We start from the raw sequence: 226,388 nt of genomic DNA, 5'->3' as shown, positions 1-226,388 counted from the left end.
GGCCGGTCAGCACCGGATCCTCCGAGAGGCATTCGAAGTGCCGTCCGCCCAGCGGAGTGCGGTGCAGATTGATCGTCGGCGCCAGCAGCATGTGCACCCCCTTGCGGCGGGCCTCGGCGGCGAGAAGCTGTCCGGCACGGTGAGCCAGCCCCGGATCCCATGTCGCGGCCAGCGCGGTGGGGCTGGGCAGCGCCACTGAGGGGTCCTCCGGAGACCAGCGGGTGCCGCGGACCCCGACGGGACCGTCGGACATCACCAGCGACCGCAGGCCGATGGCGGGGACGGCGGGGAGCGACCACATGTCCTGGCCGGCCAGCAGCCCGGCCTTGGTGTCCAGGTCGAGCCGGGCGAGCGCGGCCTCGACGACATCGGGCGCCGGTGAAGAGGGCATGTGAGGAATTCCTTTCGGACAGGACGGGGGAGCCCGCGGGGCTGCCGCACAGGCCCGGGAACAGTGGGGAGAGGGCCCGGACACAGGTCACGACAGGGTCGGGACAGCGCAGGCGAACAGGGGGGAATGAAGCGGCGGGCCGCGGGTCAGGACGCGGCCCGCCGCTGGTTCAGCGCACGCCGCGGATCGGCAGCATGGCCAGGGACCCGAGCACGGCGACCGCCCCGGCCACCAGGAAAAGCCCGGTGAAGCCACCCAGCACCGAGACCGCGAGCGAGCCGATGAGAGGTGACACGATCTGCGGACCGGCCTGCGCCATGTTCAGTACGCCGAGGTCACGCGCCGCGTCGGAGGCGGAGGGCAGTACCAGGGTCACGATGGCGAGGTCGACCGCCATGAAGCAGCCGAAGCCGAGCCCGTTCAGCGCGGCGAAGACGAGCATCGCGCTCCAGCTGTCGCTGAAGACCGGAAGCAGTGCGGCCACCGCCGAGACGATCGCCGCTCCCGCCACGAAAGGCCTGCGTCGTCCCGTACGGTCGGACAGAACCCCACCGAGCCCTGTGGAGACGGCCATGGCCACGGCACCCACCGGGCTGAGCACGGCCACCGCCTCCACGGGGGAGAGGCCCTCAGGCAGCACGGTGTGATCCTGCACTATGTACAGCTGGAACCCCGCGACGGAGAAGTAGCCCAGAGTGATCAGCGCCCGGCCCGTGAAGGCCCAGCGGAAGTCCCGGCCGCGCAGGGCCGACACCAGCGAGGTCAGCTGCCCGCGCAGCCCGGCGGACCGCGCGCCCGGGATCCGCCGTTCCCTGGCGAGGGAGGTCAGCAGGAGCGCGGCGAACGCGACCAGTCCGCCGAGCAGGAGGTATCCGGTGCGCAGGGACACCGGCGCAGCCCGGGCCGCGAGCCACGGCCCCAGGAAGGCACCCAGGGGGATGCCGAGGCTCACGAATCCCGAGGCGGTGCCGCGTAGCGACTCGGGTATCCGGTCGGGAACGACCGAACCGATCGCGACTTGGTACGCGTTCAGCGCCGCGCTCACCGCGCACCAGCCGACGGTCAGCAGCAGGACCGTACGCAGGTCGGCCAGTACCGCGAGCAGCCCGAACCCGGCCAGGGCACCGCCCAGGATCCAGGGGGTGCGGCGCTCGCCGCGATCGGACAGCGCACCGACGATCGGCTGGACCAGGGTGGCGACCAGCGCCGCGACGCCGGTGACGGTACCGAGGGCGGCCACCTTGCCGCTCGGCGAGATCTGCGCCGCCTGCACGGCCAGCAGGACCCCTGCCCCCATGTAGACGGCGATGACCGCGGTGTTGCCGATCAGGAGCAGTGCGATGAGGGCGCGGTGGCTCGTGGGGGCGTCGGGAGTCCGCGCCGTCGAGACCCTTGTCTCCGAGGCCTTGTCGACATCCTGTGCGGTCATGCCAAGTCCCTGAGGTTGGTGCGAGAAAAGAATAGTCGGATCGCTCAACTTACGCGCGTCAGTGACTCGCGTAAGCGGACCATAGTCATAAGATGTCGACCGGCACAACCATTCAGGACCCAACAGTTTCCGGGGGAGGACGTCGTGGCGAACTCTGCCCGCCGCCGCGTGACCAGCAGCGACGTCGCTCGTGAGGCCGGCGTCTCGCGTGCCACGGTGAGCTACGTCCTCAACGCCGACCCCCGCCAGTCCATCCCGGAACACACGCGCCGCCGGGTCCTGGAGGCGGCGGCCCGTCTGAACTATCTGCCCTCGCCCGCGGCGCGCGAGCTGGCGCGGGGCAGCAGCGACCTCGTCCTGTGCCTGCTGCCCGACTGGCCCATCGGTTTCTCCGTCGGCCGGCTTCTGGAGCACCTGTCCCGAGCTGTGGCGGAGCACGGTCTGACCCTCGTGACCCACCTGGCGTCGGTGAAGGACGGGCTGGTGCAGGACATCTGGCGCAAGGTGGCGCCGATCGGCGTGGTCGTCATGGGTGGCCTCAGCGACGCCGACCGGACCGCGATCCAGGCGGCCGGGATCCAGGCCGTGCACATCCTCGACGAGCCGGGTACCGCCGAGCACAACGAGATGCGGTTGTCCCAGATGGAGATCAGCCGAGTGCAGGTCGCCCATCTCGCGGGCGCCGGGCACCGCAGGCTCGGGTTCGCCGGCACGGACGACGAGCGCCTGGCCGGATTCGCGCAGCTGCGCCTCGACGGGGTCCGGGGAGCCTGCGAGGATCTCGGCCTGCCCGAACCCGTGGTCCACCCGGTGCCTCTGGACCCCGAGCGGGCGGCGGCCGCGGTCGAGGCGTGGCGGAGTCGGGGTGACGGTGAGCCCGTGACAGCCGTGTGCGCCTACAACGACGAGACGGCCCTGGCGATCCTTGCGGGCCTGCGCCGCCTGGGCCTGACGGCGCCCGGTGATCTCGCTGTCATCGGCGTCGACGACATTCCCTCAGCCGGTCTGGCCGATCCGCCGCTGAGCACGGTCGAGCTTGATCTCGAGGCGCAGGCGCGTTTCCTGGCCGACGAGGTGGTCCGCGCGGCGGGCGGCATGCCGCGTTTCCCTGACGTGTCACCGATTTCCGTCCGGCTCATCGTGCGCGATTCCGCCTGACGTCTGCGGCGGCCGTCCCGCTGCCGACCGCTCGCTGCCCTGTAGCGGAACGGTCTGCCGGGCCGGGTCGCTCGTGGGTGCCGCTGCCGGAACCCCCGTGTTCCTGCCGTGTGCGCGTCCGGGTATGCCCGCAGGGCCGCGCTGACCGGCGGGGAAGTCGCAAGCGGTCCACGCCGTCTGCCGGGCAGAGTCCCGGTGAGTGCCGGTGCGCGTGGTCTCGCCGGTGCCGCATCGCGGCTGTGCGGACGACTTTGTGTCCGGACACAGTCAGGGTCCTCCTCGGCGGTACGAAGTCTTCCCGCCCAGGTCGTCCCGGTCCGGCGGCAGACCTCCCGGCCTCCTCGTGAAATTTGTCGGCAATGACCTGTTGCCTTTTCGGACACGTTCGCTCTACCTTCACTTACGCGCGCAACTGACGCGCGTAAGTTTCCTCTTCCGTGCTCCCGACATCTGAGAAACCGGAGCAGATCATGAGAAGAACCCTCATTGCCGCAGGCGCCGTCGCATTGGTGGCCGGTGTGTCCGCCTGTTCCGGTGGCTCGCCCAGCAGTGGCACGGCGGGCTCCAAGACGCTGACGCTCGCACCGATCGTCCCGCCCCAGCCCTGGGACCTGAAGGACGCCGGCCTGGGCAACAACGCCCAGTACTACCAGCCCGTGTACGACTCGTTGCTGCGTCTGGACACCAAGGCCGAGCCTGTCGCCAATGTGGCCACCTCGTGGAAGTACGCCGCGGGCAACACCGAGCTGACTCTGAAGATCCGGTCCGGCCTGAAGTTCACCGACGGCTCGGCCCTGGACGCGGCGGCCGTCAAGGCGAACCTGGAGCACACCCGCACCGGCACCAACGAGGCGGCGGGCCAGCTCAAGGCCGTCGAAAGCGTCACGGCAAGTGGTTCCGACAGCGTGACGCTGAAGTTGTCCGCGCCCGACCCGTCGCTCCTGCCCAACCTCGGCTCGGTGGCCGGCATGCTGGCCAGCCCCAAGGCCATCGACAGCGGCGCCCTCAAGGACGCCCCGGTCGGATCGGGGCCCTACAAGCTGGACAAGGCCGCCACCACCAACGGCAGCGTCTACACGTTCGTCCGGAACAAGGACTACTGGAACAGCAAGGCGTTCCCCTTCGACAAGGTGGTCCTCAAGCCCCTGAACGACCCCACGGCCGTCCTCAACGCCCTGCGCTCCGGCCAGATCAACGGCGCGCTGCTGACCACCCCCAAGAACATCCCGGTCGCCCGCGGCGGTGGACTGGACGTCACCACGTACGCCTCCGGTGACATCGCCGGCGTCTATATATGGGATCGCGGTGGCAAGCTCACCCCTGCCCTCGGGAAGGTCAAGGTCCGTCAGGCCATCAACTACGCCCTCGACAGGTCCTCCCTGGTCAAGAGCGTGTATCAGGGGGCGGGCAAGGCGACGACGCAGTTCTTCAATTCCTCGGGTGCCGCCTATGACGCGTCCCTCGACGCGAAGTACCCGCACGACCCCGCGAAGGCCAAGGCCCTGTTGAAGGAGGCCGGCTATCCCGAGGGCTTCACGGTCAAGGTCCTCGATTTGAGCGGGCCGTTTCCCGAGGCGCAGGCTGCCATGGTCGAGCAGCTCGCCGAGGTGGGCATCAAGGTCAAGCTGGTCACCGTCCCCTCCGACCAGACCATCAAGCAACTGCTCGCCGGCAAGTTCTCCATGTCGTACTTCCCGCTGGCCTCCTTCCGTCCCTGGGACACCACCCAGATCGAGGTCGCGAAGGACGCCACGTGGAACATCTTCAAGTACGAGGACCCGAAGGTGACCAAGCTGATGGACACCGCGCAGCACGCCACCGGCGCGAAGCAGGAACGGGCCTTCAAGGAACTCAACACCTACCTGGTCGACCAGGCATGGAACGCGCCGTGGGCAGCCGTGCAGGCGGCCTACGCCACCACCAAGACGGTCGAGGTCGTCCCGCAGCCCTTCACTCCCGTGCCGCCGCTGTACAACTTCAGCCCGGCCGCCTGAGGACACGAGGCCGGCAACGTGAAAGATCACAAGAGGCGGTCATGATCTCGTTTCTGACGCGGCGCCTGCTGTCCGGAGTGGTCCTGGTGGCGGTGATCTCCGCTCTCACCTTCGTGCTCATGAGCATGACCGGGACGGACACCGCCAGGAACCTGGCGGGTGCCACCGCGACCGCTCAGCAGGTCGCCCAGAAGAAGACCGAGCTGGGCCTGGACCGGCCGGTGGCGGCGCAGTACACGGACTGGCTCGGATCCGCCCTGCGCGGCGATCTGGGCCGGTCCTGGGCCGGCGGCGACAGTGTCGCCGCCTCCCTGAGCGACAAGCTGCCGGTGACCCTGTCCATCGTCATCGGTGGACTGCTGCTGTCGGCGATCCTCAGCGTGCTGCTGGGAGTCGGCGCTGCGGTCCGCGGGGGCCTCCTGGACCGTGCCGTCCAGCTGCTCGCCGTCATCGGTTTCGCAGTACCCAGCTTCCTGATGGCGCTCGTACTGGCCCTTTTCGTCGGTGTCCGATGGAGAATGCTGCCGGCCACCGGCTACACCGCCTTCTCGGAGTCCCCGTCCCTGTGGCTGCAGTCGATCATCCTGCCCTCCGTCTCGCTGGCCGTGGGCGCCATCGCGGCCACGGCGCAGCAGATCCGCAGCGCCATGGCCGACGTACTGCGCCTGGACTACGTACGGACCCTGCGCAGCCGGGGGCTGAGTTCGCGCAGCCTGCTGCTGCGGCACGCACTGCGCAACGCCGCGCCGTCAGCGCTGACCGTGCTCACCCTGCAGTTCATCGGCCTCGTCGGGGGCGCGGTGGTGGTCGAGAAGGTCTTCGGCCTCGCGGGCATCGGCTCCCTGGCCAACACCGCGGCCTCCAACGGGGACACCCCGCTGCTCATGGGCGTCGTGGTGGTGATGGTGGCTCTGGTCGTCGTCGTCAACCTGCTGCTCGACGTGGCCCAGGGCTGGCTCAACCCGAAGGTGCGTGTCGCATGACCCTGCTCCCGGAACCCGGAACCCTCGGCGGGGAGCCGGTGATCGCTGCTCCCGCCTCGCGGCAACGGCTGCTGCGCCGGCTCCTGAAGGACCCGGTCGCGGCCGTCAGCCTGGCGATCCTCGGCCTGGTGGTCCTGGCCTCCGCCGCCGCGCCCCTGCTCACCGCCCACGATCCGGCCGGCTCCAACGTGGCGCACGCGCTGGCCCCTGCCGGCGGCGCCCATCCGCTCGGCACGGACGGTGTCGGCCGCGACGTACTGGCCCGCCTGCTGTACGGCGGCCGCACGAGCCTGCTGGGAACAGCCCTGGCGACCGCGGTCGCGGTGCTCCTGGGCGTTCCCCTGGGGCTGGTGGCCGGCTACTTCCGCGGCTGGTTCGACGGAGTCGCGAGCTGGTCCGCCAACCTGGTCATGTCGGTCCCGGCCATCATCCTGCTGCTGGTGGTCCTCGGCTCGGTCGGCCAGAACACCTACGTAGCGATGGCCGTCTTCGGTCTGCTGATGGCACCGGGTGTCTTCCGTTTGGTACGCGGACTGGTCAACGCCGTGCGCGAGGAGCTGTACGTCGACGCCGCCCGCGTGTCGGGCCTGTCCGACGGTCGCATCATCCGCCGCCACATCCTGCGCGTCGTCCAGGCACCGGTGATCATCCAGGCCGTCCAGATTCTCGGCATCGGCATCCTCATCCAGTCGGGGCTGGAGTTCCTGGGGCTTGGTTCGTCGGGGAAGGCCAGCTGGGGGGCGATGCTCAACGACGCCTTCGGCAACATCTACACCAAGCCGGTGCTGCTGCTGTGGCCCGGCCTCGCCATCGGGCTGACGGTCGCCGCCTCCGGGCTGCTCGGCAACGCGCTGACCGACGCGCTGTTCGGCGGTGCCGCCGGACGGTCCCGAAAGCGCCGGTCCGCCAAGCCGGTGAAACGATCCGTCGGCGAGGACCGTCCCACCTCGCTGCCTCTCCCTCGATTGTCCGGCGACGAACTCCTCGTCGTCGAGGACCTCAAGGTGACCTACCCCAAGGACGACGGCGAGACGATCGTCGTCGACAGGGTCGGTCTGACCGTCCGGCGGGGCGAGGTCCTCGGCCTGGTGGGCGAGTCCGGCTCGGGCAAGAGCCAGACGGCGTTCGCCGTCCTTGGACTGCTGCCCGCCGAGGCCCGCACGACGGCCCGGCGGCTCGTCTTCGACGGCACCGAGCTCGGGACCTCCGACCGGGGCCGGACACGCCAGGCACTGCGCGGCCGCAGGATCGGATATGTACCACAGGAACCGATGTCGAACCTCGACCCCTCCTTCCGGATCGGCTCCCAGCTGGCCGAGCCGATGCGCCGGCATCTCGGACTGTCCCGGAGCGAGGCGAAAGAGAAGGCGCTGGCACTGCTGGAACGGGTGGGGATCGCCGATCCGGCGCGCGTCTACACCTCCTACCCCCACCAGATCTCCGGCGGAATGGCACAGCGGGTCCTCATCGCCGCCGCCGTGTCCTGCGACCCGGACCTGCTTGTCGCGGACGAGCCGACGACGGCGCTGGACGTGACCGTGCAGGCCGAGGTTCTGGACCTCATGAGGTCCCTCCAGCAGGAACGGCGGATGGGCATGATCCTCGTCACCCACGACTTCGGCGTGGTCGCCGACATCTGCGACCGGGTCGCGGTCATGCAGAACGGCCGGATCGTCGAAGCCGCCCCGGCGCGGGACCTGTTCGCCGCGCCCACGCATCCGTACACGCGGATGCTGCTGGACTCGACCCTGGAGGACAGCGAGCCGCGTCGTCCTCTGGGCACCACCGGAACCGAACAGGGAGCGGACGCATGAGCGCTGTACCTGCCGACCTCACGCGGCACCACGGACCGGACAAGGACCCTGCGGACGACGGACCGCTGCTGAGCGTGGACGGCCTCGTGGTCGAATATCCAGGGAAACGGCGCAAGGTGCCGTTCCGCGCCCTCAAAGGCGTCAGCCTCACCATCGGAGCCGGTGAGACCCTGGGGCTGGTGGGCGAGTCCGGCTCGGGCAAGACCACGCTCGGCCGGGCCATTCTCGGCCTCGCCCCGGTCACGCACGGCACGATCACCTTCCGGGGCAGGGGCATCTCCCACCTGGGGAAGAGAGAGCGGCGGGCGCTCGGCGAGGACATCCAGGTCGTCTTCCAGGACCCGTACACCTCGTTGAACCCGGCCCTGACCATCGACGACATCCTGACCGAGCCACTGCTCGTCACCGGTGTGTCCGGCCGTGACGCCCGTGCCCGGGTGCGTGAACTGCTGCATCAGGTACGCCTTCCGGCCGACGCCGGGGCAAGACTGCCAAGAGAGTTCTCCGGCGGCCAGCGGCAACGCATCGCCATCGCCCGCGCGTTGTCGCGCTCACCGCGGCTCATCGTCTGCGATGAGCCGGTCAGCGCGCTCGACCTGTCCAATCAGGCGCGCGTCCTGGACCTCCTCGTCGAGATCCAGGAACGCACCTCTGTCGCGTACCTCTTCGTCACCCACGATCTGTCCGTCGTACGCCACATCAGCCACCGGGTAGCCGTCATGTACCACGGAGAGATAGTCGAGACAGGCACGGCGGCCTCGGTGACGGGCCAACCACAACACCCCTATACCCAGAAGCTGTTGCTGGCCGCCCCGGTGCCGCACCCGGCCAGGCAGGCCGAGCGGCGCGCCGCGCGCCGGGAACTCACCGCACGGGAATCGGCAAGCATGAAAGCAGGCAGCGCATGACCCCCCTCCCCAACCCCCTCATTCCCGGCTTCAACCCGGACCCGAGCATCTGCCGGGTCGGTGACGACTACTACATCGCTTGCTCCAGTTTCGAATACCTGCCGGGCATCCCGATCTACCACAGCAGGAACCTTGCCGACTGGACACCGATCGGTCATGTCGCCACGCGAGCGTCCCAGCTGGGGCTTCACGACGTCCCGACCCTCGGCGGCGCCTGGGCCCCCACGCTGCGTCACCACGATGGGCGCTTCTGGTGCGTCGTCACCGACGCCAACGGACGCGGCAGCCTGATCTTCACGGCCGAGCGGCCCGAGGGCCCCTGGTCGGACGGCACCCCGATGCAGGGCGTGAGCGGCATCGACCCGGACATCGCCTGGGACAAGGACGGCACCTGCTACCTCACGTACTCGGGGCTGGTTTTCAACGGCGACGGAACCGACATGACGCACCTCGGCATCCAGCAGGTCCGCCTCGACCCCGAGAGCGGCAAGGCCTTGGAGGAACCGCGCTCGCTGTGGTCCGGTACCGGCCTGATGTTCCCCGAGGCCCCGCATCTCTACGACATCGACGGCACCTGGTACCTGGTGATCGCTGAGGGCGGCACGGAACGGGGCCACGCTGTCAGCGTGGCACGCTCCACCCGCCCGGACGGTCCTTTCGAGGGCTGTCCCGCGAACCCCGTGCTCAGCGCCCGCAGCACCGACCGGCCCGTCCAGAACACCGGCCACGGCGACCTCGTCGAGGGGCCGGACGGATCGTGGACGATGGTGCTGCTCGGCATGCGGCCCCGAGGCATGACCCGAGCCTTCTCTCCCATGGGCCGCGAGACCTTTGCGTCGCCCCTGCGCTGGGTCGACGGATGGCCCGTCATCGAGCCGGTCGAACTGAGCCCTGCCGGCCCCACCGTGCGCATCCGAGACGACTTCGCTGCGGACCGCCTGGGGCCGGAGTGGCTGGCGGTCCGTCAGGAGCCCCGCGCCCTGGCCAACCTGACCGAACGGCCCGGCTGGCTCCGGCTCACGGCCGACGGCACAGCGGACATGGACGCCCTCCGTCCCTGCTTCCTCGGCCGCAGACAGCAACATGAACGGGCCAGTGTGACGGCCCTGCTCGACGTCCGGGAAGGGCGCGGCGGACTCAGTGTCCGCATGGACGAGTGGCACCACTACGACATCGAAGCGAATGCCAGGACCGTGTGTGCCCGCGGGAGGACCGGGACGCTCACTCAGACCTGGGAACTCCCGTTGCAGGGAGACGCCGCACGCGTCGAACTCCGCATCAGCGCCGAGCCGGCTCCGGAGCGCGGTCCGGGACGCCTCGGTCCGGACGTCGTACGGCTGTCGGTACGGGCGGGAGACGAATGGACTGATCTGGCTGTGCTGGACGGTCGCTATGTCGCGGCCGAGACCGCTGCCTCCTTCACGGGCCGCGTTATGGGCATGTACGCCGCGGAGGGGACGGTGGACGTCGACTGGCTGATCTACGAAGGACGGGACAACGGCTGAATCAGGCATGAGCCGACCGAGTTGATCCGCCACCAGGGATGGGGTGCAAGAGCAGATGCCGGCCGGGGCCCGCCGGGACTGTGGTTCGCTCGCCCTGCAGGCGCAGGCGCGACCGGCTGTCAGTGAAGCCGGCCCTCCGCGCCGCCTTCCGGCCTCGACCCGTCAGAGAGAAAGGAGCACCAGCCGGTCTGCGGCCTCACGATGAGCTGATGGCCGTCAGCCCGAGGCACCGGTGATCAGGGCGTCCGAATTCAGTAGCGTGCGTCCTGCTTCCTGGCCGTCCGAGGAACGAAAGTTCCGCTTCGCGGATACGAAGCCCAGAGCGTCGTCCTTCAGATTGCCGCGATGACATTGTCGTTCCGGAGATCCGCACGATGACTTCCTTGCGCCTGACTGCTCTCGTACCGCCGAGTCCGTAATCACGTCGTGTTGGACCTGAAAGGGCTTCTGTGAACATCTCTGTTCCGTTTCTTCCGTTCGTCCTCGCAAGCTCGAGTGGAACCGAATGGCAGGTCGACGGAGACCGTATCGAGGTCACATCCTCTCCGCAGACCGACTACTTCATCGACCCGGGCTACACCGAGGTCCCGGACGAGTACACGCGCCTGAACGCCGATACTCTGCTCGGCGAGCTCCCCGCATCGGACTTCTCCTTCGCAGCGAGGGTGAGTGTCGACTTCCAGAGCACGTTCGACGCAGGTGTCCTGCTGCTCTGGCAGGACGACCGAACGTGGGCGAAGCTGTGTTTCGAGTACTCGCCGTCCGAGGAGGGGATGGTGGTCTCGGTCGTCGCGCGGGATTTCGCCGACGACGCCAACGCCTTTGACACCCAGGCACGTTCCATCTGGCTTCGCATTGCTCGGATGGGACGTGTGATAGCCCTGCACGCCTCTCTCGACGGCAAGCGTTGGCGGATGGTGCGCGTCTTCACCTTCGGCGCCGTCGCGACGCCCATGAAGATCGGGTTCCTGGCCCAGTCGCCCAACGGCGCGGGATGCCATGTGGTCTTCGACCACATCAGTTATGCACCGGAGGCACCGAAGGAAATACGGGACGGCGCCTGATCATCTTTGTCTCCGTGTGGGTTACACCTGGTGGCCGCCCGGCTGGTGGTGAAGGCGACGCAGCCGGACGACGCCGCACGCGGCCGGTTGCGTCCCGAGTACGCCGAGAACGCGGATTCGCTCATCGCCGTCGCGCAGGTCGTGGCGGTCGCGTTCGCCACCATCGCGGCGGCGAACGACTACTGGCGCGAGGCCTGAGCGGCGGCCCGTGCCTGGCCGGGGCTCATCCCGTGGGCGGCCTTGAAGGCGTGGCTGAAGCGGGCCGGGTCGGGAAAGCCCCAGCGCCCTCCGACGGCGCCCACCGGCAGCGTGTCGAGCGCGGGACCGGTGAGGTCCCGGTGACACTGCTCCAGCCGCCGTTCACGGATCCAGCCCGAGACGGTGTGGCCTCGGTCTGCGAGCAGCTTGTACAGGTAGGGGTGACCTTGGGTGAGGCGCTGGTCCGGGGAGGGGCTGGCAAAGGGCGAGGAGTGTGTCGGCGACACCCTAGTTCGTTTTACTGAACGCTATGTTCATCGTCGGGCGTCCGTTCGTTATAGTGAACCCATGGTTCATTCAAGCCAGACAGTTCAGGGAGCTGTCCAGGTCGCCACGTACCTGGATGACACGTATCTGGATCAGGTCGAGACACAGGTGATCGCCGTGGGTGAGCGGGGCGGTGCACCGTGGGCTGCCGTCGAGCACTGCCTGTTCCATCCGCAGGGCGGCGGTCAGCCCGCCGACCGGGGCTGGCTGGACGACGTGGAGGTCGTCCCGGTCCGGGACCGGGAGTCGGGGCTGGTCGTGGCGGTGGAGCCCGACGGCGGCAAGCTGCCGCCCCTCACGGTGGGGCAGGAGGTGCGGGCGCGGATCGATGTGCAGGCCCGGGTGACGCACGCCGCGCTGCACACGGCCGGGCACCTGGTCGAGGCGGTCGGACGCCGTCAGGGCTGGGAGCTGCTCAGCAACAACCACTTCCCAGGTCAGGCCCGCATCGAGTTCCAGGCGCCACAGGAAGACGCCCGGTTGGCCGATGGGGAAGGGCGGGAGGAGGTCACCGCCGCGCTGCGGGACGCGGTGGCCGCCGCGATCGCCGACGATCTGCCGGTCTTCGCGCGGTACGAGGGTGAGGGGCGGCGCTTGGTGCACCTGGACACACTGCACTGCGTGCCGTGCGGGGGCACCCACGTGCGCAGCCTCGGCGATCTGGCCGAGGTGGTCCTGCCAACGCTGAAGGTGAAGAAGGGGTGCATCCGCGTGTCCTACAGTGCCAGCCACCGGAGCCACTGATGGCTGCGCCTGGGTCAGGTCGGCAGCCGGTGAGCAGTACCGCGGCCGCGGTCGGCGCGAAGATCCGTCTGCGCCGCCAGCAGCGCGGCATGAGCGCCGCGGAGATGGCCCGGCGAGCCGGGCTGAGCAAGGCCACTCTGTCGCAGCTGGAGGCGGGCAAGGGCAACCCGACGATCGACACCCTGGACGCGATCGCGGTCGTCCTGCGCATCCCGATCGCGGACCTGCTGGCGCGCGACGCCGACACCGGCCCCGTCTACCGGCCGGGCACGCCCGCTGAACCGGGCGAGGTCGCCCGGGAACTGCTGCGCCGCATCAGTAGCGGCAACAGCCTGGAGATCTGGCGGCTGCGCATCCCGCCCGAGACAGAGCTGACCGGCGTCCCCCACGCCACCGGCACCATCGAGCACCTGCTCATCGCAGCCGGGCACGTGACCGCCGGGCCGGTCGATGCCCCGCAGGACCTGGGCCCCGGTGACATGCTCGCCTTCGCCGGCGACGCCCCGCACTTCTACCGCACAGCCGCCGAGGCGGTGGACATCACCGTCGTCTTTGCCTCCCCCATCAGCCCCTGAGCCCAGGAACCCGCCCATGAGCACCACCACCGACATCGTCCCCTCCAATCGGGCCTTCAGCAGCGACAACATGGCGGGCGCCTCGCCCGAAATAGCGCAGGCTGTCGCTGCGGCGGCGGCCGGGCACGCCCTGCCCTACGGCAACGATCCCTTCACCGGCAGCGTCCGCCACAGGCTGAGCGAGATCTTCGAACGTGAAGTCGAGGTCTTCCCGGTCTCCACCGGAACCGCCGCGAACGGCCTGGGCCTGGCCACTCTGACCCCGCCCTGGGGCAGCGTGCTGTGCCACCCGGACAGCCACATCAACAACGACGAGTGCGGTGCGCCGGAGTTCTTCACGAACGGCGCCAAACTCGTCACGGTTCCCGGTGACGACAGCAAGATCGACCCCGACGCACTCCGCGAGGCGGTGCGCCGCAAGATCGGGGACGTGCACAGCGTGCAGCCTACGGTGGTGAGTATCAGCCAGGCCACGGAGAGCGGCAGCGTCTACACCCTCGGCGAGATCCGCCGCCTGGCCACCATCGCCAAGGACGCAGGACTGCGCGTCCACATGGACGGCGCACGCTTCGCCAACGCCCTGGACCACCTCGGCGCCACCCCGGCCGAGATGACCTGGAAGGCCGGTATCGACGTGCTGTCCTTCGGCGCCACCAAGAACGGCGCGATGACCGCCGACGCCATCGTCTCCTTCGACCCCGCACTGGCCACCGAACTCGCCTTCCGTGCCAAGCGCGCCGGACAGCTCGCCTCCAAGATGCGATTCCACGCAGCCCAGCTCGACGCCTACCTCACCGACGGCCTGTGGCTGCGCAACGCCCGCCACGCCAACGCGATGGCCACCCGGCTCGGCGACGGCCTCAAAGCCATCCCCGGCACCGAGCTCCTGGGCAGCCCGCAAGCCAACATCCTCTTCTGCCGCCTGCCCCAACAAGCAACCGAGGGACTCCTCGCCGAGGGCTACACCTTCTACCATGACCGCTGGGCGCCGGGCATCGTCCGCCTCGTCACCTCTTTCTCCCACACCCCCGAAGACGTCGACCAGTTCCTGGACGCCGCCCGCCGCCACACCGGCTGACCATCGGGCCGAACCGACAACTGTGATTGCTCTCGCGAACTTTCGTGACTGGCCGTCAACTCTTTCCAACGGCCGATCGGTGTTCGGCGGTGTTTTTCGGGTGTGACGGCGGTCCGATTGTCGCGTCGGGTGGGCGCCGGGTTCCACGGCTCCGGTGGGGCGGTGCTACTCGTAGGGATGGGAACGTGCTGGTCAGCCCGGGTCCAGAAGGGCTGCGAGTCGCTGGATCGCCTCTGTGATCACATCGGTCCAGGGCCAGTGGCGGGCGAACCCGAGGTGTCGGCGGCGGGCGGCGGCGAAGAGCAAGCGGAGCCGCAGGCGGCGGGGCTCCCGGAGCCGGGCGGCGCCGGTCAGGGCGAGCACCGGCATCCAGGCCGGCAGATCCAGGGCGATCTGGACGAGCTCCAGCCAGATCTGATTCTGCGCGTTGTCGTGCAGGGGCAGGTTGCCCAGGCCGGTTGAGCGGGCGGAGCGGATGCGGTCCTCGGCGCGGGCCCGCTGGCGGTGCCGCAGCTCCAGCTGGACGATCTTCTGACCGGTGGTGTTGGTGGCGAAGCAGGTCGAACGCAGCCCGTCGGCGTCGGTGAAGCGTAACTGGGCGCCGGGGTGCGGGCGTTCCCACGTGCAGCGGCACACCTACGCTTCGATCGTGCTGGAGGCGGGAGAATCCGTAGTGACCGTGGCGCGGTGGCTCGGTCACTCCACGCCGACGATCACCCTCGGTTACTATGCTCACTTCATGCCGGAGGCCGGAAGCAAGGGGCGAGTAACCGTTGACGGACTGCTGGGGAGGCAGGGCGATCTGCATGCCGGTCGGAACTCCCCAGATTCCCCCAGGGCTGATGGCGGGCACCTTGCACCTTTCCGTGGCTGCAAGGCGACCATGGATCGTAAGGGGAACGGCGTGGGTGGCCTGAGGAAATGCTGAGAAACGTCACTGTGACCCGCTACATCACCCCTCTGCGTGAGGGCGGTTCGCTCCCCGGGCTCGTCGAGGGCGACGACCTCGGCACCTACGTCCTGAAGTTCACCGGCGCCGGACAGGGCCGCAAGACCCTCGTCGCGGAAGTCGTCTGCGGGGAACTGGCCCGGCGGCTCGGTCTGCGCGTTCCCCGCCTCGTGACCGTCGACCTCGACCCCGTCCTCGGGCTCGGCGAGCCGGACGAGCAGGTGCAGGACCTGCTGAAGTCCAGCGGCGGAACCAACCTCGGCATGGACTTCCTGACCCGGGCGATCGGCTTCGACCCGCTCGCCTTCGAGGTGGGCCCCGAGGAGGCCGGACGGATCGTCTGGTTCGACGCGCTGATCAACAACGTCGACCGGTCCTGGCGCAACCCCAACCTGCTGATGTGGCACGGCGAGCCCTGGCTCATCGACCACGGCGCCACCATGATCTGGCACCACCACTGGCCCGGCGCCCGCGCGTCCGCAGCCAAGCCGTACGACGCCTCCGACCACGCACTCGCCCGCTTCGGCCCCGACGTCGCGACGGCCGCCGCCGCGCTCGCACCCCTGATCACCGAGGAACTCCTCGCCGAGGTGACCGCCGAGATCCCGGACGTGTGGCTGGCGGACGAGCCCGGCTTCGACACCCCGGACGCGCTGCGGCGGGCCTACGCGGAACCGCTCCTCGCCCGTGCCGCCGGCATCCACGAACGCATCGAGGGGATCAAGTGAGCGACCGCTTCCTCGCCACCGGCGCGACCGGGCAGGACGTCTACGAGTACGCGCTGCTGCGCGTCGTGCCGCGGATCGAGCGCGGCGAGTGCTTCAACGCCGGTGTCCTCGTCTACAGCCGCTCCCGGGCCGTCGTCGCCGCCCGCACCCACCTCGACGAGACCAAGCTGCTCACCCTGGACCCGGGGGCGGACGTGGCGGGCGTACGAGCCGCCCTGCGGGCCGTGGAGGGCGTCTGCGCCGGCGGCGAGGCGGCGGGCCAGGCCGCCGGTGACGACGCCGGACGGCGGTTCCGGTGGCTGGTCGCGCCGCGTTCCACGGTCGTACAGGCCGGGCTCGTGCACACGGGGCTCACCTCGGACCCGGTCGCCGAGGCCGCCCGGCTGCTCGACCTCCTGGTCCGCTGACACCCCCGGCCGGACGGCGACACGCCGCCGATCGGCCGGGCGTAAGGGATCACACCTGGTGGGGCGTTGACACGGGGTGCCAGGACTTCTAGCGTCACGTGTGCTGAAGGTACTAAGCGGTCGCTCACCGGGTGGGCGAGCCGCAGGAGCCGCATCCCAAGGGCGAGGAGAACCAGCAATGTCCACCACTGAGCAGCGTGTCGCCGTGGTCACGGGTGGCGCGCGCGGCATCGGCGCCGCGACCGCCGTACGACTGGCCGCCGAGGGCCGGGCCGTCGCGGTGATCGACCTCGACGAGGCCGCGTGCAAGGACACCGTGGAGAAGATCACGGCCGCGGGCGGCAAGGCGCTCGCGGTCGGCTGCGACGTCTCCGACGAGGCCCAGGTCGAGGCCGCCGTCACCCGTATCGCCGAGGAGCTGGGCGCCCCGACGATCCTGGTGAACAACGCGGGCGTGCTCCGCGACAACCTGCTGTTCAAGATGAGCGCCTCCGACTGGGACACGGTCATGAACGTGCACCTGCGCGGCGCCTTCCTGATGGCGAAGGCCGTCCAGAAGTACATGGTCGAGGCCAAGTTCGGGCGGATCGTCAACCTGTCCTCGTCGTCCGCGCTCGGCAACCGCGGCCAGGTCAACTACTCCGCCGCCAAAGCCGGCCTCCAGGGCTTCACCAAGACCCTCGCCATCGAGCTCGGCAAGTTCGGTGTCACCGCCAACGCCGTCGCGCCCGGCTTCATCGTCACCGACATGACCGCCGCCACCGCCGCCCGCGTCGGCATGGGCTTCGAGGACTTCCAGGCCGCGGCCGCCACCCAGATCCCGGTCCAGCGCGTCGGCCGCCCGGAGGACATCGCCGGCGCCATCGCCTACTTCACGGGCGAGGACGCCGGATTCGTCTCCGGCCAGGTGCTGTACGTCGCCGGCGGACCGCTCAACTAGAGGACCCAGAACATGACTTCGGTGGAACTCCCCGAGCTTTCGGGCAAGGTCGCCCTCATCACCGGCGCCAGCCGCGGCATCGGCTACGGCATCGCCGAGGCGCTCGTGGCACGCGGCGACCGGGTGTGCATCACGGGCCGGGGCGAGGACGCCCTCAAGGAGGCCGTCGACAAGCTCGGCGCCGACCGCGTCATCGGCGTCGCGGGCAAGGCCCACGACGAGGCCCACCAGGCCCAGGCCGTCGAGCGCACGATGGAGGCGTTCGGACGCGTCGACTTCCTGGTCAACAACGCCGGTACGAACCCGGTGTTCGGACCGATCGCCGACCTCGACCTGAACGTGGCGCGCAAGGTGTTCGAGACCAACGTCGTCTCGGCGCTCGGCTTCGCCCAGCGGACCTGGCACGCCTGGCAGAAGGACAACGGCGGCGCGATCGTCAACATCGCCTCCGTCGCCGGTGTCTCCGCCTCGCCGTTCATCGGCGCTTACGGCATCAGCAAGGCCGCCATGATCAACCTGACCCTCCAACTGGCGCACGAGTTCTCGCCGAAGGTCCGGGCCAACGCGATCGCGCCCGCCGTGGTGAAGACCAGGTTCGCCCAGGCCCTGTACGAGGGCCGGGAGGCCGAGGCTGCCTCCGCCTACCCGCTCGGCCGACTCGGCGTGCCCTCGGACATCGGCGGCGCCGCCGCGTTCCTCACCTCCGAGCAGTCCGACTGGATCACCGGCCAGACGCTCGTGGTCGACGGGGGGATCTTCCTCAACGCCGGGGTCGGCTGACCGGCGAGCGGGCCCCGTACCGCGGCGGGGCGCCGAGGGCGTTCGCGAGGGCTTCCGCCGAGTCTTCGCCATATCTCCCCGGTGCCCGCCGCGAGTCCTCACCGAGGGCTCGACCACGCCGTCACCGGGAGCCGGTCGAGGGTTCTGCCAGCCGGACGGTGGCGCCCGGCGGGGCCTGCGGTATCGTTCGGCCACTCTTGGTACGGCATTTCGAGGAGCATGCACGTGTTCAACCGGAACCGATACTTGCCGCCCCTCGCGGCGGTCGCGTCCATATCCATGGTGGCCGGATGTGGTGTGTTCTCCTCGGACGCCTCGGAGGAGAAGGCCCCCATCATCGTGGGCACCACCAGCGCGCCGAGCACGCTGGACCCCGCGGCCGCCTGGGACAGCTCCTGGGAGCTGATGCGCAACGTCTTCCAGCCGCTGCTGAACTACACCCCCGGCGGGTCCGACCCCGAGCCGGACGCCGCCGAGAGCTGCGAGTTCACCGACAACGCCAGCACGACCTACGCCTGCACGCTGCGCGAGGGCCTGCGGTTCTCCAACGGCAACAAGCTGGACGCCAAGGCCGTCAAGTACTCGTTCGACCGGATCAAGAAGATCAACGTCAACGGCGGCCCCGCCGGTCTGCTGACCACCCTGTCGCGGGTGCAGGCCAAGGGCGACCGCGAGGTGGTCTTCCACCTCAGCCAGCCGGACGCGACCTTCCCGCTCGTGCTCACGACACCCGCGATGTCCATCGTGGACCCCGCGGAGTACCCCGCGGACAAGCTCCGCGAGGACGGCGGGATCACCGGCTCCGGGCCGTACAACCTGAAGTCCTACGAAGAGGGCAAGACCGCGGAGCTGGTCGGCAACGACAACTACGAGGGCATCGCCGACCGCAAGAACTCCGCCATCACCATCCGCTACTTCCAGCAGTCGGACGAGCTGGTGAAGGCCCTCAAGGACAAGGAGATCAGCGTCGTCTACCGCGGTCTCGGGGCCAAGGACGTGGTGGACATCAAGGCCCACCGCGACGAGGAGGGCCTCCAGATCGTCGAGAACGCCACCACCGAGATCAGCTACCTGGTGTTCAACCCGAAGTACGAGTGGTCCAAGAACCCCGCCGTCCGCAAGGCGGTCGCCCAGGTCCTCGACCGGCCGGCGCTCGCCCACAACGTCTACAAGGACACCGTCGAGCCGCTGTACTCCATGATCCCGAGGGGGCTGGTCGGCCACACCACGGGCTTCTTCGACGACTACGGCAGCCCCAGCGCGTCCAAGGCCAGGAAGATCCTGGAGAACGCGGGCATCACCGAGCCCGTCCCGCTGACCCTGTGGTACACCAGCGACCGCTACGGCTCCCAGACCAAGCCCGCCTTCGAGGAGCTGAAGCGCCAGCTGGAGGAGTCGGGCCTGTTCACGGTCACGCTGAAGAGCCGCCCCTGGAAGACCTACTCCGAGGGCTACCAGAAGGGCGAGTACCCGGTCTTCGGCCGTGGCTGGAACCCCGACTTCAACGACGCCGACAACTTCATCGCCCCCTTCGTCGGCAAGCAGAACGCCCTCGGCACCCCGTACGAGTCGCCGGAGATCACCGACGAGCTGCTGCCGGAGTCCCGCGCGGAGAGCGACCGCGGAGCCGTCGGCGAGGAGTTCGAGGAGGCCCAGCAGATCCTCCTGGACGACGCCCGGCTGATCCCGCTGTGGCAGGGCAAGCTGTACGTGGCCGCGGACGAGGAGATCGCCGGCCTGGACAAGCTCATCGACCCGGCGACGATGATGACGATGTGGGAACTCTCCCGGAAGACCAGCTGGTAGGACCCGGCCACGGGCCCGACCGTCCGCCGGTCCGGCCGGTGTCCCCGGCGGGCGGACCCGATTGTCAGTGGACGCCTGTAGGTTCTGTGCTCTGACGGCGGCCGCGCCTCGCGCGGCCGTCCATGGCCGCGCGCATCGCGGTCGTGAAGTGAGCGCACACCGGAGGAAGTTGACGTGACCGACATCGCCATGCTGCCCGAGTCCTGGCGCGGGGTCCTGGGGGACGAGCTGCAGCAGCCCTACTTCAAGGAACTCACCGAGTTCGTCGAGGAGGAGCGAGCCAAGGGTCCCGTCTACCCCCCGCGCGAGGAGGTCTTCGCCGCCCTTGACGCCACGCCGTACGAGCAGGTGAAGGTGCTCGTCCTCGGCCAGGACCCCTACCACGGCGAGGGCCAGGGCCACGGCCTGTGCTTCTCGGTGCGGCCCGGTGTGAAGACCCCGCCCTCCCTGCGGAACATCTACAAGGAGATGCAGGCCGAACTGGGCACCCCGATCCCGGACAACGGCTATCTGATGCCGTGGGCCGAGCAGGGCGTGCTCCTGCTGAACGCGGTGCTCACGGTCCGCGCCGGTGAGGCGAACTCCCACAAGGGCAAGGGCTGGGAGAAGTTCACCGACGCCGTGATCCGCGCCGTCGCCGACCGGCCCGACCCGGCCGTCTTCGTGCTCTGGGGCAACTACGCGCAGAAGAAGCTCCCGCTCATCGACGAGGAGCGCCACATCGTGGTCAAGGGCGCGCACCCCTCGCCGCTGTCGGCCAAGAAGTTCTTCGGCTCCCGCCCGTTCACCCAGATCAACGACGCCGTCGCCCGGCAGGGCCACGAGCCGATCGACTGGACCATCCCGAACCTCGGCTGACACCGACGGCGCCCCGGCGGCCACCCGGCCGTTCCCGTGCGGCCGCCGGGGCGCCCCCGGCGGCCGCACGGGGCCGCCTGACCGGGATTGTCGGTGCCTGCGGCTAGGGTCCTTGGCGTCGGTGGGGACAGGCCGGGACCGGGGGCGACGAGCGTGGAGGACACGGTGGAGCGACAGGAGCAGGCGGCGCCGGACGCCACGATGACCCGCATCGGGCAGACGGTCATGCTGCACCACGGCGGGGACCGCGAGGAGGCCCGGGACCGCTTCCTGAAGCTGTGGGACGAGATCGGCGAGGACGGCGACCCGTTCCACCGCTGCACCCTGGCGCACTACATGGCGGACACCCAGGACGACCCGGTCGACGAACTGGCGTGGGACCTCAGGGCCCTGTCGGCGGCGGACGAGCTGACCGACGAGCGGGTGGCGCGGCACCACGAGGGCCTCGCGGTGCGCGGTTTCTACCCCTCGCTGCACCTGAACCTCGCCGCCGACTACGCCAAGCTCGGCCGCCCCGAGGCCGCCCGCAGCCATCTTGCCCTCGCCAGGGGCACCCTGGGCGCCCTCGCGGACGACGGCTACGGCGACGGCATCCGGGCCGCCCTCGCCCGGCTGGAGGCCCGCCTCGACGAGGAGAGCCCGTCCACCGGGGGTCAGTGGCCGGGCCCGCCCAGACAGCGGCCCTAGGGTCCTGCGGCCCGGCGCCGCGCGCCCTTCCGCCCGGCGGCTCAATGGCCGTAGACGTCCCTGCAGATGACCGCCTGAGGTGTGTCCTTGCCCCAACCGCCGTACTTGTGGCCGAGGGCGCACACGTCCCCCTTCCGCCGGGGCCCGGTCGGGACCGCCTCCGGGATCGGGGGGATCTCGACGCGCGGCCGGGACGCGGGCGGCGGGCCGGGCCGCCGTGGTGGGGCGGGCCGTTCCCGGCGGGCAGCCGGTGCCGTGGGCGTCGACGCGTCGGGCGCCGACGTGGCGGCGGGCCCGGGAGGCGGCGAGGACGCGCCCGGCGTGGGGCGCCGCGACGGGCCGATGAGTTCCAGCGCCTCCCGCGCCGGGGCCTGTACGACCTGGGTCTCGGTGGTGCCGTCGGGCCGGGGCTGCGACGACTGGGACGGAGCGGGCGGTGTCCCGGGCGGCGGCGGGCGGTGCGTGGTCACACAGCCGGTCAGAGCCGAGACGGCCACGGTGACCAGGAGCGTTGCGGTGGTGGTCGGTCGATGCACGCGCGCAACTCTGCTGGGTCCGGGCCGCTTTGGGGAGAGGGCAGGCAGAGGATGCCCCCACACGGGTGACCCCCGGGCCCACGGGCGACGCCGGTGACCCGTACGCCGGGCACGACGAGCCCCGCGCCCCCGTCGCCTCAGTGACCCGTCGTCCCGTCGATCCGTTCGCGCAGGAGGTCGGCGTGACCGTTGTGGCGGGCGTACTCCTCGATCATGTGGGTGTAGATCCACCGGAGGCTCGGCGCCTCCCCCGCTCCGTGCGCCGCCACGGCGATGTCGTCCAGGGCGGCGCGCCCCGCGGCGCGGCGAGCGACCGCGATCTCGTCCTGCCAGACGCGATACGCCTCCTCCCAGGTGTCCCGTTCGGTGAGGTGGAACTCGCCGTCCGGGTCCTCGTCGCTGAAGTAGATCGGCCCCCGGTCGTCACCGGCGAGCACCTTGCGGAACCAGATGCGCTCCACCTCCGCCATGTGCCGCACGAGCCCCATGAGGGACAGTTCCGAGGGCGGCACCGAGGCGAGTCGCAACCGGGCGTCGTCCAGCCCCCGGCACTTCAGCGCGAGAGTCTCCCGGTGGTGGTCGAGCCATCCCTCCAGCATGTCCCGCTCACCGGCGGTCACGGAGGGTTCGGTGCGCTGCGATGTCATGCACGAATCCTCACCCACTCGGCCCCCGCACGGCCACGCCTATGCTGGGTCCTCGGCACACCGTGGACGGGAGACCCCTGTGAAGGTCGGCTGCATCGGGCTCGGCGACATCGCGCGGAAGGCGTACCTGCCGGTCCTCGGCACCCAGCCGGGCGTCGAACTGCACCTGCAGACGCGGACACCCGCCACGCTCACCCGCGTCGCCGACAGCCTGCACCTTCCGCCGGGACGACGCCACGCCGACCTCGACGCGCTGCTCGCCCAGGACCTCGACGCCGCCTTCGTGCACGCGCCGACCGGCGCCCACCCCGAGATCGTGACCCGGCTGCTGGAGGCGGGCGTCCCCACCTACGTCGACAAGCCCCTCGCCTACGAACTCGCCGACTCCGAGCGCCTGGTACGGCTCGCCGAGGAGCGGAACGTGGGTCTCGCCGTCGGCTTCAACCGGAGGTACGCGCCCGGATACACCCAGTGCGCCGACCATCCGCGCGAGCTGATCCTGATGCAGAAGAACCGCATCGGCCTGCCCGAGGAGCCCCGCACGATGATCCTCGACGACTTCATCCACGTCGTCGACACCCTGCGCTTCCTGGTCCCGGGCACCGTCCAGGACATCACCGTGCGCGCCCGGACCGAGAACGGGCTGCTGCACCACGTCGTCCTCCAGCTCTCCGGGGACGGCTTCACCGCGCTCGGCGTCATGAACCGCCTCAGCGGCTCCGCGGAGGAGATCCTGGAGGTCTCCGGGCAGGACACCAAGCGTCAGGTCGTGAACCTCGCCGAGGTCATCGACCACAAGGGGCAGCCGTCCCTGCGGCGGCGCGGGGACTGGGTGCCCGTGGCCCGGCAGCGCGGCATCGAACAAGCGGTGCTCGCCTTCCTCGACGCCGTGCGCGGGGGCCAGGTGCTCAGCGCCCGGGACGCGCTGTCGACCCATGAGATGTGCGAGCGCGTCGTACGTGAGGTGGAGGACCGCTCCCGTCCCGGCCGCCGCTAGGGCGTGTATCGAATGTGCTGGTCACAGCCATTCATTGATGGCCGCTACGAGGACGGTCGCCTCGTAGCGGACCGCGAGCTTGTCGTACCTCGTGGCCACGGCCCGGTGCCTTTTGAGGCGGTTGATGCCGCACTCGACCGCGTGCCGAGCCTTGTAGTCCTGCGGGTCGAACTTCGGCGGTCGGCCGCCGCGCGAGCCGCGTTTCTTGCGGTTGCGGGCCTGGTCGGCCTTGTCCGGGATGGTGCAGCGGATCCTGCGCTGCCGCAGGTAAGCGCGGTTCTTCCGGGAGGCGTACGCCTTGTCGGCGCGCACACGATCGGGCCGGGTGCGCGGCCTGCCTGGGCCAAGACGCGGGACGCGGATCTTGTTCAGGACAGGCTCGAACTGCGGGGAGTCGCCCCGCTGGCCGGCCGTGATCACGATGGACATGGGCTTCTGGCCTTGTTCGACGGCCAGGTGCAGCTTGGTGGTCAGGCCACCGCGCGAGCGGCCGAGGCCGTGGTCGTCGGGCTCGACGCCGACGCCGCCGGGCGGCTCCTTCTGCAGCTCCCCTTTTTCCTTGCCCCGGCGGCGTGCTGGTGGGCCCGACACACCGTGGAGTCGACGTTGATGTCCCAGGTGATCAGCTCTTTCGCGTCGGCCCGGGCCTGGAGCGCGGTGAAGATCCGATGCCAGGTGCCGTCCCGCTGCCACCGCCGGAACAAGTCGTACGCCCGGCCCCACGGCCCGTACTCGGCGGGCAGGTCCCGCCACGGAACGCCAGTACGGACCCGGAACCGTATGCCGTCGATCAGCTGCCGCCTGGCCCACGTCGGCGGCCGTCCGGGCTTCTTGCCCTTCGGCAACAGCGGTTCCAGCACCGCCCATTGCGCGTCCGTCAGATCTCCACGTGCCACGAAGCAAGATCATCTCACGTTCAAGATCCACTTTCGACACACACCCTAGCCCGCCAGGCCCGCAGGCCCTCGAAGGCGCCCCACGCCGCCAGGACCAGCAGCGCCGCGTGGACCGGCCAGTCGCCGAAGCGGACGTAGAGAGTCGTACCGCTCGCCGTCGGCACGTCGTACACCGCCGCGGTGCTCTCGTCGGTGCCGAGCCAGGAGCCGACGCGTTCGCCGCTCGGGCCGTAGACGGCGGAGACACCGGTGAGGGTCGCGTGCACCATCGGGCGGCCCGTCTCCGCGGCCCGCAGCGCGGCCAGGGAGGCGTGCTGCTCCGGAGCCCAGCTGTGCTGGAACGTGGAGGTGGCCGACTGCGCGAGCAGCACCTCCGCGCCCTGGCCGACGAGGTGGCGGCTCATGTCGGGGAACGCGCTCTCGAAGCAGACCATCGGTCCGACGCGCAGCCCGTCGCCGACGTCCATCACCACCTGCTTCGTGCCGCGCCTGCGGTCCTCCCCGGCCGCGTCCCCGACGGAGGTCGCCCAGCCGAGCAGGGAGCGCGCCGGTACGTACTCCCCGAAGGGCACCAGACGCATCTTGTCGTAGCGGTCGCCGGTCGGGCCGTCGGGGCCGATCAGCACCGAGCTCTTGTAGATGCCGGGACGGTCCGAACGGCGGGCGTCCACGTTGACCAGGATGTCCGCGCCCGTCGCGCGGGACAGCGCGGCGATGCGGTCGGCCAGGTCGGGACGCTCCCCCAGGTCGTAGCCGACACTGCTCTCGCCCCACACGACGAGATCGAGGTCCTGACCCGCGAGACCCCGGGTCAGCGCCTCCTCCCTCGCGAACCGGTTGCCGGGGCCGTCGGTGACACCGGGCTGGACGACGGCGATCCGCACCCTGCCGTCCACGTCGGGGCGCGGAGACCACATCCACACGGCGGTCGTCGCGGTGGCCGTCGCGACCAGCGCCGCGACGGCGGGCACCCGGGCCCGCCGCACCGCGACGAGGACCGCGACCGCGACGTTCACGGCGACCACCAGGAAGCTGACCAGCCAGACCCCGCCGACCGAGGCCAGCCGCAGCGCGGCCTCGACCTGCCACTGGCTGGACCCCAGCAGCCCCCAGGGCCCGCCGAGCCCCTGCCAGGACCGCACGAGTTCGATCGCCAGCCAGCCCGACGGCACGAGCAGCAGGGCGGCGGCGACCCGCCGGGGCGGGGGAGCGCCGGCCAGCAGACGGCGCACCAGCCAGCCCCAGGGCGCCCAGAGCGCCCCGAGCAGGGCGGCTATGACGAACGTGAAGACATGCAGGTTCGGCAGCAGCCAGTGGTGCAGCGCCAGCATGTACCCGAAGCCGCCCAGCCAGCCGTCGTACGCCGCGCGCCGCGGGGTTGGGGCCGTGCGGACCAGCAGGACCCAGGGCACCAGGGCCACGTACGCGAACCACCACAGGGCCGGTTCGGGGAAGGCCAGCACGGGCAGCGCGCCGGCCGCGGCGGCACCGAGACCACGCCGCCATGGGGAGGTCTTCCCTTCGGGCGTCGTCATCCAGCGCCTCCCTCCCCGGGATGGTGGGTGTCTTCCAGTGTGCGCCCCCGAGACGATCTCCGACAGAGGGCGTGGGGAGGGGCGGGCGTGACGGGAGGGGACGCCGGGGCGCGCGGCGCGGCGAAATCCAGCAGGGCGGGTGGAATCAGGCCCGGCCGGGCGGGTGGGGTCAGGCCGAGTGGGGTTGGCGGCCGGTGGGGAGACCGTCGGGAGCGCGGCGCCATTTCTCCCGGACCACGACCTCGCTGAGCCGCCAGCCGTCGTCCGTGCGGACCAGGCCGAACGCGTAGCGGCCGCCGCAGACGAAGTCGGGCGCCGTGGATCCGCCGTCGGGGCCGGCGAGACGCATGGGGTTGACGTAGTCCGCCTGGACCTCGGCGGTGTCGCCGGTGTCGTGCTCCAGGTACCCGAACCGCACCCGCCGGTTGACGATCAGGTGCTGGCGCACGGGGAACAGCTCCATGCTGCGGGCCAGCCAGTCGGCGACCTGCGCGGCGTCGCCCTCGATGCCGCCCGCCGAGCGGTAGTCGGCGCGGCCACCCGGGGCGAACAGTCCCCGGTACGCCGTCCAGTCGCCGTCGTCCACCGCCACCGCGTACTCGGTGATCAGGCCGTCGACGGCGAGCCGGTCCATCACGGTCGCGAGCTCCACACGCTGCGTCATCGGTTCAGTCTTGGGGCAGGGGGCACGACACGCCAAGGGCTGTGCGGTGCCGACGTACGACGGGCCGATATTCGGTGGCCGTCCGGGCCGGGGTGATCGAGTCTTGCCCCCGTGAAGGAAAGCGAGCAAGAACGAACACAGGACATGACCGAGCCCCGATTCCGGGTCCGGGCCCGCCACACGGCGGACACGATCACCGTGTACCAGGCGTACCGGCCCGGGATCGGCGGCCCGGCCGCCCGCGACGGCCGTTTCCCGGCCGCGTGGAAGCGGGACCGGATGACCTGGATCAAGCCCTCGTTCCTCTGGATGATGTACCGCTGCGGCTGGGGCCTGAAGGAGGGCCAGGAGACGGTGCTCGCCGTCGAGATCCGCCGCGACGGCTTCGAGTGGGCGCTGCGCCGCTCCTGCCTGTCGCACCACGTCCCGGAGCTGCACGCGGACCGGGCCGCCTGGCAGCGGGAGCTGCGCCGGTCGCCCGCCCGGGTGCAGTGGGACCCCGAGCGTGATCTGCGGCTGAACCCGTTGCCGTACCGCTCGTTGCAGCTGGGGCTGTCGGGGGAGGCGGCGGTCCGGTACGCCGACGAGTGGATCGTCGGCATCGAGGACGTGACCCCGCTCGCCCGCGAGGTGCACGGCCTCGTCCGGGCGGGCGAGCCGGCACGGGCGGCGGAGCTGCTGCCCGAGGAGCGGCCGTACCCGCTCGACGACACCATGCCGGCCCATCTGCGCGGATGAGCCGGCGTGGCCGGGGGACCGGACCGGTCGAGCGGTCCGGGTGGGCCGTACCTGCCGTCCGGCCCGGGTGGCTCGTCCGGCCCTGGTGGGCCGTAGGGTTCAGCGGTGGTGGCGGCCGAGGAGGACGCAGACCGCGTTCTCCTGGATCGCGCGCAGCCGGGCCAGCAGGGCGGGGTCCGAGGTCCGGTTCACCTGTGTCGTGATCGAGAAGGTGATCGACTTCCGTCCGTCGGGCGTCGCGGCCATCAGCTGCGTGTAGCCGGGGAAGTTCCCGGTGTGCCCCAGCACGACCCCGCAGCGGGTGCCGTAGCGGAAGACGGCCAGGCCCGCCGAGTTGCGGCCGGGGCCGGCCGGTTCGGAGGCGCCCTCGATCCAGCGGCGCTGCTCCGCGCGTACGGCCGGGGACGTCAGTTCACCGGCGGCGTAGGCGCGGATGAACCGCGTGAGGTCGCGCGGGGTGGAGACGATGCCGCCCGACGCCCACACCCCGGAGGCGCTGAGCAGTTCGCTGACGTCCTCCGGCGGCCCGGGCGGGCGCACGTCGTACCCGTGCATGTAAGGCTCCGGCAGCTCGTAGCCCAGCGGGAGGCTGGTGTCGCGCAGGCCGAGCGGCCGGTTGACGAGGCGGTGCAGCAGATCCTCGTACGTCCGCCCGGTGGCCGACTCCGCCATGAGGGCCACGGCGATGTTGTCCGAGTTGGAGTACCGGTACCGGGAGCCCGGCCGGAAGAGCAGCGGTTCGTCGGCGACGAAGTCCAGCAGCCGCCGCGGGTCGAAGGTGCGGTGCGGGTCCGCGAGGAGCAACTCCAGGAACTCCGGGTCCTCGGTGTAGTCGGGCAGCCCGCTGGTGTGGTTCAGCAGCTGCCGGAGGGTCACCTCGCGCCAGGCGCGCGGGAGTCGGGGGAGCCGGCGGCCGATCGTGTCGTCGAGGCCGAGGGCGCCCTGCTGCACCAGACGGAGGGCGACGGCACCGCTGAACGCCTTGGCGGTGCTGGCGATCCGCATGTGGTCGGGGGGCTGGATCGGGCGGTCGGTCGCCAGCTCGGCGACACCGGCCCGCAGTACCCGCGTCCTGTGCTCGTGCTGGAGGACGACGATGACACCGGGTGGTCCCCCCGGCGCGTGGACCAGTTGTTCGAGCTGGCCGCGTAGGGCGCGCTCGTCCCCACCGCCGGGCGCGGCACCCACCGCCGGAGCGGCGAGGAGGCCGCCGAGACAGGAGGAGCCGAGCAGGGCGACGAGGGCCAGACGGACACGGACACGGAAGCGGGGGCGGGGGGTGAGCGGCATGGTGGTCCCGGGGAGCGTAGGGGGGCGGGCCCCCTCAGCATGGGCAGGAGCGGCTGCCGTGCGCGCGTGAGCTTGCTCTGTCCGGCGGATCGGCGGGGCCCCGGTCCCCCGGTCCTGGGCCCCGCCGGGGTGCGTCAGTGCCGGGCGAACTGGACCCCGGTCGGCTGCACCGCGTTGGGCCGCAGCGCGATCCCGTCGAGGGTCAGCTGTTCCCCGTAGATGTCGGTGATCCTGATCGCGCCGCCGCAGCCGGCGCCCTGCTCGGAGAGGAAGTAGTTGTACTCGGTGCGGGTCAGCGCGGTCCAGCCGCTGCCGGTGCGCACCTCCAGCCGGGCCAGCGGGTTGCGGTGGCCGAGGGCCTGGATGCCGCACCAGTAGCGGCTGGAGCCGGTCTTGTACCGGAGGGCGAGCGTGTCGGACGAGCCGGGGCTCACCAGGCTCCAGGTGATCGGTATCTGCCCGCGTGACGGATCGGCGAGCTTGGCGAAGGCCTGGGTGGAGAGGTCGAGCTGGCCGGGCTTGCAGGGGGCGGGGCACTCGTTGGTGATCCGGACCGTGACGGAGGCGCTGCCCGACCGGACCAGTACGTACGCCCCGCACGCCTTGGACGTCTCGTAGTCGGTGGTGTTCATCGCGGCGATCATCATGTCGTCGCTCGGGCCGAACGAGCAGGCGCCGTCGCCGTTCCCGGCGTCGTAGAGGGTGGCGATCCCCTGGTACGTGGTTCCGGGGCGGACGCGTCCCGCGAGGGTCGCCGTGCCGGACCCCGGTCGGCGGGCGGTCGTGGCCTTCGGCTTCGTGGCCTTCGGCTTCGGGGACTTCGCGGTCGGGGTCGGCGACGGGCTGGGGGAGACGCTCGTGGAGGCCGACGGGGACGGCGAGGGTGAGGACGTGCGCCCGGACGGTGTCGGGCGCTCGCGCACCGGGGCGTCGGCGGCGGCCGTGCCGGTGACCTTGCCGGCCTCCTCACCCCCGCTCCCGCGGCCGGAGCCGAACGCCATGACGAGGGACGCGACGAGCGCGACGGCCGCCACGGCGACGGCGGAGACGAGGGCGGTGCGCCGGCCGGGCCGGGAGGAACGGCGCGGTGAGCGGTGTGAACGGGATGCCACGGATGAGTCCTTGCCTGGCTCGGGCCAACGGATGGTGCGGGTGGGGCTCCTGTGGGGGGAGCGCACACCTCATCAGTGGCCGCCGGGTGCGGAAAGGTTGCCGTCGCTTTCGCTTCACGCCGGGGGAGCGAGGGCGGGCACGAGGGAAATCGGCGTATGCCTGGTGGCCCGCCCAGGTTCGTAGGATGATCGATCATCGGGCGGGGACAGTGGAGATGCGGAGCCGCCGCCTACAGGGAGGTCGCCATGTCACGTCCGGTCACGGTGGTCACGGGGGGAAGCCGGGGCATCGGCGCCGCGACCTGTCTGCGTCTCGCGGTGGACGGCCACGACGTGGTCGTCGGATACGTCAGCGACGGAGCCGCCGCCGAATGGATCGCCACGGGGGTCCGGGCGAACGGCGCCCGGTGCGTCACGGTGAAGGCCGACACGTCCGTCGAGGCCGATGTCGACCGGCTCTTCGAGACGGCGGCGGATCGGCTCGGCCCGGTCACCGGGCTGGTCAACAACGCCGGGGTGACCGGCCCGTTCGGCAGGCTGGCCGACACCGATCCGGCCGTGCTGCGCGAGGTCGTGGAGGTCAACCTCCTGGGTGTGCTGCTCTGCTCCCGCCGCGCGGCGCGCGTCATGGCCGCCGGGGGCGGCGGAGCCATCGTGAACGTGTCCTCGGCTGCGGCCACGCTCGGCAGCCCCGGCGAGTACGTCCACTACGCGGCGACCAAGGCCGCGGTCGACACCCTCACGACGGGGCTGGCCAAGGAACTCGGCCCCGACAACATCCGGGTCAACGCCGTCGCGCCGGGCGTCATCGACACCGAGATCCACGCCAGGAACGGTGATCCGGAGCGTCCCGAGCGGATCGCCGCGTCCATTCCGCTGCGGCGGCCGGGGCGTGCGGACGAGATCGCGTCGGCCATCGCCTGGCTCATGTCACCGGAGGCGTCGTACACGACGGGCGCGGTACTGCGGGTGGCCGGCGGGCGGTGAGGGTCCGGCGGACGCGGGGGGTCTGCGTGGCGTGCGTGGGGTGTGCGGGCCGGCATCGGATGCGGTGCCGGGCGCGGGCGGGTGGGGCCGGTCGCGTAGTTCCCCGCGCCCCTGGACAGCGCCCGGCTGCTGCGCCCCGTGCTACCGACCGCCCCGCTTCTCGCGCAGGCGCTGGAAGGCGGTCGGGGCGGGGCGGCGCGGCAGGAACTCCTTCACCCGCCGGGCGCACAGCAGCGGGTCCGCGACAGACGTGTCGCACTCGATGTCGTAGATCCCGTGGGCGTGCACCTGCGCCAGCTGTCCTGCCGCGAGCCCCGGCGGCCGGTCGCCCCGCTCGCGCTCCCGGCGTTCCAGCTCGGCGCGGGGGCAGTGGACGCCGACGAACACGACGTCCTGCGGTACGAACAGGTCGAGGCAGTCCCGCAGTCGCCACTCCTCGCTGAGGACGTGGTCCACCACGACGTTGTTGCCCGCGGCGGCCATGCCCGCGATCGCGCGGTGGTAGCCCCGCCAGGTGCGGTGGAGCACGGTGGCCAGCCGCTCGGGCTCCATCTCCCGCCGGGTCCGCATGGCGTGGAACGCGTCGACCGGCAGATGGAAGAACGGCTCGTCCAGAATCCGCAGCAACTCCGCGGCGATGCTCGACTTGCCCGAGCTGGACGTGCCGTTCAGGAAGACGATCAGCCCTCCGGGGGTGCCGTCCGTCGCGGCCGCGCCCTGCTCCGGGGCGCTCACGCTGCCTCGATGACCTCTTCGCGGATCGCCGCGGCCCACTCCACCACCAACAGCTCGTACTCCGCGCGCTCCTGGGCCGACAGCGAACCGCCCGCGCGCCGCCACAGGGCGCGGATCTGGTCGTTCACATCGGCAGCGGACCGCACGGAACCACAGGCAAGGGAATCGGGGGACATGCGGACAAGCGTAGGCGCAAGGGCTGACGGTGCGCTACAACCCGGCTACGGATCACGTATGTGCTTGGTCACTGAAGGGAGTTGGGGCGTCCGCTCGACCGTGGACGCCCCGACTCACCTGTTCGGCGCGGACCCGGTGACCGGCCGCCCGCGGGGACGCCCCCGGTCAGCCCGCCGACTCCCCGGCGTGCGGGCTCAGTACGCCCATCGAGACGAGGACGACGATGAGGATGCCGAGGACGATGCGGTACCAGACGAAAGGCATGAAGCTCTTGGTGGAGATGAACTTCATGAACCACGCGATCACGGCGTACCCGACCACGAACGCGATGACCGTGGCGAAGATGGTGGGACCCCAGGAGACATGACCGCCCTCCATGGCGTCCTTCAGCTCGTACCCGCCGGAGGCCAGCACGGCGGGGATGGCGAGGAGGAAGGAGTAGCGGGCCGCGGCCTCGCGCTTGTAGCCCATGAGGAGGCCGCCGCTGATCGTCGCGCCGGAGCGGGAGACGCCCGGGATGAGGGCCATGGCCTGGCAGAGGCCGAAGATCAGGCCGTCCTTGACGCTCAGCTGCTCCAGGGTCTTGCGTTCCTTGATGGCACGGTGCTTGCCGCCCGTCTCGTCCCGCGCGGCCAGGCGATCCGCTACGCCCAGGACGATGCCCATGACGATCAGCATGGTCGCGGTGATGCGCAGATCACGGAACGGTCCCTCGATCTGGTCCTTGAGGGTCACGCCGAGGACACCGATCGGGATCGAACCGACGATCACCAGCCAGCCCATCTGGGCGTCGTGGTCGCCACGCATCTCCTTGTCGAACAGGGACCGCGACCACGCCGAGATGATGTTGACGATGTCCTTGCGGAAGTAGATCAGCACCGCGGCCTCCGTGCCGATCTGGGTGATCGCCGTGAAGGCCGCTCCGGGGTCCTCCCAGCCGGAGAAGGCCGCCGTCAGGCGCAGGTGCGCGCTGGAGGAGATGGGGAGGAACTCGGTCAGCCCCTGGACGAGTCCGAGGATGAGGGATTCAAACCAAGACATGAAGTTACGTGGTCCAAGCGCTGATCGTGAGGGGCCGGCGGGAGAGGTGACACACCGCCGACCCGGCCGCCGGGCGGCCGTGCGGGGCGGGTGATCACAGGTACGGGGGGCAGCCTAGCGCCCCGAGATGACGGGCCCGCCACAGGGGTTTGGCAGGGCCGTCCGGGGCAGCGGAGCGGGCCGGCGTCCCGAGGCGTGGAACGGCCGGATCCATGGTGTTGACCAGTGACTATGTCCGCACATACGTTGCTGGCTGGAGAAAGCGCTTGCCGTTGCGAGGGCCGCCGTACCGCCGGAGCCCTGGCCACCAGGCGTTGGCCACTGTCCGACGTCCCGTTCGATGGAGTGCTGATCACGTCCATGCCCACACCCAGCAACGATCCGAACCCGACTGCGGACCGGCCGCCGGCCCCGCTGCGTGGCCGCCGGGTCCGCGCCGCCATCATCGGTATCGGCGCCATCGGCGGCGGCTCCCATCTGCCCGCGCTCGCGCGCCTCGCCGAGGAGGGCGAGACCGAGGTCGTCGCGGCGGTCGACATCGATGCCGAGGCGGTGCGCGCGTTCTGCGCCGAGCACGGCATCCCGCACGGCTACACCGACCTGGACCGCATGCTGGCCGAGCAGCGCCCCGACCTGGTCTGCGTGTGCACCCCGCCCACCCTGCACCGCGACCAGACCGTGGCCGCGCTGCGGGCGGGTGCCTGGGTGTGGTGCGAGAAGCCGCCGGTGCCGACGCTCGCCGACTTCGACGCCGTGCAGGCGGAGGAAGGCGCGGACACCGGCGGGCCCTTCGCCTCGATCGTCTTCCAGCACCGCTTCGGCTCGGGCGCCACACACGTGCGGAAGCTCATCGCCGAGCAGGCGGTCGGCCGTCCCCTCGTCGCGCACTGCCAGACCACCTGGTACCGGAACACCGCCTACTACGCCGTGCCCTGGCGCGGCCGCTGGGCCACCGAGGGCGGCGGCCCGGCCATGGGCCACGGCATCCACCAGATGGACCTCCTGCTCGACCTGCTCGGCCCGTGGAGCGAGGTCCGCGCCATGGCCGGGCGCCTGGTCCACGACGTGGAGACCGAGGACGTCTCCACCGCCCTGGTGCGCTTCGAGAGCGGCGCCCTGGCCACCGTCGTCAACAGCGTCCTCAGCCCCGACGAGGTCAGCCGCATCCGCATCGACTGCGAGCGCGCCACGATCGAACTCACCCACCTGTACGGCCACTCCAACGCCGACTGGTCCATCACCCCCGCCCCGGGCACCCCGGAGGCGGACGCGGCGGCCTGGCGCGACTTCGGCCCGGACGTGCCCAGCTCCCACCTGGCCCAGCTGCGCGAACTCGTCGCGAGCATGCGCGCCGGTGAACGGCCCCGCAGCAGCGGCGCCGACGGCCGGACGAGCCTGGAACTGATCGCCGCGCTCTACAAGTCGGCGTTCACGGACACGACCGTACGGCGCGGCGAGATCGGTCCGGGGGACCCGTACTACACGGCCATGCACGGCGGAGCCCCCGGCTGGGCGCCCGCACCCGCCCAGGAGCCCGCCACGAGTGAGGAGATCCCCGCATGACCTTCCACGACGGGCTGCGCGTCGTCCACGCCCACGGCGACCGGATCACGGTCACCGAGCCGGCCACGGGCGTCGAGCTGTTCAGCTATGTGTACCGGCCGGAGGCGGCCTGGGAGGCCCCCAAGCCGTATCTGCACCCGGTCCGGACCCTCGCGGGCGACATCGTCACCGACTACCGCCCCAACGACCACCGCTGGCACAAGGGCCTGCAGCTGACGGCCTCGCACCTGTCGGGCCAGAACCTGTGGGGCGGCAACTCCTACGTCCACGGCGAGGGATACCTGCCGATCCCCGAGCGGGTCGGCTCGATGACCCACACCGGCTTCGACGAGGTCGTCTCCGACGGCGACCGGGTGGTGATCGCCGAACGGCTGACCTGGCACCCGTACGGCGGCGAGCTGTGGGCCGACGAGGAGCGCCGGATCGAGGTGCACGACGTCGACCCCGAGGCGGGGTCGTGGGCGCTCACCTGGACCAGCGCGATCACCAACCGCCGGGACGAGCCGCTGCTGTTCGGCAGCCCGACCACCGCCGGGCGCGAGATGGCCGGCTACACCGGCCTGTTCTGGCGCGGACCGCGCGCCTTCCGGGACGGACGGATCATCGGCCCCGACGCCGAGGGGCCGGAGCTGATGGGCGGGCAGGCGCCGTGGCTGGCGTACTCCGGCGAGCACGACGGCACCGACGGGCACGCCACGCTCGTCTTCGCCCACGCCCCCGAGAACGACCACACGGGCGCCGAGGGCGCCCACCCGGCCCACTGGTTCGTCCGCAACGAGCCGTTCGCGGCCGTCGCCCCCTCCTGGGCGTTCTTCGACGAACTGGCGCTCGCCCCCGGCGACACGCTCACCCGGCGCTACCGGGTCGTCGTGGCGGACGGGGCCTGGGAACGGGAGGAGATCGCCAAGTACCTGGAGGCGCACCCGTGGTGAACGCCTACGCGGGACTGCCCGGCGGGGTCGCCCTGTCGCACCTGTCCGTCTACGACTGGCCCGCGACCGACGGGGTGTGCGGCGGAACGCCCCATATGCACCTGACCTGTTCGGAGGGGTACGTCGTCACCGGCGGACGCGGCGCCGTGCAGACCCTGACGGCCTCCGGGTACGAGGTCACGCCCCTGACGCCGGGGACGGTCGCATGGTTCACGCCCGGCACCATCCACCGGCTGGTCAACGAGGACGGCCTGCGCATCACCGTCCTGATGCAGAACAGCGGGCTGCCGGAGGCGGGCGACGCCGTGCTCACGCTGCCGCCGGAGTACCTGACCGATCCGGAGACGTACGCCGCGGCGACCCGTATCCCGGTCGGCGCTCCGCAGGAGGAGCAGGAGCGGGCCGCACGGGCCCGCCGCGACCTGGCCCTGGAGGGCTACCGGGCGCTGCGTGAGGCGGACGGCCCGGAGCCGCTCGCCGCCTTCCACCGGGCCGCCGCCGCGCTGGTCCGGCCCCGGCTCGCCGAGTGGCGGGCGCGCTGGGCGCGGGGCGCGCGGGCCGCCGCCGAGGCGACGGGTGAGCAGTTGGACCGGCTGGAGCGCGGGGACGTGTCCCACCTGGCCGACGCCGTGGTCCGGGCCCAGGAGCCCTCGTCGTACGGGAAGTTCGGGATGTGCGGGCGGCTGGACGTCTACCAGGGCGACTGAGCCGGGGGCGACGGGCGCCTTCAGGCCGGGGTGGTGGGGCCCCTGTGGACCGAGGGCGACCCTGACCCGGGCCGGACGACTGCCGACGGAGTACGCCGAGCAGAGGCTGCACCTGCTGGTGGACCGGCCCGCCGTGATCTGACGCGGCCCGCGTGGCGGCCCACGCCCGCGCGCCCCCCACGGTGGCGCGCCGCGATGTCACGGGGCTGCCGCCCCGTCCCGTCCGGTGGTGTCAGCGGGCCCGCAGGCGGTGGCGCTTGCGCCAGGCCACCGCCGCGCCCAGCAGGGCGGGCAGCGCGATGCACGCCATCGCCATCAGGAAGGCCGGGGACGTCGGGGCCGAGGCGCGGGCGCCGGCGACGGCGTAGGCGGCGGTGTTGGGGATGGAGCCGAGGGCGGTGGCCAGCAGGAACGGCAGACAGCCCATGCGGGAGACGGAGGCGCAGTAGTTCGCCGCCCAGAACGGCACCCCGGGGAAGAGGCGGGCCGCCAGCATCGAGCGGAACCCGTGACGGCTGAGCTGCCCGTCCGCCGACTTCAGCCAGCGGTGCCGCAGCAGCGTCCGCAGCGCGTCCTGCCCGAGTACCCGGCCCAGCCCGAACGCGATCCCCGCCCCGAGGACCGTTCCCGCGAGCGCGGAGGCCAGCCCCAGCTGCCAGCCGAAGAGGGCGCCCGCCGCGATGTTGAGGATCGGCCGGGGCACGAACGCCACCGTGCACAGCCCGTACGCCACCGCGAACACCCCGGCCGCGGCGCCGCCGCTCAGCTGGGGCGGCCAGCCGTCGGCCAGCAGCCGCTGTGGTTCGAACAGCAGCACGGTCACCACGGCGCCGGCGAGCAGCGCCACCAGCAGGGAGAACCGCGCCCACGGAGAGAGCAGCGCTCTGCCCCAGCGGGTGGCGCCGTTCGGGGAAACGGCGGGGACGGCTGCGGGTGCGGCGACGGCGAGCTCCGTGGCGGCGGTCCGGGGAAGGACCGAGGCGGTGCCCCCAGAGCGGGTGGTGGCATCGAGCATTCGTCGACGGTAACCGACCGATGTGCGTGTATGCCCTACGGAACGTCTCACCGCCGTCACGGGAACCGGAACGACAGACCCCTCGGGCGTCCGCCACCGGCCGCCCGGCCGGGGACCGTACACCGTGCGGCCTGCGCCTTCGGGTGCACGCGCACCGCCCGGCCCGCGTTCAGCCGCCCACCGACCTGTGAAGCATCTCTCTTCGGTCCGGCATCCGGACGCACCCGCGCGGAAAACCGTTCGACGCGGGCCCGCGGGTCGGCGAGGATCGACCCCATGTTCCGGTACGCCTTCGTTCTCGCAGCGTCCGCGGTCGACGCGGATGCGCCGAAGGCTGCCCTTCTGATCGTCGTGGCCGCCGCAGACGGCGCCCGAAGCTGACCCTTCCCGGAGATTCCGGCGGACCCCGCAGGGGGAGGGTCGGCGTCCGCTCGGGGTCCCCGTCCCGGCCGCGTCCGCACGGCGCCGGGGCCATCACTCAGTACCACTGAAGAGGCTTCGAGGTACCGCCATGTCCAAGACCGCTTACGTCCGCACGAAACCCCACCTCAACATCGGCACGATGGGCCACGTCGACCACGGCAAGACCACCCTGACCGCCGCCATCACCAAGGTCCTCGCCGAGCGGGGGGCCGGCACGTTCGTGCCGTTCGACCGCATCGACCGCGCCCCCGAGGAGGCGGCGCGCGGCATCACCATCAACATCGCGCACGTCGAGTACGAGACCGACACCCGGCACTACGCGCACGTCGACATGCCCGGTCACGCCGACTACGTCAAGAACATGGTCACCGGCGCCGCGCAGCTCGACGGGGCGATCCTCGTCGTCTCCGCGCTCGACGGGATCATGCCCCAGACCGCCGAGCACGTCCTGCTGGCCCGGCAGGTGGGCGTCGACCACATCGTGGTCGCGCCCAACAAGGCCGACGCCGCCGACGACGGCGAGGACACCGTGCTGACGGACCTCGTCGAGCTGGAGGTGCGCGAGTTGCTCACCGCGCACGGCTACGGCGGCGACTCCGTCCCCGTCGTACGGGTCTCCGGACTCCGGGCCCTCGTAGGGGACCCGCGCTGGACGGCGTCGATCGAGGCGCTGCTGGACGCGGTGGACACCTACGTGCCGATGCCCGAGCGGTATCTGGACGCGCCGTTCCTGCTCTCCGTGGAGAACGTCCTGACGATCACCGGACGGGGGACCGTCGTCACCGGTGCCGTCGAGCGGGGCGTCATCCGGGTCGGTGACCGGGTCGAGGTGCTCGGCGCGGACGTCGACACGGTCGTCACCGGTCTGGAGACCTTCGGCAAGCCCATGGCGGAGGCGCAGGCCGGGGACAACGTGGCGCTGCTGCTGCGCGGGGTGGCGCGGGACACCGTCCGGCGCGGACACGTGGTGGCCGCCCCGGGGAGCGTCGTGCCCAGCCGGCGCTTCACCGCTCAGGTGTACGTGCTGTCGGCGAAGGAAGGGGGCCGTACGACGCCGGTGTCCAGCGGGTACCGGCCGCAGTTCTACATCCGTACCGCGGACGTGGTCGGTGACGTCGACCTCGGGGAGGCGGCCGTCGCCCGGCCGGGCGACCGGGTCACGATGACCGTGGAGCTCGGACGTGAGGTTCCGTTGGAGCCGGGTCTCGGGTTCGCGATCCGTGAGGGCGGCCGCACCGTGGGGGCGGGGACCGTCACGGCCGTCCGCTAGGGCGGGGAGCACGGCGTGGGGGACCGGGGACCGGGAACCGTCGTGGCCGGTCGAGCGGCCTCCCACGCCGCATCACACGTTTCACCGCGCCATTTCACCGTGCCGTACCACCACGCCGCCTCGGCGGTCTCCCGGCCCGGTCCGCCCCGGCAGAATGGCCCCGTGAACGAAGCGATACCCGTCTCCCGTGCCGTCGACCGCGGCACCGCCAAGCTCATGCCCGACGTCGACCGGGAGCGGGCCTGGCTGCTGACGGTGGACGGTGCCCCGCAGTCGTACGTCGACCTGGACGAGCCCACGCACCTGGAGTTCGAGTACGCACGGCGCCTCGGGCACGCGCTGGACACGGTCGCCGAGCCGGGGCGACCGCTCGACGTGCTGCACCTCGGCGGCGGCGCGCTCACCCTGCCCCGCTACGTGGCCGCCACCCGCCCGGGGTCCCGGCAGGACGTCGTCGAGTACGACCGGGGTCTGCTGGACCTCGTCGTGGAGCACCTGCCGCTGCCGGCGGACGCCCGGATCGCGCTGCACGGCGCCGACGCGAGGACATGGCTCGAAGGCGCTCCCGCCGGCTCCGCCGACGTAGTCGTCGCGGACGTGTTCGGCGGCTCGCGGGTGCCGGCGCATCTGACGACCGAGGGGTACGCGTGGGCCGCGGCACGGGTCCTGCGGGCCGACGGCGTCTACCTCGCGAACCTCGCCGACGCCGCGCCCTTCGCCTTCCTGCGGTCCCAACTGGCGACGCTGGGCACCGTGTTCGAGCAGCTGGTGCTGATCGCGGAACCCGGCGTGCTGCGCGGCCGGAGGTTCGGCAACGCGGTCGTGCTCGCCTCGCACCGGCCGCTCGACGTCGCCGCACTCACCCGGCGCGCCGCCGGCGACACCTTCCCCGCGCGGGTCGAGCACGGGGCGGCGCTGCGCGACTTCGTCGGTGCTGCCGCGCCCGTCCGCGAGGAGGACGCGGTGCCGTCACCCGAGCCGCCCGACGGTGCCTTCGGCATCGGCTGAGCCGGGCGCGGAGCCCGGTCGGCAGGCGCCGGCGGGCACCAGTCGCCCGCCGCCGCCCCGGGCGCTGCCTGGCGACCGTTTCTGCACGGCGTACGGGCGGATCGGGTCACCGGGACGGGGCGGGACGGCCCGGCCGCCTCGGGGGCCGGCGCCCGCCGACCCCCGTGCCGCTGGCGCGCTCAGCCGCCCGTGGGCTCGCCGTACAGCCGTACCGTGCTGAGGATCTTCTGCACCGTCGTGTCCGGCACCTCGTCGTCGACGCCCTTGGCGCCGTGGAACGTCCAGGAGACGAAGTCGCCCTTGGAGTTCTTGAAGGCGAACGTGGTCGCCTTCCCGTCGGTGTCGCACTTGCCCTTCTTGGGGACGCCGGTCGAGGAGGTGGTCACCACACTGCCCTCGACGCCCGACGCCGTCGTGTACGCCGCCGGCTTGCCGACCTTCATCAGCTTCTTGGAGGAGTCCTTCTGGTCGGTGTACCCGCCGAAGACCCACCACGCCGAGTCGTTGCGGGCGATCTCGTCGGTGCTCTTCGCGCCCTGCTGCCCCTTGGTGCCGGCGGCGGCGAGGGACGTCTCCTCCTTGTAACCGTCCTTGTCGGCGTCGGCTACGCACCACTTCTCCTTGAGGATGGCGGGCGCCGACATGCCGATGATGACGGAGGTGTCGTCCTTGGAGTTGTCGTCGAAGCCGATGAAGGTGCCCGGCGACTTGACGTCCCAGTCGGCCGGGACGTCGAAGGCCGTACCCCACTTGGGGTTGACGACGACCTTCCAGCCCTCGACGGTCGGCTGCGCTCCCGCGTCCTCGCCGCGCGGGTTGTCCTGGCTCTCCGAGGCGGTCGGTGTCGGCGAGGCCGACGCCTTGGGGTCGCCCTTCGCCGCGGTCCCGCCGTCCTCGTCGCCGCCGAGGACCAGGAAGCCGGTCACCCCCGCGGCGACGACGACGGCCGTGGCCGCCACGATCGCGATGAGCTTGGTCCGGTTGCCGCCGCCTCCGCCCGGCGGTTCCGGCGCACCCATCGGGGCAGGGGCACCCCACGGGGGCTGCCCGTAGTGCGGTTGCTGTCCCGTCGACTGGTAACCGGGCTGCTGGTAGGGGTTCGGCTGCTGGTACCCGGGCTGCTGGTACCCCGACTGTTGGTGCCCCGTCTGCCCCGGCTGCCCGTACCCGGGTTGCTGGTACGGGTTCGGCTGCTGCGGGTTCTGCTCGCCCCCGGGCGGCTGCTGCTGTCCTGGCCACATGGCTCGTAACCATAGATGTGCCGGAGGCCGGGGTGCCACGGAGGCCCTGCCGTACGGTGGTCAGCCGCCCGTCGGTTCGCCGTACAGCCGAACCGTGCTCAGGATCTTCTCGACGGTCGTGTCGGGGAGTTCGTCGTCGACACCGGTGGCGCCGAACAGGCTCCACGCCACGAAGTCGCCCGCGGAGTTCTTGAACCCGAAGGTGACGGCCTTGCCGTCGCTGGCGCACTTGCCCTTCTGCGGCGTGTTCTTGGAGCGGGCCCAGGCGACACTGCCCTCCACACCGGAGGCCGTCGTGTACGGCTGCGCCTTCTTGTCGACGGTGAGGCTCTTGCGGTCGGGCTGCGTGTAGCCGCCGTACACGTACCAGGGCACCTGGTTGAGGGCGACCTCGTCGGTGTCCTTGGCGCCGTTCGCGCCCTTGGTGCCCGCGGCGGCGAGTTCGGTGTGGTCCTCGCGGCCGTCCTTGTCGTCGTCCGACGTGCACCACTCGGACTTGAGGAACGCCGGCGCCGACATGGTGATCAGGGGCGGGTCGCCGGCCTCGCCCTTGGCGTCCTCGAAGCCGGTGATGGTGGTCGGCGACGCGACCTCCCAGTCGGCCGGGACGTCGAAGGCCGTGCCCCACTTGGGGTTGACGACGACCTTCCAGCCCTCGACGGTCGGCTCCGGGCCGTCCGCACCGCGGCCGTCGTCGGCCGAGGCGGAGGCGCTCGGGTCCTGGGAGGCGCTCGCCGAGGACTTCCCGCCCTTGCCGCCGCCCTTCGCCTCCTCGTCCTTGTCGCCGCCGAGGACGAGGAAGCCGGTCACCCCTGCGGCCACGACCACGGCCGCCGCCGTCACGACGGCGACGAGCCTGGTCCGGTCGCCGCCGCCCCTGCCGGGCGGCGCCGGCGCGCCCGAGGACCCCGGCGTGCCCCACTGCTGCCCGTACGGTCCCTGCGCGGTCGGCTGCCGGTAGCCGGGTTGCCGGTAGGGATTCGGCTGCTGGTACCCCGGCTGCTGGTACGGGTTCGGCTGCTGCGGGTTCTGCTCGCCCCCGGGCGGCTGCTGCTGTCCTGGCCACATGCCCGGCAACAGTAATGAGCCCGTGCCACGGTTCCGTCACCGTGCGCCCTCAGGCATGTACTGGTCAGATGGAGAGTGCGTGAGGGAGGGGGCGCCCCCGGTCGGCGGGGAGGCGTGTGACCTCCGGCGTCTTCCGGCGTTCTCCTGACCGCGGCGCCCGGGGCCGTCGTTCCGCCGCACGGCCCGGCGGCCTCGCCCCGGGGCTCTGCGTGTAGCGCCGACCACACGGCGACACCCCTGGTCAGGCTGCCCTACTCGTGGGTAACATCGCGGCATGAGCGCAGACCAGATGTCGATCGGCGAGATGCTCGCCGCCACGGTGCCGATGGCCAGGACGCTGAACCTCACGTTCCTGGAGACCACGCCGGAGAAGGCCGTGGTGGCGCTGCCGGACCGGAGCGACTTCCACAACCATGTCGGCGGGCCGCACGCCGGCGCGATGTTCACGCTGGGCGAGTCGGCGAGCGGGGCGATCGTCCTCGCCGCCTTCGGCGACCAGCTCTCGCGTGCCGTGCCCCTCGCGGTCAGCGCCGAGATCGCGTACCGGAAGCTCGCCATGGGCGAGGTCACGGCCACTGCCGTCCTCGGCCGTCCCGCCGCCGAGGTCGTCGCCGAACTCGACGCCGGTGAGCGCCCCGAGTTCCCCGTCTCCGTCGCCATCCGGCGCGCGGACGGCGCCGTCACCGGCGAGATGACCGTCGTCTGGACCCTGCGCCCCAACGGCTGACCGGGCCCGCTCCCTCCGGCTCCCGGCCTCCGCCCTCGCCGTCCGCCGTCCCGGCCGACCGGCGAGGGCTCCTTCGGGCAGATCATTGACACGAGTCACTGACGGCCCTAGGTTCCCCGCCGACACGCACGTGTGGTCCACGACGACGCCTGCACGAAGGAGTGAGGCTCATGAAAGACACCGTGTCCCGGGGTTCCGTCCGCTTACGGTGGCCGTCGGCGGCAGCGACCGCCGTCGCCGCCTTCGCCGCCGCCCTCCTGTCACCCGCCCCGGCCCAGGCCGCCGCCGGCACCGGACAGGCGGCAGTCGTGCGCACCGACGCCGGCTGGGTACGCGGCCAGACCACGGCGGAGGGACGGCAGTTCCTCGGCATCCCCTACGCCCGGCAGCCCGTCGGGGACCTCCGCTGGACCGAGCCCCGGCCGGTGACCCCCTGGCAGGGGGTGCGCGCGGCCGACGCGTTCGGCAGCAGATGCGCCCAGACGGCCAGTTGGGACCCCGGCTACGAGCGGCCCAGCCACACCGAGGACTGCCTGGCCCTCAACGTGTACACGCCGCAGGGCACCGCCCGCCGTCCGGTCATGGTCTGGCTGCACGGCGGCGGCCTCACCGCGGGCGCCGGCGAGGACGTCGTACCGGACGCCTTCGCACGGCGTACCGGCACGGTCGTCGTGACCGTCAACTACCGCCTCGGCGCCCTCGGCTTCCTCGCCACCGACGACCTCGACAAGGAGGCGCGCGACGGCGTCTCGGGCAACTTCGGCATGCTCGACCAGCAGGCCGCGCTGCGCTGGGTACGGGCCAACATCGGCCGCTTCGGCGGCGATCCGGGCCGCGTCACCGTCGCGGGCGAGTCCGCGGGGGGCCGCTCCGTCTGTACCCAGCTGGCCTCACCCACCTCCCGGGGCCTGTTCCGCGCCGGGATCGTACAGAGCGGCGCGTACGGCGACTGCGCGGCCCGCACGCACGCGTCGGCGGTCGCCCAGGGCCGGACCTTCATGACGCGGCTCGGCTGCGCGGACACGGCGTGCTTGCGGGGCAAGAGCGCCGCCGAGATCCTCGCCGCCCAGGCGGGCCTGGACTGGGGGCCCGTCGCCGGCGGCGCCTTCCTGCCCGTCCAGCCCTTCGAGGCGTTCGAGAAGGGGGCGGCCGCCCGGGTGCCCGTCCTCAACGGCGCCAACCAGGACGAGGGCCGCCTCTTCGCGTTCGGCCGCTTCGACGCGGCCGGCACCCCGCTCACCGCGGAGCAGTACCCGACCGTCATGCGGACCGCCTACGGCGACCGGGTCCTCGCCCGCTACCCGCTCACGGACCACCCCTCGCCGACCATCGCGTACGGCACCGCCCAGGGCGACCAGAGCTTCGCCTGCCCCGCGCTGCGGCTGAACGAGGTCCTCGCCGGGCGCGGACCGGTGTACGCGTACGAGTTCGCCGACCGGACCTCCCCGCCCTTCGCCTCGCTGCGTAACCTGGGCACCGACTTCGACTTCGGGGCGACCCACGTCAACGAGGTGCAGTACCTCTTCCGGCACTTCGGCCTCGACAGCCCGCTGGACGCCGGGCAGCGGGCACTGGCGCGCCGGATGACCGACTACTGGGGCTCCTTCATCCGCGACGGGGTGCCGAGGTCCGCCGGTCAGCCCGCCGTCCCCGCCGGGGGCGACCAGGTGCTCACTCTCAGGGTCGCCGCGCAGGGCGGGAACGGGCTCAGCCGGACCGTGCACCAGGAGCACGCGTGCGACCTGTGGGACAACCTGGCGGGCTCTCCCGCCGTCTCAGTGAGCGGGTAGGCTGCCCCGGCGCGCGGTCCAGCGTGAGCGGGCGCCGGGAGCCCGAGAACCGGACGCATGGGAGGAAGCGGCTTTGCACGTCCAGGAGTGGCTCGAAACGGTGCCACCGCTCAGCATCTATCTGCTGGTGGGGCTGGTCATCGGTCTGGAGAGCCTGGGCATCCCCCTGCCGGGCGAGATCATCCTGGTCTCCTCCGCGCTGCTCGCGTCCCAGCACGGCGAGATCAACCCGGTCGTCCTCGGCGCCTGCGCCACGGCCGGCGCGATCATCGGCGACTCGATCGGCTACGCCATCGGCCGCAGGGGCGGACGTCCCCTGCTGGCCAGGCTCGGCCGGAGATTCCCCAAGCACTTCAGCGAGAGCAACATCGCGGTCGCCGAGCGGTCCTTCGACCGCTGGGGCATGTGGGCGGTCTTCTTCGGACGCTTCATCGCCCTGCTGCGGATCTTCGCCGGTCCCCTCGCCGGCGTCCTGCAGATGCCGTACTGGCGCTTCCTCACCGCCAACGTCCTCGGCGGCATCCTCTGGGCCGGCGGCACCACCGCCGTCATCTTCTACGTCGGTGTGGTGGCCGAGGCGTGGCTCAAGCGCTTCTCGTGGCTGGGCCTGGTGCTGGCCGTGCTGATCGGCGTGACGTCGATGCTGGTGGTCAGGCGCAAGGCGAAGAAGGCGGCGGAGAAGGCCGAGGCCGGCGAGGCGGAACTGGTCCCCGCCACCGACTGAGACCCCCGCCACCGACTGGGACTCCCGCCGTCGACTGGGACATCCGGCCCGAGTATGCCGGGCCGACTGCGCGGGCTGTGCCGATGGACGGCAGGCTGTGACGACGGACAGGGGCCGTGCCGCCGACGGGTGGCGCGGCCCCTCGGTCGTCTCAGGCGCCGTACTCCTCCTGCGCCGCCCGGTGCGCCGTGGCCAGTTCGGTGTAGTGCGCGCCGTTCAGGGTGACGCCCTCGCGCTCCTCCTCGGTGAGGGGGCGCTTGACCTTCGCGGGCACCCCCGCGACCAGCGAACCCGGCGGCACCCGCATCCCCTGCGGCACCAGCGCCTGCGCCGCGACGAGGGAGCCCGCCCCGATCACCGCGCCGTTCAGCACGGTGGCGCCCATCCCGATCAGGCAGTCGTCCTCGATGGTCGCGCCGTGCACGACGGCGTTGTGCCCGATCGAGACGCGCTCGCCGATCGAGATCGGGAAGCCGGGGTCCACATGGAGCGTGCAGTTGTCCTGCACATTGCTCCCGGCTCCCACCACGATCGGCTCGAACTCGGCCCGCAGCACCGCGCCGTACCAGACGCTCGCCCCGGCGCGCAGCGTCACGTCGCCGATCACCGCCGACGTGGGGGAGACGAACGCGGCGTCCTCCACGTCCGGCTTCTTCCCGCCGAACACCGTGATCAGGGCCCGCTGCCGATTCATGTGCCGCCTCCTGGTGGTGGATCAGTCTCCCTCCGCACCGTAAGCCATGGGCACGGCGTCGCGTGGGGTGAAGATCACAGCCGAACGACCCGGTCCGGATGGCGACCGGTGAGTACGGTGAGCGGGTGTCCAGAAGCAGGAACACGTTCTCGTCATGGCGGCGTCGCGCGGTGCAGCGCGCCGTCCACGCGGGCTGGGAGTGGGTGCGGCGCACGGGCGCGGTGACGGCCGAGCGCCCCGGCCGCTTCCGGTTCGGCGCGATGGGAACCGGTACCAGACTGGCCTTCCCGCTCGGCACGGTCTTCGGTGAGCCGTGGATCCACCTGGGCTCCCACTGCATCATCGGCGAGCAGGTCACGCTGACCGCCGGACTGATGCCCGACCTCGACCTCGGCGCGGAGCCGATCCTGCGCATTGGCGACGGAGTCGTGCTCGGCCGGGGCAGCCATGTGATCGCCGACACCAGCGTGACCATCGGCAGCGACTGCTACTTCGGGCCGTACGTGTACGTGACGTCCACGAACCACTCGTACGACGACCCCCACGAGCCGATCGGCAAGCAGTGGCCGCGGATGGACCCGGTGTCGATCGGGCCCGGCTGCTGGATCGGCACCGGCGCGGTGATCCTGCCGGGCGCGCGGGTCGGGCGGAACGTGGTGGTGGCCGCGGGAGCGGTCGTCCGGGGCGAGGTCCCGGACCGCTCGGTGGTGGCGGGGGCGCCCGCGAAGGTCGTGCGGCGCTGGGACCCGGTGGAGGGCTGGCAGCCCCCGATCCGCACGCCCGCGCCCGTGCCGATCCCCGACGGGGTCACGCCGGAGCAGTTGCTGGCGTTGGCCGAGTGGGAGGCGGACGGTGCCGGGGAGTCCGCCTGAGGGCTCATGGGCTTGGCGGTGGGGTGCTCAGCCCGTTGCCAGGAGGAGGGTGCCTGCCAGGGCCAGGCCCGCGCCGGCCGCCTGGACGGCGCGCAGGCGTTCGGAGAGCACGAAGCGGGCGGCCAGCGCCGTGATCACGGGGTACAGCGAGGCCAGGACGGCGGCGACGGTCACCGGGCCGTGCTGGGCGGCCACGGAGTACGTGCCGTTGGCTGCCACGTCCGCGAGGCCGACGAAGGCGAAGGCCGGGAGCGAGGCGTAGGGGAAGCCCTCCGGCGGCAGGGCGGGGGAGCCGCGTCGCACCGAGACGCAGAGGGCCGCGCCGCCCGCCACGGCGTTCGTCACGCGCTGGACGAACAGGGCGAGGAACAGACCGGTGAGCGTCGTCGACGCCTCGGCGATCAGGGCCATCACCGCGCCGAAGCCGAAGGCCGCGACGAGGGTCAGCACGATGGCCTGCCGCTGGACCGGGGCGCCCTTGAGCTGCGGGCCGCCCGCCAGGACGACCCCGACGACGGCCACCACGATGCCGGCGACCTGGAGCAGCGCGGGACGTTCGCCGAGGAACAGCCCGACCCCCACCGGGACGGCCACGCTGAGCGAGCCGAGCGGGGAGACGACGCCCATGGGGCCGAGGGCGAGCGCCTTGTAGAAGGCGAGCATGGCGACCGGGCCCACCAGGCCGGCGGCCACGGCGAACCACAGCCGGGGGCCTGCCTCGCTCCAGCCGCCGGTCGCGACGACGATCGCGCCGAGCACGGTGGCCGCGATCGTCTGGGAGACGACGACCACGGTCAGCGCCGGGACGCGCCTGCTCAGCAGCCCGCCGCCGAAGTCTGCCAGGCCCCACAGCAGGCTGGTGGCCAGGGCGAAGAGTGCGGTCATCGGGCGGCCTCGCAGTACAGTTCGGTGAACGAAGGGTGCACTCCACCGTAGTTCATCGCACTGAACTCTGTCATTCAAAATATTGGACGGAATGTGTCGGACCTCGACCTGCTGACCCAGTCCCTGGCGCGGAACGTCAAACGCTGGCGCACGGAACGCGGCTTCACCCTGGACGCCCTCGCCGCCCGTGCCGGAGTCAGCCGCGGCATGCTCATCCAGATCGAGCAGGCCCGCACCAACCCCAGCATCGGCACCGTCGTCAAGATCGGCGACGCCCTCGGCGTCAGCATCACCACCCTGCTCGACTACGAGCAGGGCCCCCGGGTCCGGATCGTCCCGGCCGAGCAGGTGGTCCGCCTGTGGCACACCGACGCGGGCAGCTACAGCCGGCTCCTCGCCGGTACGGAGGCCCCCGGTCCGCTGGAGATGTGGGACTGGCGGCTGATGCCGGGCGAGGGCAGCGGTTCGGATCCGCATCCGGCCGGCACCGTCGAGATCGCCCATGTCACCGCGGGCGAGCTGACGCTCACCGTCGAGGGCGCCGAGTACCGCGTCCCGGCCGGCGCCAGCGTCACCTTCGAGGCCAACGCCGCGCACCGGTACGCCAACGACGGCGACGTCCCGACCGAGATGGTGCTGACGGTCTCGGTGCCGCCCGTCCACTGAGACGCGGGCCTGGCCCCACCGGCACTTTGTTAGCGTGCCGGTCATGCGCGCACCCATCGGAGACTTCGACCACGCCACCCCTGCCCCCGCATGCCTCGACCAGTTGGTCGGGCCGGTCGCCGACGCCGTACGCCACTGGGGAGGGGCCGTGCCCGCCGAGCAGATCCTGTACGTGGAGACGGACCCGGCGTGGGCCGACACCGCCGTGTTCGTCGAGCACTACGGGCGGGACCTGCTGGAGCGGTCCGCGAACTGCGTGGTCGTCGCGGGCAGGCGGGGCGGTGGCACGAGCCTCGCGGCCTGCGTGGTGCTGTCCACCACCCGCGTCGACGTCAACGGTGTGGTCCGGCGGCAACTGGGCGCCCGCAAGGCGTCGTTCGCGCCGATGGACACGGCCACCGGGGAGACGGGCATGGAGTACGGCGGCATCACGCCCGTCGGGCTGCCGGAGGGCTGGCCGGTCCTGGTGGACTCCGCCGTCGTCGACCTGCCGTACGTCCTGGTCGGCAGCGGCCGGCGGCGCGGCAAGCTGCTGGTGCCGGGCAAGGCGTTCGCCGAACTCCCCGGCGCGGTCGTCCTGGAGGGGCTGGGCATCGCCTGACCGGCGCGACGGCGGGAACAGGCGAAAGCGGCGGGGATGGCGGCAACGGGCGAGAGCGGCGGGGACGGCGGCGCCGGGCCCCGGACCTGACGGCCCGGAACCCGGCGGTGTGCCGCTGTGTGTGGCGGGGTGCGGTGGAGTGCGGCTCAGGCGGCCGCGGCGCCCGTGCCGGCGGTCAGCTGCTCGATGACGGCGGTGAGGCCGGTGACGACCTCGGCGTCGTCGGCCGGGTGGGTCTCGGCGAAGCGGACGACCGAGTCGGGGATGGAGAGCTTGGCGTCCTCCAGGACCGTGGCACCGGCGATGCCGACGGCCTTGCGGGCCTCGTCCTGCGCCCACACCCCGCCGTACTGGCCGAAGGCGGTGCCGACCACGGCGACCGGCTTGCCCGTGAAGGAGCCGGCGCCGTACGGGCGGGACAGCCAGTCGATGGCGTTCTTCAGGACGGCAGGGATGGTGCCGTTGTACTCGGGCGAGAAGAGCAGGAAGCCGTCCGCCCGGCCCGCCGCCCCGCGCAGCCGCGCGGCGGTGGCCGGGAGGGCCTCCTCGGTGTCGATGTCCTCGTTGTAGAACGGGATGTCGGCCAGGCCCTCGTACAGCTCGATCTCGACGCCCGAGGGGGCGTGCTTCACGGCCGCCTCGGCGAGCTGACGGTTGTGCGAACCGGCGCGAAGGCTGCCGACGAGCGCGAGGATGCGTACGGACATGGGGTGACTCCTAGCAAGGGGGGAGGCTGAAGGCGGGTGGATCCGCGGTTTAAACGGACCGGGGTCCGTTGAACTTTGTAGCACATCTGCGGACCGCGGTCCACTTCTCTGTGACCAGCGTTACGTTCCTTTCGTGAACGAGCCGCTGCCGCCCCTGGTCGGACCCCCGGGAGCCGACCCCCTCGACGATCCGATCGACTTCGTTCCGCGGGTGGGGGGACCTCGTGGGGCGGTTCGTCCCGGCAGCCTGACGGCGGGTGGCGGGTGGCGGGTGGCGGGTGGCGGGTGGCGGGGGCGCGTGTGCTCCGGCTGCCGGTCGCCGACGTGGCCTCGCACGTCCCTCCGTCGGCAGGGTTCCCCCACCCCTGTGCAGGCAAAGCGACCGCTTGGTAGCTTGAGGGCGGTGCCGGTCGGCGGCACCGCGTACGGGTGAGGGGGAGTGGCAGATGGCCGACGCGAACGGGTCCCGGTCCGAGGACACGGGGACGGGGTTCTTCTCCTCCGTGGACGACGTCCTCGCCCAGCTCGCCGAAGCGGGCTACCTGGCCTCCACGGCCGTCGCCACCACGGTCTTCCTGGCCGACCGGCTGGGCAAGCCGCTGCTCGTGGAGGGACCCGCGGGCGTCGGCAAGACCGAGCTGGCCAAGGCCGTCGCCCGCGTCGGCGCCGCCCGCCTGGTCCGGCTCCAGTGCTACGAGGGCATCGACGAGTCCCGCGCCCTGTACGAGTGGAACCACGCCAAGCAGTTGCTGCGCATCAGCGCCGGACGCGACGAGGCATGGGACGACACCCGCAACGACATCTTCAGCGACGAGTTCCTGCTCACCCGGCCCCTCCTGACGGCGATCCGGGGCGACGAGCCGACCGTGCTCCTCATCGACGAGACCGACAAGGCGGACGTCGAGGTCGAGGGGCTGCTCCTCGAAGTGCTCGGCGACTTCCAGGTCACCGTCCCCGAACTGGGCACCATCGCCGCCACCCGGCGCCCGTTCACGGTCCTCACCTCGAACGCCACCCGCGAGCTCTCCGAGGCCCTCCGCCGCCGCTGTCTCTTCCTCCACCTGGACTTCCCCGACGCCGAGTTGGAGCAGCGGATCGTACGGCTGAAGGTGCCCGGCCTCGACGCCGTGCTCGCCGACTCACTCGTCCGCGTCGTCGGCGCGCTGCGGGAGATGGACCTGCGCAAGGCGCCCTCCGTGGCCGAGACGATCGACTGGGCCCGCACCCTGCTGGCCCTCGGCGCCGACACCCTGGACGAGACCGTCGTCCGGGACAGCCTCGGCGTGATCCTCAAGCACCGGGACGACATCGAGAAGGCCACACGGAAGCTGACCCTGGTATGACCGCCGCGGACGGCGCCGCGGCATCCACGGGAGCGGCCTCACCGGGCACGGTGCCCTCCGCGGCCTCCGCCGGTACGGCCTCCTCGGGCGCCGTCTCCTCCGGGGCGCCGCTCACCGAGCGGCTCACGGGGTTCGTGCGGACGTTGCGCGGTCACGGTATCCGGATCGGGCCCGGCGAGACCGTGGACGCGGCGGCCGTGCTGGAGGTGCTCGGCCTCGCCGACCGGGAGCGGATCCGCGCGGGCCTGGCGGCGGCACTGCTGCGCGCCGACCGCCAGCGGGCCGTGTTCGACGCGGCCTTCGAGCTGTACTTCCCGCTCGGTGTGGGCGAGTTGACGGGAGCGTGGGAGGCACCGGCCGCGGACCGGGACGAGTTGCGCGCGCGGATCGCCGCCGCGCTCGCCGCCGGTGACGTCGCCGCCCTCAACCGGCTCGCCGGTGAGGCGGTCGAACTGCTCGGCCGGTACGGCACGTCGTCCGAGTCGGACGGCTGGTCGGCCCACCAGACGCTGGACCGGCTGCGGCCCCAGACGCTGCTCGCGGGCATCCTCGCGGCGCAGCGGGCCGGCGGAGGCGGCGGAGGCGGCGGTGGTTCCGGCTTCGGGCCGGGGAACGGCGCCGGTACGGGCGCGGCGGGAGCGGGCTCGGGCGGTTCCGGATCCGGCGGGTTCACCGACCGGCTGGACGCGGACGAGATCCGGCGCCGTATCGAGGACTTCCGCGAACGGGTGCGTACCGAGGCCCGGCGACGGGTCGCCGAACGGCGGGGCGCGGCGTTGATCGCCCAGCGGGGCATCGCCCGCAGCGCCGAACAGGTCGACTTCCTCGTCGCGAACCGCGAACAGCTCGTCGAACTCCGCCGCACGGTCCAGCCGTTGGCCCGCAGACTGGCGACCCGCCTCGCCGCCCGGCGGCGCCGGGCGGCGCGGGGTCGGATCGACATCCGGCGCACTCTGCGCCGCTCGCTGTCCACCGGGGGAGTACCGCTGCGCCCGGCCTACCGGCGCCACCGGCCCGCCCGCCCGGAGATCGTGCTGCTGTGCGACGTGTCCGGTTCCGTCGCGGGGTTCGCGAACTTCACGATGCTGTTGGTGCAGGCGATGCGGGACCAGTTCAGCAAGGTGCGGGTCTTCGCCTTCGTCAACAAGGTCGACGAGGTCACGCACCTCGTCACCACCGGTGAGGCCGACCCGGCGGAACTCGGCCGCCGGATCGCCGAGGAGGCGACCATCAGCGGCTGGCACGGCAGCAGCGACTACGGGACCGCGCTCGGGGAGTTCGCCGAGCACCACATCGACGCCGTGGGGCCGCGCACCTCGGTGATCGTCCTCGGTGACGCCCGCACCAACGGGTTCGACCCCAACGCGGCCGCCCTGCGCCGCGTCGCCGCCCGCGCCCGCCGCGTCCACTGGCTCAACCCCGAGTCACCCGAGCTGTGGTCCACGGGCGACTCCGCCGCGCTCGTCTACGCCGAGGTCGTCGAGATGCACTCCTGCCGCAACGCGCGGCGCCTCGCGGAACTGGTGACCCGGTTGCTGCCGGTGTGACGCGGCGCGGATGCCCCGGGGCCGCGCCTGCGCCGGCGTCTCGCCCTGCCCGAGCGACAGCCGGGGCCGGGTTCCTCAGGTGCCCCGGCACCACCCGGCATGCGCCGTTCCCCGCGCGCCCGGACCGCCCCGCCGCTGCGTGTGCGCCGCCCAGCCGCGATCCTTGAGACAGACTCTCGACGTCAGGAGGTGCGCCCATGCCCCGCACCGTCACCGTGGGCTTCGAAGGCTCCCCCGAGAGCCGTGCCGCCGTCGAGTGGGCGGCCCGTGAGGCCCGCCTCCGTGCCCTGCCCCTGCTCCTGGTCAACGTGTGGGAACCGGTGCCCGCGCCGATGGGACGGTCCCCCATGCTGGGCTCGTCGACCCAGCCGGGCTGGGCCCAGCATGGGGAGACGTCCGTGGGGCCCGGGGCGCGGCGGATCCTGCGTGACGCCGCCGACGACGTCCGGCGGCGCCATCAGGCCGTCGACGTGTCCCTGGAACAGCTGACGGGCCGGGCGACGGAGGAACTGCTGAAGGCGGCCGTGGACGCCGAACTGCTGGTCCTCGGCTGGCACGGGCGGAGCGGTGTCGCCGGCTTCCTCGTCGGCTCCGTCGGACTGCACGTCGCCGCGCACGCCGAGCGTCCCGTCGTCCTCGTCCGGGCCGGCGAGTCGGCCGCCGACGAGCACGTGCCGGATCCGTCCGGTGCCGTGTCCGCCGAGGCGCCGTTCCGGCCTGTCGTCGTCGGTCTGGACGCCGCGCACCCGGACGAGACGCTCCTCCGGTTCGCCTTCGAGGCCGCCGCCCTGCGGGACACCACGCTGCGGGTCGTCCACGACCCGGGCCCCCCGCCGCCGGGGCACGGCCCGCACGCGGGTGGTCCCCATACGGGCGGTCCGCCGGACACGGCGCCCGACCTCGGGGACGTCCTCGGTCCGCCCGGCACACCGCACCCCTTGCGGCGGGAGTTCCCGGCCGTCGAGGTCGTCGAGGAGTCATCTCCGGGCAAGGCGGCGGACCACCTCGTCGAGGCGTCGCGGGAGGCGTCGCTGGTCGTCGTCGGCCGCCGGGTGCGTCACTCCCCGTTCGGCGCCCATCTCGGGCCCGTCACCCACACGGTGCTGCACCACGCGGCAGCCCCGGTGGCGGTCGTCGCCCACCGCTGAGCGCCGACCGGCTCCAGAGCCGCCGACCGGCTCCGGAACCGCCGACCGGCACCCGCGCCGCCGCGTCGACGGTCAGCCCAGCCGGGGAATCTCGATCGCCGGGCACCGGTCCATGACCATGTCGAGCCCGGCGGCACGGGTGCGGTCGTAGGCGGCCTCGTCGACGACGCCCAGCTGGAACCAGACGGCGCGGGCGCCGATCCGTACGGCCTCGTCAGCCACCGGACCGGCGAGGTCGCTGTTGACGAAGACATCGACGACGTCCACCGGGAAAGGGATGTCCGCGAGCGAGGCGTACCCCTGCTCGCCGTGGACCGTCTCGGCCTTCGGGTGGACCGGGACGACCCGCTTGCCGTAGCGCCGGAGGACCTCGGCGACACCGTACGCGGCGCGGCCGCGGTTGGTGGACAGGCCCACGACGGCCCAGGTGTCGCCGAGTTCCGTCAGGATCTTGCGGATCGTGGCGGCGTCGCCGTCCATGTCCTGTCTCCTCTTCGTCCGTACGGGAGCGCCCGGTGCGGGCTGCCTGCGCCAACAGCGCGGTGGGCCCGCTGATTCCCGCGCCCTCCACAGCGGTTCCGCCGGGCCACCCGGTCGGGCCACCCGGTGGGGCCGGGCGGCGGGCCGCGTGGTCGCGCCGGTCCGCCGCACGGAATGTCGTGGTGCGTACTGCGTTCCGCCGCACACGCGCCTACGCTCACCTCGTGCTGCGTATCACCGACGCCCGGACCGGCGAGCCCGTCGACGTCCGCAGAGCGCTCACCAGGGTCCACGTCCACGTGCCGGGCGACGACGCGTCGGCGCTGCGTGTGCTGCTGGTCGCCGATGTCCTCGCGCGCGCCCTGGACCTGGACGGTGTCCCCGCGCTGCTGGTCGCCGACCCGCCCACCGCGCTGCGCGCTCGCGCCGACGATCTGGGCATCCGGCCGACGGAGGCCGCCGGGGCGGGCGGCGCGGCGGGCGCCGGACGGCAGGTGCTGCGGGTGGCCGGCACCGGAGAGCCGGCCGGCGACGGCGTCGGCGTCGAGGTCGCCCCGGTCACCGGGCCCGAGGCGCCGGCCGCGTCCGGCACCACCCTGCGGCTCGCCCTGCTCCGCCTGCCCCGCCGCACCCCCGTCGCCCTCGACGCTCCCGCCCTGGCCGAGGCGGACGAGACCCTCGGCGCGTGGCGCGCGGCGGTGGCCGGCTGGGCCACCCGCCCCTCCAGGCCGATCCCGGAGGACGCCCGGCAGGCCCTGCGCACCGCCTGGGAGGACGACCTGGACGTGCCCGCCGTGCTCGCGGTCCTGCGGGCCGTGGAAGGGGCCGACGACCTGCCGGACGGGGCACGGTTCGAGACGTTCGCCTACGCGGACCGGCTCCTCGGGCTGGAGCTGACCCGCCAGATCGGAGCACCGGCGTGAACGGGCGGCGGGGAGCGGGCCCTCTGCGCCGACTCGTCGTCCTGCGGCACGCCAAGTCGGCCTGGCCGGTGGGTGTGCCCGACCACGAGCGCCCCCTGGCCGCCCGCGGCCGCCGTGACGCCCCCGCCGCCGGGCGGGCCCTCGCCGAGGCGGACTGCCTGCCCGACCTCGCCCTGTGCTCCACGGCCGTCCGGGCCACCCAGACCTGGGAGGCGATCGCCGCCCAGTGGGGGACACCGCCGCCCGTACGACTCGATCCGCGTGTGTACGCCGCCGACGCGGCGGAGCTGCTGGACGTCGTGCACGAGGTCCCCGAGGGGGTCCGGACCCTGCTGCTGGTGGGGCACAACCCGGGCCTGGAGGAACTGGTGCTGGACCTGGCCGGCGACGCCCTGGACGACGCCCTCGACACCGTCCGCGCCAAGTTCCCGACCTCCGCCGTCGCCGTCCTCGCCTGGCACGGCGACACCTGGTCCGCCCTGACCCCGGGCACGGCGCTCCTGACGGACCTGATCGTGGCGCGCGGCGAGAAGAAGCACTGACGGCGGCCCCGGCCCGGCCGCGACCGCCGGCGCGCACGCCCGGCGCGGACCCGTACCGGGCTGCGCATAGGCTGGCCCGATGCAGGACGAGTACCGCACCGTCGCCCGCGCCGGCGTGCACGAGACCGAGGTCAACCGCTCACGCTTCCTGTGCGCGATCGCCCCGGCCGCCACCGAGCGGGAGGCCCAGGAGTTCGTCGCGGCCGTCCGCAAGGAGCACGCCGACGCCACGCACAACTGCTACGCGTACGTCATCGGCGCCGACGCCGCCGTGCAGAAGGCGAGTGACGACGGCGAACCGGGCGGCACCGCGGGCGTGCCCATGCTGCAGATGCTGATGCGGCGTGACATGCGCTACGTCGTCGCCGTCGTCACCCGGTACTACGGCGGCGTCAAACTGGGCGCGGGCGGCCTCATCAGGGCGTACGGCGGCGCCGTGGGGGAGGCACTGGACGCGCTCGGCACCCTCACCCGCCGTCGTTTCCGCCTCGCGACGGTCACCGTCGACCACCAGCGCGCGGGCAAGGTGCAGAACGACCTGCGGGCCACCGGCCGCGAGGTCCGCGACGTCCGCTACGGGGAGGCCGTCACCATCGAGATCGGGCTCCCCGACGCCGAGGTGCCCGCGTTCCGCGCGTGGCTCGCCGACACCACGGCGGGCACGGCCGGCTTCGCACTCGGCGGGGAGGCGTACGGCGACGCCTGACAGTGAGGATGTGACGTGGTGACGCCGCTGGTGGACCTGACCCCTCGCCTGACTGACGTCCGGGGCGGCGGCCGGCCGACCGGTGACCGGTCACCAGTCACCGGTGGCCGCAGAGAGAATTGCTGCGAATTGCTCCTTTTTCCGTCGGTTCGACAGTTTTCTTCGCGGACGCCGCGCGTCTCCGTGGACCGGTGACTGTGCCGGACCGTGCGAGACCAGGTGCCGGCAGGCATTAGCGTGGTCGGTGCGTCGGCGCGGCACGGCCGGCTGCCGAGGGGCCGGGCGGGTCCGGGGAGGGATGAGGGGAAACATGCGGGTCGGAGTGGCGTCTTGAGGATTCTGCACACCTCCGACTGGCATCTCGGTCGGGCGTTCCACCGGGTGAGCATGCTCGGGGCGCAGGCCGGGTTCATCGACCACCTCGTCACGACCGTGCGGGAGCGCGACGTGGACGTGGTGCTCGTGTCCGGGGACGTGTACGACCGGGCGGTGCCGCCCCTGGCCGCCGTCGAGCTGTACGACGACGCATTGCACCGCCTCGCCGAGCTGGGCGTGCCGACGGTGATGATCTCCGGTAACCACGACTCGGCACGCCGGCTCGGCGTCGGCGCCGGGCTCCTGGACCGCGCGGGCATCCACCTGCGCACCGACGCCTCCGCGGCCGGAGTCCCCGTGGTGCTGGCCGACGCCCACGGCGACGTCGCCTTCTACGGGCTGCCGTATCTCGAACCCGCCCTGGTCAAGGACGAGTTCGCGGTGGACAGGCCGGGCCACGAGGCGGTCCTGGCCGCCGCCATGGACCGCGTCCGCTCCGACCTGGCGACCCGCGCGCCGGGCACCCGGTCCGTCGTCCTCGCCCACGCCTTCGTCACCGGCGGCGCGCCCAGCGACAGCGAGCGGGACATCTCCGTCGGCGGCGTCTCGTCCGTGCCCGCCGGGGTGTTCGACGGCGTCGACTACGTCGCCCTGGGGCATCTGCACGGCAGCCAGACCCTCACCGAACGCGTTCGCTACTCGGGCTCCCCGCTGCCGTACTCCTTCTCGGAGGCCGACCACCGCAAGACCATGTGGCTGGTCGACCTCGGCGCCGACGGCTCGATCGCCGCCGAGCGCGTCGACTGCCCCGTGCCGCGCCGACTCGCCCGCGTCCGCGGCCGGTTGGACGAACTCCTCGACGACCCCGGCCTCGCCCGGCACGAGGACGCCTGGGTCGAGGCCACCCTCACCGACCCGGTGCGGCCGGCCGAGCCCATGGCCCGGCTCTGCGCGCGCTTCCCGCACACCCTCAGCCTCGTCTTCGACCCGGAACGCGCCCCCGACGACCCGGACGTCTCCTACGCCCGGCGCCTCGCGGGCCGCGACGACCAGCAGATCGCGGAGGACTTCGTGGCCCATGTGCGCGGCACCGGCCCCGACCCCCACGAACAGGCCGTGCTCCGCGACGCCTTCGACGCCGTACGGGCCGACGAGACCCTCCGGGAGACCGCCCGATGAGACTGCACCGGCTCGACATCACGGCCTTCGGCCCTTTCGGCGGCACCCAGTCCGTCGACTTCGACGACCTGTCGGCCGCCGGCCTCTTCCTGCTGCACGGCCCGACCGGCGCCGGCAAGACGTCCGTCCTCGACGCCGTCTGCTATGCCCTGTACGGTTCCGTGCCCGGCGCCCGCCAGAGCGGCCAGGGCATGACCCTGCGCAGCGACCACGCGGACCCCGCGACGCGCACCGAGGTCCGCCTCGAACTGACCGTCGCCGGCCGCCGCCTGGAACTCACCCGCCAGCCGCCCTGGGAGCGGCCCAAGAAGCGCGGCACCGGTACGACGCTCGACAAGGCACAGAGCCTGCTGCGGGAGTACGACGCCGTCGCGGGTGCCTGGAAGGACCTCAGCCGGTCGCACCAGGAGATCGGCGAGGAGATCACCCAGGTCCTCGGGATGAGCCGGGAGCAGTTCTGCCAGGTGGTGCTGTTGCCGCAGGGCGACTTCGCCCGGTTCCTGCGGGCCGACGCCGAGGCCCGCGGCCGACTGCTCGGCCGGCTGTTCGACACCCAGCGGTTCGCCGCCGTCGAGAAGCGCCTCGCCGACCGGCGCCGCGCCACCGAGGCACAGGTCCGCGACGGCGACGCCGACCTGCTCGCCGACGCGCACCGCATGCAGCAGGCCGCCGGCGGCGACCTCGCCCCGCCCCAGCTCGCGCCGGGCGATCCGGGACTCGCCGAAGCCGTCCTCGGCTGGGCCGCGATCGCCCGCAGCACCGCACGGGAACAGCTCACCGTCGCCCACTGCGCGCGGGCCGCCGCGGAGTCCGCGCACGCCGCCGCCGAGCGCGACCTCGACGACGTACGGGAAGTGGCGCGGCTGCAGCGGCGGTTCGCCGAGGCGCGGGAGCGGGCCCGGAAGCTGGAGGAACGGGCCGACGCCCACCGGGCGGACCGCGACCGCATGGAACGCGGCCGCAAGGCCGAGGCCGTGGAACCGGCGCTCGCCCTGCGGGACGAGGCCGAGGCCGCGCACCGGCGGGCCGCCGAGGACGAGGCCCGCACGCGTGCCGCCCTGCCCGCGGAGCACGCCGACGCCGGCGCGGCCGGGCTCGCGGCCGCCGCCCGGAATGCCTCGGAGGAACTGGGCGGCCTGGCGGCTGCCCGCCGCGCCGAACGGAAGCTGGCCGACCTCCTCGCCGAGCGCGCCGAACTCGACGGCGAGGAACGCGCCGACGACGACGTCCTCCAGGACGCCGAGGGCTGGCTGGCCGACTGGGACACCACGCGGGCCGGGCTGCAGGCCCGCGTCGAGGCCGCTCAGGAGGCCGCCACCCGGGCCGAGCAGCTCGCCGTCCAGCGCGAGCCCGCCGAGAGGCGGTTGCGCGCCGCCCGCGAGCGTGACCGGCTCGAACGGGACGCCGACGAGGCCCGGACCGACGCGCTCCGGCTCGCCGAGCGTGCCGGTGAGGCGCGCACCCACTGGCTGGACCTCAAGGAACAGCGCCTGGACGGCATCGCCGCCGAGCTGGCCGCCGAGCTGGTCGACGGCCGGCCGTGCGCCGTCTGCGGCGGCACCGAACACCCCGCGCCCGCCCGCAAGGACGCCGGGCACGTCGACCGCGAGACGGAGGAGGCGGCGCTCGCCGCGTTCCAGCGGGCCGACGAGGAACGCGCCGACGCCGAACGGCGCCTTCAGGACCTGCGGCGGGCGCTGGCCGCCGCGAGCGCGGAGGCCGGGGACACACCGACCGACCGACTCGCCGCGCTCGCCGAGGAGGTCGAGCGGGACTACGCCCGGGCCCGGCGCGGCGCCTCGGACCTGCATCCCGCGCAGGAGGCGCTGCTGCACGCCGAACGGGAGCGCGACCGGCGGGCCGCCGCACGGCAGGAGGCGGCGGTCCGGGCCGCCACCCGCAACACCCGACGGGACGCCCTGGAACGGGAACGGGCCGCCCTGGAGGAGGAGTTGACGCAGGCCAGGGGCGAGGCCCGGAGCGTGGCCGAGCGGGCCGGGCAACTGGAGCTGCGGGCCGCCCGGCTCGCCGAGGCCGCCGAGGCCGTGCGCGCCGCCGACGACACCGCGCAGCGGCTCAAGGACGCCGACGCACGCCTCGCCGACGCCGCCTTCCGCGCCGGGTTCGACACACCGCGACAGGCCGCCGCGGCGCTCCTCGACGCCGCGGCCCACCGGGACCTGCAACGGCGCCTCGACGCCTGGCAGACGGAGGAGGCGGCGGTGCGCGCCGTGCTCGCCGAGCCCGGGACGGCCGCAGCGGCCCAGCGGCCGTCCGCCGATGTCGCCGCCGCCGAGCGGGCCGCCGAGGCCGCCGCCCTGCGCCTCCAGCGGGCCGTGTCCGCGTGGGACGAGGCCGAGCGGCGCAGCGCCGCACTCGACCGGCTGTCCGCGCGGGCCGCCGCCTCCGTGCGGCGGCTGGCACCGCTGCGGGAGGAGTACGACCGCGTCGCCCGCATGGCGGGACTCGCCGCCGGAACCGCCGCGGACAACGAGCGCAAGATGCGCCTGGAGGCGTACGTCCTGGCCGCCCGTCTCGAACAGGTCGCCGCCGCCGCGACCGTACGGCTCCAGCGGATGTCCTCCGGCCGCTACACCCTCGTCCACTCCGACGACCGGTCCGGGCGCGGGCGCAGCGGACTCGGACTGCACGTCGTCGACGCGTGGACCGGCCGGGAACGGGACACGGCCACGCTCTCCGGCGGCGAGACGTTCTTCGCGTCCCTCGCGCTCGCGCTGGGCCTCGCCGACGTCGTCACCGACGAGGCCGGCGGCGTACGCCTCGACACCCTCTTCGTCGACGAGGGGTTCGGCAGCCTCGACGACCAGACCCTCGACGAGGTCCTCGACGTCCTCGACGCGCTCCGCGAGCGGGACCGCAGCGTCGGCATCGTCAGCCACGTCGGGGACCTGAGACGGCGGATCCACGCACAGCTGGAGGTCGTGAAGGAACGGTCGGGGTCGGTCGTACGGCAGCGCACGACGGCCTGACGGCACGGTCTGGCCGGGTGGCGGGCCGCCCGCCGGGGGCCCGGTGACGCGTCCCGGTGGCGTGGTGGCGTCAGCGGCCGAGCGGGCGCCGGGGGAGGGGGGAGGAGTACACGACGCTGGTCGTGACGGAGCCCAGCGAACCGAGTCTGCCCGACACCTCCTCCAGATGACGCATCGAGCGGGCGGCGACCTTGATCACGAAGCAGTCGTCGCCCGTGACGTGGTGCGCCTCCAGGATCTCGGGGGTGACGGCCACCAGGTCGTGGAACGGTTTGTAGTTGCCGTGGGGGTAGCGGAGGCGGACGAACGCCAGGATCGGCAGGCCCAGCCGCTCCGGTTCGACCACGGCCGCGTACCCCTGGATGACGCCCGCCTCCTCCAGCCGCCGCACCCGTTCGGTGACGGCGCTCGCCGACATCGACACGGCGCGCGCCAGATCGGCGAAGCTGGCCCGCCCGTCCCGCTGGAGGACTTCGAGGATGCGCCAGTCGGTGGCGTCCGGCACGTACGGGGAATTCACGGTCATGAGCGAGGAATAGCAGGGGAATCCCCGGCCGGGCAAGGTCTGGGCCGTGGAACGCCCCTTCAGGGTGGGGGGCATCGGCCGTAGATTTCCCGGCAGTGGGGCCGGACGCCGGCCCCGTCGAGGAGCCGGCCCCGGCGCCGGGCAGAGAGAGGCCCCGAGATGACCACCACGACCGCCGTGAACCCCGTCCTGCGGGTCGCCCCCGCCGCCCCGGCCGAGGCCTCCGCCTACTTCCGGGCGGCCCTCGCCTTCCACGCCGACGTCTCGGACGTGGCCGCCGCCCTCGCCGCCGACGGCGACCCCGGCTTCGTCGTCCTCGACTCCCGTTCCACCGCCTCCTGGGACCAGGGCCACATCCCCGGCGCGGTCCACCTGCCCACCGCCCTCATTCCCGAGCAGGCCGAGCAGCTCCTCGACACGTCCGTCCCGGTCGTCACGTACTGCTGGGGCCCCGGCTGCAACGGCGCCACCCGTGCCGCCCTCGCCCTCGCCGAACTCGGCTTCCAGGTGAAGGAGATGCTCGGTGGCTTCGAGTACTGGGCCCGCGAGGGCTTCGCGTACGAGACCTGGGAGGGCACCGGGCGGCGTGCGGCTGACCCGCTGACCGTGCCGGTGGACGCGGAGGACTGCGGCTGCTGACCACACCATTGCTGACATACTGTCAAGAACCTTGTGGAACCGGTGAGTTGACGGGAATCGTGGCCGTGTAGTTTCTGGGCATGGCTCGTTGTGCGGATCCGGTGGTTCCAGGTGTGGTGCGGTGGGTGGAGTCGGCCGGCGGACCGCTCATAGCCGTGCCGGAGGCGGTCCTGTCGTTCTGGGCGGGCGCCGACGGCGACGAGACCTCCTCCGACTACGACCGTGCCTGCGACGTCGCCGGCCACGCCGGGCTGCTGCCCGTCGGCGACACCCGCGCCCTGGTCCTGGGCGACGAACCCGCCGCCACCGCGTACCTCCCCGAGCACGGCCTCTTCGTCCGCCGGCACCCGGCCGGCCCCGAGGACCCGTCCGACCCCGACGGCCGGCTCCTCGCCGAGGTGCCCGCCGTCCTCGACGACGCCGTGTGGGCGCCCGCGCTGGAGTGGCGCGTACCGGGACCGCTGGTCCTGTTCGACGCGGCCCGCCCCGGGCACGCCGCCACCGCGACCGGCCATGTGCGGGTGGAGCTGACGCCCGGACGGTACGGGGTCAGCGCCGCGTACGTGCCGACGGGGCCGTGGGCGGGGCTCCGCCTGGTGCGGGTCGGAGCACCTGCGGCCTGATCCGGGCCGGTCGGCGGTCGGGCGTCGAGGGCCGAGGGGCGGGGGTCGAGCGCCGAGGGGCGGGCGTCGAGGGCGGCGAACGGGTTCGGCAGCCGGGGCAGCCATGGGTTCGGCGGCCGGGCCCGGTGGTGCGGTCGGGTGGGCCCGGCGCGCTCGTGTCACAGCTGGGAGAGCTCGTCCACCAGGTCGTCCAGGCCCAGGGAGCCCTGGGAGAGGGCGGCCATGTGCCAGGCCTTGGCGTCGAAGGCGTCGCCGTGGCGCTGCCGGGCCTTCTCACGGCCGAGCAGCCAGGCCCGCTCGCCGAGCTTGTAGCCGATGGCCTGCCCGGGGATGGTCAGATAGCGCGTCAGCTCGCTCTCCACGAAGTCCGCCGGGCGGCTGCTGTGGGCGCCGAAGAACTCCTGGGCCAGCTCGGGGGTCCAGCGCTCTCCCGGGCGGAAGGGGGAGTCCGCCGGGATCTCCAGCTCCAGATGCATGCCGATGTCGACGATGACACGGGTCGCGCGCATCATCTGCGCGTCCAGATAACCGAGCCGCTCCTCCGCGTCCTTGAGGAAGCCCAGCTCGTCCATGAGCCGCTCCGCGTACAGCGCCCAGCCCTCGGCGTTGGCGCTGACCCCGCCGATGGTGGCCTGGTAGCGGGAGAGGTCGTCCTTGACGTACACCCACTGCGCGAGCTGGAGGTGATGGCCGGGGACACCCTCGTGGTACCAGGTGGACACCAGGTCGTACACCGGGAAGCGGGTCGCCCCCATCGTCGGCAGCCAGGTACGGCCCGGACGGGAGAAGTCCTCGCTCGGCGCCGAGTAGTACGGGGCCGCCGCACCACCGGGCGGAGCGATGCACGACTCGACCTTCCGCACCGGTTCCGCCAGGTCGAAGTGGGTGCCGTCGAGCGCCTCGATCGCCCCGTCCATCAGGGACTGGAGCCACGCGCGGACCTCGTCGACGCCCTCGATGTGCCGGCCGTGCTCGTCCAGGTGCGCCAGCGCCACCCACGGCGTCGCGGCGCCCGGCAGGATCTTCTCCGCCTCCTGCTTCATCTCGCCGAGCAGCCGGTGGAACTCCGACCAGCCGTACGCGTACGCCTCGTCGAGGTCCAGGTCCGCCCCCGTGAAGTAGCGGGCCAGCCGGGCGTACCGCTCACGGCCCACCGTGTCCGGGGCGCCCTCGACGGCCGGGGCGTACACGTCGCGCATCCAGTCGCGCAGCTCCACCACGGCCCGCGTCGCCCCGCGGGCCGCCTCGTCCAGCTCGGCGCGCAGGGACTTTGGGCCCTCCGACACGAACTCCTCGAACCAGCCGCGCCCCGCGCCGTCCGTGTCCGCCCACTCGGTGAGCTGACCGATGAAGGTGGCGGTCGGCCGCGGAGCCCCGTACAGCTTGCGCTCCAGCCCGAGCGCGAGCGACTCGCGGTACCCGGCGTAGGCCGCCGGCACCGCGCGCAGCCGCTCCGCGATCGCCGCCCAGTCCTCCTCGGTTTCCGCCGGGGTGATGGTGAAGACCTCACGCACCTCGTGCGGCGGCGTCACCATGTTCCCGACCGCGCGCAGATGTTCGTCCGCCTCGTGCACGGCGAGTTCGGCGGTGAGGCGTTCGCGCAGCAGGCGCGCGCACCGGCGTTCGATGTCGCTGTCCGCGCCCGGTCGCCGCTCCGCCTCGTCGAGCCGGGCCAGCGTCGTCCGGATCAGCTCCGCACGGGCCTCCATACCGGCGGGCGAGGTGTCCGGCAGCCTGCTCGAGCTCTCCTTCACACCGAGGTAGGTACCTGTCACGGGGTCGAGGGCGATCAGGTCGTCGACATACGCGTCGGCGACCTCGCGGGGCAGGGGACTCTTGGTGTCAGACATGCGGACAATCTTGGTACGGCCCCCCGTCGCCGTCAGCTGCTTGACCGGCTGTTGAGTCTGACGGCGGCCGGATTCCGCTGAGGGCGCAGCGCCCCTGCCCGTCGGCGTGCGGTGCCGTCGACCCGCACTGCGCCGCGCCGTTGCTCCCGGGCCCGCGGCGGCCTGCGACTCTCAGCGCGCGGCGCCCGTACCGTTCAGGCGGGCCGTTCGGCGTCCGGCGGGAGCAGCGGCCCGCACTCCCACTGCTGGAAGATCAACCTGGTCTCCACGCGCGCCACTTCGCGCTGGGACGTGAACTCGTCGAGCACCAGCCGCTGCAGGTCCGCCATGTCCGCGACGGCGACATGCACGAGATAGTCGTCCGGGCCGGTGAGGTGGTACACGGTCCGCGACTCGGGCAGCGCCCGGATCCGCTCCACGAACGGCCCCACCAGCTCCCGTCGGTGCGGCCTGACCTGGACGGACAGCAGCGCCTCCAGCCCTCGCCCGAGCTTGGCCGGATCGAGTCGCAGCTGATGACCGAGGATCACTCCGGAGCGGCGCAGCCGGGTCACCCGGTCCAGACACGTCGACGGCGCGACCCCCACCTGGGCGGCGAGATCGCGGTAGGTCGCCCGTGCGTCGTTCTGCAACAGGCGCAGAAGGTGGAGGTCCACCGGATCCAGTACGACAGACTCGGCCATTGCCCGAACGTAGCACGGACACCGGCCCACGCGGCCCGGCCGATGTTCACCCTGACGCCCATGAACTCAGCGAGCACGCACGCGTACGACCCCGCACGCACCGCGCCGAGGGCGCTGGACACCGAGGCCGTGCACGCCGGCCGCGACGACCTCGCGCGCCAGGGCCTGCACGCCGCGCCCATCGACCTGTCCACGACCTACCCCTCGTACGACAGCCGCGGTGAGGCCGCCCGCATCGACGCCTTCGCCACCGAGGGCGCCGAACCCGAGGGCACTCCGATCTACGGACGGCTCGGCAACCCGACCGTCGCCCGTTTCGAGACCGCCCTCGCCCGCCTGGAGGGCACCGAGAGCGCCGTCGCCTTCGCCAGCGGCATGGCCGCCCTGAGCGCGGTGCTCCTCGCCCGCGCCTCCCTGGGCCTGCGCCACGTGGTCGCCGTACGCCCCCTGTACGGCTGCAGCGACCATCTCCTGACCGCCGGGCTGCTCGGCTCCGAGGTCACCTGGGTCGACCCGGCCGGCGTCGCGGACGCGCTGCGGCCCGACACCGGTCTGGTGCTCGTCGAGTCCCCGGCCAACCCGACCCTCGCCGAACTCGATCTGCGGGCCCTCGCCCACTCCTGTGGCTCGGTCCCGCTCCTCGCGGACAACACCTTCGCGACACCGGTCCTCCAGCGTCCCGTCGAGCAGGGGGCCCGGCTCGTCCTGCACAGCGCCACCAAGTACCTCGGCGGCCACGGGGACGTCATGGCCGGGGTCGTGGCCTGCGACGAGGAGTTCGCCGGACGGCTGCGGCAGATACGCTTCGCGACCGGCGGTGTCCTCCACCCGCTCGCCGGCTACCTCCTCCTGCGTGGCCTCGCGACCCTCCCCGTCCGGGTCCGGGCGGCTTCCGCGACCGCCGCGGAACTGGTCCGGCGCCTCGACGCCGACCCGCGGGTGGCGCGGGTCCACTACCCCCGTGTCGGCGGCGCGATGATCGCCTTCGAGGTTCATGGCGACCCGCACGACGTCATCGCGGGCGTCCGGCTGATCACCCCCGCCGTCAGCCTCGGCAGTGTGGACAGCCTGATCCAGCACCCGGCTTCCATCAGCCACCGCATCGTGGACGAGACCGACCGCCGGGGCGCCGGGGTGAGCGACCGGCTGCTGCGGATGTCGGTGGGCCTGGAGGACGTGGACGACCTGTGGGCGGACCTGGACGGGGCGCTGGGTGCAACGGCCGACACCGCCACCACGGGTAGGGGCGTCGCCGCCGAACGGCCTGTGGCGGACCTGGGGGCTGCCTCCGGCCGCTGAGGCGGTGATCGAGGGCCCGGTGGCCGGGGTGGCTCCCCCGGCCACCGGGCCCTGGGCTTGAGGCTCCGGCTGCGCGGAGGGCTCGCAGGAGGCTCCGGGTGCCCCGTGGGCCCCGAGGGCTCCGGGTCCGGCTACTCCCCGGCTACGGTGAGCGCCAGCTTGCCCGTGACGCCGCCGTCGAGCAGGCGGCGGACGGCTGCGGCGGCTTCCGTGAGGGGGTACACGCGGTCCACGACGGGGCGCAGGGTGCCCGCCCCGATGAGCACGGTCAGGTCCCGCAGACCGTCGGCGTGTTCGGAGGAGATGAACGTCCCCAGGTGCTGTCCGGTGAACGGCGACAGCGCCTGTGCGCGGAGCTGCCGGTCGGTGCCGCCGAGCCACCGGCCGGCCGTCTCGCCGCCGGTGATGACCAGTCGGCCGCGTGGGGTGAGGACGCGGCGCAGATCCCGCAGGGTGCGGTTGCCCGCGATGTCGACGACGGCGTCGTACCGCCGCGCGCCGGCGAGGAAGTCCTCGCGGGTGTGGTCGACGACCTCGTCGGCGCCCAGTGCCCGTACGGCGTCGAGCTTGGCCGTGCTCGCGACGGCCGTGATCCGCGCCCCGAGGGCGTGGGCGATCTGCACGGCGAAGGTGCCGACACCACCGGACGCCCCGGTGATCAGGACCTCCTGGCCCCGCTGGACCCGGGCCCGGTCACGAACCGCCTGGAGCGCGGTGAGCGCGCTGACGGGGACCGTCGCCGCCTCCTCGAAGGTCAGGCCGGCCGGCTTGGGGGCGATCCTGTCGTGCCGGGCGACGGCGTGCTCGGCGAACGCGGCCGCCGCCGTGCCGTAGACCTCGTCGCCGGGCGCGAACCCGGTCACGTCCGGGGCGACCGCCTCGACGACGCCGGCGAGGTTGCGGCCCGGGTTGGGCAGCTTGGGCGCGCGCAGCCCGCTCACGGGCCGGACGGCGTAGGGCAGGCCGGCCATCAGGTGCCAGGTGCCGCGGTCCACGCTGGAGGCGCGCACCCGCACCCGTACCTGCCCCGGCCCGAGCGCCGGCCGGGCGAGCCGCGCCATCCGCAGGACGGCTTCCGGCTCGGTGCCGTAGCGCTCCTGCACGACGGCCGCCATCGTCCCGGTCTCCTCGGCTCGCGCTGCCTGGCTGGTGCTCCGCATGGTCTTCTCCCGCGTCGGGTGTCCCGCTGGACTTACGCCGTAAGTGCAGCACTTACGGCGTAAGTAGAGCACTTACGCCGTAAGCTCGTCAACGCCCGGAGACCGCGAGAGGAAGTGACCGTCCCCCGTGACGCGACGTACCGCCCCGCAGCCGCCCCGCGAGACGCTGACCCGACAGCGGGTACTGAGCGCCGCCGTCGCGCTCGCCGACAGCGGCGGCCTGGAGACGCTCAGCATGCGCAAGCTCGGCGAGGCCGTCGGTGTCGAGGCGATGTCCCTGTACAACCACGTCGCCAACAAGGAGGACCTGCTCGACGGCATGGTCGACCTGGTCTTCGACGAGGTCGACCTGCCCTCCCCGGACGACGACTGGAGGGAGGCGATGCGGCTGCGGGCGGCGTCGATGCGCCGTGTGCTGTCCCGTCACCGCTGGTCGATCGGGCTGATGGCGTCACGGGCCACGCCGGGACCCGCAACCCTGCGGCACCACGACGCCGTTCTCGGCTGTCTGCGCCGGGCCGGTTTCTCCCTCACCCTCACCGCGCACGCCGTGTCGGTCCTCGACGGCTACATCTACGGCTTCGCCCTCCAGGAGAAGGCCCTGCCCTTCGACACCCCGGAGCGGACCGCCGAGGTGGCGGAGGCCATCATGAGCGGCTTCGGCGACGGCGAGTACCCGTACCTGGCCGAGATCGCGACCGAGCACGTCATGCGGCCCGGCTACGACTACGGCGACGAGTTCGACTTCGGGCTGGATCTGATCCTCGACGGCCTCCAGCGGGCGGCGGGCCTGAGCCCGTGAAGGCGCCGATGCGGCGGTGACGGCCACGACGACGGTGACAACAGCGATGACGGCGAGAGCGCGCTGCCGACAGCGATGACGGCGAGAGCGCGGCGGTGGCAGCGCCGACGGCGAGAGCGCGGTGGTGACAAGCAGGAGCGCGGTGGTGGCAGCGAACAGCGCGGGAGCCCGTCAACGGCTCCCGCGCTGCTTTCCGCCTCCCTCGGCGGCCTTCCGTGTCCCCTGGCGTTCGCGCGGAGTCACCGCCCCTTGCGGAGCCCCTCCGCACCCTCGGCCCGGTGTGCCGGCACGGCCTCCAGACGGGCCGTGATCACCAGCGTCCCCTCCTCGACCTGGTAGTCGAGCGGCAGGCCCAGGGCCCGCATCGCCGCGACCATCCCCGTGTTGGACGACTGCGTCACGACGTATACGTTCGCGCAGCCGGCGTCGCCCGCCATGGCCACCAGCCTGCGGAGCAACTCGCTGCCGATACCGCGCCGCTGCCAGGCGTCCTCGACGAGCAGCGCGATCTCCGTCTCGTCGCCGTCCCAGAGCAGATGACCCAGTCCGACCAGGCGCCCCGACGTGGTCTGCGCGGCGAGCGTCCGCCCGAAGCGAGGGCTCAGCAGATGCTTGAGGTACCGGTCCGCGTCGCCCACCGGCCCGTGGTACCGCATGCTCAACGTCCGCGCCGAGCACCGCTCGTGCATTGCCCTCGCCGCACGCAGATCGCCGGCGTCCGCCCGGCGCACCGTGATGTCGTTGCCCTCGGGCAGTGTCAGCACGTCCAGGCTGCGCGGGATCCGCGGCCCGAGCCGCGCGTCCAGTTCCACCAGCGCCCGCGCCCGCGCGAACTCCGTGGGCGTGAACGGCAGATACGGCCGCTCCACCGTGACCGTCCCGCCCTCGGGCGCCCGCAGCCGCATCACCGTGCCCTCCAGGGCCCCCTCGACCGGGGCGCCCTCCTGGTCCCGGCCCGAGCCGGGAGCGGTGGCGGGCAGCGAGCGGATGGTGCAGCGGCCGAGCAACTGCCGCAGTGCCAGGGGGAGTTCCGCGGCGTCCAACGCCGTACGCGTCGCCAGGCCGAGCACCCGTGTCGGCGCGTCCACCAGGTCATGGGCGTCGCCGCGCTCGATCCAGGTCGCGCTGCCGCCCGCGCCGGACACCGACCGGCTGATCTCCGCGGCGGACAACTCCTCGGGCGCCCGCAGCAGGAACTCGTCCACGGTGCCCTCGGCCAGCGGGTGCGTCTGCAGGCTCAGGATGTCGACCCGGTGCGCCGCCAGCGCCGTGCACAGCGCCGCGAGCGACCCCGGTTCGTCCCTCACGGTCGTCCGCATCCGCCACAGCACGGTCGCCCCCGCCACGGCCTCCGCCCCGCCCGTCTCCTCGCCCGCACCGGCCGGCCCGGCCTCCCGCTCCGCGGGGAGCGACGGCCGGGCGCCGGTATCGCTCGTGGGCGGCGCGTGACCGTGGCGCCGTGTCCACCGGGCGTGGAACCCGACAGCGGCGAGCACGACGGCCGCCGCGACCGCCGCCGACGCCGCACCGGCCCGGCCCCGCACGGCGGGGCCCGCCACCGCGTCGGCCACGGCCGCCGCCGCGAGGAGCGCGGCGAGACCGACCACGGCCCGCCGCCAGTGGCGCACCGGGCGACCGTTCCTCGCCCGCGTCACATCAGACATGTCTGCAGTCATGTGGTCACTGTGAAGGAGGGGTGTTGCGTGATCACGAACGCATTGTGACCGGCCGGTAAAAGCATCCTTCCGTCCCTTTTGTTGCAGTTTGGAAGACCGGTGGGGTGGTGGCAGGTCGGACAGCCGGTGGGCCGGATCAGACCGCAAGCGCCGCGCGCAGCCGCCGCGCCTCGGTGACCAGCCGGGACGAGCCCTTCCGGTCCGCCGCCAGATCGAGGTGGGGCAGCTCTCCGCGCGCCCCGGAACGCTCCACGCATTCGGCGGCGACGGCCAGCAGCTCCCCGAGTCCCCGAACCGGCGTGGTCGCCTGGGAACGGCCCTTGCCACCGCCCTCGACCTGGCTCTTGGTCTCGCCTTCCTTGCCGCTTTGCCCGTCGCAGAGTTCGGCGAGCAGGTGCGGCAGGGCCGCTCGCAGGACCGCCCACGCCGTGCCGTACGCGCCGGTGGACGCCGCCGTGCGTATCGCCTCGGCGATCCGCAGCGGCTTCACACAGCCGGTCACGGCCAGCTGCCCGAGGTCGGCGCCGGCCTGCTCGACGTCGAGCTGCCCCCGGGCCGCCAGCACCAGCAGGGCGTCCACGGCCGCGAGACGGTCCTCCGGACGCTTGGCGCCCAGTCCGTACACCACGCACAGCCGTACGGCCTCGCCCGTCTCGCCCTCCGCCTCGGCGAGCGTCGGCAGGAACGAGAACCCGGTCCCGGTGTCCTCGACGACTCCCTGCGAGATGTCCCGCAGCACCCGTCCCGCCACCAGTTCCGGGCGCCCCGGCACGACCGCCAGCCAGTGCCGCCACTCGGAGTCGTCCCAGTGGGAGCAGTACCAGCGGCCCTGGTGCTCGGACGCGGACAACGGGCGTCCCAGTCGGTGGACCTCAGGCGGGAAGGACGCGTTCTGCAGCTCCGGGAGCGCTCCGAACTCCACCAGGACCCTCGGCCCCTCGGTGCGGCCGCGCCGCACGGGCTGGGCGGGCACGTCGGTCGCCAGCCACTCCGCCAGCCGGTCGCCCTCCGGAGTGCCCAGCTCGCGCGCGGCCACGGCGGCGGACTCCGAGGCGGCCGCGTCGGTGCGACGCACCCGCAGCAGGGCCTGCGCGAAGTCCGCCCGACCGGGCCGGACCCCGAGCCGCCGACAGGCGTCGAGTCTTGCCACCAGGTCCCCGGGCTCCAGCGAGCCGGTGCTCCAGGTCGGCGTGGCCAGCAGGAACGGCGGCGGCTCGGTGCGGACACGGTGGGCGACCTCCCACAGCCGGGCGTCGCGGACCCCGGCGAGGCCGCTGTGCACACATCCTCCGGACGCGGACGTGTCCGAGCGCGCCTCGTGCAGGACCGACAGACGCACCCGCTCGAACAGCGACGCCAGGACGATCTCCAGGCCGTGCGGCGACTCCTGGAAGTACCGGTCGACGTACGTCGGCTGCGTCTGCACCCACCATCGCCGCGCCACCACCGGACGCAGCGCCTCCACGAGTGCCGCACGGTCCCGGTGCGCATGGCGTACGAGCCCGTCCAGCGTCCGCTCGAAGGCGCTGGTGTCGCCGTCCGAGGCCAGCAGCGCGTTGACCTCCTCGGCGAGTTCGGCGGCCGTCTCCGGCGCCGGCAGGAGCCGCGTCGGTCGGGGGACGGGAGGCAGCAGCTCCTCGTACACCTCCGGGGACGCCTCGGCGGGGGAGGCACCGAGGACGGCCAGGGCGCGGGTCCGCAGGCCGGGGCTCAGATCGGCGGCAGCGCCGGTGATCTCCTCACGCGCGGCGTCCCCGTCCGCGGCGTCGCCGTCCGCGATGTCGCCGATGTGCCGCTCGACGAGCTTCAGCGCCCGCTCCTGCACCTCCGTGTCCTCGTGTCCGAACGCCTGGGCGACCACGGGGAGCAGCGCGCCCGCGGTGGACGGGTCCTGCCTGAGCACCTTGCCGAGCAGGATCAGCTGGGAACGGACCAGCCGCCGCTCGGGGCGGAAGAACACGGCGCCGGACATCTCGATCAGCCGGCGCGACCCCAGTTCGCCGTCCAGGGCGAAGTCGGCGAGCACGGACTGGGCGTGTCCGGCCACCGCGGAGGGGGCGTCCGCGCACAGGGACATCCAGTCCGCGATCCGCTCGCACCGCTCGCCGCGGGTCAGGTCGAGGGAGGTCAGCAGGCCGAGGAACACCTTGTTGTCGGCCGTGGAGCCGCCGCCGCGCAGCAACCGGGACACACAGCCGTCGACGAGGATCTTGCGGTCGAGGATCCCCTCCCCGGCGAGCTGGGTGAGGGCGTAGGTCCAGTTGTCCAGCCCCTCGCCGTACCGCCAGTCGCTGCGCGCGCCGATCTCCGCGATGTCGAACAGCGCGGTGACCAGCTCCGTCAGGTGCGGGTCCTTGCGCAGGTTGCCGATGACGGTGCCCGCCTTCCAGCGCGCCCGGCCGATGTGCTCCATCCAGCCCCGCACATAGGTCTCGGACGTCGGCACGGCACAGCCCGCGAGCCTCACCAGGCCGGACATCAGCTCGTACGGCACCTGCGCGGTCAGCGGGCGCTCCGCCAGCCGGTGCACCAGGTCGCAGAGCCAGTGCGGCTCACGGTCACCGAGCACGTCGATCAGGACCGACGCCGACGCCTGCCGCCAGCGCATGTCGGACCCCGCGATCCAGTCGGCCACCGCCGCAGCGCCCGTCTGGCAGGCGGCACCCGCCGCGTGCAGTGCCGGGTACGCGCGCTGGAGGGGCGAGCCCCACGGCTCGGACCGCAGCTTCTTGCGCAGCTCCTTCAACTCGGGCATGCACGCCCGTCGTTCGGCGTCCGTCATGCCGTCCGCCAGGGTGACGACGTCACCCGTGTTACCCGCCCGTACCGCGTTGACCAGCGTCGTCGCCGTCATCGCGCACCCCCGTCGATGCTCGTCCCGCTCGGTTCCCTGTCGGTCGTCGTGCTGCCCTGCTCCCCGGGGGACGGTGTCCCGCCGGTCCCGGCGTCCGTGCCCCGGCGGACCATCCGCACCGCCAGCGCGTGTTTGCAAGGGCCTCTGCCGCCGCGGTACTTCGCCCACCACAGGCAGGAACAGCTCAGTGTGCCCCCGTCGTCGCGGACCCGGTGGACATGGCCGTCCTCGGCGGTCACCGTGCCGAGCGCGCCGTCCAGGGTGACGGCCCCGGCGGCCACCAGGCCGCGGGCCGAGCGGAGCCGCGGATTGTGCCGCTCGACGCGGTCGGCGTCGTAGGGCAGTTCCCGGTGGAAGTAGGCGGCCTCTGCGGTGTCGTAGCCGACGCGGCCCGAGGTCCCCAGCCGGGTCAGCGCCGCCCGTACCCGCTCGGCGGTGAGGCCGGAGGACGCGGCCAGGTCGCCGACGTCGATGCGGGGCTCCCAGGCGAGGAGCACCGAGATCAGCTCCGCGTCCTCGGCGGCCTCGTCGGTGGCGAGCGCGTCCAGCACGCCGCCCTCCCCCGAGAAACCGCGCGCGGCCTCCGGGGACAGCGTGAGGGTGAGCCGCATGCCGGGCAGCTCGACCTCCCACGCACTCGCCAGGCCCGCCGCCCCGGCGGCCGGCGGGCCGTAGACGCGCAACGCGGTCGCGTGGCGCAGGACCCGCTGGAGGGCCACCAGCCGCTCCGGGCCGGGCAGGCAGACCGCGCCGGGCACCGGCCGCGTCGTCGGGCGCAGGACCCGGCCCGAGGGCACGACCCACTGGGCGCCCCGAGACGCGCCACGGGCCCCGCCGCGCGGCAGCGACCGCAGGAACCGAACGGCCTCCGCGGCGGGCAGCTCGGCCCGCAGATCGAACCCGGCGGCGACCACCTGCGCCTCGGCGAAACCGCGCAGCCAGCGGTCGGGCAACGGCACCTTCTTCTCCACCACGGGGCCGTCCAGCGTGGTCACCGCCAGCTCGTCCGGGCCGACCCGCAGATGCAGCGGATCGTCGGAGCCGACGCGGGACAGCGCCTCGCGCAGCGGGTTGTTGACGTCCACGTTGGTCGTGCCGTGGCCGACCTCGCTCCCGTCGAGTCCCGGCTCCAGGACGTCGAGCCGGGCGTACACCCCGCCGCAGCCGGAGAACGACTCGAAGCGCAGCCGGTCCCCGTTGCCCGTCACCACCGGGTCCAGGGAGGCCCGCAGCTGCTGCTGGTAGTAGCGGGCCGCCGCCACGTCCGCGACCGCCAACAGGCCGGCCGCGGCCACCTGAGGAGAGGTCAGGAAGCCGGTGAAGAACCGCGGATGGTCCTGGTACCCCGTCGGGGTCGCACCCCGGGAGGTCTCCAGCCCCAGCCGCTGTCCGCCCGCCGCGGACTCCAGCACGGAGGGTCGGGTATAGGCCACGGCCTGCACAGATCGCGTCATGGGAGAACCGTAGGAGCGACCACTGACAACGGGCGGTGACCTGCGAAAACGCGGCGGACGGCCCGGTGTTGCCGAGCCGTCCGCCCCATGTCGGGGGCCGGGTTCGCCGACCTCCCGTTTCAGGCCGTGCGGGTCACTGCCCCACCAGCCCCGGCTGAAGCGTCTTGGTGTAGAGCACCGTGCCGTCCTGCTCGCGCAGCCGCACCGTCAACTCCCCGCTGTGGCCGTCGATGTCGACCTCGCCGAAGAACTGGTAACCGCCCGCGGGCGACACGTTCGCCGTGGTCGGCGCCTTGATGAAGACCCGCTCGGGGCCGAACGTGTTGTCGAGGGCGTTCGCCGGGAAGGCACCGGCGTTGAGCGGCCCGGAGACGAACTCCCAGAACGGCTCGAAGTCGGTGAACGCGGCCCGCGACGGCTGGTAGTGCTGCGCCGAGGTGTAGTGCACGTCGGCCGTCAGCCACACCGTCCCGGTGATTCTTTGGTGCTTGATGAACCGCAGCAGTTCGGCGATCTGCAGCTCACGCCCGAGCGGCGCGCCCGGGTCGCCCTGGGCCACCGCCTCGATGTTCGGCTTCCCGTCGCCGGTGTCCGGCACGACCAGGCCGAGCGGCATGTCGGAGGCGATCACCTTCCACACGGCGCGGGAGTGCGACAGTTCCCGCTTCAGCCACCGCAACTGCTCGGCGCCGAGGATGCCCACCGGGTCGGTGGTCTGCGTGCCGGGCGAGTTGGCGTCGCGGTACGTGCGCATGTCCAGGACGAACACGTCGAGGAGCGGGCCGTGGCGCATCACCCGGTGCACCCGGCCCTCGCGGGAGCCCGGCCGCAGCGTGGAGAGGGGGAAGTACTCGCTGAAGGCACGCCGAGCCCGGGACGCGAGCACGTCCACGCTCTTCTCCGTGTAGCGGGCGTCGGTGAGGATCTCTCCCGGGTACCAGTTGTTGGTGACCTCGTGGTCGTCCCACTGAACGAGCGACGGCACCTGCGCATTGAACCGCCTCAGGTTCTCGTCCAGCAGGTTGTAGCGGAAGTTGCCGCGGAACTCCGCCAGCGTCTCCGCCACCTTGGACTTCTCCTCGGTGGTGATGTTCCGCCAGGTCCCGCCGCCGGGCAGCGTCGCCGTCGCGGCGATGGGGCCGTCGGCGTAGATCGTGTCCCCGCTGAACAGGAAGAAGTCCGGGTCCAGCCGCCCCATGGCGTCGAAGATGCGGTACCCGCCGCGGTCCGGGTTGATGCCCCAGCCCTGCCCGGCCAGGTCGCCCGACCACAGGAACCGTACGCCGGAGCGCCGCTTCACCGGAGTCGTACGGAACGTGCCGGTCACCGGCTCGCCGGTGCGGCGCGGGTCGTCCGGGTCGGCGAGGAGCACCCGGTAGTGGATCTGCTCACCGGCCGGCAGGCCGCGCAGCCGGGTCGTCCCGGTGAAGTCGGTGTCGGCGCCGAGCAGCGGTCCGTGCCACCTGCGCGGGTTGCGGAACGACTCGGTCGCGGACGTCTCCACGATCATGCGCGCCGGCCGGTCCGAGCGCACCCACACGAGACCGGAGTGCGCGCTCACGTCCCCGGCCTGCACACCCCATCCGGCCCGCGGCCGCCCCGACAGGGCGAACGCCGGAGCCGCCGCGAGCGAGCCGGGCAGGGCCAGGGCCGCCGACGCGGCCAGGGAACCGCGCAGCACACTGCGGCGGCCGGGCGGGGAGATCGGCGGACGGTGTGACATGAATGAGCCTCCTGGGACGGATTCGGCCAGTGCGCAGTGCCACAAGTACTGGTGCGCCGAGGCGCACGCGGAAACGACAAGTGAACAACTGACCGGGGTTGCGGTGGAAGCATGCCGCGACGCCCGAGCGGGGTGTGTCGCGCGGGCCGGGAGGGAGTGCGTCGCGCGGGTCGGGCGGTGCGTCGTGCGCGCCAGGGACGGGCGTGTCGCGCCCTCCCGGAGGCGCCGCGCCGAGCCCGGTCAGGCAGCCCGGGTCACGGGCGGCCTTCCGGTCGGGCCGCCTCCGCCATCAGCGGCACCCCTTTCCGATCCGCGCCGGCGCGAGGTGCGCGTACCGAGGACCAGCCGTGGCAGGTCGTCCCACGCGCGCCCGTGCCGTCCCCGCTCCCGCACCGCGAACCCGGCCCCGCCGTGACCCGCTCCACGAGGCGGCCGCAAGGCCCGGCCTCGTCCCGTGGCCGCCGCCTGCACCGCGCCCCTCGTCGGTACCGGCTCCTACGGTGCCGCCCAGGCGGCGGGCAGCGTCCTGGTGGGCGCCGGGGTCGCCCTGGGCTCCAGGCCGGCCGCGCGCCGCGTGTCAGCGGCTGCCGTCGAGGATGACGCGGGCCACCAGCGCCGGGTCGTCGTTCATCGGGCAGTGGCCGCAGCCGGGCAGCCGCACCAGCCGGGCCCCGGGGATGACCCGCTTGGCGCGGACGCCCTGCCGGGGGACGAGCAGCCAGTCCCGCGTACCCCAGGCCACGGTGACCGGCAGCTCCGGGACGTCGTCGGTGAACAGGACGCTGCCACCGGCCCGCAGGGTCGCGTCGAACCCGGTGGCCCCGGCCAGCGCGAGCGTCTCGGCGACCACCGCCTCCGGTGAACGGCGGCTCGGACGGGCGTAGATGGTGCTCGTCAGGGCGGCCCGGCCGGCCGCCGAACGCGACAGACGCCGGACCAGCGGCACCGGCATCCGCCGGGAGAGGGCCCGCATGGTGAGCAGGACGCCGAAGGCGTAGCGCCGCTCGGCCTCGTTCCAGAACCCGGCGGGCGACAGTGCCGTGACCGACCGTACGAGCTTCTCCCGGCCCAGTTCCAGGGCGAGCAGACCGCCGAGCGAGTTGCCCGCGACATGCGGGCGGTCGAGGCCGAGCGTCTCGCAGAAGGCGCGGAACACGGCGGTGGTCGTGGGCAGGTCGTAGGCCAGGCCGTCCGGGAGGCCGGGGGACGCGCCGAATCCGGGCAGGTCCACGCTGATCACCTCGCGCTCGGCCGCCAGCAGGTGCACCACCGGGTCCCAGGCCTGCCGGTGGTGGCCGATGCCGTGCAGCAGGAGCAGCGGTTCGCCGGTGCCCTCGCGCGCGTAGGAGACCGTCACGGGCCGCGGACCGAGCGGGGAGGGGACCTGGAAGGAGACCGTGGCGGACATGGTGCAGCTCCTCGTCTGTGAGGGTGGGGCGCGCCGTCGTACGGCATTCCTGGACAGCTTGTCAGCAACCGCTACCGGCGGGTAGTCCCCGTGGGTAACAAGCGGCCTGGACAGCGGTCCGCGCGTCGGATGGGATGGGACGGTGACCGCTGACACCGCGACCGACGTCTTCGAAGAGCACCGTCCCGTCCTCATGGGAGTCGCCTACCGCATGCTCGGCAGGGTCGCCGACGCCGAGGACGTGGTCCAGGAGGCCTGGCTGCGCTGGACCGGCGCCGACCGGTCCGACGTACGCGAACCCCGCGGCTACCTGGTCCGCGTGACGACCCGCCTCGCCATCGACCGGCTCCGCCAGGTGCAGTCGCGCAACGAGGCCTACCCCGGCCCCTGGCTGCCCGAGCCGTACGCCACCGACTACGAGGCCACCGTCCCGGACACCGCGGAACGCGCCGTGCTCACCGACACCGTCTCCCTCGCCGTCCTCGTCGTCCTGGAGTCCCTCTCGCCCCTGGAACGCGCGGTGTTCGTGCTCCGGGAGGCCTTCGGCTACCCCTATGCCGAGATCGCCGGCGTGCTCGACCGCACCGAGCCCGCCGTACGCCAACTCGCCGGACGGGCCCGCCGGCACGTCGGCGAGCGGCGCCCGCGCTACGTGGTCGACCCGGCCGAACGCCGCGAGCTGACCGAGCGGTTCCTCGCCGCGGCGGCCGGCGGCGACCTCGACGGGCTCATGGCGCTGCTCGCCCCCGACGTCCGGCTCGTCGCCGACAGCGGTGGCCTCGCCAAGGCCCCGTTGCGGGTCATCGAGTCCGCCGACAAGGTGGGGCGCTTCCTGCACGGCGTGTCCGCCAAGGGCGGCGTCGCGGACGCCTCGTTCCGCTTCATGGAGATCAACGGCGGCTCCGCGCTGGTCGTCCTCGCCGCGGGCAAGCCCGACGCCGTGTTCCAGCTCGACGTCGCCGACGGCCGGGTCCAGCGCATCCACGTCGTCCGCAACCCGGAGAAGCTGTTCGGTCTCGCGCTCGACCGGTAGCCGGTGGGCCGCCTGGCACCTGCCCGCCGACCGCCGTACGACCCGTCAGGTGATCGGTCGTACGGCGGTTCGGCATGCCCTCGCCAAGGCTCCGTGAACGCTGCGCCACGCCCCGCGCGGAGGATGCCCGGGGCTTCGAGGATTGGTCTTGACCAAGGGTGGGGGCGGGCCTATGGTCGCAAGAAAGTGCAACAACCTTTCATAAACAAGGGCGCCGAAAACGCCGCCGGGACACGGCGAAGCAGCGGAGGACAGGGTGGGGACCCAGCAGCTCGAAACGGTGCCGGAACCGAAGTACTGGCACCTCAAGACCGTGCTCAGTGAGGCATTGGACTCCGAGTTCTCGGTGGGCGAGATCCTGCCCAACGAGCGTGACCTGGCGGCCCGCTTCGGCGTCGCCCGCGCCACGCTCCGCCAGGCACTGGAACAGCTCGAACTGGAAGGCCGGCTCCAGCGCCGGCGCGGCGTCGGCACCACGGTGGCCCCGCCGCGCGTGGGCGTCTCCGTCGGCGGCGAGCAGCACGCCTGGCCGGGCACGGCCGCGGACGCCTGGCAGGCCGTGGACTGCGCGGAGGCGGTGCCGCCCACCGCGGTGGCCGAGATCCTGGACACCCTCCACGGCGAGCAGGTCCATGTCGTACGCCGCTCCCGCGTGTCCCACGGCCAGCCCGTGGCCGCCGAGCTGCTCTACATCCCGGCCGCCTCGGTGCCCGCCCTCTCCGCCATAGACGCGCCCTCCGGCGCGGCCCGCGCGCGTGCGGTGCTGCGCGAGCTGCAGCGGCTCGACCTGGAGGGGCAGGACCGCTCGGTGGAGCTGGGCTCCGCGCGCGCGGAGGACGCGAAGGAACTGGACCGGCTGCCGGGCGCGCCCGTCCTCGTCGTCACGACCCGATTCTTCGCCCGGGGACGTGCCGCCGCCGTCTCCCTGGCCACCTACCGCGCCGACACCTGCCGCCTGACCTTCGACGCCTCGGGCGACGTCGAGATCCACCACGGCGCGGAACGCCGGGCGTCCTGAGCCGAGCGCTCTGGGCCGGGCGGTCCGAGCCACGCGTCCTTGAGCGGCGTGGTCCGAGCCGGGCGATCCGAGCCACGCCTCCTCAGGCCGCGTGGTCCGAGTCGCGCGGTCTGAGCCGTGCGTCCCCGCGGACGCCGGCCCGGACGAGCCGCGCCCGCCGTGCCCCGGACACCTCCGGGGCACGGCCCTGCGTACGGGGCCCCGGCCGGCCGCGGGTCAGCGCCGGGCCGTGACCGTGCCCTCGACCGCGAACAACTGCTCCTCGACGTGGTCGAGCGCGAGCCGCAGCGCGCCCATGGCGACGGCCGTCTCGCCCAGCCGTGACAGGGCCACCCGTGGCGGACGCAGGCAGTAGCGGGCGAGTTCGCGCCGCAGGGGATCGAGGACGTCGTCGAGGCCGGTCGCCCAGCCGCCCACGACGACCAGCTCGGGATCGAGCGCCAGCACCAGCGCGGCCACGTCGTGCACCAGCCGCTGCAGGAAGCGCTCCACTGCGGCGCGGGATCGCTCGTCGCCCTCGCGCGCGTGCCGGAACACCTCGGCGACGGCCTGCTCGTCGAGCGGGTGCAGCGGCTCGCCGGTGGTCGACAGCAGGGCCTCGGGAGTGGCCTCCCGGCCCAGCAGGTGCAGCGCGCCGATCTCCCCGGCCGCGCCCCCGTAGCCCCGGTGCAGCCGCCCGCCGATCAGTGCACCCGCGCCGGGGCTCAGCCCGGCCAGCACGAACACCAGGTCGTCGGACTCGGTGGCCGCGCCCTTCCAGTGCTCGGCGACCGCGGCGGCGTTGGCGTCGTTCTCCACCAGGACCGGGCACTTGAAGGAACGGCTCAGCCGTTCGCCCAGGTTCAGGCCCGTCCACTGCGGCAGGGCCGTACTGAGCCGTACGGTGCCGTCGGCCTCGACGATGCCGGGGGTGCCCACGCCGACCGCGCGCAGCGAGTCCCGCGCGACACCCGACCTGCGGAGCAGCTCTGCGACGGTCGACCGCAGCCGTTCCAGCCGCTCGCCCGCCGGCGCGGTCTCGGCGACGTCCTTGGCCAGCGAGCCGAGCACCCGCCCGTCGAGGTCCGCGAGCAGCGCGGTGACGCCGTGCGACCCCACCTCCAGTCCCAGCAGGTGCCCCGCCTCCGCGCGGAACCGGTAGCGGCGCGCCGGCCGGCCCTGGCGTCGGGCGGCCCCTTCGTCGGCGGCCCGCTCCACCACCAGCCCGGCCTCCACCAGCCCTTCGACGACGCCCTCGACCGTGGGCCGGGACAGCCCGGTGACCCGGGTGATCTCGGTCAGCGTGGCGTGATCCGTGGCGCGCAGCGCGTGCAGCACCACAGCCGAGTTGATTCTCCGGAGCAGAGAGGGATCCCCGCCGGTCAGCTGCCCCAACGTCCCGTCCTCCCAGCTAGCACGCGTGTCTGCCGGATCGTACTCGCCGACGGGGACCCCGGCGAGTGTCCACCGCCCCCGACCTCCCCGAGCGCCGCGTCGGCCGACCGCAGCGCCGTTTTCGGACGACCGCCTTCCCCGCGCCGCTTGCCGCCCCGTCGTCGTCGGAGGACCGTCGTCCCCCGCCCCCGGCCCTTCCGTTGTCGGGCCGGGACCGGCCGCTGACGGGACGCCAATTGTCAGTGGTGCCCGCTTTACTGGACCCATGAGCATCACACGGCACCTCGCCCTCATCGAGAGGCTGTGCTCCGCCGAGTTCCCCGCGGAGCCCGGCCGTTCGGACGCCGGCCCGGGCGGTCCCGGTTACCACGTCGCCGCCTTACAGACGAGCGCCGACTTCTGGGAGGACGACGGCACCCGCCGGGAGGAGACCGAGGAGCAGTACGAGGCGGACCGTGACGCCCTGTCGGAGCGGCTCGCCGAGCGCTGGGGCGCCCCGGACGTGATCAGCCTCTGGAGCGTCCTCGACCGTTCCATGGAGGGCGAGGACATACCGCAGCCGTGGGCGGTGCTCAGCTCGCACGTCCCCGACGTGCACCTGTGGCAGGTCGACGGCCGCTGGGTCGCCCTCGGTGTCTCCCAGTGGGACAAGGAGCTGCCGTTCCAACTGGTCGCCCTGATAACGGAGACGGACCCGCCCTGACCAAGGCGGGTCCCACGAGCGGCGGGCCCGAGCCCCACCGCGCACAGGCCGGGCAGCCCTCCGCTCAGTCCTCCGCCGCCACCCGGAGCCGGGCGTACTCCTCGGCCATCGTCGTCGCCGTCCAATGCGCGTTCAGGCCGCTCAAAGCTTTGGAAACTATGCCCAACATAGTATAATTAGGGCATAGTATATGAAAGCGGATACATCACCCATAATCGTTGCCCCGTACGCTCGTATCTCGGATACGGACGAGGAGCGTGCTCCCGGTCTTGACCGGCAGCTTCGCACTGTACTGCCACTCATCGAAACGAGCGGTGGTACAGCAACACGCGAGTACATCGACAACGACAAGTCGGCGTATAAGCCAGAGGTCATCCGTGATGAAGGATTTGAACCCTGGCTTCTAGACTTCACCGCCGGTAGAAGTTGTCCCGTAAATGATCTGAGGCATGCAGGCTGACCTGCTCGTTTGCCTGTCATCCGGTGAGGGTGAGGTTGTACAGGCGTGCGATGCCAAGCATGGCGTGGTGGACGCCTTCGCCTTTGAGTCGGCAGTCGCGCAGGATCTTCCAGCTCTTCATGCGGGCGAAGGTGTGCTCGACGCGGGCGCGGACCTTGCGGTGGGAGGCGTTGTGCTCCTCCTTCCAGGCCGGCAGTTCTTCGTTCTTGTGCCGACGGTAGTGCGGGATGGTCAGGCCGGTGCCTCGGTAGCCGCCGTCGGCGATCACGGTGGGGGTGGTACCGACAGCGGTCTTCGTGCCGGAGTCTTCCCAGGCCCGGCAGTCGTTGCGGTTGCCGGGCAGTGGCTTGCCGACGGCGACGACGAGGCGGGTGTCGGCGTCGATGACGACCTGGTGGTTGGTGGAGTAGCGGTAGTTCTTGCTGGAGGCGGCCATGCTCCGGTCGCGGGTGGGGACCAGGGTGCCGTCCACGATGAGCACGGTGTTCTTGCGGAACCGCCGCCGGGGCTGGAGCGCGAGAGCCGGTCCGAGGTGGTCGACGATCCGGTCGGCAGCCGACTTGGAGATGCCGAACAGCGGGGCGAGCTGGCGCAGGGTGAGGTTGGTGCGCCAGTACGCGGCCACCAGCAGCACCCGGTCCTCGAGCGGCAGCGACCACGGCCGGCCCTTGCGGACCGGATCGGCTCCCTCGCGCCGCAGCGCGGTGATCAGCTTGTTGAACTGCCGCGGGATCAGCCCGGTGAACGGACCTATCCACGAGGGCTCCGACGCCGTGATCACACCAGCCACGGCAAGATCATCTCACCTCTGACCAGCAGTTACGGGACAACCTCTAGCCTCGATCTTGCGTGACGGTCCGCCGACGGAGTCGGTGGACCGTTTTCGTGCTGTGGGCTGAGGCTGGGCAGGTTGAGGGCCCGAGTGTCGTCTCGGATGGACGCCGGGTTCCACTGCTCCGGCTGGAGGGTTCTCTCGTAGGGGCGGGTGAATCCGCTGCTCATCCCGGGTTCGGCAGGAGTGCGAGCCGTTCGAGGGCGGCGGTGATGTGGCTGGTCCAGGGCCAGTGCCCGGCCAGGCGGAGGATCCACCGACGACCGGTGGTCACGAACTGCCCCGCCGTGGTGAACAGGCGGAGCCGCAGGCGGCGGGGTTCCCAGAGACGGGCTGTGCCGGTCAGGGCGAGCATCGGCATCCAGGCCAGCAGGTCGAGAGCGATCTGCACGATCTCCAGCCAGATCCGGTTCTGGGCGGTGCGGTGCAGGGGCAGGTTGCGCAGGCCGGTCGAGCGGGCGGCCCGGATGCGGTCCTCGGCCCTCGCCCGCAGCCGGTGACGGAGCTCGAGCTCGGCGATCGGCCGGCCCGAGGTGTTGGTGGCGAAGCAGGTCAGCCGCATGCCGTCCGCGTCCGTGAGCCGCAACTGGGCCCCGGGGTGGGGCCGTTCCTTGCGGACGATCAGCCTCATGCCGTTGGGCCAGCCGTCGAGGACGTCGCCGGTGAGTTCGGTGACCCAGGCCCCGTCCCGGATCTCGCCGTCCGCCTCGACGGCCGGCGTCCAGGCCGAGGCCGGGACCTGCAGAACGTGCTGGTGGATCGCGTCGGTGATCACCATGCCGACCGAGTAGGACAGCCACCGCCCCCGCCGGGTCAGCCAGGCGACGAAGTCGTGGGTGCCGCCCGCGGAGTCGGTGCGGATCAGGGTCTGACGTCCGCGCCGGTATTTCGCCGGCAGCTGGGCCAGGGCCAGGCGGGTGGCGGTGATGTGGTCGGCCGCGGTGTTGGACCCCGCGTTCCCGGGCCTGAGCAGGGCCGCGACCGGCTCACCGGTGCCGCCCGGCCCGTGGTCGACGAACCCCATCAACGGGTGGTGACCGTAGGTCCGCTTCCAGGTCGGGGCCGCGTCCTCCTTGTCCGAGTGCGCAACCACCAGCACCCCGTCCAGATCGACGGTCACCGACCCGCCCGCATCGGGCGCTTTCCCGCCGGCCAACCGCCAGACATGCTGCCGGACTTCGACCCGCGCGGAGCGAATGGCCCGCAAGGCCCTCTCCCCCGAGGCGGCGAGGGAGTCGATCAGGCGGGAGACCGTCGGGTCGGAGGCGACCGCCCCGAACACCGCGGGCTCGGCCCGCAGCATGCCGACATCCGCGAGGCAGTCCCCGCCCAGCGCGACCGCCAGGGCCACGTCCAGCAGGATCTTGCCCGGATCGTGCACCGCCCGGGCCTTCCGCCACGGCGTCAGCGCCGCTGATATCGCGGTGTCCAAACCGGCCTTGCGGACGGTCTCGACCAGCAGCACGCTCCCGGCCTGCGAGACCACCGCCCGGCCGCCGCCCTCGATGCGGACACACGGGTACGACCCGATACGCTTCTTCACCTGGAGAGTGCTTCTTCCCATGCAACCAACAGGACCCTCGACAAGTCCCATCGTTGCAGGTCAGGAGCACTCTCCGCTTATTTGATCAAGCCTCGGACGCCCCACCTCGTGAAAGCGCGAGGCTAGAGGTTGTCCCGTAACTGCTGGTCAGAGGTGAGATGATCTTGCCGTGGCTGGTGTGATCACGGCGTCGGAGCCCTCGTGGATAGGTCCGTTCACCGGGCTGATCCCGCGGCAGTTCAACAAGCTGATCACCGCGCTGCGGCGCGAGGGAGCCGATCCGGTCCGCAAGGGCCGGCCGTGGTCGCTGCCGCTCGAGGACCGGGTGCTGCTGGTGGCCGCGTACTGGCGCACCAACCTCACCCTGCGCCAGCTCGCCCCGCTGTTCGGCATCTCCAAGTCGGCTGCCGACCGGATCGTCGACCACCTCGGACCGGCTCTCGCGCTCCAGCCCCGGCGGCGGTTCCGCAAGAACACCGTGCTCATCGTGGACGGCACCCTGGTCCCCACCCGCGACCGGAGCATGGCCGCCTCCAGCAAGAACTACCGCTACTCCACCAACCACCAGGTCGTCATCGACGCCGACACCCGCCTCGTCGTCGCCGTCGGCAAGCCACTGCCCGGCAACCGCAACGACTGCCGGGCCTGGGAAGACTCCGGCACGAAGACCGCTGTCGGTACCACCCCCACCGTGATCGCCGACGGCGGCTACCGAGGCACCGGCCTGACCATCCCGCACTACCGTCGGCACAAGAACGAAGAACTGCCGGCCTGGAAGGAGGAGCACAACGCCTCCCACCGCAAGGTCCGCGCCCGCGTCGAGCACACCTTCGCCCGCATGAAGAGCTGGAAGATCCTGCGCGACTGCCGACTCAAAGGCGAAGGCGTCCACCACGCCATGCTTGGCATCGCACGCCTGTACAACCTCACCCTCACCGGATGACAGGCAAACGAGCAGGTCAGCCTGCATGCCTCAGATCATTTACGGGACAACTTCTAGGAACCGTCGCCATATTCAGGATTACGCGTGTCTCCGAAAATCAGCCGGAACCCACAGACGGCTGACAGCAACCGTCTTGCGCGCGGGCTCAGTTCTACTCTCGACCCACGGCTATGAAGTATTCATGCTTCGAAAGCGCTACCTGGCGCCAGTATTTCCAGCGATCGACAACGTAGGCCCTTCGCTCCTCGCTAATGAGTGCAGTACGAGAAAGTACCGGAGAAGGGTCAGCAATGATTTCAGCAAGATCCATCATGGTTGAACCGGTCGTGAAGGTGGGTGGCAGTGAGTCGAGGCGCCACTTGTCGACCTCATACGTAATGGTTGCGTAGTCGCCAGCCTCCCGCTCCGCAGTCAGCTGGTCGTAGGTGAAGTAGTACTCACGGCTCCGGGGCATGTGGTCACGCTTCTGCCGCATATAGGCAGGGTTGTCGTGAATGGAGGTCGCTGCGCGGAATTCTGAGTCTCGGCCGTAGACGAGGACGAACTGAGGCTCGATGGGGCGGTAGGTGTAATCAGGGGCATACGTCTTCGCAAAAATGAGCTGGTTCTCCGGTGAAGAAAACCAAACCTTCCACTCTGTGAGTTGGTCGACCGCCTGAGTGAGCTCAGCTGTAGGAGTCCTCGCCCCCTTGTTAAACCAGGACTTTCGAGGACTCTCGATCTCAATACAGATCGGCCGGATTGCCCCTGTGTCCAGCCGGACCCACATGAAGTCCGGGACGCGTGTTGGGCCAAGACCTTTCAACGGAGGCTGACGGATCACCGCAGAGAACGACGGACCATGATGACCACCGGGGCCGATATTGTCTGTTGCTCCAGGGAGGAGGCAAGGATGAACTTCCAAGAACTCCTGCACCTCCCGCTCACTAGGGGAGGACTCCAAGAGGCTCCGCCACTGCGGTAGCACTGAAGCCCGGTAAGCCTCCCAAGAAGTGGCTTGAGGACGTTCTGGACTCGTGTCGGTCTCTGCATGACGGAAGGTGTCCACCGCAGCAGTATGGACGGAGACGCCAGGCCGAGCGGGTAAAACGGCAGCTTCGAGGGCAGGTTGGCGGGCCACCTGGCCGCCGCACGGTTCATCGACCCATCGACGCGGTGGAAGCTGTCGACCTACAGGAGTCGACCAGGCCGTCCGGGTCGGTCGCAACTGTCTGCGCACCTGGTGACACCTGAGCGGTTCGATCACCACAGCACCGCAGGCGCGTAGCACCGGAAGTTCAATCGTGAGCCGGCCACCGTCTCTTGAATCATGCGTTTTCTACCCACCTCATGTGTAGAAAGTTGACCGCTGGATCACGCATGTCATAATCGCCGTAAGGGAAACCGTTACCGGCGTTCAGCCACGTAACGTAGAGTGTGGGGTTTAAAGACCCACCAAGGAGTTACACCCTCCCCCGCAGATTGGGGGGTGACGCCTGTTTGTAGTTACTTTCTGTTGCTTAGGAAGTCGTAGAAACTCGCGGGAGTTGGGGATATACCAATTAACACCCACGAGGACCACAGCACTATGGGAGCGAGTTCACTACGTAGCAACATCAAGGACGAGAGCGACGGACTGCCAACCTCCGTCGTCGTCAGACCAGACAGGATGGAACGGGTCGACATCGGCGAGTACGAGAGTGGCGACCTCGTCCCCGAGCTGGTCATCGAGTGCAAGGCCGACGTACCAGGAAACGTCTCGTGGACGGTGAGCCGTCACAGCATGGACGACGGCGCTGTCCGCTTGCTTGTCTTCATCCAGAACTACGGCAGTCAGGCCGAGACGGTGCACATCCGCCAGGCCTCGTAGCGCGAGCCCGGCGCCGTTGATCCGAGACACCCTCGGGTCTGGCTCCCATGCAAGAACACCCCATCGCCCGTCGTGGCGGTGGGGGGCTGTCGTTGAGGCGTGAATTGTCTCGACCTACTGTCCCCGCCGGCGTGCGGTTGGGTCGGTCGGGTTCACGCAGTAACCGCGGCGCATGGAACTGCCCGACTCACCGCCCCGCCGACCACGGCCCGTAGGTTGACGTGCCTCATTGGAAGCCTCCGGTCATCAGGCCATCGCGAACGCCTGTAGAGCTGGCCGTACAAGGTCAAGGCCGGCGGCAACCCTTGTTTCGCCTTGTCTACGCGTAAGCCGTGCCACTCGATCGGCTCCGCTAATCGTCATACAAGTCACTGCGAACCATAAGTTCTGCGTTCGGAACTTGGCCCATCCGCTTCTTGAAGTCATCGGAAACAGGCTTCGTCGTTGCGAAGATGACCCTGGCGGGATTTTTCATCGGCATCTGCGTAAGCTGCTCGAATTTCACTACGTCCTTCAGCTTTAGCGTTTCCGTCTTGCACTCACCAAAGATGATTTGACCGTCGAGGATACAGGCAACATCCATCTCACGACTATCACCAGAACCAGAGAAACCGATTAGATCAATCTCGGGAGCAAAGTGAAAGGCTGTAGTTGACTGCGATTTGAGTTTGTAGAGCACCTGAGCTGTGAGGTGCGAGTTCTTCTCATAGAACTGGTAGACCGTCTCAGCGAGCTTGTAGCACCACCTAGGCTCCACCATGCCGTTCTTCCAGTGCTTCTGCGTGAACTGTTGTTGAAAATCGCAGCGGTTGCAACTAAAGACAGAAGATAGAGCGTCTAGGCTATACCAAGAGGAAAGGCTGCACCTCTCGCACTTGAGGATGTAGCCTCGGTAAATGATCTCCTTGGTAAGCATGTCGTCTATGAGGTCGGCTGCCGCCTGCGGACTGCCCATGCAGTCTGCGAATGCATCAAGGTCTAGATAGGAACGTTGGTCAGTCCGGACGTAGAAGACACCATCCTCGGCGTTCTTATTGGTCTGCATGAACTTATCTAGGATGGAGCGCGTCATCTTGGTCTTGATGAACTCACCCAAGGCATTGAGGCCGCCGAAACGGCTGATCGTGTCATTGAAGTACTTACCCTTGTCTGAGTATTTCGCTGTGATGCCAACACTCTCGAAATAGGAGTTGATGAGACTCAGCACATCTGGCATCTCGATCTTCGGGCGGACCAAAATAGCGTCGAGGTCACTGCCAAAGATCATGGAGTTCGGGCACAGATAAACAATTCCATCGTTAGCTACACGAGACTCAGTGGTCGAGTTGTGGAGATTGGCGAGCTTCGGCCCCAACGTTGGTAGCGACGGGGGCTGGTATCCCTCGATTTGCAGCGAAGTCAGCCAATAGTGGTCGGGAAGTCTAATCTCGTTGAAGCTTTTAGGCTTCGGCGTATCAAAGGGACTGACACTCTTCCCGTCGACAAACACCATACTGCGATGATTGACGTAGTTGTCGGTCTCGTAGACCCGAAGCACGCATGAGGTAGACACCGACTCAATGGGAACGCATTCAATCTTGGAAGCGAACCTGGCAGGCTCGAAATACGTGAGCCTTCCAATCTGGGTTCGATAGGCGACGAGCTGTCGCTGACTAAGGCTCATGCTGCACAACTGAACATGTTTGGTGCTGTGCCCGTAACGAATCAGGGAGGAAACGACGCTGACCAGCTCGCGAGCGCCTTGCTGCTCTAGCGTAAATGGATCTACTTCTTGTCCCTGCTGACTACGTTTCCTAGCTGCATTCCGTGCCTTAGTGGAAGAGCGCAACCAGGCTTGCGGGAGCCACTTAATGCCCTCATGCATGCGGGACAGCGAGTAGTAGAAGCAAAAGTCCTCTACAGAGTCGCCAAGCACAACCACCACTGGTTCTTTATCTGAACGGTGCTTGTCAGCCCTGTAATACTGGCCCAGGTGCAGCATGCTCAGGCCGAACGGAGTATTTGGCAGAAAACTCTCATCTAGATGAGGCTCTTCATGCTCGCCTAGAAATGGTCGTTGCGGTCCTTGCACGTGGGTCAAAACGTTCGTCAGTTTATACGTGTCCGGCACTCGCTTTGTAGTGAACCCAGCTTCGCTGATCTCGTCGATGTACTCTCTGCTCCCCACTCCCGTCTCAGAATGGATGAGTAGCTTGAACGTCGAGTCGTTAATTATAGGGGGAAGCCTCACGAGACCAATGTGTCTGGTTGTCGCCGAGATAATCTTTGCGATCTTCGTGAAGGGATACCCGAAGCCGGACGTACTGGTCAGATACTGGTCGACCGCATCACTGTGGTGAAACGGGCTCAGTCGATAGATGAGCTCACTGCTCAAGGCTTCACTGATAGTGAGCTCATCAATCCGAGACTGCGCAGCGCTACCCGCAAACCAATCTTCGAACTCTGTATCACTCCATTCTTTGGCCGGCTCGCCATTTTTGTGAAGGTGCTTGATCTCCGCATATCGATCCGGATTAGCTTCTTCGAAATCCGTGAACGTTAGATCGCAAACTGCGAGATAGTCAGGGCTGTAGGCCTCAAGCAACTCCCAAAACTTGTCTTCGATCTTTTCTCCATCCGTAGGCACAATCAGAAAGTTGCGACCACCCCATACTTGAGATGCCTGGGTGATAGCAACGTTGGCTGCCGTCTGCCAATATTCACTGTTCTTGTTGATAAATATGGCGCACCGGGGTGGACGCACGGTTGCGGTGATATTTTGGTAAGTCGGTTCGCCCACGATACGTCTCCTTGAAGTGCTACATACTTTTAATGTTGGATCAATCATCGAAGCATGATGACGGTCAGTGAAACTGCTAGAACGGCAGCCACGGCAAAGTCTTCGATCGTCTGGCTACGTATCATTGGTGATGCTGGAACGCGTACGACACCGACTCGGGCAGCCCTGCGAAGCGTCCGCTTTCGTGGTGCCCAAAGTAGTTTCGGAAGTAGTGGTTCTCGCGGTCGTCGTGCCATGGGCTGATTCCTCAGTTTATCTCTGCCTTTATTATCCTCCTTCAACCCCTGTTGATCAAGCCTCCCGACCTCTGTTACCGCCGTACTATCGACAACACCTAGAGGTTGTCCCGTAACTGCTGGTCAGAGGTGAGATGATCTTGCCGTGGCTGGTGTGATCACGGCGTCGGAGCCCTCGTGGATAGGTCCGTTCACCGGGCTGATCCCGCGGCAGTTCAACAAGCTGATCACCGCGCTGCGGCGCGAGGGAGCCGATCCGGTCCGCAAGGGCCGGCCGTGGTCGCTGCCGCTCGAGGACCGGGTGCTGCTGGTGGCCGCGTACTGGCGCACCAACCTCACCCTGCGCCAGCTCGCCCCGCTGTTCGGCATCTCCAAGTCGGCTGCCGACCGGATCGTCGACCACCTCGGACCGGCTCTCGCGCTCCAGCCCCGGCGGCGGTTCCGCAAGAACACCGTGCTCATCGTGGACGGCACCCTGGTCCCCACCCGCGACCGGAGCATGGCCGCCTCCAGCAAGAACTACCGCTACTCCACCAACCACCAGGTCGTCATCGACGCCGACACCCGCCTCGTCGTCGCCGTCGGCAAGCCACTGCCCGGCAACCGCAACGACTGCCGGGCCTGGGAAGACTCCGGCACGAAGACCGCTGTCGGTACCACCCCCACCGTGATCGCCGACGGCGGCTACCGAGGCACCGGCCTGACCATCCCGCACTACCGTCGGCACAAGAACGAAGAACTGCCGGCCTGGAAGGAGGAGCACAACGCCTCCCACCGCAAGGTCCGCGCCCGCGTCGAGCACACCTTCGCCCGCATGAAGAGCTGGAAGATCCTGCGCGACTGCCGACTCAAAGGCGAAGGCGTCCACCACGCCATGCTTGGCATCGCACGCCTGTACAACCTCACCCTCACCGGATGACAGGCAAACGAGCAGGTCAGCCTGCATGCCTCAGATCATTTACGGGACAACTTCTAGAGACGCATCAATTCAGGTATCAACTCCCCGATCAAAACCACTCGCATCATCTCCTGCTGCTCCTCTGGCAACCGCCGAAAGATCAGGGCCAGCTCGTTCTTACGTAGCTGGTGCCGCACCACGAACACCACATACGGGAAGTAGTCGGCGGTACTCACTTCGACGGCCCGCCAGTACCCGGCGACCTTCTCCCGGATGCGCGCAGGTTGTTCAGTGCTCAGGTCGATCTCAAGGAAGAACGCACTACTCCGCTCCTGCTGTGGGAAGTCCATGGACACATACAGATCTGCCCGGACACTGGGCGGCACGCGCCGCTCAACCTCCCAGTCCGTGACCGTGAGAACGCCCGCCTTCTCCGCTCGCCGCAGTTCCAAATAGGTGTCGGCCATCATGAGGGCGTGGTTGTTGACGTTCGGAGATAGCCGCCCCTCGACGTCTAGGAGGAGACGGCCAGCACGGCCGAGCTGGTACACGAACGCCCCCGCTCCACCCTTGGCACTGGTTGCTCTCCGACCAACCCGGGAAAGGTAGCTGAACCGGACCAACCGTCCGAGCACTCTGTCCGGCACGCTGTGCGATACGTCCGCGAACAGCAGCTCGGTTATATGCGTTGAGGCCACCTGAGAAAAGACCTGAGTGAGCTTGAGCCTCGAACTTTCGTGATGGGCCGTCGACGAAGTCGGCGGCCCATTTCGTTGTCGGTGGTGGAGGGCGGCCAGGCTGAGGGCCCGGGTGTCGTCTCGGGTGGACGCCGGGTTCCACTGCTCCGGGCTGGATCCACTTCTCGCAGGGACGGGTGAGTCCGTTGGTCATCCGGGGTTCGGCAGGAGTGCGAGCCGTTCGAGGGCGTCGGTGATGTCACGGGCCCAGGGCCAGTGGTGGGCGAGGCGGAGGATGCGGCGCCGGCCGGTGGTGACGAGCTGTCCGGCCGCGGAGAACAGGCGGAGCCGCAGGCGACGGGGTTCCCAGAGTCGGGCTTTGCCGGTCAGAGCGAGCATGGGCATCCAGGCCAGCAGGTCGAGTGCGATCTGGACGATCTCCAGCCAGACTTTGTTCTGCGCGGTGTGGTGGAGGGGCAGGTTGCGCAGGCCGGTGGACCGGGCGGCCCGGATCCGGTCCTCCGCCCGGGCCCGCAGACGGTGACGCAGCTCGAGCTCGGCGATCGGCCGACCGGTCGTATTGGTGGCGAAGCAGGTGATCCGCATGCCGTCCGCGTCCGTAATTCTCAACTGGGCGCCGGGGTGGGGTCGTTCCTTGCGGACGATCAGCCGCATGCCGCTGGGCCAGCCGTCCAGCAGCTTGCCCGTGAGCTCGGCGACCCAGGCTCCGTCGCGGACCTGGCCGCCGGCCTCCACGGCCGGTGTCCAGGCCGGGCCGGGGATCTTCAGCACGTGCTGGTGGATCGCCTCGGTGATCACCATGCCGACCGAGTAGGACAGCCATCGGCCTCGTTTCGCGAGCCAGGACACGAAGTCATGGGTGCCGCCGGCGGAGTCCGTGCGGATCAGCGTCCGCCGTCCTCGCCGGTACTTCTTCGGCAGTTGAGCCAGGGCCCGTTGGGCGGTGGTGATGTGGTCGGCGGCCGTGTTCGAGCCCGCGTTTCCCGGTCTGAGGAGAGCGGCGACCGGCTCTCCGGTTCCGCCCGGGCCGTGGTCGACGAAGGCCGTCAGGGGGTGATGGCCGTAGGTCTTCTTCCAGGTCGCGGCCGCATCCTCTTTGTCGGAGTGCGCGATCACGAGAACGCCGTCGAGATCGACCGTGACCTGTCCATCGGCGTCGGGGGCGTTCTTGCCCGCCAACGACCAGACCCGGCTGCGGACTTCGGCCCGTGCGGACCGGATGGCCTGCAGGGCTTTCTCGTCGGAGCCGGCGAGGGTGTCGATCAGGCGGGAGACCGTCGGGTCGGAAGCGACCGGCCCGAAGACAGCCGGCTCACACCTCAGCATCGCGACGTCCGCGAGGCAGTCCCCGCCCAGCGCGACCGCCAAAGCAAGGTCCAGGAGGATCTTCCCAGGATCGTGGACGGCCCGCGGCTTGCGCCAGGACGCCAGGGCTGTGGATATCGCCTGGTCAAGGCCGATCTTGCGGACCGTCTCCAGCAGCAGGACCGCACCGGCCTGCGAAGCCACCCGCCGACCGTCTGCCTGGACACGGACACGCGGGTACGACGAGATAGGCTCTCTCACCTGGAAAGTGCTCTTTTCCTTGCAGCCAACAGGACCCTCAGCAAGTCCCATCGTTGCAGGTCAAGGGCACTTTCCGCGTTTCTGATCAACTCCTGGACAGCTCACCTCGTGAAAGCGCGAGGTTGAGTACTTCGTAGTCGCGGGTGGTCAGCTCCAACGTCCGTCCTCCGTCCGGATGGGCCACAGCGTCTTCGCTGGTCAGAACAGCTACAGGTACAGGGGTAGACCTACGGTCGGCCTACCCCTGACCTAGAGGTTGTCCCGTAACTGCTGGTCAGAGGTGAGATGATCTTGCCGTGGCTGGTGTGATCACGGCGTCGGAGCCCTCGTGGATAGGTCCGTTCACCGGGCTGATCCCGCGGCAGTTCAACAAGCTGATCACCGCGCTGCGGCGCGAGGGAGCCGATCCGGTCCGCAAGGGCCGGCCGTGGTCGCTGCCGCTCGAGGACCGGGTGCTGCTGGTGGCCGCGTACTGGCGCACCAACCTCACCCTGCGCCAGCTCGCCCCGCTGTTCGGCATCTCCAAGTCGGCTGCCGACCGGATCGTCGACCACCTCGGACCGGCTCTCGCGCTCCAGCCCCGGCGGCGGTTCCGCAAGAACACCGTGCTCATCGTGGACGGCACCCTGGTCCCCACCCGCGACCGGAGCATGGCCGCCTCCAGCAAGAACTACCGCTACTCCACCAACCACCAGGTCGTCATCGACGCCGACACCCGCCTCGTCGTCGCCGTCGGCAAGCCACTGCCCGGCAACCGCAACGACTGCCGGGCCTGGGAAGACTCCGGCACGAAGACCGCTGTCGGTACCACCCCCACCGTGATCGCCGACGGCGGCTACCGAGGCACCGGCCTGACCATCCCGCACTACCGTCGGCACAAGAACGAAGAACTGCCGGCCTGGAAGGAGGAGCACAACGCCTCCCACCGCAAGGTCCGCGCCCGCGTCGAGCACACCTTCGCCCGCATGAAGAGCTGGAAGATCCTGCGCGACTGCCGACTCAAAGGCGAAGGCGTCCACCACGCCATGCTTGGCATCGCACGCCTGTACAACCTCACCCTCACCGGATGACAGGCAAACGAGCAGGTCAGCCTGCATGCCTCAGATCATTTACGGGACAACTTCTAGGGGGTTCGCCTATGCCGGGTACTTCCGCATGAAGGCTTCCACTCCATCAATGAGCCGACGTACCTGATCGCGGTCGTAGCTTGGGTAGTCGCCGTGCGCCGCCTTGTTCCGGAGGTCCATCCAGGCGGTGACCTCCTTCTGTTGCAACCCGTCATAGACGCTGGCCTTTTTGAGGTCGGCGTTCATGGTGTCTGCTTTCTTCGGCTTACCTGCCACGTGAGTCGCCACGCCGTTCTTCACGCAGAGGGCACGCACGTGGACTTCGAGGGACGTCCCCGTGATAACTGCCGCTGCGTCTTTGTAGCCCTTGGCCAGCAACCCTTCGGCCATCTCCAGATAGTCGCGGTAGGTATCGGCGTGCACCAGTTCCACAACCGATTCAACCCATCCGGCAATCAGGTCATCGCGCAGCCCCAGCGCGACAGTGCGCACCTCACGCAGTCGATAGGGCTGCGTCTTACGGCGGGCAGCGTCAAGCTGCTTCATGTACATAGAGTTTGGTCGAGTAGCTCGCTCAATCGCGGCCTCCAACCGGTTGCTAAGGACCACGGCGTCCTCTGCATCTTCCAGGAGATGTCGAGTTTGGTTCCGTGTGTAGTTTTCGGATGCCTTGATCAGGAAGTTGAGCTGTTCGACTACCTTCTCGACGTTGGCCATCCCCGTTCCCTTCGTTTCGTACTACGCCGGGTACTTGAGCATGAAGTCACGAACGCCGCTTGCCAGCGCCCGAACTTCATTGATGTCATACTTCTCGTAGTTCCCGTGGGCTGCTTGGTTCCGCAGATCCATCCACGCCGTCACCTGCTTCTCCTGAAGCGTCGCGTAGACATCAGCCTTCTTGAGGTCGGCGTTCATGACAGTGGCTTTTTTCGGAGTTCCGTCGCCTAGCTCTGTGTCAACACCGTTCTTCGTACACAGTGCACGTACGTGGACTTCAAGGGCCGTCCCTGCAATCACCGCTGCGGCATCCTTGAACCCGGATCGGAGCAAGGTCTCCGACATCCCCAGGTAATCACTGTGAGTGTCAGCGTGGACCATCTCGACAACAGACTCAGTCCAACCGGCATTGAGGTCCTCACGAAGTCCGAGCGTGATGCTATAGATCGCCCGAATCCTATTTGTCGTCCGCTTGTCGTCGCGATGGATGTCAAGCTGGCGCACGTAACTGCTGCCAGGCACAGCCAAGCGATCGATCGCCGACTCAAGCCGACTGGCAAGGAGCTTGGCCCGGTCTGACGACAGCACCCCCTCCGTCCCCGTGCGAAGCATGTCCTGATACTCGCCGATCAGGATGTCGAGCTGCTCCACCATCTTCGCCGTATCCAGCAACGTAGGTTCTCCAGGTTCAAGTTGATCTCAACAGAACGGATCAGGATATGACCCGACTCCGTCCTCGCGCCAGGGAGTTAGCGAGGTCCACCGAACCGAGGTCGCCTCGTAGGAGGGCTTGCGGCCGGCTGCTGCCCGCGGCGCTGCTTAATGTCCGCTTCCACCTCAGCGACCGGTCGGCCGTAGGTACGGCGTGACCGCCGCCGTACCTCGTCCGCGAAGCCCGTCGCATCAACAGGCGGGAGCGTGACGCCCGTTACCGGTGAACTCACCCCGTCGCTTGTGGCGAGACGCATCAAGACCTCGAACCGTCGTTGGTTCATGAAGTCCTCATCGGTGACGCTGCGGCCGAACTGCCGGGCAAATGAACGAGCTTCGTCAGCGGAGGTCTGGAACACCACTGTCGACCGCGCGTTGTTCTGGGTGGCGTCCTGGAGGTCACGGGTGAGCTGTCCGAGGTGCTGGTGTGCCACCGTCATAGCGAGGCCGAGTGAACGCGCCTGGGCGAACATGTCGGCGGGCGCGATCGGTAGGTTGATGAAGTCCTGGAACTCGTCGAGGTACAGCATCGTGGGACGGGCCGGATTAGCCGCCCCCGTTTGCACCACACTCCAGACGGCATTAAGGAGGAGCGAGCCCAGCAGCCCGGCCGTGTCCTTCCCCTCCGTTGCCCGACCGAGGTTCACGAGCAGGATCTTGTTTCCTTGGATCACATCGCGGAGGTCGATCGTGCTCTGGCTCTGCCCGATGATGTTCCGGATCGAGGGTCGGTTGTTGAGTTGCCAGATCCGATCCATGAGCGGCTGGAAGTGCGAAGAACGCATCCGGTCATCGATCCCGGCCCACCACGCGGCCAGGTCCTCGATGTGCGCGACCCCGCGAACCAGTTTTTTCGAGAACTCCACCTGATCCGCCCTCGGTACGGCGAGCGGCCCGATATCCGCGAACGTCATGGGCGAGGAAGTCCCGGCGCTCATCATGAGCGTCAAGATCAGATGGTAGAACCCCTGCCGGACGCGCACCCCTCGGGCGTCCTGCGGGTAGAGGTGGTCGAACAGTCTTTGGATGTCCGCCGCGACCACGAAAGGGCTGCCCTGCAAGATGTTGAAGCCCACCGGATAGTCCGTGTCGCTTACGTCGAGCAGGACGACATCTTGAAGCCGGCGTTCAGGGACGCGGTCGAGGACCGCTTGGAACAGGTCGCCCTTGCCCTCGATCAGGATGACCCCGCGACCCGCGTTCATGTCCTGCGAGATGAGGTTCGTAAGCAGCGCCGTTTTACCGGAGCCGGTCGGCCCAACCACCTGCATGTGCCACGTCGACTCTTCCGGGGTCAGGGCGAGCAACCGTTCCGCCCCCGGGAAGTTGGAGCGAGCGAGTACTCGTCCCGTGCGTGGGATCGCGCCGGTAGCGGCAAGCTGACGCGACCTGGCGGCGGGAAGCCCGGCAACATGCGGTGAGCCAACCGGCCAGCAGATCAGGCCAACCAACTCGGAGCCGGCCAGCTGCATTGGAAAGAGCGTCGGCACCGCCCGCTCGTGGACCCGTGAAATGACGCGACCACTTGTCATGAGCCGCTGCTTGAGCCGGTTGCTACTGCTGCCGACCGCTCGCAGACTGGCGCGCACGCGGGCTAGAGGTTGTCCCGTAACTGCTGGTCAGAGGTGAGATGATCTTGCCGTGGCTGGTGTGATCACGGCGTCGGAGCCCTCGTGGATAGGTCCGTTCACCGGGCTGATCCCGCGGCAGTTCAACAAGCTGATCACCGCGCTGCGGCGCGAGGGAGCCGATCCGGTCCGCAAGGGCCGGCCGTGGTCGCTGCCGCTCGAGGACCGGGTGCTGCTGGTGGCCGCGTACTGGCGCACCAACCTCACCCTGCGCCAGCTCGCCCCGCTGTTCGGCATCTCCAAGTCGGCTGCCGACCGGATCGTCGACCACCTCGGACCGGCTCTCGCGCTCCAGCCCCGGCGGCGGTTCCGCAAGAACACCGTGCTCATCGTGGACGGCACCCTGGTCCCCACCCGCGACCGGAGCATGGCCGCCTCCAGCAAGAACTACCGCTACTCCACCAACCACCAGGTCGTCATCGACGCCGACACCCGCCTCGTCGTCGCCGTCGGCAAGCCACTGCCCGGCAACCGCAACGACTGCCGGGCCTGGGAAGACTCCGGCACGAAGACCGCTGTCGGTACCACCCCCACCGTGATCGCCGACGGCGGCTACCGAGGCACCGGCCTGACCATCCCGCACTACCGTCGGCACAAGAACGAAGAACTGCCGGCCTGGAAGGAGGAGCACAACGCCTCCCACCGCAAGGTCCGCGCCCGCGTCGAGCACACCTTCGCCCGCATGAAGAGCTGGAAGATCCTGCGCGACTGCCGACTCAAAGGCGAAGGCGTCCACCACGCCATGCTTGGCATCGCACGCCTGTACAACCTCACCCTCACCGGATGACAGGCAAACGAGCAGGTCAGCCTGCATGCCTCAGATCATTTACGGGACAACTTCTAGGAGGTGTTCGCCGCGCTCCTTGCTGGGTGCCTTTACGGCGACACGGAGCACACCGAGAAAGTTAGGCTCCGACAGCTTGGTCCGGATGTCGTTGATCCGGTCACGGTCGTTCCGACCACCAAGGGCATGACCCATAGAACGGCGAGCCATGCCCTCCTCCCGCTCGACGGGTGGTCGCTGTCGCAGTGCTGGCGACACCACCCATTGAAGCAGCAGCGCTTCACCCCGACCGATCCCCTGGAGAGATGCGAGCAAGCTGGCCGAGATGGCCTTGGGGTTCATGGTGCCCAGACTGCGTCGAGGGTTCGTCTGTCCCAGCTCCACAGCTAGCGTCCATTGGTGGGCGGCACTATCCGCGCCCGCCGGCTGAACCGTAGAACCTGGCACCAATGCCCGCAGCTGACTGGTCAGGAAGTCGGCCGTACCTTCCGGCACCACCAGCCGGTACTGAATGCCTGTCTCACGCGCCTCGACCTCGAACGCTATGGACGAGACGTTCAGGAGGCGCCGCAGCCCAGTGGTGAGTGTGCCGCTTACCGCCGTCAGCCACGTACCCACTTGGTCGGCGTCGAGGTCAGACGGGAAGTTAAGTTGGTAGATCTGAGTCGTCACCGTCACCACCTCGTCATGCGGTGGTAGATGAAGCCCAGCACCAACACGATGGCGAGCGTGCTCACGACGTACGGCACGAGCGGCTCTACCGCGAGCCACAGCACGCGAATCGTGAACGCGGCGAGCAGGAGCAACAGAAGGAAGCTCCGAGCCTTCTTCACTGAGACCTCCCAGAGGTAGACGTCGCCGACCAAGCGCGGCGGCCGGCGGTGAGTTGGAACGGAAGAGCCAAACGCAAAGCCCCCTCCGTCGTGATCCCGAGCAGGAGTGACACTGGCCAAGCGGACTTGGCTGTCTTCCCCTGGGTGGTGAAATCCCGGCGATCAGTCAGAAGGGGGCCAGGCGGTAGATCAGTGGCGCTTGTCGTAGTCGACCTCGTCGAGGACTTCGCGAAAGATGTCGGTGTCTTCGGGGCGGCTGCGCACGATGGCATCTATCTCGCGCTTACGCCTCGCCCTCTGGGCGGCTGATGCGCGGCTGAGCCGGGACAGTGCCCAGATAGCGAGCACGATCAGGATGAAGGCCGTTGCACTGCCCGACCCTTGACCACCCTCGCTGGCTGCTTGGAGCATGAGGTTCACCTCCTTCAGGGACGGCGGTAGTCGCGGGCAACATCGCGCATCTGCCGCATGGTGGTGTGCTTGCGACTCCTTGCCGCGATGTCCAACTGGATCGCCTCGTTCACCAGGCGCACTCGTTGGCGGTGTTCTTTCTTGCGCTCTTCCGCCCGCTCGATGAGTAAGGCAGTCCCGAAGCAAACGGTAGGTAGAAGGACAGCGAGAGCGATCAGGAGCACCACGGCCATCAGAAGCTCAGCCCGTTACCGAAGGTGCGGATGTCCTGAGCGACCTGCCGGTTGTACTCGGTGACGAGCCTGCTCAACTCCTGGATAAGGAACGGGTCACCAGCTGCGAGCTGCTCGGCCAGCCCCACCACGTCCGTCACGTCGTGGATGGCGTTCTCCACCAGGCGCTTACGCAGCGCTGCGGTGAACTCCTGCTTCTTGGCCTCGTACAACAGCTCCGCGCTGTCACGCTCCTCCCGGCGCTGGATCTCACGCTGCACCTTGGACGGACGAGCCAACCATCCACCTCGGTCCTGGGCCTGGCCTCCACCAAGCATCAGTTCGCTGCCCACTTGAACCCCTCCTTCAAGTCGCCGTGCCAACGCGGTAGATGGCCCGCATCAACGTGAGCTGGCCAGATGGCCAGCTCGACCACAGCCAAAATAGTATGAGTGCCAAGTGAGCACAAGTACCCACTTGGCATGGAGCATCATCGGGCTAAGATGACGGCATGGACGAAGAAGAATCGGGACCTCGGCAACGGGCCGCCGAGACGAAGCGCAGGCGAACAAGGGAGAGCATCGTGAACGGCACGATCGACCTGTTCAAAGACCAGGAGCACGGCGACTACACGCTTGGGCAGATCGCCGAAGAGGCTGGTGTCGGCACTGCAACCATCGTCAACAACTTCGGCACCAAGTACGAGGTGCTGCGGACGGCGCATGACCGGCTGCTGGCTCCGATCATCGAACCCATCACGGCGGGCGCCGAGAACGGCACCTACAAGCCGAAGGACGGCGTCGATGAACTGATCCGCTACATCTACGCCATCGCCAAGATGTGCCAGCAGCACCAGGCACTCACAGTGGCGATGATCCGGGCGTACTTCGAGCAGACCAGTGACGGCACCCTCGACCTTGGAAGCTTCATCACCAAGGGGCTGCACCCGATCCTTATGGCGCCACCGTTCATCCCAGGCGAAGGTGTCGATGCGGCAATCCACATCTTCAGTCAAGCGGGGACACGCCGGGGAGCCTTCAACCACCGGTACCACACGTGGGCCTTGATGATGACGCTCTACCACGGCACTGCGAACGACGAGCCGTCCAGAGTTGCAGAGTTCGCGTGCAGTCAGATGCTCGCCGCCGCTCTGCCCGAAGTTGATCCGCGCGATCTCTCCGCGCGTCTCCCCCGAATCAAAGAGAAGGTCGACGGCTGGTTTGAGCGGCGAGAAGACCAAGAAATCTAATACTAGCGAGCTCGCAATAGAGGCTTTGGTGACCTCTTTAAACGTCAGAGCCTCTATTGCATTTCCTTGTGCAATATGTTATAAATATGCATAGATTGCCCATCGGTAATTGCCCTCTCTCCTCTCTGGATATGAGCGCCCCGCCAAGTAATTCTTAATTGGTGACGCGCCCATATCCACAGTTCTCAGGAGAGACGCGTGTCAACAGAAGAGTTTGGACCTCGTCAGCGAGCCGCTGCCACCAAGCGCAAGAGGACCATCGCCAGGACTGTCAGCGCTGCTGCGCTGCTGTTCGACGCACACGGCTGGTACGGCGTGACTCTGGATGACATCGCCAGGGAGGCCGGTGTCAGTGTGGCGGCGTTCAACCGGTACTTCGCCACCAAACAGGCTGTCGCCCTCGCGGCGTACGCACCGATGTTGCTGCCTGTCGTGGAGCAAGCGGAAGCGAACAGCCGAACGGCAAGTGCAACCATGCGGGCCTTCATCTACGAGTTGGCGGAAGTGGCAGTTCAGTGCCCTGTCCTGACCATCTCGCTACTTCCCGCAAGCCGCGATATCACCAGGATCGGGGACGAAGCCCGATCGACCTCCGCGGAAGTCGTCTTGGTGGACTTCGACCAGATCGCCGAGCTGCTCGGACGACTGCTGGCGAACCACCAGAACAACGACGACAACTTCAAGGAAGTCTCCGAGATCTATCTCTCCGGTCTACTGTCCTGGGTGCTCAAACACCCCGACCGCTCCGGCGAGGATGCCGCGAGGCTCCTCCTGTCCCAACTTCTCTGACACACCTCAACCACCCTGCACCCTGAAACGAGAGCACCCCGCTGCCCGTTCAGGCGGCGGGGTGTTTCTCATTTCTGGGCTTCGCTGAGTAGGCGTTAGGCAACCTTGGCCTTCGCGTACGCCTCCTTGATGTCCGCCGGGACACGACCCCGGTCGTTCACCTCGTAGCCGTTCTCCTTGGCCCACGCCCGGATCAGGGCGGTGTCGCCACTGGAAGCCGTCGCTTGAGTTGCACCGCCACGCTTGCCGCCACGAGACTGGCTGGTCTTCCGGCCCTTGTCGACGTACGACTCAAGAGCCTTGCGCAGCTTGGCTGCGTTCTTCTCATTCAGGTCGATCTCGTACGTCTTGCCGTCGAGACCAAACACGATCGTCTCGGACGCTTCGGACCCGTCGAGGTCATCCAGCAGTTGGATAATGGTTTGCTGTGCCATCGTCGGTTCGTCCTTCTTCAGGGTTCGAGATAAACAACGGTCTTACATTGCGATTCTTATCAGTGTGGTGCCTGCGGTCGCAACGCCGATGGTGAATCGTCGCGACGCGGCATGTGCGCTGTCGCCTTGAACCACACGACCAAGGGCACGTGGCCGGCGTGCGGGAGCTCGGAGCCTTCAAGACTGCCGCGGCGCGACCTCGCGACCGAGCTGCCATCGATACCGCTGTACTCGGATGAACTCCGATCCTTCTTCCAGCACAGCGCGGACGGCTTGAACGTCGGTGGCCGGCTCGTCGGGAAAGTGCTCATAGATCAGCTCGTGTACCTCGGCGGCCAGCAGTGGTTCATTCTGCCGCGCCAGGGTGATGGCAACCTGCTGTCGTAGCGTTGGCCGCAAAGGTGCCGCCAGGATGACTTCGCGCAGCTTCTCAACGCCCCGCCGCTCCTGCGCCGTTGCCAACTCCAGCTTGGTGCCGACGACTTCGAGTGCCTTGATGGCGAATGAAGCAGCCGCCTTCCTCCTGTCAGGCTTCTTGAGGAGTAGCGCGCTACCACCGAAAACGACGGCACCGATCGCCCACGGGGAGATGCCAGTCTGTCGCCCCAGGAGCTTGACCAACCCCACGGCGCCTCTGGCAGGAAGAGCGGCAGCGTTCACGGTGATGGCCTGGTCCCTCACGCCCTCGGCGATGTCGAGAACAGACTTCGCCGCTCGTTGCCAGTCTTTCGGGGCGAACCCGGGCTTCTTGAGGTGTCGGTCATCCGAGAACACGACGCACGGCGCAATGAGCTTGGCCAACCAGCCTGTTGGCACATCGTCGGTGTCGGTGATCGCCAGGACCTGTTCGTCCGGACCGTCGACGTCCGACATCGTGACGAACCGCAGCGCCGGGAGGTACTCGGCTTCAAAGTGGGCGCGAAGGGTGGAGTGCGACACCAACCCACGCGCCGCCATCCTCGGAAGGTGCTCGTACGTCTCATCGAGGACGTGGTCAGCAGCGTAAAGCGTGGCTGTGCCGTCATCGCTCATCCGCAGCAGCCGTGACCGGAACCCTTTGCGGCAGTCGTTCTCGATGCTGCTGAGCAGCGCGTTGGTGTCCACGATGCCAACCAGATGCGGCGTGCTTGAACTGTAGGGATCAAGCGGCGTGCGTCTGGCGATCGGTGCGCGCTGGTCTTCCGTCATGGATCAACGGTAGTGGCAGGGTATGACGCCTTCCAGCGGGTTTCAGATGTGAGCGGGACGCTTCCTCACGGCAGGACAAACGTGGCACTGTACTTCGCTCGTGTCACCGCGACGTAGAGCTTTGCTCTGTCCCCGGCCTGATTGAAGTCTCGGGTCTGGTAGAAGCTAATCATCGGTTTCGTCGGGAAGATCAGCACGCGGTCGAAGGTGCTGCCCTTCGAGGTGCCCATGTTCATGGCGTCGAGACCACAGGTGTCAGCCCGCTTGTCCCAGCGCAGCACGACTGGCGCGTACTTCTCGACGTAGTCCTGAACATCGGACTTCCTGATGTCGAAGACGCCATCGTGGCCGGTGATCTCAGTGTTCTTGGAAATCGTCCGTGCGAGATCGGGGTACAGGTCATCGGCGAAGCTACAGATGTGTTGGTTGCATCGGTAGCTCTCGACACGGTTCTCGATGTGACAGAGCTTCGTCCGCTTGCCGAGCCACTCAACGATGCCACTTCCCTTGAACTGCCTGTTCTTGGCCGCGTTGTTCGTCACGAACGTGGCCTGACGGGGGTCACCAACGACAGTGACGGCAATCGGCGACTTCATCAGCAGGTCTAGGAGTTCCAGGTCATACCCTGCCATGTCCTGGATCTCATCAATGTAGATGTGGTCGTACATCCGAGACAGTCGGTCGACGACCATACCCTTACTCAAACGGTTAGCCTCAAAGGAAAAGGCTGAAACGCCGTCCCTATAGGCCGACTTGCTGCGGTCTAGGTAGTACTGCCGAGGTCTGCTCTTGGGGATGTAGCGCGAGCGTTGTCCCACGAAGTTGAGCCCACCCATCATCCCGGTTTCACCGAGGACAAAACTTTGGTATGGGCGAGCACACTCGTTAAGAAGAAAGGTGAACCATCCCATGACCGTAACGTGTCCTGGAAGCACTCCGGTTCCCGCACTCAACCGGTTCACGATCTGGTGCAGATTCTCGTTGGTGTAGGTCGTTACCAAGACGCGCTTGCTCGGGTCAGCAACGACGCAGTCGATGATGTGCTGGGTCTTCCGCGAGCCGGCCGCTGCGATGACGGCCAGGTTGTTATGCGACTGCATCCCTGATGTACTCCGGCATAGTGATGGTCTGGTCACTGGAGAAAATCGTCAGAGCACAGGTGGTCTTTCGATCCTCCATATGCTCAAGCAGGTCTGCTTCGGAGGCGAAATTCTCCCCAAGGATGGCGTTCATTACGGCTAGACCGTTCGCCTTAAGGAGCTGTGGCTCAAGGGTCTTGTAGTCCTTATCCTGTCCCACGTGAACGGAGATGTTCGGGAAAGCGGTGTGGGCGGCGTACTTTCGCTGCACCTCTGCGGCCTCGGTGCCATCGTTGTCCCTCACAACAGCAACCACGTTGCCGGTGAGTGATGCGATATCGAGGAACCGTCGGAACGCCAAACCGCGAACGCTGATCACATCCACGCCGTCTTCGATAGGAAGGCAGCCGTGAACATCCTTGTACGCACGTTGAACGATGAGTTCATCGGATGGCCCTTCCACAAGGATGGACCGTCGAGCAAGCACAAGGCGCAGGGTGTCGTAACCCGACAGCTTGCGGAAGTAATCTTGCGTGTCAGCCGGAAGACTGTCGAGGCGGAAGCCCTCGGTTTCTGAGAGCAAGACGAGCTTTTCAAGCCCCAGCTTGTTCAGCACGTAGGAGCTGTGCGTGGTGATGAAGACTTGCTTGCCGTCGCACTTGTCGCTGATCTTCTTAACCAGCTTACCCAAGTTGGAGAACGACAGGTGGTTCTCCGGCTCCTCAACGAGAACGATGTGGGCGTCTTCCACCTTCTTGTTGAGAGCAAGGAGGATTTTGAGCGTGCTCTGCTCTCCCTTCCCCACGTATTGGAAGGGCAGCTCGTCGAGATGCGGAACGATGCTGCTTTCCCAGCTCGACTTCTGCGACACGTCGATACCGAGCGTCAACTCGCGGTCACTCACGTCGCTTGGAGCGCCACGCAGTTTCTCATTAATCTTCACGATCGAGTCATCCGCCGCAAAATTTTCACGGAGGCTGCGATAGGCCCGGGTCAGCTTTACGCGCTCGTCCGCCGCAAGGTGCGAGTTAATGATGCCGTTGAGGTAGTAGTCGACACCACTCTGAAGATGGATGTTCGAGGCATCAATGAGTGAGGCGGTGGCCGGGATGCTGCGGAAGGTGATGCCATTCCCCGAGAAGGCCAACCAGTCGACCTTGTAGTACTCGGTCGGAATCAATCGAACCTGAGTCGGGTCCTTGATGAACTCCTTGTATTCCGGCTCGTAATCCGGATTAAGCGCCACACGGATACGCACACCCGGCTCGTTGGCCTTGAGGAGGTTGTTAGTACCCATCAGCTCGGCGGGAGCTGTTTTGCTGTCGAGGAAGAGGTCGATGATGATCTCAGGCGGCCTGGCTTCTCGCCCTTCTTGCAGTGCGGCGATGTACTCTGCGGCAGCGTCCTTGTGAAACAAATAAGGCGAGAGATCCTGAGCGAGGAGTCGACCTCGCAGCCTGCCGGTAAGCGCCAGGCTGATCGCCTCCAAAATCGTCGACTTACCAGCGTCATTGTCGCCAACCAAGATGTTCATCTTGGGGTCGAAGTCGAGCTTGAACCTACGAAACGTCCGGTAGTTCTGAATGACGATTTTAGAAAGCATAAGCCCCCCTATTATAAAACTTTCTCTTTCCGAAGGTGAGCGTAAGTTTCATCAGTGGAACCACACTCCCCATGGGGTTCCACAGCACGCCTTCGAACAAGTGACGAGGAGCGTAGCAGGCGTCCCGCCAGTTACAGGGACACAGTCGACAAAGTCGAACAAGCTATCTATTTGCTTTGGCCAAAGCTCATGAGTCTCGTGGAATCTTTTCAGCCGTTCGGCTTGAAAACGACGATGCATCTACCCCCTGAGCGGAAATGACTTGCCAGTAACAAAGAACGCCCCGCGACGATGGTTGCGGGGCGTTCTTTCGCTTTGAAGTTGTCACTTGATTCCCCCCTTCTACCGCGCGCCGGCCACGAGCCCGTGGTCAGCCTGACCTAACGGCCCGGAGCTCACGCGCGAGAGCGATGCCTCCCCTTCCGCCACCTGCCATACCGCAGCCAACAGCCAAGTTGAGGGCGTGAAGCGCGTGGTTCTTTCGCTCCAGGAAGCTGCAACCGACGCAGCGGCCATGCCTTCCTGGTCGTCCTGAACCAGTGCGCCTGCTGCATGCGGAAGATGCACCGGTGGCACGCGTACAGCGGTAAGGTTGAATCCTGGACGACTATGTCTCCGACGTGAGCAACAGGGACGCCAGGCGCCTCGCAGCGGAAGCACGCCCCCTGGTACCAGTCGAACAAGTCCCAAATCTGCTGTGGCTTCATCGGATGCTGGGGTGTCGTTGGTCGAGGGCATCAACCGTGCGCCGGCCACGACTGTCAGGTCGCATCTGTCATCCGCATCATCGTGTTCGCCGAGAGCGTCGTGCTGAGGAGGCTGTCGAGAAGTGCCCGGCGCGCTTGGTGTTCAGCTGAGCTGTACTTCGCACGGAGTCCCTGCGGTAGAAGTAGAGGTGCGTGCTCGTAGACACAGTTGGATGGTTCCAGCGCAAAGCCGAGTGGCAGTTCAGCCCACACGATCTTGCCACCGACGCTCGGGTGGTAGATGTTCCACTGCTTCGCAACGGCGTCGACAAGCAGCAGCCCGCGTCCACCCTCGGCGCCCTGGTCGGGGTCTTTCCTTACGGGGGTTGTGCTCGTTCTGTCCCAGACCTCGACAAACAAGCTGGTTTCGATGGCACGGAGCTGACCCCCGATGACCACGTCGTCAGTGGGCTGCGGGTCGCTCTCGTTGCTTGCCCTGACGGCGTTTGTGGCCAACTCACTCATGATGAGCGTCGCAGTTTCGACGTGCTCTTCCAACTGCCAGAGCCTCAAGTTGTGCCGCACGAACAACCGTGCAGCAGCCACGGCTTGAGGGATGGCGTTCAAGCGGATGGAGGAGGCCAGAAGCGGGATCGGTGTCAGGTCGTCGGCGCTCATGACGCAACACTTCCCGGCTGCTGGATGGTGTTCTGGATGACCCAAAGCCGGGCGCCAAGTTCACCCTCGATGTGGTCACGCATGGCGGCCTGGAGGCCAGGAAGCCGGGCGAAGTGCCACAGCGATGGCACGATGACGTGCTTGATCTCCGTCGTCTTGAGCGCATCCACGAGCGCGAAGAACGCGGACTCGTCGCTGACACCGAGCCGTTCGATGAACAGCCGCTCCAACTCGAAGCCCTCGCCCTGGGTGTAGCGCCTCAACTCCCCTTCGATTGCCGCGTTTTCATCTGGATCATCGCTTACTGCGAGTCGCATATAGCCGAACATGAGCGGTCGCATCCGTTCCTCCTGGGGGACTGGAACGGCTGACAAGCAGTGGCACGGGGATGCCATCTGCTCGCCAACCTGCCCTCAGAGAAGCGGGTTGACCTGCAAAGACACCACAGCAAACGTGCGGCACTCTTGCCGCATCGATGAGGGATTCCTGGCGCTGGCCTGCACGGATGCCACCTGCACCGTTATGGTGAAGGCTCGCCCGCGCACGGAGGGATGGGCGATGGCAGCGAAGCGGATGGGTCTCGTCCGGCGTCGTAAAGCAGCAGGCCACACCCAAGAGAGCCTGGCTGAGTTTCTTGGTGTCGAGCGTTCGACGGTAGGACGCTGGGAGTCTGCCGAGACGGAGCCGCAAGCTTGGTTACGGCCAAAGCTTGCCCGCGCGCTCAAGGTGTCGAACGAGGAGTTTCAGGCACTACTCGACGACATCACCGTCACCGACTCACGCCCCAGCGAGCGGATGACGTATGCCCTGGAGAATCCAGCGGCGGCTGACCTCATGGTGGTCGCTTACATCCATGAGCAGTTGCGGAAGTTGGATGAGTCGTACGACCAGGAGGCATCGACGGCACTGCTTGGTCGAGCCGGTCAGCTTCACGGCCAGGTGCGCTTCCTCCGTGAGAACGTCGCAAACCCACGCGTACGTCGGGCGTTGTACGAAGTCGAGGCCGACTCAAGCACCTTGATGGGACAGCTGTGTTGGGACGTCTCTCAGCGCCGCGACCACCAAGCCCCACTCGGGTACTTCAGGGAAGCCGTCGCGGCTGCGCGCCATGCCCGTGACCCACTGACGGAGTCGTACGCCACGCTCCGCATGAGCTTCGTTGCGCTGTACGGAGAGAAGAACCCTGTCCGGGGTGTGACCCTTGCAGAACAAGCTGCCGACGCCGCTCAAGCTATCAGTCCGTCGCTCACTGGGTTGAGCCTGCTTCACGTCGCCGAGGGACACGCCATGACTGGCGCGCTCTCTGAGTGCGAGGGTGCTCTGAATAAGGCTGAGGCCCAGTTCGATCGTGCCCATCCCGATGATGTGGCCGCGCCGTACTACACAATGAACGAGTACAACCGACTCGCTGGCTCCTGCTACTTGTTCCTCGACCTCCCCGAGCGCGCCGAGCCCATCTTGCGCATGACTTCTCGGGCGCTGGCTGCCAAGAAGAAGAGCCAGGCGATCACACTGGGGAACCTAACCTTGGCGCTCATCCGGCAGGGGAAGCTCGACGAAGCTGCAGCGACCATGCACCGCACCATTGACGCCGTCGAGCTGACTCGCGGTGGGGGTGGTCTTAATCTGGCCTTCTCTGCCGGGCGCGAGTTGCGGCAGTGGAGGACGGAGCCGTGGGCGCAGGAGATCAACGATCGCTTGCTCGCCCTGATGTAGAACGGGTGGGGTGTTGACAGACATCGACCAGCAGAAGCAGGCCGTCCGCGAGCGGGTGTGGCGTCGCCTCATCGACGGCGGTGGTGCACCCGCCGACTCGTACGGCAAGATCCCTGGCTTCTACGGTGCCGAGGGGACTGCGGAACAGTTGGCTCGTCAGGGCTTCTGGCGGAAGGCCGCCACCGTGAAGGCGAACCCCGACTGGGCACAGCTTCCGGTGAGAGTCCGCGCGCTCAAGGACGGCAAGCTTCTTTACATGGCTGTGCCGCGCATGGCGTCGCTCGAACCCTTCTACTTGCTCGACCCCAAGAACCTCGAACTTCCGCCCGAGGAAGCAGCCGAGAAGAAGGGCGCGGCTCAGGTTGCCCGCCGGCTTGCGCCAGAGTCGATGGAACCTATCGACGTGGTGGTGTGCGGGAGTGTCGCCGTGAACCGGTCGGGGGCCCGCATCGGCAAGGGCGCCGGGTACTCTGACCTTGAGGTTGCGCTGTTGATCGAAGCGGGTCTCGTGACGGATCAGACGGTGATCGTCGCACCGGTCCACGCGCTCCAGGTGGTCGAGGACGACATCCCTGAGACCAAGCACGATTTCAGCGTGGACTACATCGTCACGCCCGACGAAGTGATCCCGTGCGCCAACCGGCGTCGACCGTCAGGGTTGGTGTGGAACGACCTCACCGCCGAGAAAATCGCGGCGATTCCGGCGCTGGCAGCACGGGCCGAGCAGGGGCAGCCGTAGCCGTCCCTGGGGGCGCTAGACGGCTAGACTAGTCCTCGGGGCCACCCGCACACGACGCGTCGGGTAGCCCCGTGACCAGCCGAAACGCACGAAACGCATCCGTCAGTTTGGGTATAGTCCACAACGCATTGAGCCCACTGGGGTTGGGCAGCACCCACACCCGGGAGGCGCCGATCGTCCGGTCCTGCGGTCCGATCGTGGCCTTGCGATCGCCGAACGCCGCGCGGTACGCGGTCACCCCGACCACCGCGAGCCACCGCGGCCGCAGCCGCTCCACCTTCGCGGTGAGCAGACGGCCGCCCTCGACGTACTCCTCGGTCGTCAACTCGTCGGCACGCGCCGTCGCCCGGGCGACCACGTTCGTGATGCCGAGCCCGAACGACGGCAACTCGCCCTGCTCCGAGGGCCTCAGCAGCCGGGGCGTGAAACCGGACAGGTGCAGGACCGGCCAGAAGCGGTTGCCGGGCCGGGCGAAGTGATGGCCGGTCGCGGCCGTCATCAGCCCCGGGTTGATGCCGCAGAACAGCACCTGGAGACCGTCCGCGACCACGTCCGGCACCAGCCGGTCGCGGGCGGCCTCCAGCTCCTGCGGGGTGAAGCGCGTCAGAGGATCGCTCCCGGCGTGTAACCGGCCGCCTCCGGGCGCTGCTTGACGATCTCCTCGACGCGGCCGACGACGACGGCGACCTGGTCGGCCGCGGCGCCCGTGAAGGACAGCTTGTCCGCCATCAGCGCGTCGAGCTGCGCCCGGTCCAGCGGGATGCGCTCGTCCGCCGCCAGCTTGTCGAGCAGCTCGTTGCGCTCGGCGCCCTGCTCGCGCATCGCGAGGGCCGAGGCGACGGCGTTCTCCTTGATCGCCTCATGGGCGACCTCGCGGCCGACGCCCGCGCGCACCGCGCCCATCAGCACCTTGGTCGTCGCGAGGAACGGCAGATAGCGGTCCAGCTCCCGCGCGACGACGGCCGGGAAGGCACCGAACTCGTCGAGCACCGTCAGGAACGTCTCCAGCAGACCGTCGAGCGCGAAGAACGCGTCCGGCAGCGCGACCCGGCGCACCACCGAGCAGGACACGTCGCCCTCGTTCCACTGATCGCCGGCCAGCTCGCCGGTCATCGACGCGTAGCCGCGCAGGATGACCATGAGGCCGTTGACGCGCTCGCAGGAACGGGTGTTCATCTTGTGCGGCATCGCCGAGGAGCCGACCTGGCCCGGCTTGAAGCCCTCGGTCACCAGCTCGTGCCCGGCCATCAGCCGGATCGTCTTCGCCAGCGACGACGGGGCCGCCGCCAGCTGCACCAGCGCCGTCACGACCTCGTAGTCCAGCGAGCGGGGGTACACCTGGCCGACGGAGGTGAACGCCTGGGAGAAGCCCAGGTGCCCGGCGATGCGGTCCTCCAGCTCGGCCAGCTTCGTGGCGTCCCCGCCCAGCAGGTCCAGCATGTCCTGTGCCGTGCCCACCGGGCCCTTGATGCCGCGCAGCGGGTAGCGGCCGAGCAGCTCCTCGACCCGGCCGTACGCCACGAGCAGCTCGTCGGCGGCGGTCGCGAACCGCTTGCCGAGGGTGGTTGCCTGCGCGGCCACGTTGTGCGAACGGCCCGCCATGACCAGCTCGCCGTACTCGCCGGCCAGCTTGCCCAGGCGGGCGAGGACCGCCACCGTGCGGTCGCGCATCAGCTCCAGGGAGAGCCGGATCTGGAGCTGCTCGACGTTCTCGGTGAGGTCGCGGGACGTCATGCCCTTGTGGACGTGCTCGTGCCCGGCGAGGTCGTTGAACTCCTCGATCCGCGCCTTCACGTCGTGCCGCGTGACCTTCTCGCGCTCGGCGATGGAGGCCAGGTCGACCGTGTCGAGGACCCGCTCGTAGTCGGCGAGCGCCGCGTCCGGCACCTCGATGCCGAGGTCCTTCTGGGCCCGCAGCACGGCCAGCCAGAGCTGCCGCTCCAGCCTCACCTTCTGCTCGGGCGACCAGAGCGTGGCGAGCTCGGTGGAGGCGTACCGTCCGGCGAGGACGTTCGGGATGCGGGGCTTGGCTGGCGCAGAAGTCACGTGTACGGATTCTACTGGCGATTCATGCAGGTGAGCGCAGCGGCCCCGCTCGTCGGAACCTACGAGAGCGCGGTCACAGCGCGAGAACCGTGGGGGCGTCCCGCCCGGCAGGGACGCGAAGCGGCACTTCAGCGCCCGTCGGCGAGCTCCGCCAGGACGTCCCCGTGGCACAGCTCCGGCGCGCACCAGCAGGCCAGCGTCCTGCCGCGCAGGTCCGGGACCAGCTCCAGCAGCTCGGGCCGGGCCGTCAGGTACTCCCGGTACTTCGCCATCACCTCGGCCCGCGTCCCGTCCCGCTTCTTCTTGGCGGTGTCGGGCTGGAACGGGTTGTACAGCGGGTGCTGCGGCAGGTCCCAGTGGCCCATGGTCCAGCGGCGGCCGATGTACACGACGTCGTCGGGGGCGTTCTCCAGCCGCGGTCCGAAGTCCCGGATGCGGCCCCTGAGGTTGATCACGGTCGTGGTCACTTGCGGCTCCCTCCGGTCCGGCCCCTCCGCGGAACCCGTCGACTCTAGGTTGCCGGTCCCTCGTACGGCAGCAACTCGGGGCGCTTGGCCGGCAGCCCGTCGCCCGAGGAGCGGCCCGTCAGCCGTCGTCCTATCCAGGGCAGCAGGTACTGCCGGGCGAACCGGGCGTGTGCCAGCTGGCGGGCGGCCCAGGCGGGCGGCGGTGTCGCGGCCATCGGCGTGCGCCAGTCGGCGTCCTCCGCCGGATGACCGAGGGCCTGCCACACGGCCTCGGCGACCCGGCGGTGCCCCTCGGCGGTCAGGTGCAGCCGGTCCACGTCCCACATCCGGGGGTCGGCCAGCGAGGGCGCGCCGTACAGGTCGACGACGAGCGCGCCGTGCCGGGCGGCCAGGTCGTCGACGCAGACGAACAGCTCCTCCATGCGCGGCCGGAACCGTTCCAGAACGGGGCCCTGGCGGCCGGGGCTGCGCATCAGGACGAGTTGCTTGCAGGCGGGCGCGAGACGCTCCACCGCCTCCTCCAGCAGCCCGCGCACCCTGCCCATGTCGCACTTCGGGCGCAGGGTGTCGTTCAGACCGCCGACCAGTGTGATCACATCCGCGCCCATGGCGGCCGCCACGCCGACCTGCTCCTCGACGATCTGGCCGATGAGCTTGCCCCGCACCGCGAGGTTGGCGTACCGGAAGCCGGGCGACCGCGCGGCCATCCGGCCCGCGAGGAGATCCGCCCAGCCGCGGTAGGAACCGTCGGGCAGCCGGTCCGACATGCCCTCGGTGAAGGAGTCGCCGACCGCGACGAGGCTGGAGTACGGGGGAGGGACGGGGTGGGTGTGCGTGGCGTTCGTCTGCATGGCGTACCCGATGCTATCGCCTTCACATACCCAGCGGTCGGTCGCCTCTCCCCGCGCCGGCGTCAGGCCGCGGGCTGCCCGAACAGCTCCCGCAGCACGTCCTCCATGGTCACGATCCCGCCGAGCCGTCCGTCCGCGCCGAGCACCGCCGCCAGGTGCGTCCGGCTGCGGCGCATCGCGGTGAGCACGTCGTCGAGGGGGGTCGTCTCCCGGACCCGGGCGATGGGCCGCATGTCCCGGATCGGGAACGGCACATCGCGCGGGGCCGCGTCGAGCGCGTCCTTCACATGGAGGTAGCCCACGATCCGGCGCCCCTCGTCCACCACGGGGAAGCGGGAGAACCCGGACGCCGCGGACAGCCGCTCCAGCTCCTCCGGGGTGACGCCCACGCGCGCGTAGACGACGCGTTCCAGCGGGAGCACGACGTCCCGGACGGGCCTGCGGCCCAGTTCCAGCGCGTCGTGCAGCCGCTCCCGGGCGCGGTCGTCGAGCAGGCCGGCCTCGGTGGAGTCCCGGACGAGCCGGGCCAGCTCCGCGTCCGAGAAGGTCGCCGCGACCTCGTCCTTCGTCTCGACGCGCAGCAGCTTCAGGAGCGCGTTCGCGAAGGCGTTCACCGTGAAGATCACCGGCCGCAGCGCCCGCGACAGCGCCACCAGCGGCGGACCCAGCAGCAGGGCGGAGCGCACCGGCTCCGCCAGCGCGATGTTCTTCGGCACCATCTCGCCGAGCAGCATGTGCAGATAGGTGGCGAGGGTCAGCGCGATCACGAAGGAGATGAGGCGTCCCGCGCCCGCCGGAACGCCCACCGCGTGGAACACCGGCTCCAGCAGGTGCTCGATCGCGGGCTCCGCGACCACACCGAGGACCAGGGTGCACAGGGTGATGCCGAGCTGCGCGGCCGCCATCAGCGCCGACACGTGCCGCAGCCCCCACAGCACACTGCGGGCCCGGCGGTCGCCCTCTTCGGCGTACGGCTCGATCTGGCTGCGGCGGACCGAGATCAGCGCGAACTCGGCGCCGACGAAGAAGGCGTTGACGACCAGGGTCGCGAAGCCGATCAGCAGCTGGACGGCGGTCATCGCGTCTCCTCCTCGTGCTCGTCGCCGGAGTCGACCGGGGCGTGCAGCAGCACCCGGGCGGCCCGCCGGCCGGAGGCGTCCACGACGTCGAGCCGCCAGTGGGCGACCTCGACGGTGTCGCCGACGGCCGGGATACGGCCCAGCTCCGTGGCGACGAGGCCCGCGAGCGTCTCGTACGGCCCCTCCGGCACCCGCAGTCCGACGCGGGCGAGCTGGTCGGTGCGGGCGGCGCCGTCGGCCGAGTACAGCTCGCGGCCGTCCTCGTCGGTGCCGACGGCGGCCAGGTCGGGGGTCTCGTGCGGGTCGTGCTCGTCGCGGACCTCGCCGACGACCTCCTCGACGATGTCCTCCAGCGTCACCACGCCCGCGGTGCCGCCGTACTCGTCGATCACGACGGCCATCGTGCGTCTGCCGGAGAGCCGGTCGAGGACCCGGTCGACGGTGAGCGACTCGGGGACGAGCAACGGCTCGCGCAGCAGCTCCGCCACGGAAGTGCGCAGCCGCCGCTCGGCGGGCACCGCCAGCACGTCCTTGATGTGCACGGTGCCGACCACCGAGTCGAGACCGCCCCGGTAGACCGGGAAGCGGGACAGGCCGGTCGCCCGGGTGGCGTTCGCCACGTCCTCGCAGGTCGCCTGCGTGTCGAGGGCGATGACCTGCACGCGCGGCGTCATCACGTTCTCCGCGGTCAGGTCCGCGAGGTTCAGCGTCCGCACGAACAGCTCGGCGGTGTCCGCCTCCAGCGCCCCCTCCTTCGCGGAGTGCCGGGCGAGGGCCGCCAGCTCCTGGGGGCCGCGCGCGGAGGCCAGCTCCTCGGCGGGCTCGATCCCGAACAGGCGGACGAGACGGTTCGCGGTGTTGTTGAGGTGGGTGATGAAGGGGCGGAACGCCGCGCTGAACCAGCGCTGCGGGTTCGCCACCTTCTTCGCCACCGACAGCGGCGAGGAGATCGCCCAGTTCTTGGGCACCAGCTCGCCCACGACCATCAGCACGATCGTGGACAGCCCCGTACCGATCACCAGGGCGACGGAACTCGACGCCGAGGCGGGCACCCCCAACGCCTCCAGCGGGCCCGCGATGAGCTTGGCGACGGACGGCTCGGCGAGCATGCCGACGACCAGATTGGTGACCGTGATGCCGAGTTGCGCGCCGGACAGCTGGAACGTCAGGTTCCGTACGGCCTTGAGGGCGCCGGCTGCACCCCGCTCGCCGCGCTCGACGGCCCGCTCCAGCCGCCCGCGCTCGACGGTGGTCAGCGAGAACTCGGCGGCCACGAACGCGCCGCAGACCAGCGACAGCAGCACCGCCACCAGCAGGAGGAGCACTTCGGTCATCGGGTCACCCCCGTCCCATGATCCGGCAGGGGCGGGATGATCGCGCGATGTCGTGCACCGGCGCCGGCGCGACGGGCACAGGGCCGGATACTGGGAGGCTCGCCCATGGGCGGACGCTCACGACCTTTCCGTAGAGGTTCAGTGGCCCACCCATGGTAAAGCGTCGGCAAAGTGCTGTTGGTCTTCCCGGTCGCGTCGGCCTCCTCGGTCCTGGCGGCGGTTCGCCCACCGCCCCCGTCGTCTCCTGAGCGCGTACCCGGGTGATCGCCGCGCATGAGCCGCCGACTGCCCTACAGGGGCTTGACCCAGCGTCGCCAGTGGTCCTCGCGGTGGTATCCGGTGGCGGCCCAGGCCCGATGGGCCTGTTCGTTGGCCTCCAGGACCATGGCGTCCACGCGCCGTCCGCCGAGGGCGGCGAACCGCTGCTCCGCCGCTTCCAGCAGCGCGGTGGCGATGCCCTGCCGCCGGTGCTCCGGACGCACCGCCAGCCGGTAGGCGGAGCAGCGCCATCCGTCGAAGCCGGCGATGACGGTACCCACCAGGACGCCGTCGCGCTCCGCGAGGATCAGCGCCTCGGGGTCCCGGGCGAGGAGCCGGGACACTCCGTCGTGGTCGTCGCTGATGCTCGTTCCCTCCGCGGCGTCGCGCCAGAAGCGCAGCACGGTGTCGATGTCCGCGGGGGCGGCGGCGCGCATTCGAAGATCACTCATGGGGCGAGCCAAGCAGAGCGCTCACCTGTCCGGCGAACGGATTTTCCGCCCCCGCGTTCCTCGCGGGGGCGGAAGCGGGCCCTGGGGCGTGTTGCGAAAGTCCCGTCTGCCCGGCGGCGTCCGGCACGCACGCTCGCCGCGTTGTCGGGACCGCCCCGATACCACCGGTATCGGGGCGACCCTCCGCCGTGCGATCGCACGCACCGGACGCCGCCGGGCCTGCCCTTCGGGCAGACGACGCCACTCTCGAAACACGCCCTACGCGGACCGGCCGCCGCCACGCCACGGCGGGGGCGGCGTCCGATGCGTGTCGTGCCCGGCGTGGGCTGCCCGGTCGGTCTGGCGGTCCAGCCGGTCCCGCAGCACGTCCACGACCTCCCGGCCGGTGGCCTCCTCGGCGACGACGACCACGTGCCGGCCGCCGACCCGCAGGTCGGCCGTCGCCAGCCAGGGGTGCTCCGCGTGCCCGGCGCCCGCCCGCACGATCCGCACCTCGCCGGTGACGGCGGGCAGCCCCGGCCGCCCGACCACGGCGTCGATCTTCGTGCGCGCGTAGTCGAGCGTCTCCCTGTCCACGGGGCCGTCGGAACGCAGCCGCACCGCCGACGTGGTCCGGGGCGTGTCGCTGGTCATGGTGATGTCCTTCCTGGAGTGGGTGAGGTGGTTCAGGACGCCGTCCGGCCGCGGCCGTGGTACGCCGCTCGCATCAGGTCCTGCATGTCGTCGAGCAGCGGCATCCGCGGGTTGGCGGGGGCGCACTGGTCCTCGAAGGCGTTGAGGGCCTGCTGGGGCAGCGCGTCGAGGAACGCGCGCTCGTCGACACCGAGAGATGCGAACGAAGGTTCGATGCCCACGGCGTCCCGCAGCCGTTCGACGGCCCGGGCGAGCGACTCGACGCCGTCCTGCGGGGTGCCGGCCGGCAGGCCGAGGGTCCGGGCGATGTCCTGGAAGCGTTCCGGGGCGCGGTAGTGCTCGTACTTGGGCCAGCCGGTGAGCTTGCCGGGGACGGCGCCGTTGTAACGGATGACGTGGGGGAGCAGGACGGCGTTGGTGCGGCCGTGGGCGATGCCGAAGGTGGCGCCGAGGGTGTGGGACATGGCGTGGACGATGCCGAGGAAGGCGTTGCCGAACGCCATCCCCGCGATGGTGCCGGCGTTGTGCATCCTCTCCCGCGCCTCCGCCGCGCCCGCACGGTCGTTCACGGCTGCTTCGAGGTGGTCGAAGACCAGCCGGATCGCGTGCAGCGCGAGGCCGTCGGTGAAGTCGTTCGCGTAGACGGAGACATACGCCTCGATGGCGTGGGTGAGCGCGTCGAAGCCGCTGTCGGCGGCCAGCGCCGGGGGCAGCGCGGTGGTCAGGAGGGGGTCGACGACGGCCACGCTCGGGGTGAGCGCGTAGTCGGCGAGCGGGTACTTCTTGCCCGTCGCGGGGTCGGAGATGACGGCGAACGGGGTGACCTCGGCGCCGGTGCCGGAGGTGGTGGGCACGCACACCAGCCGCGCCCGGCTGCCCGGTGTCGGGAAGCGGAAGGCCCGCTTGCGGATGTCGGAGAACTTGTGCCGCATGTCGGCGAAGTCGACGTCCGGGTGTTCGTACAGCAGCCACATCACCTTCGCTGCGTCCATGGGTGAGCCGCCACCGAGCGCGATGATCGTGTCCGGGCGGAAGTCCCGCATCAGGAGTGCCCCGCGTCGCACCGAGTCGATGCTGGGTTCGGGTTCGACGTCGTCGATGATCTGCAGCGTCACCGGTTCGGGGCGGCGCTTGAGGACGCGGTCCACACGGTCGACGAAGCCGAGGCGGGTCATCGTCGCGTCGGTGACGATCGTGACGCGGTGGACGTCCGGCATGGCGGCCAGGTAGCGGATGGCCTGCGGCTCGAAGTAGATCTTCGGCGGGACCTTGAACCACTGGAGGTTGTTGCGGCGGGTGCCGACCCGCTTGATGTTGAGGAGATGGGCGGCGGACACGTTGTCGGACACCGACGTGCTGCCCCACGAGCCGCAGCCCAGGGTGAGGGACGGCAGGAGGCTGTTGTAGATGCCGCCGATCGCGCCCTGGGAGGAGGGCGCGTTCACGATGATCCGCACCGTCTTCATCCGTCTGCCGTACGCCTCCGCCACCGCCCTGTCCTCGGTGTGGACGACCGCGCTGTGGCCCTGGCCGTGGAAGGCGACCATGTCGGCGGCCAGGGCGAAGCCCTGCTCCTCGGAGCCGGCCCGCAGGACGGCGAGCACGGGGCAGAGCTTCTCGCGGGTGAGCGGCTCGTCCGGGCCGACGCGGTCGGCCTCCACCAGGATGAGCGAGGTGTCGGCGGGCACGGTGAAGCCGGCCTGCTCGGCGATCCACACCGGGCTCCGCCCCACCGCGGCGGCGTTCACCTTGGGCTCGCACCCGGCGCCCGCCCGGCCGGCGGGGAACAGGAACGCCTCCAGCTTCGCCTTCTCCTCGGCGCTCGCCACATGCGCGCGCAGCCTGCGGAACTCCGCCAGGGCCTCGTCGTGGATCTCGTTGTCGAGGATGACGGCCTGCTCGGAGGCGCAGATCATGCCGTTGTCGAACGTCTTGGACAGCACCAGGTCGTTGACGGCGCGGCGCAGCCGGGCACTCCTGTGGACGTACGCCGGGACGTTCCCGGCGCCGACGCCCAGGGCGGGCTTCCCCGCCGAGTAGGCGGCCTTGACCATGGCGTTGCCGCCGGTGGCGAGGATCAGGGCGACACCCGGGTGCCGCATCAGCAGGCCGGTCGCCTGGACGGACGGCGTCTCGATCCACTGCACGCAGTGCTCCGGTGCCCCGGCGGCGACGGCCGCGTCGCGCACGATCCGCGCCGCGCGGGCGCTGCAGCGCTGGGCCGAGGGGTGGAAGGCGAAGACGACCGGGTTGCGGGTCTTCAACGCCATCAGCGCCTTGAAGACCGTGGTGGAGGTCGGGTTGGTGACCGGCGTGATCGCGCACACCACCCCCACGGGTTCCGCGATCTCGACCATGTCCTCGATGTCGTCGCGGGCGATGACCCCGACGGTCTTCATGCCGCCCATGCTGTGCGTGACGTGCTCGCACGCGAACATGTTCTTGGCCGCCTTGTCCTCGAAGACACCGCGGCCGGTCTCCTCCACCGCGAGCCGCGCGAGTTCCGTGTGCCGGTCCAGGGCGGCGACCGACGCCTTCCCGACGATGTGGTCGATCGTCTCCTGGGTCAGGTCCTCGTAGTCGGCGAGCGCCTTGAGCCCGTTCGTGACCAGACGATCGACGGCGATCGCGGTCTCGGACGGCTCGTCGCCCGGTGCGGCAGGGCGGGGCAGGGCGTCGTCCTGTCGGGTCATGAGGGTGCGCCTCCGTCGTCGAGGTCGGGGGCCGGAAGACCGGCGGGATGGCCGTGCGGGGAGCCGCACCGGGGTCCGGTACCGCTTCCACCCCCACCCTTCCGTGGCCGGGGGCCGCTCCCCAGGCGGCGAAGGTCCCGGCCGGGGGCCGAGGGTCCCGGCCGGTCGGGGCCGGTCGGACACCTGACGACCCGGCACGCCGTATCACGCACCGCTTCGGGCATTCGGCCGAGTTCGCGGGCGCTGTCGATGTCCCGGGGTGATGGTGGAGGTGTCGATGTCCGCTTCGTCCTGGCGCACGGGGGCACGGCGTCACACCGAGCCGTCCGTACCGCCGGAAAGGACCCGCATTCATGCGTCACGCAGTACTCGGCACCGGCGTCGTCGGCCGGACGATCGCCGGCAAACTGTCCTCACTCGGTCATGAGGTCGTCGTCGGCACCCGCGACCCGCAGGCGACCCTCGCCCGCACCCAGCCCGACGACTACGGCAATCCGCCGTACGCCCGGTGGCAGGCCGAGCATCCGCAGGTCCGACTGGCGGCCTTCGCCGACGCGGCCGCCCAGGGCGAGGTGGTGCTCAACGCCACCGAGGGCCTGAGCAGTCTGCGGGCCCTGGAGTCGGCCGGTGCCGCGAACCTGGTCGGCAAGATCGTCATCGACATCGCCAACCCCCTGGACTTCTCCCGGGGCATGCCGCCGTCGCTGGACCCGGTCGGCACCGACAGCCTCGGGGAGCAGATCCAGCGCGCCTTCACCGAAGCGAAGGTCGTCAAGACCCTCAACACGATGAACGCCCGGATCATGGTCGACCCGGCACGGGTGCCGGGTGCCCACACCGTGTTCGTCTCCGGTGACGACGCCGAGGCCAAAAGGGCTGTCACGGACCTGCTCAGGTCCTTCGGGTGGCCCGCCGACGACATCATCGACCTGGGCGACATCACCACCGCCCGTGGCGCCGAGATGCTGCTGCCCATCTGGCTGCGCCTGTACGGTGCGCTCGGCCACGCGGACTTCAACTTCCACATCCAGAAAGCCCACCGGAGCGCCTGATCGCAGGCCGAACAGGCCGAACAGGCCGGACGGGCCGGACGGGGCGGCTGGTGCGGGTGCTGGTCCGCTGTTCAGGCGGCTCGCCGCGAGCCCGGGGCCCACTGGGCCCGGCCGCCCGTCGCCCGGCCGCCCGTCGCCCGGCCGCCCGTCGCCCGGGTGGCCGCCGGCGCGGTGCGCCGCCGGTGGACCAGGTACGGGCGGACCAGAGTGCCGACCGGGGCGCTCCACGCGTGCACCAGCCGGGTGAACGGCCGGGCGGCGAACAGCAGGAACGCGGTCAGCGCGTGCAGCTGGAACAGCAGCGGCGCCCCGGCGATCGCCTCCGGCTCGGGCCGGAGCACGAACAGGCTGCGGAACCACACGGAGACGGTGGACCGGTAGTCGTAGCCGGCGCCGAAGACGTTGTGCGCGGCGGTCGCGGTGATCCCGAGCAGGACGGTGGCGGACAGCAAGGGGAAGAGGAGCCTGTCGCTGCGGTAGGTGCCGAGCCGGATCCGGCGTGACAGGAGCCGGCGGGCGCACAGCATGCCCAGCCCGGCGACCATGGCGACGCCCGCGACGGAACCCGCCCGGACGGCCGTGGTGTGGTAGGCGTGCTCGGAGATCCCGGCGGCCTCCGTCCAGGTGTCGGGCACGGCGAGCCCCACGACATGCCGGGCGATCACCATGAAGGCGCCCAGGCGGAACAGGGGGCTCCCCCACCGCAGCCACCGGTGTTCGAGGAGCTGGGAGGTGCGGGAGGTCCAGCCGAACCGGTCCGCCCCGCACACCGCCGGCGCCCCGCACACCGCCGGCGGCACGCCCACGGTGACCTGCCGTGGAACCCGAACGCGTGAACGGGTCGGGAGTGATCCGGCTGCCGAATGAGGCCGTACGGCCCACGGGCCGGGGCCGGCCAACCCTCCCCGGCCCGCGAGCCGCGGCGCAGGGTGGGAGAAGGGAGGACACCTCTGCGAAGGAGCCGCGATGCACACCCGCGAAGTCGACGCCACCGCCGTGCACACCCTGCTGGCCGCGGCGGTCGCGGCGCCGTCGATCCACAACACGCAGCCCTGGCGGTTCGGCCTCGTCCCCGAGAGCCGGTCGATCGAGGTCCGCGCCGACCGTCGGCGCGGTCTGCCGCTTGCCGACCCGGACCTGCGCGCCCAGCACCTGTCGGTGGGCGCCGCCGTCCTCAACCTGCGGGTGGCCGCCGCCCACCTGGGCTGGGAGCCCACCGTCCGGCTGCTCCCCGCGGCGGACGACCCGGACCTGCTGGCCGGGGTCCAGCTCGCCGAACCCGCCACGGACGGGCGGCTGCCCCTCGGTGAGCTGTACGAGGCGGTCGAGCGGCGGCACACGAGCCGGATGCCGTTCACCGGCCGCCCCGTCCCGGAGCGGATCGTGGCCGAGATGACCGGCTCGGCCCTCGCCGAGGGCGCCCACCTGCTCGTGCCCGACATCATCGGGACACGGAACCTGCTGCGCCTGACGCAGATCGCGGAGGCCCGCAACACCGCCCACCCGGCCCGCGCGGCCGAGGCGCGCACCTGGGTCACCGCTCCCGGTACGGCCGCCCCCTACGGCATTCCCCTGACGACGCTCGGCCCGCGGGACGCGTCCGGGCGCATCCCGGTACGGGACTTCACGGGCCGCACGCCCACTCCTCCGCGGCCCGCCCTGCGCTTCGAACGCCACGCCCAGGTGGCCCTGCTGTGGACGGCGCAGGACCGGCGGGAGGACTGGCTGCGGGCGGGGCAGGCGCTGCAGCGCGTCCTGCTCACGGCGACCCGGCACGGGGTGCGCACGTCGATGCTGCACCAGGCGATGGAGTGGCCGGACCTGCGGGCGGCCACGGCGGGATCGCGGCGGCGCTGCCACCCGCAGCTGCTGATCCGGTTCGGGTACGGCCCCGACGGCGGCCCCACGCCCCGCGCCTGTGCCGACCTCGGCCTCACCGCAGGGCGTGCGCTCCCGTGAGTTCGCGGCCGGTGACCATCTCCGCCGTGATCCGCACGAACACCGGGTCCCGCAGCGGCATCCAGGACGCGGGCCCGGCCTGCGACAGCCGCGCCTGATCGGCGGGATCGGTCACCGTGGTGGCCCGCCCGGTGACGACGACGCTCCAGCCGGACCGGGTCACGGCGTCGAACTCGTCGGCCTCGAAGGCGACCACCACCCCGTCGACCGCGCGGACGAGGTCGGAGCCCCGTGAGGTGCGCAGCAGAACGGAGCCGTCCGTGTCCAGGGCGAAGTTGACCGGGAGGACCGCGGGCAGTGCCTGCCGGGTGTAGACCACACGGCCGACCGGCACCCTGGCGAGCAGGCGCCGGCACTCCTCCCCGTCTAGCACGCGAAAGGCGTCGTTCTGGAACATCGGTTCATCGTGCACGCGGGCGCCTGCCGGGGGTAGGGCCGATCGGCCCTACCCCCGGCAGGCGCGCGAAGACCGCCTCCCCGGCATGGCGGACGGCTGGGCCGACCCGGGACCGTCCGGCCGGCGGCAGGGACCCATGGCCCGTGCCGCCGGCCGGACCCGGACCCGGACAGTGGCCACGGGTCGCCGTTCCGCGGACGAGGGGTCTGCGGCGCACGCGCGGTCCCCGGTGGCGCGCCACCACCAGGACGAAAGTTCACGCTCCCACTCGCGCCCGTCGGCACGTCGCCTTCCTGTCCATGGCGGCCGCGCTCGGCGCGGGCAGCAGGGCGACCTTCGCCCTGGTCGCCCTGATGACCCCGGCGGCCCGGGTCGGCCCGGTCACCGGCGTGGTCGGCGCGGCGGGCGGTCTGGGCGGCTTCCTCCCGCCGCTGGTCATGGGCTCCCCGTACGGCGCGTACGCGTCGTACGCCCTCGGCCTCGCCCTCGTCGCGGTCGTGGCCGCCGCCGCACTGGCCTACACCCTCACCGCCGTACGCGCCGCCGCCGAGGGCGACGAGCGCACCCCCCTGCACGGGCCGCCGGAGCGGGCACGGCACCACCGTCGACACGACCGCCTGACGGCACCCGCACCGACGCGGCGACGGCCCTCCCGTCCCCGGCACCCCCGCACCCCCGCGCGTCCGGTCCTCCGCCCGCCATGAGCGGGGGCACCGGGCGCCCTCATCTGCCGCGCAGCGCCTCGACGACCCGGGCGAACGCCTCCATGTTCGGCTCCAGGACCGTGAGATACGTGAAGCCGTACCGTTTCCGCTGCGCCAGCACCTGGTCGACGATCTCGTCCAGCGTGCCCACGAGGACCAGCGGCAGCCGCAGCACCTGTTCCTCGCTCAGATGCGGGACGTGCCCGAGCCACGGCTGTACGGCGGCGCCACGGTCCTCGGTGAACTCCACGATCTGGATCAGCAGGTTCAGCTCGGCCGGCTCCTCCCGGCCGGAGGCGAACTCGTGGTACCGGCCGACCCGTTCGTCCAGCTGCTCCGCCGTCAGCACCTCCAGCGTGCCGCCCGCCCCGGGCCGGGCGCCCGTGAACGCCGCGACGTCCGCGTGCTCGGCGGTGACCCGCAGCATCCGGTCGCCGTTGGCGCCGACGAGCAGCGGAACCGTCCGCTGCTCGGGGCGCGGTTGGTGCTCCTCCGAGGCGAGCAGCCGCCGTAACTCCGTGATCGTCCGCGTGAGACGGTCGACGCGCTCACCCGGCGACCCCCACGGCAGGCCCGCCCTCGCGTGCTCGGCCGGCACGTACCCGGTGCCGAGCCCCAGTTCCAGCCGTCCGCCGGTCAGCGCGTCCGTGGTGGCCACCTCGCGGGCCAGGAGCGCCGGGTTCCAGAAGCCGGCGTTGAGCACGAACGTGCCGACCCGGGGCCGTTCGGTGGCCGCCGCGGCGGCCACCAGCGCCGGGAACGGGGCCGGCATGCCCAGATGGTCGGGGACCAGGATCACGTCGTAGCCGAGCCGCTCGGCCCGGCGGCACTTCGCGCGCCACTCCTCGGCCGAGGTCGGATTGAGCAGACTGACTCCGAAACGGAACGGGCGCGGCATGAACTCTCCTCACCGGCAAGGGATGTGAGCCTGGTGTCCCGGCGAGTACACCACCCGGGCGCGCTCGCTGCCAGCACGCCCGGACCGCGACTCCGCCGCCGGTTCACTCGTGCGCGATCGCCGCCAGCACGTTCATCCGCGACGCCCGCAGCGCGGGCAGCAGAGCGGCCACCACACCGACCACCGCCGAGCCGATCACCACGGCGACGACCGTGCCCCACGGGATCGCGAGCGCCTTCATGCCCTGGAGCGCCAGCACCTGCTGCACGCACACGCCCCACACCAGACCCAGCGCCAGCCCGAGGACCGCGCCGAACACGGCGATCACCACCGACTCCAGGCGGATCATCCGCCGCAGCTGCCGCCGGCCGAGGCCGATCGCCCGCAGCAGCCCGATCTCCCGGGTGCGCTCGACCACCGACAGCGCGAGGGTGTTCACCACACCGAGCACGGCGATCACGATGGCGAGGCCGAGCAGCGCGTACACCAGGTACAGCAGCACGGCGATCTGGCCGCGGACCAGTTCCTTGTAGTCGGCCTGGTCCCGCACCTGCACCTGGGGGTACGCGTCCAGCGTCCTCTCCAGGTTCGCGCGCAGTGTGTCGGCGCCGACGCCGGGGGCGGCGTTCACGTACAGCGCCGAGTCCTGGCCGCCGGGCACGTACCGCTCGATGGTGCCCGTCCCGAAGAAGAAGCCGCCCTGCGTCCCGAAGCCGTCGGCGGTGTCCTGGTCGGTGAACGCGCCGACCTTCAACTCGGCGTCCTTCCCGCCCGGGAACCGCACCGGGATCTTGTCGCCGATCCTCACGCGGTGCTCGCGGGCGAAGCCCACGTCCATGCCGAGGGCGCCGTCGGCCAGCGCGGCGGCGCTGTCGCCCTGGGCGTAGGTGACGTTCGCGACCTCGTCGAGCCGGGAGTCGTAGGCGGAGGCGGTGGTCTCGACCCGCTTGCCGTCCGGCAGCCGCACGGCGACGGGCGCGAACCGCTGCCGTACGACGAGGCCGGCGCCCTCGGTGTTGCGGACCTTGTCCGTGACCTCCTGCGGGAACGGCTGGAAGTTCTGGTTCTGGACGACGAAGTCCGCGCCCAGCGTCTTGTCGATCTCGTTGTCGAACGACTTGGTCATCGACGCGCTCGCCACGGACATCCCGGCGACCAGCGCGAGCCCCACCATCAGCGCGGCGGCCGTCGCCCCCGTACGGCGCGGGTTGCGCAGGGCGTTGCGCTGGCTCATCCGGCCGATGGAGCCGAACAGCGCCGGGAACGCGCCGCCGAGGACCCGGATCACCGGCCGCACCAGGAGCGGGCCCGCGATGACGGTCGCGATCAGGGTGAGGACGACGCCGAGGCCGAGGAGCGAGGCCGCCGAGCCGGTGTCCGACGACACCGCGCACCCCACGAGCGCGGCGGCGCCTGCCGCGCCGACGACCGCGCCGACCACCGCCCGCGTCCGCAGCGGCCGGCCCGCCCCGGCGATCTCCGCGTCCGACAGCGCCGCCATCGGCGACACGGTCGCCGCGCGCCGCGCCGGCAGGTACGCCGCCACGAAGGTCACCCCGAGCCCGACGACGTACGCCGCGATCGGCGTCCCCACGCCGACCACCATCTCGGTGGACTTGAGGTTCATCCCGAACGCGCCCATGAGTTCGATCAGCCCGAAGGCCAGCCCGATGCCCGCGGCGAGTCCGAGCGTCGACCCGACGAGGCCGAGGAGCGCCGCCTCGGTGAGCACGGACCGGCGCACCTGCCGCCGGTCGGCGCCCAGGGCGCGCAGCAGGCCCAGCTCACGGGTGCGCTGGGCGATGAGCATCGAGAAGGTGTTGACGATGAGGAAGACCCCGACGAGCGTCGCGATGCCCGCGAAGCCCAGCATCACGTACTTGATGACGTCGAGGAACCCGCCCAGCGAGGCGGCCGCCGAATCGGCCTGCTCGTCGGCGGTCTGGTACGTGTACCTGTCCGGCCCGAGGGCGGCGGCGATCCGTTCCTTCAGCTCGTCGTCGCCGACGCCGGGGGCGGCGGTCACCGAGATGCCGGTGGCGGCGTCCGGGTTGCCCAGCAGCCGGGACTGCGCGGTCGGTGTGTCGAGGAAGACCAGCGCGGCGCCGGGGTTGGTGGTGGTGAAGGTGGCGATGCCGACGATCTCCACCTTGAAGGAGCCGGGTGCGGCGAGCACGGTGAGCGTGTCACCGATCTCGACGTCCTTCTTCTTCGCGGTGTCGGCGTCCAGCAGTGCCTGACCGGGGCCCTCGGGCGCGTGACCGCTGGTCAGCTCCACGGGACTGCGGTCGGTGGGGTACCAGTTGGTTGCGATGGTGGGGGCGCCGGTCGTCGGGCCCACCGACTCGTTGTCCTGGTCGACGACGGTGATGTTCTCCACGGCGGCGTCCACATGGGTGTCCGCGACGCCGTCGACCTTCGCGACCCGCTGGGCGAGGGAGGCGGGCACGGTGTCCACGGCCCCGGACGGCAGCTGCCCCTCCAGGTCGTCGTCCTTCGGGCCGACGGTGACGTCGGCCGCGGTGGAGGCGAAGAGACGGTCGAAGGTGCGGGTGACCGTGTCCGAGAAGATCAGGCTGCCCGAGACGAACGCCACGGACAGGACGATGGCCAGCGCGGAGAGCAGCAGCCGCCCCTTGTGCGCGAGAAAACTCCGCAGGGTCGCCTTCAGCACGGTCTCAGTCCTTGTCGAGGTCGGTGGTCCCGGTGGTGCGCGCGTCGGAGGGCGCGTCCTGCCCGTCGGCCGGGGCGCGCGGATCGAGTGCGGAGGGCTGGGCGGCGCTGCCGCTGAACAGGCGCATGCGTTCGAGGACCGCCTCGGCCGTGGGGTGCTCCATCCGGTCCACGATCCGACCGTCGGCGAGGTACAGCACCAGGTCGGAGTGGGCGGCGGCGCCGGGGTCGTGGGTGACCATGACGACGGTCTGGCCCAGCTGGTCGACGGCCCCGCGCAGGAAGCCCAGCACCTCCAGTCCGGCCCGCGAGTCGAGGTTGCCGGTCGGCTCGTCCGCGAAGATCAGCTCGGGCCGGGAGGCGAGGGCGCGGGCGCAGGCGACCCGCTGCTGCTGGCCGCCGGAGAGCTGGGCCGGCCGGTGCCCCAGCCGGTTCCGCAGCCCGAGCGTGTCGATGACCTGGTCCAGCCACTTCTCGTCGGGTTTGCGGCCCGCGATGTCCATGGGCAGCGTGATGTTCTCGGCCGCGTTCAGCGTCGGGATCAGGTTGAACGACTGGAACATGAAGCCGATGCGGTCCCGGCGCAGCCGGGTCAGCTCCCGGTCCTTCAGCCCGGTGATCTCGGTGTCCCCGAGCCACACCTGCCCGGCCGACACGGTGTCGAGCCCGGCCAGGCAGTGCATCAGCGTGGACTTCCCCGAGCCCGAGGGGCCCATCACCGCGGTGAAGCGGCCGCGCGCGATGTCCACGTCGACCGAGTCGAGGGCGAGCACCGCCGTCTCGCCCGAGCCGTACGCCTTCGTCAGGCCCCGGGCGCGGGCGGCGACACCATCGGCTTCCGCGCGGCCGAGAGAGTGCTCAGCGGCAGCAGTGGACAAAACGGCCTCCCTGCTCGAAAGGGTTCGCATTCCGGGCGTTCCCGGACGAGCCTAATGTGATCCAGTCCACACCGGGTATCCCCCCGAAGTCCGAGTCGCTCTCCGTCGCAGGTCGGGCGTCGTAGGTGGATGTAAGGGGCATGGGTGTAGTCCCCCTGCGGGTGTGAGGTCCCTGCGGGTGCCGGGTGCCGGGTGCCGGGTGCCGGGTGCCGGGTGCCGTGCCGTGCTCCTGTGCGCCCTTGCTGCGCTAGCACTCCGGCGCTAGCGTCGAGGCATGGCCAAGACCCAGCTGAACGTACGGGTGGACGAGGACACGGCGCGCGCCGCCCGGGAGCGAGCCCTGGAGCGTGGGATGAGTGTCAACCGGTACATCGAGGAGCTGGTCAGACAGGACACCGGAGAGGTGGGCCACACCTTCGTGGAGTCCGCGGCCGATTTCATGAAGCAGTACGCGGCGGTCTTCGCCGAGGAGTTCGACGGCGCCGCCCCCGCCCGGACGACGTCGAGAGCGGCGGGGGAGCCCGGGGGCGGACACGAGGGACGTCACTGATCCCTTGAGCCGGCTCCGCATCGACCTCGCCTGGCTGCTGATGGTCGCCGAACAGAAGACGCCCGGAGATCCCCAGGTCAGCGACTGGGGCGCCCTCGTCGCCGCCGTCGCCCGGCACGACGCGCAGATCTTCGACGTCCCCGTCTACGACACCCCGCACGCCCGCGCGGCCTCACTCCTGCAACTCCTGATGCACGTCCCGGCCCTGGAGCGCTCCAACGCGCTGTTCGCCTCCGCCGTCGCCTATGGCTACCTCGTCGCCAGCGGCGTCAAGGTCGTCACCTCCGCCGAGCGGGTGCGCGAACTGGCCCGACTCGTGAAGACCGGCGAGGCGACGGTGCACGACATCGCACAGGAACTGCGCCGATGGAGCCGGTGAACGACCGCGCCGACAGGCCCTCTATGCCTCCACGTCGCCGGCCGGGCCGGAGCGCCGGGCCCGGCCCAGTACGTGGTACGAACTGGGCAGGCGCGGGCCCCGCGGCGGTACGCACAGCTCCTTGACCGACTCGATCTCGAACGCCGCGGCCCCGATCGCGCCCAGCGGGTCGCGGGACACATGGCAGCCGCCGAACAACAGGGGCCACACCGTGCGGTCCAGCGCCCGCTGCGTCGTGCGCATCACCCGGCCGCCGCCCCCGCCGTGCTCGAGGAACCTCAGCTCACCGCCGGGACGCAGCACCCGCCGGACCTCCCCCAGCGCACGCCGCACATCCCGCACACTGCACAGCACCAGCGACACCACGGCCGCGTCGAACGCCTCGCTCTTGACCGGCAGGGCCTCCGCCACGCCCGGCACGACATCCACCGGCACGTCGGCGCGCAGGGCCGCCTCCAGCGCCAACTGCCGCAGGGAGTACTCCGGTTCGATCGCCACGACCTCCGCGACCGTACGCGGGTAGTGCGCGAGGTTCAGACCGTTGCCGGCGCCGATCTCGATGACCCGCCCCGACAGCCCGTCGAGCAGTTCATCGCGCAACGGGCCGATCACCGGCTCCGCCGACACGCTCAACCGGGCGTAGAACCGGGCGAACAGGGGGTGGCGCACGGCGTCCTTGCCGGCACGGACCATGACGGACCTCCCGAGGAGGACGACAGATACCGCGATTGTCCCCCCTCGGGGACCGGCTCACCCGTCCCGTACCGGGAGACGGGCGCGGCGGCGCCCGCCGCGCGGCCCTGGGGAGGAGACCGCGCGACGGGCGCGGGGCGTACGACGGGCGGTGTTCCCGGCGTGCCGGGAGGTCAGGCGATGAAGTTCCGCACCTGCTCGTAGACGCCGTGGTCGTTGTTCATCTCGTTGTGCGAGACACAGCCGACCTCGACGTTCGTGGCCCCGTTCAGGATCGCGGTGGTGTCCGGGGTGAGCGCCTCGTCGCAGTTCGACCAGTAGCTGGCGTACGACACGCTGCCCGGCGTCTCGTCACCGGAGTTGAGCGAGGTCAGGAACGAGCTGCCGGTGTACATCTCGCCGCACGAGGTGTAGAGCCAGCGGCACCAACCCGCCACGGTCGTGCCGTGGTTGACGCCGGCGGTGGAGACGAAGTCGTCCACGTACGCCGTCCCGCCGAGGTTCTTGAGGTAGTAGCGCGAGCTGAGCGCGCCCATCGAGTGGACGACCACGTCGACCTTGGAGGCGCCCGTCGAGGCGAGCACGCTCTGGATCTTCGTCTTCAGCTGCGCCGCCGTCGTGACGTTCGACTGGCCCCAGTCGTACGACCAGGAGTGCAGTTCCGAGGCGGCGTAACCGTCCGCCTTGAAGTAGGCGATCCAGTCGTCCCAGCTGCTGGACGAGCTGCTCAGACCGTGCACGAAGACGACCGGGTCGTGGGTCGCGGCCCGGGCGGGGGCCGCGGAGAAGGTCAGGGACAGCAGGAGCGTGCTGGTCACGGTCCCGAGGGCCGTGGCGATACGGCGCATGCGGCGATGCATGGAGCCTCCTGAGGCGGGTGGGGTTCGTCAGGAGTGTCAGCGGGGTCTACGCGCGCCGCATCGGTGAAATCGCCGGTGTTTACTGGTCGGTTAACCCGCAAGTAACGTGATGAGTGTGGTGACTCCGGTGAACCCCCCACGACTTCCGCATCGCTCGCCACCGCCCCCCAGTACCGCGCGGCCGAGCCCGCACACGGCATCGGCCGCCGCGCCGACACCGCCCGGCGGCGTGCCCGCGCCGCCCCGACGCGGCCCGACCACGCCCGTCCCGACCACGCCCGGCCAGGGCACCGCCGTCCCGCCCGCGTCCGGCTCGCCCGCGTCCGTCCCGCCCGCGTCCGGCTCGCCCGCGTCCGTCCCGCCCGCGTCCGGCTCGCCCGCGTCCGTCCCGCCCAAGCGGCCCTCGCCCGCCCCGTGCGCATCGGGCGAGGGCGCACCCGGCCCGTCCGTCACCGGCCCCTCCGCGCCCCACCCGCGTGCCTCCCGCCCCTCCGCGTCCCGCCAGGCCGCCTTCGGCCCGGCCGAGCGTGCCGGGACCGGGCCCGCGCTGTCCGAGGGCGTGCGCGTACGTCTGCTGCACGCCGCCCACGGCGATCCGCGGGCCGCCGCCGAACTCGCCGCCGCGCTCACCCCGCGCCAGGCCACCGGGCTCGATCCGCTGCCCGCCGAGCCGTTCGCGCTCGCCCCCGCGCTGCTGCGCGCCCACCGGCGCGACCTGCGGGCCCTGCCCGACGACACCCGCTTCCTGCTGCTCCTCGCCGCAGCCGACCAGTACCCGGTCCCGACACACGCCTACGAGCGGGCCGTCGCGGCCGCCGGACTCGACACCCGGCCCCTCGACGAGGCCGAGGCGGCGGGCCTCGCGGACGCCACCGCCCAGGGTGTCGTCTTCCGGGACGCCTGGACCCGTATCGCCGTCTACGAGTCCGCCTCCACGGCCGACCGCCGCGCGGTCCACCGCCTGCTCGCCGGAGTCCTCAGCGGCGAGGGCGAGAGACCGGCACGCTCCTGGCACCGGGCCGCCGCCGCCCTCGGTCCCAGTCGCCGGCTCGCCGCCGAACTCCGCCTCGCGGCGAAGGTGGCACGTGCCATCGGCGATCCCGTGCTGGCCTCCGCCCTCGCCGAACGCGCCGCCGCCCTCACCCCCGACCCCGCCGAACGCGTGCCCCTGCTCGCGCGGGCGGCGGCGGATGCCTGGCAGTCGGGCGACGGCGACCGGGCCCGCCGGCTCGTCGCCGCCACCGACGACGACACCCTCGCCGGGCTCCTCGCCCTCCGCTCGGGCAACGCCTCCGAGGCCTTCGACGCCCTGCTCACCGCCGCCGTCCGGCACGGCGCCGATCACGACCCGGACACGGCCGCCCATCTGCTGGCACGAGCCACCGAGGCCGCCGTCTACACCGGGGACCTGCGCCGCTGCCGGGAGGCCGCCGCCGTCGCCGACCGGCTCGGCATCCTGCCGCCGAGCACCCTCGGCGCACTGGCCGCCGCGTTCGAGGGACGCTACGACGACGCCCGCGACGTCCTCGAAGCCGCCGCCGGACGCAGCGGCCCCGGCGGCGACCCCACCGGGCTGATCCACGCCGGGATCGCCGCCCTCCTCCTCGGCGACCACACCCGCGCGTTCACCGCCACCGCTCGCGCCGCCGCCTCCGCCCGCGCCAGGGGCGAGACGGCCACGGTGCCGCAGGCCATGGAGTTCCGGGCGTACACCGAGTTCTGGACCGGGCGCCCCAGGGCCGCCGAGGCCGCCGCCGTGGACGCCCTGCGGCAGGCGTACGCCACCGGGCAGGACAACGGGGCCTGCCATCTCCAGGCCGCCCTCGCGATGTTCGCGGCCGTCACCGGGGACGAGCGGGTGTGCCGGGAACGCGCCGAGTCCGCCCGCGCCCACGCGCTGGAACGGGGCCTCGGGCTCCCGGCGGCGCTCGCCATGTCCGCCCTCGCCTTCCTGGACCTCGCCGCCGGCCGCTACGCCGCCTCGGCTGCCCGCCTCCGCGCGCTCGCCGGGTTCGGCCCCGGGCACGGGCACCGGGCCATCCGCCACCTCGCCACCCCGCACTACGTCGAGGCCGCCGTCCGCACCGGCGACACCCGCGTCGCCCGCGCCGCGCACGCCGACTACGACCGCTGGGCCCGCACCGTCCGCAGCGCCGACGACCTCGCCCTCAGCGCCCGCTGCCGGGCGCTGCTCGCGACGGGGGAGGAGGCCGTCGAGCACTACCGCGCCGCGCTCGACCTGCACGCCTCCGGCACCCGTGACTTCGAACGGGCCCGCACGGAACTGCTGTTCGGCAGCGCGCTGCGGCGGCTCCGCAACCGCACCGAGGCCCGCGACCGGCTGCACAGCGCGCGGGAGGCGTTCGACCACTTCGGCTCGCCCCACTGCGCCGAGCAGGCCCGCGCCGAACTCCGCGCCCTCGGCGAACGGGCCCCCGCCGCCCGGGGCACCGACGATCTCACCGGCCGGCTCACCGCCCAGCAACTGGCCATCGCCCGGATGGCCGCGGACGGCGCCACGAACCGCGAGATCGCCGCCCGCCTCCTCCTGAGCCCCCGCACGATCGACCACCACCTCCGCGGCGTCTTCGCCCGCCTGGGCATCAGATCCCGCATCGAACTGGTCCGCCTGCTGGGAGAGACGACGAGCTGACCCCCGCCCCGTGCCGGGCACCGGCCGCCGCACGGCCTCCCGCGACGCGCCCTGCCTTACACGCCCACCCGCGTCGCGAAGCCCGTCGCGTCCCAGGCGCCGCCCAGCGCCGGTGCCAGCCAACCGCCCGCCCGCGCCCGGAACTCCGCCGGGTCCAGCGCGCCCGCGCCCTCCGGCACCGCCCCCAGCAGCGGCGCTCCCGCCACCACCGGCAGGTCCGCCACATTGCAGCGGGACGCCAGATCCGGGGCTTCTGGCCAGCTGCCGATCACGACACCCGTCAGCCGGACCTCCCGCACGGCGAGTTCCCGCGCCGTCAGCTCGGTCGTGTTGAGGGTGCCCAGCCCGGCCGAGGCGACCAGCAGCACCGGCGCGCCCAGCAGCCGGGCCGTGTCCGCCAGCGTGCCGCCCGCCTCGTCGAAGCGGACGAGGAGACCGCCCGCGCCCTCGACCAGGACCAGGTCGTGGCTGGTCTCCAGCTTCGCCGCCGCCTCCGCGACCTCCTCGGGGTGAACCGGGGCCAGCCCGGACCGCCGGGCGGCCGTCGCCGGAGCCAGCGGCTCCGGGTAGCGGGCGAGTTCGTGAGCGGCGACGGCGTCCCCGGCGAGCCGCACCACCTCGTCCGCGTCGCCGCGCTCGTCCGGCCGCACCCCGGTCTGCGCCGGCTTGAGCACCGCCACGGACCGCCCGGCGGTCGCCGCCACCGCGGCGACGGCCGCCGTGGCGACCGTCTTGCCGACCTCCGTGCCCGTCCCCGTCACCACCAGGATCGCCATGTCATCCCTCCCGCGCCGCCGCGCACACCGCGCGCGCGATCCGTGCCACGTCCTCGTCACCGGTGACGTACGGCGGCATCGTGTAGACGAGGTCGCGGAACGGCCGCAGCCACACGCCCTCCCGCACCGCCGCCTGCGTAGCCGCCCTCATGTCCACCTCGTGGTCGAGCTGGACCACACCGATCGCGCCGAGGACCCGGACGTCCTTCACCCCCGGCACGTCGAGCGCCGGCGCCAGCCCTTCCCGCAGCCCCGCCTCGATCCGCCGGACCGCCGCGAGCCAGTCCTGCCCCAGCAGCAGCTCGATCGAGGCGAGCGCCACGGACGAGGCCAGCGGGTTGCCCATGAACGTCGGCCCGTGGGCGAGGACCGGTACCTCGCCCCGCGAGATCCCGTCGGCCACCCGCGCCGTGCACAACGTCGCGGCCATCGTCAGGTAACCGCCGGTCAGCGCCTTGCCCACGCACATCACGTCCGGCGTCACCGCCGCGTGCTCCGCCGCGAACAGAGCACCCGTCCGGCCGAACCCGGTCGCGATCTCGTCGAACACCAGCAGCACGTCGTGCGCGTCGCACGCCTCGCGCAGCACCCGCAGATACGCGGGGGAGTGGAACCGCATCCCGCCCGCGCCCTGTACCACCGGCTCGACGATCACGGCGGCCAGCTCCTCGGCGTGCCGCTCGACCGCCGAGCGCAACCGCTCCGCGTACGCCTCGTCGTACTCGGCGGGCGGCGCCTCCACGAACACCTGCCGCGGCAGCACCCCCTGCCACAGCTCGTGCATCCCGCCCTCGGGGTCGCACACCGACATGGGCTGCCAGGTGTCGCCGTGGTAGCCGCCGCGCCAGGTGAGCAGGCGCCGCTTGCCGGGGCGGCCGAGCGAGCGCCAGTACTGCAGGCACATCTTGACGGCGACCTCGACCGAGACCGACCCCGAGTCGGCGAGGAACACATGCTCCAGACCGTCGGGAGACAGGTCGACAAGTCGCTTCGCCAGCCGTACGGCGGGCTCGTGGGTGAGCCCGCCGAACATCACATGGCTCATCCGGTCGAGCTGCTCGCGCGCGGCCCGGTTGAGCACCGGGTGGTTGTAGCCGTGGATGGCCGACCACCAGGACGACATGCCGTCGACCAGTTCGCCCGAGCCGTCGGCGAGCCGCAGCCGGACGCCGCTCGCCGACTCCACGACGAGCGGCTCGACCCGGCCCGGCATCGGACCGTACGGATGCCACACATGCCGCCGGTCGAGGTCCAGCAGCTCGGCCGTGCTCGGGCCGGGCACCTCAGGCATTGGGCGCGAGGTCCGTTCCGGCACCACGACGCCGCACGGCGACGAGGTCCGTCCGGGCCTCGCCCGCCTGCGGGGCCGCCGTGGGGGCGGCGGTGGCCGTGGCGTCCGCGGAACCGCAGACGCCACCCCCCTCGTGCGCCCCGCACCCGCCGCCTTCGTGGGACCCGCAGCCGCCGTCCTCGTGGGCCCCGCACCCGCCACGGCTCTCGTGGGACCCGCAGCCCCCTCCGGCCGCCCGGTGCTCCGGCAGGGTGACCTGGTCGGCGCCCTCGACCTCGAACCCGGCGTCCGCGATCATCTCCAGGTCGGCCTTGCCGGCCTGGCCCTCGCTGGTGAGGTAGTCGCCGAGGAAGATCGAGTTGGCCAGGTGCAGCGCGAGCGGCTGCATCGTCCGCAGATGGACCTCGCGGCCGCCCGCGATGCGCACCTCGACGTCCGGGCAGACGAACCGCACCATGGCGAGGATCCGCAGGCACCGCTGGGGCGTGAGGTTCCACTCCTTGGCCAGCGGGGTGCCCTCGAACGGGATCAGGAAGTTGACCGGCACCGAGTCCGGGTCCAGTTCACGCAGCGAGAAGACGACGTCGACCAGGTCCTCGTCCGTCTCGCCCATGCCCGCGATCAGACCCGAGCACGCCGACAGCCCCGCCGCGTGCGCCTTCTGCACGGTGTCCACCCGGTCGGCGTACGTGTGGGTGGTCGTGATCTCCCCGTACGTCGACTCCGACGTGTTGAGGTTGTGGTTGTAGGCGTCCGCGCCCGCCTCGCGCAGCCGTTCGGCCTGGCCGTCGGAGAGCAGCCCCAGACAGGCGCACACCTCGACGCCCTCGTTCTCCTCCTTGATGGCCTTGATGGTGCCCGCGACCCGGTCGACGTCGCGGTCCGTCGGGCCGCGCCCGGACGCCACCAGGCACACCCGCTTGGCACCGCCGGCGAGACCGGCCGCGGCGGCCCTGGACGCCTCGTCGGGCTTCAGCCAGGTGTACTTGAGGATCCCGGCCGTCGATCCGAGCCGCTGGGAGCAGTAGGAGCAGTCCTCGGGACACAGCCCGGACTTGAGGTTGACGAGATAGTTCAGTTTCACCCGTCGCCCGAACCAGTGCCTGCGCACCTTACCGGCCGCGGCCACCACGTCGAGCAGGTCGTCGTCGGAGGTGCCGAGGACGGCGAGCGCCTCGGCACGGCTCAGCGGCTCGCGCCGGAGCCCTTTGTCCACCAGCGTGTTCAGCAGGTCCATGAGAGCCGATCCTGTCCTACGGGACCGCTCCCGGCCAAGGAGACTTCGGACAACGCGGAAGGATCGATGTGTGGGTATCGCCACATCCAGGGTGCTCAGCCGTCCCGTTAGGGTCTGTGCACTACCTACAAGCCCCTGCCGCGCTGCCTGACCACGGCACCGGCGCCGCGAGGGCCGCCCGCACGACCCCCGGAGGACTCATGGCGTTCGGCTGGATCGACGAGCAGGCGTCCGCGCGCCGCCGCGCCGGGCTCGTCCGCACCCTGCGCCCCCGCCCGGCCGACTCGCCCCTGCTCGACCTCGCGAGCAACGACTACCTGGGGCTGGCCCACCACCCCGAGATCATCGAGGGCGCGGCCGGGGCGGCACGCACCTGGGGCGGCGGGGCGACCGGCTCCCGGCTCGTCACCGGCACCACCGAACTCCACGGCGAACTGGAGCGCGAACTGGCCGCCTTCTGCGGCTTCGAGGCCGCGCTCGTCTTCTCCTCCGGCTACGCCGCCAACCTCGCCGCCGTCACCGCGCTCGCCCCGCACGGCTCGCTGGTCGTGTCGGACGCGGGCAACCACGCCTCCCTGATCGACGGCTGCCGGCTGGCCCGCGGGACCACGCAGGTCGTCGGGCACGCCGACCCGGACGCGGTCCGCAAGGCGCTCGGCGCGGCCGAGGGGCCCGCGATCGCGGTCTCCGACACGGTGTTCTCGGTGGACGGCGACGCCGCCCCGCTGACCGGTCTGGCCGCCGCGTGCCGCGCCCACGGCGCCGGGCTCGTGGTGGACGACGCCCACGGGCTCGGCGTCCTCGGCGACGGCGGCCGGGGCGCGCCGTGGGCGGCGGGGCTCGCCGGGGCACCCGACGTCGTCGTGACGGTCACCCTGTCGAAGTCGCTGGGCAGCCAGGGCGGTGCCGTCCTCGGACCGGCGAAGGTCATCGACCACCTGGTCAACGCGGCCCGGACGTTCATCTTCGACACGGGGCTCGCCCCGGCGGCGACGGGTGCCGCCCTCGCCGCGCTGAGGCTGCTGCGCCGTGAGCCGGAACGGGCCGCACGGGCCCGTGAGGTGGCGCGGGCGCTGCACGCACGGCTGACGGCTTCGGGCCATGAAGCGGTGCGGCCCGACGCCGCCGTGGTGTCCGTGCGGGCGCCGTCTCCGGATCAGGCGGTGCGGTGGGCGTCGGACTGCCGGGCGGCGGGTCTCGCCGTCGGCTGCTTCCGCCCACCGTCCGTGCCCGACGGCGTCTCCAGGCTCCGGCTGACCGCCCGGGCGGATCTCACCGAGGCGCAGATCGACCGGGCCGTGGGAATCATCGGCGACACGCGACCATGAGTCGGCGTCGCGGCCGTGCGTCGCCGGAAGCGGAACCGGTGGTGCGGTCCGTGGTGCTCACCGAAGCGTGGTGACGAATCCCTCCCATGCCTCCGGCGTGAACAGCAGGGCGGGCCCCGCCGTGTTCTTCGAGTCGCGCACGGCCACCAGTCCGGCCAGCCGGCCGGACCCGGGACGGGCCGTTTCCACACAGTTGTTCATCCCCGTGCTGCGGCTGCTGCGCAGCCACCGCACGCCGCGCAGTGCGGTACTGGTGGGTACGTTCCGAGGCAGAGCTGACATGGTGCCTCCTTACGCGCCGGAAGCTGGCCCTGAGCCAGTGCGGCGATGTAATCCAACGAGTCCTCGGGCGAAAGGGCGTGGATCTGAAGGGCGTTGAAGGCCTCGACATAAGCCCTGAGGTCTTCTTTCCGCTCCAGATAGAGGCTACTCGTCAAGTGGTCGAGAACAACCACGTCCAGATCGGATGTGCTCTGAAATGAGAAGATTACGAAAGGACCGGTGATGCCGATGTGCGCCCCGGCAGTGAACGGCAGCACCTGCAGCCTCACTTGAGGCAGGCGCGCCGCCTCCACCAGCCGCTCCAGCTGACGCGCCATGACCCCGGGTCCGCCGACCTCACGCCGCAGGACGCCCTCGTCGAGCACGGCGCTCAGTGTCATCGGGGGACGTCCGCGCAGGACGTCCTGCCGCGCGAGCCGTACTTCCACGAGCGCGTCGATCTTGTCGTCCTCCAGCCCCTCCACCGCGGCCCGGGTCACCGCCCGGGCGTACTCGGGGATCTGCAGCAGGCCCGGCACGACCGAGGTCTCCAGGGTGCGCATCCCGCTCGCCTGCGACTCCAGGCTGATGAAGTCCCGGTACGTCGGCGGCAGCACGCCGCGGTACGCGTGCCACCAGTTGTGCCGTCCGCCCCCGTCCTCGGATCCCGCCAGCGCCATCAGCAGGTCCCGTAACTCGGTGTCGTCGACCGCGTAGGCGTCCAGCAGCCGGTGGACGTCCGCGGGTTTCACCCCGCTGGCGCCCGTCTCGATGCGGCTCACCTTCGACTGGTGCCAGCCCACGAGACGGGCCGCCTCGACGCTGGTGATGCCGACGCGGGTGCGCAGGAGGCGCAACTCGGCGCCGAGCTTGCGGCGGCGCACCGCCGGACCGTACTGCACGGGTGTCTCCTTCCGCCCGGCGCGCGAAGTCGGGTGACGGTAGAGGATGGCCCGGGGGTCCCCACGAATACGGTCGGCCGTCGGAGAGTTCACCGCTTCGAGCGACAGATATATGCATATCTTGGTGGATCGCCGCCCGTGACCGCCCAGGTAGTGGCAGTCTGGCGCGAAGCACCAGTCCGGGACCGTACTCGAACCATCCGCTCCCAGTCGGACATCGGTCCCGTGGGAAAGGGACGCCTCGTCATGGCAGATCACCAGGAAGCATCCGTCACTCTGCCGAGCGATCCCGCCTCGGTGTCCGCGGCTCGTAGATACGTCGCCACCGTGCTGGCCGAATGGGGTCTGCCGAGCGACACGGACATCGCGGACACCGTGCGCCTGATCGTGTCCGAACTCGCCACCAACGCCGTGCAGCACACGTTCGGTCAGTCACCCACGTTCACCGTGGACCTCGTCCTCGACCGTGACGAGCATCTGCACATCGGTGTCACCGACAGCCATCCGCGTTTCCCGAAACGCCTGCCCGCCGCGGTCCAGCAGGACAACGGGCGGGGCATGGTCATCATCCGCTGGCTGACCGCCGAGTGCGGCGGGCGGCTGAGTGTCAGACCCACGCGGGAGGGCGGCAAGACGGTGGCGATCGAACTTCCCTGGGCCGTGCCCGTGACGCCGGTCAGGGCAGGCGGTCCGCAGGAGCCCTGACCGGGTCCTGCTCCTGGGGGCGGGTGCCGTCCCGCCGGGGCGCGGTGCGGGCACCGGGGCGCGGTTGCCGCCGACGGCGCGGCCCACCAGCTTCGGCAGCAGGCCCCACAGCAGCAGACAGCAGGCGAGTGTGCCACCGCCGGCGGTGAGGCCCGCGGCGCGGCCGAGTGTCACGTCCACGACGAGCAGGACCGATCCGGCGAAGGCCGGCATCAGCACCCCCAGGCCGACGCCGGCGAGCCGGGACGAGACCCGGACGATGGTGGGCTTGGCGTTCCGCTGGAACAACGAGCGGTGCAGCGCGGCCGGGGCCGTGAAGAGCGCCGCGGCGAGGACGGCCAGTAGCAGTGCGGTGACGTAGGTGGCGCGCTGGAACGAGTCCAGGTCCGGGAACCGCGGTGTGAAGGCCAGCGTCAGCAGGAACGCGAAGAGGATCTGCACCCCCGTCTGGGTGACCCGCAGCTCCTGCAGCAACTCGGCGAAGTTGCGGTCGGCCCGTTCGAGAGGGGTCTCGTTGCGGGCGGGGGTGATGCGTTCGTCGGCCATGACTGTACGAGTAACCGTCGGTGTCCGTGTCACCCCTGCCGGGGTGGGGGCGAACGATGGTTCCGGGGCACTCGGGAGCGACCGGGGAGCGGGCGGGGTGAGCGAGGGGGCGGCCGGTGCTCCGGCCGCCCCCGACGGATCAGCGGACCCGGCCGTACCAGACGCTCTTCGTCCAGATCTTCTGCAGTCGCACGACGTCACCCGTCTTCGGCGAGTGCCAGATCTTTCCCTTCCCCGCGTAGATACCGACGTGGTAGACGTTCGACCCCGAGTGGAAGAAGACGAGGTCTCCGAGCTTGCGGCTGCTCGCGGAGATGTGCTTCGTCTTGTTGTACTGCTGCTGGGCAGTACGGGGCAGCTTCTTGCCCGCCTTCTTGAACGAGTAGAGCGTCAGCCCTGAGCAGTCGAACCTGCCGGGGCCCGTCGCGCCGTACTTGTAAGGGGAGCCCTTCTTCGAAGCCGCGACCTGAAGTGCCTTCGACGCCACTGTGGCGGCCTCGGCGTCGGAGGCGACGCCCGGGACCACGATGCTGCCGCCGACGGCGGCGATGGTCAGAGCCGAGGCCGTGCCGGCCCGGGTCAACAGCGACGGGACACGATTGAGCGCAGACATGCGCAACCCTTCGTCAGCCGCCTGTGAAGGATGACCTGTCGGATTCGGGCTGGCGAAGTTGCCCGGCCGCTCACGCGGCTTCACCCCAAGGGCTGCTCGGCCCGGTCATGGCGTGACCGTCCCGGCGACCCGTCGTGCTTGGGTCCTCCACTCCTGCCGATCCACTCCTGTCGACCGGTCATCCGGACGGCGGCAGGACTCGGCGTCCGCCCGGATCGCCCCGCCGCTGTGGCGGGGGCTTGTCGTCAGGAAGGGATCTTGACGCACGGAAGTCCGAAAATCCCAACGGAATCAGGGATTTGTGGCGTTCCTCACCACTCGCCCGTTCGGGTGGACAGACCCTTTTCGGCTGTTCTGTCCTCGGAATCGAGGGCGTCCGTACCAGCATCGGAAGGGTGGATTCCGGCACTCTTGCAGGCATGACGCGCAACTCCGGCGGTTCTGCGGACGGATGGGCCGATGGGTGGTTCCCCGTAGGCCGTCCGGTGGGCCGAAGCCCGGACCGGAGGACCCGTCAGTAGTACGGCGGACGAGGTGCGATCGGTTCAGACGTGCCAGCCTTCGGGTGCAGACGTGTGCGAGCCTTCGGGAGCAGGCGCACAAGCCCTCGGGTTGGGGCGCGTCGGGCCGGGCGCGCATCCCCTCGGGGGCGGACGCATGAGCCCTCGGGGCCGGGGTGGGGGAGCCCTCGGTGTCAGGCGGGGGAGTCCTCGGGTTCCGGCGGAAGGGTGACCCGGGCCGCCCGCCGTTCCCCGTCCAGCACCCGCAGGGCCCGGGCCAGGGTGGGCGCGTGCAGCTCGTTCTCGCCGCGTGTGTGCATCAGTTCGAGCGCGGCGCGCAGCGCCGTCGCCCGGCCGACGAGCGCCTGCGCGGCCCGCAGTCCGCGATACGTGTCGCCGGGGCGGGCCGGGTTGATCCGGCCCAGCAGGTCGACGACGTCCAGATAACGGTCGATCAGCTCCGCCTCTGCGCGCGTCAGCGCGGGCAACGGCGGCAGCTCGGGGGGAAGCATCGGCGGCTCACCTCGCGCCGGGGAGCGCCCGTGAGCCCTTGCGGCCCGGCACCACCCGGTCGACCAGGCCGTAGTCCACGGCGCCCTGGGCGTCGAGGATCGTGTCCCGCTCGATGTCGCCGCTGATCCGTTCGTGGCTCTGCCTGGTGTGCCGTACGAGCATCTCCTCCAGCAGCCGGCGGTTGCGCGTCAGTTCCTCGGCCCGGATCGCCAGATCGCTCGCCCGTCCGGTGACCGGCTCGGCCAGAGCCGGCTGACGGATCACCACCTGCGCGCCCGGCAGCACGGATCGCTTGCCCGGTGTGCCCGCCGCCAGGAGTACCGCGGCGGATGCCTGGGCCCGGCCGAGGCAGACGGTCTCCACGTCGCAGGTGACGAAGCGGATCGTGTCGTAGATCGCCGTCATCGCGCTGAACGAGCCGCCGGGGGAGTTGATGTAGAGGGAGATGTCCCGGTCCGGGGACTGGTACTCCAGTTGCATGAACTGCGCCATCACGTCGTTCGCCGACGTGTCGTCGATCTGCGTCCCGAGGAACACGATCCGCTCCTCCAGCAACTTCGCGTAGGGATCCATCGTTCGGTGACCCGCACTCGTGTGCTCGGTGAATTCGGGGAGCACATGGCGGGCGGACGGCCGGTGCGCTGGCACGGAGGTCTCCTCTGGTCGACTTCTGTAAAAAATGTACAGGACGTACGCCTCCGGAGGGTGGTGATCGGCTGACAGCGAAAATCCCCGCGGAGCGTGGCTCCGCGGGGATCGGTCCCGGGTGGGTGGTGGGTGGTGGGGGTGCTGTGCGGCGTACCGCGTGGAGCGTCGGGTCAGTTGAGCGGGGCGGGGGCTGGGGTCCCGTAGAAGGTGATCGGGGGCCAGCCGCGGGCGGCGGCGAGTTCGTTGAGGGCGTTCGCGACCTCCAGCGCCGAGATCCGCTGGGCCGCCGGCGCCTCCGTCGTGCTCACGGTGAAGCTGACCGTGAGTTCCGTCATCTCGGTGCCGGGCATACGGACGTATCCGCTGAACTTGGTGCCCTCCGGGAAGTCGGGCCCCGTGTCCGCCTGGGCCTGTGTCCCGGTGGACAGGGCGGCGCCTGCCGCCACTGTCCCCGCTGCCGCGGTCCCCGTGTACCCGAGCAGTGTGCGCCTGGAAAGGCTGGACATGATCTCCCCGTTCGACAGTCGTGGACGCCTCCTGTTGGAGGCCGTGGTGATCGTACGAACGTACGGAGCGTCATGGGGCAGAATGGGATCTTCCGCTCCGGGGAGGCGGCGGGACCCGGTCTAAGCTGGACCCCATGGCCTACGAGATTCCGGTGACGCAAGCCAGGGCTGAACTCGCCGATCTGATCAACCGAGTGGTCTACGGCGGCGAGCGAGTCGTCGTGACGCGGCACGGCAAGCCCCTCGTCGCCCTGGTCTCCGCCGCCGATCTGGAGCAGCTCGAAGCGCTCCAGGATCCCGCGGAGGAGCCCGTGATCAGCGCGGTCTCCGGCGTCCGCGAGGTGGCATCGCCCTCCCGGGACCAGCAGCGGTTCGGTATCACGGCGGAGCACCGGGGGTCGGGCGCCTCCTAGGGAGCGCCTCCTGGGGGCGCATCCGCGTGGGGTTCCTCGGGAACGTGTGTGGGCACCTCGCCTGCGCCTACCCGCGCGTACATCGCGCACATCGCGTACATGTGAGTCGGTCGTGCGTCCCCGTCCGCTACAGCGGGGGCGCACGATCTGTCTGTGGGGCCGCTTCCCGCGGGGCGCGGGCGTCCGTGCCGCCGATTCCGGCTCCGGCTCCGGCTCGGAACCGGGGGCGGTGTCGAGGTCGGGCCGGGGTCGCTCGCGGTCAGTGCGTGGGCGCGGGCGCGGATGCCGGAGTACGGTCGCCGGCGGGTGTGGCGGACTCCGACGCGGCGTGCCTCTTCGACTGCCTGAGGGCGGGGCCCACGACGACCGCGCCCAGGCCGAGCACGGCCCACCAGGTGAGGACGAGCGCCGGGCTGAGGGCGGCGGCGCCGTCGAAGAACGACACGGAGCGCAGCAGCGTCGCGCCCGCGCCCGGCGGAAGCCACTGGCCCAGCGTCCCGGCGGGCTCGGGCAGCATCCGGGGTGCCGAGGCGGCGCCCGAGAAGGGGTTGCCGAGAAACACGATCAGCAGCGCGCCCAGGCCGAGACCCGCCCGGCCCAGCAGCGAGGCCAGGCCGGTCACCGTGGCGCCCACCGCGAGGGTGGTGAGGCTCAGTACGCCTGCCTCCGCCCACCAGTCGCCGGTGAGCGCACCCAGCCAGGTGTGCGCCAGTGCCGCGGCGGTGAGGCCGACCAGAACGGCGGCCCCGGCCAGTGCGCCGGCGGCACGCGCCCCGCGCAGCCCGAGCAGCGTGACCACCGCGCCGGAGGCGGTGCCGGCCAGCGCCAGCGGCAGCACACTCGAACCGAAGACCGACCCGCGCGGGTCCTCCGCCGGGGTCGCCACCACATCGGTGACCTCCACCCGGGCACCCTCCCGCGCTGCCTGCTCGCCCACCGCCTGCTGGAGCAACTGCGCGACCATCGGGCTCGCCGCCGACGCCGTCAGCAGCTTCGGCCCCGCCTCGGTGACGACGACCGCGCCGTACACGGTCCGTTCCTCGATCGCGTCCCGCGCGGCGGCCTCGTCGGCGTACCTGCGCACCTCGAACGCGCCGTCCCGCTGCTCCAGACGCTGCGCGATCTGCGCGGTGGCCGTCGCGGGCCCTGCCACGCCGAGCGGCAGATCGCGCGGTGCCACGCGGGCGTTGGGCCAGGCGAAGGCCCAGAGCGCGAGTGCCGCGACGACGGGGACCAGCACGATGACCGCGGCCATCCGGCGACCCGGCGGCAGCGCGTGCGCACCGGGGGCGCCCTGAGTGTCTGGCGTGGCGGTGGTGGCCGCAGTGGCCGTGGCGGTGCGCTCGGCCGCCGAGGGCGCGGTGGACGTGGCGGACATGGTTTCCCTCCATACCGATGGGGTGGGTGGGCGGGCGGGCGGTGGCGCGGCGGGGCGGGGACCGCGACTCGGTCGGCCTGACTCCCGCCCCGCTAAAAAGAAGGAGCGTTCGTTTTTCTTGCTTTCACCCTGCGCGCCAGGGGTCTGCCTTGTCAAGAAGGAACGTTCGTTTTACTTTTGCGGCATGCCTCGCGTATCGCAGGAGCGTCTAGACGCCCGCCGCCGCCAGATCGTCAACGCCGCGGCCCGCTGCTTCGCCCGCAACGGGTTCCAGGCCACGTCGATGCAGGACGTGCTGAAGGAGGCGGACCTCTCCGCCGGGGCGGTCTACCGCTACTTCACAGGGAAGGAAGAGCTGATCTCCGCGATCGTCGCGGAGGTGATCGACGAGATCCGTGACGCCTTCCAGCAGGCCGCCGCCCAGCGTCCGCTGCCGTCCCCGGAGATCCTGATCGGCAGGGTCATCCGGCTGGTCCTCGGCAAGGAACCGACGCTGGGGGTGAGCGACGGGTCCCTCTACCCCCGCCTGATGGTGCAGGTCTGGGCCGAGACCCTGCGCAACCCGGAGTTGCGGGACGTGCTCCATGACGGCTTCGCGCAGGTGCGGCGGCCCTGGATCGAGATCGTCGAGGCGTACCAGGACGCCGGCATGATGCGGGCCGACGTCCCGGCGCTCAGCGTGGCCCGGACGCTGATCGCGCTCGCCCAGGGCTTCGTGGTCCAGTACGCGCTCTTCGGGGACGTACCGGTCCAGGTGGTCGAGTTGGGCCTGAAGGCGCTGATGAGCATGGAGGACCCGGCCAGCCGTACGTGAGCCGGGGGCGGCCCGGGGGAGGTGGCCGCGTCGGACCGGCACCCCCGGTCGCCCGCGGGTCGGCCCGCGGGTCGGCGCGCGGGGAACCGGTGTCGGTTAACGTCACCGAAACGCCGCCCAACTAGCCTGCGGCCACGCCACCTGCGACGTTGCGCGGTGGCGAGGCAACCGGACCCCGCACGGTCCGGAGCGAGGATGTGAGGTGGGACGCCGTGCAACTGACCCCGCACGAGCAGGAGAGGCTGCTGATCCACGTGGCGGCGGACGTGGCCGAGAAGCGCAGGGCCCGGGGCCTGAAGCTGAACCACCCCGAAGCCGTCGCCCTGATCACCGCGCACATCCTGGAAGGCGCGCGGGACGGCCGTACGGTGGCCGAACTCATGGCGTCCGGGCGGAAGCTGCTCACCCGCGACGACGTGATGGAGGGCATCCCCGAGATGATCCACGACGTCCAGGTCGAGGCGACGTTCCCGGACGGCACCAAGCTCGTCACCGTCCACGACCCGATCGTCTGAGGGGGCCGCCGTGATTCCCGGAGAGATCCTCTTCGCCGAGGACCCGATCGTGTACAACGAGGGCCGCGAGGTCACCCGGCTGACCGTCCTCAACGCCGCCGACCGGCCCGTCCAGGTCGGCTCCCACTACCACTTCGCCGAGGCCAACCCCGGTCTGGAGTTCGACCGTGCCGCCGCGCGCGGCAAGCGGCTGAACGTCGCCGCCGGCACCGCCGTACGGTTCGAGCCCGGCATCCCCGTCGACGTGGAACTCGTCCCGCTCACCGGCGCCCGTGTCGTGCCCGGACTGCGTGGGGAGACCGGAGGTGCCCTCGATGCCTGAGATCTCGCGTGCCGCGTACGCCGACCTGTTCGGGCCGACCACCGGGGACCGTATCCGGCTCGCGGACACCGATCTGCTCGTCGAGATCGAGGAGGACCGTTCCGGGGGTCCCCAACTCGCAGGTGACGAGGCCGTGTTCGGCGGCGGCAAGGTCATCCGCGAGTCCATGGGCCAGGCCCGCGCCACGCGCGCGGACGGCACCCCGGACACCGTCGTCACCGGTGCGGTGATCATCGACCACTGGGGGATCGTCAAGGCCGACATCGGTATCCGCGACGGCCGGATCACCGGCATCGGCAAGGCCGGCAACCCCGACACCATGGACGGTGTCCACCCCGACCTCGTCATCGGGCCCGAGACGGAGATCATCGCGGGCAACGGCCGGATCGTCACCGCCGGCGCCATCGACGCGCACGTCCACTTCATCTGCCCGCAGATCGCCGACGAGGCGCTGGCGTCCGGTGTGACGACCCTGGTCGGCGGCGGCACCGGACCGGCGGAGGGCTCGAAGGCCACCACGGTCACCCCGGGCCCCTGGCACCTCGCCCGGATGCTGGAGGCGATGGAGCAGTACCCGCTGAACATCGGCTTCCTCGGCAAGGGCAACACCGTCTCCCACGAGGCGATGCTGTCCCAGATCCGGGGCGGCGCACTCGGGCTGAAGCTGCACGAGGACTGGGGCTCGACGCCCGCCGTCATCGACGCGGCCCTGACCGTCGCCGACCGGACCGGCATCCAGGTCGCCATCCACACGGACACCCTCAACGAGGCCGGGTTCGTCGGCGACACCCTGGCCGCCGTCGCCGGACGGGGCATCCACGCGTACCACACCGAGGGCGCGGGCGGCGGGCACGCGCCCGACATCATGACGGTGGTCTCGCAGCCGCACGTGCTGCCCAGCTCCACCAACCCGACCCGGCCCTACACCGTCAACACCGCCGAGGAACACCTCGACATGCTGATGGTCTGCCACCACCTCAACGCCGCCGTGCCCGAGGACCTGGCGTTCGCGGAGTCCCGCATCCGGCCCTCGACGATCGGGGCCGAGGACATCCTGCACGACCTGGGCGCCATCTCGATCATCTCCTCCGACTCCCAGGCCATGGGCCGGGTCGGCGAGGTCGTCCTGCGCACCTGGCAGACCGCGCACGTCATGAAGCGGCGACGGGGCGCCCTGCCGGGGGACGGCCGCGCCGACAACCACCGCGTCCGTCGCTATGTCGCCAAGTACACGATCAACCCCGCCCTCGCGCAGGGGCTGGCCCGTGAGATCGGGTCCGTGGAGAGCGGCAAGCTCGCGGACCTGGTGGTGTGGGAGCCCGCGTTCTTCGGGGTCAAACCGCAGCTCGTGATCAAGGGCGGACAGATCGCGTACGCGCAGATGGGCGACGCCAACGCGTCCATCCCGACGCCGCAGCCGATCCTCCCGCGCCCGATGTACGGGGCGATCGGGCGGTCGCCGGCCGCCAATTCGTTCAACTTCGTGGCGCCGCTCGCCGTCGAGGACGGCCTGCCGGAGCGGCTCTCGCTCGGGAAGCGGTTCGTCGCCATCGAGTCGACGCGTGGGGTCACCAAGGCCGACATGCGGGAGAACGACGCGCGGCCCGACGTACGGATCGACCCCGACAGTTTCGCCGTGTACATCGACGGCGAGCTGGTGGAGGCGACGCCGGCCGCCGAACTGCCCATGGCCCAGCGGTACTTCCTCTTCTGATGTCCAGGGCGACTCTTCTCCTGCTGGCCGACGGCCGCTTTCCCGCCGGGGGGCACGCGCACTCTGGCGGGGCCGAAGCGGCCGTCAAGGCCGGGCTGATCAGCGGGGCGAAGGACCTGGAGGTGTTCTGCCGGGGGCGGTTGCACACGGTGGGCCTGGTGTCGGCGGCGCTGGCCGCGGCGGCGGCACTCGGCGTCGACGCCGTCGCGCTGGACGCGGCGGCCGACGCCCGGACACCGTCCCCCGCCCTGCGGGGCGCCTCCCGCAAGCTGGGCCGGCAGTTGACGCGGGCGGCCAGGGCGACCTGGCCGTCCGGTGAACTGGACGCGCTGGCACGGCGGTTCCCCAAGGGGGCGCACCAGCCGGTGGTGTTGGGTGTCACGGCGCGGGCGGCCGGGCTCGGGCCCGAGGACGCCGCGTACTGCTCCGTCTACGAGAGCGTGAGCGGGCCGGCCGGTGCGACCGTGCGGCTGCTGAGCCTGGACCCGTTCGACGCGACGGGGGTGACGGCGCGGTTGGCTCCCGAGATGGACCGCGTGGTGCGCACGGCCGTCGAGGCGGGGCGGGAGGCGGTCGGGGGCGGGGCGGACGTGCTGCCGGCGGCCTCCGGGCCGCTGCTGGAGATCGGGGCGGAGGTGCATGCGGCGTGGGCGGTGCGGTTGTTCGCCTCGTAGGAGGGGGGCGCCCCCGCCGGCCCCACCGGTCCCGTCCCCAGGGGGTGCGCCGCTTCGCCCCCGCGTCCGGGATCGGGGACGGGTGATTCGTCGGCGGGTGCGGGCTGCCGTGGGTCACCCGCAAGCCGCAGTCGCCCGATCACCACACCTCCCGAACTCCTCGGCCACCCCCCTACATCGGCCACCCCTATACAAAGGAGTCGCTTCATGCATCTCGACCACGACCACGTCCACGACGGTCCCTCCGCGGTGAGCGCGGACGCGTATCGGCCCGACGGTCGTCGCCGCGCGCTGCGGATCGGTCTCGGCGGGCCGGTGGGGTCCGGGAAGACGGCCACCGTGGCGGCGCTGTGCCGTGCGCTGCGCGACGAGCTGGCCCTGGCCGTCGTCACCAACGACATCTACACGCGGGAGGACGCCGAGTTCCTGCTGCGCGAGGCCGTGCTGCCACCCGAGCGGATCGCGGCCGTGGAGACGGGCGCGTGCCCGCACACGGCGATCCGGGACGACATCTCGGCGAACCTGGAGGCCGTCGAGGACCTGGAGGACGAGGTCGGCCCGCTCGATCTCGTCCTCGTCGAGTCCGGCGGCGACAACCTCACCGCGACGTTCTCCAAGGGCCTCGTGGACGCGCAGATCTTCGTGATCGACGTGGCCGGCGGCGACGACATCCCCCGCAAGGGCGGTCCCGGCGTCACCACCGCCGATCTGCTCGTGGTCAACAAGACGGACCTCGCGCCGTACGTCGGGTCCGACCTCGGCCGGATGGCCGCCGACGCGAAGGCGCAGCGCGCCGAACTGCCGGTCGTGTTCCAGTCGCTCAGGAGCGAGGCCGGCGTCCGCGACGTCGCCGCCTGGGTACGGGAACGGCTCGCGGCGTGGACGGCATGACGGCGGTGGGAGGCGCCGGGCCCCGAGGTGCGGGCGCGACGAAGCCACGGGACACGGGTCCCCCCGGCGCGCCCGCCATGAGTACGACCGGTGTCCGCGCCACCGCCCGGCTCGCCGCCCGTGCCGACGGACGCGGTGGCACCGCTCTGCCCGTGCTGGAGAGCCGTGGGCCGCTCGCGCTGCGGCGCACCCGGGGCAGTGGTGACGAGGCCCGGGTCATGCTGGTCGGCGCCATGAGCGGCCCGCTCGGGGGTGACCGTCTCGCCGTGGAGGCGGAGGTCGGGGAGGGTGCCCGGCTGCGGCTGGGGTCCGCGGCGGCGACGATCGCGCTGCCGGGGCAGGGCAAGGACGAGGCCCGCTACGAGGTACGGGTCCGTGTCGCGGCCGGTGGCGAACTGTGCTGGCTGCCGGAGCAGTTGATCTCGGCCCGCGGCAGCGACCTGCGGGTGTCGACCTGCCTGGACCTCACCTCCGGTGCCCGTGTCGTGTTCCGGGAGGAGCAGGTGCTGGGGCGCGCCGGTGAGGAGCCGGGGCGGTTGCGGAGCCGGCTCACCGTGCGGCTGGACGGGCGGGCGCTGCTCGACCAGGAGGTGTCCTGCGGGCCGGGCGCACCGGGCGGCTGGGACGGTCCCGCCGTACTGGGCGGGCATCGGGCGCTCGGGCAAATCGTCGTCGTACGCCCGGAGTTCGCGGAGCGGGCGCCTGAACCGCGGGTGCTGGGGGCGTCGGCCGCGCTCACTCCGCTGGCCGGGCCCGCCGTCCTCGTCAGTGCCCTGGCGCCCGACGCGCTGCTGCTGCGGCGGGTGCTGGACGAGGCGTTGGCAGCCCTCGGCGGCTGAACCGTATCCCGCTCAACGGAACCTTCCTCACCGGTTATCGGATTAGTAAAGAACGTTCCGCTCCTCTGTTCCCCGGTGCCTCACAGGTACGAAGATCCCCGTGACCATTCGAACATTCGAAACGATGTACGGGGAGTTCCCTCTTGAGAGGTATGAGGCCGACGAGAAGGGCGGCAGCGTTCGGCTCCGCCGGACTGCTCGTCACGGCGACCCTGATAGCCGGCGCCGTCACCGCCCCCGTGGCCAACGCCGCGACCGGCGGCGGTGGCAAGGACCTGGAGGCCAAGGGTGTCGCCGTCGCCGCCGCCAAGGCGGCGAAGAAGGGCGTCACGTGGCAGGACTGCCCCGAGGCGTGGGGTCTGGAGAAGCCCATCCAGTGCGGCTGGGTCACCGTGCCGCTGAACTACGCCAAGCCGAACGGCAAGCAGATCAAGCTCGCCGTCGACCGCATCGGCAACACGGGCACGAAGGAGGAGCGCCAGGGCGCCCTCGTCTACAACCCGGGCGGCCCCGGCGGCTCGGGTCTGCGTTTCCCGCGCCGGGTCACCACCAAGAGCCCGCTGTGGGTGAACGTCTCCAAGGCGTACGACTTCGTGGGCTTCGACCCGCGCGGTGTCGGCAAGTCGGCGCCCATCTCCTGTGTCGACCCGCAGGAGTTCGTGAAGGCGCCCAAGATGGACCCGGTGCCCGACACCGAGGCCGACAAGCGCAAGCAGCGCAAGCTCGCAGCCGCCTACGCGGCCGGCTGCAAGGAGCGCAGCGGCGCGATGCTGCCGTACATGACCACGGCGAACACCGCGCGCGACCTGGACGTCATCCGTGCCGCCCTCGGGGAGAAGAAGCTCAACTTCCTCGGCGTCTCGTACGGCACCTACCTCGGCGCGGTCTACGGCACCCTCTTCCCGACCCATGTGCGCCGCATGGTCGTCGACAGCGTGGTGAACCCCTCGCGCGAGAAGATCTGGTACCAGGCCAACCTGGACCAGGACGTCGCCTTCGAGGGCCGCTGGAAGGACTGGACGAAGTGGGTCGCGCGGAACGACGCGACGTACCACCTCGGTGACACCCGCGCCGAGGTGCAGGCGAAGTGGCTGGAGCTGCGCGCCACCGCGAAGAAGAACCCGATCGGCGGGCTCGTCGGTCCGGCCGAGCTGATCTCCTTCTTCCAGAGCGCCCCGTACTACGACTCCGCGTGGGCGCCCACCGCGCAGGTGTGGAGCAAGTACGCTGCCGGTGACACCCAGGCGCTGGTCGACGCGGCCGCCCCGGACCTCGGCGACACCGCGGGCAACGCCGCGTCGGAGAACGGCAACGCCGTCTACACCGCGGTCGAGTGCACCGACGCCAAGTGGCCCACCAGCTGGAAGACGTGGGACCGCGACAACACCCGGCTGCACAAGAACTACCCGTTCATGACCTGGGCCAACGCCTGGATGAACCTGCCGTGCGCCACCTGGCAGTCGAAGCAGTACACGCCGGTGGAGGTCGGGACGAAGAAGGGCCTGCCGCCCGTCCTGATCGTCCAGTCCGAGCGTGACGCGGCCACCCCGTACGAGGGTGCCGTCGAGCTGCACAAGCGGTTCAAGGGCTCGCGTCTGATCACGGAGACGAAGGCCGGCTCCCACGGGGTCACCAGCCTCGTCAACGCGTGTGTCAACCAGCGGGTGGACACCTACCTGCTCACCGGCAAGGTGGGCGGGACCGACGTGAAGTGCGCCCCGCACGCCACGCCGGCACCGTAGGGAACCGAGTGGGTGAGGGGCGACCGGGCCGACCGGTCGCCCCTCACCCATGGCGCCGCCGGCGTCGGCCCGAAGGCACCGCACACGTCGACGTAGCGGCACACGCGGGAACCCGCGGTCCTTCGTGGCTTTCGGGTCCTACGGGTCCTGCCGGTCCCTCTGCTCCTTCCGGTCCTTCCGGTCCTTGCGTTCCTTCGCCGCGGCCTCGGCCTCCTGGGCCTTCACGACGGCCGCGTACTGGTCCACGTACTCCTGCTCGGAGAGCGAGAGGATCGCGTACATGATCTCGTCGGTGACGGCACGCAGGACGGCCTTCTCGTTCTCCATGCCCTCGAAGCGGGAGAAGTCGAGGGGCTCGCCGAACCGGATCACGACCCGGCGGATGTGCGGGATGACCTTGCCCGGCGGCTGCGCCTCGAACGTGCCGATCATCGCGCACGGGATCACGGGCACCCCGGCCTTCAGCGCCATGACCGCCACGCCGACCTTGCCCTTGTAGAGGCGGCCGTCGTGCGAGCGCGTGCCCTCCGGGTAGATACCGAGCAGCTCGTCCCTGCCGAGCACCCCGAGCCCCTCGCGGATGGCGGCCTGACCGGCCTCCTTCCCGGAGCGGTCGACGGGGATCTGCCCCACGCTGCGGAAGAAGAACGCCGTCAGACGGCCCTTGACGCCCGGTCCGGTGAAGTACTCGGCCTTCGCCAGGAAGGTGATGCGCCGCTTGAGGATCGCAGGCATCAGGAAGTGGTCCGAGAAGGACAGGTGGTTCCCCGCGACGATGGCCGCGCCCGACGACGGTACGTGTTCGAGACCCTCGATGCGAGGCCGGAAGGCCAGCCTCAGCAGCGGACCCAGAAGCACATACTTGAGCAGGTAATAGAACACGGCGTCCCCTTCGCTCTACCCGATCGGCTCTATGGACGTGTTCCACCAGGTCGCAGCAGACATCCGTGGACGCGACCGTGCTGGGTCCGTCGCCGTGTGAGGGCAGCTCCTGTCGGACGCGTACCGACTCCTCCTCGCCGACTGTACCGACGTTGCGTCGGGCACTCGCGCGCCGATGAGCCCCCGTCCTGCGATGCCGAGGGTCGATCGTAGCCCGATGTCCCGGCCGTAAGGAGGCTCTCCGACCTGCCACGAACGGCAGGGACGATCAGCGCGGCACGGTCGGTGTCCCACGGGTTCGTGAGGGTGCATCTGCGTACGTCCCACCGGGGGAACGTCCGGCGTAGGGTCGAGGTGGCCGCACAGGAGGAGAACGGACATGGCGTGGGTACTGGTGACCGGGGCGGCCGGTGGACTCGGGCGCCACGCTGCGGACGCGCTGGCCGAGGAAGGGCACGACGTGGTGGTGCATGCCCGTGACGCGGCCCGTCTCGCCGGACCGGAGGGCGGCGGCCGGTGGCAGGGCGTCGTCACCGGGGACCTCGCCGCCGCGGACGAGGTCCGGTCCGTCGCCCGCCAGGCCGCCCGGTTCGGCCGGTTCGACGCCGTCATCCACAACGCCGGTGTCCTGGACTCCCCCGACGAGATCGCCGTCAACATCGTGGCGCCGTACGTGCTGACGGCCCTGATGGAGAAGCCGTCCCGACTGATCTACCTCAGCAGTTCCCTGCACCGCACGGGCTCCACCGATCTGCGCCGCCTGACCGACGGCACCGCCTCCTACGACGACACCAAACTGTGGGTCACCGCCCTCGCCCTGGCCTGCGCGACCCGCTGGGAGGGAACCACCAGCCACGCGGTCGACCCCGGCTGGGTCCCGACCCGCATGGGCGGGCCGGCCGCCTCGGACGACCTGGCCGCCGGCCACCGCACCCAGGTCTGGCTGGCCACCCACCCCGATGCCACCCCGCCCACCGGCGGCTACTGGTACCACCGGCGGACGCAGCCCCCGCACCCCGCGGCCCGGGACCGACGGTTCCAGGACCGCCTGGTCCGGGCCCTGGAGCAGCACACGGGCGTCCCGCTCGGCTGACGCCGGGAGGCCCCGGCAGGTCGCGCACCAGCAGCGCGCGGGCCGGCGGGCGGGAGACCGCCCCCGGTCAGGAGCCCTCCCGCAGGACCTCCTCCAACGTCCCCAGCGCCGAGCGGAGTTCCGCGGCGGTGATGGTCAGCGGCGGCGCCAGGCGGATCGTCGAGCCATGGGTGTCCTTGACGAGGATCCCCCGGTCCATGAGCCGCCGGCTGACCTCGCGGCCCGTGCCGATCGCCGGGTCGACGTCGACGCCCGCCCACAGGCCGCGCGCCCGGAAACCGACCACGCCCCGGCCGACCAGCCCCGTCAGCCCGTCCCGCAGGACGACGCCCAGCTCGGCCGCCCGCCGCTGGAACTCCCCGGTGCGCAGCAGCTCGACCACCGCCGTGCCCACCGCCGCCGCCAGCGGGTTGCCACCGAACGTGGACCCGTGCTCACCCGGCCGCAGGACGGACAGCACCTCCCGGCGCGCGACCACCGCCGACACCGGCACGATGCCACCGCCGAGCGCCTTGCCGAGCAGAACGGCGTCGGGCACCACGTCCTCGTGCTCGACGGCGAGCGTACGGCCGGTCCGGCCGAGCCCCGACTGGATCTCGTCCGCGATGAACAGGCACCCGGCACGCCGGGTCACCTCCCGCACCCCGCGCAGATAGCCCTCGTCCGGGATCAGCACACCCGCCTCGCCCTGGATGGGTTCGATCAGCACGGCCGCCGTCGTCTCGTCGACGGCCGCCTCCAGCGCGGCCAGGTCGTTGTACGGCACCACCCGGAAGCCCGGGGTGAACGGCCCGAAGCCGCCCCGTGCCTCCGGGTCGGTGGAGAAGCTGACGATCGTCGTCGTACGGCCGTGGAAGTTGCCCGCGGCCACCACGATCGTCGCTCGGTCCGCGGGCACGCCCTTCACCTCGTACGCCCACTTGCGGGCCACCTTGATGCCGCTCTCCACGGCCTCGGCGCCCGTGTTCATGGGAAGCACCATGTCCTGGCCCGTCAGCTCGGCCAGGGACTCCGCGAACTGAGCGAGCCGGTCGTTGTGGAAGGCCCGCGAGGTGAGCGTCAGCGTGTCCAGCTGGCGGTGCGCGGCCGCGATCAGCGCCGGATGGCGGTGACCGAAGTTGAGGGCGGAGTAGCCCGCCAGCATGTCCAGATAGCGGCGGCCCTCCACGTCCTCGACCCAGGTGCCCTCGGCACGGGCGACGACGACCGGAAGGGGATGGTAGTTGTGCGCGAGGACGGGCTCCTCGGCGCGGATGAGGTCGGCCGACGAACGCGTACGGACGGGGGCGGTCATGAGCGGGCCTCCTGGATCATGGAACGGAACGCCGGGCGAGGGCGGGGGCGGAGGAACGGGGGCCGGAACTCCAGCATCACGGGCGGAGCTCCTGCGTGCAGCACTTGATGCCGCCGCCCGCCTTCTGGAACTCCGACAGATCGAGCGGCACGGGCACGTAGCCCTGCCGGTCGAGCTGGTCGGCGAGTTCCTTGGCGCGGGACGCGACGAACACATGGCGGCCGTCGGACACCGAGTTCAGCCCGAAGGCCAGCGCGTCCTCACGGGTGGCGATCACCGCGTCCGGGTACAGCCGGGCGAGCACCGCGCGGCTGCCGGGGGAGAACGCCTCGGGGTAGTACGCGATGTTGCCGTCCTCCCCGTCGTCGAGCACGAACAGGGCGGTGTCCAGGTGGTAGAACCGCGGGTCCACCAGCTGGAGACTGATCACCGGGACGCCGAAGAGCTCCTGCGCCTGGCGATGGGCCTCACGCGTGGTCCGGAAACCGGTCCCGGCGAGGACGAAGCGGCCGGCCGGCACCAGATCGCCCTCCCCCTCGCACACCGTCTCGGCCCGGTGCACCTCGTACCCGGCGCCCACGAACCATGCGTCGTACGCGGTGGACTCCGGGCGCCGCTCCGGCGCGTGGAACAGCGAGCCGAGGACGCGGCCGCCGAGGACGAGCGCGCAGTTGGCCGCGAAGACCATGTCGGGCAGCTCCGCGACCGGCTCCACGGTCTCCACGGTGTGCCCGTGGTCCCGGTAGGCGCGGATCAGCGCCTGCCACTGTGCACGGGCGAGGTCGACGTCCACGGGGGTGTCCGGATGCATCCAGGGATTGATCGAGTACTGCACGGCGAAGTGTCTGGGTTCGCAGACGAGAAAGCGCCGAAGGCGCGGCACACGGCTGTCGGGCACAGAGGGTCTCTCCGCTTCCTGCGGTGTCGGCTGGGGATGACACCACGGTAGGAATCGGGACAGACGCCCGACAAGCGACGAGCGCTGCGTGTCCGCGCAGTGATGCTGCGTATCCGGCCCGCTCAGCGCGCGTTCGGTGCGTCGGCGGTGGCGGCGGCCTCCGGAGCCTCGGGCAGCAGGTGCGACAGCACCATGTAACTGATCGTCTTCCGGATGAACGGCTCGGTGCGGATCCGCTCCAGCACCTCCTCGAAATGCTCCACATCCACCGCGCGCACATGCAGCAGCGCGTCCGCGCCGCCGGTCACCGTCATCGCCGCCGTGATCTCCGGATGGTTGCGCACCACCTCCGCCAGCCGCCGGGGCGGCGCCGCGCCCTCGCAGTACACCTCCACATACGCCTCCGTGCGCCAGCCGAGCGCCGCCGGCTTCACCGTGGCCGTGAACCCCGTGATCACCCCGGTCTCCCGCAGCCGGTCCACCCGCCGCTTGACCGCGGTGGCCGAAAGACCGATGGCCGCGCCGATCTCCGCGAAGCTGGTCCTCGCGTTCGCCATCAACGCCGTGATGATCTTGCGATCGAGTTCGTCGAACGCCGCGGACTTGCTGTTCATGCGGGCACTGTATCCAGCGACCGGCGCCCGCGGCGCGCACCCGGAAGCCCTCCGGCGCGCGGACATGTGCAGTCGTACGAATTACTCCTACACTCCGGGTTCATGCTGCGCGCGCTCGCCGTCGATGACGAGAAACCCTCCCTCGAGGAGCTGCTGTACCTGCTGAACGCGGATCCGCGGATCAGCAGCGCCGAGGGCGCCAGCGACGCCACCGAGGCCCTGCGCCGGATCAACCGCGCCCTGGAGTCCGGGCCCGCCGGACCCGAGGCGATCGACGTGGTCTTCCTCGACATCCACATGGCCGGACTCGACGGCCTCGACCTCGCCCGGCTGCTCACCGGCTTCGCCCGGCCCCCGCTCGTCGTCTTCGTCACCGCCCACGAGGGCTTCGCCGTGCAGGCGTTCGACCTCAAGGCCGTCGACTACGTCCTCAAGCCCGTCCGCCGGGAACGGCTCGCCGAGGCGATACGCCGAGCCGCCCAGCTGCGCGGCGCCGCCCCGCCGATACCGGTCCACGAACCCGACCCCGACCAGATCCCCGTCGAACTCGGCGGCGTGACCCGCTTCGTCGCCGTCGACGACATCACCCACGTCGAGGCCCAGGGCGACTACGCCCGGCTGCACACCGCGCAGGGCAGCCACCTCGTCCGCATCCCGCTGTCCACTCTCGAGGAACGCTGGCGCGCCCGCGGCTTCGTCCGCATCCACCGCCGCCACCTTGTCGCCCTGCGCCACATCGGCGAACTCCGCCTCGACGCGGGCACCGTCAGCGTCCTCGTCGGCTCGGTGGAACTCCAGGTCAGCCGCCGCCACGCCCGCGAACTGCGCGACCTGCTGATGCGCCGGACCACGGGCTGAAGGAGACGGCATGCCCCAGGACCCGACCGAACGGCGCGTCGTCGTCACCGGCGTGCCCCGCCGCACGCTCCCGCACTCCCGGCTCCGCTCCGGCGGCAGGTACCCGCACCGCCTGGGCCATCACCGCCCGCGCACCGAGATCGACGAGCAGACCACTCTCGGCCACACCTACGTCCGCTCCCTCATGCGCAGCCAACTCCGCGCCGCCCTCGTGGTGTTCGCGGTCCTCGTCCTGCTGGTCGCCCCGCTGCCGCTGGTCTTCGCCGCCATGCCGGACGGCGCCGGCCTGGAGTGGGCCGTCCTCGGCTTCGGCATCTACCCCCCGCTGGTCCTCCTCGCCCGCTGGCACGTCCGGCGCGCCGAACGCAACGAACAGGATCTCGTACGCCTCGTCGAGGACCGCTGAGCCCCCGTGCCCGAGCCGACCGGAAACGCCGCATGGACGAGAACCCGGCATGGACGAGAACCCAGCGTGAACGAGAGCCCGGCATGAACGAGAGCACCGCATGAACGAGAAGTACGCCGTCCCCGCGGTCGCCCTCGTCGTCGTGGCGACCGTCTTCGTCGGCGCGTTCGGCCTGCGCATCTCCCGCACGACGTCCGACTTCTACGTCGCCTCCCGCACCGTCGGCCCCCGCCTCAACGCCGCCGCGATCAGCGGCGAGTACCTGTCCGCCGCCTCCTTCCTCGGCATCGCGGGCCTCGTCCTCGTCCAGGGCCCCGACATGCTCTGGTACCCGGTCGGCTACACCGCCGGATACCTCGTGCTGCTGCTGTTCGTCGCCGCCCCGCTGCGCCGCTCGGGCGCGTACACCCTCCCCGACTTCGCGGAGGCCCGCCTCGCCTCCAAGACCGTACGGCGGCTCGCGGGCGCCTTCGTCGTCGGCGTCGGCTGGCTCTACCTGCTGCCCCAGCTCCAGGGCGCCGGACTGACCCTCAACGTCCTCACCGACGCGCCCCAGTGGCTCGGCGGGGTCATCGTCGCCGTCGTCGTCGCCGCGACCGTCGCCGCGGGCGGCATGCGCAGCATCACCTTCGTGCAGGCCTTCCAGTACTGGCTCAAACTCACCGCCCTGCTGGTCCCCGCGCTCTTCCTGGTCCTCGCCTGGCAGGGCGACGGCGCTCCCCGCCACGCCTTCGACGAACCGGCGTCCTTCCGCGAGCAGCGGGTCGTCCGCGTCGACGCCACCCTCGACCTGAAGCTCGCCGAGCCGCTGACGGTCACGGTGTCCGGCACCGTGGACGGCCGCCGCCACGACGACGCACGGATCGACCTGCCCACCGGCACCCACCGCGTCGAGCGGGGCACCCGGCTGACCTTCACCGAGGGCGACCCCGTCCCCGTCGCCGACCGCGGCAGCAACGGCGGCATGTCCACCTCCCTCGCCGAGGGCCGCGAGGAACGCCCCCTCTACGCCACCTACGGGCTGATCCTCGCCACCTTCCTCGGCACCATGGGCCTGCCCCACGTCGTCGTCCGCTTCTACACCAGCCCGCACGGTGTCGCCGCCCGCCGCACCACGGTCGTCGTCCTCGGCCTCATCGGCGCCTTCTACCTCCTCCCCCCGGTCTACGGGGCCCTCGGCCGGCTCTACGCCCCCGAACTCACCCTCACCGGGGACGCCGACGCGGCCGTCCTGCTCCTGCCGGACCGCATGATCGGCGGCCTCGGCGGCGACCTGCTCGGCGCGCTGGTGGCCGGCGGCGCGTTCGCGGCGTTCCTGTCCACCGCGTCCGGCCTCACCCTGGCCGTCGCCGGGGTCCTCACCCAGGACGTGCTGCCCGCACGCGGCGTCCGGCACTTCCGGCTCGGCACGGTCCTCGCCATGGCCGTACCGCTCGCGGCGAGCGTCCTGGTGGGCGGACTGCCCGTCGCCGACGCGGTGGGCCTCGCCTTCGCCGTGTCCGCCTCGTCCTTCTGCCCGCTGCTCGTCCTCGGCATCTGGTGGCGGCGCCTGACCCCGCCGGGCGCCGCCGCGGGCATGCTCGCCGGCGGCGGGGCGGCACTCCTCGCGGTCGCGGCGACGATGGCCGGCTACCCCGGCACCGGCGCGTTCCACGCCCTGCTGGCCTGGCCCGCGCTCTGGTCGGTCCCGCTCGGCTTCCTGACGATGGTCCTGGTCTCCCTGGCCACCCCGAGCCGGGTCCCTGCCGAGACCCCGGCGATCCTGGCCCGCTTCCACCTGCCGGAGGAACTGGTCGGCGGCCAGCCCGGAGCGGCCTCGAAGGAGATCGAACTGTGGCGCCGCTGAACGGCGACCCGCGAGCAGCGGGCGGTGCGCCAGGGGCGGTGCGCCAGGGGTGGGAGGGGTGGGAGATGAACGATGAGCGGTGAGGTCAGCGGGTTCCTGGCCGGGTTCCTGGTCGCGGTGCTGCCGTTCCTCGCGGCCGGCTTCTGGCTGGGCCGCCGGACGGCCCGGCCGGGCCGCAGCCTGGGCGGCCTCGGCACGCCCGTGGAGCACGCCACGTTCCAGACCCTGCACACCGCGACGCTCGCCGCGCCCCCGCTGCGCGCCGGCCTCACCGAGGAGACGGCCCGCAGATCGGCCAAGCGGCTGCGTACCCTGCTCGGCACGGACGCGCTGTGCCTCACCGACCACGAGTCGGTCCTGGTCTGGGAGGGCGTGGGGGAGCACCACCGCGCCGAGATCATGGAGCGGCTGGCCGGCCCCCTGGAGAGTGGCCGGGGCGAGGCGTTCCGTCTGACCTGCGACATCCTCGACTGCCCGGTCCGCTGGGCGGTCGTCGCCCCCCTCACGGTCGACGACCGGGTCCACGGCGCGCTCGTCGCCTGCGCGCCGCTGGAGTCCGCCGTCCTCGTCCGCGCGGCCGGGGAGGTCGCCCGCTGGGTCTCCGTCCAGCTCGAACTCGCCGATCTCGACCAGTCCCGCACCCGGCTGATCGAGGCCGAGATCAAGGCCCTGCGCGCCCAGATCTCGCCCCATTTCATCTTCAACTCGCTCGCCGTGATCGCCTCGTTCGTCCGCACCGACCCCGAGCGCGCCCGTGAACTGCTGCTGGAGTTCGCCGACTTCACCCGCTACTCGTTCCGCAGGCACGGCGACTTCACCACCCTCGCCGACGAACTCCACGCCATCGACCACTACCTGGCCCTGGTCCGGGCCCGCTTCGGCGACCGCCTCTCCGTCACCCTGCAGATAGCCCCGGAGGTCCTGCCCGTCACCCTGCCCTTCCTCTGCCTCCAGCCCCTGGTGGAGAACGCGGTGAAGCACGGCCTGGAGGGACGGCTCGACAAGAGCCATATCAGCATCACCGCCCAGGACGCGGGCGCGGAGGCGCTCGTCGTCATCGAGGACGACGGCGTCGGCATGGACCCCGAGGTGCTGCGCCGCATCCTCTCCGGCGAGACGAGCCCCTCGGGCGGCATCGGGCTGAGCAACGTCGACGAACGGCTGCGCCAGGTGTACGGCGACGACCACGGCCTCGTCATCGAGACCGCGGTCGGCGCGGGCATGAAGATCACCGCCCGGCTGCCCAAATACCAGCCGGGCGTTCACCCGGACGGAGGATTGCCCCGGGCCTGAGGATCACACAGCGTGCGGACTCAGGTGCGCGCCGCCACCATCCCCAGCGTCAGCAGGCCGAGGACGACCCATCCGAACCACAGCCAGCCATTGCTTCCGAGCGCCACGGTGTAGGCCGTCACCACGACCAGCCCACCCACGGTGAGCACCCCCATGGCCTTAGTCGAACTGGGCATCGCCACACCCTCCTCATGGTTCGTCCTTCTCCATGGTGCGCCTCTCCTGGCGCATCGCGGTGCGGACGACGACATGCGCGTCCGTATGCCCTCCACTGTCGCCCACCGGACAGCGACCTCATACAGGTCCTGGGCGTACCCGTGATCCCCGGGCCGTACGGCCACGCACGGCCCGGGGATCACGGGTACGCCCAGGAGAGGGACTCAGCGGCCGCGGGCGTTGAGCGAGGCCAGATACGCGTTGTACGCCTCGAGTTCCTTGTCGCCGTCCCGGTCGGCCGCCCGGTCCTTGCGCCGCGCCTGGCGCTGTTCGGAGCCGTACCACTGGAAGAGCAGCGCGAGCAGCACCAGCACGGACGGGATCTCGCTGAACGCCCAGGCGATGCCGCCGGCCGCGTTCTGGTCGGCGAGCGCGTCGATGCCCAGCGAGGCGGGCGGGTTCTCGTACGACTTCACCATCGGCGTGGACGCCATCATCAGCGCGATGCCGAAGAACGCGTGGAACGGCATCCCCGCGAACAGCTCCAGCATCCGCATCAGATAACCCGGCCGGTGCGGGCCGGGGTCCACGCCCATGATCGGCCAGAAGAAGAACAGGCCCACGGCGAGGAAGTGCACCATCATCGCGATGTGTCCGGGCGTGGACCCCATCAGGAAGTCGAACAGCGGGGTGAAGTAGAGGGCGTACAGGCTCGCGATGAACATCGGGATCGTGAACGCGGGGTGGGTGACGATCCGCATGTACCAGCTGTGCAGGAACATCAGGAGCAGCTCGCGGGGCCCCTTGCGGCCCTTGCCCGCCGTCGGCAGCGCCCGCAGCGCCAGGGTGATCGGCGCGCCCAGCAGCAGCAGGATCGGCGCCAGCATGCTGATCACCATGTGCTGCACCATGTGCACGCTGAACATGACCATCCCGTAGTCGTTCAGCCGGGTGCACATCACCAGCAGGATCAGCAGCACCCCCGCGACGAACGCGACGGTCCGCCCCACCGGCCACGTGTCGCCGCGCCGGACGAGCCGGACGACGCCCCACGCGTACAGCGCGAGCGCCACCAGACAGCCGACCAGGAAGAACGGGTCCGCCGACCACCCGAGCCCCCGCCCCAGGGTGAAGGGCAAGAGATCCGTGCCGTGCCCGCTGTGATCCATACCGCCGGCTCCTGTTTCGTGGGGGTTGAGCGCTGTCTGTCCGGCACCAGACTAGAACCGCCCCCGGCCGCGTCGGCGACCGGGGGCGGTACAGCGCTCATGTCACTCAGAGCACGCACTCGGCTTCGTCGTACCGCTCCTCCGGAACGGTCTTCAACGTCTCCACCGCCTCGGCCAGCGGCACCATCACGATGTCCGTCCCCCGCAGCGCGGTCATCCTGCCGTACTCCCCCCGGTGCACGGCCTCGACCGCGTGCCATCCGAAGCGCGTCGCCAGCACCCGGTCGTACGCGGTCGGCGTACCGCCCCGCTGCACATGCCCGAGGATGACCGGCCGGGCCTCCTTGCCGAGCCGTGCCTCCAGCTCGACGGAGAGCTGCCGGGCGACGCCGGCGAACCGCTCGTGGCCGTAGATGTCCTTGCCGCCCTCGTCGAAGTCCATGGACCCGGCCTTCGGCTTGGCGCCCTCGGCCGCCACGACGATCGCGAAGCGCTTGCCCGCCGCGAAGCGCTCGCCGACCCGCGCTGCCAGCTCGTCGATGTCGAAGGGCCGCTCCGGCACGACGATGGCGTGCGCGCCGGCCGCCATGCCGGAGTGGAGGGCGATCCAGCCGGTGTGGCGGCCCATGACCTCCACGACCAGGACGCGCTGGTGGGACTCGGCGGTGGTCTTCAGGCGGTCCAGGGCCTCGGTGGCCACACCGACGGCCGTGTCGAAGCCGAACGTCACGTCGGTGGCCGCGATGTCGTTGTCGATGGTCTTCGGCACGCCCACGACGGGCAGACCGTTGTCCGACATCAGCCGGGCGGCCTTGAGGGTGCCCTCACCGCCGATCGGGATGACCGCGTCGAGGCCGAGCTCCGCGAGATGGCCCTTCGCCCGCTCCACCCCGTCCCGCAGATGCGAGGGCTGGACCCGGGACGAGCCGAGGATCGTGCCGCCGCGGGCCAGGATGCCGCTCACCGCGTCGAGGTCGAGCTTGAGGTAGTCGCACTCCAGGAGACCTTTCCAACCGTCCCGGAAGCCGATGACCTCGTCGCCGTGGTCGACGACGGCGCGGTGCACGACGGACCGGATGACGGCGTTCAGCCCGGGGCAGTCGCCGCCGGACGTGAGGACACCAATGCGCATAGCCCGAATTACCTTCTCAACGTGGGCAGGATCCGGACCACGCTGTCCGGCGGAATCCCCGCCACCCTACCGGCGCCGAGGGGCCGGACCGTAGCGGGCGTCCGCCTGCTGGACGCCCCCGCACAGGTGAGCGCACGCCTGGTCAGACGGGCTGTCACAGCTGAGCGGGGGCGGTGTCAGACGGGCTTCGGTACGGGCACTGAGGAACCGTTTCCCAGGCTCCCCGGCCCGCTCCGCCGCACGCGCGCGGACCTCGGCCGGAAGCCGTCCGGGCCGCTCCGCGCGGAGCGCTACGCCGGCTCGGTGGCCGCCGCGATCCGCTCGTTGCGCAGTGCCTCGAACCAGCGGTCGTCGGTCGGCGGCAGCGCGTTGACGTCGAGCGCCAGCTTCAGCAGCAGATCGGCGATCAGCGGATTCCGGGCGAGCACCGGGCCGTGCATGTAGGTGCCGAACACGGTGTCGTTGTACGCGCCCTCCGTGCCGTCGCCCGTGCCGTTGCCCTTGCCGAGCCGCACGTTCGCGAACGGGCGGGCGGTGGGGCCCAGGTGGGTGACGCCCTGGTGGTTCTCGAAGCCGGTCAGCTGGGGCAGCCCGAGACGCGGGTCGATGTCCGCCAGGACGTCGCCGACGCACCGCTCGCCCTCGCCGCGGACCGTGGTCACGTCGAGCAGGCCGAGACCCGGCTCGCGCTGACCGAGGTCGTTGACGAACTCGTGGCCGAGGATCTGGTAGCCGGCGCACACCGCGAACACGATCGCTCCGTTGTTCACCGCCTGGTACAGATGCCCGTCGCGGCGCAGCCGCTCCGCCGCGAGCCGCTGCGGGCGGTCCTCGCCGCCGCCGATCAGGTAGATGTCGCCGGAGGTCGGGATCGGCTGGTCGCTGCGCACGTCGAGCCGGGCCACGTCCAGGCCGCGCTGACGCGCCCGGCGCTCCACGACCAGCACGTTGCCCTGGTCGCCGTAGGTGCTGAGCAGGTCCGGGTAGACCCAGACGACCCGCAGGCTGTTGTCACTCATGAGTTCCCCTCGAGTCCTCGTGGTCAGTTGCCGACGCGGCGGCGCAGGTCCTGGAACGCGGTGTAGTTCGCGATGACCTCGATCCGGCCCGGCGGGCACATCTGCACCGCCTGGTCGAGGCTGTCGCACACCTGGAAGTGCTGGCCCGCCACTTCCAGACGCACCGCGAGGTCCAGCTTCCGGTCGCCCAGCACGAAGATCGGGTGGCCGGTCAGCCGCGTGTAGTCCACGTCCCACAGCCAGGAGGTGTCGGTGCCGTCGGCGCCCCGCGCGTTCACCGACAGGATCACCGGCGACGGCGGCGGGTCGATCAGCGAGAACGTCTCCAGCCAGCCCGCCGGGTTCTTGGCGAGCAGCAGCCGCAGGTCGCGCTGCATGAACTGCACCACGTCATAGCGTCCGGCGACGGCCTGCACCTGGTACATCCGTTCCAGGGCGACCTGCGGGGGGACCCCGAAGACGGCGGCGACGGCGGCCGACGAGGCGGCGTTGGCCTTGTTGGCGCGGCCCGGCAACTGGAGGTGGATCGGCCAGGCCGATCCGTGCGGGTCGAGGACGTGGTCGCCGGAGAGCGCCCAGCTCGGGGTGGGCCGGCGGAAGCCGCACTCACCGCAGAACCAGTCGTCGCCCGGGCGCTGCATCACACCGCCGCAGGACGGGCAGGACCAGGCGTCGTCCTTCCACATCTGGCCGACGGCGACCCAGACCACGTTGGGGGAGGACGACGCGGCCCACACCACCAGCGGGTCGTCGCAGTTGGCGACGACGACGGACTTGGTGCCGGCCAGGCCCTCGCGCCATGCCTCCGCCATCATGCGGGTCTCGGCGGCCCGGTCGAGCTGGTCGCGCGAGAGGTTGAGCAGCGCGATGCACTTGGGGTCCGTGTCCCGCGCCACACCGGCGAGGTATTTCTCGTCGACCTCGATGACACCGAACTTGGAGTCGGAGTTCCCGGCGAGCGCCGAGGTGATGCCCGCGGGCATGTTCGCGCCGAGCGCGTTCGACACGACGGGGCCCGCGGCGCGCAGCGCCTCCGCGATCAGCCGGGTCGTGGTGGTCTTGCCGTTGGTGGCGGAGACCAGGACGACGTCCAGGTTCTGCGCCAGTCGTGCGAGCAGATCGGGGTCGAGTTTGAGGGCCACCCGGCCGCCGATCACCGATCCGCTACCGCGTCCCGCGGCACGGGATGCCGCCGCGACCGCCTTGCCCGCCGTCACGGCCAGCTTGGCCCGCGGCGTCAGCGGGTCCGAGTTGCCTGCCATCAGTTCTCGATCCTCCTTGCGTACAGCGCCGCGCCCAGTCCCGGCAACGTGTGGACCAAAGCCTATCGAGATCCACTCACGCGCCCGAATCTCGCTGGGCCGGTAGCACCGACGGGACCGGCGATATCGGGTCCGAACGTACTCTTGCGCCCATGCGAAGCGGCTCGATTCCCGGCGCCCGAGGGCGCGTTCTCCCCCTGACCCTGCTCGGGGACCCCGTCCTGCACGCCCCGTGTGAAGAAGTCACGGAGTTCGGTCCCGAACTGGAGCGGCTCGTGGAGGACATGTTCGCGACGATGTACGCGGCGCGGGGCGTGGGTCTGGCCGCGAACCAGGTGGGCCGGGCGCTGAGGGTGTTCGTGTACGACTGCCCGGACGACGAGGACGAGCGCCATCTCGGCCATGTGGTGAACCCGCGGCTGGTGTCGGCGGACGGGATCCTGCTGCGCGGGCCGGAGGGCTGTCTGTCGCTGCCCGGACTGGAGGCGGGGGTGGAACGGTACGACGAGGCCGTGGTGGAGGGGCGCACGGTCGACGGGGACCGCGTACGGGTGCCGGGCACGGGGTTCTTCGCGCGGTGCCTCCAGCACGAGTGCGACCACCTGGAGGGGCGGGTGTATGTGGACCACCTCTCGGGGTGGCGCCGGTCCCGGGTGCGGCGGAAGATCGCGAAGGCGCCGTGGGGCCGCTGACACGGGAGCCGGCGGCGGGTGCGCCGCCGCGGGTCGGGGGGCGCACCACGCCCCTTCCGGCGCGGCCGGTGTCAGAAGCCCGGCCCGCCCACCTTGTCGCCCGCCGCCGCCAGCCGGCCCCACAGCAGGTCGGCCATGCTGCGGACCAACTCTGCCCTGCTGCAGGGACGTTCGCCCAGCCACCAGTCGCCCGCGGCTTGCATCATGCCGACGATGCCGTGGCCCCAGATCCGTGAGAGCAGGCGGCTGTTCGGGCCGAGGTCGAGGCGGTCCTCTATGACCTTGCCCAGTTCCTCGCCCATGCGGCGCAGCAGGGGAGCGGAGTGCTTGCCGACGTCGAAGCCCTGGTCGCCCCCGGGCTGGCCGCCCTCGGCGGGGTGCATCAGGAAGCGGTACACCTGAGGGCGGGCCTCGATGGCCGCGAGATAGGTGTCGAGGGTCGCCTCGACGCGTTCCCGGCGCTCCGCCGGGGCGTCCAGGGCGGCCCGCAGGGAGTCCAGGAGGGCATCGGTGTGACGCTGGGCGAGCGCGGCGTAGAGTCCGCCCTTGTCGCCGAAGTGGCGGTACAGGATGGGCTTGGTGATGCCGGCCTCGGCCGCGATGGCGTTCATCGACGCCCCGGGGCCGTCGCGGAGCACCACACGGTCCGCGGCCTCCAGCAGCTCGCGCCGACGGCGGTCGGCGGACCGCTCCTGGTCGGTCGACTGCGTGGTGTCCATGTCTCTCCCCCAGTGCAGATTTCGGTGACGCCTGCGCAAAGTAGCACTGACGCACACGTCACGTTCGAACGGGCTACCGAGGGCGACCCGGGAGTTGACTTTTCCTACCGACCGGTAACAGACTCGCGTTACCGCAGGTAACATCTTAGGGCAGTGCTGGAGGCGTCATGGCCGAGTTCACCATGGAACTCAACGAGGAACAGCGAGAGGTCCGCGACTGGCTGCACGGATTCGCCGCCGATGTGATCCGGCCCGCGGCCGCCGAGTGGGACGAGCGCGAGGAGACGCCCTGGCCGGTCATCCAGGAGGCCGCCAAGGTCGGCATCTACTCCCTGGACTTCTACGCCCAGCAGTACTTCGACCCCACCGGTCTCGGCATCCCCATGGCCATGGAGGAACTGTTCTGGGGCGACGCCGGCATCGCGCTGTCCATCGTCGGCACCGGCCTCGCCGCGGTCGGCGTCCTCGCCAACGGCACCGAGGAGCAGATCGGCACCTGGATCCCCCAGATGTACGGCGACGCCAACGACGTCAAGGTGGCCGCGTTCTGCTCCTCCGAGCCCGACGCCGGCTCCGACGTCGCCTCCATGCGGACCCGCGCGGTCTACGACGAGGCCAAGGACGAGTGGGTCCTCAACGGCACGAAGACCTGGGCGACCAACGGCGGCATCGCCAACGTCCACGTCGTGGTGGCCGTGGTCGACGCCGAACTCGGCTCCAAGGGCCACGCGTCCTTCATCGTCCCGCCGAACACGCCCGGCCTGTCCCAGGGCCAGAAGTTCAAGAAGCACGGCATCCGCGCCTCGCACACCGCCGAGGTCGTCCTGGAGGACGTGCGCGTCCCCGGCTCCTGCCTCCTCGGCGGCAAGGAGAAGCTCGACGAGCGCCTGGCGCGCGCCCGCGAGCGGGCCAAGGCCGGCGGCGAGCGGGTGAAGAACGCGGCGATGGCCACCTTCGAGGCGAGCCGGCCCGCGGTCGGGGCGATGGCCGTGGGCACCGCCCGCGCCGCCTACGAGGTCGCCCTGGAGTACGCCAAGACCCGTGAGCAGTTCGGGCGCCCGATCATCGACAACCAGGGCGTCGCGTTCCAACTGGCGGACATGCGCACGTCCGTGGACGCGGCCCGGCTGCTCGTGTGGCGGGCCTCGTGGATGGCGATCAACGGCAAGCCGTTCACCGCCGCCGAGGGCTCGCAGTCGAAGCTGTTCGCGAGCGAGACGGCGAAGAAGGTGACGGCGCAGGCGCTGCAGATCCTCGGCGGCAACGGCTACACGCGGGAGTACCCGGTGGAGCGGATGCACCGGGACGCGGCCATCTACACGATCTTCGAGGGGACCAGCGAGATCCAGCGCCTGGTGATCGCCCGCACCGTCTCGGGGATGTCCATCCGGTAGCACCGCGGCCCCGCCCCGGAGGCGGGCGGAGCCCCGGGGACGACGGTCACCAGGTGACCGGGAGGGCCTCCGGGCCCCGGAACAGGGCGCCGCGCCGCCAGCACACCTCGGCGGGCGGCACCGCCGGCCGCAGGCCCGGCACCCGGCCGAGGAGCACGTCCACGACCAGTTCGGCCTCCAGCCTGGCCAGGCCGGCCCCCACACAGGAGTGGGCGCCGTGCCCGAAGGCGAGATGGGGGTTCGGGACACGGTCGAAGTCGATGCGCTCGGGGTCGGGGAAGACGTCCGGGTCGCGGTTGGCGGCCAGGTACGACACGTACACCGGGTCGCCGGCCCGGATGCGGACACCGTGGAGGACCACGTCCTCCCGGGCGATCCGGGCCAGGCCGACGGCGCTGCGGTGCGGGATGTACCGCAGCAGTTCGTCGACGGCGCGCGGCCGCAGCCCGGGATCCTCACGCAGCCGGGCGACGAGGTCGGGGCGGCTCAGCAGGACGAAGCACATCCGGCCCGTGTTGTGGGTGAGGGCCTCACCGCCTACCTGCAGCGAGGCGGCCAGGGCCGGCGCCTCCTCCGCGGCGATGTCGCCCCGGCCCACGGCCGCGCCGAGCAGGGAGACGACGTCCTCCCCGCCGGAGTCCCGGTGCCCGGCGACGGCCTGCGCGAAGTACGCCGTCATCTCCCGCTCGGCCCGTTCGCCCGCCTCGGCGTCCTCCGCCGAGGACAGGATCCGCCGGGTCCGCACCCGCATGTCCTCGCGGTCCGCCTCGGGGACGCCCATCAGGTCGCAGATCACGGTGACCGCGAACGGCTCCAGCACCCGCGCGACGAGGTCCGCGGGCGGGCCGCCGCGCAGCACCGCGTCCACCGTCGCCTCCAGCTTCCGCCGCGCCGTCGCCCGCAGCCGTGCGATGCCGGGGACGTCGAAGGCGGGGGCGAGCGCGCGGCGCAGCCGGGCGTGGTCCGGCGTGTCGGCCAGGGGCATCGCACCGGGCCGCGGCGCGAAGTGCGCCGCCCACCGGGTGACCTGACGGCCTGCCACCTCCGCCCGGCTGAACCGGGGGTCCTCCGTCACCAGCCGTACGTCGTCGTGGCGGGTCAGCAGCCACGCCCACCCCTCCCCGTTGGGCAGCTGGATCCGGTTGATCGGCCCCTGCCGCATCAGCTCGGCCAGCACCGGGTCGAAGTCGACCCCGGCCAGCCTCAGGGCGGGCCAGTGCCGTACCGGCGGTGCGCCCAGGGTCTCTTCGCTCGTCGTCATGTGTCGCCACGCATGGGGAAACGCCTGCTTTCGCTGTCCGGAAGGGCCTTTCGGGCCCGGGGCACGCGCAGATGCGCTCGGGTACCCACGATCTCCCGCCGGCCCGGCGATCTCGCGCCGGACTACTCCGGACCGGCGAAGCCGGACGGACCACCGTCCACTACTGCGCACCGGGCGGCCGTGCCATGGTCGAGGGGGCACCACGCCACCGACGGAACCGACGGGAGTACGCCATGACGCGCACGGCGGGGAACCTGCTGGACACCCTCACCGCGAAACTGGCCCCCGACCCCGGCGACAACCCCCTGCTGCCGCTCGTCGCCTCCGGCACGGCCGACCGCGCCACCCTCGCCGTGCTGGCCCTGGAACAGACCCTGGTGATCGCCTCCGACCAGCGTTCCTTCGCCCGTCTGGCCGAGCGCGCGGCGACCGGGGCACCCGCCGGTGCCGCCTTCTTCCGGCTGCTCTCCGACGGCGAGGACGTCGCGGCCGGCCATCTCACGGCGTTCGCGCGGGCCTGCGGCTTGGACGAGGAACGGGCCGCCGCCCATGAACCGCTGCCGGGCTGCCAGGCCTACCCGTCGTACGTCGCCCGGCTCGCCCTGGAGGCCGCGCCGGCCGACGCGGTCCTCGCCCTGACCGCCAATTTCGCCTCCTGGGGCGGCTACTGCGCCACGATCGCGCGAGCCCTGCGCCACCACTACGACCTCACCGACGAGGCGTGCGCGTTCTTCGACTTCTTCGCCGAGCCGTCCCCGGACCTGGAGCGGACCGCACGGGCGGCCGTGGAGGAGGGCTGGGAGGCGGGCCGGATCGACGAGAGGCTCGCCCACCGCCACGGCCGGCTGCTGCAGAGCTACGAATCCCTGTTCTGGAGCACCCTCGCCCGCCTGTGAGCAGGCGCGGGCGGGCGGCCGGCTCAGCCGGACACGGCACCACTGCTGTGCGCGATGCACGCCACGTCGATACGGTCGGCCAGCTTCGCCAGCTCGATCGTCAGCGCGGCCACCGTGTCCTCGTCCAGGTCGGCCGCGCCGGCCTCCACCAGGTGCAGCCACCGTCCGCCCACCGTGCGCAGCAGCTTGCTGACATCGGCGGCGGCCACCTGGAGGGTCCCGCGGTCGTCGACGATCAGAGGCAGAGTCACTTCGCGGTTCACAACGGGGATGGTAACCGCGGAACGCTCACGCCCCGTGCCACACGGTGGTGATGTTGCAGAACTCCCGGATTCCGTGTCCGGACAGCTCACGTCCGTAGCCCGACCGCTTGACCCCGCCGAACGGGAACGCCGGATGTGAGGCGGTCATTCCGTTGACGAAGACGCCTCCCGCGTCGAGGTCCCGGACGAAGCGGTCGACCTCGGCCGCGTCCTGGGTCCACACGTTCGAGCTGAGCCCGAAGGGGGTGTCGTTGGCGATCGCGATCGCTTCGTCGAGGTCGGCTACCCGGTACAGGGTGGCGACAGGACCGAAGGTCTCCTCGCGGTGGACACGCATCTCGGGCGTGATGTCGGCGAGGACGGTCGGCGGGTAGTACCAGCCGGGCCCGTCCGGGCGCTCCGCGCCGCACAGCACCGTGGCGCCGCTCTCCACGGCCTCGTCGACCAGCGCCTCCAGGTCCTCACGGCCCCGCTCGCTGGAGAGCGGCCCGACGTCGGTGTCCTCGTCCAGCGGGTCGCCCACCTTCAGCGCCCTCATGCCCGCGACGAAACGCTCGGCGAAGGCGTCGTACACGTCGGCGTGCACGATGAACCGCTTGGCGGCGATGCAGGACTGACCGGTGTTCTGCGCGCGCGCCGTCACCGCGGTGCTCGCCGCGCGGCCGACGTCCGCGGACGGCATCACGATGTACGGGTCGCTGCCGCCCAGCTCCAGCACCGTCTTCTTGATCTCGTCGCCGCAGACGGAGGCCACGGACCGGCCCGCGGGCTCGCTGCCGGTGAGGGTGGCGGCACGGACCCGCGGGTCGCGCAGGACGGCCTCGACCGCCCCGGACCCGATGAGCAGGGTCTGGAAGCAGCCCTCGGGGAAGCCCGCCCGGCGGAAGAGGTCCTCCAGGTAGAGCGCGGTCTGCGGGACGTTCGAGGCGTGCTTGAGCAGACCCACGTTGCCGGCCATCAGGGCGGGCGCGGCGAAGCGGATCACCTGCCACAGCGGGAAGTTCCACGGCATCACCGCGAGGACCGGACCGAGCGGGCGGTAGCGGACCAGGACGCGGTCGGCGCCGGAGTCCTTCACGTCCGCGGCGGAGGGCTCCACGTCGGTGAGCAGCACCTCCGCGTGCTCGGCGTACCAGCGCATCGCCTTCGCGCACTTGACGGCCTCGGCACGGGCCTGCCTGACCGGCTTGCCCATCTCCGTCGTCATGACGCGGGCGACGTCCGCCGTGTCCTCGTCCAGGAGGTCGGCGGCCCGGCGCAGCAGCCGGGCGCGCTGCGCGAACGACGTCGTCCGGTACGTGCGGAACGTGCGGTCGGCCGTCGCGAGCCGACGCTCGATCTCCTCCTCGCCCAGGGCCTCGTACGTCCTGAGCGTCTCGCCGTTCGCCGGATTCACCGTCGCGATGGGCATGCCTGACCTCCTGCGTGGGCTGTCCCTCGACCTTCCCGCGCGGCGGTGAACACCGCAACGCGGGCTCAGTCCGAGTGCTCAGGCAGCCGGTCGAGAAACTCCCTCTGCGCCGTCACGAGCACCGCGCGGGCCCGCTCCAGGTCGCACCACTCCACGCGGTCCAGTTCGGGGAACTCCTCGATCCGCCCCGACCGGGGCGGCCACTCCATCCGGAAGGTCCCCGGCACCACGGCCGACGTGTCGAGGTCGGCCTCGATCGCCCACACCGTGACGATCTTGCCGTTGGTCTGCCGCACCTCGCCCAGGGGGACCGCCTCCCCGTCCGGCGGCTCCAGCCCCAGCTCCTCCCGGAACTCGCGGCGTGCCGCCTCCCACGCGGGCTCGTCGGGCTCGTACTCGCCCTTCGGCACCGTCCACGCGCCCGCGTCCTTCCGCTCGAAGTACGGGCCGCCCATGTGCCCCAGCAGCACCTCCACGCCGTGCTCGGTGCGGCGGTACAGCAGCAGGCCGGCACTGCGCTTGGACGTCGTCACCGGGTGACCTCCGGGTGTGCGGCGAGCAGGGTCTCGACCGTATCGGCCTCGGCGGGGGTCTTGTCCGGCCGATAGCGGATGACGCGCGCGAAACGGAGGGTGACACCCGCCGGGTAGCGGGTGGAGCGCTGGAGGCCGTCGTAGGCGATCTCGACGACCAGTTCGGGGCGGACGGTCACACCCCAGCCCCTCTCCTCGACGGCCAACTCCCGCAGCCGCTCGGTCTGCCAGGCCAGCAGCGCGTCGGTCATGCCCTTGAAGGTCTTGCCGAGCATCGCGAAGCCGCCGTCGGCGGTGCGCGCGCCGAGGTGCAGGTTGGAGAGCTTGCCGGTGCGCCGTCCGTGGCCCCACTCGGCGGCCAGCACCACCAGGTCGAGGGTGTGCACGGGCTTCACCTTCAGCCAGGAGGCACCGCGCCGCCCCGCGCTGTACGCGGCGTCCAGGGACTTCAGCACGACCCCCTCGTGGCCCCGGGCGAGCGTGTCGGTGAGGAAGCGTTCCGCCTCGGCGAGGTCGTCGGAGCTGTGCACGAGAGTGCGCCGGACCCGCATCGGCTCCGGGACCAGCCGGGCCAGCTCGCTGTGGCGTTCGGTGAACGGCAGGTCGAGAAGGTCCCGGCCGTCCATGGAGAGCGCGTCGAAGAAGACGGGCGCGACGGGCATCTGCTCGGCCGCCGTCGCCACGTCCAGCCGTGAGCCGACCCGCCCGGCGGTCTCCTGGAAGGACCGCGGCCGTCCCGTCGCGTCGAACGCGATCACCTCTCCGTCGAGGATGAACCGCTCGCCCCGCAACTCCAGCACCGCCGCCGTCAGTTCGGGGAGACGGTGGGTGATGTCGTCGAGGGTCCGGGTGTAGAGGCGCACGTCGGAGCCGTCGCGGTGGACCTGGACGCGGATGCCGTCCAGCTTCTCCTCGACCGCGCAGGTGCCCAGCTTCTGCACGGCCTCCCCGACCGAGGAGGCGCTGTGCGCGAGCATCGGCAGGACGGGCCGCCCCACGGTGAGCCGGAACCGCTCCAGGGCCGGCGGGCCGTCCGCGAGCAGCGCCCGCGCCACCGTCTGGAGCGAGCCGGCGAGCATCACCGCCCGGCGTACGCCGGCGGGGGGCGCGCCGGTCGCCGAGGCCAGCCCCTCGACGGCCACCGCGTCGAGCGCGCCCTGCCGGACCTCGCCCGTGAGCAGCCCGAACAGATACCGCTGCTCGACGTCGGTGGCCTGGGCGAGCAACTCGCCCACGAGCCGTCTGCGTCCGGCCTGCGAGCCGGTGCCCGTGACACCGCCGATCTTCGTCAGGCGGGCGTCGACGTCGCGTACCGTCAGGGTGGGCTCGGCAGCGGGCGTGACGTCCTGGTCGAGCACCTTCCAGCCGATGCCGAGACGGCCCTGGGGGAGCCGGCCCGCGAGGTACGGGATGACGATCGGCACGTCCTCGGCGTCCGCCTCCCGGAACAGCTCGGCGAGCAGAGCGGTCTTGCGGGAGCGGGCCGAGGTGGCGGCTACCTGCTGGGACAGGTGGGCTAGCTGGGCGAACAGCATGCAGCCATGGTCCTACGGAGTTCGGCCGGGCGCCTATCGGGTGGGGGCGCTGGGGGTGCGCCGGCGGGTGCGGGTGGCGGGGGCTGGTCACGCGGTTCCCCGTGCCCCTTCGACGGCCCTTCGGGCCGATCGTCCGCGCGGTCCCGCGCCCCCGCTTCCCCCCGCTTCAGGCCGGGCACTGCCTGTCCAGGTCCGTCATCAGGAGGTCTCCGTTGATGGTGGCTCCCGCGCGGTAGCCGGAGGAGGCCGCGTTGACGACCTGTTCGGAGAAGCCCATGGCGTTGCCCGCCGCCCAGACGCCGGGGACCGAGGTCCGGCCGGTCGCGTCGACCACGGGGTACGCGCCGAAGGGGGTCTCGTGGAGGTCGGCGCCCAGGTGTTCGAGGAGGCCGGTCCGGGGGAGCGGACGGGGGGCGACGAAGAGGGCCTGGCGGGGGTGGGTGGTGCCGTCGGCGAGGCGGACGCCGGTGAGGCGGTCGTCCTCGGTCAGCAGGGCCGCCACCTCGCCGGGGACTACTCGGACGCCGGCCGCGGCGAGCCGGCGGAGGTCGTCGTCGGCGAGGTCGCTCTCGAGGACGGTGTGCAGGAACAGGGTGACGTCCTTGGACCACTGGGAGACCATCAGGGCCTGGTGCACGCTCAGGGGGGTGGTGGCGAGCACGCCGAACGCCTGGTCCCGCACCTCCCAGCCGTGGCAGTAGGGGCAGTGCAGAACATCCCGCCCGAAGCGCTCGGCGATCCCGGGGACCGCCGGCAGCTCGTCCTGGAGGCCGGTGGCGACGACGAGGCGCCGGGCGTGGCACGTCCGGCCGTCGTCCAGGGTCACCGTGAAGCCCGCGTCGTCCGCGTCCTCGTCGCGGGTGACGTCGACCGCCCGGCCCCGGACGAGATCGACGCCGTACCGGGCGATCTCCTCGCGGCCCACGGCCAGGAACTCCCCCGGCGGCATGCCGTCCCGCGACAGATAGCCCTGCATGTGGGCGGCGGGCGCGTTGCGTGGCTCCCCGGCGTCGACGACCAGGGTACGCCGCCGGGCCCGGCCGAGGACCAGGGCCGCGGACAGTCCTGCCGCGCCGCCGCCGATCACGATCACTTCGTACTGCTGGGTCATGGTGACCACCTCCACGGAGAAGGTCGCCCGGCAGATGCCGTATTGACAAATGTCTTTGCCGAAACTGCAATAGCGGTATGAGGGAGAACAGTGAGGCGGTGAGCGGGACGGACGAGGTGCTCGCCGGGGTCGGGCCGAGGCTGCGGGCCCTGCGCAAGGAGCGCGAGGTGACGCTCGCGGCCCTGTCGGAGGCGACCGGGATCTCCGTGAGCACCCTCTCCCGGCTGGAGTCGGGGCTGCGCAGGCCCAGCCTGGAGCTGCTGCTGCCGATCGCGCGGGCCCACCAGGTCCCGCTGGACGAACTGGTCGGGGAGCCGCCCGTCGGTGATCCCCGGATCCGGTCCAGGCCGATCGTGCGGCACGGGCGGACGTACTGGCCGCTCACCCGCCAGCCGGGCGGCCTGCAGGCCTTCAAGGTGCGCGTCGAGCCGGAGGGGCAGCAGGTCCCCGATCCGCGCACCCACGAGGGGTACGAATGGCTGTACGTGCTCTCGGGGAGGCTGCGGGTCGTGCTCGGGGAGCACGACGTGGTGATGACCGCCGGGGAGGCCGCCGAGTTCGACACCCGGGTGCCGCACTGGTTCGGGGCGGCGGGCGAGGCACCGGCGGAGTTCCTCAGTCTCTTCGGGCCGCAGGGGGAGCGGATGCACGTCCGGGCCAAGCCCGCCCGCCCGTGACACACGCTCCTGCCCGCCGAGTGTTCCCCGGACGGCAAGCGACCGCTTAGTATGCGGATGTCGGTCGACCCCGGTCCGACGAAGCTGTCACGTGGAGGAACCGCATGCAGGCATGGCACGTGCACGAGAACGGCGAGCCGAGCGAGGTGATGCGGCTCCAGGACGTGGAGCCGCCCACGCCCGGCGACGGCCAGGTCCTGCTGAAAGTGCGCGCCGCGAACATCAACTTCCCGGACGTCCTGATGGCCCGGGGCCTCTACCAGGTCCGCCCGCCGCTGCCGTTCACGCCCGGCGTGGAGATCTGCGGCGAGACCGAGGACGGCCGCCGGGTCATCGCCACCCCGGCACTGCCGTACGGCGGTTTCGCCGAGTACGCCGTGGCGGACGCCGCGGCCCTGCTGCCGGCGCCCGGGGCGCTGGACGACGCGGAGGCCGCCGCCCTGCACATCGGCTACCAGACGGGCTGGTTCGGCCTGCACCGCCGGGCCTGCCTCGAAGCGGGGGAGACACTGCTCGTCCACGCTGCCGCGGGAGGGGTCGGCAGCGCGGCCGTGCAGCTCGGGAAGGCGGCCGGCGCCAGGGTCATCGGGGTCGTCGGTGGCGCCGACAAGGCCGCCGTCGCCCGGGAGCTGGGCTGCGACGTGGTGGTGGACCGGCGGAGCGAGGACGTCGTCTCCGCCGTCAAGGACGCCACCGGGGGCCGGGGCGCCGACGTGATCTACGACCCCGTGGGCGGCGAGGCCTACACGCAGTCGACCAAGGTCGTCGCCTTCGAAGGACGGATCGTGGTCGTCGGGTTCGCCAGTGGGAGCATCCCGAGCCCCGGCCTCAACCACGCCCTCGTCAAGAACTACTCGATCCTCGGCCTGCACTGGGGCCTGTACAACACCAGGAACCCGAAGCTGGTCCAGCACTGCCACGAACAGCTCACCGAACTCGCCGCGCGGGGCGTCGTCAGGCCCCTGGTGAGCGAACGGGTGCCGCTCGACGGGGCCGCGGCCGCCGTCCAGCGCGTCGCGGACGGGGTCACCACCGGCCGGGTCGTCGTGGTGCCCGCACCGGAGAACGGAGCCGCCGCATGACCGACGCAGCCGAACTGAGGCGCCGCACCGCCGCGTTGCTGGCCGCGCACCCGCCCGCCGGCACCGAGCGGCTGGACTTCCTGCGGGCCCGCTTCGACGCCGGGCTCGCCTGGGTGCACTACCCCGAGGGCCTCGGCGGTCTCGGCGCCCCCCGCTCCCTCCAGGCCGTCGTGGACGCGGAGCTGGAGGCGGCCGGCGCCCCCGACAACGACCCGCGGCGCATCGGCATCGGCCTCGGCATGGCCGCCCCGACGATCCTCGCCTACGGCACCGAGGAGCAGAAGCGGCGCTATCTGCGGCCCCTGTGGACCGGGGAGGAGGTCTGGTGCCAGCTGTTCAGCGAGCCCGGAGCCGGATCCGACCTCGCCGCGCTCGGCACCCGCGCCGTCCGTACCGGCGAGGGCGACTGGGTCGTCAACGGGCAGAAGGTCTGGACGTCCAGCGCCCACGTCGCCCGCTGGGCCATCCTCATCGCCCGCACCGACCCGGACGTGCCCAAGCACCAGGGCATCACCTACTTCCTCTGCGACATGACCGACCCCGGCATCGAGGTCCGGCCGCTGCGGCAGATCACCGGCGAGGCCGAGTTCAACGAGGTCTTCCTCACCGACGTCCGCATCCCCGACTCCCGCCGCCTCGGCGACGTCGGCGACGGCTGGAAGGTCGCCCAGACCACCCTCAACAACGAACGCGTCGCCATCGGCGGTATGCGGCTGCCCCGCGAGGGCGGCATGATCGGCCCCGTCTCCAGGACCTGGCGCGAACGGCCCGAACTGCGCACCCACGACCTCCACCAGCGGCTGCTCACGCTGTGGGTCGAGGCCGAGGCCGCCCGCCTCACCGCGGAGCGGCTGCGCCAGCAGCTCGTCGCCGGACAGCCCGGTCCCGAGGGCGCCGGCATGAAGCTCGCCTTCGCCCGCCTCAACCAGGAGATCAGCGGCCTGGAGGTCGAACTCCGCGGCGAGGAGGGCCTGCTGTACGACGACTGGACCATGCGCCGCCCCGAACTGGTCGACTTCGTCGGCCGCGACGCCGGCTACCGCTACCTCCGCTCCAAGGGCAACAGCATCGAGGGCGGGACCACCGAGGTCCTGCTGAACATCGTCGCCGAACGCGTCCTCGGCCTGCCCCCCGAAGCGCGCACCGACAAGGACGTCGCCTGGAAGGACCTGGCCCGATGAGCACCCAGCCCGACCTGCTGTACACGGAGGAGGAAGAGGCGCTCCGCGCGGCCGTCCGCGACCTGCTCGCCGACCACTGCGACGCGGCCGGTGTGATCGCGCGCGTGGAGTCCGACGCCCCGCACGACCTCGCCGCCTGGAAGGCACTGGCCGAGGGCATGGGGCTCGCCGGACTCCTCGTGCCCGAGGACCGGGGCGGCCAGGGCGCCACCCACCGCGAGGCCGCCGTCGTCCTGGAGGAGCTGGGGCGCGCCGTCGCCCCCCTGCCATACCTCACGAGCGCCGTCGTCGCCACCGAGGCCCTGCTGGCCTGCGCCGCCGACGACCTGCTCGCCGAACTGGCCTCCGGCCGCAGGATCGGCGCCCTCGCGGTCGCGCTGAACGTCCCCGCCGGCGGCGCCTACAAGGTCGTACGGTTCGAGGACGGCGCCCTGCACGGCGAGCTGACCGGCATCGCGGACGCGGCCGTCGCCGACGTCCTCCTCCTCCCCGCCGACGACGGCGGCCTGTACGCGGTCGACGCCTCCGCCGCGACCGTCACCCCGCGGCCGTCCCTGGACCTGACCCGGCCGCTGGCTACGGTCACGCTCGACGGGGCGCCCGGCCGCCTCCTCGGCGACGCGGAACCCGCCGTGCGCCGGGCCCTGCGCGCCGGGGCGGGCCTGCTCGCCTCCGAGCAACTCGGGCTCGCCGACTGGACGCTGACCGAGACGGTCCGCTACCTCAAGGAACGCAAGCAGTTCAACCGGCCCGTCGGCGGCTTCCAGGCACTCAAGCACCGGCTGGCGCAGCTGTGGCTGGAGGTCGTCAACCTGCGGGCGGCCGCCCGCAACGCGGCCGACGCGCTCGCCACCTGCAGCGACGACATCGACGTGGCGGTGGCCGTCGCCCAGGCGTTCGCCGCGCCCGTGGCCGTCCACGCGGCCGAGGAGGCACTGCAACTGCACGGCGGCATCGGCATGACCTGGGAGCACCCGGTCCACCTGTACCTCAAGCGGGCCAAGGCCGACGCGATCGCGTACGGCACCGCGGGCGCCCACCGGGAGGCACTGGCCGAACTGGTCGACCTGCGCGCCCCCTGAGCCGCCGTCGGACAGCACCGCGCAAGCGCGCGAGAAGGCCCGCCCCACCAGGGGCGGGCCTTCTCGCGCACCGCGCGCGGGCGGGGTGAACGCACGGCGTACCTCCAGCCAACTCCTGCCCCGTACCTGCTCGTTGCGGGAACGCTGCCCCCATACTCACTGGGTCCCGTACGCGACTCAGGGGAGGCAGCGCATGGCCCTCACCACCCGCCGCAGAGCCCTCACCACCCTCGGTGCCGCACTCGCCGGCCCGCTCGCCCTGCCCGCCGCCGACGCCCTGGCCACGGAGCGGCACGGCCACCGCCCCCGGCCACTGTGGCGGGCCCACGCGCACAACGACTACGAGCACCCACGCCCCCTCCTCGACGCCCTCGACCACCGCTTCGGCAGTGTCGAGGCCGACCTCTTCCTCGTCGGCGGCCACCTCCTCGTCGCCCACGACCCCGAGGACCTCGACCCGGCCCGCACCCTCGAATCCCTCTACCTGGAGCCGCTCGCCGCCCGCGTCCGCGCCCACCACGGCTCCGTGTACCGGGGACACCGCAGGCCGCTGCAGCTCCTCATCGACATCAAGACCGAGGGCGCCGCGACCTATCGGGAACTGGACCGCCGTCTGCGGCGCCACCGCCACCTGTTCACGACGTACGCGCACGGCCGGGTCCGCCCCGGACCGGTGACGGCCGTGATCTCCGGGGACCGCGCCGCCCGCGTCCCCATGGAGGCGCAGACCGAGCGCCACGCCTTCTACGACGGGCGGCTCGCCGACCTGGTGCCGCGGCAGGCAACGTTGCCTGATGCGGCACTAGTGAGCACGACAGCCGCGCCCGCCTCCCTCATCCCGCTGGTCTCCGACAACTGGTCGCTGAACTTCACCTGGCGGGGCGCCGGTCCGTTCCCCGAGGCCGAGCGGGCCAGGCTGCGGGCCGTCGTCTCGACGGCGCACGGACGCGGGCAGCGGGTGCGGTTCTGGGCGACGCCCGACCTGCCGGGCCCCGAACGGGACGCCGTCTGGGGCGAACTCCTCGCCGCCGGCGTGGACCACCTCCACACCGACGACCTCGCGGGCCTCGAAGCCTTCCTCGACACCCACCGGGCGCGCTGACCGCTCCACCGACACCACACGTTCGGCGGACACGTCAGCCGCACGGACCAACCCTCCGCTACGCCACACTTGCGGCCGAATGCTGCGAAGCGGACGTGGCGGAGGAGGTTCGACGATGGCCATTTCCATCTCTGTGGTGCTGCTGCTCGTGATCCTGGCGGCGGTCTTCATGCGCAACGGCGCGCTGAAACTCTCGCACGCCGTCGTCTGTGTGCTGCTCGGGTTCACCATGGCGAGCACGAGCCTGGCGCCGACCATCCACAACGGCATCACCGCGACGGCGGACATCGTCAGCAGCCTCGATCCCTGAGCCGGGGCGCGTGTCCGCACGCCGGCCGTCAGGGGGTGGTGAACACCCCGATCCCGTTCGGCACGGCCCGTTCCTCGCCGGCGCTGGGGTGGTTCCGTACGGTCACGGCGCTCTCGCCGGCGGCACGGGCGACCAGCGTGGAGGAGCCACCGCCGTCCAGGCTGAACACGTCGTCGGCACCCAGCCCCCGCATCACCTCCGCGACCTCGGCGACGGTCAGGCCGGACCGGTGGGCGGGGGCGCCGTCCAGGGCGAGCAGCAGCAGCCGGTGGCCGTCCTCGGCGACACCGGCGGCCGTGCGTACGGCCGAGACCGTGTCGTCGATCCCCGGCAGCGGCCGGCCCGCCCGCAGCAGCGGGTGGCCGCCGAGCGCGAAGGTGTAGGCGGTGCCGCTCGTCGCCGCCACCAGCCGGTGCCGCACCTGGACGGGGTCGCCGGGGGAGAGCGTGCGCAGCCACCGGGCGCCCGCCTCGCGGCCGACGAGGACCGTGGCGCCGGCCGCGACGGCCCCACTGCCGGGTGCGGGCGCGACGGAGACCACCCGGCCGTCGGCGACCAGCACCTCGTGGACGTCGGTGCTGCACGGTGCCGCCCGGTCGGTGTCGGTGCCGCACACGGCCCGCATCCGGGAGACGGTGCCCCAGTCTGAGGTGAACGCGCCGACGGAACCGACGGGCAGGGCGTACTGGTTGAGGCCGCCGAGCGGGCGGACGCCCCCGGCGGTGGTGACGGAGCCGTCGAGGGCGATGCGGTCGAGGCGGGCCACGCCGTCGGCCGTGACGCCGAGCACGTCCTTGGTGCTGGTACCGGGTGGCGGGGCCGGGCCGAAGCGCTGGCCGTCGGGCACGGCCGCCTTGAGAGCCTGCCCGCGGGCGATCGCCGGGCCCACGGACGCGCCCGTCGCCGCGACACCGGGGTGCTGGACCTCGGTGATGTGGAAGAAGTCGCCGTTCACCCCGGCCACGGCGCCCGCGGCGGTGGCCATCCGGGACACGGTCTGCCGGGCGGCCACCGCGCCCGGGTATAGCAGGCCGACGCCCACCCGGCGGTCGCGCAGGTCGACACTCAGCACATGCGCGTGCGCCACACCCTGCGCGCCCGTCACGTCGAACTCGGTGTACGCGACGCCCGGCGCGAGCTCCGCGGACCGCGGCGCGCCGGTGGCCGGCGCCGCCCCCACGAGGGCCGCGCCGGTGAGCACGCTCCACGCCGCGAGAGCCGTCAGTACCGTTCTGAGCCGTCCGCCACGACGTGTCACGGTGCCCCCTGATGTCTCGTCAACCGTCCCAGGACCCAGGGGAAGTGCACCAGACGACTACCGGCCGGGCGGCCCCTCAGGGCCGACGACGCGGGAACGGATCAGGAATCGCACTCCTTCGGGCGCCTCCAGGGAGAAGCCACTGCCGCGGCCGGGGACGACGTCGACGATGAGCCGGGTGTGACTCCACACCTCGTACTGGCCGCGGGACATCCAGAAGCCCACCGCCTCGTCGACCCCGTCGACCCGCAGTTCCGCGAGGAGGACGTCCGAGTCGCCCGTGCGGAACTCGCCGTCGGGGTAGCACATGGGGGCGCTGCCGTCGCAGCAGCCGCCCGACTGGTGGAACATCAGCGGGCCGTGGGCCGCCCGCAGCCGCCGCACCAGGGCGGCGGCCGCGGGGGTCAGCTCTACACGCGGGACCACATCCATGACCGCAGTCAACGCCTCGTCAGGTTGCGAGGACGTTGCGTGCCGGGACGCCGGAGAGACCGGTCGCGGTCAGACCGGCACCGCGTCCGCTCCCGAAGTCCGCGGACGGGGAGGCCCCTGGGGGGCGGTGCCTCCGCGAGGGCCGGGGCTCCTCGGCCGGGGCTCCTCGGCCGAGGGGACGTCAGGCGCCGGGCGTCCAGCCGGCCAGCCAGTCCGCGACCTCCTGGTCGGCTGCCTGCGCGTCGGTCAGATGCGGGCGGTCTCCGCTCGGGCCGCCCGCGCCGGGGCCCTGGTTCCGGTACTCGGCGAAGCGGTCGTCCTTCCACGAGAAGCCGCTCATGTCGGTCCACGGCGTGGTCTTCACGGCGGCGCTGAGGGTGGTGTTGCGGACCGTCGTCTGCGGGTCGAGGGAGGCGTCGCCGCCCGCGTGCCAGGGGCGCCCGAGGTAGAAGCTCCGGTCGGCGACGTCGCCGTTGACGGTGGAGTTGGCGATCAGGATGCCCTTGCGGCCCGCGGCCGTGCTCGGGGCGGTGACGTAACCGGCGGAGGTGCCGTTCCAGCGCTTCTTGAGGGTGATGACCGACCGGTCGATGACGGCCGTGGCCCGGCCGAAGATGAAGTCGACGTTGCCGATGACGTAGGAGTTCGTGACGTGGACGCGGCCCAGCCGGTCCTTCGACGCCGTGTCGAGCAGCAGGGTGTCCTGGTCGCCCGTGACGATCACGCCGTCGAGGACGACCTTGTCGGCGGCGGTGCGCAGGGCGACCGCCTGGTGGCCGCTGAGGGACTGGTTGGCGGCCTCGTCGAAGTCGTTGGAGATCGTCAGGTTGCGGGCCTGGAAGTCGTCGGCCTCGACGGCGACGGTGGCGCTGCCGCCGGTGCCGTAGGTGCCGCCGCCCGGCTTGGGCGTGCCGGCGGCGTTGTTGTAGACGATCACGGTGTCCTTGCGGCTGCCGCCGGAGCCCTGGATGGTGACGTGCGGCTTGTTGGACGGGACCTTCACGAGTTCCCGGTAGGTGCCCGGCCCGACGGAGATGATCACCCGTGCGGGGTTGTTCGCGGGCACCGCGTCGACGGCCTTCTGCACGCTGGTGAACTGGCCGCTGCCGTCCTTGGCCACGGTGAGCGTGGTGGCCGCGGCCGCCTTCGTCGCGGTCGTCGTCCCGATCGAACTCCTCGGTCCGGCACCGGTCTTGAGCAGAGCGGGCACATCGGCCGCCTTGTCGGGGGTGTACGGGTAGTACGCCCGGGGGTCGAAGGCGGTGCCGCCGCTCTCGTTGCGGCCGGAGGTACCGGAGAAGACGTTGCCGCGCTGGACCAGGGACGCCGTCGCGTCCTTCGTCACCGGGTTGCGCATGCCCTGGAAGTAGCTGTTCTCCAGGAGCATCCTGGTGTTGCCGCGCGCGTAGTTGCCGTACGACGACGCGATGTCCGTGCCGGCCACGTCCTCCAGGAAGTTGTTGTACAGGTGCGCGTGGGCCACGTTGTCGGTGGACGGGTTGCGTTGCTCGGTCTCCCGGAACCAGTTGTGGTGGATCGTCAGGTCGGCGGTGGTGTTCGTGGTCCAGCCGATGCCGAACGTCTTGTTGTTCTGGCTCAGCTTGTTCCAGGACACCGTGACGTAGGTGGTGTCCTTGCGGCTGTCGATCAGGCCGTCCGCCATGTTCCGTAGGTCGTTGTGGTCGATCCAGACGTGGTGGGCGCCGTCCATCTGGATCGCGTCGAAGTCGTGGTCCTTGTCGTTCCAGACGCCCTGGTAGGAGTCCCGGATCGTCAGGTTGCGGATGATGACGTTGTGCACGCCGGGGCCCAGGAAGAAGCCGCCTCCGACGATGTGCCCGGACGTCCCCGCGCCCACGATCGTCTTGTCCGAGGCGACCTTGATCTCCTTGCCCACCGGGTTCATGGCGATCGTCCCGGCGACCACGATGACGTACGGCTCGGCGGCCGTCGCGTACCTCTCCAGGTCCGCTAGGGTCCGCACGGTGACCGTTCTGCCGTCACGGCCGCCGTAGGTGCCCTTCTGACCGAGGGCGTCCACCGAGGCGAAACCGTCGGCGGTCTCCGTGGCCCAGGCGGGGTCGGCCGCGGCGGCGAGCGGCCGGGCGTCCTCGGCGGACGCGCCGAAGGCGGAGCCGTACGTCATGGTGCCGGCGGCGGTCAGGGCCAGGGGAAGCCCGACCAGGAACGCCGTCCTCCTCCTGCGGTGCCGGGCCTTGCTGCGGATCTCCGTCACGAGTCGCTTCCGTTCCGTGTGGGGGATGGTCGGTCAGCCGAGCAGTCGCCGCCGGGCGGGAAGAGGTTGCCGCCCCTCCGGGCGGATTCCGGCCAACCGGGAAAGGCCCCGACGGATCAGGGCAGTTGGCCGGATCCGATCGGTGCCGGAGGTGCGGGGATCCCCGAGGGTGACACGTGTGTGCCGGTCGCCTCCGACCAGTCACAGCAGTACATCGATTTCGTTGGTCACTTGACTACCGGGCGTCACACGCGATTGGCTCCGCCCAGCGAAAGTCAGCCAGTCGCCGCACGTCAGCGCGGTGCACGTGGCGTCTTCGCCTCTCCCGACGTCCCGCCCTGGCCGCACAGCGAGGTGCCGCACCCCCATGACCCCAGCCCCCGCCGCCCGCCGTTCCTCCCTGCTGTCGCGCGCCGCGGCCCTCGCCGCCGCCGTCTGCCTCACCGTCACCGGATGCTCCGTCCTCACGGGATCCGACTCCGGCGCGGGCGACGGAACGTCGGGCGGAAGCGGGATGAGAATCGCCCTCATCGCCCACGGGGCGGAGGGGGACGCCTTCTGGGACCGGGTGCGCAAGGGAGCGGAGGCCGCGGCGGCCAAGGACAGCGTCGACCTGACCTTCGTCAGCGACCCCGACGCCGCGGCCCAGGCGAAACTGGTGCGGGACGCGACCGCCGACAAGGTCGACGGCATCGCGGTGACCCTCGCCAAGCCCCGGGCCATGCGCGCCGCGGTCGCCGAGGCCCGCGCGGCCGGCATACCCGTCGTCGCCCTCAACTCCGGTATCGACGCCTGGCGGGCCCAGGGCCTGCTGGGCTTCTACGGCCAGGACGAGTCCGTCGCCGGACGGGCGCTCGGCAGGGAACTGGACGCCCGCGGCGCCCGGCACGCCGTCTGCGTCGTCCACGAACGCGGCAATGTCGCCCTGGAGGCCCGCTGCGCCGGTGTCCGCAAGACGTTCGGCGGACAGACCGAGAACCTCTACGTCGACGGCGCCGACATGGACCAGGTGACCGGCGTGATCGCCGCGAAGCTCCGCCAGGACCCCTCCATCGACCAGGTCGTGACCCTCGGCGCGCAGTACGCGCTCGCCGCCGTCGAGTCCGTCGAGGACGCGGGGGACCGGGCCGAGGTCGCCACCTTCGACCTCAACGCGGACCTGGTCAAGGCCGTCCGGAGCGGTGCCGTGCAGTTCGCCGTGGACCAGCAGCCGTACCTCCAGGGCTACCTCGCGGTCGACGGGCTCTGGCTCCACCGCACCAACGGCAACGTCAGCGGCGGCGGCGTGGAACCGGTGCTCACCGGTCCCGCGTTCGTGACCAGGAAGAACATCGCCGGGATCGAGAAGTTCGCCGCGAACGGCACCCGATGACGCGATGCCGACGACCCGCCTGGCCCCGAGGCGAGCGGCACGCACACCGGGCCCGCGGCCCGCACGCGTCCGCCGCGCACACCGAACGGAACCCTCCGTTCGGGCACAGGTTCACCACGGATCCCAACCATCCGGAACGGTCCGGTAACGGCGGCACCAAGCTTTCGACCACCCCGGACGCGCGCGTTCACTTGTGCGGATAACATCCTGCGCATCCCCTGTGCACCGTACGGACGGGTGACCACCCACCACCCGCGGCCGACGAAGCCCCGCCCCCGCAACCGCCCGCTCCCCGCAACCGCCCAAGGACGACGATGCCCCCAAGGACCGGCGCCCGGCGCCGTCTCGGCTCCATACGTCTCTCGCTGATCCTGCTGGCTCTCATCCCCAGCGTCACGCTCACCGCGAGCTGGGCCATGACGACGACGCAGATGTTCTCCGAGGGGCTGCGGCTGCGGGCGCAGACGGGGCTCAGCAAGTCCACCGGGGCCATGGGCACCGACGCCACCCTGGCCCTCCAGCGGGAGCGCGCCCTCTCCGCCGCCTACATGGCCGCCCCCGGCAGCTCCAGGACGGCCCTGGAGGAACAGCGCGGGAAGACGGACGCCGCGGTCGCCCGGCTCGCCGCGAAGGCGGACGCCATCGAGGACGCCCCCGACCGCATCGGCGAGCGGCTGTACTCGGTGATGGCCGGCTCCGGCAGCCTGGAGTACTACCGCGGCCAGGTGGACAACCCCACCGACATCACCCCCGAGCAGATCCTCGACCAGTACAGCGAGATCATCGACGGCCAGATCCACGCCTTCCAGGAGCTGTCCCAGGTCGACGACGGCGACCTCACCTCCCGGGCCGGCCCGCTCGTCACCCTCGAACAGGCCGCGGAGCTGGTCTCCCAGGAGGACGCCCTCCTCACCCTGAACTGGCCCGCCGGGGAACTCGACGACGCCTCCCGCGAGCGTTTCGCGCAGGTGGTCAACGCCCGGCGCTGGCTCGTCGACAACCAGCTCGTGCCCTCCCTCGAAGGGGAGGTCAAGAGCGAGGTCGAGCGCATCGTCCAGGACAAGGACTGGCAGAACCTCCAGGCGGTCGAGGACCAGGTCCTCGCCGCCCACGCCACCGGCACCGGCAAGGACCGCCGGACCGCCCTCCCCGACTCCCGGGACCGCTGGGACACCGCCCTGGACGGTCTCACCGTCCAGTACGAGAAGCTGATCCGGGAACAGACCCGCGCCCTGCTGGACCGCAGCGGCGAGGAGGCCCGCGGGCTGCTCATCAAGGCGGGTTCGCTCAGCGCCGCCGGACTCGCCGCGCTGCTGCTGTGCGTCGTGATGTCCTGGCGCATCACCCGCTCCCTGTCGCTGCGGCTGCGGGGCCTGCGGACCGCCACCCTCAGCCTCGCCCAGGAACGGCTGCCCGACGTCGTCGCCCGCCTGGAGCGCGGCGAGAAGATCGACGTCGACACGGCGGCGGCCCCGCTGGACTACGGCACCGACGAACTCGGGCAGGTGGCCAAGGCGTTCAACACCGCCCAGCGCACCGCCGTGCACACCGCCGTCGAACTCGCCGACACCCGGCGCGGCTTCCAGCGCGTCATCCTCGGCATCGCCCGGCAGAGCCAGAACCTGGTCAACCTCCAGCTCGCCAAGCTCGACGAACTGGAGCGCCGGCACCAGGACCCGGAGATCCTCAAGGGCCTGTACGAGCTGGACTCCACCGCGAGCCAGCTGCGCCGCTACGAGGAGAACCTCGTCATCATCAGCGGCGAGCGGCCCGGCCGTACCTGGACCGAGCCGGTCGCGCTGATCGACATCCTGCGCAGCGCCGTCGGCGAGGTCGCCCAGTACCAGCGGGTCGAGGTGCACACCGAGGACGACGTGTGGATCGCCCCGCCCGCCGTGGCCGACGTGATCCACCTCCTCGCCGAGCTGATCGACAACGCCACCTCCTACTCGCCGGCCCCCAGCCCCGTGAGCGTGCGCGCGGCGATCGTCGCGAAGGGCCTCGCCCTGGAGGTCGAGGACCGCGGGCTCGGCATGTCCGAGGAGGACTACGAGGCGTTCAACGCCCAGCTGGCGGTACCGCCGCAGTTCGACGTGGTGGCCCTCGCCGACGACCTCCGGCTCGGCATGTTCGTCGTCGCCCGCCTCGCCACCCGGCACGGCATCGGCGTCACCCTGCGGGCCTCGCCGTACGGGGGCACCACCGCGATCGTGCTGATCCCGCACGACATCGTCGTCCACGAGGCCCCCGAACCGGAGACGGACGGCTCCGACGAGGAGCAGCCGCCCGCGCGGTCCTCGCTGGTGGCCCGGCGGGTCGCCGCCGCCGAGCCCGCATCCGTACCGGCCGAGCCCGAGCCGGAGGACCGGCCCGCGGCGCGCCCCCGGACCCAGGAGACCCCGGTCGCGAACGGCACCAGGAGCGCGGCCCGCACGTCCTCGGCCCGCACGTCCTCGGCCCGCACGTCCTCGGCCCGTCCGAACGGCGGCCGGATCCCCCTGCCCCGGCGGGTGCCGCAGACCAGCCTGGTGGACGAACTGAAGGAGGAGTCGGCGCCCTGCCCCGACGGGGTGGAGGACGACGACTTCACGGCCGAACGAGCCGCCTCCTCGCTCGCCGGATTCCAGCGCGGAACCCTTCAGGCACGTGACGACGGGGCGGAACCCGAGTACGGACGGGAGGAGGAAACCGCGTCCGCCGACCCGGGGGACAGGATCCCCGCCCCCGGCACCTGACGTCCCCATCGACTACCCCGCCGCAGCCCGCTCATGAAGGACACACAGATGACACGCCCCACCCCCGCCACCCACAGCCAGCTCGACCAGCTGCTCACCGGACTGGTGGACCGGGTCGCCGAGGTCGACCACGCCGTCGTGCTCTCCGAGGACGGGCTGGTCGTCAGCAAGTCCACCGCGTTCCTGCGTGACGACGCCGAGCGGCTGGCGGCGACCGCGTCCGGGCTGATGAGCCTCAGCAAGGGCGTCAGCATGGACTTCCGCGGCGGTCCCGTGCGCCAGCTGCTCATAGAGATGGGCAACGCCTTCCTCATCCTCACCAACGCCGGGCCCGGTGCCAACCTCGCCGTGCTCACCCGGCAGGGCGCCGACGTCGGCGTGGTGGCGTACCAGATGAACATGCTGGTGAAGAAGATCGGCGAGCACCTCAGCGCGGCCCCCCGCGCGGGCGTGGTCGTCGCGGACAGCGGCGAGTGAGGTGAACGGAGGCGACGCGGCGGGCCGGCTGGTCCGCCCGTTCACCCTGACCGGCGGCCGGACCAGACCGAGTCGGAGCGACTTCACCCTCATCACCACGGTGACGGCGGTGGACCCGCAGCCCGTCGGCGGCCCCCGGCCGCAGCCCGAGCACACCCGGATCCTCAGACTCTGCGCCAAGCCGATCGTGGTGGCGGAGCTGGCCACCGGGCTCGACCTTCCGGTGAGCGTGGTGGCGATCATGCTCTGCGACCTCCTGGAGGCGGGCCGGATCACCGTACGGCAGCCGCGGCTGATCTCCCGCACACCCGACCTGGACCTGCTGAAGAAAGTGAGGGACGGCCTTGGCCGCCTCTGACCCCACCCCTGCGGGGACGCCGGCTCCCGACGCGGTGAAGATACTCATCGCCGGCGGGTTCGGCGTCGGCAAGACGACCATGGTCGGGTCGGTCAGCGAGATCGTCCCGCTGCGCACCGAGGAGCCCCTCACCACGGCGGGACTCGGCGTCGACGACCTCGACGGCATCCCCGACAAGCAGGCCACCACGGTGGCCCTCGACTTCGGACGCATCACCATCGGGGACGACCTGGTGCTGTACCTGTTCGGTACGCCCGGACAGCAGCGGTTCTGGTTCATGTGGAACGACCTGGCGATCGGCGCGCTCGGCGCGGTGGTCCTCGTGGACGTCCGCAGACCCGAGTCGAGCTTCGCCGCGATCGACTTCTTCGAACGCCGGAAGATCCCGTTCGTCGTCGGCGTCAACGGCTTCTACGGCGAGCACCCCTACGAACCGGACGAGATCCGCGAGGCGCTGGCCCTGCCCGAGCACACCCCGGTGCTCCTGTTCGACGCCCGCGAACGCGCCTCCTGCCGGGACGTGCTGATCGGCCTGCTGGACCAGCTGATCGCGACATCGGCCCGCTGAGCGGGCAGGGCGCGCGGCGTCGCGGTGCTCAGGGGCGGACCTCCTCGCGGACGAGGCCGGAGACGTGGTCGGTGATGGTGTCGAGGATGCTCGTCCAGGTCGTGTCGTCGCCCAGGACCAGGAAGTTGAGGGTGAGGCCGTCCGTCATGGCGGCCAGGTAGCGGGCCAGGACGGGGACCGGCACGGTCAGTTCGAAGTCCATCGCGCACCGCAGGTGCTCGATCAGTTCGGTGTACGTGTCGCGGTACATCTCGTACTGGCGCCGTGCCAGGTGCTCGAACCCGGGCTCCCGCAGGGCGTACTGGGTCAGCTCGTAGGTGAGCATGTGCTCGCCCGGGTGGGCGGACACGTGGTCCCAGTACGCCTGGAACCCGGCCCGGACGGTCTCCCCGAGCGTCTCCCGGGGCCGGATCGCCTCCCGCACCAGCGCCACGTAGTGGTCCGTGATGGTGGTGATGACGGACTCGATCAGTTCCTGCTTCGAGGCGAAGCAGTAGTGGAAGACGCTCAGGGACACGCCTGCCTCGGCCGCGATGGACCGGGTCGTCGTCCTCGGGACGCCGTCCCGGGTCATCGCGCGGATCGCCGCTTCGGTCAGCTGTCTGCGGCGTTCGGCCGACGGCAGGCGTGCCATGTGGTTCCCTTTCCCCCGTGCGTGCGGTCAGCCGCCGTAGACGCCGACCTCGTGGAGGGAGTAGCCCCAGTCGGTCCCGCGGTCGACCCCCTGCATCCGAACATAGCGCGCGGGCACCGCGGAGAACCCGGCCGTGTCGAGGCCGCCGTCACCCGAGGTCGTGGACCACAAGGTCTTCCAGGTCGAGCCGTCGGTGGAGACGTCGATCCGGTACGACCTGCCGTACGCTCGCTCCCAGTCGAGGGTGACCCGCTTGACGGTGTGGGTGGAGCCGAGGTCCACCTTCCACCACTGGTCGTCGCTCCAGTCGCTCGCCCAGCGGGTGCCGCGGTCACCGTCCACGGCCCGGCCGGGCTGGTAGCTGGTGAACGGGTTCGACTCGGACGCGCTCGCCGTGGCCGTGGCGCCCTTGGCGAGGTTCACGCCCGCCTTGTGCGACTCGGACGCGCCCCAGGTGCCGAGGTAGGACTCGGCGCCCCGGAACAGGTCGTCCACGACGCCCTGGCCGCCGACGAGCCGGATGTCCTCGATCCAGTCGGGGACCATGCCGACGTGGGCGGCGCCGTCGGTGTTGAAGTCGAAGGTGCGCTGCCCGGTCGTCTGCCGGTCGATGGTCGAGCCGCCGTCGGCGCTCTTGAAGGGGTAGGCCACGGGGTTCGAGGTGTTCGCGCCGCGCGGGGCGGGGTGGTCGCCGATGCCGTTGAAGTCGGTGCCGAAGCCGTAGCCCACGTCGTACTTGGCCCGCAGGGCGTCCGTGCGCGCGGCCTCCTCGCTGAACTCCTTCGAGCCGTGCATGTACTGGGCGACGAAACCGCCGAGGGAGTAGACCCGCTCGGTCCAGTTCAGGTCCATCCAGCTGTGCGAGGACAGCACTCCCGGGTACGACTCGGCCTCGAGGATGTCGAGGACGCGGCCGGTGGCCTTGACGCTCATGTGGTCGATCTCGACCATCATCTTGCGCTTCATCAGGCCGCGCAGGGCGTACTCGCCGAGGTCGGTCAGGCCCCGCACGTTGCACTGAGCGTTCTCGTCGTACTCCGGGACCTCGGTGCCCGCCGGCAGGTCCGCCTCGGCCTTCGACGCGGCGTCGCCGATCGGGTTGTCCTTCTGCGGGCCCTTGCACTTCTCGGTCTGCCAGAACGTTCCGGTCGACAGGAACTGGCCGACGTTGATGGCCGTGCCGAGGCCGTGCTCGTCGAAGCGGACGCCGCACAGCGCGTTGTCGAACTTGTGGCACAGGAACATGCTGCGCACACCCAGGTCGTACAGCTCGTCGAGGCCCTTGTCGATGTCCGACTTGCTGCACTGCGCGATGTCGAGGATCTGCTTGCACCCGAACGGCTCGGACGTCTCGACGCCCAGCACGACCGCCAGCTTGCCCTGCGCGACGACCTCACGGGCCTGCGCGCTGTCGGTGACGATCCGGAACCAGCCCTTGCCGGTGCCGCCGTACTGCGCGTCGATGTACGCCTGGAGGTCGTACGTCAGCTTCGCCTGGAGCCGGATCGAGGTCATCTCGTCGCAGCTGCGGGCCTTGAACGGGTAGACCGAGCAGATCATGCCGTTGGTGACCAGGTCGTTGACGAGGACGCGCTGACCGCCGCGCCAGGCGCGCTCGACCCAGGCGTAGTAGTTGGCCTGGTGGGTCATCGAGTCGTAGGCCGGCCAGTCCTTGAACGTCGGGTAGCCGACCGGGTCGTGCTTGCCGTCGCCGCCGTGGGTGATGTAGTCGAAGATCGCGAGCGTCCCGTCCGGGTAGTGCTCGGGACAGTCCTTCAGCGCGTCGGCGATCCCGGACGCGGAGAAGACCTTGCCGCAGATGAGCCGGCCGCCGAACGCCTCGTTGGAGAACAGGTGGTTGTGCGCGTCCACGAACCCGCGCACCTCACCGGCCGCGTTGGTGCCCTTGAACGGCTCGCCCGTCACGTTGATCTCGGAGTCGGGCGTCGGCCGTGAGGTGGGCACCCACCAGCCGCCGGTGGCCGCTGAGCTGGCCGACGGGCTGAGCAGCATGCCCATCGCGGTCAGGAACAGCGTCAGTACCACCAAGGGTCTGCGTCTGGGGTGGGCGCGTCGGGTCCAGGTCATCGTTCACGTCCTTGGTCGAGGGAAGCGCGGTCGATCGGCCAGACCCTGCGGGACGCGCGCACACCACGACGCCATGGGCCCGTTTGTCATGGCTGGCACAAGCGATGTGACGAGAATCTCTACTCGGGTGATCCGAGTCAATAGTCCGGGACGGTTGACCTGATGGCGTCATCGACGCCACAACGGAGTGACGGTTCGTCAAAATCTACTGAATGGACGGAAGTTGCCCCGGTTTGTCGCGGCCTCCGCCTGCACCGGCTGGGGGTCACGCGCCCGAAAGCGCGCGTACGGTCCGCCGGATCACGAGAGCGTTCTCGGAGCTCCGGTCGGGGTCGTGCGTCGCCCGCCGGGGCCGCGGCGGGCGCGGCCACCGTGATGTCGGGGGTCGACGGCGGGTCCGGGCGCGGTGGCTCAACCTCCCTCGCGCTCCGGGTTCCCGAGCCGGAGCCGTGGGGACGGGCTGACCTTCCTTGCGTGAAGGGTTGACGTGTACCGGGCGAGATGGGTTCATGGGAGCGCTCCCACGCACTTCTGGGTCATGGCACCCCCACATCTTTCGATGCCTGACATTCTCGGCGCCCACCCCCACTTGGAGTCGCAGTGAGAACTGGACGAAGCACGCAGAGAACAGGCCCACGGGGAATCTCCCCGCAGCGAAGCAATCCTCTGAGCATGCTCCTGACCGGTCTTGCGAGCCTGGTCGTGCTCACCCTCCTCGGCGTCCTCGCCCCGGCCGTCGCCCTGGCCCAGTCGGCCCCCGGCGTCCGGGCCACCGGCCTGCACATCAGCGACGGCCGGCTGCTGGAGGCCAACGGAAACGATTTCGTGATGCGCGGCGTCAACCACGCCCACACCTGGTACCCGGGCGAGACACAGTCGTTGGCCGACATCAAGGCGCTCGGCGCCAACACCGTCCGCGTCGTCCTCTCCGACGGGCATCGCTGGGCCGAGAACAGTCCCGCCGACGTGGCGAACGTCGTCGCCCAGTGCAGGGCCAACCGGCTCATCTGTGTCCTGGAGGTGCACGACACCACGGGATACGGAGAGGAGGCCGCCGCCGGCACGCTCGACCACGCCGCCGACTACTGGATCGGCCTCAAGGACGTCCTCGTCGGGGAGGAGGACTACGTCATCGTCAACATCGGCAACGAGCCCTGGGGCAACACCGACCCCGCGGGCTGGACCGCCCCCACCAAGGCGGCCGTGCAGAAGCTGCGGGCCGCCGGCTTCGAGCACACGATCATGGTGGACGCGCCGAACTGGGGCCAGGACTGGCAGGGCGTCATGCGCGCCAACGCCCAGTCCGTGTACGACGCCGACACCACCGGCAACCTGATGTTCTCGATCCACATGTACAGCGTCTTCGACACGGCCGCCGAGATCACCGACTACCTCGGCGCCTTCGTGAACGCCGGACTGCCCCTCCTCATCGGCGAGTTCGGCGGGCCCGCCGACCAGTGGGGCGATCCCGACGAGGACACCATGATGGCCGCCGCCGAGCAGCTCGACCTCGGTTACCTGGCCTGGTCCTGGAGCGGCAACACCGATCCGGTCCTCGACCTGTCGATCGACTTCGACCCGACGCGGCTCAGCGCCTGGGGCCAGCGCATCTTCAACGGCGCCAACGGCATCGCGCAGACGGCCGAGGAGGCCACCGTCTTCGCTGGCGGCACCCCGGGCGACACCCAGGCGCCGAGCACCCCCGGTACCCCGGCCGCCTCGGCGGTGACGGCTGCCTCGGCCACGCTCTCCTGGACGGCCGCCACCGACAACGTCGGTGTCACCGGCTACGACGTCGTCCGGGTCAGCGGCTCCACGGAGACCAAGGTCGCGGCCTCGACCACCAACTCCGTCACCCTGACCGGCCTCACCGCCGACACGGCGTACACCTTCGCCGTCTATGCCCGTGACGCCGCCGGGAACCGATCGGCCCGCTCGGCGACCGTGAGCGTCACGACGGACGAGGGCGGCGGCACGCCCGCGGGGAACTGCTCCGTGACCTACCGGGCCACCAACGAGTGGCAGGGTGGCTTCCAGGGCGAGATCGTCATCCGCAACACCGGCACCACCGCCGTCAGCGCCTGGACCCTGGCCTTCACCTTTGCCGACGGCCAGACGGTCGCCAACATGTGGGGCGGGACCGCCACTCAGAGCGGAGGTTCGGTGAGCGTGAAGCCCGCCTCCTACACGTCCACCATCCCGGCCGCGGGGTCCGTGACGGTCGGGTTCATCGGGACCAAGGGCACCACCAACACCGCGCCGACGGCTTTCACGCTCAACGGGGCGGGTTGCGAGAGCAGTTGACCGGCCATGCGAGGTGACCGTCTCCCGCGAGGCGCCCGTTCCTCGCGAGGTGACCGTTCCTCGCGAGGTGACCGGCGGGGGCCTGCTCGCGGCCCCCGCCGGTCACCTCAGCGTCGTACGAGCGTGATCCGGTACGTCCGGGTCCGTGAGCCGTCCTCACTGGTGACCGTGACGAGGGCAGTGGTCCGGCCGACCCGGGCCACGGTGACGGTCGCGTACGGGTCGCGCGCCGTCGCCGTGACCTGCGCCCGGGCCGGGTCGTCGGTCGCCACCCGGTAGGTGGTGGTGTCGGGGTCGAAGGACCCGATCGGCCGGCCGGCGACCTCGACGGCGGTGGCGGCCGCGTCCGAGGAGACACCGGCGGCCTTGGCGTACACCTCGATCTCGCCCATGGTGATGTAGCCGCCCGGGCGCGCGGTCATCACCACGCGCACACCGGTCACCGGGCCCGTGGCGAGCGGGACGTCGATCACCGGGGTGCCCTCCGCGCCGACCGCGACGGAGCCGCCCGCGTCCGTCCAGGGACCGTTCTCGGTGGCCTGGACCTGCACCTTCAGGCTCTCCGGGAAGGAGACGTTGGTCCCGTCCCGGTGGAAGTGGGCGACGATCCGGGTGAGATCACGGGCCGTCGGGAGACCGAAGGTGATGGTGTCGGACGGATTCTTCGTGCCCGGCCTCCAGTTGGACCAGGCCTTCTCGGCGGTGGTGCCGTTGCGCAGCCGCTCGGCGGAGTAGCCGCTCTCGGTGAAGGTGGCGCCCACCCAGACGTCCGGGTCGGTCGCGATGTTGCCCTGCGTCGCCTCGGTGACCTGGACCCGTACCGTCGCCTCGACCGTGCCCCCGCCGACGACCTCCGCGCTGCCCGGCAGGGTCACGACCCCCGCCTCGTCGAAGGCCCCCTCGAGTGCCGCGTCCCAGCTCACCGGGAGGGCGGTCCGGCCGCCGTGCCGGCCGACGCCGACGACCGTCGCCGGCAGCTCCGGTGCGCCGCCCACGTACGTCTTGGCGCGGGCGGGCAGGGTCGAGGCGATCGTGTCGACGGTGACGAGGGCCTTCGCGGGGAGCTTGCGGCCGAGGGCGTCGGTCGCCTCTCCCGTCACACCTACCGTCCCTGGCTTGCGCCACTTCCGGTCCGACGGCAGCTCCCACTCGACGGGCAGGCTGCCGCGGGCGCCGTCCCGGAACACCGGGGTCACCGTCTCCGGCAGTTTCGGCCGCATCCCGGGGACGGTGAACGCCTCGGCCCGTTCGGTGCGCAGCACGGTCTCGTCGGTCACCGCCCAGCGCTGGTTGGGGGCCGAGGTCGGGGTGTACGTCGACACCTTGGCCCCGTCCGCCGAGGACTGCCCCGTGACGTCGAGGAGGCGGCCGGTGGCGGCGTTCACGAAGGTCCAACTGCCGTCGCCCGTGGTCGACATGATCCACTGGGCGGCCGCGGGGACCTCCCCGGCGACCGACTCCTCCAGAACGGCCTGGTTGTCACGGACGGCGAGCCGCCTGCCGCTGCCGGTGTCGGTGAGGGCGTAGCGCTCGCGGTTGTCGCGGCCGGGGGTCAGCTTCTCGACGGACCACAGCTGCCGGGCGCTCGCGGCGTCGGTCGTGCGGATGAAGACGCCGGGGCCGTCCTGCGACGGGGTCAGCGACTTGCCGCTCTGGGCGCCCTGGAGCCGGTACACGTGGCCGGGCTGGACGAGGGCGGCGTCCTGCGCGACGCCGCTGACGCCGTCGACCAGGAAGGTGGTGACCGACTTGGCCGGCACGTCGAGGGTGGCGGCACGGTCCTTCACCCGGACCGGCGTGCCCTCGACGAGAGCCCCGTCGGCGCTCGTCACGACGGGGGTGACGGTGGCGCGAGGGGAGACCTGCCCGAAGCGCGAGAGATCGAGGGTGACGGAGCGCCCGGTCGTCCCGCTGTTGACGTGGACCACGGAGGCCGCGCGGCCGGACTTCTTGACGGCGGCGACGCTGGAGGGGTCGTCGACCTTCACGAAGCGGTCGCCCGGGCGGATGTGGTGGGTGAAATTGCGGATGGTGTGGAACTTGGAGTTGGCCCGGATCGGGCAGGTCTCCAGGGTGTCCGTGGCCGTGCAGTTGAACGGCACATGGATGCTGCCCCAGTTCTTGCCGGCCGCGGCCTGGGGGATCGAGTCCTCGATCGGCTGCCAGAACACCCAGGCGGACGGCTCCAGTTCCCGGATGTCGTCCACCATGCGCGTGGCGATGCCGAGCCCCGGCTCCATGCCCGTGAAGTCGGTGCCCGTGCCCCAGGTGCCCTCGACCTCGCTCATCCAGAGCTTCTTGTCGGCGCCCTTGGCGAGGTCGCGGGCGCTGGTGCGCATGCCGGTGCCGTAGGTGTGCACGTTCAGCTGGGGGACGGCGGCCCGCGCGGAGGCGTCGTAGGCGTTCCAGTTCTGGGTGAAGATCGTGGGGTTGGTCTCGTCCATCGCCGAGATCCGGGCGTCCGTCCTCGCCCCGTCGAGCGCCTTGTCGAGGGCGCGGACCACTTTCTGCTGGAGCGCCGGGCCCGCGTGCGCGCCCTCCTGACGGCCCCCGGTGGGCTGGCCGTTCGCGCCGATCTGGGTGCCCCAGTAGTTGGTGTTGGGCTCGTTGAGCGGGGCGATCGTGTCGAAGTCGATGCCGTGCGCCTTCTCCAGTTCCTCGGTGACGCGCACGAGATAGGTGGCGAACTCGTCGACGCGGTCCGCCCGGATCTGGTCCGTGTTCGCGTCGAAGCCGCCGGAGACGTAGCCGCTGACGGTCTGGAACCAGGGAGGCGAGTTGCTGAACGCCTCCCACTTGGTGACCTTGTCCTTGACCTGGTCCACCCACCAGCGCTGGCCGGCGTCGGCGTCCCAGTTCCAGTGGTCGGGGTCGTCCGGGTCCCACCACTCCATGTCCTGCCGGGTGGTGCCCTCGGGGGCCTTCCAGAAGCCCTCCATGGTCGCGCCCGTCTTCATGTAGTCCTTGCGGACGTCCGGCGCGTTGCCGCCACCGATGTTGTAGCGCGCGATGTTGAGGGCGAGTCCGTCGTCGTCGAACAGCATGTCCACGAGTCGTCTTCGGATGGGTTCCGGATAGCGGCCCGTCGCGTTGGCGAACCAGACGAGGCTCGTACCCCAGCCCTCGAACTCCTGCTGCCGGTACGAGGGATCGACCCGTACCGTGACTCCGCTCCGCGCCGCCGGAGCCGGTGCGTCCGCGACCGCCGGGGGCGCGGCCATCAGCCCCGCGCCCAGCACCAGGGGAACCACGGGCGCCAAGGCCCGGACGATGTGATGCCGTTGGGACACGGCACTCCCTTCCACAACACAGAGCTGAACAGAACCGATCAGAAGGAATCGCGCTCTGGGCATGCTTGATGACGGATATGAACACGTCAAGATGAAGGGCGACTTCTCGGGTCACGCTGCCGGTCGCGTTCCGGGCTGCATCCCGGTTGGTGGTCGTGCGATCCGCCGGTCGTCGGATTTGTTGACATGCCCAGAACACGTCATTAGCATGCGTGAAACTTGGAAAGCGCTTTCCCCCCTGTCAGGCCTCACCCACCCCGGGAGGGACCGCATGAGGTCGCCGTCACGCGCTGTTCCCGCTCTCGCGCTCGCCCTGCTGCTCGCCTCCGCCGCGCCGGTGGAGGCGGACGCGGCACCGCTCGTGGAGACGTCGCCCACCGGCTTCGCCGCGGTCGACGCGCTCGGCCAGAACGGCACCACCGGAGGGGCCGGCGGTCCCACCGTGACCGCCACCACCGCCGCGCAGTTCCTCGCGTACCTCGACACCGCGGGCCCGTTGGTGATCCGGGTCCAGGGAACGATCGACATCACCAGCAAGCAGGGCGTACGCCCGGACAAGACCATCATCGGCGTGGGCTCGTCGGCCGTCGTCAACGGTGGCGGGCTGGAGTTCCACCGCTCGCACAACGTCGTCGTACGCAACATCAGGTTCACCAATGCCGAGGACGACGCCGTGAGCATCGGCCGCGACTCCCACCACATCTGGATCGACCACAACGAGTTCGCCGGAGTGGTGGACGGAGCGGTCGACATCGCGCGCGGCGCCGAGTACGTCACCGTCTCCTGGAACTGGTTCGACAGGACCGACAAGAGCATGCTGATCGGTCACTCCGACGGCAACGGCAGCCAGGACACCGGGAAGTTGAAGACCAGCATCCACCACAACTTCTTCGACGGCTCCCGTCAGCGCCACCCGCGCGTCCGCTTCGGCGAGCCCGTGCACGTCTACAACAACTACTACAAGGACAACGCCCTCTACGGCATCGCGTCCACGATGAACGCCGGCGTCGTCGTCGAGGGCAACCACTTCGAGAACGCCCCGCACCCCTGCTACTCCGCCAGTGGCTACGACGCCTCCGGACCGGGCCGCCTGGTGCAGCGGAACAACGTCTTCAACGGGTCCGGCGCCTGCGAGACCAACGGCACCGTGATCGAGCCGCGTACGTACTACGCGTACACCCTGGACCCCGCCGCCGACGTGCCCGCCCTCGTGCGGGCCGGGGCCGGCGTCGGGAAGATCGGGGCCGCCGTCCCGGCGCCGTAGGCAAGCGCGGGCGGCCGCGGGGCCGGTGACGACCGGCCGCGAGTCCGCCCGCACCTCCCGGGCATCCGGGCCCGCGTCCCTCGCTCCACCGTCGCCCGCACCCGGCGACGGCTCCCCCCACAGGAGGACCCCTCATGAACGCACTCCGCAGGAAGGCGGTCGTCGGTGCGCTGGCCGCGGTGCTGCTGGCGGGCACCGGCGCCGCCGAGGCCGCGCCGCAGCCCGTGCCCGCCGCGCGGGAACGGGCCGCCGCGGCGACCATCACCTGGAGCCTGCAACGGGCGAGCAACCCGACGCAGGACCAGCGGACGGCGTACGACCTGATCACCTCGGCCATGAACGCCGCCGTGGCCCGCTACAACAACCTCAGCGACCTCGGCAAGAACATCACCGTCCGCTACGACCCCGGTGTGCCCACCGCCGACGGCAACATCAACGGCACCATTCGCTTCGGCAACCGCGCCTACATGAACGAGCGGACCGCCCTGCACGAGATCGCCCACACCATCGGCGTCGGCACCAGCTCGGGCTGGTCGCGGCTGGGCGGCGGCGGGACCTGGACCGGCGGCCAGGCCACGGCGCTGGTACGGCAGTTCGACGGGGCGAGCGCGCGGATCTCCACGGGCGGCGGCCACTTCTGGCCCTACGGGCTGAACTACGACAACGAGTTCTCCGGCACGGCGGCCGACCGGCACGTCCGGATCGTCGCCGCCATGGTGCGCGACGGACTGTGATCCGCGCGGACGCTCCGGGAGCCGGTGCCCGATGACCCGGGGGTCCGGGGCGGATGTCCGCCCCGGACCCCCGAGCCGGAGTGGAGTCGCCGTCCGGTGCTCAGGGACTCCCTGCCCCGGCCGGTCAGCGCGTCGCGCAGCCGGTCCACGACACCCGTGCCCGGCGCGTGCGGTTTGTCGGCCGGGGGCCGGGGCTGGGTGGCCTGCCCGCTCACCGCCCCCGTCCTGGCCGGTGCCGTGGTGGCCGCCGCCGGCACCCACCACACCTTCGGTTCCCCCGTCGCCTTCCGCGGGCTGCCCGGTCCTGACGTCCAGGACCGCCGGGCGGCCGCGCTGCTGCGCCACCCCGACCTCCCCCCACCCGTGGCCGGACGCCACCACGCCGGTCTCCTCGACGCACTGCGGCCGGGGCAGGCCCTGCCGGCCTGAACCCCGGCCGCGAAAAGGCCCGGCCGCCCGCCCGCTACCAGCGCAGCGGCAGGCCCCCGAGGAAGTCGGTGAGCAGGTTCGCGAGGGTCCGGTGGTCGCCGAGCGAGGGATGCCAGTCGCAGCCGAGGAGATCCAGGGACGCGTCGCCGAAGAAGAAGTGCCGCACCCGGTCGTCGCCCCGCCGGTTGCGCTCCCGGACGATCCGCGTCGTCGCGTCGGCGAACGGCCGGGTGGCGGAGACCACCAGGAACGTGCTGGGGCCGTAGCGTGCCCGCAGCCGGTCGAGGAACCCGTGGTACGCGCTCTCGTAGTCGGCGACCAGCGCCTCCTGGGTGGCCCAGCGCTCACCGGGACGCAAGGGGGTGGAGAAGTCGTTGATGCCGAGACCGATCACGACTACCTGGGGGCGCCAGCTCTCGGGCTTGCGCCACACGTCGCCGTCCACGTTCAGCAGAGCCCGCTCGTAGAACGTGCGGTAGCTGACGCCGGGGTCGCCGCCGTTGTAGTTGCGGACCATGCCGCGACCGGAGATCGCGTTGAGCTGGTGGTCCGCGTCGAGCCTGCGCGCGATCAGCGCGCCGAAGGCGAGATCGGCGTTGCTGTTCCGGTTGACACCGCCGTTGCCCGAGCAGTCCCGGGTCTGCGAGACATTGCCGTACCCGGCGGTGTACGAGTCGCCGATGAACTCGATCTGCCGGGTCCGCGCCCGGGGCGCGCCGAGGATCGCCCCGCCGGGGGCCGCCGTGAACCCGCCGAACCGTCCCACCGCCCACGGGCTCTCCGTGCGCTTGACCAGCCGTACCGTGTGCTCGGTGTCGGACAGGCCGCGGAGCCAGGACACGGTGCGGCCGGGGGCGAGCAGGGTGGCGGCGGTCGTCCCGTCGATCCGGACGTCGTAGTCGTTGTTCGAGTCGTCGAGGACGATCCCGATGCCCGTGCCCCGGAACCGCGCCTCGAAGTACACGCCGGGCCAGGTGTACTGCACCATCCCGTCGGCGGCCTCCTTGACCCGGCCCACGGTGTGGAACACGGCCCGCGCGTCGGGGGCCGCCCGCGCGGGGGAGGGGACGGCGGCGGTGACGAGGCCCGCGGCGGCGGCCGTGACCAGGGTCCTGCGGGAGAGCTGTGACGGTGGGGGCAAGGGGCGAGACATGTGCATGTGACATCCCTTCGACACGCGGACGGACGGGCGCGGAATGCGGGAGCGCTTTGGTGGGAGCGCTCCCAGGTCATGCGCTTTCGAAGGTGACCGCACCGCACGACCACGTCAACCCCTCGGGTCGACATCCGTCACGCGCGGACCGCCCGCCGGTCTGCCCCCTCGTGTCCGCTGACCTCGTGTCCGCTGACCTCGTGTCCGCGGCGCGGCCGGCGGTGTCCACGGCGAGGCCGTTGGCCGTGTGCCCGGTGTCAGCCCGCCGCGTGGTCGACGCACAGCCGCACGTGCACGGGTGGCCGGTGGCGCGGGCGCCGCCGCCCCGCGGTACCAGTGCGTCGCCATCGGGCAGCCCCGCCAGGAAGCACCGCGGGACGGGGGCGAAAGGGGGGAGGGGGGCAAGGACCGGGTCTCCCCGGCGTCTCCGGTGACACAGCCTTCACGGGTGTCACACCGCCGCTCCTCGGTACTCCGCACAGGGACAGCAACCAGTCCACAGCGGGAGGCGACCATGAGCGAAGAGAACCCGGCGGACGACGTCCACCAGCCCACCGGCGGCAACGAGGAGCAGGCGGACGCCGCCCCGCTGGACCTCCAGGACGCGGTCGACGAGCGCACCTACGACGACATGCTGGACGAGGGCTACTCCCCGCCCGAGAGGCCGCTCGGCGTCACCCGGACCGGTACGACGGCCGCCGAGCAGCACGAGGGCGAGTCCCTCGACGAACGGCTGCGCCAGGAGGTCCCCGACGTGACCGTCCCGCCCGGTGACGGGGTCGGCGACCTGCCGGGCGGGGCGGGCGAACCCGTCGACCCGGAGGCCGGCGCGGAGCGTGCAGGCCGTCTCGTCGCACCGGACGAGGGCGCGCACCCCGACACCACGAAGGAACTGGTCGCCGAGGACGAGGGCATCGACGGCGGAGCGGCGGGCGCGGAGGAGGCCGCCGTGCACATCGTGCCCGACGACCGCCTTCCGGGCCCGCAGGACTGAGGCCGAGGCCTACTCGACCAGCTCCCCGTCCCGCGGGCCCCCGCACGCCGCCCCCGGTGGAGGTCCGTGGGGTGAGCGGTGCTTGTGCGGACGCCCCGGTCAGGAGACGAACACGCGGACGTCCCAGGGGCCCAGGTCGAGCGGCGCGCCCGCCGGGAGCGGGCTGCCGTCCAGGACGTCGGTCAGGTCGGCCGGCGCGTCGACGCGCGCCGGTTCCCAGCTCCAGTTGTGGACGATGTGCACCCGGCGGCCGTCGGGCGCTGTGCCGGTCGTCGCGGTGACGGACGCCGGGAGGTCCCGCCACCCGTGGCGCGCGGTCGGCGTCAGCCACGCGGCGAGCGCACGGGCCAGCCCGCGGCCGGGCACCGTCCCCACGCAGGTGACGTGACCGGCGCCGTGGCGGCGGGTGGTGACGGCGGGCCAGCGCCCGAAGTGCGGGTGCTCGTACGTGACCAGCGGATCGGCGTCGGCGACGGTCAGCCCCTCCACCCACCGGGTCGCCGTGGCCCCCTGCGGCACGGCGAGCGGACCGTCCGGCGCCGACCGCACGGGGACCGCCCGCACCAGGTTGCTGAACTCGTCGTACGAGACGCCCGCGGCGGTCGTGAGCCGGCCGGGGGCAGCCTCCTGCCGGGCCCGTGCCTCGTGGTCGGCGTACCCGGTGCGCGGACCTAGGACCAGATGGCCGCCCGCCTCGGCGTACCCGGCCAGCCAGTCGAGGGTGGAGTCGGCGGCCAGGTACAGCGCGGGCACCACCAGGACCGGGTGGCGGCGGACGGCCTTTTCGGGGGTGAGGCCCGCGCGCTCCCCGAGCGGGTCGTGCAACTGCCGGGCGTGGACGATCCGCACCTGCCGCCCGGCGTCGAAGGCGCCCCGGTAGAAGGAGTCGAACACCCGGTGGTAGGCGGTCGGGTCGGGCTCGCCGTCCGGCGTGGCCAGCGGCGGGTACTTCTGCATCAGCCACTTGCTCGGCGTCGAGTAGACCATCGTGAGGTCGGCGTCCGGTTCCAGCCCGGCGACGAGTGCGCCCGCCGTCTCGAACTCGGCGCCGAGCCGGGCGAGTTCGGCGTACGTCCGGCCGGGCCTGCCGGTGTGGGGCAGGACCCCGCCCCAGTAGGTCTCCGCGCCGAAGTGCAGGGTGTTCCAGTGCCAGTACTCGATCATGCGGGCACCGCGTCCGACGAGCGCCCAGGCCGCCTGCCGCCACTGGCCGTCGTAGCCGGGCCGGTTGTCCCAGGGGAAGCCGACGGAGCCCGCGTCGGTCTCGGTGACCAGGAACGGCTCCTGGCGGGAGGAGAACATCCAGTCGGCGGTCTGGTACAGCGCCCACACCCCGGTGGTCTTCCACCGCTGCTCGTGGTCGTCCGGGGTGGGGTCGGGCAGCAGCAGCCCGTCCTGCATGTCGTAGTACGGGTTGCCCGAGGCGATGTCGAGACGGTCGGTCAGCTCGTCGTCCTCGACCGCCTGCCGGGTGTAGGAGACACAGGTGGTGACGAACTGCTCGGGCCGGGCGTACTCGCGGACGATGTCAGCCTGCCAGCCGATGAACTCGGTGACCTGGCGGGCCTGGAACTCCCGCCACGCCACGTCGTACTGCGGCTGCGCGTTGCCATCGGGCGTCCACAGGTCGGCCCATGTCGACAGCCGGTGCGACCAGTAGACCAGGCCCCACTCCCGGTTGAGGGTCTCCACGTCGCCGTACTTCTCGCGCAGGTGGTCCACGAACCGCTGGAAGACACCCCGGTTGTGGAGGAGGTGCAGTCCGGGCTCGTTGTCGACCTGGAAGCCGATGACGGCCGGGTGGCCGGCGTACCGGCCGACGACCTTGCGGATGACCCGTTCGGCGTGGAAGCGGAACCCGGGGTGCGTGAAGTCGACCTCCTGGCGGGCGCCCCAGCCGATCCGCTCCCCGGTGCGCCGCTCACCGGTGAGCTCCGGGTACTGGCGGGCCAGCCACGGCGGCACGGCGTACGTGGGGGTGCCGAGGACCACCGAGATGCCGCGCTCGTGGGCGCCGTCGAGCACGGGCCGGAGCCAGTCGAGGTCGAAGCGGCCGTTCTCCGGCTCCCAGGTCGACCACACCGACTCGCCGACCCGGATGACGGACACGCGCGCGTCCGCCATCAGGTCCAGGTCGGTCGTGAGGCGATCGTCGGGCCGTTCGGTGCCGTAGGGAGGCCGGTACTCGTGGTAGTACGCGGCGCCGAACAGGACGCGGTCAGGCAGAGCCGCCATGAAGGGGAACCTCCGGGAAAGGGGGGAGTGGTACGGGGGACGGGGTGCGCTACTGCTTGACGCCGCCGGAGGCGAGGCCGCTCTGCCAGTACCGCTGGAGCATCAGGAAGGCCACGACGAGCGGGACGATCGAGATCAGCGAACCGGTCACCACCAGCGCGAGCATGTCGCTGCTGGCGCCCGCGCCGCCGTTCTGCGCCCGTGCCGCCCAGGAGGCGAGGCCGACGGTGACGGGGTACAGATCCGGGTCGTTCAGCATGATCAGCGGCAGGAAGTAGTTGTTCCACGTCGCGACCAGCGTGAACAGCAGGACGGTGACCAGACCGGGGGCCAGCAGTCTGAGGGCGATCCGGAAGAAGATCCGCGCCTCGCCCGCGCCGTCGAGCCGGGCCGCCTCCAGGAGGCTGTCGGGCACGGCGTCCTCGGCGTAGATCCGCATGAGGTAGAGGCCGAACGGGTTGACCAGCGACGGCAGGATGACCGCCCAGGGGGTGTTGACCAGTCCGGCCTGCGCGAACACCAGATACGTGGGGATCGCCAGGGCCGTCGTCGGGACCATCACCGCGCCGAGGACCAGGTTGAAGGCCGCCCGGTCGCCGCGGAAGCGGAACTTGGCGAAGCCGTACCCGCCGGCCGCCGCCAGCAGCGCGGCGCCGACGGCGCTGACCGCGGCGTAGACCACCGTGTTCAGCAGCCAGCGCAGGAAGACCCCGTCGTCCTGGGCGAAGGTCTCCCTGAGGTTGGCGAGCAGCTGCGGGGCGTCGGAGAACCACAGGCCGAAGCTGGTGAACAGGTCCTGGGTGCTCTTCGTCGAGGCGATCAGCAGCCAGCACAGCGGGAGCAGGAAGTAGGCCAGGGCGGCCAGCATGGCGATCGTCAGCGGTGTGCTGCGGCGGGCCCGGCGTTCCTTCGCGCGGACCGCGGGCACCGGTGCGGCGGTCTTCGGGGTGACCCCGGCCGGGGTGGTCGTGGTCGTCATGGGGTCCTCCTGCGGTTCGCGGTGAGCAGGACGGCGTAGGAGGCGATCACGATGACGAGGCCGAGGAGGAAGGACACCGTGGCCGCGTAGTTGACCTGCTGACCGGTGAAGGCGAGGGAGTAGGCGTAGAGGTTGGCGGTGTACGAGCTGCTGATGACGTCCGGGGCGATGCTCTGCAGCAGCTTCGGCTCGTTGAACAGCTGGAAGCTGCCGATGACCGAGAACAGCAGGGTGAGCAGGAGCGCGGGCCTGAGCGCGGGCAGCTTGACCGACCAGGCGACGCGCCAGGCACCGGCCCCGTCCATCGCGGCCGCCTCGTACAGCTCCTGCGGGATCGTCCGCAGGGCGGCGTACAGGATGATCATGTTGTAGCCGACGAACTCCCAGGTCACGATGTTCGCCAGACTGCCGAGCATCCAGCTCTCGCCGAGGAAGTCGGGGGCGGCGAGCCCCAGTTCCCGGCCCAGCTGGGCGAACGGGCCGAAGTCCGGACCGTACAGGTACCCCCACATCAGCGCGGCGACCACGCTCGGCACGGCGTACGGGACGAAGATGCCGAGCCGGATCACCCGCGCCAGCCGCAGCAGTCCGCTGTCCAGCGCGAGGGCGAACACCAGCGCCAGCAGCAGCATCACGGGCACCTGGACCACGAAGAACACGGCCACCCGGGCGACCCCGTCGCGGAACTGCGGGTCCTTCAGGGCGGTGACGTAGTTGTCGAGGCCGACGAACGCGGTGCCGCCGACGAGCCGTTCCTGGAACAGGCTCAGATGGGCGGCGTAGCCGAGCGGGGCGAGGAAGAGCAGCAGGAACAGCACCATGAACGGGGCGACGAACAGGGGCCCCGCCCCACGGCGCCGGCGGGCCTTCGCCGCCGTGCGCCGCGGGGCCTCGGGCGCTGCCGCGGTGGTGGCGGCCATCTCAGCTCCCCCTGACCGTGAAGCCCTGGCCCTTGGCGTAGGCCGTCAGCCGCTGCTGCCAGCTGCCGAGGGCGGCGACCGTGTCGCCCTTGTCCGCGAGGGACTTGCCGACCGTCTCCGTCCAGTCCGTGGCCGCCTTGTCCAGGAACGGCGGCCACTGGAAGGAGGAGTTGACCGTGGAACTGATGTCGGCGAAGACCTGGTTGACCTTCTGGCCGCCGTAGAACGCGGGGGCGTCGCCGGTGAACTCGGCGTCCGTGAGGAGCGCCTTGGTCGCCGGGAAGAAGAACTGCTCCGTCGCGAACATCCGCGCGCTCGCCGGGTCGCTGTTGAGGAACTGCGCGAACACGGCCGCCGCGACGGGGTTCTCGGTGGAGCGGATCACGGCGGTCGTGGAGCCGCCCCAGTTGCCCGAGCTGGGCCTGGCCGCGTCCCACTGCGGCAGCGGCGCCGCCCGCCACTTGCCGGCGGTCGCCTTGGCGGAGCCGGAGAGGAACACCGGGCCCCAGGCCGCGGTCAGCCAGGTGGCGTACGTGCCCTTGTTGAGGGCCGCGTACCAGGAGTCGGTGAAGTCGGGCTCGACACCGATGACCCCCTCCTTGGCCAGGCCGCCCCAGTACGCGCCGAGCCTCCTCGACGCGGCGTCGTCGACGCGGATGGTGATGTCGCCGCCGCCGGAGGTCGCGTACGGCTTCGCGCCCGCCTGCCACAGCAGCCCGTGCCAGGCGGCGACCTGGTTGGCCGCCAGGTTGGTGAGGTACACGTCCGGGTCGGCCCGGTGCAGCCTGCGGGCCGCCTCGGCGAACTCGTCCCAGGTGGTGGGCACGTCGATGCCGTGCTTGTCGAAGACGTCCTCGCGGTACAGCATGCCCATCGGGCCGGTGTCCTGCGGTATCGCCCAGATCTCGCCGTCGCTGCCGCTGACCTGGCTCCAGGTCCAGTCCACGAACGTCGACTCGAGGGCGGAGGCGCCGTAGGGCCGCAGGTCGAGCAGGCTGTCGGTGATGGTGAACGTCGGGATGGCCTGGTACTCGATCTGCACCAGGTCGGGGGCGCCCGTGCCGGCCTTCAGCGCGGTGCGCAGCTTGGTGTACTGCGGGGTGCCCTGACCGGCGTTGACGACCTTGACCTTGACCGCCGGGTACTTCTTCTCGAAGAGGGCGACCTCCTTGGCGATGTTCGGCACCCAGGTCCACAACGTCAGCTCGGTCGGCGTCCGCATCGCCTTGTCGATGTCGGCCTGGCTGACGGGCTTCGCCGGGGCGGAGGAGCCGTCCGAGTCGCCGCCACCGCACGCGGTGAGGGCGGCGCCGAGCGACAAGGCGCCGGTCGCGGCGAGGAAGTTCCGGCGGCTCATCCGGGACGTACCGGACAGGAACGGGTTCGTGGGCATGGTGAACTCCCGCGGGAGACGTGGATGACGACACGCCTGACTGGGCGTGCGGAGACGTGGGGGAGCGAGCCCCGGGCACAGGGGCCCGGGACCGGACGGGGAGCCCCGGACACGGCGGCCGGGGGCGGGACGGGGAGCGGCGGCGGGCGCGGGCCCGGGTGGAGGGCCGCTCGACGGGGTGGGGCGGGGTGGGGCGGGGTCAGGCGGTGGTACGCCGTTCGCGGGCCGGGGTCGTCCGGCTCGGCGGAGGGGCGGTGGAGGCACGCACGATCAGGTCGATCGGCGGGTCGCTCGGCGGCAGATGGTCCGCTTCGGGGTGCTCGATGACGTGGACGAGCCGTTTCAGGCCCTCCTGCGCCACCGCGTCGAACGGCTGGCGCACGGTGGTCAGCGGCGGGTTCACGTACGCGGAGACCGGGATGTCGTCGAACCCGACGACGCTGACGTCCTCCGGCACGCGCCGCCCGGCCTCCGTCAGCGCCCGGATCAGACCGATGGCCATGTCGTCGTTGGCGGCGAACACCGCCGTGACGTCGGGGTCCTCGGCCAGACGCCGTCCGGCCGCGTAGCCGGACGGGGCGGACCAGTCGCCGTGCACGACCGGCGGCACGTCCCTGCCGTGGTCGTCCAGCGTCGCCCGCCAGCCCTCCAGCCGGTCCCGGGCGGCGTACCACCGCTGGGGTCCGGCCAGATGGTGGACCGTCCGGTGACCGAGGGCCAGCAGATGCTCGGTCGCCGTACGGGCCATCACCTCGGCGCAGTCGCCCGCCGTCAGCACCGCGGGCGCGGTGACCGGCGACGGCGCGCCGATGACGAGCACCGGCACGTCCACCCGCGGTGAGGCGTCCGGCTCCGCGCGCCCCTCGTCGATCTCGTCGATCGGCTCGGAGATCACGATGCCGTCCACCCCCTGGTCGAGGAGCGAACCGACGGCGCCGGCGACGCCCGCCGGGTCGCCCTCCATCGTGTTGACCACGCGGAGCGCGTACCCGGTGTCCCGGACCACCCGTTCGACGCCCATGAGCAGCGAGGCGGGCCCGTACAGGGCCGTGCCCAGCGTCACCACGCCGATCGAGCGGGTGCGTCCCGAGGCCAGCGCGCGGGCGGCGTTGTTGCGCCGGTAACCGAGCTGCTCGGCGGCGTCGAGGACGCGTCGGCGGACCTCTGCGGAGACGTACGGCTCGTCGTTGAAGACCCGTGACACGGTCTTCTGCGAGACCCCGGCCACCCGGGCGACGTCCACACTGCGCGGCGCGGCGGAACTCCCGCCCCGCCCTGCCCCTCGCGTCATGGTGCCTCCCGGTTGACCGCACGACCGAACGCCATCATGTCAGACGCACTCTGCCTGACTGCGTAGTCATGTCTGCGCTGTCATGTCTACGCAGTCATACGGCGGACGTCAAGAGTTCGGTACGCATACGTCACCTGCGGGCGCAGCGGAACGGGCACCCGTCCGGCGCGGGGGAGACGTGCGGGACCGGGTGCCGGTGGGTGCCGGGCACCGCGGCCGGTGCCGCGTCCGCGCCCCGCCGCGCGGCGCGCGCCCGCGCGCTACGCCACCGCGCCCAGCGTGTCCGTGAGGCGGCGGCGGGCGGCGCGGAGTGCGGGCAGGACCGCGAGCGCCAGGGCGCCCAGCACCGCCGCCGCGGCGAAGAGCGACAGCACGACGGGGGAGGGAGCCCGCGCGATCCCGGCCCCGATGCCGCTGGAGGTGCCCTGCGCGTCGATCAGCCAGTGGGCGAGCGGGAGACCCAGCGCCAGGGCGAGCGCGGTCGCGGCGAGGGCGGTGCACCCGGTGGCCGTGACGGTGATGCCGGTGATCTGCCGCGGCGACAGCCCGATCGCCTTCAGCGCCAGCAGATCCCGTTCACTCTCGCGGACCGTGCCGCCGATGACCGTCAGCAGTTCGACGAGCCCGATGAGCGCGAGGACGCCCAGCAGCCCGACGACGACACCGCGCAGCGGCGACAGACCGTCGGCGGGGTTCGTCACCGTGTGCACGTCCAGCCGGTCCGGTCCGGCCGCCGCGGTCAGCTCGGCGGCCACGCGCCGCGGATCCGCCCCGTCGCGCAGCCGCACCTGGTAGAGGGTCGGCCGGAGCCCGGGGTCGTTCTCCCGCAGGGTGTCGAGCGAGGTGGAGATGACCCGGCCCGCGTTGTCCGGCTCGATGCTGCGGCCCACGATGTGCAGGATCTGCGGCCGGCCGGCCACGGTCAGCCGCACCCAGTCGCCGACCGCCACGTCCAGCAGGTCGAGCAGGCCCTGCCCGGCCACCGCCTCGTCGGGGCCGCGGGCGGCACGGCCCTCGGCCAGCGTGAACGGGTACGGCTCCGCCTCCGTGCCGAGGCCCCGCAACGCGATCGTGGCCGTCTGGCCCGCCACCAGGGCCGCCACCTCGACACCCGGATGGGCCGCGGCGACCTCCGGCTCGCGCGCCAGCAGCGCCCGGGCCTCCGCCTCGCCGAGGCCGTCGCCGGCGCGGACGGTGAGCGCCGCCGCCAGCCCCATCCGCTCCGGCTCGCTGTGGAAGCGGTCGATCGTCGTCCACGCGCTCATCGCCACCACGATCAGCGTCAGCGGCAGCGCCAGACGGGCGACCGTGGCCAGGGACCGCGGGCGGCGGGTGAACGCCCGGTGCCAGCCGAGGACCAGCGCGGGCGGCAGCCCGAACCCGAGCGCCCGCCGCGCCACCCCCGACAGCCGCCCGCCGGCCGGCACGGCGGCCCGGGGCACCGGGACCGGGGGCACCCGCCCCGCGCGCCAGGCCGCGAGCCCGGTCGTCGCCCCGATGAACAGCACCACCCCCACCGGCACGGCGACCAGCGCGGCGGTGTGCCCCGGCACGTCCTGCCACAGGTCGACCGCGTCCCCGAGGCGTCCGGGCAGCAGCGGGCCCACGGCCCGGGTGAGCGTCGCCGCGGCCACGGCACCGAGCAGCGCGTACGCCAGATGCTGGAGCAGGAAGATCCGCACGACCTGGCCCGGTGTGAAGCCGATCGCCTTGAGGATCGAGATGTCCCGCAGATGACCCCGGATACGGGTGCCGATCGCCCCGTGCACGGCCAGTCCGGCGGCGACCAGCGCGCCCAGCCCGAACAGCCCCAGCACCAGACCGAGCAGCCGGTTGTCGCCCTCCGCCTCGGCCCGCGCCTGCTGCCAGGCGGAGACCTCGCTGACGGCACCCGCGCCCAGCAGGGTGACGGCCCGCTGCACCGCGTAGTCGGTGTCGTCGGGGTCCGTCAGACGCAGCCCGATGACCTGGCCGTGCCCGGCGGCGGTGCCGGGCAGGGCGGCCGGCGGGACCCAGACCAGCCCCGGTCGCTCACCCCTGCGGTAGCGCGGCTCGGCGCTGTCGGCGACGCCCAGCACGGTCAGCTTCCCGCTGCCGCCGGGCAGGGACAGCACGTCACCGGGGCCGGCCAGCAGGGTCCGGGCGAGGCTGCTCTCCAGCACCGCACCGTCGGGCCGGCCGGGATCCAGCCACCGTCCGGCGGTGAGGAGCGGCCGGCCCACCTCGGGCCGCTCGGAGGTGCCGCGCAGTTCGACGGAGGCACGGGTGCCGCGGGAGGTGACCGTGGTGTCGGCGGTGCGGTAGGGACCGGCGGTGGACTCGACGCCCGTCAGCCCGGTCAGCGCGGACACGTCGGCGGACGGGGCGGTGTGGATCCACACGTGGGCGCCGCGGGACTGCGTGAACAGCCGCTGCCACGGGTTCGTCGCGTACCCGAACAGCGCCGCCGCCAGCAGCAGGGACGTCACGATGCCGACGGTGGCCAGCACCAGGAACAGCGCCTCGCCCCGGTGGGTGCGCAGGTCCGAGTGCGCCCAGCGCAACATGGCTCGCATCCGTCAGTCCCTCAGCTCCAGCACGGCGGGCACTCCCGCGCCGGGCGACGGGGCGCCGTCCAGCTCGACGTCGTCGGCGATGCGGCCGTCGAAGAAGCTGATCACCCGGTCCGCGGCGCTCGCCAGCCGGGCGTCGTGGGTGACGAGCAGGATCGTCTGGCCGCGCTGGTGGAAACGGGACAGCAGCCGCATCACCTCACGGGTGCCCCTGCTGTCCAGGCTGCCCGCGGGCTCGTCGGCCAACAGCAGGGGAGGGCGGTTGACCAGGGCGCGGGCCAGCGCGACCCGCTGCTGCTCGCCGCCCGACAGCTCGCCCGGCATGCTGCGCTCCTTGCCGGCCAGCCCCAGCTCGGCCAGCAGCTCCGCCCGCTCGGCGCGGGCCCGCCTGGCGGGGACCCCGGCCAGCAGCGCGGGGAGTTCCACGTTGTCCGCGACCGACAGGTTGGAGACCAGGTTGAAGAACTGGAAGACGATGCCGATCCGGCGGCGGCGCTCCACGGCCCAGCGGGCCTCGCTGTAGGTGTCCGTGCGCTCGCCGTCCAGCCAGATACTGCCGCTGTCCGGGCGCTGCAGCCCGCCGAGCAGGTGCAGCAGCGTCGACTTGCCCGCGCCGGACGGGCCGGTGACGGCCACGAACTCGCCCTGCCGCACGCACAGGTCCACCCCGCGCACGGCGTGGGCGGGAGCGCCTTCCCCGTGGTGGGTCTTGACGAGCCCCTCGGCCCGCAGCACAGCAGTGGGCGCGTCGCTCATTCCGGCTTCTCCAGTTCCTCCTGGCAGCGCTCCAGCCAGTCGAGATCGGCCTGGAGATGCAGCATGGCGCCCTCGATGAGCAGATGGGCGATGCGGTTGTCCCGGTGGTCGGCCGTGGCGAGTTTCGACAGCGTGCGCATGGTGTTCAGGTAGTGGCGCCGTTGCCGGTTGATGAGGGCGATCTGGTCGGCGAGGCCGGTCCGCGGGGCGAGCGCGAGCTTCATGAAGAACTCGTCGCGCACCCGGGGTTCGTCCGACGTCTCCTCGTACCAGGCGCTCAGCGCCTCCTGCCCGGCAGCGGTGAGGTGGTAGATCTTCTTGTTGGGCCGGCTCGACTGCTCGACCTCCTCGCCCTCGATCAGACCAGACTTCTCGAGGCGGCCGAGGGTGACGTAGATCTGGCCGATGTTCGGCTGAGGGTACGCGGCACCCAGGAGCTGCTCAAGGTCCTGCTTGAGCTCGTAGCCGTGGGCCGGGCCGCGCGCCAGCAGGGCCAGGAGGGGCAGGCGCACTCGAGCTGTCCTCCTCGCAGCCTCGTATTGTGTTCCAGGCCCTAGTATCGCCCATACCTAACGGGTATACATAGCCTCTGACGCCGGGCGAGGGTGCCCTGCGCCGGGTGCACAGGGAGGAACCTATGCGGTGGATACGCGCCGCCGGTAGGGGCCTCCTCGTTCTCGCCGTGGTCCTGGCCGGTTACGGCGCCTCCGGCGCGCAGGCCCAGGGCGGACTCAGGGGCCGCGGCCCGCTGACCCTGGCCACCGCGGGCGACCTCACCGGCTACCTGGGCCCTCTCCTGGAGGGCTGGAACCGCGCCCATCCCGGCGAGCGGGTCACCCTCGTCGAACTGCCGGACTCCGCGGACGAGACCCGCGCCCAGATGATCACCGATCTGCGTGCGGGCGACCGCGGCCGTTTCGACGTGCTCAACATCGACGTCACCTGGACCTCGGAGTTCGCCGCCGCCGGCTGGGTCCGGCCGCTGCCGCGCAACCGCTTCCCGCTGGGCAGCTTCCTCCGGCCGGTCGTGGACACGGCGACCTACGACGGACGGCTCTACGCCGTGCCGTACGTGACCAACGCCGGTCTGCTGCTCTACCGCAAGGACGTCCTCGACGAGGAGGGCGTCCCGCCGCCCCGCACCTGGGCCGAGCTGGAGCGCTACGCGCGCACCATCGCGCCCGAGCACGGCCTCGACGGCTACGCCGGCCAGTTCCTGCCCTACGAGGGCCTCACCGTCAACGCGGCCGAGGCCGTCTACTCGGCGGGCGGCACGATCCTCGGCGGCGAGGGCGAACGCGTCACCGTGGGCTCGGCGGCCCGCGAGGGCATCGGGTTCCTCGCCCGCGGCGTGCGCGACGGGTGGATACCCCGGGAGGCGCTGGAGTACAAGGAGGAGGAGTCCAAGCGGGCCTTCCAGGACGGCCGGCTGCTCTTCCTGCGCAACTGGCCCTACGCCTACGTCGGCGCCTCCGCCCCCGGCTCCGCGGTCGCCGGGAAGATCGGCGCCGTTCCGCTGCCCGGCCCCGACGGGCCCGGCACGAGCGTGCTCGGCGGCTCCAACCTCGCCGTCAGCGCCCACGCCGAACACGCCGACACCGCCGCACGCCTGATCACATACCTCACCAGTGAGCGCGTCCAGCGGCAGGTCCTCACCCGGGGCGCGCTGCCTCCCGTGCGCGCGGACCTCTACCGGGACCCGGACCTGATCCGGGAGTTCCCCTACCTGCCGACGCTGCGCCGGAGCGTCCTCGCGGCTGCGCCGCGCCCCGAGAGCCCGCGCTACGACCAGGTCAGCATGGTCGTGCAGGCGGTCGTCCGCGACGCGCTGACGGGCCACTCGACGCCCGAGGCCGCGGTGCGGCGGCTCACCCGGGAGCTCGCCGACATCTCCCGCCGCGGCTGATCCCTCGCCCGCCGTACTCCACCCCCTACCTACATGTTAGGTAACGCCCGTGTATCGAACCGACTCGATCCGGGATGAAATATCTGCATATAAGGGGCCAACTTCCAGATACCTGTCGCACGTTCGTTGACACCCCCGTGAAACGGCTACCTAACATGCATGCATAACCGTCAGCTCGCACAGACAGGCCAACGGGGTGAGCTCCAAGCACATCGAACCGCGTCACTGGTGGCGCGACGCAGTGATCTACCAGGTGTACGTCCGCAGCTTCCTGGACAGCACCGGCGACGGCGTCGGCGATCTCGCCGGGGTCCGGGCCGGACTGCCGTACCTCAGGAAGCTGGGCGTCGACGGCATCTGGCTGAGCCCCTTCTATCCGTCCCCGCAGCACGACCACGGCTACGACGTCGCCGACTACTGCGACGTCGACCCGGTCTTCGGCGACCTCGCCGAGTTCGACCTGCTGGTGGCGGCCGCCCGTCGGCTCGGCATCAAGGTGCTCCTCGACATCGTGCCGAACCACTGCTCCAGCGAGCACCCCTGGTTCCGCGAGGCCCTTGCCTCCGCACCGGGCAGCGAGGCCCGCGCCCGCTTCCACTTCGCCGACGGGCGGGGACCGGACGGAGCCGAGCCGCCCAACAACTGGCACGCCATGTTCGGCGGCCCCGCCTGGTCCCGCGTCACCGAGGCCGACGGCCGGCCCGGCCAGTGGTACCTGCACATGTTCACGCCCGAGCAGCCCGACTGGAACTGGCGCGACGCCGAGGTCGGCGCCCACTTCGACCGCGTCCTGCGCTTCTGGCTCGACCGGGGCGTCGACGGCTTCCGCATCGACGTCGCCGCCGGCCTCTTCAAGCACCCCGAGCTGCCCGACTCCCCGGACCCCGAGGCCGACGCCCGCACCCGCGACTCGGTCAACCCGCTGGCCTGGAACCAGCCCGAGGTCCACGACGTGTGGCGGCACTGGCGGTCGGTGTGCGAGGAGTACACCGCACGCGACGGCCGCGAACGGCTCCTGGTCGGCGAGGTATCCGTCCCCACGGCACGCGAACACGCCCTGTACGTCCGCCCCGACGAACTCCACCAGGCGTTCTTCTTCGACCTGCTGAGCGCCTCCTGGGACGCCGACGCCTTCCGCAAGGTCATCACCGAGGCCATGCACGACATCGCGGGCACGGGATCGACGGTCACCTGGGTCCTCAACAACCACGACCAGGTCCGCACCGTCACCCGCTACGGCGAGCCCGCCGTCGAGGGCAGCGGACTCGGCGCCGCCCGCGCCCGCGCCGCCGCCCTGCTGATGCTGGCGCTGCCCGGCGCCGCCTACATCTACCAGGGTGAGGAACTGGGCCTGCCCGAGGTCGTCGACCTGCCCGACGACGTGCTCACCGACCCCATCTTCCGCCGCACCGGCAGCCGCGCCCGGATCCGCGACGGCTGCCGGGTGCCGCTGCCCTGGTCCGGGCAGGCCTCGCCGTTCGGCTTCACCTCCGGGGTCGAGGGCGCCAAGCCCTGGCTGCCGCAGCCCGAGTACTTCGCCGAGTACGCCACCGAACGCGCGCTCGCCGACACCCGCTCGTTCTGGCACCTCTACCGCGACGGCCTCCAGCTGCGCGCCGCGCTGCCCCAGCTCGGCGAGGGCGCCATGCGCTGGCTGGACACCCAGCCCGGCGTCCTCGGCTTCGTCCGCGGCGACGGCCTGGTCTGCGCCGTCAACTTCGGTACCGCGCCCGCGCCCGCGCCCGTCGCGGGCACCCCCCTGCTGTCCAGCGGCCCCTGCCCGGCCGGGGTCCTCCCCGGCTCCACGGCCGCCTGGTGGATCGGCGACGACGCCGCTTCCTGAGCCCTCACACCCCTCACACCGTCCGTTCCCCCGCTCCGAAGGGACATCAACGATGATGCGACGACGTACCACCCTGCTCACCGGCTGCACCGCCCTCGCCCTGGCGCTCGGCGCCACCGCCTGCTCAGGCGGCGGCCCCGTCTCCGCGGGCGGCGGCGACAAGGCGCTGAACGGCCAGACGGTCACCGTCGCCGGCGTCTGGTCCGGCAGCGAGCAGAAGAACTTCCAGAAGGTGCTGGACGCCTTCACCGAGAAGACCGGCGCCAGGACCCGGTTCGTCTCCACCGGGGACAACGTCTCCACCGTCGTCGGCAGCAAGATCGAGGGCGGCAACGCCCCCGACGTGGTGATGGTCCCGCAGGTCGGCGTGCTCCAGCAGTTCGCCGAGAACGGCTGGCTCAAGCCGCTGTCCGGCACCACCCGGAAGGCCGTCGACGCCAACTACGCCACCGTCTGGAAGGACTACGGCAGCGTCGACGGCACCCTGTACGGGCTGTACTTCAAGGCCGCCCACAAGTCGACCGTCTGGTACAGCCCCGAAGCCCTCGACACCGCCGGAGTCGAGCCGCCGAAGTCGTACGACGAGATGCTGAAGGCCGGGCGGACGGTCTCCGACTCGGGCCTCGCCGCCTTCTCCGTCGCCGGCCAGGACGGCTGGACGCTCACCGACTGGTTCGAGAACGTCTACCTCTCCCAGGCCGGCCCCGAGAAGTACGACGCCCTCGCCGCCCACGAACTGAAGTGGACGGACGGCAGCGTGGTCGACGCGCTCACCACGCTCGGCGAACTCTTCGGCGACAAGCGGCTGCTGGAGGGCGGGAGCAAGGGCGCCCTCAACACCGACTTCCCCGGCTCCGTCGAGAAGGTCTTCGGCCCCGAACCCGAGGCCGGCATGGTCTACGAGGGCGACTTCGTCGCCGGGGTCGCCAAGGACCAGTTCGGCCGGAAGATCGGCGAGGACGCGAACTTCTTCCCGTTCCCGCCGGTCGACGGCGGCAAGGCCCCCGTGGTCAGCGGCGGTGACGCGGCCGTCGTCCTCAAGGACGGCAAGAACACCGACGCCGGCATGGCCCTGCTGGAGTACCTGGCCACCCCGGAGGCCGCCGCCGTGTGGGCCGAGGCGGGCGGTTTCCTCTCCCCGAACAAGAAGGTCGACCCCGCCGCCTACGGCGACGACGTCACCCGCACCACCGCCGAGTCCCTCATAGCCGCGGGGGACTCCGTCCGCTTCGACATGTCCGACCAGGCCCCGGCCGCCTTCGGCGGGACCAAGGGCGCCGGCGAGTGGAAGATCCTCCAGGACTTCCTGCGCGACCCGTCCGACCCGAAGGGGACCGCCGCACAGCTGGAGGCCGCCGCGGCCAAGGCGTACAAGGGCTGACCGCGATGACCGCCACTGCCACCGAGGTGGCCGCTCCCCCCGCCGCCGAGGCCGCCGCGCGTCGACGACGCGCCCGGCGGCGGGGCCGGACCGTCGCCCTCCTCTTCGTCTTCCCCGCCCTGCTCCTGCTCGGCGCGCTCGTCGTCTACCCCGTGCTGTTCTCCGTGGGCCGCAGCCTCTTCGACGCCTCCGGCACCCGGTTCGTCGGCGGCCAGAACTACACCGAGATGTTCCGCGACCCGGCCACCCTCAAGGCGGTCCGCAACACCGCGATCTGGGTGGTCGTGGCGCCGGCCCTGCTGACCGGGCTCGGCCTGATCCTCGCGGTGCTCGTGGAGAAGGTCCGCTGGGCCACCGCGTTCAAGCTGCTCCTCTTCATGCCGATGGCCGTCTCCTTCCTCGCCGCCGGCATCATCTTCCGGCTCGCCTACGACGAGGACCCCGACAAGGGCGTCCTCAACGCGGCGGTCGTCGGCGTCCACGACGCCTTCCAGGGCTCCTCCGCGTACCCGACGGCCCGCGCCCGCGACGGCCAGGGCCTCGGCGAGGCCGCCGGCGGCGGCTACCGCACCAGCACCGCGGTGTCGCCCGGCGACACCGTCGCCCTCGGACTGGTCGGCGTCGCGCCCAAGGACCTGCCCGCGGGCGCCCGGCCGGCCCGCACCGCGGCCGGGCGCGAGGCTGCCCCCGGCGAACTGCGCGGCGTCGTCTACCTCGACTTCACCCGCGGCGGGGGCGGAGAGCCCGGCCGGGTCGACCCCGAGGAGAGCGGGCTGCCCCGGATGACCGTCGAGGCGGTGCGCGACGGCAGGACGGTCGCGAGCACCACCACCGCGGCCGACGGCTCCTTCCGCTTCGCGGACCTCGCGGACGGCTCGTACACCGTCGTGCTCCCCGGCTCCAACTTCGCCGCGCCCTACGACGGCGTCTCCTGGCTCGGCCCGGCGCTCGTCACCCCCGCGATCATCGGCGCCTACCTGTGGATCTGGACCGGCTTCGCCATGGTGCTCATCGGGGCGGGCCTGTCCACCCTGCCACGGGACACGCTGGAGGCGGCCCGGATGGACGGCGCGAACGAGTGGCAGGTGTTCCGGCGGATCACCGTGCCCCTGCTGGCACCCGTGCTGACCGTGGTCTTCGTGACCCTCGTCATCAACGTGATGAAGGTGTTCGACCTCGTCTACGTCATCGCGCCCGGACCGGTGCAGGAGGACGCGACCGTGCTCGCCACCCAGATGTGGCTGGTGTCCTTCGGCGGCGGCAACAACCAGGGCCTGGGCAGCGCCCTCGGGGTCCTGCTCCTGCTGCTGGTGATCCCGGCCATGGTCTTCAACGTCCGTCGATTCCGAGGGAGTCAGCGATGAGTCTCGGTGCGCTCCGGCGCGGGCTGGGCAACAGCCTGGTCCAGGCCTTCCTGGTGGTCATCGGGCTGATCTGGCTCACCCCGCTGGCCGGACTGCTCCTGTCGTCCCTGCGGTCCGCCGAGGACACCGCCAGGGGCGGCTGGTGGACGACGTTCACCAGCCCCGGCCAGCTGTCCTTCGACAACTACGCGGCGCTGCTGGAGAACGCGGGCATCACCCGGGCGTTCTGGAACACGGTGCTGATCTCCGTCCCCACGACGGTGCTCGTGGTGGTGATCGCCGCGCTCGCCGGGTACGCCTTCGCCTGGCTGGACTTCCCCGGCCGTGACACGCTGTTCCTGCTGGTGGTCGCCCTGCTGGTGGTGCCGGTGCAGATCGGTCTGCTGCCGGTGGCCAAACTCTTCGGCCAGCTCGGCCTGTTCGGCACGATCCCGGGCGTCGTCCTCTTCCACGTCTCCTACGGGCTGCCGTTCGCCGTCTTCCTGCTGCGCAACTACTTCGCCGAGATCCCCAAGGAGATGCTGGAGGCGGCCCGGATGGACGGGGGAACCGAGTGGCGCATCTTCACCCGGCTCGTCCTGCCGGTGGGGCGGCCGGCGCTCGCGAGCCTCGCCATCTTCCAGTTCCTGTGGGTGTGGAACGACATGCTGGTGGCGCTGCTGTTCGCCGACAGCTCCTCCCAGCCGCTGACGGTGGAGCTCCAGTCGCAGATCCGTCAGTTCGGCAGCAACATCGACGTGCTGGCGCCGGGCGCGTTCCTGTCGCTGATCGTGCCGGTGGTGGTGTTCTTCGCCTTCCAGCGGCACTTCGTGCAGGGGGTCATGGCCGGATCGGTGAAGTAGCGCGCGGTCGGTGCGCGGAGTGCCACGCCGTCGGACGGCTCGGTGCGCGTCACCGAGACCGCCGGCGGCGCGCTCACGACGACGGCCGGCGGCGCGCTCACGACGACGGCCGGCGGCGCGCTCACGACGACGGCCGGCCGGTCCGGGCGAACCACGCCGAGTGCCCCTTCTTCCTCGATGTATGCCCCCTGCTTCGAGGTATTTCGCGGCGGCCGAGATGTCCGTACGAGGCTTTGGTCGTGGCGCGACAACTGAGTTAACCTTCACCGGATTTTCTCATCCGGCTCATCCGTGAACTGCGGAAACGCCGAGAAGAAGCGGGCCCCGTCCGGGGCTCGGCGCGGGTTCCGAGTCCTCGGGGTGAGGGCTCCAGGGGAGCGGAACGAGGGTGCGCATGAGCGGCAGGACGATCGAGGCCACCGACCGGGCCCCGGGCGAACAGGAACTGCGGCAGTTGCTGGCCGGACTGACCGCCGTACGGGACGGCGACTTCGGTACCCGGCTGCCGTCCGACGGCGACGGACTGCTGGGCGACATCGCCACGGTCTTCAACGGCATGGTGGACCAGCTGTCCGTGTTCACCTCGGAGGTCACCCGCGTCGCGCGCGAGGTGGGCACCGAGGGCACGCTCGGCGGGCAGGCCGAGGTGCCGGGGGTCTCGGGCACCTGGGCGGACCTGACCGACTCGGTCAACGCCATGGCGGGCAACCTGACCACCCAGGTGCGCGACATCGCGCAGGTGGCCACGGCGGTCGCCAAGGGCGACCTCTCGCAGAAGATCGACGTCCCCGCGCGCGGCGAGATCCTCCAGCTGAAGGAGACCGTCAACACGATGGTCGACCAGCTGTCGTCGTTCGCCGACGAGGTCACCCGCGTCGCCCGTGAGGTCGGCAGCGAGGGCCGCCTCGGCGGCCAGGCCCAGGTGCCCGGTGTCGCCGGCGTCTGGCGCGACCTGACGGACTCGGTCAACTTCATGGCCGGCAACCTGACCTCGCAGGTCCGCAACGTCGCCCAGGTGACCACGGCGGTGGCCCAGGGCGACCTGTCGCAGAAGATCACCGTGGACGCGCGCGGGGAGATCCTGGAGCTGAAGAACACCATCAACACGATGGTCGACCAGCTCTCCGGCTTCGCCGACGAGGTCACCCGCGTCGCCCGTGAGGTCGGCACGGAGGGCCGCCTCGGCGGCCAGGCCGACGTCAAGGGTGTCAAGGGCACCTGGCGCGACCTCACGGACTCCGTGAACTTCATGGCGGGCAACCTCACCGCGCAGGTCCGCAACGTCGCCCAGGTCGCCACGGCGGTGGCCCAGGGCGACCTGTCGCAGAAGATCACCGTGGACGCGCGCGGGGAGATCCTGGAGCTGAAGAACACCATCAACACGATGGTCGACCAGCTCTCCGCGTTCGCCGACGAGGTCACCCGCGTCGCCCGTGAGGTCGGCACCGAGGGCAACCTGGGCGGACAGGCGATCGTCCGGGGCGTCTCGGGGACCTGGAAGGACCTCACGGACAACGTCAACGTGATGGCGTCCAACCTGACCGGCCAGGTCCGCTCCATCGCCCAGGTCGCCACCGCCGTCGCCCGCGGCGACCTCTCGCAGAAGATCACGGTCGAGGCCAAGGGCGAGGTCGCCGCCCTCGCGGACGTCATCAACACCATGGTCGACACCCTCTCCGCGTTCGCCGACGAGGTCACCCGCGTCGCCCGTGAGGTCGGCACCGAGGGCCGCCTCGGCGGTCAGGCGCACGTGCCGAACGTCGCCGGCACCTGGAAGGACCTGACCGACAACGTCAACTCGATGGCCAACAACCTCACCGGCCAGGTCCGCAACATCGCCCTGGTGACCACCGCCGTCGCCAACGGCGACCTGTCGAAGAAGATCGACGTCGACGCCCGCGGCGAGATCCTGGAGCTGAAGACCACCATCAACACGATGGTCGACCAGCTGTCGTCGTTCGCCGCCGAGGTCACCCGTGTCGCCCGTGAGGTCGGCAGCGAGGGCCGCCTCGGCGGCCAGGCCGAGGTCGAGGGTGTCGAGGGCACCTGGAAGCGGCTGACGGAGAACGTCAACGAACTCGCCGGGAACCTCACCCGCCAGGTCCGCGCGATCGCCGAGGTCGCCAGCGCCGTCGCCGAGGGCGACCTGACCCGCTCGATCACCGTGGAGGCGTCCGGCGAGGTCGCCGAACTGAAGGACAACATCAACTCCATGGTGGAGTCCCTGCGCGAGACCACGCGGGCCAACCAGGAGCAGGACTGGCTGAAGACCAACCTCGCCCGGATCTCCGGCCTCATGCAGGGCCACCGCGAGCTGCCCGTCGTCGCCGAACTGGTCATGGACGAACTCGCGCCGCTGGTCTCGGCGCAGTACGGCGCCTTCTACCTCGCCGAGGACACCGCGCGCGGGCCCGAGCTGCGGCTCGTCGGCTCCTACGGCTACCCCGACGACAGCGACCGGCCCGACCGGATCCCCGTCGGGCGCTCCCTCGTCGGGCAGGCCGCGCGCAACCGCCGGCCCATCGGCGTCGAGGAACTGCCGCCGGGCTACGTCACCATCTCCTCCGGTCTCGGACAGGCCGTGCCCAGCGCCCTGATGGTGCTGCCCATCGTGGTCGAGGACCAGGTCCTCGGCGTCATCGAACTGGGCTCCGTCACCCGCTTCACCCAGATCCACCAGGACTTCCTCGCCCAGCTGATGCCCACCATCGGCGTCAACCTCAACACGATCGTCGCCAACGCCCGCACCGACGAACTGCTGGACGAGTCCCAGCGGCTCACCGCGGAACTCCAGTCCCGCTCAGCCGAGTTGCAGGTGCAGCAGGACGAACTCCAGCGCTCCAACGCCGAACTGGAGGAGAAGGCGTCGCTGCTCGCCTCGCAGAACCGCGACATCGAGGCCAAGAACCTGGAGATCGAGCAGGCCCGGCAGGAACTGGAGACCCGCGCCCAGGAGCTGGCGCTCGCGTCGAAGTACAAGTCGGAGTTCCTGGCCAACATGAGCCACGAACTGCGCACCCCGCTCAACAGCCTGCTGATCCTCGCCCAGTTGCTCGCGCAGAACCCCTCCCGCAACCTCACCCCCAAGCAGGTCGAGTACGCGGGCATCATCCACTCGGCCGGCTCCGACCTGCTCCAGCTGATCAACGACATCCTCGACCTGTCGAAGGTCGAGGCCGGCAAGATGGACGTCACCCCCGAACGGGTCCCGCTGCGCAAGCTGCTGGAGTACGTGGAGGCGACGTTCCGGCCGATGACGACGCAGAAGAGCCTCGACTTCACGGTGGCCACCGCGCCCGGCACCCCGGCCGACCTGCTCACCGACGACTCCCGGCTGCGGCAGGTCCTGCGCAACCTGCTCTCCAACGCGGTGAAGTTCACCGAACAGGGCGGCGTCGAACTGCGCATCGAACCCGCCGCCGACCGGGAGGTGCCCGTCGGCGTCCTCCGCGGCGGCCCCGTGGTGGCCTTCCGGGTCAAGGACACCGGCATCGGCATCCCCCACCAGCAACTGGAGGCGATCTTCGGCGCTTTCCAGCAGGCGGACGGCACCACCAGCCGCAAGTACGGCGGCACCGGCCTCGGCCTGTCGATCACCCGGGAGATCGCGCATCTGCTGGGCGGCGCCGTCACGGTCGACAGCACCCCCGGCCAGGGCAGCACCTTCACGCTGTACCTCCCCGTCGCGCGCGCCGACTTCGAGGACGTGCTCGCGGGCGGCCCCCGGTCCGTCGAACAGTCGGACACCGCCGAACTCCCGCCCGCCACCAGGCCGGACACCGCCCCCAGCGTGTCGCCGGAGCGGCGCAGGCGGCGTCTCCTCGTCGTCGAGGAGCGGCCGCGCGGTCTGCTGACCCTCGTCGCCGAACGCGCCGTCGCGGACATCGCGCCCGACCCCGACGACCCGCTCGGCGCGATCGACATCATCACGGCGGTCGGCGCGCAGGAGGCGGCGAGCACCCTGGCCGCCGACCCCTGCCACTGCGTCGTCCTGGAACTCGGCATGCCCGACGGCGAGGGCGCCCGCCTGCTGGAGGCCATGGAGGGCGACTCGGCGCTCGCCAGCGTGCCCGTCCTCGTGCACACCGGGCACCGCGTGGAACTGGCCCACGAGCAGACGCTGCGCTCCCGCGCGGAGAGCCGTCCGCTGGACTTCCTGTCCAGCCTGGACGAACTGCGCGAACGGATCACCCTGCACCTGTCCGCCGAGGAACCGGGCGACGTCCTGTCCCTGGTCCGCGGCGAGGACCTCCAGCGCCCGGCCGCCGAGGTCGTCGACGACGCCTTCCTCGGCCGTACGGTGCTCGTGGTCGACGACGACGCGCGCAACCTCTTCGCCCTCAGCGGGGTCCTCGAACTCCACGGCTTCCAGGTCCTGCACGCCGACAACGGCCGCAAGGGCATCGAGATGCTGCTCGCCCACCCCGACATCTCGCTCGTCCTGATGGACGTGATGATGCCGGAGATGGACGGATACACCGCGACCGCGGAGATCCGCGCGATGGACCGGTACGCCGAGCTGCCCATCATCGCCGTCACCGCGAAGGCCATGCCCGGAGACCAGGAGAAGAGCCTCGCGTCGGGCGCCAACGACTACGTCACCAAGCCCGTCGACACCAACGACCTCATCGGCCGTGTCCGACGCTGGCTGTCCACCTGAGGGGGGACCGCCCCGCCGTGCCCACCAGCCGACCGCCCGGCGTCCCCGGACGCCCGAGCCCAGGAACAGGCCAACCGTGAGCAACCTCCTCCAGCCCACCGAACCGCCGGACCCCGGCGTCCCGACGGGCGAGCCGCCCGCCGCCGACCCGGCGGCGGCCACCGACCTGCTCGCCCCGGGCCGGCCCGCCGGGACGACCGTCGCCCGGACCCCCGCCGACCGGGTCCCGGACGAC

At 71.2% G+C, this 226,388-nt stretch carries 210 protein-coding genes, 4 pseudogenes and 1 riboswitch (1 of these 215 cut by a window edge); of the genes and pseudogenes, 104 read left to right on the top strand and 110 right to left on the bottom strand.

The features are described from left to right. Together GSY65_RS04960 and GSY65_RS04955 are read right to left on the bottom strand one after the other, a co-directional pair. Positions 1 to 391: the start of a glycoside hydrolase family 3 C-terminal domain-containing protein gene (locus GSY65_RS04960; RefSeq protein WP_159766144.1), read on the bottom strand. It extends 2,096 nt beyond the left edge of the window; the window shows 391 of its 2,487 coding nt (coding positions 1–391); it begins with the start codon at positions 389 to 391; the stop codon falls past the left edge of the window. Positions 392 to 560: 169 nt separating this feature from the next. After that, positions 561 to 1,820, bottom strand: coding sequence for an MFS transporter (locus GSY65_RS04955; RefSeq protein WP_159766143.1), 1,260 nt, complete (start codon positions 1,818 to 1,820; stop codon positions 561 to 563). A gap of 144 nt (positions 1,821 to 1,964) precedes the next feature. Between GSY65_RS04955 and GSY65_RS04950 the strand changes: the two genes are divergently transcribed. The 8 genes from GSY65_RS04950 to GSY65_RS04915 all read left to right on the top strand — a co-directional run bounded on the left by GSY65_RS04950 (position 1,965) and on the right by GSY65_RS04915 (position 11,444). Then, positions 1,965 to 2,978: a LacI family DNA-binding transcriptional regulator gene (locus tag GSY65_RS04950; protein ID WP_159766142.1), complete on the top strand. Its 1,014-nt coding sequence runs from the start codon at positions 1,965 to 1,967 to the stop codon at positions 2,976 to 2,978. Positions 2,979 to 3,448: 470 nt separating this feature from the next. Further along, on the top strand, positions 3,449 to 4,972 hold the full coding sequence (locus GSY65_RS04945) for an ABC transporter substrate-binding protein (RefSeq protein WP_159766141.1): 1,524 nt from the start codon (positions 3,449 to 3,451) through the stop codon (positions 4,970 to 4,972). A gap of 41 nt (positions 4,973 to 5,013) precedes the next feature. Next, on the top strand, positions 5,014 to 5,955 hold the full coding sequence (locus GSY65_RS04940) for an ABC transporter permease (protein WP_159766140.1): 942 nt from the start codon (positions 5,014 to 5,016) through the stop codon (positions 5,953 to 5,955). After that, positions 5,952 to 7,769: a dipeptide/oligopeptide/nickel ABC transporter permease/ATP-binding protein gene (locus GSY65_RS04935; protein WP_159766139.1), complete on the top strand. Its 1,818-nt coding sequence runs from the start codon at positions 5,952 to 5,954 to the stop codon at positions 7,767 to 7,769. The genes GSY65_RS04940 and GSY65_RS04935 overlap by 4 nt, the downstream gene beginning before the upstream one ends. Beyond that, the gene (locus GSY65_RS04930) at positions 7,766 to 8,677 is read left to right on the top strand and encodes an ABC transporter ATP-binding protein (protein ID WP_159766138.1); all 912 of its coding nucleotides are present in this window, start codon (positions 7,766 to 7,768) and stop codon (positions 8,675 to 8,677) included. Before GSY65_RS04935 ends, GSY65_RS04930 begins: the two co-directional genes overlap by 4 nt. Beyond that, positions 8,674 to 10,182 (top strand): glycoside hydrolase family 43 protein, encoded by a 1,509-nt coding sequence (locus GSY65_RS04925; protein ID WP_159766137.1) that lies wholly within the window; start codon positions 8,674 to 8,676, stop codon positions 10,180 to 10,182. The genes GSY65_RS04930 and GSY65_RS04925 overlap by 4 nt, the downstream gene beginning before the upstream one ends. A gap of 449 nt (positions 10,183 to 10,631) precedes the next feature. Next, complete coding sequence (locus GSY65_RS04920) at positions 10,632 to 11,246, top strand: DUF1349 domain-containing protein (RefSeq protein ID WP_159766136.1); 615 nt, start codon at positions 10,632 to 10,634, stop codon at positions 11,244 to 11,246. Between the two features lie 30 nt (positions 11,247 to 11,276). Next, entirely contained in the window at positions 11,277 to 11,444 is a 168-nt protein-coding gene (locus GSY65_RS04915) for a hexameric tyrosine-coordinated heme protein (protein ID WP_236579702.1), read from the top strand. On the opposite strand, the gene GSY65_RS04910 is transcribed toward GSY65_RS04915, so the two are convergent. Further along, positions 11,426 to 11,731: a helix-turn-helix domain-containing protein gene (locus tag GSY65_RS04910; protein ID WP_159766134.1), complete on the bottom strand. Its 306-nt coding sequence runs from the start codon at positions 11,729 to 11,731 to the stop codon at positions 11,426 to 11,428. The two genes, GSY65_RS04915 and GSY65_RS04910, sit on opposite strands and share 19 nt — an antisense overlap. A 61-nt stretch (positions 11,732 to 11,792) precedes the next feature. On the opposite strand from GSY65_RS04910, the gene GSY65_RS04905 reads away from it, so the two are divergent. Genes GSY65_RS04905 through GSY65_RS04895 form a run of 3 tightly spaced genes read left to right on the top strand, consistent with a single transcriptional unit; the run spans position 11,793 to position 14,168 of the window. Beyond that, entirely contained in the window at positions 11,793 to 12,515 is a 723-nt protein-coding gene (locus GSY65_RS04905; protein ID WP_159766133.1) for a metal-dependent hydrolase, read from the top strand. Between the two features lie 29 nt (positions 12,516 to 12,544). Continuing rightward, positions 12,545 to 13,090 carry a helix-turn-helix domain-containing protein gene (locus GSY65_RS04900; RefSeq protein ID WP_236579701.1) on the top strand — a complete coding sequence of 182 codons (546 nt, stop codon included), beginning with the start codon at positions 12,545 to 12,547 and terminating at the stop codon, positions 13,088 to 13,090. Positions 13,091 to 13,106: 16 nt separating this feature from the next. After that, positions 13,107 to 14,168: a threonine aldolase family protein gene (locus GSY65_RS04895; protein ID WP_159766131.1), complete on the top strand. Its 1,062-nt coding sequence runs from the start codon at positions 13,107 to 13,109 to the stop codon at positions 14,166 to 14,168. Between the two features lie 192 nt (positions 14,169 to 14,360). Here the strand turns inward: GSY65_RS04895 and GSY65_RS04890 are convergent. Further along, positions 14,361 to 14,786, bottom strand: a pseudogene (locus tag GSY65_RS04890) (transposase); the annotation flags it as partial. A gap of 1 nt (position 14,787) precedes the next feature. On the opposite strand from GSY65_RS04890, the pseudogene GSY65_RS33625 reads away from it, so the two are divergent. From GSY65_RS33625 to GSY65_RS04850, 8 genes and pseudogenes are all read left to right on the top strand, one after another. After that, positions 14,788 to 15,096: pseudogene (locus GSY65_RS33625) on the top strand (hypothetical protein); the annotation flags it as partial. Next, a complete protein-coding gene (locus GSY65_RS04880) occupies positions 15,090 to 15,845 on the top strand; it encodes a HipA family kinase (RefSeq protein ID WP_159766130.1) in 756 nt (251 codons plus the stop codon). The pseudogene GSY65_RS33625 and the gene GSY65_RS04880, both read left to right, overlap by 7 nt. Then, positions 15,842 to 16,252, top strand: a complete 411-nt coding sequence (locus GSY65_RS04875) for a DUF3037 domain-containing protein (protein ID WP_159766129.1) — start codon at positions 15,842 to 15,844, stop codon at positions 16,250 to 16,252. The genes GSY65_RS04880 and GSY65_RS04875 overlap by 4 nt, the downstream gene beginning before the upstream one ends. 178 nt (positions 16,253 to 16,430) lie before the next feature. Beyond that, on the top strand, positions 16,431 to 17,192 hold the full coding sequence (fabG, locus tag GSY65_RS04870) for a 3-oxoacyl-ACP reductase FabG (RefSeq protein WP_159766128.1): 762 nt from the start codon (positions 16,431 to 16,433) through the stop codon (positions 17,190 to 17,192). Positions 17,193 to 17,204: 12 nt separating this feature from the next. Then, positions 17,205 to 17,972, top strand: coding sequence for an SDR family oxidoreductase (locus GSY65_RS04865; RefSeq protein WP_159766127.1), 768 nt, complete (start codon positions 17,205 to 17,207; stop codon positions 17,970 to 17,972). A gap of 225 nt (positions 17,973 to 18,197) precedes the next feature. Beyond that, positions 18,198 to 19,778: an ABC transporter substrate-binding protein gene (locus tag GSY65_RS04860; RefSeq protein WP_159766126.1), complete on the top strand. Its 1,581-nt coding sequence runs from the start codon at positions 18,198 to 18,200 to the stop codon at positions 19,776 to 19,778. Positions 19,779 to 19,952: 174 nt separating this feature from the next. Then, the gene (locus GSY65_RS04855; protein ID WP_159766125.1) at positions 19,953 to 20,636 is read left to right on the top strand and encodes a uracil-DNA glycosylase; all 684 of its coding nucleotides are present in this window, start codon (positions 19,953 to 19,955) and stop codon (positions 20,634 to 20,636) included. 201 nt (positions 20,637 to 20,837) lie between these two features. Next, positions 20,838 to 21,323: a hypothetical protein gene (locus GSY65_RS04850; RefSeq protein ID WP_159775627.1), complete on the top strand. Its 486-nt coding sequence runs from the start codon at positions 20,838 to 20,840 to the stop codon at positions 21,321 to 21,323. A gap of 41 nt (positions 21,324 to 21,364) precedes the next feature. Here the strand turns inward: GSY65_RS04850 and GSY65_RS04845 are convergent, their stop codons facing one another. Beyond that, positions 21,365 to 21,859, bottom strand: a complete 495-nt coding sequence (locus tag GSY65_RS04845; protein ID WP_159766124.1) for a hypothetical protein — start codon at positions 21,857 to 21,859, stop codon at positions 21,365 to 21,367. Positions 21,860 to 21,996: 137 nt separating this feature from the next. After that, entirely contained in the window at positions 21,997 to 22,506 is a 510-nt protein-coding gene (locus GSY65_RS04840; protein WP_159766123.1) for a DinB family protein, read from the bottom strand. Between the two features lie 79 nt (positions 22,507 to 22,585). Here GSY65_RS04840 and GSY65_RS04835 point away from each other — a divergent pair, with 79 nt between their 5' ends. Further along, entirely contained in the window at positions 22,586 to 23,503 is a 918-nt protein-coding gene (locus tag GSY65_RS04835; RefSeq protein ID WP_159766122.1) for a Gfo/Idh/MocA family protein, read from the top strand. 21 nt (positions 23,504 to 23,524) lie between these two features. Here GSY65_RS04835 and GSY65_RS04830 read toward each other — a convergent pair. The 3 genes from GSY65_RS04830 to GSY65_RS04820 form a co-directional block, all read right to left on the bottom strand. After that, positions 23,525 to 24,399, bottom strand: a protein-coding gene (locus tag GSY65_RS04830) for an IS5 family transposase (RefSeq protein WP_443043178.1) whose coding sequence is annotated in 2 segments (ribosomal slippage) — positions 23,525 to 24,007 and positions 24,010 to 24,399 — 873 coding nt in all. Because the reading frame shifts where the segments join, the coding sequence is not laid out codon by codon here. A 20-nt stretch (positions 24,400 to 24,419) separates the two neighbouring features. Next, positions 24,420 to 25,934, bottom strand: a complete 1,515-nt coding sequence (gene lnt / locus GSY65_RS04825; RefSeq protein ID WP_159766121.1) for an apolipoprotein N-acyltransferase — start codon at positions 25,932 to 25,934, stop codon at positions 24,420 to 24,422. 169 nt (positions 25,935 to 26,103) lie between these two features. Beyond that, positions 26,104 to 26,598 (bottom strand): nuclear transport factor 2 family protein, encoded by a 495-nt coding sequence (locus tag GSY65_RS04820; protein ID WP_159766120.1) that lies wholly within the window; start codon positions 26,596 to 26,598, stop codon positions 26,104 to 26,106. Positions 26,599 to 26,742: 144 nt separating this feature from the next. On the opposite strand from GSY65_RS04820, the gene GSY65_RS04815 reads away from it, so the two are divergent. Further along, entirely contained in the window at positions 26,743 to 27,336 is a 594-nt protein-coding gene (locus GSY65_RS04815) for a DUF4291 domain-containing protein (protein WP_159766119.1), read from the top strand. Between the two features lie 99 nt (positions 27,337 to 27,435). On the opposite strand, the gene GSY65_RS04810 is transcribed toward GSY65_RS04815, so the two are convergent. Then, a complete protein-coding gene (locus GSY65_RS04810) occupies positions 27,436 to 28,626 on the bottom strand; it encodes a serine hydrolase domain-containing protein (RefSeq protein ID WP_159766118.1) in 1,191 nt (396 codons plus the stop codon). 134 nt (positions 28,627 to 28,760) lie between these two features. After that, positions 28,761 to 29,738 (bottom strand): expansin EXLX1 family cellulose-binding protein, encoded by a 978-nt coding sequence (locus tag GSY65_RS04805; RefSeq protein WP_159766117.1) that lies wholly within the window; start codon positions 29,736 to 29,738, stop codon positions 28,761 to 28,763. Between the two features lie 246 nt (positions 29,739 to 29,984). On the opposite strand from GSY65_RS04805, the gene GSY65_RS04800 reads away from it, so the two are divergent. Beyond that, entirely contained in the window at positions 29,985 to 30,725 is a 741-nt protein-coding gene (locus GSY65_RS04800) for a glucose 1-dehydrogenase (protein WP_159766116.1), read from the top strand. A gap of 141 nt (positions 30,726 to 30,866) precedes the next feature. Here the strand turns inward: GSY65_RS04800 and GSY65_RS04795 are convergent, their stop codons facing one another. The 3 genes from GSY65_RS04795 to GSY65_RS04785 form a co-directional block, all read right to left on the bottom strand. Then, positions 30,867 to 31,460 (bottom strand): chloramphenicol phosphotransferase CPT family protein, encoded by a 594-nt coding sequence (locus GSY65_RS04795; protein WP_159766115.1) that lies wholly within the window; start codon positions 31,458 to 31,460, stop codon positions 30,867 to 30,869. After that, a complete protein-coding gene (locus GSY65_RS04790) occupies positions 31,457 to 31,636 on the bottom strand; it encodes a hypothetical protein (RefSeq protein WP_159766114.1) in 180 nt (59 codons plus the stop codon). Before GSY65_RS04790 ends, GSY65_RS04795 begins: the two co-directional genes overlap by 4 nt. 166 nt (positions 31,637 to 31,802) lie before the next feature. Then, positions 31,803 to 32,678 carry an undecaprenyl-diphosphate phosphatase gene (locus tag GSY65_RS04785; RefSeq protein ID WP_159766113.1) on the bottom strand — a complete coding sequence of 292 codons (876 nt, stop codon included), beginning with the start codon at positions 32,676 to 32,678 and terminating at the stop codon, positions 31,803 to 31,805. Positions 32,679 to 33,038: 360 nt separating this feature from the next. On the opposite strand from GSY65_RS04785, the gene GSY65_RS04780 reads away from it, so the two are divergent. The 3 genes from GSY65_RS04780 to GSY65_RS04770 are packed head-to-tail and all read left to right on the top strand — an operon-like array spanning position 33,039 to position 35,880. Further along, a complete protein-coding gene (locus tag GSY65_RS04780; protein ID WP_201452453.1) occupies positions 33,039 to 34,241 on the top strand; it encodes a Gfo/Idh/MocA family protein in 1,203 nt (400 codons plus the stop codon). Then, complete coding sequence (locus GSY65_RS04775) at positions 34,238 to 35,173, top strand: PmoA family protein (RefSeq protein ID WP_159766111.1); 936 nt, start codon at positions 34,238 to 34,240, stop codon at positions 35,171 to 35,173. Before GSY65_RS04780 ends, GSY65_RS04775 begins: the two co-directional genes overlap by 4 nt. Beyond that, a complete protein-coding gene (locus GSY65_RS04770) occupies positions 35,167 to 35,880 on the top strand; it encodes a cupin domain-containing protein (RefSeq protein ID WP_159766110.1) in 714 nt (237 codons plus the stop codon). The genes GSY65_RS04775 and GSY65_RS04770 overlap by 7 nt, the downstream gene beginning before the upstream one ends. Before the next feature lie 232 nt (positions 35,881 to 36,112). Here the strand turns inward: GSY65_RS04770 and GSY65_RS04765 are convergent, their stop codons facing one another. Beyond that, positions 36,113 to 36,895 (bottom strand): TVP38/TMEM64 family protein, encoded by a 783-nt coding sequence (locus GSY65_RS04765; protein ID WP_159766109.1) that lies wholly within the window; start codon positions 36,893 to 36,895, stop codon positions 36,113 to 36,115. A 511-nt stretch (positions 36,896 to 37,406) separates the two neighbouring features. Between GSY65_RS04765 and tuf the strand changes: the two genes are divergently transcribed. Both tuf and GSY65_RS04755 read left to right on the top strand, forming a co-directional pair. Beyond that, complete coding sequence (gene tuf, locus GSY65_RS04760; protein ID WP_159766108.1) at positions 37,407 to 38,588, top strand: elongation factor Tu; 1,182 nt, start codon at positions 37,407 to 37,409, stop codon at positions 38,586 to 38,588. Between the two features lie 162 nt (positions 38,589 to 38,750). Then, positions 38,751 to 39,596, top strand: a complete 846-nt coding sequence (locus GSY65_RS04755; RefSeq protein WP_159766107.1) for a spermidine synthase — start codon at positions 38,751 to 38,753, stop codon at positions 39,594 to 39,596. Positions 39,597 to 39,775: 179 nt separating this feature from the next. On the opposite strand, the gene GSY65_RS04750 is transcribed toward GSY65_RS04755, so the two are convergent. Together GSY65_RS04750 and GSY65_RS04745 are read right to left on the bottom strand one after the other, a co-directional pair. Continuing rightward, positions 39,776 to 40,837 (bottom strand): hypothetical protein, encoded by a 1,062-nt coding sequence (locus tag GSY65_RS04750; RefSeq protein WP_159766106.1) that lies wholly within the window; start codon positions 40,835 to 40,837, stop codon positions 39,776 to 39,778. 60 nt (positions 40,838 to 40,897) lie between these two features. Beyond that, on the bottom strand, positions 40,898 to 41,905 hold the full coding sequence (locus GSY65_RS04745; protein ID WP_159766105.1) for a hypothetical protein: 1,008 nt from the start codon (positions 41,903 to 41,905) through the stop codon (positions 40,898 to 40,900). A gap of 289 nt (positions 41,906 to 42,194) precedes the next feature. On the opposite strand from GSY65_RS04745, the gene GSY65_RS04740 reads away from it, so the two are divergent. The 3 genes from GSY65_RS04740 (at position 42,195) to GSY65_RS04730 (ending at position 45,146) form a co-directional block, all read left to right on the top strand. Then, positions 42,195 to 42,632 carry a DUF4442 domain-containing protein gene (locus GSY65_RS04740; protein ID WP_159775625.1) on the top strand — a complete coding sequence of 146 codons (438 nt, stop codon included), beginning with the start codon at positions 42,195 to 42,197 and terminating at the stop codon, positions 42,630 to 42,632. Between the two features lie 170 nt (positions 42,633 to 42,802). Next, complete coding sequence (locus GSY65_RS04735) at positions 42,803 to 44,422, top strand: carboxylesterase/lipase family protein (RefSeq protein ID WP_159766104.1); 1,620 nt, start codon at positions 42,803 to 42,805, stop codon at positions 44,420 to 44,422. A 73-nt stretch (positions 44,423 to 44,495) separates the two neighbouring features. Further along, positions 44,496 to 45,146 carry a DedA family protein gene (locus GSY65_RS04730; protein WP_159766103.1) on the top strand — a complete coding sequence of 217 codons (651 nt, stop codon included), beginning with the start codon at positions 44,496 to 44,498 and terminating at the stop codon, positions 45,144 to 45,146. Positions 45,147 to 45,297: 151 nt separating this feature from the next. Here the strand turns inward: GSY65_RS04730 and GSY65_RS04725 are convergent, their stop codons facing one another. Next, positions 45,298 to 45,840, bottom strand: coding sequence for a gamma carbonic anhydrase family protein (locus GSY65_RS04725; protein WP_159766102.1), 543 nt, complete (start codon positions 45,838 to 45,840; stop codon positions 45,298 to 45,300). A gap of 98 nt (positions 45,841 to 45,938) precedes the next feature. Here GSY65_RS04725 and GSY65_RS04720 point away from each other — a divergent pair, with 98 nt between their 5' ends. After that, positions 45,939 to 46,712, top strand: coding sequence for an acyltransferase (locus tag GSY65_RS04720; protein WP_159766101.1), 774 nt, complete (start codon positions 45,939 to 45,941; stop codon positions 46,710 to 46,712). A gap of 27 nt (positions 46,713 to 46,739) precedes the next feature. On the opposite strand, the gene GSY65_RS04715 is transcribed toward GSY65_RS04720, so the two are convergent. Beyond that, a complete protein-coding gene (locus GSY65_RS04715; protein WP_159766100.1) occupies positions 46,740 to 47,597 on the bottom strand; it encodes an EamA family transporter in 858 nt (285 codons plus the stop codon). Between the two features lie 93 nt (positions 47,598 to 47,690). Between GSY65_RS04715 and GSY65_RS04710 the strand changes: the two genes are divergently transcribed. Both GSY65_RS04710 and GSY65_RS04705 read left to right on the top strand, forming a co-directional pair. Continuing rightward, a complete protein-coding gene (locus GSY65_RS04710) occupies positions 47,691 to 48,263 on the top strand; it encodes a helix-turn-helix domain-containing protein (protein ID WP_159766099.1) in 573 nt (190 codons plus the stop codon). 43 nt (positions 48,264 to 48,306) lie between these two features. Then, a complete protein-coding gene (locus GSY65_RS04705) occupies positions 48,307 to 48,864 on the top strand; it encodes a YbaK/EbsC family protein (protein ID WP_159766098.1) in 558 nt (185 codons plus the stop codon). Between the two features lie 146 nt (positions 48,865 to 49,010). On the opposite strand, the gene GSY65_RS04700 is transcribed toward GSY65_RS04705, so the two are convergent. Beyond that, positions 49,011 to 49,571 (bottom strand): NADPH-dependent FMN reductase, encoded by a 561-nt coding sequence (locus tag GSY65_RS04700; protein ID WP_159766097.1) that lies wholly within the window; start codon positions 49,569 to 49,571, stop codon positions 49,011 to 49,013. 446 nt (positions 49,572 to 50,017) lie between these two features. On the opposite strand from GSY65_RS04700, the gene GSY65_RS04695 reads away from it, so the two are divergent. From GSY65_RS04695 to GSY65_RS04685, 3 genes are all read left to right on the top strand, one after another. Then, a complete protein-coding gene (locus tag GSY65_RS04695) occupies positions 50,018 to 50,914 on the top strand; it encodes an AAA family ATPase (RefSeq protein WP_159766096.1) in 897 nt (298 codons plus the stop codon). Next, positions 50,911 to 52,461: a VWA domain-containing protein gene (locus tag GSY65_RS04690; protein ID WP_159766095.1), complete on the top strand. Its 1,551-nt coding sequence runs from the start codon at positions 50,911 to 50,913 to the stop codon at positions 52,459 to 52,461. Before GSY65_RS04695 ends, GSY65_RS04690 begins: the two co-directional genes overlap by 4 nt. Positions 52,462 to 52,658: 197 nt before the next feature. After that, positions 52,659 to 53,609 (top strand): universal stress protein, encoded by a 951-nt coding sequence (locus GSY65_RS04685; protein ID WP_159766094.1) that lies wholly within the window; start codon positions 52,659 to 52,661, stop codon positions 53,607 to 53,609. Between the two features lie 72 nt (positions 53,610 to 53,681). Here the strand turns inward: GSY65_RS04685 and GSY65_RS04680 are convergent, their stop codons facing one another. After that, complete coding sequence (locus GSY65_RS04680) at positions 53,682 to 54,089, bottom strand: CoA-binding protein (RefSeq protein WP_159766093.1); 408 nt, start codon at positions 54,087 to 54,089, stop codon at positions 53,682 to 53,684. A gap of 224 nt (positions 54,090 to 54,313) precedes the next feature. On the opposite strand from GSY65_RS04680, the gene GSY65_RS04675 reads away from it, so the two are divergent. The 5 genes from GSY65_RS04675 (at position 54,314) to GSY65_RS04655 (ending at position 60,744) form a co-directional block, all read left to right on the top strand. Then, positions 54,314 to 55,012 carry a hypothetical protein gene (locus tag GSY65_RS04675; RefSeq protein ID WP_201452452.1) on the top strand — a complete coding sequence of 233 codons (699 nt, stop codon included), beginning with the start codon at positions 54,314 to 54,316 and terminating at the stop codon, positions 55,010 to 55,012. Then, complete coding sequence (locus GSY65_RS04670; protein ID WP_159766091.1) at positions 55,009 to 55,554, top strand: SixA phosphatase family protein; 546 nt, start codon at positions 55,009 to 55,011, stop codon at positions 55,552 to 55,554. The genes GSY65_RS04675 and GSY65_RS04670 overlap by 4 nt, the downstream gene beginning before the upstream one ends. A 79-nt stretch (positions 55,555 to 55,633) precedes the next feature. Beyond that, positions 55,634 to 56,260: a YigZ family protein gene (locus tag GSY65_RS04665; protein ID WP_159766090.1), complete on the top strand. Its 627-nt coding sequence runs from the start codon at positions 55,634 to 55,636 to the stop codon at positions 56,258 to 56,260. A 330-nt stretch (positions 56,261 to 56,590) separates the two neighbouring features. After that, a complete protein-coding gene (locus GSY65_RS04660) occupies positions 56,591 to 57,754 on the top strand; it encodes an exonuclease SbcCD subunit D (RefSeq protein WP_159766089.1) in 1,164 nt (387 codons plus the stop codon). Next, positions 57,751 to 60,744 carry an AAA family ATPase gene (locus GSY65_RS04655; protein WP_159766088.1) on the top strand — a complete coding sequence of 998 codons (2,994 nt, stop codon included), beginning with the start codon at positions 57,751 to 57,753 and terminating at the stop codon, positions 60,742 to 60,744. The genes GSY65_RS04660 and GSY65_RS04655 overlap by 4 nt, the downstream gene beginning before the upstream one ends. A 70-nt stretch (positions 60,745 to 60,814) precedes the next feature. Here GSY65_RS04655 and GSY65_RS04650 read toward each other — a convergent pair whose 3' ends face one another. Then, positions 60,815 to 61,270, bottom strand: a complete 456-nt coding sequence (locus tag GSY65_RS04650; protein WP_159766087.1) for an Lrp/AsnC family transcriptional regulator — start codon at positions 61,268 to 61,270, stop codon at positions 60,815 to 60,817. Positions 61,271 to 61,429: 159 nt separating this feature from the next. Here GSY65_RS04650 and GSY65_RS04645 point away from each other — a divergent pair, with 159 nt between their 5' ends. Both GSY65_RS04645 and GSY65_RS04640 read left to right on the top strand, forming a co-directional pair. Beyond that, positions 61,430 to 61,909, top strand: a complete 480-nt coding sequence (locus tag GSY65_RS04645) for a rhodanese-like domain-containing protein (protein ID WP_159766086.1) — start codon at positions 61,430 to 61,432, stop codon at positions 61,907 to 61,909. Between the two features lie 80 nt (positions 61,910 to 61,989). After that, a complete protein-coding gene (locus GSY65_RS04640) occupies positions 61,990 to 62,532 on the top strand; it encodes an Imm21 family immunity protein (RefSeq protein WP_159766085.1) in 543 nt (180 codons plus the stop codon). A gap of 158 nt (positions 62,533 to 62,690) precedes the next feature. On the opposite strand, the gene GSY65_RS04635 is transcribed toward GSY65_RS04640, so the two are convergent. Beyond that, positions 62,691 to 64,382 (bottom strand): DUF885 domain-containing protein, encoded by a 1,692-nt coding sequence (locus tag GSY65_RS04635; protein ID WP_159766084.1) that lies wholly within the window; start codon positions 64,380 to 64,382, stop codon positions 62,691 to 62,693. Between the two features lie 194 nt (positions 64,383 to 64,576). Then, a complete protein-coding gene (locus tag GSY65_RS04630; protein ID WP_055515086.1) occupies positions 64,577 to 65,065 on the bottom strand; it encodes an Lrp/AsnC family transcriptional regulator in 489 nt (162 codons plus the stop codon). A gap of 60 nt (positions 65,066 to 65,125) precedes the next feature. Here GSY65_RS04630 and GSY65_RS04625 point away from each other — a divergent pair, with 60 nt between their 5' ends. Further along, the gene (locus GSY65_RS04625) at positions 65,126 to 66,364 is read left to right on the top strand and encodes a trans-sulfuration enzyme family protein (protein WP_159766083.1); all 1,239 of its coding nucleotides are present in this window, start codon (positions 65,126 to 65,128) and stop codon (positions 66,362 to 66,364) included. A 131-nt stretch (positions 66,365 to 66,495) separates the two neighbouring features. Here the strand turns inward: GSY65_RS04625 and GSY65_RS04620 are convergent, their stop codons facing one another. Next, positions 66,496 to 67,524 carry an NAD(P)-dependent alcohol dehydrogenase gene (locus GSY65_RS04620; protein ID WP_236579700.1) on the bottom strand — a complete coding sequence of 343 codons (1,029 nt, stop codon included), beginning with the start codon at positions 67,522 to 67,524 and terminating at the stop codon, positions 66,496 to 66,498. Between the two features lie 127 nt (positions 67,525 to 67,651). On the opposite strand from GSY65_RS04620, the gene GSY65_RS04615 reads away from it, so the two are divergent. Then, the gene (locus GSY65_RS04615) at positions 67,652 to 68,326 is read left to right on the top strand and encodes a TetR/AcrR family transcriptional regulator (protein ID WP_159766082.1); all 675 of its coding nucleotides are present in this window, start codon (positions 67,652 to 67,654) and stop codon (positions 68,324 to 68,326) included. A gap of 239 nt (positions 68,327 to 68,565) precedes the next feature. Here GSY65_RS04615 and GSY65_RS04610 read toward each other — a convergent pair whose 3' ends face one another. The 5 genes from GSY65_RS04610 to GSY65_RS04590 form a co-directional block, all read right to left on the bottom strand. Beyond that, positions 68,566 to 69,990, bottom strand: a complete 1,425-nt coding sequence (locus tag GSY65_RS04610; RefSeq protein WP_236579699.1) for a GNAT family N-acetyltransferase — start codon at positions 69,988 to 69,990, stop codon at positions 68,566 to 68,568. 148 nt (positions 69,991 to 70,138) lie between these two features. Beyond that, complete coding sequence (locus GSY65_RS04605) at positions 70,139 to 72,856, bottom strand: DUF6493 family protein (protein ID WP_159766081.1); 2,718 nt, start codon at positions 72,854 to 72,856, stop codon at positions 70,139 to 70,141. After that, positions 72,853 to 74,310, bottom strand: coding sequence for an SWIM zinc finger family protein (locus GSY65_RS04600; RefSeq protein ID WP_159766080.1), 1,458 nt, complete (start codon positions 74,308 to 74,310; stop codon positions 72,853 to 72,855). The genes GSY65_RS04605 and GSY65_RS04600 overlap by 4 nt, the downstream gene beginning before the upstream one ends. A 133-nt stretch (positions 74,311 to 74,443) precedes the next feature. Then, entirely contained in the window at positions 74,444 to 76,033 is a 1,590-nt protein-coding gene (locus tag GSY65_RS04595) for an alkaline phosphatase D family protein (protein WP_159766079.1), read from the bottom strand. Between the two features lie 577 nt (positions 76,034 to 76,610). Further along, entirely contained in the window at positions 76,611 to 77,441 is an 831-nt protein-coding gene (locus GSY65_RS04590) for an alpha/beta fold hydrolase (protein WP_159766078.1), read from the bottom strand. Between the two features lie 142 nt (positions 77,442 to 77,583). Here GSY65_RS04590 and sigJ point away from each other — a divergent pair, with 142 nt between their 5' ends. Together sigJ and GSY65_RS04580 are read left to right on the top strand one after the other, a co-directional pair. Continuing rightward, on the top strand, positions 77,584 to 78,474 hold the full coding sequence (gene sigJ, locus GSY65_RS04585) for an RNA polymerase sigma factor SigJ (protein WP_159766077.1): 891 nt from the start codon (positions 77,584 to 77,586) through the stop codon (positions 78,472 to 78,474). A 256-nt stretch (positions 78,475 to 78,730) separates the two neighbouring features. After that, on the top strand, positions 78,731 to 79,492 hold the full coding sequence (locus GSY65_RS04580) for a GntR family transcriptional regulator (RefSeq protein WP_159766076.1): 762 nt from the start codon (positions 78,731 to 78,733) through the stop codon (positions 79,490 to 79,492). A gap of 216 nt (positions 79,493 to 79,708) precedes the next feature. On the opposite strand, the gene GSY65_RS04575 is transcribed toward GSY65_RS04580, so the two are convergent. Next, entirely contained in the window at positions 79,709 to 80,866 is a 1,158-nt protein-coding gene (locus GSY65_RS04575; RefSeq protein WP_159766075.1) for an ROK family transcriptional regulator, read from the bottom strand. 265 nt (positions 80,867 to 81,131) lie between these two features. Between GSY65_RS04575 and GSY65_RS04570 the strand changes: the two genes are divergently transcribed. After that, positions 81,132 to 81,569, top strand: a complete 438-nt coding sequence (locus GSY65_RS04570) for a hypothetical protein (protein ID WP_159766074.1) — start codon at positions 81,132 to 81,134, stop codon at positions 81,567 to 81,569. Positions 81,570 to 81,633: 64 nt separating this feature from the next. Here the strand turns inward: GSY65_RS04570 and GSY65_RS33615 are convergent. The 3 genes and pseudogenes from GSY65_RS33615 to GSY65_RS04555 form a co-directional block, all read right to left on the bottom strand. Next, a pseudogene (locus tag GSY65_RS33615) lies at positions 81,634 to 81,711 on the bottom strand (mismatch-specific DNA-glycosylase); the annotation flags it as partial. Positions 81,712 to 82,045: 334 nt separating this feature from the next. Next, on the bottom strand, positions 82,046 to 82,819 hold the full coding sequence (locus GSY65_RS04560; protein WP_159766066.1) for a transposase: 774 nt from the start codon (positions 82,817 to 82,819) through the stop codon (positions 82,046 to 82,048). Between the two features lie 208 nt (positions 82,820 to 83,027). After that, on the bottom strand, positions 83,028 to 84,404 hold the full coding sequence (locus GSY65_RS04555) for an IS1380 family transposase (RefSeq protein ID WP_159766073.1): 1,377 nt from the start codon (positions 84,402 to 84,404) through the stop codon (positions 83,028 to 83,030). A 169-nt stretch (positions 84,405 to 84,573) separates the two neighbouring features. On the opposite strand from GSY65_RS04555, the gene GSY65_RS04550 reads away from it, so the two are divergent. Further along, entirely contained in the window at positions 84,574 to 85,347 is a 774-nt protein-coding gene (locus GSY65_RS04550; protein ID WP_159766066.1) for a transposase, read from the top strand. A 151-nt stretch (positions 85,348 to 85,498) separates the two neighbouring features. Here the strand turns inward: GSY65_RS04550 and GSY65_RS04545 are convergent, their stop codons facing one another. Next, positions 85,499 to 86,263, bottom strand: a complete 765-nt coding sequence (locus GSY65_RS04545) for a Shedu anti-phage system protein SduA domain-containing protein (RefSeq protein WP_159766072.1) — start codon at positions 86,261 to 86,263, stop codon at positions 85,499 to 85,501. Between the two features lie 732 nt (positions 86,264 to 86,995). On the opposite strand from GSY65_RS04545, the gene GSY65_RS04540 reads away from it, so the two are divergent. Continuing rightward, positions 86,996 to 87,196: a hypothetical protein gene (locus GSY65_RS04540; RefSeq protein ID WP_159766071.1), complete on the top strand. Its 201-nt coding sequence runs from the start codon at positions 86,996 to 86,998 to the stop codon at positions 87,194 to 87,196. A gap of 352 nt (positions 87,197 to 87,548) precedes the next feature. Here GSY65_RS04540 and GSY65_RS04535 read toward each other — a convergent pair whose 3' ends face one another. Further along, entirely contained in the window at positions 87,549 to 89,975 is a 2,427-nt protein-coding gene (locus GSY65_RS04535) for a hypothetical protein (RefSeq protein ID WP_159766070.1), read from the bottom strand. Positions 89,976 to 90,356: 381 nt separating this feature from the next. On the opposite strand from GSY65_RS04535, the gene GSY65_RS04530 reads away from it, so the two are divergent. After that, positions 90,357 to 91,130, top strand: a complete 774-nt coding sequence (locus GSY65_RS04530) for a transposase (protein WP_159766066.1) — start codon at positions 90,357 to 90,359, stop codon at positions 91,128 to 91,130. Between the two features lie 53 nt (positions 91,131 to 91,183). Here the strand turns inward: GSY65_RS04530 and GSY65_RS04525 are convergent, their stop codons facing one another. Beyond that, positions 91,184 to 91,807, bottom strand: a complete 624-nt coding sequence (locus GSY65_RS04525) for a replication-relaxation family protein (protein WP_159766069.1) — start codon at positions 91,805 to 91,807, stop codon at positions 91,184 to 91,186. A 189-nt stretch (positions 91,808 to 91,996) separates the two neighbouring features. Continuing rightward, complete coding sequence (locus tag GSY65_RS04520; protein WP_159766068.1) at positions 91,997 to 93,373, bottom strand: IS1380 family transposase; 1,377 nt, start codon at positions 93,371 to 93,373, stop codon at positions 91,997 to 91,999. A 296-nt stretch (positions 93,374 to 93,669) separates the two neighbouring features. Between GSY65_RS04520 and GSY65_RS04515 the strand changes: the two genes are divergently transcribed. After that, positions 93,670 to 94,443: a transposase gene (locus GSY65_RS04515; RefSeq protein WP_159766066.1), complete on the top strand. Its 774-nt coding sequence runs from the start codon at positions 93,670 to 93,672 to the stop codon at positions 94,441 to 94,443. 66 nt (positions 94,444 to 94,509) lie between these two features. Here GSY65_RS04515 and GSY65_RS33610 read toward each other — a convergent pair whose 3' ends face one another. The 3 genes from GSY65_RS33610 to GSY65_RS04500 form a co-directional block, all read right to left on the bottom strand. Then, positions 94,510 to 95,157: a hypothetical protein gene (locus GSY65_RS33610; RefSeq protein ID WP_236579698.1), complete on the bottom strand. Its 648-nt coding sequence runs from the start codon at positions 95,155 to 95,157 to the stop codon at positions 94,510 to 94,512. Positions 95,158 to 95,178: 21 nt separating this feature from the next. Next, on the bottom strand, positions 95,179 to 95,811 hold the full coding sequence (locus tag GSY65_RS33205) for a hypothetical protein (RefSeq protein WP_201452868.1): 633 nt from the start codon (positions 95,809 to 95,811) through the stop codon (positions 95,179 to 95,181). Positions 95,812 to 95,906: 95 nt separating this feature from the next. After that, on the bottom strand, positions 95,907 to 97,457 hold the full coding sequence (locus GSY65_RS04500) for a type IV secretory system conjugative DNA transfer family protein (protein WP_159766067.1): 1,551 nt from the start codon (positions 97,455 to 97,457) through the stop codon (positions 95,907 to 95,909). Between the two features lie 52 nt (positions 97,458 to 97,509). Between GSY65_RS04500 and GSY65_RS04495 the strand changes: the two genes are divergently transcribed. Continuing rightward, positions 97,510 to 98,283 carry a transposase gene (locus GSY65_RS04495; RefSeq protein ID WP_159766066.1) on the top strand — a complete coding sequence of 258 codons (774 nt, stop codon included), beginning with the start codon at positions 97,510 to 97,512 and terminating at the stop codon, positions 98,281 to 98,283. Between the two features lie 39 nt (positions 98,284 to 98,322). Here the strand turns inward: GSY65_RS04495 and GSY65_RS04490 are convergent, their stop codons facing one another. The 5 genes from GSY65_RS04490 to GSY65_RS04470 form a co-directional block, all read right to left on the bottom strand. Beyond that, positions 98,323 to 98,952 carry a hypothetical protein gene (locus GSY65_RS04490; protein ID WP_159766065.1) on the bottom strand — a complete coding sequence of 210 codons (630 nt, stop codon included), beginning with the start codon at positions 98,950 to 98,952 and terminating at the stop codon, positions 98,323 to 98,325. A gap of 2 nt (positions 98,953 to 98,954) precedes the next feature. Beyond that, positions 98,955 to 99,113: a hypothetical protein gene (locus GSY65_RS04485; protein ID WP_159766064.1), complete on the bottom strand. Its 159-nt coding sequence runs from the start codon at positions 99,111 to 99,113 to the stop codon at positions 98,955 to 98,957. A 189-nt stretch (positions 99,114 to 99,302) separates the two neighbouring features. Continuing rightward, positions 99,303 to 99,524: a hypothetical protein gene (locus GSY65_RS04480; protein WP_159766063.1), complete on the bottom strand. Its 222-nt coding sequence runs from the start codon at positions 99,522 to 99,524 to the stop codon at positions 99,303 to 99,305. Positions 99,525 to 99,538: 14 nt separating this feature from the next. After that, positions 99,539 to 99,757, bottom strand: a complete 219-nt coding sequence (locus GSY65_RS04475; protein ID WP_159766062.1) for a hypothetical protein — start codon at positions 99,755 to 99,757, stop codon at positions 99,539 to 99,541. After that, positions 99,757 to 100,035 (bottom strand): hypothetical protein, encoded by a 279-nt coding sequence (locus GSY65_RS04470; RefSeq protein ID WP_159766061.1) that lies wholly within the window; start codon positions 100,033 to 100,035, stop codon positions 99,757 to 99,759. Before GSY65_RS04470 ends, GSY65_RS04475 begins: the two co-directional genes overlap by 1 nt. A 212-nt stretch (positions 100,036 to 100,247) precedes the next feature. Between GSY65_RS04470 and GSY65_RS04465 the strand changes: the two genes are divergently transcribed. Together GSY65_RS04465 and GSY65_RS04460 are read left to right on the top strand one after the other, a co-directional pair. Beyond that, positions 100,248 to 100,985 (top strand): TetR/AcrR family transcriptional regulator, encoded by a 738-nt coding sequence (locus GSY65_RS04465; RefSeq protein WP_159766060.1) that lies wholly within the window; start codon positions 100,248 to 100,250, stop codon positions 100,983 to 100,985. Between the two features lie 198 nt (positions 100,986 to 101,183). Further along, on the top strand, positions 101,184 to 101,774 hold the full coding sequence (locus tag GSY65_RS04460; protein WP_159766059.1) for a TetR/AcrR family transcriptional regulator: 591 nt from the start codon (positions 101,184 to 101,186) through the stop codon (positions 101,772 to 101,774). Between the two features lie 95 nt (positions 101,775 to 101,869). Here the strand turns inward: GSY65_RS04460 and GSY65_RS04455 are convergent, their stop codons facing one another. The 6 genes from GSY65_RS04455 to GSY65_RS04430 form a co-directional block, all read right to left on the bottom strand. Further along, positions 101,870 to 102,208: a histone-like nucleoid-structuring protein Lsr2 gene (locus GSY65_RS04455; RefSeq protein ID WP_159766058.1), complete on the bottom strand. Its 339-nt coding sequence runs from the start codon at positions 102,206 to 102,208 to the stop codon at positions 101,870 to 101,872. 177 nt (positions 102,209 to 102,385) lie between these two features. Beyond that, positions 102,386 to 103,396, bottom strand: a complete 1,011-nt coding sequence (locus GSY65_RS04450) for a hypothetical protein (RefSeq protein WP_159766057.1) — start codon at positions 103,394 to 103,396, stop codon at positions 102,386 to 102,388. A 65-nt stretch (positions 103,397 to 103,461) separates the two neighbouring features. Beyond that, complete coding sequence (locus GSY65_RS04445; RefSeq protein ID WP_159766056.1) at positions 103,462 to 104,496, bottom strand: UvrD-helicase domain-containing protein; 1,035 nt, start codon at positions 104,494 to 104,496, stop codon at positions 103,462 to 103,464. Beyond that, the gene (locus GSY65_RS04440; protein WP_159766055.1) at positions 104,483 to 106,078 is read right to left on the bottom strand and encodes an ATP-dependent nuclease; all 1,596 of its coding nucleotides are present in this window, start codon (positions 106,076 to 106,078) and stop codon (positions 104,483 to 104,485) included. Before GSY65_RS04440 ends, GSY65_RS04445 begins: the two co-directional genes overlap by 14 nt. Positions 106,079 to 106,839: 761 nt before the next feature. Continuing rightward, positions 106,840 to 107,442: an ATP-binding protein gene (locus tag GSY65_RS04435; protein WP_159766054.1), complete on the bottom strand. Its 603-nt coding sequence runs from the start codon at positions 107,440 to 107,442 to the stop codon at positions 106,840 to 106,842. Then, positions 107,439 to 107,783, bottom strand: a complete 345-nt coding sequence (locus GSY65_RS04430; RefSeq protein WP_159766053.1) for a recombinase family protein — start codon at positions 107,781 to 107,783, stop codon at positions 107,439 to 107,441. The genes GSY65_RS04435 and GSY65_RS04430 overlap by 4 nt, the downstream gene beginning before the upstream one ends. Positions 107,784 to 108,000: 217 nt before the next feature. Between GSY65_RS04430 and GSY65_RS04425 the strand changes: the two genes are divergently transcribed. Further along, positions 108,001 to 109,158, top strand: coding sequence for a helix-turn-helix domain-containing protein (locus GSY65_RS04425; RefSeq protein ID WP_159766052.1), 1,158 nt, complete (start codon positions 108,001 to 108,003; stop codon positions 109,156 to 109,158). Between the two features lie 13 nt (positions 109,159 to 109,171). Beyond that, a complete protein-coding gene (locus GSY65_RS04420; protein ID WP_159775615.1) occupies positions 109,172 to 109,897 on the top strand; it encodes a 5-formyltetrahydrofolate cyclo-ligase in 726 nt (241 codons plus the stop codon). A 28-nt stretch (positions 109,898 to 109,925) separates the two neighbouring features. On the opposite strand, the gene mug is transcribed toward GSY65_RS04420, so the two are convergent. The 9 genes from mug to adhE form a co-directional block, all read right to left on the bottom strand. Further along, positions 109,926 to 110,504 carry a G/U mismatch-specific DNA glycosylase gene (gene mug / locus GSY65_RS04415; RefSeq protein ID WP_159775613.1) on the bottom strand — a complete coding sequence of 193 codons (579 nt, stop codon included), beginning with the start codon at positions 110,502 to 110,504 and terminating at the stop codon, positions 109,926 to 109,928. After that, a complete protein-coding gene (gene purB, locus GSY65_RS04410; RefSeq protein ID WP_159766051.1) occupies positions 110,501 to 111,943 on the bottom strand; it encodes an adenylosuccinate lyase in 1,443 nt (480 codons plus the stop codon). The genes mug and purB overlap by 4 nt, the downstream gene beginning before the upstream one ends. A 128-nt stretch (positions 111,944 to 112,071) precedes the next feature. After that, positions 112,072 to 112,410 carry a DUF4326 domain-containing protein gene (locus tag GSY65_RS04405; protein WP_159766050.1) on the bottom strand — a complete coding sequence of 113 codons (339 nt, stop codon included), beginning with the start codon at positions 112,408 to 112,410 and terminating at the stop codon, positions 112,072 to 112,074. Between the two features lie 44 nt (positions 112,411 to 112,454). Continuing rightward, entirely contained in the window at positions 112,455 to 113,261 is an 807-nt protein-coding gene (locus tag GSY65_RS04400) for an SGNH/GDSL hydrolase family protein (protein WP_159766049.1), read from the bottom strand. 62 nt (positions 113,262 to 113,323) lie between these two features. Continuing rightward, entirely contained in the window at positions 113,324 to 114,340 is a 1,017-nt protein-coding gene (locus GSY65_RS04395) for a hemolysin family protein (protein WP_159766048.1), read from the bottom strand. Beyond that, positions 114,337 to 115,674, bottom strand: a complete 1,338-nt coding sequence (locus GSY65_RS04390) for a hemolysin family protein (RefSeq protein WP_159766047.1) — start codon at positions 115,672 to 115,674, stop codon at positions 114,337 to 114,339. The genes GSY65_RS04395 and GSY65_RS04390 overlap by 4 nt, the downstream gene beginning before the upstream one ends. Before the next feature lie 290 nt (positions 115,675 to 115,964). Then, the gene (locus GSY65_RS04385; RefSeq protein ID WP_159766046.1) at positions 115,965 to 116,384 is read right to left on the bottom strand and encodes a GNAT family N-acetyltransferase; all 420 of its coding nucleotides are present in this window, start codon (positions 116,382 to 116,384) and stop codon (positions 115,965 to 115,967) included. 258 nt (positions 116,385 to 116,642) lie between these two features. Continuing rightward, positions 116,643 to 117,017, bottom strand: coding sequence for a hypothetical protein (locus GSY65_RS04380; RefSeq protein ID WP_159766045.1), 375 nt, complete (start codon positions 117,015 to 117,017; stop codon positions 116,643 to 116,645). 32 nt (positions 117,018 to 117,049) lie between these two features. Continuing rightward, on the bottom strand, positions 117,050 to 119,710 hold the full coding sequence (gene adhE, locus GSY65_RS04375) for a bifunctional acetaldehyde-CoA/alcohol dehydrogenase (RefSeq protein ID WP_159766044.1): 2,661 nt from the start codon (positions 119,708 to 119,710) through the stop codon (positions 117,050 to 117,052). A 353-nt stretch (positions 119,711 to 120,063) separates the two neighbouring features. Between adhE and GSY65_RS04370 the strand changes: the two genes are divergently transcribed. Beyond that, the gene (locus GSY65_RS04370) at positions 120,064 to 120,762 is read left to right on the top strand and encodes an NADPH-dependent F420 reductase (protein ID WP_159766043.1); all 699 of its coding nucleotides are present in this window, start codon (positions 120,064 to 120,066) and stop codon (positions 120,760 to 120,762) included. 71 nt (positions 120,763 to 120,833) lie between these two features. Here GSY65_RS04370 and narI read toward each other — a convergent pair whose 3' ends face one another. Then, a complete protein-coding gene (narI, locus tag GSY65_RS04365) occupies positions 120,834 to 121,568 on the bottom strand; it encodes a respiratory nitrate reductase subunit gamma (RefSeq protein ID WP_159766042.1) in 735 nt (244 codons plus the stop codon). Positions 121,569 to 121,728: 160 nt separating this feature from the next. Between narI and GSY65_RS04360 the strand changes: the two genes are divergently transcribed. After that, positions 121,729 to 122,721 (top strand): Acg family FMN-binding oxidoreductase, encoded by a 993-nt coding sequence (locus tag GSY65_RS04360; RefSeq protein ID WP_159766041.1) that lies wholly within the window; start codon positions 121,729 to 121,731, stop codon positions 122,719 to 122,721. Here the strand turns inward: GSY65_RS04360 and GSY65_RS04355 are convergent. After that, entirely contained in the window at positions 122,696 to 123,118 is a 423-nt protein-coding gene (locus tag GSY65_RS04355; protein ID WP_159766040.1) for a pyridoxamine 5'-phosphate oxidase family protein, read from the bottom strand. The two genes, GSY65_RS04360 and GSY65_RS04355, sit on opposite strands and share 26 nt — an antisense overlap. Before the next feature lie 299 nt (positions 123,119 to 123,417). Between GSY65_RS04355 and GSY65_RS34455 the strand changes: the two genes are divergently transcribed. Then, positions 123,418 to 123,822, top strand: a complete 405-nt coding sequence (locus GSY65_RS34455) for a hypothetical protein (RefSeq protein ID WP_328707482.1) — start codon at positions 123,418 to 123,420, stop codon at positions 123,820 to 123,822. Positions 123,823 to 123,841: 19 nt separating this feature from the next. On the opposite strand, the gene GSY65_RS04345 is transcribed toward GSY65_RS34455, so the two are convergent. The 3 genes from GSY65_RS04345 to GSY65_RS04335 all read right to left on the bottom strand — a co-directional run bounded on the left by GSY65_RS04345 (position 123,842) and on the right by GSY65_RS04335 (position 128,271). Continuing rightward, positions 123,842 to 124,720 (bottom strand): TIGR03621 family F420-dependent LLM class oxidoreductase, encoded by an 879-nt coding sequence (locus GSY65_RS04345; protein ID WP_159766039.1) that lies wholly within the window; start codon positions 124,718 to 124,720, stop codon positions 123,842 to 123,844. A gap of 103 nt (positions 124,721 to 124,823) precedes the next feature. After that, positions 124,824 to 127,394 (bottom strand): ABC transporter permease, encoded by a 2,571-nt coding sequence (locus GSY65_RS04340; RefSeq protein WP_159766038.1) that lies wholly within the window; start codon positions 127,392 to 127,394, stop codon positions 124,824 to 124,826. Between the two features lie 4 nt (positions 127,395 to 127,398). Continuing rightward, positions 127,399 to 128,271, bottom strand: a complete 873-nt coding sequence (locus tag GSY65_RS04335; RefSeq protein ID WP_159766037.1) for an ABC transporter ATP-binding protein — start codon at positions 128,269 to 128,271, stop codon at positions 127,399 to 127,401. A 274-nt stretch (positions 128,272 to 128,545) separates the two neighbouring features. On the opposite strand from GSY65_RS04335, the gene GSY65_RS04330 reads away from it, so the two are divergent. Next, a complete protein-coding gene (locus GSY65_RS04330) occupies positions 128,546 to 128,821 on the top strand; it encodes a toxin-antitoxin system HicB family antitoxin (protein ID WP_159766036.1) in 276 nt (91 codons plus the stop codon). Between the two features lie 4 nt (positions 128,822 to 128,825). After that, positions 128,826 to 129,200 carry a fic family toxin-antitoxin system, toxin component gene (locus GSY65_RS04325; RefSeq protein WP_159766035.1) on the top strand — a complete coding sequence of 125 codons (375 nt, stop codon included), beginning with the start codon at positions 128,826 to 128,828 and terminating at the stop codon, positions 129,198 to 129,200. Between the two features lie 21 nt (positions 129,201 to 129,221). On the opposite strand, the gene GSY65_RS04320 is transcribed toward GSY65_RS04325, so the two are convergent. Both GSY65_RS04320 and GSY65_RS04315 read right to left on the bottom strand, forming a co-directional pair. Then, on the bottom strand, positions 129,222 to 129,893 hold the full coding sequence (locus GSY65_RS04320; RefSeq protein WP_159766034.1) for a class I SAM-dependent methyltransferase: 672 nt from the start codon (positions 129,891 to 129,893) through the stop codon (positions 129,222 to 129,224). A 173-nt stretch (positions 129,894 to 130,066) separates the two neighbouring features. Beyond that, positions 130,067 to 130,753 carry an esterase/lipase family protein gene (locus GSY65_RS04315; protein ID WP_159766033.1) on the bottom strand — a complete coding sequence of 229 codons (687 nt, stop codon included), beginning with the start codon at positions 130,751 to 130,753 and terminating at the stop codon, positions 130,067 to 130,069. A gap of 559 nt (positions 130,754 to 131,312) precedes the next feature. On the opposite strand from GSY65_RS04315, the gene GSY65_RS04310 reads away from it, so the two are divergent. Then, positions 131,313 to 133,406 (top strand): helix-turn-helix transcriptional regulator, encoded by a 2,094-nt coding sequence (locus GSY65_RS04310; RefSeq protein ID WP_159775611.1) that lies wholly within the window; start codon positions 131,313 to 131,315, stop codon positions 133,404 to 133,406. A 56-nt stretch (positions 133,407 to 133,462) separates the two neighbouring features. On the opposite strand, the gene bioD is transcribed toward GSY65_RS04310, so the two are convergent. Genes bioD through bioB form a run of 3 tightly spaced genes read right to left on the bottom strand, consistent with a single transcriptional unit; the run spans position 133,463 to position 136,710 of the window. Continuing rightward, the gene (gene bioD, locus GSY65_RS04305; protein WP_159766032.1) at positions 133,463 to 134,182 is read right to left on the bottom strand and encodes a dethiobiotin synthase; all 720 of its coding nucleotides are present in this window, start codon (positions 134,180 to 134,182) and stop codon (positions 133,463 to 133,465) included. A 1-nt stretch (position 134,183) separates the two neighbouring features. Further along, positions 134,184 to 135,473, bottom strand: coding sequence for an adenosylmethionine--8-amino-7-oxononanoate transaminase (locus GSY65_RS04300; RefSeq protein WP_159766031.1), 1,290 nt, complete (start codon positions 135,471 to 135,473; stop codon positions 134,184 to 134,186). After that, entirely contained in the window at positions 135,466 to 136,710 is a 1,245-nt protein-coding gene (bioB, locus tag GSY65_RS04295; RefSeq protein ID WP_159766030.1) for a biotin synthase BioB, read from the bottom strand. Before bioB ends, GSY65_RS04300 begins: the two co-directional genes overlap by 8 nt. A gap of 200 nt (positions 136,711 to 136,910) precedes the next feature. On the opposite strand from bioB, the gene GSY65_RS04290 reads away from it, so the two are divergent. Next, positions 136,911 to 138,038: an 8-amino-7-oxononanoate synthase gene (locus GSY65_RS04290; RefSeq protein WP_159766029.1), complete on the top strand. Its 1,128-nt coding sequence runs from the start codon at positions 136,911 to 136,913 to the stop codon at positions 138,036 to 138,038. 57 nt (positions 138,039 to 138,095) lie between these two features. On the opposite strand, the gene GSY65_RS04285 is transcribed toward GSY65_RS04290, so the two are convergent. Both GSY65_RS04285 and GSY65_RS04280 read right to left on the bottom strand, forming a co-directional pair. Continuing rightward, positions 138,096 to 138,320, bottom strand: a complete 225-nt coding sequence (locus GSY65_RS04285) for a DUF397 domain-containing protein (protein ID WP_055512956.1) — start codon at positions 138,318 to 138,320, stop codon at positions 138,096 to 138,098. Continuing rightward, positions 138,236 to 139,201: a helix-turn-helix domain-containing protein gene (locus GSY65_RS04280; RefSeq protein ID WP_159766028.1), complete on the bottom strand. Its 966-nt coding sequence runs from the start codon at positions 139,199 to 139,201 to the stop codon at positions 138,236 to 138,238. The genes GSY65_RS04285 and GSY65_RS04280 overlap by 85 nt, the downstream gene beginning before the upstream one ends. A gap of 246 nt (positions 139,202 to 139,447) precedes the next feature. Here GSY65_RS04280 and GSY65_RS04275 point away from each other — a divergent pair, with 246 nt between their 5' ends. Continuing rightward, positions 139,448 to 139,906, top strand: coding sequence for an ATP-binding protein (locus tag GSY65_RS04275; protein WP_159766027.1), 459 nt, complete (start codon positions 139,448 to 139,450; stop codon positions 139,904 to 139,906). Positions 139,907 to 139,974: 68 nt separating this feature from the next. Here the strand turns inward: GSY65_RS04275 and GSY65_RS04270 are convergent. The 5 genes and pseudogenes from GSY65_RS04270 to GSY65_RS04250 form a co-directional block, all read right to left on the bottom strand. Continuing rightward, positions 139,975 to 140,452, bottom strand: a pseudogene (locus GSY65_RS04270) (DUF6328 family protein); the annotation flags it as partial. A 139-nt stretch (positions 140,453 to 140,591) separates the two neighbouring features. Next, on the bottom strand, positions 140,592 to 141,065 hold the full coding sequence (locus GSY65_RS04265; protein ID WP_159766026.1) for a C40 family peptidase: 474 nt from the start codon (positions 141,063 to 141,065) through the stop codon (positions 140,592 to 140,594). A 3-nt stretch (positions 141,066 to 141,068) separates the two neighbouring features. Next, a riboswitch (cyclic di-AMP (ydaO/yuaA leader) is annotated at positions 141,069 to 141,267 on the bottom strand. Positions 141,268 to 141,759: 492 nt separating this feature from the next. Further along, the gene (locus tag GSY65_RS04260) at positions 141,760 to 142,077 is read right to left on the bottom strand and encodes a hypothetical protein (protein ID WP_159766025.1); all 318 of its coding nucleotides are present in this window, start codon (positions 142,075 to 142,077) and stop codon (positions 141,760 to 141,762) included. 7 nt (positions 142,078 to 142,084) lie between these two features. Next, positions 142,085 to 142,726: an ATP-dependent Clp protease proteolytic subunit gene (locus GSY65_RS04255; protein ID WP_159766024.1), complete on the bottom strand. Its 642-nt coding sequence runs from the start codon at positions 142,724 to 142,726 to the stop codon at positions 142,085 to 142,087. A gap of 170 nt (positions 142,727 to 142,896) precedes the next feature. Next, entirely contained in the window at positions 142,897 to 143,232 is a 336-nt protein-coding gene (locus GSY65_RS04250; RefSeq protein ID WP_159766023.1) for a hypothetical protein, read from the bottom strand. Positions 143,233 to 143,366: 134 nt separating this feature from the next. On the opposite strand from GSY65_RS04250, the gene GSY65_RS04245 reads away from it, so the two are divergent. After that, entirely contained in the window at positions 143,367 to 143,645 is a 279-nt protein-coding gene (locus GSY65_RS04245; protein WP_159766022.1) for a type II toxin-antitoxin system Phd/YefM family antitoxin, read from the top strand. Positions 143,646 to 143,904: 259 nt separating this feature from the next. Here the strand turns inward: GSY65_RS04245 and GSY65_RS04240 are convergent, their stop codons facing one another. Next, complete coding sequence (locus tag GSY65_RS04240) at positions 143,905 to 145,023, bottom strand: ABC transporter permease (RefSeq protein WP_236579697.1); 1,119 nt, start codon at positions 145,021 to 145,023, stop codon at positions 143,905 to 143,907. A gap of 184 nt (positions 145,024 to 145,207) precedes the next feature. Between GSY65_RS04240 and GSY65_RS04235 the strand changes: the two genes are divergently transcribed. The 8 genes from GSY65_RS04235 to GSY65_RS04200 all read left to right on the top strand — a co-directional run bounded on the left by GSY65_RS04235 (position 145,208) and on the right by GSY65_RS04200 (position 152,534). Continuing rightward, positions 145,208 to 145,837, top strand: coding sequence for a TetR/AcrR family transcriptional regulator (locus tag GSY65_RS04235; protein WP_159766021.1), 630 nt, complete (start codon positions 145,208 to 145,210; stop codon positions 145,835 to 145,837). Positions 145,838 to 146,049: 212 nt separating this feature from the next. Beyond that, positions 146,050 to 146,352 (top strand): urease subunit gamma, encoded by a 303-nt coding sequence (locus GSY65_RS04230; protein WP_048819736.1) that lies wholly within the window; start codon positions 146,050 to 146,052, stop codon positions 146,350 to 146,352. A 10-nt stretch (positions 146,353 to 146,362) separates the two neighbouring features. Continuing rightward, the gene (locus GSY65_RS04225) at positions 146,363 to 146,674 is read left to right on the top strand and encodes an urease subunit beta (protein WP_055523895.1); all 312 of its coding nucleotides are present in this window, start codon (positions 146,363 to 146,365) and stop codon (positions 146,672 to 146,674) included. Further along, entirely contained in the window at positions 146,667 to 148,388 is a 1,722-nt protein-coding gene (locus GSY65_RS04220) for an urease subunit alpha (protein ID WP_159766020.1), read from the top strand. The genes GSY65_RS04225 and GSY65_RS04220 overlap by 8 nt, the downstream gene beginning before the upstream one ends. Continuing rightward, entirely contained in the window at positions 148,388 to 149,062 is a 675-nt protein-coding gene (locus tag GSY65_RS04215; RefSeq protein ID WP_159766019.1) for an urease accessory protein UreF, read from the top strand. Before GSY65_RS04220 ends, GSY65_RS04215 begins: the two co-directional genes overlap by 1 nt. Before the next feature lie 207 nt (positions 149,063 to 149,269). Continuing rightward, positions 149,270 to 149,953 (top strand): urease accessory protein UreG, encoded by a 684-nt coding sequence (gene ureG / locus GSY65_RS04210; protein ID WP_159766018.1) that lies wholly within the window; start codon positions 149,270 to 149,272, stop codon positions 149,951 to 149,953. A gap of 77 nt (positions 149,954 to 150,030) precedes the next feature. Beyond that, positions 150,031 to 150,792 (top strand): urease accessory protein UreD, encoded by a 762-nt coding sequence (locus tag GSY65_RS04205; protein WP_159766017.1) that lies wholly within the window; start codon positions 150,031 to 150,033, stop codon positions 150,790 to 150,792. A 152-nt stretch (positions 150,793 to 150,944) separates the two neighbouring features. Further along, positions 150,945 to 152,534, top strand: coding sequence for an alpha/beta hydrolase (locus tag GSY65_RS04200; RefSeq protein ID WP_159766016.1), 1,590 nt, complete (start codon positions 150,945 to 150,947; stop codon positions 152,532 to 152,534). 138 nt (positions 152,535 to 152,672) lie between these two features. Here the strand turns inward: GSY65_RS04200 and GSY65_RS04195 are convergent, their stop codons facing one another. Then, on the bottom strand, positions 152,673 to 153,416 hold the full coding sequence (locus tag GSY65_RS04195) for a lysophospholipid acyltransferase family protein (RefSeq protein ID WP_159766015.1): 744 nt from the start codon (positions 153,414 to 153,416) through the stop codon (positions 152,673 to 152,675). 379 nt (positions 153,417 to 153,795) lie between these two features. Here GSY65_RS04195 and GSY65_RS04190 point away from each other — a divergent pair, with 379 nt between their 5' ends. Continuing rightward, positions 153,796 to 154,509 (top strand): SDR family NAD(P)-dependent oxidoreductase, encoded by a 714-nt coding sequence (locus tag GSY65_RS04190; RefSeq protein ID WP_159766014.1) that lies wholly within the window; start codon positions 153,796 to 153,798, stop codon positions 154,507 to 154,509. A gap of 67 nt (positions 154,510 to 154,576) precedes the next feature. On the opposite strand, the gene rocD is transcribed toward GSY65_RS04190, so the two are convergent. The 3 genes from rocD to GSY65_RS04175 form a co-directional block, all read right to left on the bottom strand. Next, on the bottom strand, positions 154,577 to 155,803 hold the full coding sequence (gene rocD / locus GSY65_RS04185; protein WP_159766013.1) for an ornithine--oxo-acid transaminase: 1,227 nt from the start codon (positions 155,801 to 155,803) through the stop codon (positions 154,577 to 154,579). A 76-nt stretch (positions 155,804 to 155,879) separates the two neighbouring features. Then, positions 155,880 to 156,701 carry a dimethylargininase gene (ddaH, locus tag GSY65_RS04180; protein ID WP_159766012.1) on the bottom strand — a complete coding sequence of 274 codons (822 nt, stop codon included), beginning with the start codon at positions 156,699 to 156,701 and terminating at the stop codon, positions 155,880 to 155,882. Between the two features lie 122 nt (positions 156,702 to 156,823). Beyond that, positions 156,824 to 157,315, bottom strand: a complete 492-nt coding sequence (locus GSY65_RS04175) for an Lrp/AsnC family transcriptional regulator (RefSeq protein ID WP_159766011.1) — start codon at positions 157,313 to 157,315, stop codon at positions 156,824 to 156,826. A 102-nt stretch (positions 157,316 to 157,417) separates the two neighbouring features. On the opposite strand from GSY65_RS04175, the gene GSY65_RS04170 reads away from it, so the two are divergent. The 4 genes from GSY65_RS04170 to GSY65_RS04155 all read left to right on the top strand — a co-directional run bounded on the left by GSY65_RS04170 (position 157,418) and on the right by GSY65_RS04155 (position 161,718). Beyond that, positions 157,418 to 158,173 carry a LytR/AlgR family response regulator transcription factor gene (locus GSY65_RS04170; RefSeq protein WP_159766010.1) on the top strand — a complete coding sequence of 252 codons (756 nt, stop codon included), beginning with the start codon at positions 157,418 to 157,420 and terminating at the stop codon, positions 158,171 to 158,173. Between the two features lie 10 nt (positions 158,174 to 158,183). Further along, a complete protein-coding gene (locus tag GSY65_RS04165) occupies positions 158,184 to 158,579 on the top strand; it encodes a hypothetical protein (protein WP_159766009.1) in 396 nt (131 codons plus the stop codon). Positions 158,580 to 158,679: 100 nt separating this feature from the next. Then, the gene (locus GSY65_RS04160) at positions 158,680 to 160,425 is read left to right on the top strand and encodes a sodium/solute symporter (protein WP_159766008.1); all 1,746 of its coding nucleotides are present in this window, start codon (positions 158,680 to 158,682) and stop codon (positions 160,423 to 160,425) included. A 72-nt stretch (positions 160,426 to 160,497) separates the two neighbouring features. Further along, the gene (locus GSY65_RS04155; RefSeq protein ID WP_159766007.1) at positions 160,498 to 161,718 is read left to right on the top strand and encodes a sensor histidine kinase; all 1,221 of its coding nucleotides are present in this window, start codon (positions 160,498 to 160,500) and stop codon (positions 161,716 to 161,718) included. A gap of 20 nt (positions 161,719 to 161,738) precedes the next feature. On the opposite strand, the gene GSY65_RS04150 is transcribed toward GSY65_RS04155, so the two are convergent. The 5 genes from GSY65_RS04150 to GSY65_RS04130 form a co-directional block, all read right to left on the bottom strand. After that, positions 161,739 to 161,894 (bottom strand): hypothetical protein, encoded by a 156-nt coding sequence (locus GSY65_RS04150; protein ID WP_159766006.1) that lies wholly within the window; start codon positions 161,892 to 161,894, stop codon positions 161,739 to 161,741. A 204-nt stretch (positions 161,895 to 162,098) separates the two neighbouring features. After that, the gene (locus tag GSY65_RS04145; RefSeq protein ID WP_159766005.1) at positions 162,099 to 163,043 is read right to left on the bottom strand and encodes a cytochrome c oxidase assembly protein; all 945 of its coding nucleotides are present in this window, start codon (positions 163,041 to 163,043) and stop codon (positions 162,099 to 162,101) included. 106 nt (positions 163,044 to 163,149) lie between these two features. Continuing rightward, on the bottom strand, positions 163,150 to 164,175 hold the full coding sequence (locus GSY65_RS04140) for a 6-phosphofructokinase (protein WP_159766004.1): 1,026 nt from the start codon (positions 164,173 to 164,175) through the stop codon (positions 163,150 to 163,152). A 290-nt stretch (positions 164,176 to 164,465) separates the two neighbouring features. Beyond that, positions 164,466 to 165,194: a type 1 glutamine amidotransferase gene (locus GSY65_RS04135; RefSeq protein WP_055522331.1), complete on the bottom strand. Its 729-nt coding sequence runs from the start codon at positions 165,192 to 165,194 to the stop codon at positions 164,466 to 164,468. Positions 165,195 to 165,217: 23 nt separating this feature from the next. Next, positions 165,218 to 166,456 carry a Mur ligase family protein gene (locus GSY65_RS04130; protein WP_159766003.1) on the bottom strand — a complete coding sequence of 413 codons (1,239 nt, stop codon included), beginning with the start codon at positions 166,454 to 166,456 and terminating at the stop codon, positions 165,218 to 165,220. A gap of 152 nt (positions 166,457 to 166,608) precedes the next feature. Here GSY65_RS04130 and def point away from each other — a divergent pair, with 152 nt between their 5' ends. After that, a complete protein-coding gene (gene def, locus GSY65_RS04125) occupies positions 166,609 to 167,148 on the top strand; it encodes a peptide deformylase (RefSeq protein WP_201452451.1) in 540 nt (179 codons plus the stop codon). 71 nt (positions 167,149 to 167,219) lie between these two features. Here def and GSY65_RS04120 read toward each other — a convergent pair whose 3' ends face one another. Then, entirely contained in the window at positions 167,220 to 167,867 is a 648-nt protein-coding gene (locus tag GSY65_RS04120) for a TetR family transcriptional regulator (protein ID WP_159766002.1), read from the bottom strand. 167 nt (positions 167,868 to 168,034) lie between these two features. Between GSY65_RS04120 and GSY65_RS04115 the strand changes: the two genes are divergently transcribed. Further along, positions 168,035 to 169,261: an acyl-CoA dehydrogenase family protein gene (locus GSY65_RS04115; RefSeq protein ID WP_055540954.1), complete on the top strand. Its 1,227-nt coding sequence runs from the start codon at positions 168,035 to 168,037 to the stop codon at positions 169,259 to 169,261. A 46-nt stretch (positions 169,262 to 169,307) separates the two neighbouring features. On the opposite strand, the gene GSY65_RS04110 is transcribed toward GSY65_RS04115, so the two are convergent. Continuing rightward, positions 169,308 to 170,522, bottom strand: coding sequence for a cytochrome P450 (locus tag GSY65_RS04110; protein WP_159766001.1), 1,215 nt, complete (start codon positions 170,520 to 170,522; stop codon positions 169,308 to 169,310). 233 nt (positions 170,523 to 170,755) lie between these two features. Here GSY65_RS04110 and GSY65_RS04105 point away from each other — a divergent pair, with 233 nt between their 5' ends. Next, complete coding sequence (locus GSY65_RS04105) at positions 170,756 to 171,418, top strand: transcriptional regulator (protein WP_159766000.1); 663 nt, start codon at positions 170,756 to 170,758, stop codon at positions 171,416 to 171,418. A gap of 23 nt (positions 171,419 to 171,441) precedes the next feature. Here the strand turns inward: GSY65_RS04105 and GSY65_RS04100 are convergent, their stop codons facing one another. From GSY65_RS04100 to GSY65_RS04080, 5 genes are all read right to left on the bottom strand, one after another. Continuing rightward, entirely contained in the window at positions 171,442 to 171,681 is a 240-nt protein-coding gene (locus GSY65_RS04100) for a DUF6213 family protein (RefSeq protein WP_159765999.1), read from the bottom strand. Positions 171,682 to 171,706: 25 nt separating this feature from the next. After that, the gene (locus tag GSY65_RS04095; protein WP_159765998.1) at positions 171,707 to 173,092 is read right to left on the bottom strand and encodes an NADP-dependent succinic semialdehyde dehydrogenase; all 1,386 of its coding nucleotides are present in this window, start codon (positions 173,090 to 173,092) and stop codon (positions 171,707 to 171,709) included. A 65-nt stretch (positions 173,093 to 173,157) separates the two neighbouring features. Then, a complete protein-coding gene (locus tag GSY65_RS04090) occupies positions 173,158 to 173,625 on the bottom strand; it encodes an NUDIX domain-containing protein (protein ID WP_159765997.1) in 468 nt (155 codons plus the stop codon). Next, entirely contained in the window at positions 173,622 to 175,160 is a 1,539-nt protein-coding gene (locus GSY65_RS04085; protein WP_159765996.1) for an ATP-dependent DNA ligase, read from the bottom strand. Before GSY65_RS04085 ends, GSY65_RS04090 begins: the two co-directional genes overlap by 4 nt. 166 nt (positions 175,161 to 175,326) lie before the next feature. Next, complete coding sequence (locus GSY65_RS04080) at positions 175,327 to 176,271, bottom strand: NAD(P)/FAD-dependent oxidoreductase (RefSeq protein ID WP_159765995.1); 945 nt, start codon at positions 176,269 to 176,271, stop codon at positions 175,327 to 175,329. A 77-nt stretch (positions 176,272 to 176,348) separates the two neighbouring features. Here GSY65_RS04080 and GSY65_RS04075 point away from each other — a divergent pair, with 77 nt between their 5' ends. The 6 genes from GSY65_RS04075 to GSY65_RS04050 all read left to right on the top strand — a co-directional run bounded on the left by GSY65_RS04075 (position 176,349) and on the right by GSY65_RS04050 (position 181,705). Next, entirely contained in the window at positions 176,349 to 176,948 is a 600-nt protein-coding gene (locus GSY65_RS04075) for a helix-turn-helix domain-containing protein (RefSeq protein ID WP_201452450.1), read from the top strand. Between the two features lie 104 nt (positions 176,949 to 177,052). After that, complete coding sequence (locus GSY65_RS04070) at positions 177,053 to 178,030, top strand: NADPH:quinone oxidoreductase family protein (RefSeq protein ID WP_159765994.1); 978 nt, start codon at positions 177,053 to 177,055, stop codon at positions 178,028 to 178,030. Beyond that, positions 178,027 to 179,211: an acyl-CoA dehydrogenase family protein gene (locus GSY65_RS04065; RefSeq protein WP_159765993.1), complete on the top strand. Its 1,185-nt coding sequence runs from the start codon at positions 178,027 to 178,029 to the stop codon at positions 179,209 to 179,211. The genes GSY65_RS04070 and GSY65_RS04065 overlap by 4 nt, the downstream gene beginning before the upstream one ends. Further along, on the top strand, positions 179,208 to 180,293 hold the full coding sequence (locus GSY65_RS04060; protein WP_159765992.1) for an acyl-CoA dehydrogenase family protein: 1,086 nt from the start codon (positions 179,208 to 179,210) through the stop codon (positions 180,291 to 180,293). The genes GSY65_RS04065 and GSY65_RS04060 overlap by 4 nt, the downstream gene beginning before the upstream one ends. Before the next feature lie 193 nt (positions 180,294 to 180,486). Next, complete coding sequence (locus GSY65_RS04055; protein ID WP_159765991.1) at positions 180,487 to 181,395, top strand: phosphatidylinositol-specific phospholipase C/glycerophosphodiester phosphodiesterase family protein; 909 nt, start codon at positions 180,487 to 180,489, stop codon at positions 181,393 to 181,395. Between the two features lie 115 nt (positions 181,396 to 181,510). Further along, positions 181,511 to 181,705: a hypothetical protein gene (locus tag GSY65_RS04050; RefSeq protein WP_159765990.1), complete on the top strand. Its 195-nt coding sequence runs from the start codon at positions 181,511 to 181,513 to the stop codon at positions 181,703 to 181,705. 28 nt (positions 181,706 to 181,733) lie between these two features. Here the strand turns inward: GSY65_RS04050 and GSY65_RS04045 are convergent, their stop codons facing one another. The 3 genes from GSY65_RS04045 to GSY65_RS04035 form a co-directional block, all read right to left on the bottom strand. Beyond that, the gene (locus tag GSY65_RS04045) at positions 181,734 to 182,963 is read right to left on the bottom strand and encodes a phosphodiester glycosidase family protein (RefSeq protein WP_443043198.1); all 1,230 of its coding nucleotides are present in this window, start codon (positions 182,961 to 182,963) and stop codon (positions 181,734 to 181,736) included. Positions 182,964 to 183,020: 57 nt separating this feature from the next. Further along, positions 183,021 to 183,395, bottom strand: coding sequence for a DUF779 domain-containing protein (locus GSY65_RS04040; protein WP_159765989.1), 375 nt, complete (start codon positions 183,393 to 183,395; stop codon positions 183,021 to 183,023). A 181-nt stretch (positions 183,396 to 183,576) separates the two neighbouring features. After that, positions 183,577 to 185,631, bottom strand: a complete 2,055-nt coding sequence (locus GSY65_RS04035) for a pectinesterase family protein (protein WP_159765988.1) — start codon at positions 185,629 to 185,631, stop codon at positions 183,577 to 183,579. A gap of 367 nt (positions 185,632 to 185,998) precedes the next feature. Here GSY65_RS04035 and GSY65_RS04030 point away from each other — a divergent pair, with 367 nt between their 5' ends. The 5 genes from GSY65_RS04030 (at position 185,999) to GSY65_RS04010 (ending at position 191,141) form a co-directional block, all read left to right on the top strand. After that, the gene (locus tag GSY65_RS04030; protein ID WP_159765987.1) at positions 185,999 to 187,003 is read left to right on the top strand and encodes a substrate-binding domain-containing protein; all 1,005 of its coding nucleotides are present in this window, start codon (positions 185,999 to 186,001) and stop codon (positions 187,001 to 187,003) included. Positions 187,004 to 187,317: 314 nt separating this feature from the next. Further along, positions 187,318 to 189,738: a sensor histidine kinase gene (locus GSY65_RS04025; RefSeq protein ID WP_159765986.1), complete on the top strand. Its 2,421-nt coding sequence runs from the start codon at positions 187,318 to 187,320 to the stop codon at positions 189,736 to 189,738. 48 nt (positions 189,739 to 189,786) lie between these two features. Continuing rightward, positions 189,787 to 190,215: a roadblock/LC7 domain-containing protein gene (locus GSY65_RS04020; RefSeq protein WP_159765985.1), complete on the top strand. Its 429-nt coding sequence runs from the start codon at positions 189,787 to 189,789 to the stop codon at positions 190,213 to 190,215. Position 190,216: 1 nt separating this feature from the next. Next, positions 190,217 to 190,573 (top strand): DUF742 domain-containing protein, encoded by a 357-nt coding sequence (locus GSY65_RS04015; RefSeq protein WP_159765984.1) that lies wholly within the window; start codon positions 190,217 to 190,219, stop codon positions 190,571 to 190,573. Beyond that, the gene (locus GSY65_RS04010; protein ID WP_159765983.1) at positions 190,560 to 191,141 is read left to right on the top strand and encodes a GTP-binding protein; all 582 of its coding nucleotides are present in this window, start codon (positions 190,560 to 190,562) and stop codon (positions 191,139 to 191,141) included. Before GSY65_RS04015 ends, GSY65_RS04010 begins: the two co-directional genes overlap by 14 nt. A gap of 28 nt (positions 191,142 to 191,169) precedes the next feature. Here GSY65_RS04010 and GSY65_RS04005 read toward each other — a convergent pair whose 3' ends face one another. Together GSY65_RS04005 and GSY65_RS04000 are read right to left on the bottom strand one after the other, a co-directional pair. After that, a complete protein-coding gene (locus GSY65_RS04005; protein WP_159765982.1) occupies positions 191,170 to 191,775 on the bottom strand; it encodes a TetR/AcrR family transcriptional regulator in 606 nt (201 codons plus the stop codon). Between the two features lie 27 nt (positions 191,776 to 191,802). Next, positions 191,803 to 193,863 carry a galactose-binding domain-containing protein gene (locus GSY65_RS04000; RefSeq protein ID WP_201452449.1) on the bottom strand — a complete coding sequence of 687 codons (2,061 nt, stop codon included), beginning with the start codon at positions 193,861 to 193,863 and terminating at the stop codon, positions 191,803 to 191,805. A 672-nt stretch (positions 193,864 to 194,535) separates the two neighbouring features. On the opposite strand from GSY65_RS04000, the gene GSY65_RS03995 reads away from it, so the two are divergent. After that, positions 194,536 to 196,167: a cellulase family glycosylhydrolase gene (locus GSY65_RS03995; protein ID WP_159765981.1), complete on the top strand. Its 1,632-nt coding sequence runs from the start codon at positions 194,536 to 194,538 to the stop codon at positions 196,165 to 196,167. 107 nt (positions 196,168 to 196,274) lie between these two features. Here the strand turns inward: GSY65_RS03995 and GSY65_RS03990 are convergent, their stop codons facing one another. Next, on the bottom strand, positions 196,275 to 199,418 hold the full coding sequence (locus tag GSY65_RS03990) for a glycoside hydrolase (protein WP_159775599.1): 3,144 nt from the start codon (positions 199,416 to 199,418) through the stop codon (positions 196,275 to 196,277). 310 nt (positions 199,419 to 199,728) lie between these two features. Here GSY65_RS03990 and GSY65_RS03985 point away from each other — a divergent pair, with 310 nt between their 5' ends. The 3 genes from GSY65_RS03985 to GSY65_RS34450 all read left to right on the top strand — a co-directional run bounded on the left by GSY65_RS03985 (position 199,729) and on the right by GSY65_RS34450 (position 201,884). Further along, positions 199,729 to 200,721: a pectate lyase family protein gene (locus GSY65_RS03985; protein ID WP_159765980.1), complete on the top strand. Its 993-nt coding sequence runs from the start codon at positions 199,729 to 199,731 to the stop codon at positions 200,719 to 200,721. A 134-nt stretch (positions 200,722 to 200,855) separates the two neighbouring features. Next, positions 200,856 to 201,455 carry a hypothetical protein gene (locus tag GSY65_RS03980; protein ID WP_159765979.1) on the top strand — a complete coding sequence of 200 codons (600 nt, stop codon included), beginning with the start codon at positions 200,856 to 200,858 and terminating at the stop codon, positions 201,453 to 201,455. A gap of 96 nt (positions 201,456 to 201,551) precedes the next feature. Next, positions 201,552 to 201,884, top strand: coding sequence for a hypothetical protein (locus tag GSY65_RS34450; RefSeq protein ID WP_159765978.1), 333 nt, complete (start codon positions 201,552 to 201,554; stop codon positions 201,882 to 201,884). A gap of 34 nt (positions 201,885 to 201,918) precedes the next feature. On the opposite strand, the gene GSY65_RS03970 is transcribed toward GSY65_RS34450, so the two are convergent. Continuing rightward, the gene (locus GSY65_RS03970; protein ID WP_159765977.1) at positions 201,919 to 203,037 is read right to left on the bottom strand and encodes an SGNH/GDSL hydrolase family protein; all 1,119 of its coding nucleotides are present in this window, start codon (positions 203,035 to 203,037) and stop codon (positions 201,919 to 201,921) included. Between the two features lie 514 nt (positions 203,038 to 203,551). Here GSY65_RS03970 and GSY65_RS03965 point away from each other — a divergent pair. Then, positions 203,552 to 204,031, top strand: a complete 480-nt coding sequence (locus GSY65_RS03965) for a DUF5709 domain-containing protein (RefSeq protein WP_159765976.1) — start codon at positions 203,552 to 203,554, stop codon at positions 204,029 to 204,031. A 99-nt stretch (positions 204,032 to 204,130) separates the two neighbouring features. Here the strand turns inward: GSY65_RS03965 and GSY65_RS03960 are convergent, their stop codons facing one another. From GSY65_RS03960 to GSY65_RS03925, 8 genes are all read right to left on the bottom strand, one after another. Continuing rightward, entirely contained in the window at positions 204,131 to 206,266 is a 2,136-nt protein-coding gene (locus GSY65_RS03960; RefSeq protein WP_159765975.1) for a beta-galactosidase, read from the bottom strand. A gap of 49 nt (positions 206,267 to 206,315) precedes the next feature. Next, a complete protein-coding gene (locus GSY65_RS03955; protein ID WP_159765974.1) occupies positions 206,316 to 207,245 on the bottom strand; it encodes a carbohydrate ABC transporter permease in 930 nt (309 codons plus the stop codon). Beyond that, entirely contained in the window at positions 207,242 to 208,165 is a 924-nt protein-coding gene (locus GSY65_RS03950) for a carbohydrate ABC transporter permease (RefSeq protein WP_159765973.1), read from the bottom strand. Before GSY65_RS03950 ends, GSY65_RS03955 begins: the two co-directional genes overlap by 4 nt. Position 208,166: 1 nt before the next feature. Beyond that, a complete protein-coding gene (locus GSY65_RS03945; RefSeq protein WP_159765972.1) occupies positions 208,167 to 209,558 on the bottom strand; it encodes an ABC transporter substrate-binding protein in 1,392 nt (463 codons plus the stop codon). Between the two features lie 199 nt (positions 209,559 to 209,757). Continuing rightward, entirely contained in the window at positions 209,758 to 210,849 is a 1,092-nt protein-coding gene (locus tag GSY65_RS03940; RefSeq protein WP_159765971.1) for a LacI family DNA-binding transcriptional regulator, read from the bottom strand. Between the two features lie 260 nt (positions 210,850 to 211,109). Beyond that, positions 211,110 to 213,404 carry an ABC transporter permease gene (locus GSY65_RS03935; RefSeq protein ID WP_159765970.1) on the bottom strand — a complete coding sequence of 765 codons (2,295 nt, stop codon included), beginning with the start codon at positions 213,402 to 213,404 and terminating at the stop codon, positions 211,110 to 211,112. Between the two features lie 3 nt (positions 213,405 to 213,407). Beyond that, a complete protein-coding gene (locus GSY65_RS03930) occupies positions 213,408 to 214,157 on the bottom strand; it encodes an ABC transporter ATP-binding protein (protein ID WP_159765969.1) in 750 nt (249 codons plus the stop codon). Further along, positions 214,154 to 214,669, bottom strand: coding sequence for a PadR family transcriptional regulator (locus tag GSY65_RS03925; RefSeq protein WP_159765968.1), 516 nt, complete (start codon positions 214,667 to 214,669; stop codon positions 214,154 to 214,156). Before GSY65_RS03925 ends, GSY65_RS03930 begins: the two co-directional genes overlap by 4 nt. A 125-nt stretch (positions 214,670 to 214,794) precedes the next feature. On the opposite strand from GSY65_RS03925, the gene GSY65_RS03920 reads away from it, so the two are divergent. From GSY65_RS03920 to GSY65_RS03895, 6 genes are all read left to right on the top strand, one after another. After that, positions 214,795 to 216,063: an ABC transporter substrate-binding protein gene (locus GSY65_RS03920; RefSeq protein WP_159765967.1), complete on the top strand. Its 1,269-nt coding sequence runs from the start codon at positions 214,795 to 214,797 to the stop codon at positions 216,061 to 216,063. 196 nt (positions 216,064 to 216,259) lie between these two features. Continuing rightward, entirely contained in the window at positions 216,260 to 217,906 is a 1,647-nt protein-coding gene (locus GSY65_RS03915; protein WP_236579696.1) for a glycoside hydrolase family 13 protein, read from the top strand. A gap of 52 nt (positions 217,907 to 217,958) precedes the next feature. Next, on the top strand, positions 217,959 to 219,287 hold the full coding sequence (locus GSY65_RS03910) for an ABC transporter substrate-binding protein (RefSeq protein WP_159765966.1): 1,329 nt from the start codon (positions 217,959 to 217,961) through the stop codon (positions 219,285 to 219,287). 5 nt (positions 219,288 to 219,292) lie between these two features. Then, entirely contained in the window at positions 219,293 to 220,651 is a 1,359-nt protein-coding gene (locus GSY65_RS03905) for an ABC transporter permease (protein ID WP_159765965.1), read from the top strand. Further along, positions 220,648 to 221,493 carry a carbohydrate ABC transporter permease gene (locus GSY65_RS03900; protein WP_159765964.1) on the top strand — a complete coding sequence of 282 codons (846 nt, stop codon included), beginning with the start codon at positions 220,648 to 220,650 and terminating at the stop codon, positions 221,491 to 221,493. Before GSY65_RS03905 ends, GSY65_RS03900 begins: the two co-directional genes overlap by 4 nt. Before the next feature lie 394 nt (positions 221,494 to 221,887). After that, positions 221,888 to 226,153: a HAMP domain-containing protein gene (locus GSY65_RS03895; protein WP_159765963.1), complete on the top strand. Its 4,266-nt coding sequence runs from the start codon at positions 221,888 to 221,890 to the stop codon at positions 226,151 to 226,153. Positions 226,154 to 226,388 lie beyond the last annotated feature (235 nt).

Source organism: Streptomyces sp. HM190 (genome assembly GCF_009857135.1).
GTDB classification, from domain to species: Bacteria; Actinomycetota; Actinomycetes; order Streptomycetales; family Streptomycetaceae; genus Streptomyces; species Streptomyces heilongjiangensis.
Note: the sequence above shows the minus strand (reverse complement) of the source record. Positions and strands in the feature narration are given on the sequence as shown.

Coding starts and splice junctions, on each gene's coding strand:
- GSY65_RS04220 (WP_159766020.1), top strand. CDS start 146,667: ATGCCTGAGATCTCGCGTGCCGCGTACGCCGACCTGTTCGGGCCGACC.
- GSY65_RS04600 (WP_159766080.1), bottom strand. CDS start 74,310: ATGACGCGATCTGTGCAGGCCGTGGCCTATACCCGACCCTCCGTGCTG.
- GSY65_RS04235 (WP_159766021.1), top strand. CDS start 145,208: ATGCCTCGCGTATCGCAGGAGCGTCTAGACGCCCGCCGCCGCCAGATC.
- GSY65_RS04815 (WP_159766119.1), top strand. CDS start 26,743: ATGACCGAGCCCCGATTCCGGGTCCGGGCCCGCCACACGGCGGACACG.
- GSY65_RS04300 (WP_159766031.1), bottom strand. CDS start 135,473: ATGCCTGAGGTGCCCGGCCCGAGCACGGCCGAGCTGCTGGACCTCGAC.
- GSY65_RS04170 (WP_159766010.1), top strand. CDS start 157,418: ATGCTGCGCGCGCTCGCCGTCGATGACGAGAAACCCTCCCTCGAGGAG.
- GSY65_RS04330 (WP_159766036.1), top strand. CDS start 128,546: ATGGCCAAGACCCAGCTGAACGTACGGGTGGACGAGGACACGGCGCGC.
- GSY65_RS04810 (WP_159766118.1), bottom strand. CDS start 28,626: ATGCCGCTCACCCCCCGCCCCCGCTTCCGTGTCCGTGTCCGTCTGGCC.
- GSY65_RS04275 (WP_159766027.1), top strand. CDS start 139,448: ATGGCAGATCACCAGGAAGCATCCGTCACTCTGCCGAGCGATCCCGCC.
- GSY65_RS04940 (WP_159766140.1), top strand. CDS start 5,014: ATGATCTCGTTTCTGACGCGGCGCCTGCTGTCCGGAGTGGTCCTGGTG.
- GSY65_RS04085 (WP_159765996.1), bottom strand. CDS start 175,160: ATGCTGTTCGCCCAGCTAGCCCACCTGTCCCAGCAGGTAGCCGCCACC.
- GSY65_RS04695 (WP_159766096.1), top strand. CDS start 50,018: ATGGCCGACGCGAACGGGTCCCGGTCCGAGGACACGGGGACGGGGTTC.
- GSY65_RS03940 (WP_159765971.1), bottom strand. CDS start 210,849: ATGACGCGAGGGGCAGGGCGGGGCGGGAGTTCCGCCGCGCCGCGCAGT.
- GSY65_RS04155 (WP_159766007.1), top strand. CDS start 160,498: ATGAGCGGTGAGGTCAGCGGGTTCCTGGCCGGGTTCCTGGTCGCGGTG.
- GSY65_RS04775 (WP_159766111.1), top strand. CDS start 34,238: ATGACCTTCCACGACGGGCTGCGCGTCGTCCACGCCCACGGCGACCGG.
- GSY65_RS04400 (WP_159766049.1), bottom strand. CDS start 113,261: ATGCAGACGAACGCCACGCACACCCACCCCGTCCCTCCCCCGTACTCC.
- GSY65_RS04030 (WP_159765987.1), top strand. CDS start 185,999: ATGACCCCAGCCCCCGCCGCCCGCCGTTCCTCCCTGCTGTCGCGCGCC.
- GSY65_RS03920 (WP_159765967.1), top strand. CDS start 214,795: ATGCGGTGGATACGCGCCGCCGGTAGGGGCCTCCTCGTTCTCGCCGTG.
- GSY65_RS04380 (WP_159766045.1), bottom strand. CDS start 117,017: ATGACCAGCGACACGCCCCGGACCACGTCGGCGGTGCGGCTGCGTTCC.
- GSY65_RS04190 (WP_159766014.1), top strand. CDS start 153,796: ATGGCGTGGGTACTGGTGACCGGGGCGGCCGGTGGACTCGGGCGCCAC.
- GSY65_RS04630 (WP_055515086.1), bottom strand. CDS start 65,065: ATGGCCGAGTCTGTCGTACTGGATCCGGTGGACCTCCACCTTCTGCGC.
- GSY65_RS03900 (WP_159765964.1), top strand. CDS start 220,648: ATGAGTCTCGGTGCGCTCCGGCGCGGGCTGGGCAACAGCCTGGTCCAG.
- GSY65_RS04355 (WP_159766040.1), bottom strand. CDS start 123,118: ATGTTCCAGAACGACGCCTTTCGCGTGCTAGACGGGGAGGAGTGCCGG.
- GSY65_RS04150 (WP_159766006.1), bottom strand. CDS start 161,894: ATGCCCAGTTCGACTAAGGCCATGGGGGTGCTCACCGTGGGTGGGCTG.
- GSY65_RS04240 (WP_236579697.1), bottom strand. CDS start 145,023: ATGTCCGCCACGTCCACCGCGCCCTCGGCGGCCGAGCGCACCGCCACG.
- GSY65_RS03895 (WP_159765963.1), top strand. CDS start 221,888: ATGAGCGGCAGGACGATCGAGGCCACCGACCGGGCCCCGGGCGAACAG.
- GSY65_RS03965 (WP_159765976.1), top strand. CDS start 203,552: ATGAGCGAAGAGAACCCGGCGGACGACGTCCACCAGCCCACCGGCGGC.
- GSY65_RS04425 (WP_159766052.1), top strand. CDS start 108,001: ATGGCAGCGAAGCGGATGGGTCTCGTCCGGCGTCGTAAAGCAGCAGGC.
- GSY65_RS04050 (WP_159765990.1), top strand. CDS start 181,511: ATGGCCATTTCCATCTCTGTGGTGCTGCTGCTCGTGATCCTGGCGGCG.
- GSY65_RS04665 (WP_159766090.1), top strand. CDS start 55,634: ATGCAGGACGAGTACCGCACCGTCGCCCGCGCCGGCGTGCACGAGACC.
- GSY65_RS04745 (WP_159766105.1), bottom strand. CDS start 41,905: ATGTGGCCAGGACAGCAGCAGCCGCCCGGGGGCGAGCAGAACCCGCAG.
- GSY65_RS04105 (WP_159766000.1), top strand. CDS start 170,756: ATGACGCGCACGGCGGGGAACCTGCTGGACACCCTCACCGCGAAACTG.
- GSY65_RS03970 (WP_159765977.1), bottom strand. CDS start 203,037: ATGTCTCGCCCCTTGCCCCCACCGTCACAGCTCTCCCGCAGGACCCTG.
- GSY65_RS04115 (WP_055540954.1), top strand. CDS start 168,035: ATGGCCGAGTTCACCATGGAACTCAACGAGGAACAGCGAGAGGTCCGC.
- GSY65_RS04715 (WP_159766100.1), bottom strand. CDS start 47,597: ATGACCGCACTCTTCGCCCTGGCCACCAGCCTGCTGTGGGGCCTGGCA.
- GSY65_RS04680 (WP_159766093.1), bottom strand. CDS start 54,089: ATGGACGGCGACGCCGCCACGATCCGCAAGATCCTGACGGAACTCGGC.
- GSY65_RS04455 (WP_159766058.1), bottom strand. CDS start 102,208: ATGGCACAGCAAACCATTATCCAACTGCTGGATGACCTCGACGGGTCC.
- GSY65_RS04430 (WP_159766053.1), bottom strand. CDS start 107,783: ATGCGACCGCTCATGTTCGGCTATATGCGACTCGCAGTAAGCGATGAT.
- rocD (WP_159766013.1), bottom strand. CDS start 155,803: ATGACCGCCCCCGTCCGTACGCGTTCGTCGGCCGACCTCATCCGCGCC.
- GSY65_RS04025 (WP_159765986.1), top strand. CDS start 187,318: ATGCCCCCAAGGACCGGCGCCCGGCGCCGTCTCGGCTCCATACGTCTC.
- GSY65_RS04205 (WP_159766017.1), top strand. CDS start 150,031: ATGAGTACGACCGGTGTCCGCGCCACCGCCCGGCTCGCCGCCCGTGCC.
- GSY65_RS04110 (WP_159766001.1), bottom strand. CDS start 170,522: ATGACGACGAGCGAAGAGACCCTGGGCGCACCGCCGGTACGGCACTGG.
- GSY65_RS03930 (WP_159765969.1), bottom strand. CDS start 214,157: ATGAGCGACGCGCCCACTGCTGTGCTGCGGGCCGAGGGGCTCGTCAAG.
- GSY65_RS04135 (WP_055522331.1), bottom strand. CDS start 165,194: ATGAGTGACAACAGCCTGCGGGTCGTCTGGGTCTACCCGGACCTGCTC.
- GSY65_RS04865 (WP_159766127.1), top strand. CDS start 17,205: ATGACTTCGGTGGAACTCCCCGAGCTTTCGGGCAAGGTCGCCCTCATC.
- GSY65_RS04480 (WP_159766063.1), bottom strand. CDS start 99,524: ATGCTCCAAGCAGCCAGCGAGGGTGGTCAAGGGTCGGGCAGTGCAACG.
- GSY65_RS04725 (WP_159766102.1), bottom strand. CDS start 45,840: ATGAATCGGCAGCGGGCCCTGATCACGGTGTTCGGCGGGAAGAAGCCG.
- GSY65_RS04130 (WP_159766003.1), bottom strand. CDS start 166,456: ATGGCAGGCAACTCGGACCCGCTGACGCCGCGGGCCAAGCTGGCCGTG.
- GSY65_RS03960 (WP_159765975.1), bottom strand. CDS start 206,266: ATGGCGGCTCTGCCTGACCGCGTCCTGTTCGGCGCCGCGTACTACCAC.
- GSY65_RS04700 (WP_159766097.1), bottom strand. CDS start 49,571: ATGTCCGTACGCATCCTCGCGCTCGTCGGCAGCCTTCGCGCCGGTTCG.
- GSY65_RS04705 (WP_159766098.1), top strand. CDS start 48,307: ATGCGCGCACCCATCGGAGACTTCGACCACGCCACCCCTGCCCCCGCA.
- GSY65_RS04075 (WP_201452450.1), top strand. CDS start 176,349: ATGAGGGAGAACAGTGAGGCGGTGAGCGGGACGGACGAGGTGCTCGCC.
- GSY65_RS04200 (WP_159766016.1), top strand. CDS start 150,945: ATGAGGCCGACGAGAAGGGCGGCAGCGTTCGGCTCCGCCGGACTGCTC.
- GSY65_RS03995 (WP_159765981.1), top strand. CDS start 194,536: ATGCTCCTGACCGGTCTTGCGAGCCTGGTCGTGCTCACCCTCCTCGGC.
- GSY65_RS04620 (WP_236579700.1), bottom strand. CDS start 67,524: ATGCGGAGCACCAGCCAGGCAGCGCGAGCCGAGGAGACCGGGACGATG.
- GSY65_RS34455 (WP_328707482.1), top strand. CDS start 123,418: ATGGCGGCCGCGCTCGGCGCGGGCAGCAGGGCGACCTTCGCCCTGGTC.
- GSY65_RS04765 (WP_159766109.1), bottom strand. CDS start 36,895: ATGCTCGATGCCACCACCCGCTCTGGGGGCACCGCCTCGGTCCTTCCC.
- bioD (WP_159766032.1), bottom strand. CDS start 134,182: ATGGCGATCCTGGTGGTGACGGGGACGGGCACGGAGGTCGGCAAGACG.
- GSY65_RS04435 (WP_159766054.1), bottom strand. CDS start 107,442: ATGAGCGCCGACGACCTGACACCGATCCCGCTTCTGGCCTCCTCCATC.
- GSY65_RS33205 (WP_201452868.1), bottom strand. CDS start 95,811: ATGGTGGAGCAGCTCGACATCCTGATCGGCGAGTATCAGGACATGCTT.
- GSY65_RS04215 (WP_159766019.1), top strand. CDS start 148,388: ATGTCCAGGGCGACTCTTCTCCTGCTGGCCGACGGCCGCTTTCCCGCC.
- GSY65_RS04000 (WP_201452449.1), bottom strand. CDS start 193,863: ATGACCTGGACCCGACGCGCCCACCCCAGACGCAGACCCTTGGTGGTA.
- GSY65_RS04145 (WP_159766005.1), bottom strand. CDS start 163,043: ATGGATCACAGCGGGCACGGCACGGATCTCTTGCCCTTCACCCTGGGG.
- GSY65_RS04445 (WP_159766056.1), bottom strand. CDS start 104,496: ATGCAGTCGCATAACAACCTGGCCGTCATCGCAGCGGCCGGCTCGCGG.
- GSY65_RS04790 (WP_159766114.1), bottom strand. CDS start 31,636: ATGTCCCCCGATTCCCTTGCCTGTGGTTCCGTGCGGTCCGCTGCCGAT.
- GSY65_RS04360 (WP_159766041.1), top strand. CDS start 121,729: ATGCACACCCGCGAAGTCGACGCCACCGCCGTGCACACCCTGCTGGCC.
- GSY65_RS04070 (WP_159765994.1), top strand. CDS start 177,053: ATGCAGGCATGGCACGTGCACGAGAACGGCGAGCCGAGCGAGGTGATG.
- GSY65_RS04040 (WP_159765989.1), bottom strand. CDS start 183,395: ATGGATGTGGTCCCGCGTGTAGAGCTGACCCCCGCGGCCGCCGCCCTG.
- GSY65_RS03910 (WP_159765966.1), top strand. CDS start 217,959: ATGATGCGACGACGTACCACCCTGCTCACCGGCTGCACCGCCCTCGCC.
- GSY65_RS04020 (WP_159765985.1), top strand. CDS start 189,787: ATGACACGCCCCACCCCCGCCACCCACAGCCAGCTCGACCAGCTGCTC.
- bioB (WP_159766030.1), bottom strand. CDS start 136,710: ATGGACCTGCTGAACACGCTGGTGGACAAAGGGCTCCGGCGCGAGCCG.
- GSY65_RS04160 (WP_159766008.1), top strand. CDS start 158,680: ATGAACGAGAAGTACGCCGTCCCCGCGGTCGCCCTCGTCGTCGTGGCG.
- GSY65_RS03950 (WP_159765973.1), bottom strand. CDS start 208,165: ATGGCCGCCACCACCGCGGCAGCGCCCGAGGCCCCGCGGCGCACGGCG.
- GSY65_RS04850 (WP_159775627.1), top strand. CDS start 20,838: ATGACCCGCATCGGGCAGACGGTCATGCTGCACCACGGCGGGGACCGC.
- GSY65_RS03955 (WP_159765974.1), bottom strand. CDS start 207,245: ATGACGACCACGACCACCCCGGCCGGGGTCACCCCGAAGACCGCCGCA.
- GSY65_RS04120 (WP_159766002.1), bottom strand. CDS start 167,867: ATGGACACCACGCAGTCGACCGACCAGGAGCGGTCCGCCGACCGCCGT.
- GSY65_RS04005 (WP_159765982.1), bottom strand. CDS start 191,775: ATGGCACGCCTGCCGTCGGCCGAACGCCGCAGACAGCTGACCGAAGCG.
- GSY65_RS04245 (WP_159766022.1), top strand. CDS start 143,367: ATGGCCTACGAGATTCCGGTGACGCAAGCCAGGGCTGAACTCGCCGAT.
- fabG (WP_159766128.1), top strand. CDS start 16,431: ATGTCCACCACTGAGCAGCGTGTCGCCGTGGTCACGGGTGGCGCGCGC.
- GSY65_RS04625 (WP_159766083.1), top strand. CDS start 65,126: ATGAACTCAGCGAGCACGCACGCGTACGACCCCGCACGCACCGCGCCG.
- GSY65_RS04605 (WP_159766081.1), bottom strand. CDS start 72,856: ATGACGGCGACGACGCTGGTCAACGCGGTACGGGCGGGTAACACGGGT.
- GSY65_RS04880 (WP_159766130.1), top strand. CDS start 15,090: ATGCTGAGAAACGTCACTGTGACCCGCTACATCACCCCTCTGCGTGAG.
- GSY65_RS04450 (WP_159766057.1), bottom strand. CDS start 103,396: ATGACGGAAGACCAGCGCGCACCGATCGCCAGACGCACGCCGCTTGAT.
- GSY65_RS04165 (WP_159766009.1), top strand. CDS start 158,184: ATGCCCCAGGACCCGACCGAACGGCGCGTCGTCGTCACCGGCGTGCCC.
- GSY65_RS04080 (WP_159765995.1), bottom strand. CDS start 176,271: ATGACCCAGCAGTACGAAGTGATCGTGATCGGCGGCGGCGCGGCAGGA.
- GSY65_RS04955 (WP_159766143.1), bottom strand. CDS start 1,820: ATGACCGCACAGGATGTCGACAAGGCCTCGGAGACAAGGGTCTCGACG.
- tuf (WP_159766108.1), top strand. CDS start 37,407: ATGTCCAAGACCGCTTACGTCCGCACGAAACCCCACCTCAACATCGGC.
- GSY65_RS03980 (WP_159765979.1), top strand. CDS start 200,856: ATGAACGCACTCCGCAGGAAGGCGGTCGTCGGTGCGCTGGCCGCGGTG.
- GSY65_RS04935 (WP_159766139.1), top strand. CDS start 5,952: ATGACCCTGCTCCCGGAACCCGGAACCCTCGGCGGGGAGCCGGTGATC.
- GSY65_RS04945 (WP_159766141.1), top strand. CDS start 3,449: ATGAGAAGAACCCTCATTGCCGCAGGCGCCGTCGCATTGGTGGCCGGT.
- GSY65_RS04345 (WP_159766039.1), bottom strand. CDS start 124,720: ATGCCGCGCCCGTTCCGTTTCGGAGTCAGTCTGCTCAATCCGACCTCG.
- GSY65_RS04395 (WP_159766048.1), bottom strand. CDS start 114,340: ATGACCGCCGTCCAGCTGCTGATCGGCTTCGCGACCCTGGTCGTCAAC.
- GSY65_RS04840 (WP_159766123.1), bottom strand. CDS start 22,506: ATGACATCGCAGCGCACCGAACCCTCCGTGACCGCCGGTGAGCGGGAC.
- GSY65_RS03905 (WP_159765965.1), top strand. CDS start 219,293: ATGACCGCCACTGCCACCGAGGTGGCCGCTCCCCCCGCCGCCGAGGCC.
- GSY65_RS03945 (WP_159765972.1), bottom strand. CDS start 209,558: ATGCCCACGAACCCGTTCCTGTCCGGTACGTCCCGGATGAGCCGCCGG.
- GSY65_RS04645 (WP_159766086.1), top strand. CDS start 61,430: ATGACCACCACGACCGCCGTGAACCCCGTCCTGCGGGTCGCCCCCGCC.
- GSY65_RS04175 (WP_159766011.1), bottom strand. CDS start 157,315: ATGAACAGCAAGTCCGCGGCGTTCGACGAACTCGATCGCAAGATCATC.
- GSY65_RS04895 (WP_159766131.1), top strand. CDS start 13,107: ATGAGCACCACCACCGACATCGTCCCCTCCAATCGGGCCTTCAGCAGC.
- GSY65_RS04570 (WP_159766074.1), top strand. CDS start 81,132: ATGAGCATCACACGGCACCTCGCCCTCATCGAGAGGCTGTGCTCCGCC.
- GSY65_RS04055 (WP_159765991.1), top strand. CDS start 180,487: ATGGCCCTCACCACCCGCCGCAGAGCCCTCACCACCCTCGGTGCCGCA.
- GSY65_RS04655 (WP_159766088.1), top strand. CDS start 57,751: ATGAGACTGCACCGGCTCGACATCACGGCCTTCGGCCCTTTCGGCGGC.
- GSY65_RS04065 (WP_159765993.1), top strand. CDS start 178,027: ATGACCGACGCAGCCGAACTGAGGCGCCGCACCGCCGCGTTGCTGGCC.
- GSY65_RS04320 (WP_159766034.1), bottom strand. CDS start 129,893: ATGGTCCGTGCCGGCAAGGACGCCGTGCGCCACCCCCTGTTCGCCCGG.
- GSY65_RS04800 (WP_159766116.1), top strand. CDS start 29,985: ATGTCACGTCCGGTCACGGTGGTCACGGGGGGAAGCCGGGGCATCGGC.
- GSY65_RS04640 (WP_159766085.1), top strand. CDS start 61,990: ATGGCTCGTTGTGCGGATCCGGTGGTTCCAGGTGTGGTGCGGTGGGTG.
- GSY65_RS04390 (WP_159766047.1), bottom strand. CDS start 115,674: ATGACCGAAGTGCTCCTCCTGCTGGTGGCGGTGCTGCTGTCGCTGGTC.
- GSY65_RS04250 (WP_159766023.1), bottom strand. CDS start 143,232: ATGTCCAGCCTTTCCAGGCGCACACTGCTCGGGTACACGGGGACCGCG.
- GSY65_RS04595 (WP_159766079.1), bottom strand. CDS start 76,033: ATGTCACACCGTCCGCCGATCTCCCCGCCCGGCCGCCGCAGTGTGCTG.
- adhE (WP_159766044.1), bottom strand. CDS start 119,710: ATGACCCGACAGGACGACGCCCTGCCCCGCCCTGCCGCACCGGGCGAC.
- GSY65_RS04925 (WP_159766137.1), top strand. CDS start 8,674: ATGACCCCCCTCCCCAACCCCCTCATTCCCGGCTTCAACCCGGACCCG.
- GSY65_RS04740 (WP_159775625.1), top strand. CDS start 42,195: ATGTCGATCGGCGAGATGCTCGCCGCCACGGTGCCGATGGCCAGGACG.
- GSY65_RS04780 (WP_201452453.1), top strand. CDS start 33,039: ATGCCCACACCCAGCAACGATCCGAACCCGACTGCGGACCGGCCGCCG.
- GSY65_RS04475 (WP_159766062.1), bottom strand. CDS start 99,757: ATGGCCGTGGTGCTCCTGATCGCTCTCGCTGTCCTTCTACCTACCGTT.
- GSY65_RS04635 (WP_159766084.1), bottom strand. CDS start 64,382: ATGTCTGACACCAAGAGTCCCCTGCCCCGCGAGGTCGCCGACGCGTAT.
- GSY65_RS33610 (WP_236579698.1), bottom strand. CDS start 95,157: ATGGCCAACGTCGAGAAGGTAGTCGAACAGCTCAACTTCCTGATCAAG.
- GSY65_RS04720 (WP_159766101.1), top strand. CDS start 45,939: ATGGCGACCGGTGAGTACGGTGAGCGGGTGTCCAGAAGCAGGAACACG.
- GSY65_RS04060 (WP_159765992.1), top strand. CDS start 179,208: ATGAGCACCCAGCCCGACCTGCTGTACACGGAGGAGGAAGAGGCGCTC.
- GSY65_RS04140 (WP_159766004.1), bottom strand. CDS start 164,175: ATGCGCATTGGTGTCCTCACGTCCGGCGGCGACTGCCCCGGGCTGAAC.
- GSY65_RS04315 (WP_159766033.1), bottom strand. CDS start 130,753: ATGCATCGCCGCATGCGCCGTATCGCCACGGCCCTCGGGACCGTGACC.
- GSY65_RS04265 (WP_159766026.1), bottom strand. CDS start 141,065: ATGTCTGCGCTCAATCGTGTCCCGTCGCTGTTGACCCGGGCCGGCACG.
- GSY65_RS03935 (WP_159765970.1), bottom strand. CDS start 213,404: ATGCGAGCCATGTTGCGCTGGGCGCACTCGGACCTGCGCACCCACCGG.
- GSY65_RS03985 (WP_159765980.1), top strand. CDS start 199,729: ATGAGGTCGCCGTCACGCGCTGTTCCCGCTCTCGCGCTCGCCCTGCTG.
- GSY65_RS04440 (WP_159766055.1), bottom strand. CDS start 106,078: ATGCTTTCTAAAATCGTCATTCAGAACTACCGGACGTTTCGTAGGTTC.
- GSY65_RS04650 (WP_159766087.1), bottom strand. CDS start 61,270: ATGACCGTGAATTCCCCGTACGTGCCGGACGCCACCGACTGGCGCATC.
- GSY65_RS04465 (WP_159766060.1), top strand. CDS start 100,248: ATGGACGAAGAAGAATCGGGACCTCGGCAACGGGCCGCCGAGACGAAG.
- GSY65_RS04690 (WP_159766095.1), top strand. CDS start 50,911: ATGACCGCCGCGGACGGCGCCGCGGCATCCACGGGAGCGGCCTCACCG.
- GSY65_RS04685 (WP_159766094.1), top strand. CDS start 52,659: ATGCCCCGCACCGTCACCGTGGGCTTCGAAGGCTCCCCCGAGAGCCGT.
- GSY65_RS04735 (WP_159766104.1), top strand. CDS start 42,803: ATGAAAGACACCGTGTCCCGGGGTTCCGTCCGCTTACGGTGGCCGTCG.
- def (WP_201452451.1), top strand. CDS start 166,609: ATGCGAAGCGGCTCGATTCCCGGCGCCCGAGGGCGCGTTCTCCCCCTG.
- GSY65_RS04095 (WP_159765998.1), bottom strand. CDS start 173,092: ATGCCCATCGCGACGGTGAATCCGGCGAACGGCGAGACGCTCAGGACG.
- lnt (WP_159766121.1), bottom strand. CDS start 25,934: ATGACGACGCCCGAAGGGAAGACCTCCCCATGGCGGCGTGGTCTCGGT.
- GSY65_RS04905 (WP_159766133.1), top strand. CDS start 11,793: ATGGTTCATTCAAGCCAGACAGTTCAGGGAGCTGTCCAGGTCGCCACG.
- GSY65_RS04285 (WP_055512956.1), bottom strand. CDS start 138,320: ATGTCAGCTCTGCCTCGGAACGTACCCACCAGTACCGCACTGCGCGGC.
- GSY65_RS04385 (WP_159766046.1), bottom strand. CDS start 116,384: ATGAGTGATCTTCGAATGCGCGCCGCCGCCCCCGCGGACATCGACACC.
- GSY65_RS04820 (WP_159766120.1), bottom strand. CDS start 26,598: ATGACGCAGCGTGTGGAGCTCGCGACCGTGATGGACCGGCTCGCCGTC.
- GSY65_RS04540 (WP_159766071.1), top strand. CDS start 86,996: ATGGAACGGGTCGACATCGGCGAGTACGAGAGTGGCGACCTCGTCCCC.
- GSY65_RS04370 (WP_159766043.1), top strand. CDS start 120,064: ATGCGTCACGCAGTACTCGGCACCGGCGTCGTCGGCCGGACGATCGCC.
- GSY65_RS04750 (WP_159766106.1), bottom strand. CDS start 40,837: ATGTGGCCAGGACAGCAGCAGCCGCCCGGGGGCGAGCAGAACCCGCAG.
- GSY65_RS04610 (WP_236579699.1), bottom strand. CDS start 69,990: ATGTCTGATGTGACGCGGGCGAGGAACGGTCGCCCGGTGCGCCACTGG.
- GSY65_RS04930 (WP_159766138.1), top strand. CDS start 7,766: ATGAGCGCTGTACCTGCCGACCTCACGCGGCACCACGGACCGGACAAG.
- ureG (WP_159766018.1), top strand. CDS start 149,270: ATGCATCTCGACCACGACCACGTCCACGACGGTCCCTCCGCGGTGAGC.
- GSY65_RS04290 (WP_159766029.1), top strand. CDS start 136,911: ATGGCGTTCGGCTGGATCGACGAGCAGGCGTCCGCGCGCCGCCGCGCC.
- GSY65_RS04590 (WP_159766078.1), bottom strand. CDS start 77,441: ATGTCCGCCACGGTCTCCTTCCAGGTCCCCTCCCCGCTCGGTCCGCGG.
- GSY65_RS04260 (WP_159766025.1), bottom strand. CDS start 142,077: ATGCTTCCCCCCGAGCTGCCGCCGTTGCCCGCGCTGACGCGCGCAGAG.
- GSY65_RS04785 (WP_159766113.1), bottom strand. CDS start 32,678: ATGTCTTGGTTTGAATCCCTCATCCTCGGACTCGTCCAGGGGCTGACC.